The organism is Cupriavidus sp. NPDC089707 (assembly GCF_044748965.1).
In the GTDB taxonomy this organism is placed as follows: domain Bacteria; phylum Pseudomonadota; class Gammaproteobacteria; order Burkholderiales; family Burkholderiaceae; genus Cupriavidus.
This window is the reverse complement of sequence record NZ_JBIVHB010000002.1, coordinates 393,463-617,985: the sequence shown is the minus strand read 5'-3', so window position 1 is coordinate 617,985 and position 224,523 is coordinate 393,463. Positions and strand designations below refer to the sequence as shown.

At 66.5% G+C, this 224,523-nt stretch carries 209 protein-coding genes, 1 tRNA gene and 3 pseudogenes (1 of these 213 only partly in view); 118 read left to right on the top strand and 95 right to left on the bottom strand.

Features of this window, described 5'->3' with window-relative positions:
* On the top strand, positions 1–62 hold the end of the coding sequence (locus tag ACIP1U_RS06190) for a LysR substrate-binding domain-containing protein (protein ID WP_400312843.1). It extends 910 nt beyond the left edge of the window; 62 of the gene's 972 nt are visible here — the last part of the coding sequence; its start codon lies beyond the left edge, outside the window; it ends in the stop codon at positions 60–62.
* A gap of 79 nt (positions 63–141) precedes the next feature.
* Here ACIP1U_RS06190 and ACIP1U_RS06185 read toward each other — a convergent pair whose 3' ends face one another.
* Positions 142–540, bottom strand: a complete 399-nt coding sequence (locus ACIP1U_RS06185; protein WP_400312773.1) for a hydroxyquinol 1,2-dioxygenase — start codon at positions 538–540, stop codon at positions 142–144.
* Positions 541–846: 306 nt separating this feature from the next.
* Here ACIP1U_RS06185 and ACIP1U_RS06180 point away from each other — a divergent pair, with 306 nt between their 5' ends.
* The 4 genes from ACIP1U_RS06180 to ACIP1U_RS06165 all read left to right on the top strand — a co-directional run bounded on the left by ACIP1U_RS06180 (position 847) and on the right by ACIP1U_RS06165 (position 5,062).
* Positions 847–1,890 carry a LysR substrate-binding domain-containing protein gene (locus tag ACIP1U_RS06180; RefSeq protein WP_400312771.1) on the top strand — a complete coding sequence of 348 codons (1,044 nt, stop codon included), beginning with the start codon at positions 847–849 and terminating at the stop codon, positions 1,888–1,890.
* Positions 1,891–1,956: 66 nt separating this feature from the next.
* Complete coding sequence (locus ACIP1U_RS06175; RefSeq protein WP_400312769.1) at positions 1,957–2,925, top strand: Bug family tripartite tricarboxylate transporter substrate binding protein; 969 nt, start codon at positions 1,957–1,959, stop codon at positions 2,923–2,925.
* 59 nt (positions 2,926–2,984) lie between these two features.
* Positions 2,985–4,220 (top strand): CaiB/BaiF CoA transferase family protein, encoded by a 1,236-nt coding sequence (locus ACIP1U_RS06170; RefSeq protein WP_400312767.1) that lies wholly within the window; start codon positions 2,985–2,987, stop codon positions 4,218–4,220.
* Complete coding sequence (locus ACIP1U_RS06165; RefSeq protein WP_400312765.1) at positions 4,217–5,062, top strand: enoyl-CoA hydratase/isomerase family protein; 846 nt, start codon at positions 4,217–4,219, stop codon at positions 5,060–5,062. The genes ACIP1U_RS06170 and ACIP1U_RS06165 overlap by 4 nt, the downstream gene beginning before the upstream one ends.
* A 103-nt stretch (positions 5,063–5,165) precedes the next feature.
* On the opposite strand, the gene ACIP1U_RS06160 is transcribed toward ACIP1U_RS06165, so the two are convergent.
* The gene (locus ACIP1U_RS06160; protein ID WP_400312763.1) at positions 5,166–5,804 is read right to left on the bottom strand and encodes a GNAT family N-acetyltransferase; all 639 of its coding nucleotides are present in this window, start codon (positions 5,802–5,804) and stop codon (positions 5,166–5,168) included.
* 36 nt (positions 5,805–5,840) lie between these two features.
* Between ACIP1U_RS06160 and ACIP1U_RS06155 the strand changes: the two genes are divergently transcribed.
* The 5 genes from ACIP1U_RS06155 to ACIP1U_RS06135 all read left to right on the top strand — a co-directional run bounded on the left by ACIP1U_RS06155 (position 5,841) and on the right by ACIP1U_RS06135 (position 7,994).
* The gene (locus tag ACIP1U_RS06155; RefSeq protein ID WP_400312761.1) at positions 5,841–6,074 is read left to right on the top strand and encodes a YciI family protein; all 234 of its coding nucleotides are present in this window, start codon (positions 5,841–5,843) and stop codon (positions 6,072–6,074) included.
* A 26-nt stretch (positions 6,075–6,100) separates the two neighbouring features.
* Positions 6,101–6,433: a DUF6176 family protein gene (locus ACIP1U_RS06150; protein WP_400312759.1), complete on the top strand. Its 333-nt coding sequence runs from the start codon at positions 6,101–6,103 to the stop codon at positions 6,431–6,433.
* A gap of 49 nt (positions 6,434–6,482) precedes the next feature.
* Complete coding sequence (locus ACIP1U_RS06145) at positions 6,483–6,977, top strand: GNAT family N-acetyltransferase (protein WP_400312757.1); 495 nt, start codon at positions 6,483–6,485, stop codon at positions 6,975–6,977.
* A 208-nt stretch (positions 6,978–7,185) separates the two neighbouring features.
* Positions 7,186–7,470 (top strand): hypothetical protein, encoded by a 285-nt coding sequence (locus tag ACIP1U_RS06140; RefSeq protein ID WP_400312755.1) that lies wholly within the window; start codon positions 7,186–7,188, stop codon positions 7,468–7,470.
* Positions 7,471–7,472: 2 nt separating this feature from the next.
* The gene (locus ACIP1U_RS06135; protein ID WP_400312753.1) at positions 7,473–7,994 is read left to right on the top strand and encodes a helix-turn-helix transcriptional regulator; all 522 of its coding nucleotides are present in this window, start codon (positions 7,473–7,475) and stop codon (positions 7,992–7,994) included.
* A gap of 119 nt (positions 7,995–8,113) precedes the next feature.
* Here ACIP1U_RS06135 and ACIP1U_RS06130 read toward each other — a convergent pair whose 3' ends face one another.
* On the bottom strand, positions 8,114–8,668 hold the full coding sequence (locus ACIP1U_RS06130) for an ureidoglycolate lyase (RefSeq protein WP_400312751.1): 555 nt from the start codon (positions 8,666–8,668) through the stop codon (positions 8,114–8,116).
* A 360-nt stretch (positions 8,669–9,028) separates the two neighbouring features.
* On the opposite strand from ACIP1U_RS06130, the gene ACIP1U_RS06125 reads away from it, so the two are divergent.
* Both ACIP1U_RS06125 and ACIP1U_RS06120 read left to right on the top strand, forming a co-directional pair.
* A complete protein-coding gene (locus ACIP1U_RS06125; RefSeq protein WP_400312749.1) occupies positions 9,029–10,363 on the top strand; it encodes an MFS transporter in 1,335 nt (444 codons plus the stop codon).
* A gap of 101 nt (positions 10,364–10,464) precedes the next feature.
* Complete coding sequence (locus ACIP1U_RS06120; RefSeq protein WP_400312747.1) at positions 10,465–11,178, top strand: FadR/GntR family transcriptional regulator; 714 nt, start codon at positions 10,465–10,467, stop codon at positions 11,176–11,178.
* A gap of 60 nt (positions 11,179–11,238) precedes the next feature.
* Here the strand turns inward: ACIP1U_RS06120 and ACIP1U_RS06115 are convergent, their stop codons facing one another.
* Complete coding sequence (locus ACIP1U_RS06115) at positions 11,239–12,249, bottom strand: Bug family tripartite tricarboxylate transporter substrate binding protein (RefSeq protein ID WP_400312745.1); 1,011 nt, start codon at positions 12,247–12,249, stop codon at positions 11,239–11,241.
* A 276-nt stretch (positions 12,250–12,525) separates the two neighbouring features.
* Here ACIP1U_RS06115 and ACIP1U_RS06110 point away from each other — a divergent pair, with 276 nt between their 5' ends.
* The 11 genes from ACIP1U_RS06110 to ACIP1U_RS06060 all read left to right on the top strand — a co-directional run bounded on the left by ACIP1U_RS06110 (position 12,526) and on the right by ACIP1U_RS06060 (position 26,563).
* The gene (locus ACIP1U_RS06110) at positions 12,526–13,824 is read left to right on the top strand and encodes a formylglycine-generating enzyme family protein (RefSeq protein WP_400312744.1); all 1,299 of its coding nucleotides are present in this window, start codon (positions 12,526–12,528) and stop codon (positions 13,822–13,824) included.
* Between the two features lie 43 nt (positions 13,825–13,867).
* Positions 13,868–14,953 carry an HAD family hydrolase gene (locus ACIP1U_RS06105; RefSeq protein ID WP_400312841.1) on the top strand — a complete coding sequence of 362 codons (1,086 nt, stop codon included), beginning with the start codon at positions 13,868–13,870 and terminating at the stop codon, positions 14,951–14,953.
* Positions 14,954–15,009: 56 nt separating this feature from the next.
* Positions 15,010–16,767, top strand: a complete 1,758-nt coding sequence (locus ACIP1U_RS06100) for an arylsulfatase (protein ID WP_400312742.1) — start codon at positions 15,010–15,012, stop codon at positions 16,765–16,767.
* A gap of 34 nt (positions 16,768–16,801) precedes the next feature.
* Positions 16,802–19,441, top strand: a complete 2,640-nt coding sequence (locus ACIP1U_RS06095) for a fused MFS/spermidine synthase (protein ID WP_400312740.1) — start codon at positions 16,802–16,804, stop codon at positions 19,439–19,441.
* On the top strand, positions 19,438–20,415 hold the full coding sequence (locus ACIP1U_RS06090) for an AAA family ATPase (RefSeq protein WP_400312739.1): 978 nt from the start codon (positions 19,438–19,440) through the stop codon (positions 20,413–20,415). The genes ACIP1U_RS06095 and ACIP1U_RS06090 overlap by 4 nt, the downstream gene beginning before the upstream one ends.
* 16 nt (positions 20,416–20,431) lie before the next feature.
* Positions 20,432–21,460, top strand: a complete 1,029-nt coding sequence (locus tag ACIP1U_RS06085; protein WP_400312737.1) for a DUF58 domain-containing protein — start codon at positions 20,432–20,434, stop codon at positions 21,458–21,460.
* The gene (locus ACIP1U_RS06080; protein WP_400312735.1) at positions 21,457–22,002 is read left to right on the top strand and encodes a DUF4381 domain-containing protein; all 546 of its coding nucleotides are present in this window, start codon (positions 21,457–21,459) and stop codon (positions 22,000–22,002) included. Before ACIP1U_RS06085 ends, ACIP1U_RS06080 begins: the two co-directional genes overlap by 4 nt.
* Positions 21,989–23,011, top strand: coding sequence for a vWA domain-containing protein (locus tag ACIP1U_RS06075; RefSeq protein ID WP_400312734.1), 1,023 nt, complete (start codon positions 21,989–21,991; stop codon positions 23,009–23,011). Before ACIP1U_RS06080 ends, ACIP1U_RS06075 begins: the two co-directional genes overlap by 14 nt.
* Positions 23,011–24,645, top strand: a complete 1,635-nt coding sequence (locus tag ACIP1U_RS06070) for a VWA domain-containing protein (RefSeq protein WP_400312732.1) — start codon at positions 23,011–23,013, stop codon at positions 24,643–24,645. Before ACIP1U_RS06075 ends, ACIP1U_RS06070 begins: the two co-directional genes overlap by 1 nt.
* Positions 24,642–25,997, top strand: coding sequence for a hypothetical protein (locus tag ACIP1U_RS06065; RefSeq protein ID WP_400312731.1), 1,356 nt, complete (start codon positions 24,642–24,644; stop codon positions 25,995–25,997). Before ACIP1U_RS06070 ends, ACIP1U_RS06065 begins: the two co-directional genes overlap by 4 nt.
* Before the next feature lie 122 nt (positions 25,998–26,119).
* Positions 26,120–26,563, top strand: a complete 444-nt coding sequence (locus ACIP1U_RS06060; RefSeq protein ID WP_400312729.1) for a thioesterase family protein — start codon at positions 26,120–26,122, stop codon at positions 26,561–26,563.
* 55 nt (positions 26,564–26,618) lie between these two features.
* Here ACIP1U_RS06060 and ACIP1U_RS06055 read toward each other — a convergent pair whose 3' ends face one another.
* Both ACIP1U_RS06055 and ACIP1U_RS06050 read right to left on the bottom strand, forming a co-directional pair.
* Positions 26,619–27,518, bottom strand: a complete 900-nt coding sequence (locus ACIP1U_RS06055; protein WP_400312728.1) for a recombination-associated protein RdgC — start codon at positions 27,516–27,518, stop codon at positions 26,619–26,621.
* A 106-nt stretch (positions 27,519–27,624) separates the two neighbouring features.
* On the bottom strand, positions 27,625–28,203 hold the full coding sequence (locus ACIP1U_RS06050) for a YSC84-related protein (protein WP_400312726.1): 579 nt from the start codon (positions 28,201–28,203) through the stop codon (positions 27,625–27,627).
* Between the two features lie 188 nt (positions 28,204–28,391).
* Here ACIP1U_RS06050 and ACIP1U_RS06045 point away from each other — a divergent pair, with 188 nt between their 5' ends.
* On the top strand, positions 28,392–28,805 hold the full coding sequence (locus ACIP1U_RS06045; protein WP_400312724.1) for a hypothetical protein: 414 nt from the start codon (positions 28,392–28,394) through the stop codon (positions 28,803–28,805).
* A gap of 19 nt (positions 28,806–28,824) precedes the next feature.
* Here the strand turns inward: ACIP1U_RS06045 and ACIP1U_RS06040 are convergent, their stop codons facing one another.
* The 3 genes from ACIP1U_RS06040 to ACIP1U_RS06030 all read right to left on the bottom strand — a co-directional run bounded on the left by ACIP1U_RS06040 (position 28,825) and on the right by ACIP1U_RS06030 (position 31,736).
* Entirely contained in the window at positions 28,825–29,658 is an 834-nt protein-coding gene (locus ACIP1U_RS06040) for an aldo/keto reductase (RefSeq protein ID WP_400312723.1), read from the bottom strand.
* Positions 29,659–29,755: 97 nt separating this feature from the next.
* On the bottom strand, positions 29,756–31,147 hold the full coding sequence (locus tag ACIP1U_RS06035) for a GntP family permease (protein ID WP_400312721.1): 1,392 nt from the start codon (positions 31,145–31,147) through the stop codon (positions 29,756–29,758).
* A 196-nt stretch (positions 31,148–31,343) separates the two neighbouring features.
* Positions 31,344–31,736: a 4-oxalocrotonate tautomerase family protein gene (locus tag ACIP1U_RS06030; RefSeq protein WP_400312720.1), complete on the bottom strand. Its 393-nt coding sequence runs from the start codon at positions 31,734–31,736 to the stop codon at positions 31,344–31,346.
* 149 nt (positions 31,737–31,885) lie between these two features.
* On the opposite strand from ACIP1U_RS06030, the gene ACIP1U_RS06025 reads away from it, so the two are divergent.
* Together ACIP1U_RS06025 and ACIP1U_RS06020 are read left to right on the top strand one after the other, a co-directional pair.
* On the top strand, positions 31,886–32,767 hold the full coding sequence (locus tag ACIP1U_RS06025) for a LysR family transcriptional regulator (RefSeq protein WP_400312718.1): 882 nt from the start codon (positions 31,886–31,888) through the stop codon (positions 32,765–32,767).
* Positions 32,768–32,934: 167 nt separating this feature from the next.
* Entirely contained in the window at positions 32,935–35,073 is a 2,139-nt protein-coding gene (locus ACIP1U_RS06020) for a TonB-dependent receptor (RefSeq protein ID WP_400312716.1), read from the top strand.
* A gap of 124 nt (positions 35,074–35,197) precedes the next feature.
* On the opposite strand, the gene ACIP1U_RS06015 is transcribed toward ACIP1U_RS06020, so the two are convergent.
* Positions 35,198–35,683, bottom strand: coding sequence for a DUF2147 domain-containing protein (locus ACIP1U_RS06015; protein WP_400312714.1), 486 nt, complete (start codon positions 35,681–35,683; stop codon positions 35,198–35,200).
* 1,640 nt (positions 35,684–37,323) lie between these two features.
* On the opposite strand from ACIP1U_RS06015, the gene ACIP1U_RS06010 reads away from it, so the two are divergent.
* Entirely contained in the window at positions 37,324–37,908 is a 585-nt protein-coding gene (locus tag ACIP1U_RS06010) for a histone H1-like DNA-binding protein (RefSeq protein ID WP_400312712.1), read from the top strand.
* A 241-nt stretch (positions 37,909–38,149) separates the two neighbouring features.
* On the opposite strand, the gene ACIP1U_RS06005 is transcribed toward ACIP1U_RS06010, so the two are convergent.
* The 10 genes from ACIP1U_RS06005 to ACIP1U_RS05960 form a co-directional block, all read right to left on the bottom strand.
* Positions 38,150–38,617, bottom strand: a complete 468-nt coding sequence (locus ACIP1U_RS06005) for a hypothetical protein (protein WP_400312711.1) — start codon at positions 38,615–38,617, stop codon at positions 38,150–38,152.
* A gap of 35 nt (positions 38,618–38,652) precedes the next feature.
* Positions 38,653–39,600 (bottom strand): carbohydrate kinase family protein, encoded by a 948-nt coding sequence (locus tag ACIP1U_RS06000; RefSeq protein WP_400312709.1) that lies wholly within the window; start codon positions 39,598–39,600, stop codon positions 38,653–38,655.
* A gap of 98 nt (positions 39,601–39,698) precedes the next feature.
* Complete coding sequence (tpx, locus tag ACIP1U_RS05995) at positions 39,699–40,199, bottom strand: thiol peroxidase (protein WP_029047874.1); 501 nt, start codon at positions 40,197–40,199, stop codon at positions 39,699–39,701.
* Positions 40,200–40,320: 121 nt separating this feature from the next.
* A complete protein-coding gene (locus ACIP1U_RS05990; RefSeq protein WP_400312707.1) occupies positions 40,321–41,979 on the bottom strand; it encodes a DUF3426 domain-containing protein in 1,659 nt (552 codons plus the stop codon).
* A 9-nt stretch (positions 41,980–41,988) separates the two neighbouring features.
* On the bottom strand, positions 41,989–42,882 hold the full coding sequence (gene prmA / locus ACIP1U_RS05985; RefSeq protein ID WP_342917629.1) for a 50S ribosomal protein L11 methyltransferase: 894 nt from the start codon (positions 42,880–42,882) through the stop codon (positions 41,989–41,991).
* 53 nt (positions 42,883–42,935) lie between these two features.
* Entirely contained in the window at positions 42,936–44,288 is a 1,353-nt protein-coding gene (gene accC / locus ACIP1U_RS05980; protein ID WP_400312705.1) for an acetyl-CoA carboxylase biotin carboxylase subunit, read from the bottom strand.
* Between the two features lie 243 nt (positions 44,289–44,531).
* Positions 44,532–44,993, bottom strand: coding sequence for an acetyl-CoA carboxylase biotin carboxyl carrier protein (gene accB / locus ACIP1U_RS05975; RefSeq protein ID WP_400312704.1), 462 nt, complete (start codon positions 44,991–44,993; stop codon positions 44,532–44,534).
* A gap of 167 nt (positions 44,994–45,160) precedes the next feature.
* Complete coding sequence (gene aroQ, locus ACIP1U_RS05970; protein WP_400312702.1) at positions 45,161–45,658, bottom strand: type II 3-dehydroquinate dehydratase; 498 nt, start codon at positions 45,656–45,658, stop codon at positions 45,161–45,163.
* Positions 45,659–45,854: 196 nt separating this feature from the next.
* On the bottom strand, positions 45,855–46,403 hold the full coding sequence (locus tag ACIP1U_RS05965) for a TlpA family protein disulfide reductase (RefSeq protein ID WP_400312700.1): 549 nt from the start codon (positions 46,401–46,403) through the stop codon (positions 45,855–45,857).
* A 50-nt stretch (positions 46,404–46,453) separates the two neighbouring features.
* Complete coding sequence (locus ACIP1U_RS05960; RefSeq protein WP_400312698.1) at positions 46,454–47,143, bottom strand: UDP-N-acetylmuramate--alanine ligase; 690 nt, start codon at positions 47,141–47,143, stop codon at positions 46,454–46,456.
* A gap of 122 nt (positions 47,144–47,265) precedes the next feature.
* Between ACIP1U_RS05960 and mpl the strand changes: the two genes are divergently transcribed.
* The 8 genes and pseudogenes from mpl to mtgA all read left to right on the top strand — a co-directional run bounded on the left by mpl (position 47,266) and on the right by mtgA (position 55,199).
* On the top strand, positions 47,266–48,723 hold the full coding sequence (gene mpl / locus ACIP1U_RS05955; protein WP_400312696.1) for a UDP-N-acetylmuramate:L-alanyl-gamma-D-glutamyl-meso-diaminopimelate ligase: 1,458 nt from the start codon (positions 47,266–47,268) through the stop codon (positions 48,721–48,723).
* Between the two features lie 16 nt (positions 48,724–48,739).
* Positions 48,740–49,363: a YqiA/YcfP family alpha/beta fold hydrolase gene (locus ACIP1U_RS05950; RefSeq protein WP_400312695.1), complete on the top strand. Its 624-nt coding sequence runs from the start codon at positions 48,740–48,742 to the stop codon at positions 49,361–49,363.
* A complete protein-coding gene (locus ACIP1U_RS05945) occupies positions 49,360–50,013 on the top strand; it encodes a chorismate--pyruvate lyase family protein (RefSeq protein WP_400312694.1) in 654 nt (217 codons plus the stop codon). Before ACIP1U_RS05950 ends, ACIP1U_RS05945 begins: the two co-directional genes overlap by 4 nt.
* Positions 49,928–50,134, top strand: a pseudogene (locus ACIP1U_RS05940) (SDR family oxidoreductase); the annotation flags it as partial. The gene ACIP1U_RS05945 and the pseudogene ACIP1U_RS05940, both read left to right, overlap by 86 nt.
* A 231-nt stretch (positions 50,135–50,365) precedes the next feature.
* Positions 50,366–52,468: a ribonuclease catalytic domain-containing protein gene (locus ACIP1U_RS05935; protein WP_400312693.1), complete on the top strand. Its 2,103-nt coding sequence runs from the start codon at positions 50,366–50,368 to the stop codon at positions 52,466–52,468.
* Positions 52,469–52,579: 111 nt separating this feature from the next.
* Positions 52,580–53,512: an energy transducer TonB gene (locus tag ACIP1U_RS05930; protein WP_400312691.1), complete on the top strand. Its 933-nt coding sequence runs from the start codon at positions 52,580–52,582 to the stop codon at positions 53,510–53,512.
* Positions 53,512–54,411 carry a shikimate dehydrogenase gene (gene aroE / locus ACIP1U_RS05925; RefSeq protein WP_400312689.1) on the top strand — a complete coding sequence of 300 codons (900 nt, stop codon included), beginning with the start codon at positions 53,512–53,514 and terminating at the stop codon, positions 54,409–54,411. The genes ACIP1U_RS05930 and aroE overlap by 1 nt, the downstream gene beginning before the upstream one ends.
* Before the next feature lie 86 nt (positions 54,412–54,497).
* Positions 54,498–55,199, top strand: a complete 702-nt coding sequence (mtgA, locus tag ACIP1U_RS05920) for a monofunctional biosynthetic peptidoglycan transglycosylase (RefSeq protein ID WP_400312840.1) — start codon at positions 54,498–54,500, stop codon at positions 55,197–55,199.
* Between the two features lie 56 nt (positions 55,200–55,255).
* On the opposite strand, the gene corA is transcribed toward mtgA, so the two are convergent.
* Positions 55,256–56,218, bottom strand: coding sequence for a magnesium/cobalt transporter CorA (gene corA, locus ACIP1U_RS05915; protein ID WP_400312688.1), 963 nt, complete (start codon positions 56,216–56,218; stop codon positions 55,256–55,258).
* A gap of 543 nt (positions 56,219–56,761) precedes the next feature.
* Positions 56,762–57,661 (bottom strand): annotated as a pseudogene (locus ACIP1U_RS05910) (DMT family transporter).
* 202 nt (positions 57,662–57,863) lie between these two features.
* Here ACIP1U_RS05910 and pyrF point away from each other — a divergent pair.
* A complete protein-coding gene (pyrF, locus tag ACIP1U_RS05905) occupies positions 57,864–58,682 on the top strand; it encodes an orotidine-5'-phosphate decarboxylase (protein ID WP_400312686.1) in 819 nt (272 codons plus the stop codon).
* A 75-nt stretch (positions 58,683–58,757) separates the two neighbouring features.
* Here the strand turns inward: pyrF and ACIP1U_RS05900 are convergent, their stop codons facing one another.
* The 3 genes from ACIP1U_RS05900 to thiL all read right to left on the bottom strand — a co-directional run bounded on the left by ACIP1U_RS05900 (position 58,758) and on the right by thiL (position 60,979).
* A complete protein-coding gene (locus tag ACIP1U_RS05900) occupies positions 58,758–59,255 on the bottom strand; it encodes a CinA family protein (protein WP_400312684.1) in 498 nt (165 codons plus the stop codon).
* Between the two features lie 33 nt (positions 59,256–59,288).
* The gene (locus ACIP1U_RS05895) at positions 59,289–59,855 is read right to left on the bottom strand and encodes a phosphatidylglycerophosphatase A (RefSeq protein ID WP_400312682.1); all 567 of its coding nucleotides are present in this window, start codon (positions 59,853–59,855) and stop codon (positions 59,289–59,291) included.
* A 134-nt stretch (positions 59,856–59,989) separates the two neighbouring features.
* Positions 59,990–60,979 (bottom strand): thiamine-phosphate kinase, encoded by a 990-nt coding sequence (thiL, locus tag ACIP1U_RS05890; protein WP_400312680.1) that lies wholly within the window; start codon positions 60,977–60,979, stop codon positions 59,990–59,992.
* Between the two features lie 370 nt (positions 60,980–61,349).
* Here thiL and ACIP1U_RS05885 point away from each other — a divergent pair, with 370 nt between their 5' ends.
* From ACIP1U_RS05885 to ACIP1U_RS05875, 3 genes are all read left to right on the top strand, one after another.
* Positions 61,350–63,674, top strand: a complete 2,325-nt coding sequence (locus ACIP1U_RS05885) for an NADP-dependent malic enzyme (protein WP_400312678.1) — start codon at positions 61,350–61,352, stop codon at positions 63,672–63,674.
* A gap of 365 nt (positions 63,675–64,039) precedes the next feature.
* Positions 64,040–64,411, top strand: coding sequence for a ribonuclease domain-containing protein (locus tag ACIP1U_RS05880; protein WP_133092385.1), 372 nt, complete (start codon positions 64,040–64,042; stop codon positions 64,409–64,411).
* Positions 64,408–65,028, top strand: a complete 621-nt coding sequence (locus ACIP1U_RS05875) for a barstar family protein (RefSeq protein WP_400312677.1) — start codon at positions 64,408–64,410, stop codon at positions 65,026–65,028. The genes ACIP1U_RS05880 and ACIP1U_RS05875 overlap by 4 nt, the downstream gene beginning before the upstream one ends.
* 78 nt (positions 65,029–65,106) lie before the next feature.
* Here ACIP1U_RS05875 and ACIP1U_RS05870 read toward each other — a convergent pair whose 3' ends face one another.
* The 3 genes from ACIP1U_RS05870 to ACIP1U_RS05860 are packed head-to-tail and all read right to left on the bottom strand — an operon-like array spanning position 65,107 to position 66,945.
* On the bottom strand, positions 65,107–65,709 hold the full coding sequence (locus ACIP1U_RS05870; protein ID WP_400312676.1) for a YidB family protein: 603 nt from the start codon (positions 65,707–65,709) through the stop codon (positions 65,107–65,109).
* A 49-nt stretch (positions 65,710–65,758) separates the two neighbouring features.
* Positions 65,759–66,517, bottom strand: coding sequence for a 16S rRNA (uracil(1498)-N(3))-methyltransferase (locus tag ACIP1U_RS05865; RefSeq protein WP_400312674.1), 759 nt, complete (start codon positions 66,515–66,517; stop codon positions 65,759–65,761).
* On the bottom strand, positions 66,517–66,945 hold the full coding sequence (locus tag ACIP1U_RS05860) for a VOC family protein (protein WP_400312672.1): 429 nt from the start codon (positions 66,943–66,945) through the stop codon (positions 66,517–66,519). The genes ACIP1U_RS05865 and ACIP1U_RS05860 overlap by 1 nt, the downstream gene beginning before the upstream one ends.
* Before the next feature lie 276 nt (positions 66,946–67,221).
* Here ACIP1U_RS05860 and tkt point away from each other — a divergent pair, with 276 nt between their 5' ends.
* Together tkt and gap are read left to right on the top strand one after the other, a co-directional pair.
* Positions 67,222–69,255 (top strand): transketolase, encoded by a 2,034-nt coding sequence (gene tkt, locus ACIP1U_RS05855; RefSeq protein ID WP_400312671.1) that lies wholly within the window; start codon positions 67,222–67,224, stop codon positions 69,253–69,255.
* Positions 69,256–69,339: 84 nt separating this feature from the next.
* Positions 69,340–70,338, top strand: coding sequence for a type I glyceraldehyde-3-phosphate dehydrogenase (gap, locus tag ACIP1U_RS05850; protein WP_029047845.1), 999 nt, complete (start codon positions 69,340–69,342; stop codon positions 70,336–70,338).
* A 64-nt stretch (positions 70,339–70,402) separates the two neighbouring features.
* Here gap and ACIP1U_RS05845 read toward each other — a convergent pair whose 3' ends face one another.
* Positions 70,403–71,026 (bottom strand): flavin reductase family protein, encoded by a 624-nt coding sequence (locus ACIP1U_RS05845; protein WP_400312669.1) that lies wholly within the window; start codon positions 71,024–71,026, stop codon positions 70,403–70,405.
* Between the two features lie 299 nt (positions 71,027–71,325).
* Between ACIP1U_RS05845 and ACIP1U_RS05840 the strand changes: the two genes are divergently transcribed.
* On the top strand, positions 71,326–72,321 hold the full coding sequence (locus ACIP1U_RS05840) for a LysR family transcriptional regulator (RefSeq protein ID WP_400312667.1): 996 nt from the start codon (positions 71,326–71,328) through the stop codon (positions 72,319–72,321).
* Positions 72,322–72,402: 81 nt separating this feature from the next.
* On the opposite strand, the gene fur is transcribed toward ACIP1U_RS05840, so the two are convergent.
* Complete coding sequence (gene fur / locus ACIP1U_RS05835; RefSeq protein ID WP_022536566.1) at positions 72,403–72,834, bottom strand: ferric iron uptake transcriptional regulator; 432 nt, start codon at positions 72,832–72,834, stop codon at positions 72,403–72,405.
* 243 nt (positions 72,835–73,077) lie between these two features.
* Here fur and ACIP1U_RS05830 point away from each other — a divergent pair, with 243 nt between their 5' ends.
* The 9 genes from ACIP1U_RS05830 to ACIP1U_RS05790 all read left to right on the top strand — a co-directional run bounded on the left by ACIP1U_RS05830 (position 73,078) and on the right by ACIP1U_RS05790 (position 82,949).
* Positions 73,078–73,728 carry an outer membrane protein assembly factor BamE gene (locus tag ACIP1U_RS05830; protein ID WP_400312664.1) on the top strand — a complete coding sequence of 217 codons (651 nt, stop codon included), beginning with the start codon at positions 73,078–73,080 and terminating at the stop codon, positions 73,726–73,728.
* A 98-nt stretch (positions 73,729–73,826) separates the two neighbouring features.
* Complete coding sequence (dapB, locus tag ACIP1U_RS05825; protein ID WP_400312662.1) at positions 73,827–74,624, top strand: 4-hydroxy-tetrahydrodipicolinate reductase; 798 nt, start codon at positions 73,827–73,829, stop codon at positions 74,622–74,624.
* Positions 74,625–74,804: 180 nt separating this feature from the next.
* Positions 74,805–77,426, top strand: coding sequence for a leucine--tRNA ligase (gene leuS, locus ACIP1U_RS05820; protein ID WP_400312660.1), 2,622 nt, complete (start codon positions 74,805–74,807; stop codon positions 77,424–77,426).
* A 40-nt stretch (positions 77,427–77,466) separates the two neighbouring features.
* Positions 77,467–77,982: an LPS assembly lipoprotein LptE gene (lptE, locus tag ACIP1U_RS05815; protein WP_400312658.1), complete on the top strand. Its 516-nt coding sequence runs from the start codon at positions 77,467–77,469 to the stop codon at positions 77,980–77,982.
* Positions 77,983–77,989: 7 nt separating this feature from the next.
* The gene (gene holA, locus ACIP1U_RS05810; RefSeq protein ID WP_400312656.1) at positions 77,990–79,048 is read left to right on the top strand and encodes a DNA polymerase III subunit delta; all 1,059 of its coding nucleotides are present in this window, start codon (positions 77,990–77,992) and stop codon (positions 79,046–79,048) included.
* 177 nt (positions 79,049–79,225) lie between these two features.
* The gene (locus tag ACIP1U_RS05805; protein ID WP_400312654.1) at positions 79,226–80,506 is read left to right on the top strand and encodes a glutamate-5-semialdehyde dehydrogenase; all 1,281 of its coding nucleotides are present in this window, start codon (positions 79,226–79,228) and stop codon (positions 80,504–80,506) included.
* 60 nt (positions 80,507–80,566) lie between these two features.
* On the top strand, positions 80,567–80,989 hold the full coding sequence (locus tag ACIP1U_RS05800) for a CopD family protein (RefSeq protein WP_400312652.1): 423 nt from the start codon (positions 80,567–80,569) through the stop codon (positions 80,987–80,989).
* A 34-nt stretch (positions 80,990–81,023) separates the two neighbouring features.
* The gene (locus tag ACIP1U_RS05795) at positions 81,024–81,629 is read left to right on the top strand and encodes a 2-hydroxychromene-2-carboxylate isomerase (protein WP_400312650.1); all 606 of its coding nucleotides are present in this window, start codon (positions 81,024–81,026) and stop codon (positions 81,627–81,629) included.
* 66 nt (positions 81,630–81,695) lie between these two features.
* The gene (locus tag ACIP1U_RS05790) at positions 81,696–82,949 is read left to right on the top strand and encodes a class I SAM-dependent RNA methyltransferase (protein ID WP_400312648.1); all 1,254 of its coding nucleotides are present in this window, start codon (positions 81,696–81,698) and stop codon (positions 82,947–82,949) included.
* A 37-nt stretch (positions 82,950–82,986) separates the two neighbouring features.
* On the opposite strand, the gene ACIP1U_RS05785 is transcribed toward ACIP1U_RS05790, so the two are convergent.
* The 5 genes from ACIP1U_RS05785 to ACIP1U_RS05765 form a co-directional block, all read right to left on the bottom strand.
* The gene (locus ACIP1U_RS05785) at positions 82,987–84,033 is read right to left on the bottom strand and encodes a two-component system response regulator (protein WP_400312646.1); all 1,047 of its coding nucleotides are present in this window, start codon (positions 84,031–84,033) and stop codon (positions 82,987–82,989) included.
* 154 nt (positions 84,034–84,187) lie between these two features.
* A complete protein-coding gene (locus ACIP1U_RS05780) occupies positions 84,188–85,666 on the bottom strand; it encodes an NAD(P)(+) transhydrogenase (Re/Si-specific) subunit beta (RefSeq protein ID WP_400312644.1) in 1,479 nt (492 codons plus the stop codon).
* Entirely contained in the window at positions 85,666–86,007 is a 342-nt protein-coding gene (locus ACIP1U_RS05775) for an NAD(P) transhydrogenase subunit alpha (RefSeq protein WP_342912638.1), read from the bottom strand. Before ACIP1U_RS05775 ends, ACIP1U_RS05780 begins: the two co-directional genes overlap by 1 nt.
* Positions 86,008–86,250: 243 nt before the next feature.
* Positions 86,251–86,613: an aspartate 1-decarboxylase gene (gene panD / locus ACIP1U_RS05770; RefSeq protein ID WP_400312642.1), complete on the bottom strand. Its 363-nt coding sequence runs from the start codon at positions 86,611–86,613 to the stop codon at positions 86,251–86,253.
* Positions 86,614–86,673: 60 nt separating this feature from the next.
* Complete coding sequence (locus tag ACIP1U_RS05765) at positions 86,674–87,795, bottom strand: Re/Si-specific NAD(P)(+) transhydrogenase subunit alpha (RefSeq protein ID WP_400312640.1); 1,122 nt, start codon at positions 87,793–87,795, stop codon at positions 86,674–86,676.
* Between the two features lie 281 nt (positions 87,796–88,076).
* Here ACIP1U_RS05765 and ACIP1U_RS05760 point away from each other — a divergent pair, with 281 nt between their 5' ends.
* Entirely contained in the window at positions 88,077–88,568 is a 492-nt protein-coding gene (locus ACIP1U_RS05760; protein ID WP_400312638.1) for an NUDIX hydrolase, read from the top strand.
* Positions 88,565–89,650 (top strand): tRNA 2-thiouridine(34) synthase MnmA, encoded by a 1,086-nt coding sequence (mnmA, locus tag ACIP1U_RS05755; RefSeq protein WP_400312636.1) that lies wholly within the window; start codon positions 88,565–88,567, stop codon positions 89,648–89,650. Before ACIP1U_RS05760 ends, mnmA begins: the two co-directional genes overlap by 4 nt.
* Positions 89,651–89,717: 67 nt before the next feature.
* Here mnmA and ACIP1U_RS05750 read toward each other — a convergent pair whose 3' ends face one another.
* On the bottom strand, positions 89,718–90,332 hold the full coding sequence (locus ACIP1U_RS05750) for a glutathione S-transferase family protein (RefSeq protein WP_400312634.1): 615 nt from the start codon (positions 90,330–90,332) through the stop codon (positions 89,718–89,720).
* Positions 90,333–90,719: 387 nt separating this feature from the next.
* Between ACIP1U_RS05750 and purB the strand changes: the two genes are divergently transcribed.
* The 8 genes from purB (at position 90,720) to ACIP1U_RS05710 (ending at position 99,557) form a co-directional block, all read left to right on the top strand.
* The gene (gene purB, locus ACIP1U_RS05745; protein WP_400312632.1) at positions 90,720–92,096 is read left to right on the top strand and encodes an adenylosuccinate lyase; all 1,377 of its coding nucleotides are present in this window, start codon (positions 90,720–90,722) and stop codon (positions 92,094–92,096) included.
* A gap of 290 nt (positions 92,097–92,386) precedes the next feature.
* Complete coding sequence (locus ACIP1U_RS05740; RefSeq protein ID WP_400312630.1) at positions 92,387–92,941, top strand: cytochrome b; 555 nt, start codon at positions 92,387–92,389, stop codon at positions 92,939–92,941.
* Positions 92,942–93,012: 71 nt separating this feature from the next.
* Positions 93,013–93,594, top strand: coding sequence for a YceI family protein (locus ACIP1U_RS05735; protein WP_400312628.1), 582 nt, complete (start codon positions 93,013–93,015; stop codon positions 93,592–93,594).
* Between the two features lie 87 nt (positions 93,595–93,681).
* Positions 93,682–94,272, top strand: a complete 591-nt coding sequence (locus ACIP1U_RS05730; RefSeq protein ID WP_400312626.1) for a YceI family protein — start codon at positions 93,682–93,684, stop codon at positions 94,270–94,272.
* 386 nt (positions 94,273–94,658) lie between these two features.
* Positions 94,659–96,050, top strand: a complete 1,392-nt coding sequence (locus ACIP1U_RS05725) for a methyltransferase domain-containing protein (protein ID WP_400312624.1) — start codon at positions 94,659–94,661, stop codon at positions 96,048–96,050.
* Positions 96,051–96,072: 22 nt separating this feature from the next.
* Positions 96,073–97,404: a sensor histidine kinase gene (locus tag ACIP1U_RS05720; protein WP_400312622.1), complete on the top strand. Its 1,332-nt coding sequence runs from the start codon at positions 96,073–96,075 to the stop codon at positions 97,402–97,404.
* Positions 97,405–97,419: 15 nt separating this feature from the next.
* On the top strand, positions 97,420–98,553 hold the full coding sequence (locus ACIP1U_RS05715) for a hybrid sensor histidine kinase/response regulator (RefSeq protein WP_400312838.1): 1,134 nt from the start codon (positions 97,420–97,422) through the stop codon (positions 98,551–98,553).
* A complete protein-coding gene (locus ACIP1U_RS05710; protein ID WP_400312620.1) occupies positions 98,550–99,557 on the top strand; it encodes a response regulator in 1,008 nt (335 codons plus the stop codon). The genes ACIP1U_RS05715 and ACIP1U_RS05710 overlap by 4 nt, the downstream gene beginning before the upstream one ends.
* A 69-nt stretch (positions 99,558–99,626) precedes the next feature.
* On the opposite strand, the gene secF is transcribed toward ACIP1U_RS05710, so the two are convergent.
* The 5 genes from secF to queA form a co-directional block, all read right to left on the bottom strand.
* Complete coding sequence (gene secF / locus ACIP1U_RS05705; protein WP_400312618.1) at positions 99,627–100,598, bottom strand: protein translocase subunit SecF; 972 nt, start codon at positions 100,596–100,598, stop codon at positions 99,627–99,629.
* Positions 100,599–100,650: 52 nt separating this feature from the next.
* Positions 100,651–102,522, bottom strand: a complete 1,872-nt coding sequence (gene secD, locus ACIP1U_RS05700) for a protein translocase subunit SecD (RefSeq protein WP_400312616.1) — start codon at positions 102,520–102,522, stop codon at positions 100,651–100,653.
* 218 nt (positions 102,523–102,740) lie between these two features.
* Positions 102,741–103,067: a preprotein translocase subunit YajC gene (yajC, locus tag ACIP1U_RS05695; RefSeq protein WP_116318096.1), complete on the bottom strand. Its 327-nt coding sequence runs from the start codon at positions 103,065–103,067 to the stop codon at positions 102,741–102,743.
* A 223-nt stretch (positions 103,068–103,290) separates the two neighbouring features.
* Entirely contained in the window at positions 103,291–104,421 is a 1,131-nt protein-coding gene (gene tgt / locus ACIP1U_RS05690) for a tRNA guanosine(34) transglycosylase Tgt (RefSeq protein ID WP_400312614.1), read from the bottom strand.
* 15 nt (positions 104,422–104,436) lie between these two features.
* Positions 104,437–105,516, bottom strand: a complete 1,080-nt coding sequence (gene queA, locus ACIP1U_RS05685; RefSeq protein WP_400312612.1) for a tRNA preQ1(34) S-adenosylmethionine ribosyltransferase-isomerase QueA — start codon at positions 105,514–105,516, stop codon at positions 104,437–104,439.
* Between the two features lie 218 nt (positions 105,517–105,734).
* On the opposite strand from queA, the gene recG reads away from it, so the two are divergent.
* From recG to ubiA, 6 genes are all read left to right on the top strand, one after another.
* Positions 105,735–107,918, top strand: coding sequence for an ATP-dependent DNA helicase RecG (gene recG, locus ACIP1U_RS05680; protein WP_400312610.1), 2,184 nt, complete (start codon positions 105,735–105,737; stop codon positions 107,916–107,918).
* A 112-nt stretch (positions 107,919–108,030) separates the two neighbouring features.
* Positions 108,031–108,981 carry a LysR substrate-binding domain-containing protein gene (locus tag ACIP1U_RS05675; RefSeq protein WP_400312608.1) on the top strand — a complete coding sequence of 317 codons (951 nt, stop codon included), beginning with the start codon at positions 108,031–108,033 and terminating at the stop codon, positions 108,979–108,981.
* 419 nt (positions 108,982–109,400) lie between these two features.
* Positions 109,401–110,843, top strand: a complete 1,443-nt coding sequence (locus ACIP1U_RS05670; protein WP_400312606.1) for a catalase — start codon at positions 109,401–109,403, stop codon at positions 110,841–110,843.
* 51 nt (positions 110,844–110,894) lie between these two features.
* A complete protein-coding gene (locus ACIP1U_RS05665) occupies positions 110,895–111,089 on the top strand; it encodes a hypothetical protein (RefSeq protein WP_400312604.1) in 195 nt (64 codons plus the stop codon).
* A gap of 93 nt (positions 111,090–111,182) precedes the next feature.
* Positions 111,183–111,668 (top strand): Dps family protein, encoded by a 486-nt coding sequence (locus ACIP1U_RS05660; RefSeq protein ID WP_010815054.1) that lies wholly within the window; start codon positions 111,183–111,185, stop codon positions 111,666–111,668.
* A gap of 141 nt (positions 111,669–111,809) precedes the next feature.
* Positions 111,810–112,667 carry a 4-hydroxybenzoate octaprenyltransferase gene (ubiA, locus tag ACIP1U_RS05655; RefSeq protein ID WP_400312602.1) on the top strand — a complete coding sequence of 286 codons (858 nt, stop codon included), beginning with the start codon at positions 111,810–111,812 and terminating at the stop codon, positions 112,665–112,667.
* 167 nt (positions 112,668–112,834) lie between these two features.
* Here ubiA and proC read toward each other — a convergent pair whose 3' ends face one another.
* Entirely contained in the window at positions 112,835–113,668 is an 834-nt protein-coding gene (proC, locus tag ACIP1U_RS05650; RefSeq protein ID WP_400312601.1) for a pyrroline-5-carboxylate reductase, read from the bottom strand.
* 42 nt (positions 113,669–113,710) lie between these two features.
* Positions 113,711–114,400, bottom strand: coding sequence for a YggS family pyridoxal phosphate-dependent enzyme (locus ACIP1U_RS05645; RefSeq protein ID WP_400312599.1), 690 nt, complete (start codon positions 114,398–114,400; stop codon positions 113,711–113,713).
* Between the two features lie 67 nt (positions 114,401–114,467).
* Here ACIP1U_RS05645 and ACIP1U_RS05640 point away from each other — a divergent pair, with 67 nt between their 5' ends.
* The 3 genes from ACIP1U_RS05640 to ACIP1U_RS05630 all read left to right on the top strand — a co-directional run bounded on the left by ACIP1U_RS05640 (position 114,468) and on the right by ACIP1U_RS05630 (position 117,316).
* Entirely contained in the window at positions 114,468–115,511 is a 1,044-nt protein-coding gene (locus tag ACIP1U_RS05640) for a type IV pilus twitching motility protein PilT (protein ID WP_400312597.1), read from the top strand.
* 95 nt (positions 115,512–115,606) lie between these two features.
* Complete coding sequence (locus tag ACIP1U_RS05635; RefSeq protein ID WP_400312595.1) at positions 115,607–116,746, top strand: PilT/PilU family type 4a pilus ATPase; 1,140 nt, start codon at positions 115,607–115,609, stop codon at positions 116,744–116,746.
* 75 nt (positions 116,747–116,821) lie between these two features.
* A complete protein-coding gene (locus tag ACIP1U_RS05630) occupies positions 116,822–117,316 on the top strand; it encodes a glutathione peroxidase (protein WP_400312593.1) in 495 nt (164 codons plus the stop codon).
* 2 nt (positions 117,317–117,318) lie between these two features.
* On the opposite strand, the gene ACIP1U_RS05625 is transcribed toward ACIP1U_RS05630, so the two are convergent.
* The 11 genes from ACIP1U_RS05625 to ACIP1U_RS05575 all read right to left on the bottom strand — a co-directional run bounded on the left by ACIP1U_RS05625 (position 117,319) and on the right by ACIP1U_RS05575 (position 127,741).
* A complete protein-coding gene (locus ACIP1U_RS05625) occupies positions 117,319–118,008 on the bottom strand; it encodes a helix-turn-helix transcriptional regulator (protein WP_400312591.1) in 690 nt (229 codons plus the stop codon).
* Positions 118,009–118,034: 26 nt separating this feature from the next.
* Positions 118,035–118,406: a VOC family protein gene (locus ACIP1U_RS05620; protein ID WP_400312589.1), complete on the bottom strand. Its 372-nt coding sequence runs from the start codon at positions 118,404–118,406 to the stop codon at positions 118,035–118,037.
* Between the two features lie 94 nt (positions 118,407–118,500).
* The gene (locus ACIP1U_RS05615) at positions 118,501–119,226 is read right to left on the bottom strand and encodes an LrgB family protein (protein ID WP_400312587.1); all 726 of its coding nucleotides are present in this window, start codon (positions 119,224–119,226) and stop codon (positions 118,501–118,503) included.
* Complete coding sequence (locus ACIP1U_RS05610; protein WP_400312585.1) at positions 119,223–119,600, bottom strand: CidA/LrgA family protein; 378 nt, start codon at positions 119,598–119,600, stop codon at positions 119,223–119,225. The genes ACIP1U_RS05615 and ACIP1U_RS05610 overlap by 4 nt, the downstream gene beginning before the upstream one ends.
* Positions 119,601–119,771: 171 nt before the next feature.
* Positions 119,772–121,025 (bottom strand): glycolate oxidase subunit GlcF, encoded by a 1,254-nt coding sequence (gene glcF / locus ACIP1U_RS05605; protein ID WP_400312583.1) that lies wholly within the window; start codon positions 121,023–121,025, stop codon positions 119,772–119,774.
* A gap of 49 nt (positions 121,026–121,074) precedes the next feature.
* Entirely contained in the window at positions 121,075–122,178 is a 1,104-nt protein-coding gene (glcE, locus tag ACIP1U_RS05600) for a glycolate oxidase subunit GlcE (RefSeq protein ID WP_400312582.1), read from the bottom strand.
* Positions 122,179–122,216: 38 nt separating this feature from the next.
* Positions 122,217–123,143, bottom strand: a complete 927-nt coding sequence (locus ACIP1U_RS05595) for an ion transporter (RefSeq protein WP_400312580.1) — start codon at positions 123,141–123,143, stop codon at positions 122,217–122,219.
* A gap of 3 nt (positions 123,144–123,146) precedes the next feature.
* Positions 123,147–124,670 (bottom strand): FAD-linked oxidase C-terminal domain-containing protein, encoded by a 1,524-nt coding sequence (locus tag ACIP1U_RS05590; protein ID WP_400312578.1) that lies wholly within the window; start codon positions 124,668–124,670, stop codon positions 123,147–123,149.
* Between the two features lie 202 nt (positions 124,671–124,872).
* Entirely contained in the window at positions 124,873–125,388 is a 516-nt protein-coding gene (locus ACIP1U_RS05585) for a GNAT family N-acetyltransferase (protein WP_400312836.1), read from the bottom strand.
* A gap of 21 nt (positions 125,389–125,409) precedes the next feature.
* Positions 125,410–126,300, bottom strand: a complete 891-nt coding sequence (locus tag ACIP1U_RS05580) for a LysR substrate-binding domain-containing protein (RefSeq protein ID WP_342912603.1) — start codon at positions 126,298–126,300, stop codon at positions 125,410–125,412.
* 10 nt (positions 126,301–126,310) lie between these two features.
* Positions 126,311–127,741: an FAD-binding oxidoreductase gene (locus ACIP1U_RS05575; RefSeq protein WP_400312576.1), complete on the bottom strand. Its 1,431-nt coding sequence runs from the start codon at positions 127,739–127,741 to the stop codon at positions 126,311–126,313.
* A 298-nt stretch (positions 127,742–128,039) separates the two neighbouring features.
* Here ACIP1U_RS05575 and ACIP1U_RS05570 point away from each other — a divergent pair, with 298 nt between their 5' ends.
* From ACIP1U_RS05570 to ACIP1U_RS05555, 4 genes are all read left to right on the top strand, one after another.
* The gene (locus ACIP1U_RS05570) at positions 128,040–128,594 is read left to right on the top strand and encodes a cob(I)yrinic acid a,c-diamide adenosyltransferase (protein ID WP_400312574.1); all 555 of its coding nucleotides are present in this window, start codon (positions 128,040–128,042) and stop codon (positions 128,592–128,594) included.
* 210 nt (positions 128,595–128,804) lie between these two features.
* Positions 128,805–130,757: a molecular chaperone DnaK gene (gene dnaK, locus ACIP1U_RS05565; RefSeq protein ID WP_400312572.1), complete on the top strand. Its 1,953-nt coding sequence runs from the start codon at positions 128,805–128,807 to the stop codon at positions 130,755–130,757.
* Between the two features lie 171 nt (positions 130,758–130,928).
* On the top strand, positions 130,929–132,074 hold the full coding sequence (gene dnaJ, locus ACIP1U_RS05560; RefSeq protein ID WP_400312570.1) for a molecular chaperone DnaJ: 1,146 nt from the start codon (positions 130,929–130,931) through the stop codon (positions 132,072–132,074).
* A gap of 212 nt (positions 132,075–132,286) precedes the next feature.
* Positions 132,287–134,209 (top strand): chorismate-binding protein, encoded by a 1,923-nt coding sequence (locus tag ACIP1U_RS05555; RefSeq protein WP_400312569.1) that lies wholly within the window; start codon positions 132,287–132,289, stop codon positions 134,207–134,209.
* A 25-nt stretch (positions 134,210–134,234) separates the two neighbouring features.
* On the opposite strand, the gene ACIP1U_RS05550 is transcribed toward ACIP1U_RS05555, so the two are convergent.
* The 9 genes from ACIP1U_RS05550 to ACIP1U_RS05510 form a co-directional block, all read right to left on the bottom strand.
* A complete protein-coding gene (locus ACIP1U_RS05550; protein ID WP_400312567.1) occupies positions 134,235–134,933 on the bottom strand; it encodes an ATP-binding cassette domain-containing protein in 699 nt (232 codons plus the stop codon).
* Complete coding sequence (locus ACIP1U_RS05545; protein WP_063240227.1) at positions 134,930–135,628, bottom strand: ABC transporter permease; 699 nt, start codon at positions 135,626–135,628, stop codon at positions 134,930–134,932. Before ACIP1U_RS05545 ends, ACIP1U_RS05550 begins: the two co-directional genes overlap by 4 nt.
* Positions 135,629–135,632: 4 nt before the next feature.
* Positions 135,633–136,454, bottom strand: a complete 822-nt coding sequence (panB, locus tag ACIP1U_RS05540; protein ID WP_400312565.1) for a 3-methyl-2-oxobutanoate hydroxymethyltransferase — start codon at positions 136,452–136,454, stop codon at positions 135,633–135,635.
* A gap of 106 nt (positions 136,455–136,560) precedes the next feature.
* Complete coding sequence (locus tag ACIP1U_RS05535; protein ID WP_400312563.1) at positions 136,561–137,202, bottom strand: deoxynucleoside kinase; 642 nt, start codon at positions 137,200–137,202, stop codon at positions 136,561–136,563.
* A gap of 29 nt (positions 137,203–137,231) precedes the next feature.
* Positions 137,232–137,759, bottom strand: coding sequence for a 2-amino-4-hydroxy-6-hydroxymethyldihydropteridine diphosphokinase (gene folK, locus ACIP1U_RS05530; protein WP_400312562.1), 528 nt, complete (start codon positions 137,757–137,759; stop codon positions 137,232–137,234).
* Positions 137,760–139,301 carry a polynucleotide adenylyltransferase PcnB gene (gene pcnB, locus ACIP1U_RS05525; RefSeq protein WP_400312560.1) on the bottom strand — a complete coding sequence of 514 codons (1,542 nt, stop codon included), beginning with the start codon at positions 139,299–139,301 and terminating at the stop codon, positions 137,760–137,762. It abuts the gene before it with no gap.
* 1 nt (position 139,302) lies between these two features.
* A complete protein-coding gene (locus ACIP1U_RS05520; protein ID WP_133092254.1) occupies positions 139,303–139,977 on the bottom strand; it encodes an HAD family phosphatase in 675 nt (224 codons plus the stop codon).
* A gap of 61 nt (positions 139,978–140,038) precedes the next feature.
* The gene (hda, locus tag ACIP1U_RS05515) at positions 140,039–140,749 is read right to left on the bottom strand and encodes a DnaA regulatory inactivator Hda (RefSeq protein WP_029048934.1); all 711 of its coding nucleotides are present in this window, start codon (positions 140,747–140,749) and stop codon (positions 140,039–140,041) included.
* Positions 140,750–140,818: 69 nt separating this feature from the next.
* Positions 140,819–141,889, bottom strand: coding sequence for an AI-2E family transporter (locus tag ACIP1U_RS05510; RefSeq protein ID WP_400312558.1), 1,071 nt, complete (start codon positions 141,887–141,889; stop codon positions 140,819–140,821).
* A 220-nt stretch (positions 141,890–142,109) separates the two neighbouring features.
* Between ACIP1U_RS05510 and purM the strand changes: the two genes are divergently transcribed.
* From purM to ACIP1U_RS05485, 5 genes are all read left to right on the top strand, one after another.
* Positions 142,110–143,162: a phosphoribosylformylglycinamidine cyclo-ligase gene (gene purM / locus ACIP1U_RS05505; protein ID WP_400312556.1), complete on the top strand. Its 1,053-nt coding sequence runs from the start codon at positions 142,110–142,112 to the stop codon at positions 143,160–143,162.
* Between the two features lie 333 nt (positions 143,163–143,495).
* Positions 143,496–144,824, top strand: a complete 1,329-nt coding sequence (locus ACIP1U_RS05500) for an MFS transporter (protein WP_400312554.1) — start codon at positions 143,496–143,498, stop codon at positions 144,822–144,824.
* A 63-nt stretch (positions 144,825–144,887) separates the two neighbouring features.
* Complete coding sequence (hydA, locus tag ACIP1U_RS05495) at positions 144,888–146,324, top strand: dihydropyrimidinase (protein WP_400312552.1); 1,437 nt, start codon at positions 144,888–144,890, stop codon at positions 146,322–146,324.
* Between the two features lie 40 nt (positions 146,325–146,364).
* Entirely contained in the window at positions 146,365–147,771 is a 1,407-nt protein-coding gene (locus ACIP1U_RS05490; protein ID WP_400312551.1) for an amidase, read from the top strand.
* A 37-nt stretch (positions 147,772–147,808) separates the two neighbouring features.
* Positions 147,809–148,552: an aspartate/glutamate racemase family protein gene (locus ACIP1U_RS05485; RefSeq protein WP_029045961.1), complete on the top strand. Its 744-nt coding sequence runs from the start codon at positions 147,809–147,811 to the stop codon at positions 148,550–148,552.
* A 61-nt stretch (positions 148,553–148,613) separates the two neighbouring features.
* Here ACIP1U_RS05485 and ACIP1U_RS05480 read toward each other — a convergent pair whose 3' ends face one another.
* From ACIP1U_RS05480 to mutL, 4 genes are all read right to left on the bottom strand, one after another.
* Positions 148,614–149,360: a GntR family transcriptional regulator gene (locus ACIP1U_RS05480; RefSeq protein WP_400312549.1), complete on the bottom strand. Its 747-nt coding sequence runs from the start codon at positions 149,358–149,360 to the stop codon at positions 148,614–148,616.
* A 109-nt stretch (positions 149,361–149,469) separates the two neighbouring features.
* A complete protein-coding gene (locus ACIP1U_RS05475) occupies positions 149,470–149,997 on the bottom strand; it encodes a GNAT family N-acetyltransferase (RefSeq protein WP_400312547.1) in 528 nt (175 codons plus the stop codon).
* Between the two features lie 56 nt (positions 149,998–150,053).
* Complete coding sequence (gene miaA / locus ACIP1U_RS05470; RefSeq protein ID WP_400312834.1) at positions 150,054–151,022, bottom strand: tRNA (adenosine(37)-N6)-dimethylallyltransferase MiaA; 969 nt, start codon at positions 151,020–151,022, stop codon at positions 150,054–150,056.
* 48 nt (positions 151,023–151,070) lie between these two features.
* Complete coding sequence (gene mutL, locus ACIP1U_RS05465) at positions 151,071–153,041, bottom strand: DNA mismatch repair endonuclease MutL (protein WP_400312545.1); 1,971 nt, start codon at positions 153,039–153,041, stop codon at positions 151,071–151,073.
* A gap of 164 nt (positions 153,042–153,205) precedes the next feature.
* On the opposite strand from mutL, the gene ACIP1U_RS05460 reads away from it, so the two are divergent.
* Positions 153,206–153,859, top strand: a complete 654-nt coding sequence (locus ACIP1U_RS05460; protein ID WP_400312543.1) for a VTT domain-containing protein — start codon at positions 153,206–153,208, stop codon at positions 153,857–153,859.
* 24 nt (positions 153,860–153,883) lie between these two features.
* On the opposite strand, the gene ACIP1U_RS05455 is transcribed toward ACIP1U_RS05460, so the two are convergent.
* Together ACIP1U_RS05455 and murJ are read right to left on the bottom strand one after the other, a co-directional pair.
* Positions 153,884–154,732, bottom strand: a complete 849-nt coding sequence (locus ACIP1U_RS05455) for a SirB1 family protein (RefSeq protein ID WP_400312542.1) — start codon at positions 154,730–154,732, stop codon at positions 153,884–153,886.
* 52 nt (positions 154,733–154,784) lie between these two features.
* Complete coding sequence (murJ, locus tag ACIP1U_RS05450; RefSeq protein ID WP_400312540.1) at positions 154,785–156,335, bottom strand: murein biosynthesis integral membrane protein MurJ; 1,551 nt, start codon at positions 156,333–156,335, stop codon at positions 154,785–154,787.
* Positions 156,336–156,688: 353 nt separating this feature from the next.
* On the opposite strand from murJ, the gene rpsT reads away from it, so the two are divergent.
* The gene (gene rpsT / locus ACIP1U_RS05445) at positions 156,689–156,955 is read left to right on the top strand and encodes a 30S ribosomal protein S20 (RefSeq protein ID WP_400312539.1); all 267 of its coding nucleotides are present in this window, start codon (positions 156,689–156,691) and stop codon (positions 156,953–156,955) included.
* Between the two features lie 126 nt (positions 156,956–157,081).
* Here the strand turns inward: rpsT and ACIP1U_RS05440 are convergent, their stop codons facing one another.
* Positions 157,082–157,381 carry a DUF3579 domain-containing protein gene (locus ACIP1U_RS05440; protein WP_012353767.1) on the bottom strand — a complete coding sequence of 100 codons (300 nt, stop codon included), beginning with the start codon at positions 157,379–157,381 and terminating at the stop codon, positions 157,082–157,084.
* A gap of 430 nt (positions 157,382–157,811) precedes the next feature.
* On the opposite strand from ACIP1U_RS05440, the gene argF reads away from it, so the two are divergent.
* Both argF and ACIP1U_RS05430 read left to right on the top strand, forming a co-directional pair.
* A complete protein-coding gene (argF, locus tag ACIP1U_RS05435; RefSeq protein ID WP_400312537.1) occupies positions 157,812–158,735 on the top strand; it encodes an ornithine carbamoyltransferase in 924 nt (307 codons plus the stop codon).
* A gap of 80 nt (positions 158,736–158,815) precedes the next feature.
* Complete coding sequence (locus ACIP1U_RS05430; protein ID WP_116318051.1) at positions 158,816–159,127, top strand: pyrimidine/purine nucleoside phosphorylase; 312 nt, start codon at positions 158,816–158,818, stop codon at positions 159,125–159,127.
* 18 nt (positions 159,128–159,145) lie between these two features.
* Here ACIP1U_RS05430 and murB read toward each other — a convergent pair whose 3' ends face one another.
* The gene (gene murB, locus ACIP1U_RS05425) at positions 159,146–160,156 is read right to left on the bottom strand and encodes a UDP-N-acetylmuramate dehydrogenase (RefSeq protein WP_400312535.1); all 1,011 of its coding nucleotides are present in this window, start codon (positions 160,154–160,156) and stop codon (positions 159,146–159,148) included.
* A 130-nt stretch (positions 160,157–160,286) separates the two neighbouring features.
* Between murB and ACIP1U_RS05420 the strand changes: the two genes are divergently transcribed.
* Positions 160,287–160,772, top strand: a complete 486-nt coding sequence (locus tag ACIP1U_RS05420; protein WP_400312534.1) for a YajQ family cyclic di-GMP-binding protein — start codon at positions 160,287–160,289, stop codon at positions 160,770–160,772.
* 54 nt (positions 160,773–160,826) lie between these two features.
* Here the strand turns inward: ACIP1U_RS05420 and ACIP1U_RS05415 are convergent, their stop codons facing one another.
* The 3 genes from ACIP1U_RS05415 to ACIP1U_RS05405 form a co-directional block, all read right to left on the bottom strand.
* A complete protein-coding gene (locus ACIP1U_RS05415; protein ID WP_400312532.1) occupies positions 160,827–161,288 on the bottom strand; it encodes a DUF192 domain-containing protein in 462 nt (153 codons plus the stop codon).
* Between the two features lie 157 nt (positions 161,289–161,445).
* Positions 161,446–161,634, bottom strand: coding sequence for a hypothetical protein (locus ACIP1U_RS05410; RefSeq protein WP_400312530.1), 189 nt, complete (start codon positions 161,632–161,634; stop codon positions 161,446–161,448).
* A gap of 104 nt (positions 161,635–161,738) precedes the next feature.
* A complete protein-coding gene (locus ACIP1U_RS05405) occupies positions 161,739–162,380 on the bottom strand; it encodes a pseudouridine synthase (RefSeq protein ID WP_400312529.1) in 642 nt (213 codons plus the stop codon).
* 238 nt (positions 162,381–162,618) lie between these two features.
* Here ACIP1U_RS05405 and icd point away from each other — a divergent pair, with 238 nt between their 5' ends.
* Both icd and ACIP1U_RS05395 read left to right on the top strand, forming a co-directional pair.
* Positions 162,619–163,869 carry an NADP-dependent isocitrate dehydrogenase gene (icd, locus tag ACIP1U_RS05400; RefSeq protein WP_400312527.1) on the top strand — a complete coding sequence of 417 codons (1,251 nt, stop codon included), beginning with the start codon at positions 162,619–162,621 and terminating at the stop codon, positions 163,867–163,869.
* Positions 163,870–164,018: 149 nt separating this feature from the next.
* Entirely contained in the window at positions 164,019–164,480 is a 462-nt protein-coding gene (locus tag ACIP1U_RS05395) for a VOC family protein (protein WP_400312525.1), read from the top strand.
* A gap of 220 nt (positions 164,481–164,700) precedes the next feature.
* Here the strand turns inward: ACIP1U_RS05395 and ACIP1U_RS05390 are convergent, their stop codons facing one another.
* On the bottom strand, positions 164,701–164,907 hold the full coding sequence (locus ACIP1U_RS05390; RefSeq protein ID WP_400312523.1) for a cold-shock protein: 207 nt from the start codon (positions 164,905–164,907) through the stop codon (positions 164,701–164,703).
* A gap of 530 nt (positions 164,908–165,437) precedes the next feature.
* Between ACIP1U_RS05390 and clpS the strand changes: the two genes are divergently transcribed.
* The 4 genes from clpS (at position 165,438) to ACIP1U_RS05370 (ending at position 170,142) form a co-directional block, all read left to right on the top strand.
* Positions 165,438–165,764, top strand: a complete 327-nt coding sequence (clpS, locus tag ACIP1U_RS05385) for an ATP-dependent Clp protease adapter ClpS (protein WP_010814998.1) — start codon at positions 165,438–165,440, stop codon at positions 165,762–165,764.
* Positions 165,761–168,055: an ATP-dependent Clp protease ATP-binding subunit ClpA gene (gene clpA / locus ACIP1U_RS05380; RefSeq protein WP_400312521.1), complete on the top strand. Its 2,295-nt coding sequence runs from the start codon at positions 165,761–165,763 to the stop codon at positions 168,053–168,055. The genes clpS and clpA overlap by 4 nt, the downstream gene beginning before the upstream one ends.
* A 192-nt stretch (positions 168,056–168,247) precedes the next feature.
* Positions 168,248–169,246, top strand: coding sequence for a tripartite tricarboxylate transporter substrate binding protein (locus tag ACIP1U_RS05375; protein ID WP_400312520.1), 999 nt, complete (start codon positions 168,248–168,250; stop codon positions 169,244–169,246).
* Positions 169,247–169,293: 47 nt separating this feature from the next.
* The gene (locus ACIP1U_RS05370; protein WP_400312518.1) at positions 169,294–170,142 is read left to right on the top strand and encodes a VOC family protein; all 849 of its coding nucleotides are present in this window, start codon (positions 169,294–169,296) and stop codon (positions 170,140–170,142) included.
* Between the two features lie 54 nt (positions 170,143–170,196).
* Here the strand turns inward: ACIP1U_RS05370 and dut are convergent, their stop codons facing one another.
* The 5 genes from dut to ACIP1U_RS05345 form a co-directional block, all read right to left on the bottom strand.
* Complete coding sequence (dut, locus tag ACIP1U_RS05365; protein WP_400312517.1) at positions 170,197–170,697, bottom strand: dUTP diphosphatase; 501 nt, start codon at positions 170,695–170,697, stop codon at positions 170,197–170,199.
* A gap of 30 nt (positions 170,698–170,727) precedes the next feature.
* Positions 170,728–171,930, bottom strand: a complete 1,203-nt coding sequence (gene coaBC / locus ACIP1U_RS05360; RefSeq protein ID WP_400312515.1) for a bifunctional phosphopantothenoylcysteine decarboxylase/phosphopantothenate--cysteine ligase CoaBC — start codon at positions 171,928–171,930, stop codon at positions 170,728–170,730.
* A 139-nt stretch (positions 171,931–172,069) separates the two neighbouring features.
* Positions 172,070–172,600 (bottom strand): signal peptidase II, encoded by a 531-nt coding sequence (gene lspA, locus ACIP1U_RS05355; protein WP_400312513.1) that lies wholly within the window; start codon positions 172,598–172,600, stop codon positions 172,070–172,072.
* Positions 172,600–175,500 (bottom strand): isoleucine--tRNA ligase, encoded by a 2,901-nt coding sequence (gene ileS / locus ACIP1U_RS05350; RefSeq protein WP_400312511.1) that lies wholly within the window; start codon positions 175,498–175,500, stop codon positions 172,600–172,602. Before ileS ends, lspA begins: the two co-directional genes overlap by 1 nt.
* Before the next feature lie 114 nt (positions 175,501–175,614).
* On the bottom strand, positions 175,615–176,610 hold the full coding sequence (locus ACIP1U_RS05345) for a bifunctional riboflavin kinase/FAD synthetase (RefSeq protein ID WP_400312510.1): 996 nt from the start codon (positions 176,608–176,610) through the stop codon (positions 175,615–175,617).
* A gap of 261 nt (positions 176,611–176,871) precedes the next feature.
* On the opposite strand from ACIP1U_RS05345, the gene ACIP1U_RS05340 reads away from it, so the two are divergent.
* Positions 176,872–178,686 carry an ATP-binding protein gene (locus ACIP1U_RS05340; protein ID WP_400312508.1) on the top strand — a complete coding sequence of 605 codons (1,815 nt, stop codon included), beginning with the start codon at positions 176,872–176,874 and terminating at the stop codon, positions 178,684–178,686.
* Positions 178,687–178,715: 29 nt separating this feature from the next.
* Here ACIP1U_RS05340 and ACIP1U_RS05335 read toward each other — a convergent pair whose 3' ends face one another.
* Positions 178,716–179,375, bottom strand: coding sequence for a response regulator (locus ACIP1U_RS05335; RefSeq protein WP_400312506.1), 660 nt, complete (start codon positions 179,373–179,375; stop codon positions 178,716–178,718).
* Positions 179,376–179,640: 265 nt separating this feature from the next.
* On the opposite strand from ACIP1U_RS05335, the gene purN reads away from it, so the two are divergent.
* From purN to nadC, 6 genes are all read left to right on the top strand, one after another.
* Positions 179,641–180,306 (top strand): phosphoribosylglycinamide formyltransferase, encoded by a 666-nt coding sequence (purN, locus tag ACIP1U_RS05330; RefSeq protein ID WP_400312503.1) that lies wholly within the window; start codon positions 179,641–179,643, stop codon positions 180,304–180,306.
* Positions 180,303–181,715, top strand: a complete 1,413-nt coding sequence (locus ACIP1U_RS05325) for an RsmB/NOP family class I SAM-dependent RNA methyltransferase (protein ID WP_400312502.1) — start codon at positions 180,303–180,305, stop codon at positions 181,713–181,715. Before purN ends, ACIP1U_RS05325 begins: the two co-directional genes overlap by 4 nt.
* 58 nt (positions 181,716–181,773) lie before the next feature.
* The gene (locus tag ACIP1U_RS05320) at positions 181,774–183,165 is read left to right on the top strand and encodes a mechanosensitive ion channel family protein (protein ID WP_400312500.1); all 1,392 of its coding nucleotides are present in this window, start codon (positions 181,774–181,776) and stop codon (positions 183,163–183,165) included.
* A 391-nt stretch (positions 183,166–183,556) separates the two neighbouring features.
* Positions 183,557–184,747, top strand: a complete 1,191-nt coding sequence (locus ACIP1U_RS05315) for a fatty acid desaturase (protein WP_400312499.1) — start codon at positions 183,557–183,559, stop codon at positions 184,745–184,747.
* A 126-nt stretch (positions 184,748–184,873) separates the two neighbouring features.
* Positions 184,874–186,028, top strand: coding sequence for a quinolinate synthase NadA (gene nadA, locus ACIP1U_RS05310; RefSeq protein WP_400312498.1), 1,155 nt, complete (start codon positions 184,874–184,876; stop codon positions 186,026–186,028).
* The gene (gene nadC, locus ACIP1U_RS05305) at positions 186,025–186,888 is read left to right on the top strand and encodes a carboxylating nicotinate-nucleotide diphosphorylase (protein WP_400312496.1); all 864 of its coding nucleotides are present in this window, start codon (positions 186,025–186,027) and stop codon (positions 186,886–186,888) included. The genes nadA and nadC overlap by 4 nt, the downstream gene beginning before the upstream one ends.
* A gap of 75 nt (positions 186,889–186,963) precedes the next feature.
* Here the strand turns inward: nadC and nadB are convergent, their stop codons facing one another.
* The 4 genes from nadB to radC all read right to left on the bottom strand — a co-directional run bounded on the left by nadB (position 186,964) and on the right by radC (position 190,116).
* Positions 186,964–188,556: an L-aspartate oxidase gene (gene nadB / locus ACIP1U_RS05300; RefSeq protein WP_400312495.1), complete on the bottom strand. Its 1,593-nt coding sequence runs from the start codon at positions 188,554–188,556 to the stop codon at positions 186,964–186,966.
* A 265-nt stretch (positions 188,557–188,821) separates the two neighbouring features.
* Entirely contained in the window at positions 188,822–188,992 is a 171-nt protein-coding gene (gene rpmG, locus ACIP1U_RS05295; protein ID WP_010814980.1) for a 50S ribosomal protein L33, read from the bottom strand.
* Positions 188,993–189,005: 13 nt separating this feature from the next.
* A complete protein-coding gene (rpmB, locus tag ACIP1U_RS05290; RefSeq protein ID WP_006575661.1) occupies positions 189,006–189,239 on the bottom strand; it encodes a 50S ribosomal protein L28 in 234 nt (77 codons plus the stop codon).
* Positions 189,240–189,429: 190 nt separating this feature from the next.
* The gene (gene radC, locus ACIP1U_RS05285) at positions 189,430–190,116 is read right to left on the bottom strand and encodes a DNA repair protein RadC (RefSeq protein WP_400312491.1); all 687 of its coding nucleotides are present in this window, start codon (positions 190,114–190,116) and stop codon (positions 189,430–189,432) included.
* 112 nt (positions 190,117–190,228) lie between these two features.
* Between radC and ACIP1U_RS05280 the strand changes: the two genes are divergently transcribed.
* The 7 genes from ACIP1U_RS05280 to ACIP1U_RS05250 all read left to right on the top strand — a co-directional run bounded on the left by ACIP1U_RS05280 (position 190,229) and on the right by ACIP1U_RS05250 (position 197,378).
* Entirely contained in the window at positions 190,229–190,717 is a 489-nt protein-coding gene (locus tag ACIP1U_RS05280) for a peptidylprolyl isomerase (RefSeq protein ID WP_400312489.1), read from the top strand.
* 37 nt (positions 190,718–190,754) lie between these two features.
* Positions 190,755–191,720, top strand: a complete 966-nt coding sequence (gene ispH / locus ACIP1U_RS05275) for a 4-hydroxy-3-methylbut-2-enyl diphosphate reductase (RefSeq protein WP_400312487.1) — start codon at positions 190,755–190,757, stop codon at positions 191,718–191,720.
* Positions 191,721–192,316: 596 nt separating this feature from the next.
* A complete protein-coding gene (locus ACIP1U_RS05270; protein WP_400312485.1) occupies positions 192,317–193,519 on the top strand; it encodes a branched-chain amino acid ABC transporter substrate-binding protein in 1,203 nt (400 codons plus the stop codon).
* Between the two features lie 214 nt (positions 193,520–193,733).
* Positions 193,734–194,669 carry a branched-chain amino acid ABC transporter permease gene (locus ACIP1U_RS05265; RefSeq protein ID WP_400312484.1) on the top strand — a complete coding sequence of 312 codons (936 nt, stop codon included), beginning with the start codon at positions 193,734–193,736 and terminating at the stop codon, positions 194,667–194,669.
* A 13-nt stretch (positions 194,670–194,682) separates the two neighbouring features.
* Positions 194,683–195,840 (top strand): ABC transporter ATP-binding protein, encoded by a 1,158-nt coding sequence (locus ACIP1U_RS05260; protein WP_400312483.1) that lies wholly within the window; start codon positions 194,683–194,685, stop codon positions 195,838–195,840.
* Between the two features lie 13 nt (positions 195,841–195,853).
* Entirely contained in the window at positions 195,854–196,630 is a 777-nt protein-coding gene (locus ACIP1U_RS05255) for an ABC transporter ATP-binding protein (protein ID WP_400312481.1), read from the top strand.
* Between the two features lie 31 nt (positions 196,631–196,661).
* Positions 196,662–197,378, top strand: a complete 717-nt coding sequence (locus tag ACIP1U_RS05250) for an ABC transporter ATP-binding protein (RefSeq protein ID WP_400312479.1) — start codon at positions 196,662–196,664, stop codon at positions 197,376–197,378.
* Positions 197,379–197,838: 460 nt separating this feature from the next.
* On the opposite strand, the gene ACIP1U_RS05245 is transcribed toward ACIP1U_RS05250, so the two are convergent.
* The gene (locus tag ACIP1U_RS05245) at positions 197,839–199,026 is read right to left on the bottom strand and encodes an acetylornithine transaminase (RefSeq protein ID WP_400312477.1); all 1,188 of its coding nucleotides are present in this window, start codon (positions 199,024–199,026) and stop codon (positions 197,839–197,841) included.
* A 301-nt stretch (positions 199,027–199,327) separates the two neighbouring features.
* A complete protein-coding gene (locus tag ACIP1U_RS05240) occupies positions 199,328–200,395 on the bottom strand; it encodes a CDP-6-deoxy-delta-3,4-glucoseen reductase (protein WP_400312475.1) in 1,068 nt (355 codons plus the stop codon).
* A gap of 9 nt (positions 200,396–200,404) precedes the next feature.
* On the opposite strand from ACIP1U_RS05240, the gene ACIP1U_RS05235 reads away from it, so the two are divergent.
* From ACIP1U_RS05235 to hutG, 11 genes and pseudogenes are all read left to right on the top strand, one after another.
* Positions 200,405–201,391: an NAD-dependent epimerase/dehydratase family protein gene (locus ACIP1U_RS05235; protein ID WP_400312473.1), complete on the top strand. Its 987-nt coding sequence runs from the start codon at positions 200,405–200,407 to the stop codon at positions 201,389–201,391.
* Positions 201,392–201,756: 365 nt separating this feature from the next.
* Positions 201,757–202,692 carry an ABC transporter substrate-binding protein gene (locus ACIP1U_RS05230; RefSeq protein ID WP_400312832.1) on the top strand — a complete coding sequence of 312 codons (936 nt, stop codon included), beginning with the start codon at positions 201,757–201,759 and terminating at the stop codon, positions 202,690–202,692.
* A gap of 29 nt (positions 202,693–202,721) precedes the next feature.
* Positions 202,722–203,585, top strand: coding sequence for an ABC transporter permease (locus ACIP1U_RS05225; RefSeq protein WP_400312472.1), 864 nt, complete (start codon positions 202,722–202,724; stop codon positions 203,583–203,585).
* Positions 203,582–204,361, top strand: coding sequence for an ABC transporter ATP-binding protein (locus tag ACIP1U_RS05220; protein ID WP_063240172.1), 780 nt, complete (start codon positions 203,582–203,584; stop codon positions 204,359–204,361). Before ACIP1U_RS05225 ends, ACIP1U_RS05220 begins: the two co-directional genes overlap by 4 nt.
* Positions 204,362–204,367: 6 nt before the next feature.
* On the top strand, positions 204,368–205,126 hold the full coding sequence (gene hutC, locus ACIP1U_RS05215) for a histidine utilization repressor (protein WP_029046008.1): 759 nt from the start codon (positions 204,368–204,370) through the stop codon (positions 205,124–205,126).
* Between the two features lie 64 nt (positions 205,127–205,190).
* On the top strand, positions 205,191–206,765 hold the full coding sequence (hutH, locus tag ACIP1U_RS05210; RefSeq protein WP_400312470.1) for a histidine ammonia-lyase: 1,575 nt from the start codon (positions 205,191–205,193) through the stop codon (positions 206,763–206,765).
* 207 nt (positions 206,766–206,972) lie between these two features.
* Positions 206,973–208,673: pseudogene (hutU, locus tag ACIP1U_RS05205) on the top strand (urocanate hydratase).
* A complete protein-coding gene (locus tag ACIP1U_RS05200) occupies positions 208,670–209,278 on the top strand; it encodes a HutD family protein (RefSeq protein ID WP_400312468.1) in 609 nt (202 codons plus the stop codon). The pseudogene hutU and the gene ACIP1U_RS05200 overlap by 4 nt, the downstream one beginning before the upstream one ends.
* The gene (gene hutI, locus ACIP1U_RS05195) at positions 209,275–210,531 is read left to right on the top strand and encodes an imidazolonepropionase (protein ID WP_400312466.1); all 1,257 of its coding nucleotides are present in this window, start codon (positions 209,275–209,277) and stop codon (positions 210,529–210,531) included. The genes ACIP1U_RS05200 and hutI overlap by 4 nt, the downstream gene beginning before the upstream one ends.
* A complete protein-coding gene (locus ACIP1U_RS05190; RefSeq protein ID WP_400312465.1) occupies positions 210,528–211,934 on the top strand; it encodes a formimidoylglutamate deiminase in 1,407 nt (468 codons plus the stop codon). Before hutI ends, ACIP1U_RS05190 begins: the two co-directional genes overlap by 4 nt.
* 78 nt (positions 211,935–212,012) lie before the next feature.
* Complete coding sequence (gene hutG, locus ACIP1U_RS05185; RefSeq protein ID WP_400312463.1) at positions 212,013–212,828, top strand: N-formylglutamate deformylase; 816 nt, start codon at positions 212,013–212,015, stop codon at positions 212,826–212,828.
* Positions 212,829–212,903: 75 nt separating this feature from the next.
* Here hutG and ACIP1U_RS05180 read toward each other — a convergent pair whose 3' ends face one another.
* From ACIP1U_RS05180 to ACIP1U_RS05165, 4 genes are all read right to left on the bottom strand, one after another.
* Complete coding sequence (locus tag ACIP1U_RS05180) at positions 212,904–214,529, bottom strand: bifunctional aspartate transaminase/aspartate 4-decarboxylase (protein WP_400312461.1); 1,626 nt, start codon at positions 214,527–214,529, stop codon at positions 212,904–212,906.
* Positions 214,530–214,619: 90 nt separating this feature from the next.
* Positions 214,620–216,305, bottom strand: a complete 1,686-nt coding sequence (gene aspT / locus ACIP1U_RS05175) for an aspartate-alanine antiporter (RefSeq protein WP_400312459.1) — start codon at positions 216,303–216,305, stop codon at positions 214,620–214,622.
* Between the two features lie 92 nt (positions 216,306–216,397).
* The gene (aspT, locus tag ACIP1U_RS05170; protein ID WP_400312830.1) at positions 216,398–218,083 is read right to left on the bottom strand and encodes an aspartate-alanine antiporter; all 1,686 of its coding nucleotides are present in this window, start codon (positions 218,081–218,083) and stop codon (positions 216,398–216,400) included.
* Between the two features lie 265 nt (positions 218,084–218,348).
* Positions 218,349–219,098 (bottom strand): M48 family metallopeptidase, encoded by a 750-nt coding sequence (locus tag ACIP1U_RS05165; RefSeq protein WP_400312457.1) that lies wholly within the window; start codon positions 219,096–219,098, stop codon positions 218,349–218,351.
* Positions 219,099–219,303: 205 nt separating this feature from the next.
* On the opposite strand from ACIP1U_RS05165, the gene ACIP1U_RS05160 reads away from it, so the two are divergent.
* Together ACIP1U_RS05160 and ACIP1U_RS05155 are read left to right on the top strand one after the other, a co-directional pair.
* Entirely contained in the window at positions 219,304–219,582 is a 279-nt protein-coding gene (locus ACIP1U_RS05160) for a BrnT family toxin (RefSeq protein ID WP_400312455.1), read from the top strand.
* Positions 219,557–219,844, top strand: a complete 288-nt coding sequence (locus tag ACIP1U_RS05155) for a BrnA antitoxin family protein (RefSeq protein WP_400312453.1) — start codon at positions 219,557–219,559, stop codon at positions 219,842–219,844. Before ACIP1U_RS05160 ends, ACIP1U_RS05155 begins: the two co-directional genes overlap by 26 nt.
* A 73-nt stretch (positions 219,845–219,917) precedes the next feature.
* Here ACIP1U_RS05155 and ACIP1U_RS05150 read toward each other — a convergent pair.
* A tRNA-Leu gene (locus ACIP1U_RS05150) sits at positions 219,918–220,002 on the bottom strand.
* A gap of 194 nt (positions 220,003–220,196) precedes the next feature.
* Between ACIP1U_RS05150 and ACIP1U_RS05145 the strand changes: the two genes are divergently transcribed.
* Positions 220,197–221,117 carry an alpha/beta hydrolase gene (locus ACIP1U_RS05145; protein ID WP_400312452.1) on the top strand — a complete coding sequence of 307 codons (921 nt, stop codon included), beginning with the start codon at positions 220,197–220,199 and terminating at the stop codon, positions 221,115–221,117.
* A gap of 9 nt (positions 221,118–221,126) precedes the next feature.
* Here the strand turns inward: ACIP1U_RS05145 and ACIP1U_RS05140 are convergent, their stop codons facing one another.
* The 3 genes from ACIP1U_RS05140 to ACIP1U_RS05130 all read right to left on the bottom strand — a co-directional run bounded on the left by ACIP1U_RS05140 (position 221,127) and on the right by ACIP1U_RS05130 (position 224,473).
* On the bottom strand, positions 221,127–222,038 hold the full coding sequence (locus ACIP1U_RS05140) for an NAD(P)-dependent oxidoreductase (RefSeq protein ID WP_400312828.1): 912 nt from the start codon (positions 222,036–222,038) through the stop codon (positions 221,127–221,129).
* Between the two features lie 14 nt (positions 222,039–222,052).
* Positions 222,053–223,234, bottom strand: coding sequence for an ABC transporter substrate-binding protein (locus ACIP1U_RS05135; RefSeq protein ID WP_400312450.1), 1,182 nt, complete (start codon positions 223,232–223,234; stop codon positions 222,053–222,055).
* A gap of 66 nt (positions 223,235–223,300) precedes the next feature.
* A complete protein-coding gene (locus ACIP1U_RS05130) occupies positions 223,301–224,473 on the bottom strand; it encodes a methyltransferase (RefSeq protein WP_400312448.1) in 1,173 nt (390 codons plus the stop codon).
* Between the last annotated feature and the right edge of the window lie 50 nt (positions 224,474–224,523).

The following is a 224,523-nucleotide window of genomic DNA, read 5'->3' as shown; positions in this document are numbered from 1 at the left end:
ATATTGCGCGGATGGAGTTGCTTTCGTTGGGCGGGGTGTCGCGGGGAGCTGGACAGGACTGACTGCCACTGATCCACGCGGCGCGGGCCACCCCATGAGATTCAGGCAGGCCCGCGCAGCGCTTCCCATCGAAACACGGCATCACGCCAGAGCGCCGTCGAGATAGGGATCGACATTGCGCGCGGGATCGTTCGAGGGCCACGTCCGGTCCCGGCCAGCCAGGGAGCGGGCGCCGTCGGAAAACGGATCAACGCTGCGAGCCGGGTCCGCCGAGACACCCGTGCGGTCCAGGCCGGCCAGCGAGCGGGCGCCATCCAGGAACGGATCAACGTTGCGTGCACCGTCGACAAACGGGCTGCGCGATTCCTGCACCGAGCGCGCACCGTCGGTGTAGGGGTCACGTGCATCGCTGACGGAGCGGGCACCATCGGTGAACGGGTCGCGTGCGCCAACCTGTGAGAGGCCGGCGGCCTGTGCGCCCGCTGCAGCAGCAACCAGGGCGATGGAGAGGACAAAGCGCTTGGCGATGTTGGTAGTCATGATCGATTTCCTTTAGCGGCTGACAGGGTATGGGTCCGGTGGGGGCTGCATCGTGCAGTTCGCCGTGGGCCCGTGGAAAGCATTAAAGGAGACCGATGTATCGCGCCTGTAGGACGCAGCGGCCGGATTTGTCGGCGTGCGTATCGTTGGTGGGGCGTAATACAAAACCGTACAAAGACCCCGTCCGGGAACACGTCGGGCAGCGGGGACCACCCCGAATCGCCGTTTGTTCGCCGGTCATGCCGGATATCCCGGCACGGTTTCGCGGGAGAATCCCGCTTGCTGACACCGCTTCATGAGTGGAGAATGGCGCAGCCCGCGGCAGAGCATTCCAAGGCACTTCGAAACCGGATTCCTTGCGCCCGAACGGTAGCTCGCCCCCCAAACGACGCCTACTTAGCGCCGACCATCGTGACGTCCTCCGCACCCTTCCGCGCGCCGCGCCTGCATTTCGACCTGACCACCATCCAGCTCTTCATCGCCGTAGCCGATCAGGGCAGCATCACCCGCGGCGCGGCACGGCTGCATCTGGCGGCCGCAGCGGCGTCCAGACGCATCCTCGAACTCGAATCCCAACTCGGCGTGTCCCTGTTCGAACGCCTGCCCCACGGCATGGCCCTGACCGAAGCCGGCCGCGCACTGCTGGCCCACGCCCGCGGTATCACCCATACCGTCCAGCGCATGCAGGACGATGCCGCCTCTTTCGTCGGCGGCGACCTGGGCGTGGTGCGGGTGGCCGCGCCAAAATCGGCGGTCATCCAGTTCCTCCCTTTCGACATCCAGCGCTGCAACACCACCTGCCCCGGTGTCCGCATCGACCTGCAGGAAATGAACAGCCAGGAAGTCCAGCAGTCGTTGCGCCGTGGCACCGTGGACATCGGCATCTATGAAGGCAGCCTGGGCGTGATCGACCTGCCGACCGAGCCGTATCGCGATGACCGGCTGGTCCTGGTGGTAGCGCGCGGCCATGCGCTGGCGCGGCGCAAGCAGGTCACGACGGAGGACGTGCTGGACTGCGACCTGATCGTCCTCGGCGAAAGCTCGGCCATCTCCATCGGCCTGGAGCGTCTGGCGGAGGAAGCCGGCCGCGTGCTCCATATGCGCATGCGGGTTGGCGGCTTCGACAGCATCGCCGCCCTGGTGGCGCAGAACCTGGGCGCCGGGGTAATGCCGGAGGCGATCGCCGGCGAGGTCGCAGCCGGCAGCCGCTTCGTGCGATTGCCCATTGCCGAGCCTTGGGCAAAACGGAAATTCGTGCTTTGCCACAGGCCCCATGGCGCACTTTCTTCCGCCGCACTCAGCGTTCTGAAAGTGCTTGCGCAAAACGCGAAACCAGAATCCCAAAAATAGCGATAGCCCGCGGCGGGCGCATTGCGGAAGATGACTCCATAACGATTAGTACAACGGAGACACGCAATGCAGCGCAGACAATTCATCCTGGCCGCGGCGGCCGGACTGGCGATGCCCGGGCTGGCGCGCGCCGCAGCTGACGTGCAAGGGCCGGTGCGCATCATCGTGGGTTTTGCCCCCGGTGGCGGCACGGACGTGCTGGCGCGCGTGATCGGGCAGAAGCTCGGGGTCATGTGGAATACCAGCGTGGTCGTGGAGAACAAGCCCGGCGCGACCGGCGCGATCGCCGCCGCCTATGTGGCCAAGCAGCCGCCGGATGGCACCACGCTGTTGATGGCGCACGTCAACAGCCATGCGATCGCTCCGGCGCTGCTGGACGTCAAGTACGACCCTCGCACTGATTTCACGCCGATTTCGATGGTGGGTGTCACGCCCAATATGCTGACCTGCCGTCCGGAACAGAAGGTGCGCACCGTTTCGGACATCGTGGCGCTGTGCCGCAAGAACCCGGGCAAGATTTCCTTCGGCTCGTCCGGCATCGGCTCGGCGCAGCATCTGGCGCTGGAGCTGTTCCGGATGCAGGCCAGGATCGACGTGGTGCACGTCCCGTACAAGGGCTCGGGCCCGCTGGTGGCGGACCTGATCGGTGGCCAGATCGACTATGCGTTCGACACGATGACCGCCGCCACGCCCTTTATCCAGCAGGGCAAGGTGATCGCGATCGCGCAGACCCGGCTCAAGCGCGCGGCCAGCCATCCCAATGTGCCGACGCTCGCGGAGTCCGGCTTCCCCGGCCTGGACGCGGCGTCGTGGTACGGGCTGGTGGGGCCGAAGGGCATGTCGCCGGCGCTGGTGCAGCGCATGAACGCGGACGTCAACCGCGTGCTGGCGATGCCCGATGTGGCCGAGCGGCTCAAGAGTTTTGGCGCCGAGGACTCCGGCGGCACGAACCAGCAATTCGGCGCCTTTATCGCGTCGGAGTCCACCAAGTGGGCCAAGGTCGTGAAGGACGCCGGCGTGAAGGCTGAGAGCTGATGGCGCGGAGCCGTCGCTCCCACGTACGCCGACTTATCGAATTTCCCAGGAAGCACCCGATGATCGATTCCACCGATTCCCGCGCGCAAGCGCCTGCCACCAGACTGCCGCTGTCCGGCGTGCGCGTGCTCGACGTCAGCCAGGTCATGGCAGGGCCCTACGCCTGCATGCTGCTGGCCGACCTCGGCGCCGACGTGATCAAGATCGAGCCGCCCCAGGGCGGCGACCAGACGCGCGGGTCGATGGGGTTCAAGATGAAGGGCCCGGACAGCATGGGGTTCCTCAACATGAACCGCAACAAACGCAGCGTCACGCTGGACCTGAAGACCGAGTCCGGGCGGCAGGTGCTGTATCGCCTGGCGGAATCGGCCGACATCCTGGTGGAGAACTACCGCCCCGGCGTGATGAAGCGCCTGGGGATCGACTACGACACGCTCGCCAGGATCAATCCAAAGCTGGTCTATTGCAGCATCTCGGGCTTCGGCCAGAGCGGGCCGTGGGCCGGGCGGCCGGGCTTTGACCTGATGGCGCAGGCGATGTCGGGCGTGATGAGCGTCACCGGCTATCCGGGCGGCGCGCCGGTGAAGGCAGGCGTGCCGGTGGCCGATATCGGCTGCGCGCTGTTCGCGACCTACGGCATGCTGGCGGCCTACATCGGCGCCAAGGAGACGGGGAAGGGGCAGTATGTCGATGCGTCGCTGTTCGACTCGGCGCTGGCGTTTTCGGTGTGGGACACCTGCGAATACTGGGGCACGGGCCGCGAGCCCGAGCCGCTGGGCACGGCCAACCGCATGAGCGCCCCTTACCAGGCGATGAAGGCCGCCGACGGCTACTTTGTGATGGGGGCCACCAACCAGAAGCTGTGGCAGCTGCTGTGCAACACGCTCGACCGGCAAGACCTGCTCGCGGATGAGCGCTTTGCCACCGTGGCGCTGCGGCTGGCCAACCGGCAGCCGCTGATCACCGCACTGGAAGAATGCTTTGCCAGCCAGACCGCGGACTACTGGATCGAGCAGCTGCTCGAAGTCGGCATCCCGGCCGGGCCGATCCTGACCTACCCGCAGGCCTTCGACAGCGAGCACGGCCGGCACCGCCAGATGCGCATCGAGATCGATCATCCGATCGAGGGCAAGGTGCCCAATATCGGCTTTGCGGTGAAGATGGGCGGCACGCCGCAGCAGGTACGGCGCCCGCCGCCGCTGCTCGGCCAGCATACGGAAGAGGTCCTGGCCGAGCTGGGACTGTCGAAGGACGAACAGCAGTCGCTGGCCGCGGCCGGCGCGTTCGGCGCATGAACGCCGCAGTGCCGCCGGGAGGCGGTCAATCCGAGTCGAGCCAGCGCGACGCCGGCGCTGGCAGTGACGGGCAAGTCCGGCTGACGGTGCAAGGGCAGGTCGCGACGCTGACCTTTGATCGCCCGGCCGCGCGCAATGCGATGACTTGGGCGATGTACGAGCAACTCGGCACGCATTGCCGCACGCTCGCGGCGGATAGCAGCGCGGGCGTGCGTGTGGTGGTGCTGCGCGGGGAGGGCGGGGAGGCCTTTGTCGCGGGTACGGACATAGCGCAGTTCCGGCAATTCTCGAACGGCGATGACGGGCTGGCCTACGAAGCGCGCATCGACGAGGGCATCCGCCTGGTCGAACAGCTGCCGATGCCGACCTTGGCCGTCATCGAGGGCTGGGCGGTGGGCGGCGGGCTGGCCGTCGCGACTGCCTGCGATTTCCGCGTGGCGACGCCCAAGGCCCGCTTTGGCGTGCCGATTGCCAAGACACTCGGCAACACGCTGTCAGCGCTGAACCTCGCCAAGCTGCGCGCGGCGTGGGGCTTGCAGCCGGTGCGGCGCATGCTGCTGCTGGCGCAGATCCTGGATGCCGATGCGGCATTGGCGTGCGGGTTCCTGGAGGGCGTCCACGCCGCCGAGTCGCTGGAGAGCGAGGTCGCTGCGCTATGCAACCGGCTCGCCGCGCTGGCGCCTGTTACGCAAACGGTCGTCAAGGAGGCATTGCGGCGGCAGACCGTGGAGGCGGTGGCCGATACCGATGACCTCGTGCGCTTGTGCTACGGGAGCGAAGACTTCCGGGAAGGGGTGGAGGCATTTGTAGGCCGGCGGCCGCCGGAGTGGAAGGGGCGTTAAATGTTCTGGCTGGTCCGGCGCGAATGACGGTTCGCGCCGGACCATTGCCGTTTGCCGCAATGCGGTTTCCGTCGCCTCAGCGGCATCCGGCTGTGTGCCCGCATCACCGCGCGGGCACTTCATAAATCAGCCGTACATACTTCGGCGCGGGCTGGCTGTCCACCACCACGCCGCCCATCGCCTCCGCAATCCGCCGGCTTGCCCAATTCTCTTCCGCCACCGGATAGATGAACCGCAACGGCTCCAGGGCGGCCATCGCCCAGTCCTTCACCGCCAGCACGGCCTCCATTCCGTAGCCGTGGCCGTGGGCGTCTTCCCTGATCCAGATGCCGAACTCCGGTGCCGGCGTATCGGCGTGATGCAGCCCGGCCAGTCCCAGGAATTGGCCGTCATTCGCCCCGCGGATGGTAAAGACGTAATCCGACCCATCGCCCATCGCCGGCAGCCATGCTTGCCAGACGTCGCGGAATGCCGCGGGGGATGGGGCGGGGTCCCATTCCATGTAGCGGGCCAGCGTTGGCGTGATGCAAGGCCAGACTTCGTCGGCATCGGTGCCGCAGAAGGGGATCAGGGCGAGGCGTGCCGAGTGGATCAACGGTGCGGACATGGCGGTCTCGGTGGGAAGTCGGGCACGATCATTATTGCGCACAAGAATCCGTTCCGTCGGTGTACGCTTTGCTTTGCTCAAGTGGCTGCTATATCTACGGGAGGTGGTTCCATGTTGTTTGCTGTTCGCTTCCATGATGATCCATCCAGACTGGAGGTGAGGAAGGCGTTCATGCCGACGCATCTGGAATGGCTTCGTCAGCATCAAGACGAAGTGATTGCGGCTGGTTCGCTCAGGGAGGATCCACAAGAGGCGCCGATCGGAGGATTGTGGATTGTGCGCGCGTCGGATCGCGCAGCAGTCGAATCATTGCTTCGGTCGGACCCATTCTGGACGGAGGGCCTTCGTGAACGCTTTGAGATCCACAGTTGGCACCGTGCTTTCGACGAGGCGGTAACGCTATGATTCTCTGCGATGACACTTTCGACCTTATGCAACAACAAATCCCTATCTGCGCCCGCATCCGTCTGACGCCGGAGTCGCTCGCGCGCGTGCGCGAGTGGGCGGCTCATATTTCCACGCACGGTGCCGAGGCACTGGGAACGCTTCGCGCCGAAGGCGTTTCCATCGAATCCGTGTTCCTCGATACAGCGCCGGATGGCGACTACCTCGTCTACTACATGCGCGCCGCATCGGAAGAGCAGGCTGCTGAAGTGGCCCGTCACTCCGTCGCAGAGATCGACCGCTATCATCAACAGTTCAAGCGCGATACTTGGGCCGAAGTAAGACGGCTCGAGTTGCTGGTCGATCTCGCTACGACCTGATTCCAATACCTGTGGGGCCGCTTAGTCCTGCGCGTATCCTGCGAGCCTTATGAGCCAAGCCCCTTCCATCCGTCCTTTGGTCGCCAGCGATATCGAGCATGTCGCCGCGATTCATCAAGTAGCATTTCCGCGTCAATTGGAATCACTGCTTTGGATATCCTGCAACGCTGCCGCCTATCCACGTATCCGTTACTTTGTCGCAATTGAAGACGGGAAGATCGTCGGCTACATCCAGTGGGCTGAGAAAAGCGGCTTCCGTAAGGAGGTCGTCCTCGAGCTGGAACAGATGGCGGTGCTTCCCGAGAACAGGGGCAGGGGCATTGCGCGCGCGCTTATCAGGCAGTCATTGCCGCAGGTTGCTCGTGAGCTTGAGAAGCGAGGGGCAGCAATCAAGGCGGTCATGGTCACGACGCGAACGGACAATGCTGCGCAACGGATCTATGCGTCCATGCTGGGTGCAATACCGAGGGCGATCATCCCGGATCTGTATTCGGCCGATGAGGTGATCATGATCGCGCTATCGCCTGACGGTAGCGGTTGGTAATGTTGGCAGACATCTCGACCTCAGCTGCCTGACCGGTACTGCCGGGGAAAGGCCGCTAGCGTACGCCCGAAAACCATACCGATTGCAGAATTGTCTCGGTGCCGTCTTAAGTCTTTCCTTTCACACTCCATCGATTCATAGGCTTTTGTCCAATCTTTGGTTGTCAGTTGACAACTTGCGTGGGCAGGCCTAATCTTTGGAGGCAGGAATGGTTCGGACCAGGCACCCTAAGAAGGATATCGAGGCAGCGCTAAGGCACGCAGAGTTGCAGGGCTGGCGCGTCGAGCCAGCGACGGGTACTGGTCATGCGTGGGGGCGTGTTTACTGCCAGAGCGACGACCAGTTATGCCGGAACGGCGAGTTTTGTGTTTTCAGCGTCTATGGCACGCCCAGGAACCCATCCAACCACGCCAGCCGGATCAGACGGATCGTGGACAACTGCGCGCACCGGCACAGCCGCGTACCTTTGGTCAATCTGCAACAGCCGAGATAGCCATGGAATATTCTTTCGCCCTCCGATATCAACTATCGCCGGATGACAACGACCCCGATGCACTGGTCGAACGCCTGTACGAGGCGGGATGTGACGACGCAGTCGTCGGGACGGGCGTGGCACGCCGGATTGCAGTGGCCTTTGACCGCGAGGCGGAGTCCGCCATGGACGCCATCATGAGCGCGCTCGCCGACGTGAAGCGTGCCATACCATCCGCAATGCTGGTTGAAGCCGCGCCGGATCTGGTCGGCCTGACGGATGTTGCCGATGCGATCGGAATGTCCCGCCAGAACATGCGCAAGCTGATGATTGGCCATGCCGAATCGTTTCCGCCGCCGGTGCATGAAGGCACCAGTTCGCTGTGGCATCTGCGCGAGGTCTTGTTGTGGATGAGCAAGAGCGGCTACGAGATAGACCGGACACTGATTGAAACGGCGTCCACGACCATGCAAGTCAACCTGGCAATGCGCGTCAGGGACGTGAGCCCTGCAATGGAGCGCCAGTTCCGGCCGTTGGTGGCCTGAGCAGCGCATCAGGTTGCTCCCGTCAGCGCACTACAACCGACAACGACTATCTGGATGCGGCGGGCCAGCCCAACAAACCAATTTGCCGCATTCTTGAGAATCGTGTCGACTTTTCCGGGTCAAGCGTCTTGCGCCGACCGCGGCAATTCGAGCACCAGCGGCGGCGCCAGCCGCTGCTCATCGCAGTTGTTGCCGTCACCGCCACGGTCCACCACGGCAAAGTACGAAGCTTCCCCGAGCGCCAGCAGCATGTGGTGCCATACGCCGGCGCGATAGTTCACGCCCTGTCGCCCGTTGGTGATGAAGGCGCGCAATGACGCTGGCTCCAGCGTGTCGCCGGGCGGCGCGACCACAACCACAAAAGGACGCTCCGACAGCGGGATGAATGCCTGGCTCCCCAGCGGATGGCGCTCCATCATCGAGATCTCCATCGGGAAGGTGTAGGGGCGCGCCTCAAACAGGTTGATCAGGGCGCGGCCCCCGCCCAGTTCCACCGTGGCGAGATCGTGATGGCGCGTGACCATGCCGCCGTTGATCGGGAATGCAGCGGGATCGTCGGCGGGGCGCGCCGCGATGACGTCGCCGAACGGCGCGAAGGCATCCGCACTGAGGGGCTGCGGGCGCAAACGTACCAGCGCGGACGGGTCGATCGTGGGCGGGCTATGGGATGGCATCGAGTCTCCTTGCTTTTGCGGCATGTCCGGCGCGGCGGCGGTCGGGTTTCCGGTGAGGCCGTCCGCAACTGGTCAGACCAGTTGCGGCAATTGTGGCGGAAGATGTCTTGGCACGCAAGGGCTGAGCCACAGCCACTGGCGTGATGACACAGGCGTCGACAAGATCTCGCGTCGGGCGGTCGTTTGTGGGTGATCAAGCAGACAGAGGGATTTCCCCAGCGAGTTCGCGCCTTGACAGCCATATCTTCGCTCCCTACCATTCGGCAACTACTGGTCAGACCGGTATGACTAAGTGGGAAGCCATGCCAGCCGACCAGCCTGTGCTCCACGCCGACCCCCAATAATTCAAGGAGACCCTCAATGACCCCAACCGAAACCGCCCCGGCCGGGCCGGATGCGCTCGCCCTGCCGCAGGGCCACGCGCAGGCCCGCGAAGATGCGGTGTACCGCAAGGTGGCCTGGCGGCTGCTGCCATTCCTGATGCTGTGCTACGTGGTCGCCTACCTGGATCGCGTCAACGTCGGCTTTGCCAAGCTCAACATGCTGGCCGACCTGCAGTTCAGCGAAGCCGTCTATGGCCTGGGCGCGGGGCTCTTCTTCATTGGCTACTTTTTCTTCGAGGTGCCGAGCAACCTGCTGATGCATCGCATCGGCGCCAAGGCCACCATCTCGCGCATCATGATCCTGTGGAGCCTGATCTCCGCCGCGATGATGTTCGTGCAGACCACCACGCAGTTCTACGTGCTGCGCTTCTTGCTGGGCGCGGCCGAGGCGGGCTTCTATCCGGGCATGATCCTGTACCTGACGTACTGGTTCCCGTCGCATCGGCGCGCGCGCATGGTGGCGTTGTTCATGGCGGCGATTCCCATTTCCGGCATTTTCGGCGGGCCGCTGTCGGGCTGGGTCATGGAGGCCATGCACGGCGTCAACGGCTTGCGCGGCTGGCAATGGATGTTCCTGATCGAGGCGGTGCCGTCGCTGCTGGTTGGCGTGGCGGTGCTCTGGTATCTCGACAACAACATCCAGTCGGCGCGCTGGCTGACCGACGACGAAAAGGCCCTGCTGGCGCGCAACATCGCCGCCGAGAACGCGCAGAAGTCCGCCCATATGTCGCTGCGGACCCTGGTGACTGACTCTCGCGTGCTGAAGATGACGCTGATCTGCTTCTGCACGGTGATGGGCCAGTACGGCCTGACCTTCTGGCTGCCGACGCTGATCAAGCAAACCGGTGTGAAGAGCGTGCTCGACGTGGGCCTGCTGACCGCGATTCCGTTCGGCGTCGCGGTGGTGTCGATGATCCTGGTCAGCCGCAGTTCCGACCGCATGCGCGAGCGCCGCTGGCACCTGATCGTGCCGTTCTGCTGCGCCGCCACGGGGCTGGTGCTGAGTACCGTGTTCAGCCACAACACCGCGCTGTCGCTGGCTGCGCTGGCGCTGGCCGCGGGCGGCAGCCTGGCGACCTCGCCGCTGTTCTGGAGCCTGCCCACGTCGATCCTGTCCGGCGTCGGTGCGGCGGCGGGGATCGCGCTGATCAATTCGTTTGCCAACCTGGCCGGCTTTATCAGCCCCTTCATGATCGGCCTGATCAAGGATGCAACGCAGAGCACCGACGCGGCCATGTTCGTGCTTGCCGGGGTGCTGCTGTGCGGGGCGCTGCTGACGTATTCCGTGCCGGCCAAGCTGGTTAACAAGTAAAGGCAGCGGCCGCGCGCCTGGCAGGCGGCGGACGGGGCGGGTTTGTCGGCTAGAATTCCCGGCAACCGTCCTCGCGCCGCCGATTTGCCACCAGTTCACGTATGACCGGATCTTCCTCTTCCGTCGCCAACCAGGCTGTCAGCCTCATCCAGCAATGGGTGCGCGACGGCATCTTTCCGGTGGGCACGCTGCTGCCCGCGCAGCGGGAGCTGGCGGCAAAGGTCGGCATCAGCCGCGCATCGTTGCGCGAAGCGATTTCCACGCTGCAAGGGATGGGCGTGGTGATGGCGCGCCCGGGCAAGGGCGTGTACGTGACCGCCGTGTCGCCCGCGGCGGAGGCGCAGGCGACGCCGCCGTGGCGCTTCGCGGCCACGCATTCGCTGATCGACATCTATCAGCTGCGCTTCGCGCTGGAAGGCTTGACTGCCCGCCTTGCCGCACTGGCCATCTCCACCGACGAAATCGAAGAACTGCGCCAGAATGCCGCGGCCATGCAGCGCGCGATCGAGGCCGATGCGTACGATGAAGCGTCGCAACTGGATTACGAGTTCCATACGCTGATCGTGACGGTATCGGGCAACCAGGTGATCCGCGAGATCCTGCGCGAAAGCGCCGAGGTGATGCGCGAAAGCCAGCGCCTGCCGTACTACCGGCGCGGCGCGCGCAACGCCACCTTCACCGAGCACAGCGGGATCATCGAAGCGCTCGCTGCGCGCCAGCCGGAGCAGGCCCAGCGCGCCATGGAGCGCCACATCATGCTGGCGGCCCGGCGCGCCGGCGTGCATTTCCCGACGGGCGACGAGAAAGAGGATTGAGGCCAGGTCGGCACCCCTGTGCGCTGGTGCCGCGATTCCGGCGTCTGACGCAGTGCCGGCTCAATCCAGCCGGATGTTGTATTCCTTGATCACATTCCCCCAGTAAGCCTGGTCGGCCTTCGCCACCGCCGCGAACGCGGCCGGGCGCGATGTCTTGACGATCAGTCCGAGGTCGGCCATGCGTTGCCGGATATCGGCCGCGGCCATCACCGTCTCCACATCCGCGGAAATCTTCTCGACGACAGGCTGCGGCGTTCCGGCCGTGGTGAACAGGCCGAGCCAGGCCGGGCCGTCCAACCCCTTATAGCCGAGCTCCTGGAAGGTGGGCACGTCGGGCAGCATCGGCGCGCGCGCGTTGCCGGTCACGGCCAGCGGCTGCAGCTTGCCGGTGCGCGCATGCTGGCGCACGGTCATGGGTGACAGCGTACCCAGCGAGATCTGGCCGCCGATCAGGTCGGTGGCGATCGGGGCTTCTCCTTTGTATGGGACGTGCAGCAGCTCGGCGCCGGCAACGGCCGCGAACACCTGCATATAGAGATGGGCGCCGGTGCCGATGCCATGAGTGCCGTAGGAAATCTTGTTCGGCTGCGTCTTGGCCAGGCTGACCACCTCGGGCAGCGTGCGCGGCATGGCGCTGTTGGCGGTCAGCACCAGGCTGGAGGTGCACAACTGGCCGATGGCGGTCAGGTCGCGCAGCGGATCGAACGGGGGCTTGGCCACCATGTACGGCGTCTGCACCAGGCTGGGGAGCGCCAGCAGCAGCGTGTAGCCATCCGGCGACGCCTTGGCCACCACGTCGGCGCCGATCATGCCGCCGACGCCCGGGCGGTTCTCGACGATGACCGGGCGCTGCCACAGCTTGCCGAGCGGTTCGCCGAGCGCGCGTGCCAGCACATCGGTGGCGCCGCCCGGCGGGTAGGGCACGACCAGCCGTACCGGCTTCGACGGATAGTTCGACACAGCGGACTGTCCTGACTGGGCCCGGGCATGGCCAAGGCCAAGTGCCGAAGCCGTGGCGGCGAGGGAGCCTGCCCCCAGCCACTGCAGGGCTTTGCGTCGGTCAGCTTGCATGGTGTTTCCTCCTGGTTATGACGTCCTGGTTGTCTTGTCGCGCCTTGCGCGCATGGAAAACCGCAGCGTACGGGCCGCTGCCGGCGCGGCACATCGGCGCTATGGACGAGACGTTGGGGCGGTATTTACCCCGAGGAGCAAGCACTGATGACATCGTCGCCGTGAAATCTTTCAACACGCGCGGCAAGAAATCTAAATTCCCTTTCAGTACCCATTCTGTGACGATACCCGCAGGTGCACGATTGCACCTTTTTTGTCTTTGGCGGAGGACGTCCTATGGCAACCCGCAAGCGCAACGGGCTCCATTCACGCGCCCCGGCGCGCGGCGCAGCGCAAGCGCTGCCTGCCTCTGCTGCGGCGCCGCATCGACGCCGCGGATTCCTGGTTGCCGTGCTGGCCTGTGCGGGCATCGCGGCAGGTGCGGGCGGCAGCTGGTGGTACGCGCAGTCGAGCGGCGGCACAGCGCGTGGGGTGGTGGAAGGCGACGGCAAGAACGGCCCGTTCGGCATGGTCCGTGTACCCGGCGGCGAATTCCTGATGGGCAGCGACAGCAAGATGGCGCAGGCCAACGAGAAGCCGGCGCACAAGGTGCGCGTGCATGCCTTCTGGATGGACAAGCACCACGTCACCAATGCCGAGTTCCGCAAGTTCGTCGAGGCCACGGGGTACGTCACCACGGCTGAGCGGGCGCCGGACTGGGAAACCCTGAAGGTACAACTGCCCCCCGGCACGCCGCGTCCGCCCGACAGCGCGATGGTGGCCGGAGGCATGGTTTTTGTCGGCACGCCGCGTCCGGTGCCGCTGCAGGACTACTCGCGCTGGTGGCGGTACGTGCCTGGCGCCGACTGGCGTCATCCGGGCGGCCCCGGTACCTCGATCGAAGGCAAGGACGACCATCCGGTGGTGCAGGTGTCTTACGAAGATGCGCAGGCCTACGCCAAATGGGCCGGCAAGCGCCTGCCCACCGAAGCTGAGTGGGAATTTGCCGCGCGTGGCGGGCTGGAGCAAGCCACCTACGCATGGGGCGACCAGTTCGCGCCCGCCGGCAAGCAGATGGCCAACGTCTGGCAGGGCCAGCAGAGCCAGCCGTTCCCCGTTGCCAGTCCGGTAGTCAGCCAGGTAGTCAGCCAGGTTGTCAGCCCCAAGGCCGGCGGCGCGCTGGGCACCAGCCCGGTCGGCACGTTTCCGCCCAACGGCTATGGGCTGTCCGACATGACCGGCAATGCCTGGCAATGGGTCGCCGACTGGTACCGCGCCGACCAGTTCCGGCGCGAAGCCGGCAAGGCGCAGCCGATCGAGAATCCGGCCGGCCCGCTGGCTTCGTGGGACCCCGGCGAGCCGGGCGTACCGGTCAATGCGCCCAAGCGCGTGACGCGCGGCGGCTCGTTTCTCTGCAACGAAGACTACTGCCTGAGCTACCGCCCCAGCGCACGGCGCGGGACGGATCCGTTCAACAGCATGTCGCACCTTGGCTTCCGGCTGGTGATGGACGACAGCCGCTGGACCGAGATGCGCCGCAATGCGCCCCATATGCCGCTGGCAATGGGTGGACAGCCGCAGCCGGCGGCACGCTGATGCCGGGCCGCATCGACACGAGACAGGAGCAAGCGTCATGAGCATGCCCAACAACAACGCCTTGCGCGCCGGCGCATCGCGCAGGACGATCGCCGCACTGTGCGCCGCGCTGGTGCTTGCCGGCTTGCAGCTTTCCGGCTGTACCGCGCCCGCCGTACCTGCGGCCCCCGCAGCAGCGGCCACTGCAACCCAGGCGGCGCTGCCCGCGGAACAGGCCCTGCCATCGTGGCGCGACGGCGCCGCGCGTCAGGCGCTGCTCAAATTCGTGGCCGACGTGACGCGCCCGGGCTCGCCCACCTTCGTGCCACCCGAGGCGCGCGTGGCGGTGTTCGACAACGACGGCACGCTTTGGAGCGAGCAGCCGCTTTACTTCCAGTTTTTCTTCCTGCTCGACCAGGTCAGGGCTGCTGCGCCGCAGCATCCGGAGTGGCGCAGCAATGCCGCGTTCAAGGCGCTGATGGCCAACGACATGAATGCGCTGATGGCAAACCAGAAGCAGCTGCTCGGTCTGATCACCACGGCCAACAGCGGCATGAGCGTGGACGAGTACGACCGCACCATCCGAGACTGGCTGTCCAGGGCGCGCCATCCCAAGTTCAAGCGGCCCTATACCGAGCTGGTCTACCAGCCGCAGCTCGAACTGCTGTCCTACCTGCGTGCCAATGGCTTCAAGACCTACATCGTGTCCGGCGGCACCATCGATTTCATGCGGCCCTGGAGCCAGCAGGTCTATGGCATTCCGCCCGAGCAGGTGATTGGCTCGTCCCAGGCGGTGCGCTACATGGTGCGCGACGGCAAGCCCGTGCTGGTGCGCGATCCCAAGCTCGACTTTATCGATGACGGCCCCGGCAAGCCGGTCGGCATCTACCGCCATATTGGCCGCCGGCCCATCCTCGCTGTCGGCAATTCGGACGGCGACTTGCAGATGCTCGAGTACACCGCCGGCGGCGACGGTCCGCGCATGGCGGTGCTGGTGCATCACGACGATGCCGAGCGGGAGTTCGCCTACGACCGCCAGTCCAAGGTAGGCAAGCTCGACAAGGCCCTGGATGCGGCCAGAGCAAAGGGCTGGGCCGTGGTCAGCATGAAGCAGGACTGGCAGCAGATTTATCCGGCCGGCAAGCCATGAGCACGATGAGAGCAGCAGTGAACCGACCGTAACGGGTCAATGAACGGAGGCGGAACATGCACCGAGTTGAAGCAGGCATAACGAAAGGGCGGGGCTCCAGGCTGGTGATGCTGGCCATGGCCGCCGCCGTGTTCACGATCGCGGGCTGCGGCAAGAAGGAGACGCCGCCCAAGGAACAGCAGCCGGCGGCACAGGCGCCTGCGGCGGCGCCGGCACCCACCGCGGCCGAGCCAGTACCAGCCAGGGAGAGCCCGCCGGTGGCGGCCACCGCGCCGGTTGCCGCGGCTTCGGCGCCCGCGCTGGCGGCCACCGCGCCGTCCGGCAAGAAGCCCAACATCCTCGTCATCTTCGGCGATGACATCGGACAGACCAACATCAGCGCCTATAGCCACGGTGTGGTGGGCTATCGCACGCCCAATATCGACCGCATCGCGCAGGAAGGCATGATGCTCACCGACTACTACGGCGAGAACAGCTGCACGGCCGGCCGCTCCACCTTCATCACCGGTGAAGTCGGGTTGCGCACGGGCCTGCTGAAAGTCGGCATCCCGGGTGCGCCAGTCGGCCTGCAGGCGCAGAACGTCACCATCGCACAGGCCCTCAAGCCGCTTGGCTATGCCACCGGACAGTTTGGCAAGAACCACCTGGGCGACCGCAACGAGTACCTGCCGACCGCGCATGGCTTCGACGAGTTCTTTGGCAACCTCTACCACCTGAATGCGGAAGAGGAGCCCGAGCGCCCGTACTATCCGAAGAACGACGCGGCCTGGGTGAAGGCGAACGCGCCGCGCGGCGTCATCCGTTCCTTTGCCGACGGCAAGGTGGAGGATACCGGCCCGCTGAACCGCAAGCGCATGGAGACCATCGACGACGAGACCACGGCGGCCGCGATCGGTTTCATGGAGAAACAGGTCAAGGCCGACAAGCCGTTCTTCGTGTGGATGAACACTACGCGCATGCACCTGTTCACCCACGTACGCGAGTCGAGGCGCGGGCAGAGCGGCATGCCGGGCAATGAATATGCGGACGGCATGATCGAACACGACGGCGATGTCGGCAAGCTGCTCAAGTCACTGGATGACCTGAAGATCGCGGACAACACGATCGTGATCTACACGACTGACAACGGCCCGAACCAGTTCAGCTGGCCAGACGCCGCGACCACGCCGTTCCGCAGCGAGAAGGACACCAACTGGGAGGGCGCATTCCGCGTGCCGGCGATCGTCCGGTGGCCCGGCCGCATCAAGCCCAGTACCGTGTCCACGACGATGATGTCCGGGCTCGACTGGTTCCCGACCCTGCTTGCCGCGGCCGGCGATACTGACATCAAGGACAGGCTGCTCAAGGGCACCAGCATCGGCGGAAAGTCATTCAAGGTTCACCTCGATGGCTACAATTTCCTGCCATACCTGACCGGTCAAACCAATACCGGGCCCCGCCAGGATTTCTACTACTTCAACGATGACGGCGTACTGGTGGCGATGCGGCACAACGACTGGAAGTTCGTCTTCTGCGAGCAGCGCCGGCCGGGCGGCTTCGAGGTGTGGACGAACCCCTTTACCTGCCTGCGCGTGCCGAAGGCATTCAACCTGCGCATGGATCCCTATGAGCGGGCGGATATCGTTTCCGATCAGTACTATGACTGGACCGCGAAGAATGCCTACATGATCAGCTATGCGTCGTCGCGGGTAGCGCCGTTCCTCCAGACATTCAAGGCCTATCCACCCAGCCAGAGGCCGGCAAGCTTCACCATTGACCAGATGACCGAGGCGTTGATGAACTCCCTCGACAAGGGGGCGGCGGGAGGAAAGTAAACCTCCCGGCGAACCTCTTCACCAGGATCACACCATGGGAGAAGCGCATGCCGGCGCAAGCGCCGGCAAGCAGCAAGCGCGGCATAGGTCCGGCAAACCGCGACGCGTGGAAAGTGCTGCCTTGCAGGCAGGGCAGGGTCAGTTGGCACCTCACCGCGCCATGCTGGCGCCTGCCCTGCTGCTTTTCGCGTCCGGCGCGGCCGGACTGATCTACCAGGTTCTCTGGATCAAGCAGCTCGCGCTGGTGGTCGGCGTGGATGTCCACGCCGTCACCACCGCCGTGGGTGCGTTCTTTGCTGGGCTGGCACTGGGCGGCTGGCTATTCGGGCGCGTAGCCGATCGGCACGCGCAACCGCTGCGGCTGTATGCGTGGCTCGAAATCGCCGTGCTGGCGCTGGCCATTGGCGCCACGCTGGCGCTGGCGCGTGCCGCCGCGCCGTTCGCGTGGCTGGAAAGCCGTGTTGGCCTGCTGGCCTGGGCGTTGCCGTTCGTGCTGGTGATCCTGCCCGCGGCGGCCATGGGCGGCACGCTGCCTGTGCTGATGCGTGTGCTGGCGTCGCGCGCGGGCCAGGTCGGCACGCATGGCGGACGCCTCTATGCCGCCAACACCGCAGGCGCCATTGCCGGCACGCTGCTGGCGGGCTTCGTGCTGATCCCGTGGCTCGGTATCACCGGCAGCGCGCTGGCCGCGGCCACGCTCAACGGTTTTGCTGCGGTGGTCGCGCTGGCCCTGGCTTCGCGTGCGATGCCTGCGCAGGAACCGGCCGCCACCGCTGCCGCGCCGGCATCTGCAGAGCCCGCGCGCGATGCTGGCGACGGGCGGCTGGCGCTGGTGCTTTATGCCGCCGCGGGTGGAATCGCGCTGGGTTATGAAGTGGTGTGGTCGCAAGCCATCGTGCAGTTCATCAGCACGCGCACCTTTGCCTTCACGGTGGTACTGGCGACCTACCTTGCGGGCCTTGCCATCGGCAGCGCGCTGGCCGCGCGGCGAGCCGACCGTGCGCGCGATCCGTGGGGTGCGTTCGCGATGCTGATCGCCGCCGCCGGGCTGGTGGCGCTGCTCGAAATCGTGGTGCTTGGCGAATGGCTGCTGCGGGCGCAGTCAGCGGTATCGGACTGGGTGCAGTCGGCCACTTCGAGCGGCCTGGCGGCAGCCTGCGCGAGCTTCGCGGTGGCGGCGCTGAGCGTGGTGTTCGTGCCCACACTGCTGCTGGGCGCCGCGTTCCCATTCGTGCTGCGCGTGGGCGTTGACAACCACCGGCTCGGCGCCGGCGTTGGCGCGGTGGTCGCGCTCAACACCCTGGGCGGCATCGTTGGCACGGTGGTGGCGGGGTTTGTGCTGGTGCCGAGCATCGGCCTTGTCCATACGCTGTCGCTGCTGGCCGTGGGTGCCGGCATGGTCGGCATCGTCGCGGTCGCGCTCGGCTCGGGTGTGCGCAAGCTGGCGCGCTGGTCTGTGCCGATGGTGGCGGTCCTTGCGGTGATTGCCGCGGCGCTCGCGCCTGCGGACCGGCTCGCCACGCTGTTGGCGAGGGCGCGTGGCGGCGAGATCGTGTTCTACGAGGAAGGCCGCGGCGCCACCGTGGCGGTGGTGAAGCAATCGTCGCCGAGCCACACGTTCAACCGCCTCTATATCCAGGGCGTGTCTAATTCCGGTGACACCATGACGTCGCTGCGCTACATGCGGTTGCAGGCGCTGCTGCCCTTGATCGTGCACGGCGGCACGCCGCGCTCGGCGCTGGTGATCGGCCTCGGTACCGGCATCACCGCCGGTGCCACGCTGCCGTATCCAGGCCTCGAACACCGCGTGGTGGCCGAACTGCTGCCGCCGGTGCTGCGTGCCGTGCCACAGTTCCAGGGCAACTTCGGCGTGGCCGGAGACAAGCGCGTCGATATCCGCCTGCGCGACGGTCGGCGCGAACTGCTGCAGAGCGAGCAACGCTACGACCTGATCACGCTGGAGCCGCCCCCGCCTTCGGCCGCAGGCGTGGTCAACCTGTACTCGACCGACTTCTATCGCCTCGCCGCGGCCCGGCTGCAGCCGGGCGGACTGGTCGCGCAATGGCTGCCGTTGCCCACGCAGAACAACGAAGACACGCGTTCGCTGGTGCGCAGTTTCCTCGACGTGTTTCCGCACGCGACGCTGTGGACCACCGAACTGCACGAGATGATGCTGGTGGGCTCCCTGTCGCCGATCACACTCAGTGCGGCGCATATCCGCCAGCGCTTTGCGGAGCCAGAAGTCGCGGCGGCGCTGCGGGCGGTGGGCGTGGCGTCGCCCGCAGCGCTGCTGGCGACCTGGGTGACGGACCGCGCGGGCCTGGAGCGCTATGTCGGCGATGCGCCCGCCGTGACCGACGACCGCCCGCGCATCGAATACGCGGCGTGGGTGCGGCGCGCCGAGTTCCCGCAGGTCCTCCAGCGCCTGCTGACGCTGCAGACCGAGCCGCCGCTGACGGGTGCCGATGCAGGGCTGATCGCCAATATCGCGCTCGAACGCGAAACGCTGCACACCTTCTACACCGCCGGCCTCGACGCTTACTACGGCGACCGCGACGCCTGGGCGCTGCATATGCAACAAGTCATGCGTACCGATCCTGACAACCCTTACTACGCCTGGTTCGGAGGTGGCCGCCGAACACCCGGCCCGGCGCCATCGAGGAATGCCCCATGAGCACCCGTGACGACGTGCTGGCATTGCAGCAGCGGATGGGCGAAGCGATCGTTGGCCAGCAGCATATGATCGAGCGCATGTTGCTGGGCCTGCTGGCCGATGGCCACCTGCTGGTGGAAGGGCTGCCGGGCCTGGCCAAGACGCGTGCGATCAAGGTGCTGGCGCGGAACCTGGAGGCGAAGCTGTCGCGCATCCAGTTCACGCCTGACCTGCTGCCGGCCGATATTACGGGCTCCGAGGTGTACTACACCGAGGGCGGCAAGGGCGAATTCCGCTTCCAGGCCGGGCCGATCTTCGCCAACCTGGTGCTCGCGGACGAGGTCAACCGCTCGCCGGCCAAGGTGCAGGCGGCACTGCTCGAAGCGATGGAAGAGCGCCAGGTCACCGTCGGCGGCGTCACCCACAAGCTCGACCCGCTGTTCCTGGTCATGGCCACGCAGAACCCGATCGAGCAGGAAGGCACCTACCCGTTGCCCGAAGCGCAGATGGACCGCTTCCTGATGCACGTGAGCGTGACCTACCCCGAAGCCGACGCCGAGGTGCAGATCGTCGCGCTGGCGCGCGCCGAGGAGTCCGGCGCCGCCGCCGCTGCACAGTCGGGCTCCATGCAGAGGCTGGCACCCGAAGTCATTTTCGCCGCGCGGGCCGAGATCCACGGCATCCACGTGAGCGATGCGGTCGCGCGCTACATGGTCGCGCTCGTGCATGCCACGCGCGAGCCCAAGACCGTCGACGACGAGCTGGACCGCTGGATCCAGGTCGGCGCGAGCCCGCGCGGATCCATCGGCCTGGACAAGGTGGCGCGCGCGCATGCCTGGCTGCACGGGCACGACTTCGTCTCGCCCGAGGACGTGCAGGCCGTGGTGCACGAAGTGTTCCGCCACCGCCTGATCCTGTCGTACGAGGCGCACGCGGCCGGCGTCAGCGCCGATGCCGTGATCGACCGCCTGGTGCAGCAGGTGGCCGTGGCCTGACCCGCCGGGCGGCATCATGCGTTCCCACCTTGCCTCGCTCGGCCGTTCGCCGGTGCCAGCCGGGCGCGGCCAGGCCACGCGCGCGCAGCCCGGCGTCAGCGTCGATGCCGCGGCGCTGGCAGCGCTCGAAGTCGCCGCGCGCGATTTCCATTTCCTGCCGCGCCAGCCGGTGCACAGCGTGCTGGCGGGCCGGCATGCGTCCAGGGTACGGGGGCGCGGCCTGACCTTCGAGGAGCTGCGCGGCTACCTGCCCGGCGACGATATCCGCAGCATGGACTGGCGCGTCACGGCGCGCACCGGCAAGCCGCACGTGCGCGTGTACAGCGAGGAGAAGGACCGGCCCGTGCTGCTGCTCGTAGACCAGCGCATCAATATGTTCTTCGGCAGTCGCCGCGCGATGAAGTCCGTGGTCGCGGCAGAGGCTGCGGCGCTGGCCGCGTGGCGCGTGCTGTCCGAGGGCGACCGTGTCGGCGGCCTGGTGTTCGGCGACGGCGGATGCACCGAGCTGGCGCCGCGCCGCAGCCGCCAGGCCGTCGAGCACTTGCTCGGCGAGATCGCGCGCCATAACCAGGCGCTGCGTGCCGATGCCCCAGCGCGGCGCGGCGCCGGCCAGCTCAATGCCGCGCTCGAGCGCGCCGCACGGCTCGCGCGGCATGACCACCTGGTCATCGTCATCAGCGACTTCGACGGACATGACGCGGCCACGCGCGACCTGATGCTGTCGATGAGCGCCCGCAACGACCTGCTCACGATGCTGGTCTATGACCCGTTCCTGCTTGAACTGCCGGACTCCGGCCACCTTGTCGTCAGCGACGGCGAGCTGCAGGTCGAGCTGGGGTTCGGCCACGCCTCGACGCGCAAGGGCATCGCCGAATTCGTCGATGCGCAGAGCCGCAACCTGCTGGCCTGGCACCGTGCCATCGGCGTGCCGCTGCTGCCGCTGTCGGCCGCGGAGGAAACGCCGCTGCAGCTGCGCCGCCTGCTCGGGCAAGCGCTGCCGCAAGGCCAGGGAACGCTGCGTGCCCGGCAGGGAGGGCGGCCATGAGCGACCTGACGCACAGCACGGCCGCGCCCGACAGTGCCACGATTGCCGGCGATCTCCAGCAGATGGCCGAGGTGGTCGTGCCGCCGCCGCCGTCGTGGCGTCCGCAGACCATCGGCTGGCCCGTGGCCGGCGCGATCGTGCTGGCGCTGCTGGCCTTCGCAACCTGGCGCTGGTGGCGCCACTATCGCGCCAATCGCTACCGCCGCGAGGCGCTGGCCGAACTGTCGCGATTGCGCGCGGGCATGTCCGCGTCGCCGCAGGCGCGCGCGCAGGCGCTGGCCGCCATGGCGGAACTGCTCAAGCGCACAGCACTGGCGGCGTGGCCGCGCACAGAGGTGGCCAGTATGGCCGGTGCGGAGTGGGCGCGGTTCCTGCGCGCCCATGCGGGCAAGGCCGGCGCGGCGGTGCCGATGCTCGCCACGCTCGTCAACGACGCGCAGTATCGCGATGCCGGGGCGTTGGCGCAATGGCCCGACAGCCAGGTGACGGCCACGGCCGCGGCCTGCCAGCAATGGATTGCCGGCCACCATGTACCAGTTTGAATATCCTTGGCTCTTCGTGCTGTTGCCGCTGCCCTTGCTGCTGTGGTGGCTGTTGCCGCCGTATCGCGAGGAAAGCCCTTCGGTGCGCCTGCCGTTCTTCGGCGAGGTGGCCAGCGCCGTGGGACTCAAGCCGGCACCGGGCGCGGTCGTGCCGCGCAGCAACTGGCTGCAGCGCATCCTGGCGCCGCTCGCGTGGGCACTGCTGGTGACGGCGCTGGCGCGCCCGCAGTTCCTGGAGGCGCCGATCGAGAAGGTGCAGCCGGCGCGCGACCTGCTGCTCGCGCTGGACCTGTCGCAGTCGATGGATACGCAGGATTTCCGCGATCCGGCCGGCGCGCGGATCCCGCGCGTGCAGGCGGTGCGTGAAGTGGTCAGCCGTTTCGTGACGCGCCGGCCGGGCGACCGCATCGGCCTGATCGTCTTCGGCGACGCGCCATACCCGCTGGCGCCGTTCACGCTGGACCATGCGCTGGTGCAGACTATGATCCATGACCTGATGCCGGGCATGGCCGGGCCCAGCACGGCGCTCGGCGACGGCATTGGCCTTGGCATCAAGATGTTCGACCAGAGCCAGGCGCCCGAGAAGGTGCTGATCGTGCTGACCGACGGCAATGACACCGCCAGCAAGATGCCGCCCGAACGCGCCGCGGACATCGCCAGGCATCGGCATGTGATCGTGCATACGATCGGCATCGGCGATCCTTCCGCCGAGGGCGAGCAGCGCGTCGATCTCGGTGTGCTGCAGCGCATCGCCGCGCAGACGGGCGGACGCTATTTCTTCGGCGCCGACCAGGCGGGGCTCGAAAGCATCTACGCGACGCTGGACCGCATCACGCCGCACAACCACAAGACGCTGTCGTGGCGGCCGCGCCGAGAGCTGTTCATGTGGCCGCTCGGCGCCGCGGTGGGCGTGGTGCTGGCGTACCAGCTCATCATGGCGGTGTGGGCAGCCTGGCTGTCGCGACCGCGCCGGCACGGCGCGCCGCAAACGGTAGCGGAGGAGCCGTGATGCAGGCGCTGGCGGACTTCCACTTCCTGCGCCCGTGGTGGCTGCTGGCGCTCATCCCGGCGGTGCTGCTGGTATGGGCCATGCGCCGCCGCGGCGACGTACGGCACCGTTGGCGCGACGCCATCGCCCCGCACCTGCTGGACGCACTGATGGTGGGCGAGCGCCGCCGGCTGGCCATCCGCCCCGTGCACCTGACTGCGCTGTTGCTTGCGCTCGGCGCTATGGCGCTGGCCGGTCCCGCGTGGGAGCGCGAACGCCCGCCGTTTCTCGACGACAAGGCGCCGCTGGCGATTGCCATCGACCTGTCGCCGACCATGGATGCCATCGACGTGACGCCCACGCGGCTCGAGCGCGCCAAGCTCAAGGTAAAGGCGCTGCTGGCGCGCCGCGACGGCGGACGTACCGCCATCTGGGCCTATGCCGGTTCCACGCACCTGGTGCTGCCGCTGACCGACGATGCCACGCTGCTGCAGACCTTTGTCGATGCGCTGCAGACCCGCATCATGCCGGCGCCCGGCCGGGACACCGCGCTTGCGCTGCGCACCATCGATGCGGCGCTCGCGCACGAGGAGGTGCCCGGCACCATCCTGTTCCTGACCGACGGGTTGGAGACCGCCGCCGTGCGCGCGTTCAAGGCCCAGGCAGGCAGCGGGCGCAGCCAGCCGGTGGTGCTGGCAATCGGCACCGAACGCGGCGGTCCGCTGCGCAGCGGCACCGACGGCTTTGTGGAGAAGGACGGCGTGCGCGTGTTCGCGCGCATGGACATGGCCGCGCTCAAGCGCTTTGGCGACGATACCGGCGTGCCGGTCGCCACGTTCACGCCAGACAGCGACGACGACGTCGCATGGGTGCAGCGCCATGTGCAGTCGCACCTCGCGCAGCAGCAGTCGGCGGATAACACGCGCTGGAAGGATGAGGGCTGGTGGCTGATGATTCCCATCTCACTGCTCGGCGTGCTGTGGTTCCGCAAGGGCTGGACCGTACGCTGGATCACTGGCGTGCTGCTTGCTGTGGCGCTGGGGGCGCCGCCGCAGGAACTGCGCGCGCAGGCGCCGTTGCCCGATGCCGCGCCGCGCGCGTGGCGCTTTGTTGACCTGTGGTTCACGCCTGACCAGCAGGGCCGCCGGGCGTTCGAGCGTGGCGACTTTGCCGGTGCCGCCGCGCTGTTCGACGATCCCATGTGGCGCGGCGTGGCGCAGTACCGCGCGGGCCAGTACGCGCAGGCGGTGCAGAGTTTCGCGCTGATCGATTCGCCGGAGAGCGACTTCAACCAGGGCGATGCGCTGGCGCGGCTGGGCAAGTACAAGGACGCGGCGGCGCGCTACCGCGAGGCCCTGAAACGCCGCCCGCAATGGCCTGCGGCAGCGGCCAACCTTGCGCTCATGGAGAAGCTGGCCGCTAAGGCGGAAAAGCCGAAAGAAGGCGAGGAGCCGCCCGACATCAAGCCCGACGAAGTGAAGTACGACAGCGAGTCCAAGCCGCCCGAAGGCGAGGGCAGGAAGCAGGAGATGGGCGCGGTCGAAAGCGCTGAGACCTGGATGCGCGCGATCCAGAACACGCCGACCGAACTGCTGCAACGCAAGTTCGCGTTGCAGCAGAGCCAGGCGCAGCCGGCCGCCGGAGCCAAACCATGACGCGCGCGGGTCGGAGTTTCGGCATCTGGCTCGCTGGCCTTGCGCTGGGGCTGGCGAGCGGGCTCGCGCTGGCGGCCGACCCCATCGTGCGCGTCGACGTGGCGGCGCAGCAGCCCGTGCTGCCGGGCCAGCAGATCCACATCGACGTGACGGTACTGGCGCCCAATTTCTTCCTGTCGGCGCCGCTCTTTCCGACGCTGCAGGTGCCCGGCGCGATCGTCACCATGCCGGACGACCGCGGCCTGAACACGGTCGAGACCATCGACGGCGTGAGCTACGCCGGCATCCGGAAGACCTACCTGTTTGCCGCGGAGCAGAGCGGTGACTTCCGGTTGCCACAGGTTTCCATCGCCTTCACTTATGCCGGTGACGATGGCAAGCCGCGCCAAGGCAGCGTGACGCTGCCAGCCACCACGATCCGCGCCGCGGGCGCAGCGGGCGCGCCGGCGGGTGCCACGCTGCCGGTGGCGCGCCTGAACGTCACGCAGCGCTTCGACCGACCGGTGAGCGGCCCTCAGGCGCAATTCCATGCCGGCGACGCGCTGGTGCGCACCATCACAACGTTCGCGCCGCAGACGCAGGCCATGATGATCCGGCCGCCGAAGGCGGAGGCGCCGGCCGGCGTGCGCGTGTTCGCTGGCGATCCGCAACTCAGGGATACCGCGCACGACAGCGCGGGCAATACGGGCGGCAGCCGCACGGACCGCATCACCTATGTGTTCGAGCATGCCGGGACCTATACGCTGCCGGCGATCAAGGTGGAATGGTTTGACCCGGTCACGCGCAAGCCGGGCGAATCGGAGGCGCCCGAGGTGAAGGTGGACGTGGCCTCCGCGCCGCGCCTCGCAGGACTGTCCCCGACCGGCCCGCACGCCGCGCAGTTGCCCGGGGAGGGCGGCACCGCGTGGCGCCTGTGGCTGTGGGCAGCCGGGGGCGCCCTGGTACTGCTGCTGGCGTGGCTGCTGCTGCATTGGGCACGGCCGCGCGTGGCACGCCTGCGCCGGGCGCTGGCGGCACGACGCAGCGCCAGGGCGGCCGGAAGTGAGGCGCGGCTCGCGGCGCTGCTGCAGGCCTGCCGCGCGAACGACGCGCCGGCAGCCTATCGCGCCCTGGGCGTGTGGTCGCGCACCGCGTGGGGCAAGGCCCCATCGGAATGGTCGGCAGGCACCGGCGACGCGGCGCTGGTTTCCGCCGTCGATGAACTCGAACGGCGCCTGTTCGGTGCCGGCACCAGCACGGGGCCATGGAACGGCGGCGAACTCGCGGGCCTGTTGCCGAAGTACGGCCTCCCACGCCGGCCTGTCCGTGCGCATCGGGCGACGCCTGCAGCCCTGCCGCCACTCAATCCCTGAGCGCCGCTGGAGGAACTGGCCAGATCGACTATGATGGGCGCCTCGCCGCCAGCCTGCCCGGGATCGGATGACCCTTGCACACGCCTGGTGGCGGCTTCTTGTCCACTTTGCCCGATGCTGCCATGGCCCGTCTTCAACTCGACCTTCCCGACGACCAGTTCTGCTATTCGACCCACTTGACCGTGCGCGTCACCGACATCAATTCAGCCAACCACCTGGCCAACGATTCGATGATTTCGATGATTTCCGAGGCGCGCGCCCGCTTTCTCTATGAGTTCGGCAGCGAGGGCGACAAGGTGGAGGGTTTCGGCATCATCGTCACGGACCTGGCCACCATGTACCGCAACGAAGCGCATGCGCGCGACCAGTTGCTGTTCGAAGTCGGCGTGATGGACTTCAACAAGTACGGCGGCGACATTATCTTCCGCATCACGCGTCCGGCTGACGGCGCGCTGATCGCCAAGGCCAAGTCGGGCTTCGTGTTCTTCGACTACGTCGGCAAGACCGTGGTGCCGATGCCGGTCGGGTTTGCCGGCCGTTTCCCAAAGGTGAACTGGGTGGTGTAGCTGACGTACCTGGCGTAAGAGGGGAGCCGGCGCGCGGCAGCGCGCGCCGCCTGCCTCAGCTCTTGCGCTCGCCGCCCAGCGCTTCGGTCAGGTCGCCCAGCAAGCCGGACAGCTCGCCGGCCATCATGGCGAAATCGGCATCGAAGCGCTCGTCTTCGTCATGCGTGGTGCCGTCTGCCTGTTCCTTGATCACGTCCAGCGGCGCGACCTTCTTCACGACCAGCCCGTCGGTCAGCACGAACGAAACCCGGTCATTCCAGGTCATCGCCAGGCGCGTGCAGCGCTTGCCGGCCGCAATGTGGCGACGCAGGTCTTCGGGATCGAGCGGGTGGCGCACGTAGCGCACGGTGGCCTTGCTTTCGCTGCCAGACTGCAGCTCGATTTCCTGGTCGACGGTGAAACCGCCCGGCGCGGCATCGCCGGCCAGCCATTCGGTCATCGCCGCCACCGGCGACTGGTTGACATGCAGGTTGACCAGCGGCAGCGGATCCAGCGCCTTGAACAGCATGCCGCGCACTTCATCGGCCTTGGCCGCGGCGGCGGCGTCGATCGCCAGCCAGCCGTTGTCCGGGTCGATCCACACGCGCGTGTCGCGGCGGATGCTGAAGGCGCGCGGCAGCAGTTCCTCGGTGACCTGCTCTTTCAGTTCCTTCATCTGCTTGCGGCCCGGCTTGTAGCCTTGCTGCTCTTCGATCTCCGCGGCGCGTGCGCGCGTGACCTGATTGACCACGGTGGTCGGTAGCAGCTTCTTCTCGGTGCGCAGCGTCAGCAGCATCTGGCGGCCCACGGCGTGGACCAGCTGGCCGTTGTCACGGGGCGAGGCCCAGCCCTGCGTCTGCATTTCGAGGCTGGTGCCGGGGTAGAAGGCGTGCTTCGCGAGGCTGGCTTCGACCTCGGCGGCGCCGGGCGTCCACGGAGCGGAGAAACGATGGACCTGCAGGTTCTTGAACCACATGAGAATTCGGCCAAAGGGACGAATTCTATCCCCTCGCGGCAAGTGGCCGCGAAAAAACTGCCGCCGCACGGCCGTCGGGCGTGCGGCGCAAGCTCGCGCCTGACGTTTACAGGTCGAGCCGGGTGACCTTGCTGCCTTCGAGGCTCAACCCGGCCATCAGCCCCGCGTTGGTCATCACGAAACCGACGATCGGCTGCTGCGCGGTGTTGGTGTCGAGCACGCCGCTGGCGCCGACCGTCGCCAGCGCGACGGTGGCATCGACACCAGCGGTCCAGCCTGAGCTGCGCACGAACTTGTCGTACGCGTCCTGCGTCAGGAACATCAGGATCACCGACTTGGACTGCGCGCCGATCTGCCAGCCGACCGAGCCGGACACCAGGCGGTAGTAGCCGCGCGTGGCGCCACCGGAGCGCAGCGAACCGTCGCCGTATTCGCCGCCGACGATAAAGCCCGCCGACAATGTCTTGGGGAACACCAGGATGCCGCGCGCGCGGTTGCCGAGTTCGCGCGAGCCGTTGACCGAGCCATACAGGCGCGACAGCGTGGCATCGACGCCGGAGTCGAGCTCGCGACGGCGTGCCGCCTTGTCGGTCGGCGCATCGGGCTTTGTGGTGGTGCAGGCACCCAGTGCCAGGCTGCCCAGGGCCAGGCCCGCGCTGGCGGTCAGGAAGTTTCGACGTTTCATCTCGTCTCCTTGGGTGTTGTTGTTGTCTCTGAAGCATAGGCGCCAGAAGCACTCGGACAAATAATCACGTGGTGACGAGTCGTTTCCATTTGTGACGAAGGTAGCCTCGCGTTGGCATTCGTGGCAGTTTGACGGCTCCCGAAACGACCACGCATCCATGCGGCGCCGCCGCATCGCATCATCAACGCATGAAGAAAATCCTTTCCGCCCTGCCACTGGCCTTTCTCGCTGCGTGCGCTTCCCAGCCCTCGACCGGACCCGCCAGCGATAGCGCCAGCGCTGCCGCGACCGCCGACAGCAGCGGCTGGCAGTCGCTGCGCGCCAAGTACATGGATTGCGTCAAGGAAAAGGCCGACGACAACCTGGCATCCAAGGGCCAGTCGAAGGACGTGGCGAATGCGGCGCTGGCGGCCTGCCAGTCGGACCTGAACGCCATGCACGACGCTTTCCGCACTTACCTGGACGGTCAGATGTCGTCGTCGCATGGCAAGAACAGCGCCCGCCAGGCGGCGGCGCGCGTTACTGCCGATACCCGGGACAAGGCGCGCAACTACCTGGTGCGCTACGTCGAGCGCGAACGCTACGCGTCGCGCCTGAACTGACGCCGCGCCGCGGGCGCGCTCACAGCATCTCCAGCGCCCCCGGCCCGTCCGGTGGCGGGAAGATGCGGTCGAGTTCGGCCAGTTGGGCCGCCGAGAGCGGATGCGACAGCGCGCCGATATTCTCCTGCAGGCGCTCGCGCCGGCTGGTCTTGGGAATGGCGATGACGCCGTCCTGCGCCAGCAGCCAGGCCAGCGCCGCTTGCGCCGCGGTCATGCCGTGGTCCCGCGCGAAGCGCTTCAGCCCGGGGTTGCCCGGCAGCCGCGACTGTTCGATCGGCGAGTAGGCCATCACCGGGATGCCGCGCTGTCGCAGCCACGGCAGCAGGTCCCACTCGATGCCGCGCCGGGCCAGGTTGTACAGCAGCTGGTTGGTGGCCATGCCGTCGCCGCCGGGCGCGTCCCACAACTCCTGCAGGTCCGCGAGGTCCAGGTTGCTGACGCCCCAGTGGCGGATCTTGCCGTCGCGCTGCAGCGCCCGCATGGCGGCGACGGTCTCTTCCAGCGGCACGCCACCGCGCCAGTGCAGCAGGTACAGGTCGATGCGGTCGGTGCGCAGCCGCCGCAGGCTGCGCTCGCACGCCTGCACGGTGCCGCGGCGGCTGGCGTTGAACGGATAGACCTTGCTGACCAGGAAGGCCTCATCGCGCCGTCCGGCCAGGGCCTCGCCGATCATTTCCTCGGACTGGCCCTCGCCGTACATCTCGGCCGTATCGATCAGCCGCAGGCCGAGATCCAGTCCCAGGCGCAGCGTGGCGATTTCTTCGGCGCGCGCGGCGGGCGTCTCGCCCATGTTCCACGTTCCCATGCCGAGCGCTGGGATGCGCTCGCCGTCGGGCAGGGTGATCTGTTTCATGCGTCGGATTCCAGGGGGGCGGTTTGGGTGCCGGTGGCACCCAACCACACTAGTTAACAACGCACTAAATGTACAAGCGGCGGGCCGCCCGATTGCTTCAGGCCAGTCCGGTCACAAAATACAGCCCGATCACAAAGAACACCGCACCGGTCTTGATCAGCGTGACGGCGAAGATATCCCGGTAGGACTCGCGGTGCGTCAGTCCGGTCACCGCCAGCAACGTGATCACCGCGCCGTTGTGCGGCAGTGTGTCCATGCCGCCGCTGGCCATCGACACCACCCGGTGCAGCACTTCCAGCGGGATCTGCATGGCCTGTGCGCCCGCGATAAAGGTCTGCGACATCGCTGCCAGTGCAATGCTCATGCCGCCCGATGCCGAGCCGGTAATGCCGGCAAGCGTGCTGACCGAAACGGCGGCATTGACCAGCGGGTTGGGGATGGCGCGCAGCGCGTCGCTGACCACCAGGAAGCCGGGCAGCGCGGCGATCACGCCGCCGAAGCCGTATTCCGAAGCGGTGTTCATCGACGCCAGCAGCGCACCGCCGACCGCGCCCTTGGTGCCTTCGGCAAAGCGTTCGCGCAGCGCGCCGAAGGCGGTCACCAGCACCACGGCGATGCCCAGCAGCAGCGCGCCTTCCACCGCCCAGATCGCGGTCACGCTGGCGATCTTGGTTTCCACCGGCTTGGGCAGGCCAGGCAGCGTCACGCTGCTGGCTTCGCCGTACCAGAGCGGGATCATCCGCGTCAGCCAGAAGTTGGCGACGCCTACAACCACCAGCGGCAGCAGCGCCAGCAGCGGATGCGGCAGCTGGCCAGACTGGCTGCGCTCGGGCTCGTTGCGCAGGTTGGTGCCGTAGCCTTCGCCGCGCGCGGCGGCGGAGCGGCGGCGCCATTCCAGGTAGGAGAGGCCGACCACGATGATAAAGACCGATCCCGCCACCCCCAGCACCGGGGCGGCCCAGGAGGTGGTGTTGAAGAAGTTGGTCGGAATGATGTTCTGGATCTGCGGCGTGCCCGGCAGCGAATCCATGGTGAACGAGAACGCGCCCAGCGCGATCGCGCCCGGCATCAGTCGCTTGGGAATATTGCTCTGGCGATACAGTTCGGCGGCGAACGGGTAGACCGCGAACACCACCACGAACAGCGACACGCCGCCGTAGGTCAGCAGCGCGCACACCGTGACGATCACCGCATTGGCGCGCGAGCGGCCGATATAGCGAATCGCGGCCGCCACGATCGACTCGGAAAAGCCCGACAGCTCGACCACCTTGCCGAACACAGCGCCCAGCAGGAACACCGGGAAATAGAGCTTCACGAAGCCGACCATCTTCTCCATGAAGATGCCGGTAAAGACCGGTGCGACCGCGGACGGGTCGGTCAGCAGCACCGCGCCCAGTGCGGCGATCGGCGCGAACAGGATCACGCTGTAGCCGCGGTAAGCGGCGAACATCAGGAAGGCCAGCGCGGCCAGCACAATCAAGAACGACATCGGTTCTCCTTCAGGTTGGCCTTGTCCTGAGGGGCGGTGCGATGCCGCGCGGGGCTGGCGCTTGTGGCGCCTTGTGGGTAGGTCCGTCAGGGCAAGGGATCAGCCGGCGACTTTGCCACAGGCGGGCTCGCGGCGAAACACCCGTTCGCGGCGTGGCCAGGCGTGGCAGCAGCCGGACCTGAGGTGGATGCGCGCCTCAACCGTGCTGGTGGCGGTACTCCTGCGTGCGGCCGCCATAGCCGTACGCCGCCGCGCGGGCATCGATGACATGCACATAAGAGACGGGATGCAGGTTGCCGAGCAGGCCCGCCATGGCCTCGAACACGGCCTGGATGAACTGCGCCTTTTCGGCCTTGGTATTGGTCTCGTCGGTGACGCTGACATCGAGGTGGAAGGCATTGCGGTCCTGCTCGGACAGTGGCACGCCGCCGATGATCCAGCTGTCGTGCGGCACGTAGTGGACGGTGATGGCAATCACGTCGCGCTTCTTGCCGAGCACACCTGCGGTCAGGTCGGCGATGGCGGCGGCGCTGCGCCGGGTGAGGGCGGCATCGGGCTGGCCGGAGAGGTGCAGGACGATGTGGGGCATGGCTGGCTCCTTGTCTCGTGGGTGGGTGATGCCATGTTAGGAGCCGGGTTGGTATCGGATAAGCGGGAATATCCGATATGATCCATCGGATCAACCGAAGTAATCGCGGCGCCGTCGCTGCCTTTGCCATCCCTTGCCGGAGTCCCATCATGCGCGGATTCGAAACCGACCAGTTGCGCACCTTCGTCACCATCGCCGACAGCGGCAGCCTGTCCGCCGCGGCGCCCCGGCTGTTCCTGTCGCAGTCGTCGGTCAGCGAGCAGCTGCGCAAGCTGGAAGAGCGCGCCGGCGTGCCTTTGCTGTCGCGGGGGCGGCACGGCGCGGTGCCGACACCGGCCGGTGCGCGGCTGCTGGAGCACGCGCGGCGCATCCTCGCGCTGAACGAGCTGGCGTTGCAGGAGCTGCGCGGGCACGCGCTGGAAGGCGAGTTGCGGCTTGCCGTGACCGACTACTTCCGCCCGGGCGAGATCGCCGGCATGCTGCGGCGCCTGCGCGAACGCTATCCCTACCTGCGGCTGCACGTGACGGTGATGAAAAGTGCGGCGATCGATGCTGCCGCCGAGATGGATGCTTTCGATATCGGGCTGAGCATGCGCCTGCCGCGCGGCCGCGATACACAGGGCAAGCGCGCGCGGGGCATGGTGCTGCGGCGCGAACCGCTGGCCTGGGTGGCTGCCTCCGGCGAGGCCGACGCATTGCCCGCCACGCTGCCGCTGGTGCTGCTGCCCGACACGTGCTCGCTGCACCAGTTCGTGGTGCAGCTGCTGCTGCGCAAGCGCTTGCCGTTCGAGGTCGCGCACTCGGCCTCGGGCGTGGCGGGCCTGCATCTCGCGCTAGCAGCCGGGCTGGGGCTGTCCTGCCTGAATGCATCGGCGATCGGGCCAGGTGTCGCACCGCTGGACGGCGGCACGGTCGCGCGGCTCGGGTTGCCGCGCCTGCCCGAAGCGGAGTTCTTCCTGCTACCGGCCCGCCGCAGCGAATCGCCGTTCATTGCCGAGGCCCGCAACGTCCTGGCCGAGCAGTTGGCCTGAGTCGGCTCACAAGTCAGGCACCAGCGTACTGCCCCCGGTCAACGCCGATTTGAAAACAACGCCATACGGCATTGAATGGGAATAATTCGCAATCTCGTTGACCCCTTCATTCTCATAATTGATAATGCGTCGCTTTCTTAAAAAAAATTACAGTCAATTACAGGGAAATGAGAATAAAACTTCACCCGATCTGCGCCGCGGTGGCGGGAACCTTCGTTTTTCAACCGATGGCAGCCTGGTCGCAGGCGACCCCGACGGCAGCGGCGCAGCTGCCCGAGGTCACCGTCAAGGCCGACGTCAGCCGCGAGCTGGGTGCCGGCTATAACCCGCCCAACGCGGTCAGCGCGACCAAGACCGAAGCGCCGCTGCGCGACGTCCCGCAGACCGTCAACGTGGTCACCGCCGAGGTGATGCGCGACCAGCACGCCACGTCGATGCAGGATGCGCTGAAGAACGTGCCCGGCGTGTCGTTCTCGCATGGCGACGGCCAGCGCGACCAGGTCTCGATCCGCGGCTTCACCGCGATCGCCGACCAGTTCGTCGACGGCATTCGTGACGACGCGCTGTACTTCCGCGACCTCTCCAACGTGGACCGCGTCGAAGTGGTCAAGGGCCCGGCGGCGGTGCTGTACGGGCGCGGCTCGGCCGGCGGCCTGATCAACCGCGTCACCAAGAAGCCCGGCATCGACGTCACCGATTTCGCGCTGAGCTACGGCATGTGGGCCGACCGCCGCGCCGAGGCCGACGTCGGCCGCGTGTTCGCCGACGGCGCTGCCGCGTTCCGCATCACCGGCGCCGTGCAGAAGGCCAACAGCTATCGCTCGCAGCAGTTCCTGGACCGCAAGGCGATCGCGCCGTCGCTCGAGCTGCGCGTGGCGCCGGAGACCACCGTGCTGTTCCAGGCCGACTACCTGGAAGACCGCCGCGTCACCGACTTCGGCATCCCGGCCTACCGGGGCCGCCCGGTCGACGTGCCGGCCTCGCGCTACTATGGCGCGGCCAATGCGCGCGATGCCGACTACTCGCAGTCGCGCGTGTTCTCCGGCACCGCCACGATCAACCACCGCTTCAACCAGAACTGGTCGATCCGCAATGCGACGCGCTACTACCACTACTCGCTTGATCGCAACAACACGCTGACCGCCAGGGTCGACGAGGCGGCGCGCACGCTGGCCATGAACCACGGCAATGTCCGCCGCGAAGAGCATGGCTGGTTCAATCAGACCGACCTGACCCAGAAGGCGACCTTCCTGGGCATGGAGCACGAGATCCTGTACGGCATGGAGATCGGGCAGCAGAACAAGGACCAGACCAACAACACCACGGCGGTCTTAGCGGCCGATGGCAGCGTCGCTCGATTTGATTTGTTCAACCCCGTGTTGCCGACGCTGCCGCGCATGGTGCCGGGCAACCCGAGCTTGTCAAACCTTGGCGTCTTCAACACCCTGGCCTTCTATACCCAGGACATGATCAAGTTCAGCGAGCAGTGGAAGGCGCTGGTCGGGGTGCGCTACGACAACTTCCAGCAGCAGACCAAGAACCGCATCGCTGGCCAGCGCGACCTGTCGCGCACCGACACCGCCTGGAGCCCACGCGCCGGCCTGGTGTGGCAGCCGTCGAAGGCGCAGTCATACTACGTGTCGTGGAGCAAGTCGTTCCAGCCGTCGGGCGAGGCCTTTGCGCTGGCGGGCAATAATGCCGACCTGGCGCCGGAGACCACCAACAACACCGAAGTCGGCGCCAAGTACGACTGGCTGAATGGCAAGGCTAGCACTACGATTTCTGTGTTCCGCCTGGAGCGGAACAACATAAAGGTGCAGAATGCTGCTGGGAACGCCATCCTGCCGATTGGCACGCAGCGCACCGACGGCATGGAGCTGTCTGGCGCGGCCGAGCTCCCGCAGGGATGGCGCATACTCGCCGGCTATGCCTATCTCGATGCCCGGGTGACCAACTCCACGCAGATTGAATCCGGACAGCCGGTGCAGGGCAAGCGCGCGACGCTGACGCCGATGCACAGCGGCAACGTTTGGCTTACCAAAGACCTCGGCCACGGATTTGGCGTGGGCGCCGGCCTGAACCTCGTCGGCAAGCGCTTCGCCAATCCGGGCAACACCGTGACGCTACCCGGCTACGTCACCGCCGATGCCATGGCCTGGTACCGCCGCGGCGCGTTCGAGGCGCAGCTGAACGTGTACAACCTGTTCGACAAGGGCTACATCGTCTCGGCGCACGGCACCAACCCCAACCTGAACATGCCCGGCGCCCCGCGCAGTGTGATGGCGACGTTGCGGTACCGGATGTAAAGCGCAGCATCGAGGACAAAAAAACCGGGCGGTGAGGACCGCCCGGTTTTTTTTATGCTCCAGGCGCGTCGCGGCGCGTTGCCGGCGACTGCGGAGAAACCCTGAGTCACTGAAACGTCGTCGCTCAGTGGTCGCGTTCCCAAGTCTGGGTGCGGCCGATCAGGCTGATGCCGATGAAGCCGCGCACGTTGAGCTTGTTGCCGTCCTCGGCGAGCGACAATTTGCTCTTGTAGACCTTGCCGTTCTCCGGGTCGAGGATCTCGCCGCCGCTCCACTCGTTGTCGCCGGTCTTGCGCAGGCCGGTCAGGATGGTCATGCCGATCAGCGGCTGATCCTTGCGCGCGTCGGTGCACTTGTCGCAGACCCTGGGCTTGCCGTCGCCCTCGACGAACGTCTTCACCAGGCGTCCGCTGTAGACGCCGTTCTTCTCGCTGATCTCTACCAGCCCGCGCGGCTTGCCGGTGCTGTCGTCGATGGTCTTCCACATGCCGCTGGGCGAGGCCTGCGCCATCGCGGCGGCGCTGCCGAGCAGGGCGGCGGCGAGCACTGCGGCACGCAATGCCGGACGCACCAGCGGACGGACGGCGGCGAGGTGGGATGGTTTGCACATGATGTCTCCTTTGAAGTTCGTTGCCACCGGCAGGGCGCCGGTGCGATGCGCCGCGCGGCGGCTGCCGCTGCGTCGAAGCAGCGCGGGCCGGGCGGCGGGCGCGCACGCCAATCTACTGTCGCAGCCGCCGCGCCGCAATCGTCCGACATGCTGCGCCGACATCCGCGGTAGCCCCTGCGCGCGGCTTGCATGCTCCCCGCAAAGCCGCATGCAGCCGTGGTTTGCGGGTTTTTGTGTTGCAGCAAATCGGGTCGCCGAGCGTGCTGCCGAAGCATTCCTCTAAGCGGACGTGCGGTGTACCGCAGGGCCCTCGCGGCGAGATCGGCAAGCCCATCGCAAGCGCTGCGAAGCGTGGTGGGACAGTTGGCATCGCGCGCTGCGCGCAGCGATCTGTGGTGCGAGATCGGAGTCATCCGAATGGATGGGAGCAGCGATCGCGATGCGGTCGGCGCAGCTGTCTCCGACAAGCGTTCGAAGTGTTGCCGCGATGCTTCGCGCGCGTCGCCGCTTTGCTCAATCGCAACGCTTCGATGTCCGCGCGCTGTTGCTTCGATGCAAACCGTTGCGTTCGCGCATCACTCTTCGACGGCTGGTCCAGCGTGTTCGCACCACGTCGGCGGTGCGAGTCGTCGTCATCAGCCCAGCGCGCGTCTCGCGTGCGCGATGACGACTGTGTAACGCATGCAGACGACGAAGCGCGCTACCAGTTTCCAGCGCGCGCGCTCACGTGCTCGCACACTGCCGCGCAGGTTGCGCGCGTATCGATGTATCGCCCGCAAAGCCTTTGTCCATGCGGCTTTTCGGAAAGCGCGATGACGCGCGTAGCAGGGCGCGCGCGCTCCTGCGATGCGCGCTGCGCGGCTTGTAATCGGGTGCTGTGCATCGTGCAAAAGCTGCGCGCGCGCGGGGCGGAATGGAGAGCCGCGACGCGTGCGCGAACGCGCGAAGCGTGCCTTCGCACCAGTGTGCGAGCGATGCATTGCGATGCCATCGGCAACGTCTTCGTGACGACGCGCGAGAGAACTAGTTTGAGCAACGCATGCAGGCAAGTTTTTTTGCACTTTTTTCTTAACATCATCGTGCAAACGAATTATGATTCGCCTTGACAAGAGTCTCACTTCATTGCAGAGAAGCAGGAAGCAAGATTGGAACGACGAGCGCGATGCGCGCTTCAATGCAGTGATGAAGGTTGTAGCTGAGGAGCACGAAAACGTTGACGCAGACTTGGCCGAGCCGGCTTCTTAAAACGCGTGCAGTCTCCCTTGGTCCATTGACGGGTTGGACCAGCTACACCGAATGAATGCCGCTTGCCGTGCGCGAGGCCATGCCCGCACTGCGGGCCTGCTGTCCGATATCTCCTCTTTTCAGGCCGCGCGCCGACCCAACGGGCGGGGCGGGCCGATCGAATATTCCAGGGCGCGGCAAGTGCCCCGGTCCCGCTTGCGGGTCCGCAACTGCCGCGAAGTCACCGCCACGGGCGGTGCGCCTGCAACTGAATTCATTAGCGTGCAGCCGCAGTCGGGCCGCGCGCCGATGAATCGCTCGCTCGACTGGGGTCGCGCTGTGGTATCACGCCTCGGGTCGGTCGGGTCGCCTGACTTAGGTCATTCGATATTCACTCTCTAGTGAAGGAGTTATCCATGGCAACTGCTGCAAAGAAAAAGCCGGCGGCTAAGAAGGCCGCCAAGCCGGCCGCCAAGAAGGCCGCTCCGGCCAAGAAGGCCGCAACCAAGAAGGTAGCCGCCAAGAAGGCAGCACCGGCCGCCAAGAAGGCACCGGCCAAGAAGGCCGCCGTGAAGAAGGTCGCCGCCAAGAAGGCTGCGCCGGCCAAGAAGGCTGCGGCCAAGAAGGCCCCCGCCAAGAAGGCCGCGGTGAAGAAGGTCGCCGCCAAGAAGGGTGCAACCAAGAAGGTCGCCGCCAAGAAGGTCGTCGCCAAGAAGGCAGCACCGGCCAAGAAGGCCGCAGTGAAGAAGGTCGCCGCCAAGAAGGCTGCGCCGGCCAAGAAGGCTGCAACCAAGAAGGTAGCCGCCAAGAAGGCTGCACCGGCCAAGAAGGCTGCTGCGAAGAAGCCGGCTGCCAAGAAGGCTCCTGCCAAGAAGGCTGCTGCGAAGAAGCCGGCTGCCAAGAAGGCTGCCGCTGCCCCTGCCGTTGCTCCCGCTTCGGCTGCCAAGACCGCGCTGAACCCGGCTGCTGCCTGGCCGTTCCCGACGGGCAACCGTCCGTAAGCTGCGCCGCCACGGCGTGGGACTTACGCGTTCCGTACGGAACCACATCGGCACGCAGTGCGTGCCAGCATGACCGGATACTGCGTATCCGGTCAGCAAGACGCCAGTCTTGCAGACCCGCCGATGGCCGCTGGCCCGGCGGGTCTTTTCATTGGCGCGTGAGCAAAGAAAAAGCGCCGCGGCCCTTGCGGGCGCGGCGCCTGGATGCGTTGCATGCTGGCGCCCGGAGGGGCGCGGTGGTTCAGTGCGTGACGCGGGTGACGCCGCCCGAGGACAGCAGCCGTACGCGCTCGCCCGGGCGGAAGACCTCGTCGGCCTCCTGCGTGATCGCGCGCATCTCGCCGTTGTCCAGGCGCACGGTGATCTCCAGGCCGCGCCGCTCGTTGATCTTGTTCTCGGCAGCGCTGCCGGCGATGCCGCCCAGTATCGCGCCGAGGATGCCCGCCGCCACCGCGCCGTTGCCGCTGCCGATGGTGCTGCCGGCAGCGATGCCGCCAATGGCTCCGCCGGCGAGCGTGCCAGCGCCGGTCTGGCTGCGCTGGATGGCGACTTCACGTACGCCCTCGACCACGCCGTAGCGCACGGTCTGCTCGCGCTGCGCCTGGCCGGTGCTGTAGACGCTGTTGGAACTGGACTCCGTCGCACAGCCGGCGACGAGGGCCGCGATGGCAATGACGGCAAGCGCGCCGCCACGGAACTTGTTGTTCATGTCAAATCCCGAAAATGCCACGCACTGGCCGCAGGTCAGGCGTAGCGGTATCCGAATGCCGACTGGAACCGGTTGCCGATTTCCTCGCGCGGCAACCAGTGGTTCTGCGGACCCTGCTGCGCGATCTTGACCGACCCCATCAGCGATGCCAGGCGGCCGGTCGTTTCCCAGTCTAATCCGTTTTCAATGCCGTAGAGCAGGCCGCCGCGGAAGGCGTCGCCACAGCCGGTCGGGTCCACGATGCGCTCGGCCTGCACGGCCGGGATCGCGTACTGCTGACCATCGGCATAGATGCTGGCGCCGCGCTCGCCGTGCGTGACGATGAAGGCACGGACCTTGGCGGCAACCTCGGCACTGGTCCACGCGGTGCGGGACAGCAGGACCTGCGCCTCGTAGTCATTGACTGTCACGTAACTGGCGAGTTCAACGAACTCCCGCAGGTCTTCGCCGTTGAACAGCGGCATTGCCTGACCCAGGTCGAAGATGAACGGAACGCCCGCCTCGGCGAACTGGCGCGCGTGGTGCAGCATGCCTTCGCGGCTGTCCGGGGCCACGATGCCGAGCGCCGGCGCTTTGCCGCCGCCGAGCGCATCCTTGACGTTGTTCAGCTGCGACTGGCTCATTGCGCCAGGGTGGAAGGCAGTGATCTGGTTGTTGTCCAGGTCGGTGGTGATCATGGCCTGCGCCGTGAAGGTCTCGGGCAGCACGCGGATGTGGCTCGTGGGAATCTCCAGCTTGCGCAGGTATTCCAGGTAGGGCTCGGCATCGGTGCCGACGGTGGCCATCACCACCGGGTCGCCGCCGAGCATCTTCAGCGTGTAGGCGATGTTGCCGGCGCAGCCGCCGAATTCGCGGCGCATGCCGGGCACCAGGAACGAGACGTTCAGCATATGGATCTGGTCCGGCAGGATGTGTTCGCGGAAGCGTCCGTCGAACGTCATGATGGTGTCGTAGGCGACGGAGCCGCAGATCAGGCTGGCCATGCTCTCTCCAGGTGGTAGGTTGTTGGTTGGATGGGTCAGATAAAGCGAAAACGGCCGCCCCGGTTCCGCGGGCGGCCGCTGTCGTCAGGTGGCGCGCGTTACTGCAGCGCGGCCAGCGCGGCTTCGTAATCCGGCTCGGTCTTGATTTCCGGGACCAGCTGGGCGTACTTGACGGTGTCGTTCTCGTCGAGCACCACCACCGCGCGCGCGGTCACGCCGGCCAGCGGGCCGCTCTTGATGTCCACGCCGTAGTTGCCCTTGAACTCGGCGCCGCGCATCGTCGACAGCGTCACCACGTTGGCCAGGCCTTCGGTGGTGCAGAAGCGGCCCATCGCGAACGGCAGGTCGGCCGAGATCGTCAGCACGACGGTGTTGGCCAGGCCGTTGGCGGCCTCGTTGAACTTGCGGGCCGAAGCCTGGCACACCGGCGTGTCCAGGCTCGGGACAATGTTCAGCACCTTGCGCTTGCCGGCGAAGTCGGCCAGCGTGACGTCCTTCAGGTCCTTGCCGACCAGCGAGAAGGCGGGCGCCTTGTCGCCGGCCTGCGGAAACTTGCCTGCGACTTCGATCGGGTTGCCGCCGAGGGTGACGTTGCTCATGTCTACTCCTTGATATCTGATGGTTTCCGGTTCAGTTTCCGGCGCCTGGCCGGCCAATGCCCCGGTGGGGGGCGCTGCCCGCCGCCGGACTCGGATTCGGTCTGGCGGCAGGCCGCGGAATTCAGGGGTAAAAAATCAGCACGCGGTAGTTGGATGGCGCCTGCTGCGTCCGGAATCGTACCCGAACAGGCAGCTCCATGCCGGCGCGAAGACCCTCCGTGGCGAAGGCCTTTTGCGATGGGTCCAAATAATCCGCCGGTTGCAGCACACGCCGCAGCAGCAGCTGGTCCTGCAGGTCGGTCATGACCAGCTCGATCGCGGGCAGCGCGGTGGTGGCGCGGCCCAGGTTGCGCAGCGTGACGGCGAGCATGTAGGCATCGCCGCCTTCGTCCAGGCGCTGCAGCTGCGAACTCTCGATGCGCAGTGCGTCGATGTCGCGCCACGGCGGCACGTCGCAGCCGAACGGGGCGCATGCGGCTTCCAGTGCCGGACGCAGCATCGGAAACTGTCCGGCCAGCGGGCTGCGCGCGAGATACACCGCTTGCACCGTCGCGCCCAGAGCGAGCACTGCTGCCGCGACGTACCAGAGCGTGCGCGGCGCCGGCGCGCGGCTGCGCGCGGGGGCGCGCTCGCGCTCGCGTTCGCGGGTGTGGCGCAGGAAGTCGGGGGCGAAGACGGGACCGGTCGGGGCTTCGGTGCGGGTCCAGCGGCGGGTAGTCTGCTCGCGTGCGACGGCTTCGCCAGTGGTGCTCGTGGGTTCGCCGGTGTCGAGCGCGGGCTCGGCGTCCCGGCCGTAGCGCGTATTGCTGGCGTCGGTGCGCTCGGCAGCCTCGCTCTCAGGCGGTTCGGCCGCAGCCTCGGGCGTGTCTGCCTGCGACGGATGGATCGCCGGTGGCGGGCCGATGTCCGCCGATGCCGCGCGCAGGAATTCGCTGGCACTCGGGATGGCCGCGGGTGCGGGCATGGCGCCTGGCTTGGGCGCTTCCGCTTTTGCTTCCGCTTCCGCTTCGGTTTGCGCGGTCTTGTGGATCGGTGCCGGCTCATCGAGCGCGGGATGATCGAGGGCGTTGTGGTTCAGCGCGGGCCAAGCCGGCGCTGCAGCGTCCGGTGCGGCCGGCTGTGGTGCCGCGTGCGTGGCGGTGGCGTCTGCGTCGGGCGCCGCTTCAAGCTCCGGTTCAGGCTCAGCTTGAGGTTCTGCCTGTTGTTCCGCCTGTGGTTCTGCCTGTGGCTCCGTCACGGCTTCCGGTTCCGGCGCGGTCTCCGCCGCAGGCGTCTGCTGCGACACGGGCTCGACGTCGGCTTGCCGCTCCGCATCGCGCGCGTCGCGCTGGGCAACGGCCTCGTTGGCCTCGCGCAGCGCACGTTCGATCTCGTCGTCATGCACGTCCGCGTCGGCCGGTGCGGGGACGTCCAGATCCTCGGGCGAGGTCATGAGCATGGTAGGCGCGTCCAGCGCCGGCACGTCATAGCCGGGATCGATGGTGGGCGTGAACGGCGCAGGTGCCGGCTGCGGTGCCGGGGCGGACTCGCCGGGATGCGAAGCTTCAGCTGCCGGTGCGAGTGTGGCCGCGGGATGTGTGGTTGTCGCCGGTACGGCGGATGCCGGCGGCGTGGCACTGCCTGCCGGCAAGGGGATCTCGATCAGGTGCTCGCGCGCATCGAACACCGTTTCGCAGTGGCCGCAACGCACCAGGCCCTGACGCAGGCGCAACTGGTCGGCGACCAGCCGGAAGGCGGTGCGGCAGGCCGGGCAGCGCGTGACGAGCTTGACGGCGGCCATCTGGACTGATCAGGGACGGGTGCCGTGCAGGCACACCCAGCCTTCCTCGGCGCGCCATACGGTCAGTGGCAGCCACGGTGCATAGGCGGCTGCGACTTCCTCCGCCTGGCGCTCCAGCACGCCGGACAGCACCAGCCGGCCGCCGGGGCGCACGCGGGCGCTGAGCATGGCGGCCATCAGCTTGAGCGGGTTCGACAGGATATTGGCGACTACCAGGTCATAGGTGGCTTCCGACACCGACTCGGGCAGCGCGAATGACGCCTCGACCTGGTTGCGCTCGGCGTTGTAGCGCGACGCTTCCACGGCATTGGGATCGATGTCGATGCCGACGGTATCGCCCGCGCCGAGCTTGCGCGCGACGATCGCCAGGATGCCGGAGCCGCAGCCATAGTCGAGCACGGTCTCGCCCGGCACCACGTGTTGCTCCAGCCACTGCATGCACAGCCGCGTGGTCGGATGGCTGCCGGTGCCGAAGGCCAGGCCGGGGTCCAGCTCCAGCACCACCGCATCGGGCTCGGGCGCGTCGTGCCACGACGGCACCACCCAGATGCGCTCGCCGATGCGGATCGGTTCGAACTGCGATTGCGTCAGGCGCACCCAGTCCTGGTCTTCAACCGCGCGCAGTTCGTACGCCGGCACCGGATCGATGCCAAGCTGGTTGGCGGCAGCGGCCACCACCACGGCGGGATCGGCATCGTCGCCGAACAGCGCCACCACGCGCGATCGGTTCCACGCGAGTTGCTTGGGTTCGAGCCCGGGCTCGCCGAAAAGCGGCTGCTCATCGGGCGTATCGGCATCGGCGTCTTCCACCGAGACCGACAGCGCACCGAGGTCGAACAGTGCTTCAGACCAGGCTTCGGCCTGGTCCTGCGCCACTTCGATCACACATTCCTGAAATGCCACGGGCTTCCTTGCTTGCTGCGTGTGTGTTGCGGGTAACGTTGGGGTAACGTTACTCAGGCCTTCGCGCGCTCCGCCAGGCGATGCTCAAGATAATGGATGCTGGTGCCGCCTTCGACGAAGTTGGCGTCCATCATCAGCTCTCGGTGCAGCGGAACATTGGTCTGGATACCGTCCACAACCATTTCGGACAGCGCGATGCGCATGCGGGCGATGGCCTGCTCGCGCGTGGCGCCGTAAGTGATGATCTTGCCAATCATCGAATCGTAGTTGGGCGGCACGAAGTAGCCATCATACGCGTGCGAGTCCACGCGTACACCGGGGCCACCCGGCATGTGCCAGGCGGTGATGCGGCCCGGCGACGGGGTGAACCTGAACGGGTCCTCGGCATTCACGCGGCATTCGATCGCGTGGCCGCGGAACTGCACGTCCTTCTGGCGGAAGCGTAGCTTTTCGCCGAAGGCAATGCGGATCTGTTCCTGCACGATGTCGATGCCCGTGATCATCTCGGTGACCGGGTGCTCCACCTGTACGCGCGTGTTCATCTCGATGAAGTAGAACTCGTTGTTCTCGTACAGGAACTCAAACGTGCCGGCGCCGCGGTAGCCCATCTTCTTGCAGGCCTCGGCGCAACGGTCGCCGATGCGCTCGATCAGGCGGCGCGGGATATGCGGCGCCGGGGCTTCCTCGATCACCTTCTGGTGGCGGCGCTGCATGGAGCAGTCGCGTTCGCCCAGCCAGATCGCCTGCTTGTGCTGGTCGGCCAGGATCTGGATCTCCACGTGGCGCGGATTCTCCAGGAACTTCTCCATGTAGACCTCGGGATTGCCGAAGGCGCGGCCGGCTTCTTCACGCGTCATGTTGACGGCGTTGATCAGCGCGGCTTCAGTGTGCACCACGCGCATGCCGCGGCCACCGCCGCCGCCGGCGGCCTTGATGATCACCGGGTAGCCAACGCGGCGCGCGGTCGCCAGGATTTCCTTGGGATCGTCGGGCAGGGCGCCGTCAGAGCCGGGCACGCAAGGCACGCCGGCCTTGATCATGGCCTGCTTCGCCGAGACCTTGTCACCCATCAGGCGGATGCTGTCGGCGGTCGGGCCGATGAAGACGAAGCCGGATTTCTCCACGCGCTCGGCGAAGTCGGAGTTCTCCGACAGGAAGCCGTAGCCCGGGTGGATGGCCTGCGCATCGGTCACTTCGGCGGCCGAGATGATGGCCGGCATGTTCAGATACGACTGCGGCGACGGGGCCGGGCCGATGCAGACGGCTTCGTCGGCCAGGCGCACGTATTTGGCTTCTTTGTCGGCCTCGGAGTACACCACCACCGTCTTGATGCCCAGTTCGCGGCAGGCGCGCTGGATGCGAAGTGCGATTTCGCCGCGGTTCGCGATCAGAATTTTTTCAAACATGGTCTCTCTCTGCGAGAACGGGAGCGGTCCCGCTGCGTGCCGCTACGGCACATCGGGCGCGCGGCGGTCAGGCTGGCCGCCGGGCCGCACTAAAGCGCGGAACTGCATGGAACTGCACGGAACGGGCCGCGATGCCCACAACGTCCCAGGCGTTACGAAACGCCGTAGAGGGCCGCGCCGGAGCTGTCCCTGCGGCCGCGTGGGCGGCCATTGGCAGCGCTGGGCGCGGCATGTCTTTCAGGTTCAGCCGATGACGAACAGCGGCTGGCCGTATTCCACAGCCTGGCCGTTCTCGACCAGAATTTCCTTGATGACGCCGGCCTTGTCGCACTCGATCTCGTTGAGCAGCTTCATGGCTTCGATGATGCAGACGGTCTGGCCTTCCTTGACCGAATCGCCGACATTGACAAACGGGGCGGCGCCCGGCGACGGTGCGCGGTAGAACGTGCCCACCATCGGCGAGGTGACAATGTGGCCGGCGGGCAACTGCGCAACCGGCTCGGCGGCCGGGGCGGCGGTGCCGACCGGGGCAGCGGCCGGCGCGACCGGCAGTGCCTGCAGCTGCGGCATCGCCATTGGCGCGGCGACAATTTGCGGCGGTTGCTTGACGATGCGTACCTTGCCGTCGCCTTCGGTGACTTCCAGCTCGGAGATGCCGGATTCGGCCACCAGGTCGATGAGCGTCTTCAGCTTGCGCAGGTCCATCTTCTTATCCTCCTGAATCAGGTTGTCCGGCCGCTGCCCGCTGGGCTGCGGCGGAAGAAATCGTTATGGCGGCCACCACGGAGCCGCGCCCGCCGTGCCGCAGCACGCGCAACGGGCGCGGACCGCCGGGCGGCGCGCGCAGGTTCGTCAAAATTTTTTGGCAGGGGTCAGCGCCCCGGGCTCCCTGGCGGCGGCTGTTCCTGGGCGAGCGCATAGTCAAGTGCCAGCAGGTATCCCTGCCAGCCCAGCCCACAGATCACCCCGACAGCCACGTCGGAGAAATAGGAGTGGTGACGGAAGCTCTCGCGGCGGTGCACGTTGGACAGGTGGACTTCCACGAACGGGATGGCCACGCCGGCCAGCGCATCGCGCAGGGCCACGCTGGTATGCGTATAAGCCGCTGGGTTGATGATGATGAAATCGACGCCTTCCGCGCGCGCGGCGTGGATGCGGTCGACCAGTGCCCCCTCATGGTTGGACTGGAACGAAGCCAGGGAAATACTGGCCTTAGACGCATGATCGGCCAGCGCTGCGTCGATATCGGCGAGGGTAGTGTGCCCGTAGGTCTCCGGCTCGCGCGTGCCCAGCAGGTTCAGGTTAGGCCCATGCAGGACCAGCACCTTGCGGTAGCGGGCTGAGCGACGGATGGAGCGGGTTGCAGTCACGGCGGCTCGACCAGATCAACGAAATTGCGCGGAGATTACCGTAGCTTAGAGGGATTTGTCTAGCACGGGATACAAGGCTTGGCGGTGCTCGGAGCTATTCGGCGACGCTTTCGGCACTTTCTCAGCGACTAAGCCCGGAAACGGAACAAATCGCGAGAGAAATCCGAAATTGACCGGAGATACCGAAAGAACTTACTCAGGTGCGCGGCAGCACCGCGCGCAACTCTTCCGCGGTGACGCGGCCCATCTTACGGTACTTGACGCTGCCGTCGGGGTTGATGACCACTGTATAGGGCAAGCCGCCGGCGCTGTTGCCAAAATTGCGCGACAGCTCCGTGCCCGCGAAGCCTGCCACCGCGAGCGGGTAGGCGACCGGAACCTTCTTGGTGAACTGCTGGATATTGCTGGCTGAATCGATACCAATGCCGACAAACTCGACTTGCCGGTTTTTGTATTCCTCGTGCAGTGCGGTCAGCTCGGGCATTTCTTCCACGCAGGGGCCGCACCACGGTGCCCAGAAGTTCACCACCAGCGTCTTCCCGCGCAGCTTGCCCAGGTCCAGCTCAGTGCCGGCAGGGTCCGGCAGGCGCGTCTGGAAGAATGCTTCCACGGCCTGGTCGCTGGCCGCTCTGGGTGAGAACACGAAGTGGCCGGCAAACGCGCCCGCGGCGCAAGCCACTACGGCAACCACAATCCACAGCCGAAGGCGGGAGCGGCGGATGGGCGAGGAGACGGAATCAGTCATTGGGGGCAAGCTGGGCGGGTGAATATTGGTAGCTTAAGTGGGGCCGCGCCTTAGCTCGGCCCGGTGCCGGCATCTTCGCCGATCAGCATCCGTACGGCCTGCAGGTCCGCGCGGGCAAGCCGTCCGGAGGCGTCGGCACGCACGGCGCCGCGTTCGTCGACGGCATCATACAGTGCAATATGGATGCCGACGGGTGCCCCAAGTTCCGCGCGCACCTCGCCGGCCAGCTGGCGGGCCTCGCGGCGCTCGGGCCACTGGCCCTTCCACAGGAAGCTGAGCGTTTCGACATCGGCGCGGCCGCCGAAGTGACGACTTTCGCTGGTTTCGAAGTCGACCCCGGCGTTCAGCAGGTGCAGCGTGGCGTCCTTGGCGCTGTCGCAGAAGCACTGCAGATAAATGTCCGAGTGCTCGGTGGCAGTGCCGTTCAGCACAGCGCCCACGAGGTAGGGCCGGAACGGCGCCAGGTCCTCCATGGCCAGCAGGGCCACGCGGCGCAGCAAGGCCAGGACGCGCGGCTGGGTGTCGCCATGGAACAGCGCCTGGTAGGCGCGCACTTCGGCCTCGACCTGATCGTTGTCGGGCAGCCATTCGCCGGGCACGCGCTGCTCGCCCAGCACCTGGCGCGCGGCCTTGCGCTTGGCGGTGGCGTAGTCGGCGCCGTCCTCGGCGATCATGCGGGCGGCGGCCTGGGCGATTTCCTCGCGCAGGCGAGTGGGGTCGGGCGGGGTACGTCGGCTCATTGCCCCATGATACCGGAGCGCACGCCGGGCGCCGCACGGACGCGGCTGCCGGTGCCGCGGTGCAGCGAAGGCCGCTGGCGCTCGGGTACAATCGAAGGCTTCCTGCCCGGCCTGCCACCACCATGCGGCCACGCTGCCGCCGCGCGAGCGCCGGGTGCCGAGTCCCCAAAGCCTGCGGGCTTCATGTTTTCCGGGAACCCATGCATATTCATATCCTTGGCATCTGCGGCACCTTCATGGGCGGCCTGGCGGTGCTGGCCAAGCAGGCCGGCCATCGCGTCACCGGCTGCGATGCCAATGTCTATCCGCCGATGAGCACCCAGCTGGAAGCGCAGGGCATCGAACTGATCGAAGGCTTCGACCCCGCCCAGCTGGCGCTGGAGCCTGACCTGTTCGTGATCGGCAACGTGGTTTCGCGCGGCAATCCGCTGATGGAAGCCATCCTCGATCGCAACCTGCCTTACGTGTCGGGCCCGCAATGGCTGGGCGAGCACGTGCTGGCGCGCAAATGGGTGCTGGCGGTGGCCGGCACGCACGGCAAGACCACCACCACGTCGATGCTGGCCTGGATCCTGGAGGATGCCGGCTACAACCCGGGCTTCCTGGTGGGCGGCGTGCCGCAGAACTTCGGCATCTCGGCGCGTGTGACCGAATCCGACTTCTTCGTGATCGAGGCCGACGAGTACGACACCGCGTTCTTCGACAAGCGCAGCAAGTTCGTGCATTACCGCCCGCGAACCGCGATCCTGAACAACCTGGAATACGATCATGCCGACATCTTTCCGGATCTGACGGCGATCGAGGCGCAGTTCCATCACCTGGTGCGTACCGTGCCGGGTCAGGGCCGGCTGGTCGTCAACGGCGTCGAGGAAAGCCTGGCACGCGTGCTCGAGCGCGGCTGCTGGAGCGAGGTCGAACAGTTCGGCGTGGGCGACTGGCGCGAGAGCGATGCCGCCCACGCCGCACAGTCGGGCAAGGATGCCTTCGATGTCTGGTTCGGCGGCGCCGTGGTCGGCACCGTGGTGTGGGACTTGCAGGGCACGCATAACCGCATGAACGCGCTGGCGGCAATCGCCGCGGCGCGCCACGTGGGCGTGCCGGCGGAGCAGGCGATAGCCTCGCTGTCGCGCTTCGCCAACGTCAAGCGTCGCATGGAAGTACGCGGCGAGGTCGGCGGCGTGACCGTCTATGACGACTTCGCCCATCATCCGACCGCGATCCAGACCACGCTGGAAGGGCTGCGCCGCCGTGTCGGCAATGCCCGCATCCTGGCGGTGCTGGAGCCGCGCTCGAACACCATGAAGCTGGGCGTGATGAAAGCCCAGTTGCCGGCCAGCCTGGAGCAGGCCGACCTGGTGTTTGGCTATGGCGCCCCGGCCGGCAAGGACGCGCTCGGCTGGGACCTGGCCGCGTCGCTGGCGCCGCTGGGCGACAAGGCTGGCGCGTTCCAGGACCTGGGCACGCTGGTGCAGGCCGTGCGCGCCGCGGCGCAGCCGGGCGACCACGTGCTGGTGATGAGCAACGGCGGCTTCGGCGGCGTGCACCAGAAGCTGCTGGCTGCGCTGGCCGCGGCGGCCTGAGCCGCAGGGGACCGCGATGCTGCTGTACCTGCACGGATTCCGCTCCTCGCCGCAGTCGTTCAAGGCGCGGCTGGTGCAGGAGCGCATGCGCGAGTGGGGCGTGGGCCGCTACTACGCCTGCCCGGAACTCAATGTCTCGCCGGCGCTGGCGATCGCCCAGGCCGAGGCCGCCATCCGCGCCGCCCAGGCTGGCGGCGACCAGGAAGTCGCCATCATGGGCTCGTCGCTGGGCGGCTTCTATGCCCGCTGGCTCGGCGAGCGCCACGGCTGCAAGACCGTGCTGCTGAACCCGGCGATCCGTCCGTGGACCGACCTGGAGCAGTACCTCGGCGAGCAGCCGCTCTGGCACGGCGGTGGCTCGGTCACGGTCGAGCGCCGCCACCTGCAGGAGTTGCTCGACCTGCGCGTGGATGCCATCAGCCACCCTGAACGCTATTACCTGCTCGCCGCCACCGGCGACGAGGTGCTGGACTACCGGGAAATGGTGGCCGCCTGCCCCGGCGCGAACATTCGCGTGATCGAGGGCAGCGACCACGGCATCAGTGAATTTGCCGACTACGTCGACGAAGTGCTCGCCTTCTGCGGCTATGGCCCGGGCGGCAAGGTGCCCAAGGTGCCGGCCGGCGCGGGCGCGGCATGAGCGCGCAGTCTGCGCGCCGCTGCGGCTGGAGTTCGCACCTGGCTTTCGATGCGGCGATCACGCCTAACCTGCGGCGCTGGGTGACCGGCGACAACGGTTCGCTGACCGCGCGGCTGGTGGCCGCGTCGGAGCGCTTCCGCGTGGCGCAGCTGCTGCAGCGCCCGTTGCGGCCGCTGGCCGATGAATGGCAGGTGCTGGGCCAGCACGACCGCGTCCCGGCGCTGACGCGCGAAGTGCTGCTCATCTGCGACGATACTCCCGCCGTCTTTGCCCACACCGTGGTGCGCCTGCGCCATGCGCGGCGCGACTGGCCGTTCCTGCGCGGGCTGGGCGCGCGCCCGCTGGGCGGCCGGCTGTTCATCGACCCGGCAGTGACGCGCGACCCGTTCCAGTTCGCGCGGCTGCTGCCGCACCATCCATTGCGCCAGGCGCTGCAGCGTGTGCTGCCGGCGATAGCGCCGCTGCCCATGCTGCCTGCGCGGCGCTCCGTATTCCGGCGCGGCGACGGCGTCATGCTCGTGACAGAGGTCTTCTTGCCGGACCTGCTGGCACGGCCAGCCCCGGGGACCAAGGCGATTGCGTTACCGATGTTCCGGCGCACCACAGACCGCGGCCCCATCACTTCACACACTACCGATATCAAGAGATAACGGGCTGCGCCGGCTGGCCGAGCCGGCCGAGATCGCCAGCATCTACGCCTTTCTGGCCAGCGACGACGCCAGCTACGTCAACGGCGTGGCGATCGAGGCCAGCGGCGGCATGTCGCTCTGACCGTTCCCGGCGTCCGTCGGCGTGCACCGCCCCGGGGGCGCGCGCCGGGCTCCGCAGCGGCGGTGCGGTATCATTCCGGGTCTGCGGCCTGGCCTCGTGGCCATGGCGCGGCGCCGCGTGCAGCGCGCCGCCGGCCGATGCCGTTCGCACCATTTCTCCCACAGGATCCGCCGCTGCGCCCACTTCGTGGCGCCCCGACGCGGTTCCGCGCATTTCTGAAAGTACCGATCGATGCAGTTGCTGTTCGAAGAAGGCGGCGAGATCCGCGCCGGCACCGTGCTGAACCAGCAGGGCGAGGCTTACCAGGTGGAGCTGCCGGCCGGCAAGCGCACCAAGGTCAAGTCGCGCGACGTGTTGCTGCAGTTTGCGCAGCCGTCGGCGATCGAGCTGGTCCGCCAGACCGGCGACATGGTGGCCGAGATCGACCTGGATTTCCTGTGGGAATGCGCGCCGGAGGCCGAGTTCGGCTTTGCCGAGCTGGCCGCCGAGTACTACGGTGCCGAGCCCGGCGCGGTGCAGCAGGCGGCGCTTGCAATGGCGCTGCACGGCAACCCGGTGTACTTCCGCCGCAAGGGGCGTGGCCGCTACCAGCGCGCGCCCGAAGACCAGCTCAAGGCCGCGCTGGCCGCGCTCGAGCGAAAGCGCCAGCAGGCGCTGGTGCAGGCCGAATATGAAGACCAGCTCAAGGCGCTGACGCTGCCGGAATCGTTCCGCAACAAGGTGCTGCAGCTGCTGTTCAAGCCGGACAAGAACAGCCTGGAATACAAGGCCATGGACGCGGCCTGTACCGCGCTCGGCATGACGCCGATGCGGCTGATGGTGGCCGCCGGCGGCGTCGCCAGCGCGCGCGCGCTGCACGAGGCCAAGTTCCTCGCCGAGTGCTTCCCCAAGGGCACCGGCTTTCCCGATTCCGACGTGCCCGAGCCGTCCGCCGACCTGCCGCTGGCCGAGGTCGAGGCGTTCTCGATCGACGACGTCACCACCACCGAGATCGACGATGCGCTGTCGGTGACGAAGCTGCCCGACGGCAAGCTGCGCATCGGCATCCATATTGCCGCGCCCGCGCTGGGTATCCGCCGTGGCGAGCCGCTCGACGCAATCGCGCGCCAGCGCTTGTCCACGGTGTACTTCCCGGGCGACAAGATCACCATGCTGCCTGACCCGATGGTAGAGCGCTACACGCTGCAGGAAGGCCGGGTTTGCCCGGCACTGTCGCTGTACGTGACGGTGGACCCGACGGTGTGGCTGATCACCGGCAGCGAAACCCGCGCCGAGATGGTGCCGATTGCCGCCAACCTGCGCCACAACTTGCTGGACGATGTCATCACCGAGGCCTCGCTGGCCGAGGGCACCGGCGACTATCCGTTCCGCGAGGCGCTGACCCAGCTGTGGCACTTCGCCGGCTACCTGTACGACGAGCGCCAGAAGGCGCGCCTGGCCAGTGGCCTGCGACCCGAGACGCACAACCGCGCCGACTTCAACTTCTACCTCGACGACCAGCCCGACGGCAGCCAGCGCGTGCGCATCGAGCAGCGCAAGCGTGGGTCGCCACTGGACAAGATTGTGGCCGAGCTGATGATCCTGGCCAACAGCACGTGGGGCAAGCTGCTGGCGGACAACGGCGTGCCTGGCATCTATCGCACGCAGAAGGCGTGGGGCATGCATCGCACCCGCATGCAGACCTATCCGGCACCGCACGAAGGGCTGGGCGTGGCGCAGTACGCGTGGAGCACCTCGCCGCTGCGCCGCTACGTCGACCTGGTCAACCAGTGGCAGATCCTGGCGGTGGCGCAGCATGGCGTGACCGCCAAGCTGGTGGCGCCGTTCAAGCCCAAGGATGCCGACCTGCTGGCCGCCGTGGCTGACTTCGAAGGCACTTATGCCGCCTATGCCGACCACCAGTCGACCATGGAGCGCTACTGGTGCCTGCGCTGGCTCAAGCAGGAGAACCGCGAGCGCATGGTCGCCGCAGTGCTCAAGGAAGGCGCGGTGCGCTTCACCGAGATCCCGCTGGTCACGCGCGTGCCCGAGCTAGTCCAGGCGCAGCGCGGCACCCAGGTGCTGCTGGAGATCGGCGAGACCGACGAGATCACGCTGGAAGTCTCCTGCCGCGTGCTGGAGATCTTTGCCGGCGAGGGCGTATTGCCTGAGGAAGAGCTGGAAAGCGACGAGGAAGCCGCTGAAATGTCGGCTGAAGCCGCTGCCGAAGCTGCCGCCGAAGACGCCGCCGAGCAGGCCGCCGGGGTCGCGCACGAGGCCGCGGCAGACGCTGGCGGAGACGCGCCGGCGCAGCCGTCGGCTGAGCGCGACACCGGCGGCACCGCCGCTGGCTGAAGCCTTCGGAAATCGGCGGGGCTCACTTACAATGCCTAGCGGCATTCCCGGCTGGAGGGGAATGCCCATCCACCTGTCGCCTCGCACCTTCCGAGCCAAATTCCCGCCATCGTGAACGCCGCACTCGCCGCTCCCCGCCACTGGTGGCACGCCAGGTGGCACAACAGCAGTACGCTGGCCAAGGCGCTGGCCATTTCCGTGGTCGTGCATGCGCTGCTGCTGATGGTGCGGATAGCAGCGCCCGAGGTGTTCGAGATCAAGCGCACGGATTCGCCGCTTGACGTGGTGCTGGTCAACGCGAAATCGGCACAGAAGCCGCGCAACCCGACCGCGCTGGCGCAAGCCAACCTGGACGGCGGCGGCGATCATGACCTGCAGCGCGCCACCACGCCGCTGCCCGCGCAGACCGTGACGCAGGAGGGCGACCTCGTGCGCCAGGTGCAGCGCCGCGTCGAGCAGCTCGAACTGGAGCAACAGCGCTTGCTGACGCAGGCGCGCGAGCCCGCGCCTGCGGTGCGCAGCCAGCCGCTGAAGCCCGGCGAGAAGCGCCAGGACAATCCCCAGCGCGGCCAGGACGAGCGCACCTCGGCCGACGAGATGGCCAAGCTCGAGGCCGAGATTGGCCGCAACCTGGACCATTACGCCAAGCGGCCCAAGCGTTTCCAGCTGACCGCCACCAGCGCGCAGGCGGTCGACTACGCGCAGTACTACGACCGGCTGCGCCGCAAGATCGAGGCGCGCGGCACCACCGATTTCCCGCAACGCAACGGCAAGCCGCTGTACGGCCAACTGATCCTGGTGATCAACGTCAACCGGCTCGGCAAGCTCGGCTATAACCGCGACGGCTACAACATCGACGCCATCGACGTGGTCAAGAGCTCGGGCGATCCCGCGCTGGACCGCCAGGCCGTGGCGATCGTGCGCGCGGCCGCGCCGTTCGGCGCCTTCACCGCGGAAATGGCGGCCCGCCAGGACATCCTGGAAGTCATTTCCACCTTCAAGTTTTCGCGCAGCGGGCTGGAAACCCGGCTGCAGGCACGCTGATGACAACTCCAGACCCTACGCCAGATAGCACCCAGAACACGCCGGACCAGTATGTGGTGATCGGCCATCCCATCGCGCACAGCCGCTCGCCGGCGATCCACGCTGCCTTCGCGCGCCAGACCGGCGAAGCGGTGCAGTACGACCGGCTGGAGGCGCCGCTGGACGGGTTTGCCGGTACCGTGCGCAAGTTCTTTGCCGACGGCGGTTACGGCTGCAATGTGACGGTGCCGTTCAAGCTGGAGGCTTATGACCTGGCCGACCGCCTGACCGAGCGCGCCGAGGCCGCCGGCGCGGTCAACACGCTGTGGATCGAGGACGGCCTGATCCACGGTGACAACACCGACGGTGTGGGCCTGGTGCGCGATATCCAGGACAACCTCGATACGCTGGTCGAAGGCAAGCGCGTGCTGCTGCTGGGCGCGGGCGGCGCGGCCATGGGCGCGATGCTGCCGCTGATCGAAGCGCGTCCGTCGCGCATCGTGGTGGCCAACCGCACCGCGTCGCGCGCCAGCGACATGCTGGAAGAGTTCGTCGAAGCGGCCGACCAGTTCGGCGTGGAACTTTGGGGCGGCGGTCTCGATGCGCTGGAAGGCCTGTCCGAGGACGAGGCCTGCGATATCGTGATCAATGCCTCGTCGAGCAGCCTGCACGGCGAGGTGCCGCCACTGCCCGAGTTCCTGCTGGGCGAAGGCGTGCTGGCCTACGACATGATGTACGGCGCCGAGCCGACCGTGTTCCTGCAGTTTGCCGCGCGCTGCGGCGCGCGCACCAGCGACGGCCTGGGCATGCTGGTCGAGCAGGCCGCCGAGGCCTTCTATATCTGGCGCGGCGTGCGCCCCCGCACCGCTCCCGTGCTGGCCGAGCTGCGCGAGGCGCTGCAGGCCGAACGCAAGGGCTGAGCGGGGCGTCGCCAGCCGTGGCCACCCGCAACCGCACGGCCAGCGCTGCCCGCGGCGCTGCTTCCGCCGGCTCGGTACTGAATCCGCTGCGCTGGCTCGGCTACCTGCTGGGCTGCATGGTCGCGGGGGTGCTGGCCATGCAGTTGTATTTCTTCGTGCAGATTGCCAGCTGGCAGTATGTCAACCCGTCGAGCACGACCTTCATGCGGGCCGAGCGCTGGCGGCTGTGCGGCTTGAACCTGTGGAGCTGCGGGCTGGAGCGCGAGTGGGTGCCGTATGAGCGCATCTCGCGCAACCTCAAGCGCGCGGTGATCGCCAGCGAGGATTCCGGCTTCGTCAATCATCCCGGCTACGAGCTCGATGCCATGCTCGATGCCTGGGAGCGCAACAAGAAGCGCGGCCGCATCGTGCGCGGCGCATCGACCATCACGCAGCAACTGGCCAAGAACCTGTTCCTGTCATCCGAGCAGCATTACCTGCGCAAGGGGCAGGAGCTGGCGATCACGTGGATGCTGGAGTTCTGGCTCGACAAGCAGCGCATCTACGAGATCTACTTGAATTCGGTGGAGTGGGGCGAGGGCGTGTTCGGCGCGCAGGCCGCGGCGCAGCACTACTTCCGCACCAGTGCCGACAAGCTCAGCATCGGCCAGTCCGCGCGGCTGGCCGCGGCGCTGCCGGCGCCGAAGTGCTTCGACAAGAGGGAGTACTGCGCCAACGTTCGGGTGAATTTCCGCGCCAAGGCGGGGATCATCGCGCGGCGGATGGGGGCGGCCACGTTGCCGGACTGAGGGTTTGCTCCCCTCTCCCACTTGTGGGAGAGGGGAGCGAGGCAGTGGTCAAAGCCTCAGCTCAACCACCCCTTCCTGCGGAAATACGCCAGCGGAATCACCGCCGACACCGCCATCAGCGCAATCGCCCACGGATAGCCCGCGGCCCAGTCCAGCTCCGGCATGAACTTGAAGTTCATGCCGTAGATGCTGGCGATCAGCGTGGGCGGCATCAATGCCACCGACACCACCGAGAACAGTTTGATGATCTTGTTCTGGTTGATGTTGATGAAGCCGACGGTGGCGTCCATCAGGAAGTTGATCTTGTCGAACAGGAACGCAGTGTGGTTCTCGATCGAGTCGATATCGCGCAGGATCTGGCGCGCTTCGTCCTGCTGCTCGGCCGACAGCAGCTGGCTGCGCATCAGGAAGGACACCGCGCGGCGCGTGTCCATCACGTTGCGGCGGATGCGGCCGTTCAGGTCTTCCTCGCGCGCGATGGTTTCCAGCACGTCGGCCGCGGCGGCATCTGTCACGTTCTCGGCCAGCACGCGGCGGCTGGCTTCTTCCAGGCGTTCGTAGATTTCCTCGATCGAGTCGGCCGAATACTCCGCATCGGTCGCGTACAGGTCCATCAGTACGTCCTTGGCGTTGCGCACCGACCCCGGGCGCATGCGTGCGCGCAGCCGCACCAGCCGGAACACCGGCAGGTCTTCGTCGTGGATGGAGAACAGGACGTCCTTGGTCAGCACGAAGGCCACGCGCACGTTGCGCGAAACCTCTTCCTCGGCGAGCAGGAAGTCGGTGCGGATATGGATATTCTCGTCCTCGCCCTCGAAGTAGCGCGCCGACGCCTCCAGGTCGCCCAGGTCTTCCAGTTCGGGAAGGGCGACGCCGTAGGCTTCCTTGATCCAGTTCAGCTCTTCGTCGTCAGGGTTGACGACATCGATCCAGATCGGCTTGTGCTGCAGCAGCTCATTGCGCTCGTCGACTTGCTCCTGGGCAAGCCGGCCTTTCTGCAGGACGAACAGGTTGATCATCCCCGGGATTCCTTATTGCTGATTTGCGACGAAAAACAATGACAAGCGCGAAGACAAGCGCAGGCGGCTCGCCGCATCCCAGGTATTGCGCATGCCCCGTCATGGCCCAGCGGCAAGCCGCAAGAGGCCGGGCCACGGGCAAGCGTGATCGCGCTGTCCCGCGGCTGCGCGGGGCAGGGCGGACAAGGCGATGGCGTTTGCCTGGGTTGGCTGGCTAGCCGGGAGAGGGAAGATCCGACACGGTGGGGCGCGCAAGAAGGCGCCGCCGGTGGCACGGAAAGACACTCGCCCGCAGTTCTGACTGCGGGCAAGGCCGACGAAGCGCGGAGCCGGGTGCTCCGGGCGGGTCGTCGTTACGCAGCCCGCAGTGACATGGCATTCGCAGTGGCCGCATGACTGCGCCAACTCGAACACCCGATGCTACTGCCCACGTAATTTCTCCGGGATTGTGATGGCCGCGAGTGTAGCCCAACGAAGGGGCGCTTGTTAAGTGAAATCTCCGTGGAGGTGGCGCAGCCGTTGTGCTCGCCCGGGCCGGAGGCCTCAGCCAACGGCTCCGCGCAGCCGGCGCCACAACAGCGGCGCCAGCATCACCGAGGACAGCGCCAGGAACATCAGCACGATGGCGGCGTAGTCCTGCCAGTGTGGCTGCTCGCCCAGCAGCCACATGCCAGAGAACACGCCGACCACCGGGATGAACATGATCGACAGGCTCGACACCACCGGCGGCAGGCTGCGCGCCAGCCCGAACCAGACCAGGTGGCAGAAAGCGAAGACCACCACCGCGTTGTAGGCGATCGCGCCCCATTCGACGGCGGTCGGCATGCGTCAGCCGTGCTCCAGCAGCAGCGTGCCGGCGAGCAGGAAGGGCAGGGTCGCCAGCAGCATCCAGAAGGTCATGGCGCCGATCGGCACGTCGGTCTGGGTGCGCTTCATCAGCTGGGTGCCGAAGCCCCAGCCGGCCGCGGCCAGCAGCATCAGCAGCGTGCCGGCGGGGCTGCCGGTCAGTGCGCTGATCTCGCCCGACAGCAGCAGCACCGTGCCCGCCAGCGCGCAGCCGATGCCAACCCAGGCCCAGCCGCCGATGCGTTCACGGAAGAAGACCAGGCCCCACACCACGGCCCAGATCGGCATGGTGTAGCCAAGAATGGCGGCGCGTCCCGACGACAGCATCTTGATCGCGCAGATCGCGAACAGGTGCCACACCACCATGTTGGGCAGGGCGAGGCGGAACACCGTGCCCCATTCGCGCCGCGGCACGGCCAGCGAATCGCCGCGCAGGCGCAGCGCCAAGCCCAGCGCAACCACGCCGCCGGCCATGCACAGCAGGCGGAAGCCCATGGGCGGAAAATGCGCAACCCCGACCTTCATGATGGGCCAGTTGATGCCCCAGGCGAGGGTCAGCAGGACAAGCAGGAAAATACCGCGGCGATCGAGAGGCATGACTGCAGGATGGCGGCTGTGCGTGATGCCGCTCTTTGTTTTGAGAGGAAGCGCAAAACGATAGCACGCAGCGGGTAAAATTGCCGGAAACGACATATGCTGCAGGGATGAAAGGTTTTCACGCCGCTGCGGCCAACCGTGCCGGCCTGGGACTTTGATGTTCCATGAGGCGCCGGCGCCACCAGGATATTTCGAGCATCCCATGACTTTCACCGAGCAGCTTGCTGCCGCCTGGCAGCGCAACGATTCCCTTCTCTGCGTCGGGCTCGATCCTGATCCGCAGAAGCTGCCGCTATCGCTGACCGGCGCGGGCGGCGCCATCTTCTCGTTCTGCCGCGAGATCGTCGATGCCACCGCCGACCTGGTTTGCGCATTCAAGCCGCAGATCGCATATTTCCATTCACAGCGCGCCGAAGACCAGCTCGAGCAGCTGATCCACTATATCCACGACGCCCACCCCGGCATCCCCGTGATCCTGGACGCCAAGCGCGGCGATATCGGCTCGACCGCCGAGCACTATGCGCTGGAAGCCTTCGAGCGCTACCGGGCCGACGCCGTCACGGTCAGCCCGTACATGGGCTTCGATTCGATGCAGCCGTACCTGGCCTACCCGGACCGCGGCGTGATCGTGCTGTGCCGCACTTCCAACCCCGGCGGCTCCGACGTGCAGTTCCTGCAGGTCGAGGGCAAGCCGCTGTACCAGCTGGTGGCCGAGGCCGCGCGCGAGCGCTGGAACACCACCGGCCAGATGGGCCTGGTGGTGGGCGCCACCTTCCCCAACGAGATCGCGCGCGTGCGCCAGATCGTCGGCGACATGCCGCTGCTGATACCGGGTATCGGTGCGCAGGGCGGCGATATCGAGGCGACCGTGAAGGCCGGGCGTACCGCGGATGGCACCGGCATGATGATCAACTCGTCGCGTGCGATCCTGTACGCCAGCCGCGAGAAGGATTTCGCGGCGGCGGCGCGCAACGTAGCGCTGCAGACGCGGGAGACTATCAACCGCTACCGCCACGGCTGATTGCCGCGCGCGCCAGGATAAAAAAACGCGCCAGCTGGCGCGTTTTTTTGTCGGGCTGCGTGGGGCGGCGGGCCTTCAGGCCTCATTCCGCAGTAACTCCAGCAACCCCCGCATCGCGTGTTCCGCCGCCTGGCGCCGGATCTGCGCCCGGTCGCCGCGAAAGCGCTGCGTTTCCACAATGGTGGTGATACGGTTGCTCCAGCCAAAGCACACCATGCCCACCGGCTTTTCCGGCGTGCCGCCGTTGGGGCCGGCCACGCCGGTGATCGACAAGGAAACCTGCGCGCGGCTGTTCAGAAGCGCCCCTTCCGCCATCGCGCGGGCGACCTCTTCGCTAACGGCGCCGTGGTCGCGTATCAGCTTGGCCGGCACACCTAGCATGGTGGACTTGGCTTCGTTGGAATACGTGACGAAGCCGCGCTCGAACCAGCCGGACGAACCCGAGACATCGGTGATGGCGGCGGCGACCAGCCCGCCGGTGCAGGACTCGGCACTGGCCAGCATCAGGGATTTTTCGGCAAGGGCGACGCCGGACTGGACGGCAAGCTGGTCGAGCAGGCGGCTGACTGACATGATGGACTCGGGGTTTGTTGGAATGGGCCGGGCTCAGAACGAGCGCCACAGCGCGAACACCAGCAGTGTGTAGAAGGCTGCGAAGATGTCGTCGAACATGACGCCGAAGCCGCCGCGCAGGCCGGGGCCCTTGAGCGTGCGGTCGTAGTAACCGATCGGCGCGGGCTTGGCAATATCGAACAGCCGGAACCACAGGAAGGCGGCGAACTGCCCCCAGAATCCGGTCGGCGTGACAAAGGCCAGCACCAGCCAGAACGCGATGATCTCGTCCCAGACCATGCCGCCGTGGTCATGCACGCCCATGTCGCGGGCGGTCCTGGCGCAGGCCCACAAGCCCACCAGGAAGCCACCGCCGATGATCCACAGCCAGGTGGTCGGCTCGATCCACAGCGACACCGCCACGAACGAAAGCCACGCGTAGAGCGTGCCGACCGTGCCGGGGCTGACCGGCGACAGGCCCGAGCCAAAGCCAAAGGCAATCAGGTGGGCCGGATGGGCCAGCATGAAGCGCGCCGTCGGGCGCGTGACCTTGACGGTCTGGCCGGCTTCCAGGGTCATGGCGGGATCGCGGGGAGCGGCCCCGGAGGGGATGGTGGACATCAAGGTTGGCTCGTGTGATGCGGATGCTGCTTGTGGTTATGGCCGGCTTGCTGCTGTCACTGCTGCTGACGGCGGGACTCCCGTTCCCGCGCGGCGCGCCGATGCCGGCATCATGACACGCCTCTGCCCCGGTGTCAGGAGGAGGCGAAGTGGTCGAAGCTGGCGCCGGTGTAGCGGGTCGGGTTGCCGGCATGGTCGACCAGCCGCAGGCCCGGCTCCGGCGTGATCGTGCCGATGCGTGTGAGCGGCAGCGCCAGCCGTTCGCTGATCGCGGCGAGCGCGTCGCGGTTGCCCGCCGGGGCGGTGAAACACAGTTCGTAGTCGTCGCCCCCGGCCAGCGTGCATTCGCGCTGGATCGCTTCCGGCTGGCTGGCCAGCACCGCCGAGCGCGGCAAGGCGTCGACATCGACCAGTGCGCCCACCTGCGAGCGTGCCAGGATATGGCCGAGGTCGCCGATCAGGCCATCGGAGATGTCGAGTGCTGCATGCGCCACACCACGCAGCGCCATGCCCAGCGCCACGCGCGGTGTCGGCGTGTCCATGCGCGGGCGTACCTGGGTGAAGTCGGGCTCGGGCAGCAGCCATTCGCCACGGCAGTCGCCCAGTGCCAGGCGTGCGTCGCCAAGCGTGCCGGAGATCCAGATATCGTCGCCCGGGCGTGCCGCGTCGCGGCGCAGCGCGGCGCGGTGCGGGACATCGCCGAAGACGGTCAGCGACAGCGTCAGCGGGCCGCGCGTGGTGTCGCCGCCGACCAGTTCGCAGCCATGGGCGTCGGCAAGGGCCAGCATGCCGTCGGCCAGGTCGGCCAGCCATGCCGGGTCGGCCTCGGGCAGGGCCAGCGCCAGCGTGAAGGCGCGCGGCTCGGCCCCCATCGCGGCGAGGTCTGACAGGTTGACCGCCAGCGCCTTGTGGCCGAGCGCGCGCGGGGGCACGTCTGCAAAGAAATGGCGGCCGCTGACCAGCATGTCGGTGCTGATGGCGAGGTGGTGGCCCGGGCGGCCTTCGATCAGTGCGCAGTCGTCGCCCACGCCGAGTGCGGCTTTGTGCACCGGCCGAGTGAAGTAGCGGCGGATCAGGTCGAACTCGGAAAGTGGGGCGGGCGGAGCGGGCTGTGCGTTGGACATCGCGGCGAGCTGGCAGTGGACAGGTGTTTGCCCGGCCGGCAGGCACCGGAGGGACGGGAGGGCTCGGAAGGGCGCATCAGGATGCGGCGGCGGCAGCGTTTCAGCAAGATACTGCCGCGCATGACAGCCATGACCGCAGCGAGTCACCGGCCTTGCGCCGGGCGGCGCTACGCTTGCTGGTAATGCCCCGTTGGATGGGGCATATTGTACCGAATAGCAAAGGTGCCCCAAGCAAAAGGCTTATTGTGAAATAGTATTTCACTATATAAAATGCTGGGTTCCAAAGGAAGAGAAGGGCGGACACGTGGAGCCGGTCCGCCGATCGTCCCCGCCAAGTCAATGACGGCTCCACCGATTGGAAAATGCGCCGATGACCAGCCCTCAGCAGTCCCCGTCCCAAGACGATCTGAAACAGCAGCAGCGTGAGGCGCTGCGCAAAGCGGCGCTCGAGTACCACGAGTTTCCGACCCCCGGCAAGATTTCCGTCACCCCGACCAAGCCGCTGTCGAACCAGCGCGACCTGGCGCTGGCCTACTCGCCAGGCGTGGCCGCGGCCTGTGAGGAGATCGTGGTCGACCCGGCCAATTCCTTCCGCTACACCGCGCGTGGCAACCTGGTCGCGGTGATCACCAACGGCACCGCCGTGCTCGGCCTGGGCGACATCGGCGCCGCGGCTTCCAAGCCCGTGATGGAAGGCAAGGGCGGCCTGTTCAAGAAGTTTGCCGGTATCGACGTGTTCGATATCGAAATCGACGAGAAGGACCCGGAAAAGCTGGTCCAGATCATCGCCGCGCTGGAGCCGACCTTCGGTGGCATCAACCTGGAAGACATCAAGGCGCCGGAGTGCTTCTACGTCGAGCGCAAGCTGCGCGAGAAGATGAAGATTCCCGTCTTCCACGACGACCAGCACGGCACCGCGATCGTGGTGGCCGCGGCCATCATCAACGGCCTGAAGGTGGTCGGCAAGGACATCGCCAAGGTCAAGCTGGTCACCTCTGGCGCCGGCGCCGCCGCGCTGGCCTGCCTGGATCTGCTGGTCGACATCGGCCTGCCCATCGAGAACATCTGGGTGACCGACCTGGCCGGCGTGGTCTATGAAGGCCGTACCGAGCTGATGGACCCGGAGAAGGCCCGTTTCTCGCAGAAAACCGACAAGCGCAAGCTGGGCGAGGTCATCGACGGCGCCGACATCTTCCTGGGCCTGTCCGCCGCGGGCGTGCTCAAGCAGGACATGGTCCAGCGCATGGCCGACAAGCCGCTGGTGCTGGCGCTGGCCAACCCGAATCCGGAAATCGCGCCCGAGCTGGTCAAGGAAGTGCGGCCGGACGCGGTGATGGCGACCGGCCGTACCGACTACCCGAACCAGGTCAACAACGTCCTGTGCTTCCCGTTCATCTTCCGCGGTGCGCTGGATTGCGGCGCCACCACCATCACGCGCGAGATGGAGATTGCCGCCGCCAACGCGCTGGCCGAGCTGGCGCGCCAGGAGCAAAGCGACATCGTTGCCACCGCCTATGGCATCCAGGATTTGTCGTTCGGCCCGGAATACCTGATCCCGAAGCCGTTCGATCCGCGCCTGATCGTCAAGGTGGCCCCGGCAGTGGCCGAAGCCGCGATGAAGTCGGGCGTGGCAGCCCGCCCGATCGAGGACATGGACGCCTACCGCCTGCAGCTGCAGCAGTTCGTGTACCACTCGGGCACGCTGATGAAGCCGATCTATGCTGCCGCGCGCAAGGTCGAGATGGAGAAGAAGCGCATCGTCTTTGCCGAGGGCGAAGAAGAGCGCGTGCTGCGTGCCGTACAGGTGATCGTCGATGAGAAGCTGGCCAACCCGATCCTGATCGGCCGCCCGGCCGTGCTGCAGCACCGCATCGAGCGCTTCGGCCTGCGCCTGCGCGCCGGCGTCGACTTCACCGTGGTCAACCCCGAGCACGACGAGCGCTTCCGCGACTACTCCGAGGCCTACTACCGCATGATGGCGCGCCAGGGCATCACGCCCCAGTACGCCAAGCTGGAAATGCGCCGCCGCACCACGCTGATCGGCGCGATGCTGGTCCACAGGGGCGAGGCCGACGGCATGATCTGCGGCACTGTCAGCACCACCGCGGCGCACTTGCGCTATATCGACCAGGTGCTGGGCGGAACCAGCAAGGTCTACGCGGCCATGAATGGCCTGGTGCTGCCGGGTCGCCAGATCTTCCTGGTGGACACGCACGTCAACGTCGACCCGACCGCCGAAGAGCTGGCCGCGATCACGCTGATGGCGGCCGAAGAACTCAAGCGCTTCGGCATCGAGCCCAAGGTCGGCCTGCTGTCGCATTCGAACTTCGGCACGTCCGAGGCGCCTTCGGCCCGCAAGATGCGCGAAACCCTTGCCATCCTGCGGGAACAGGCACCGGATCTGGAAGTCGACGGTGAAATGCACGGCGACAGCGCGCTCGACCAGAAGCTGCGCGATCAGCTGGTGCCGGACAGCACGCTGCAGGGCGAAGCCAACCTGCTGGTGTGCCCGAACATCGACGCCGCCAATATCTCGTACAACCTGCTCAAGGTTGCCGCGGGCAACAACGTGGCGATCGGCCCGATCCTGCTGGGCGTGAAGGCGCCGGTGCACATCCTGACGCCGTCGGCGACGGTGCGCCGCATCGTCAACATGACCTCGCTGGTGGTGGTGGACGCTGCTGCCAAGCGTTAAGCCTCCTACCTTGCGAAGGTTGCGGAAAAGCCGGGTTCGCCCGGCTTTTTTGTCGCTTGGCGATGACAGTTAGTATGCGCACACATACGCTTAACATATTGAAACAATTGAAGAATTCCCGCCACGCCGGGGCCGGGATTGATTAATTGCGTGCATGCGCGTAACCTTACGCCTTTGATACAGGCGCTCGCCATGAGCGCCCCGGTGCGGTTGGCATCCGGCGCGTGCAGGGCAAGGCGCGCGAGGTTGCCGGCCAGGGTGGCCCGGACAGATCGTCTACCCAAACAGCGGCAGGCTCGATTTCCGGTTCAACCTAGACAAGCAACGTGGTTTCCCAAGTACCTTTGATGCAGCAGGCGGCGCGGATGCTGGCCCGGTCGATGACCGGCGCGGCGCTGGTGCTGGCCCTGGCGCAGCCCGCGCTGGCGCGCCAGGCGCAGACCGAAGGCATGGGAACCATTGCAGTGCAGCAGTTGCCCAACGAAGCACGGCAGACGCTGGAGCGCATCGAAGCCGGCGGCCCGTTCCCGTATGACAAGGACGGAACCAGGTTCGGCAATTACGAACGCCTCTTGCCGCAAAAAGAACGCGGGTACTACCGCGAGTACACGGTAAAGAGCGCCAGAAGCCGGAACCGGGGAGCCAGGCGGATCGTATGCGGCGGGGAACAGCGCGCTGCCAACGATTGTTACTACACGGAAGACCACTACAACAGCTTCAAACGGATACTCAAATGATGACTGACATTTTCGGATTGGGCGACGCCCTTGCCGCCCGCGAAGAGCGCGGCGCCGGAGATGGCTGGCAGCGGGCTCAGCAGCAGGCCCAGAACCTATATGACAACGTGCTGATGATGCCGCAGCGCCAAGAGCTCACGCACAAACTCCCGCCCGCGAACGCGCCCGTGGCCATGCCGGCTGGTGCAGGCTGGGCTGACGGCACCAGCGAGGGGGCCATGAACCTGTTCAAGACGGTGCGTCCGAACATCGTCCAGTCGATCCGTGCCTTCCGCGTGCCCGAGCTGGCCCAGGCGGCCGCGGATCTCGGCCAGCATTTCCTGTATGCCAACTGCGCGCATTGCGCCAGCAAGGCCGAGGTTCTGGAAACGATCGCAACGTCGTTTATCTTTCCCAAGCATTTCGGCAAGAACTTCGATGCGCTGGCGGACTGCCTGACCGACCTGATCTACAAGGCTGGCCCGCAGCCGGGTTTCGTAATCGTGCTGGAAGGCCTGCCGATTGCGCAGAAATTCGACAAGGAAGGGCGCGAGGTGCTGCTCGACGTGTTCCGCGACGCTGCTGAATTCTGGGGCGAACGCAAGGTGCAGTTCCGGGTGTTCTACTCGTTCGCCTGAGCGCCGGTACCTTTCCGTATTAAGCAAAAAGCCCGCAATTGCGGGCTTTTTGCCTGGCGGCGGCCCGCCCGTGCCGGCTTACTCCTGCGCAGGGACATGCCCGTGCGGTGTCAGCCGGTCGATCAGCTCGGGCAGTCCTTCGCTCAGTTGCGCCGCCACGTCCTCCTGCGACATCCCGGTCGACTGTGCCAGCGAGTCCAGTGCCCCCGTGCCGCCCAGCGCCTCGCTCAGCGCCGACGGCGTGACCGGCTGGTTGGCGCCGGTACCGATCCAAGAATCCACCTGCTCGCCCAGCCCGGCCTGCGCCAGGATCTGGTGCAGCGCACCGATGCCGCCGGCGGCGGCGCCCAGCGCCTGGCTGTTGGCCGGGGCGCCGCCCTGGCCGCCAAGCAGCCCACCGAGCAGGGAGCCCAGGTCGAGCCCGCCCGTGGCGCCGGGCGCGCTGGCATTGCCGCCGAGCATGCCGCCCAGCAGCCCGCCGAGGCTGCCCAGTCCGCCCAGCCCATCGTCGACCGGTGCTGCGGAGCCGCTTTCCTGGCCGCGGTTGCGCATGGCCAGCGTTGCCAGCAGGCCGAGCGCTATCATCAGCTTCGGATTGAGCCCGCCGGCACCGCCTTCCTCGCCGCGGGCATTGCCCAGTTGCCCGAGCACGCCGCCCAGCACGCTATCGAGTAGTCCCATGGTCGACTCCTTTCAGTCAAGGTTGGCGCTGGCCGGATGGCCGCCGCCGTCAGAATCCGCCGAGCAAGGCGTTGAGCGTGGAAAGGCAGACCAGCCCGGCCGTCTCGGTGCGCAGGATGCGCGGACCGAGCGACACACCGGTGAAGCCGGCCTGCAGTGCCGCGCGCTCTTCGTCCGGCGACAGGCCGCCTTCGGGGCCGATCAGCAGCGTGACGCCATCCGCAAGCAGGGTGTCGCGGCGCTCGGCCGCATAGGCCGGCAGCGACTGCTCTGCCCGCGGCGACACCAGCAGCCGTGCCCCGGAACTGCTGCCGCCGGACTGCGCCAGCCACGTCTCAAAGTTAGCGACCGGGGCCACTTCCGGCAAGCGATTGCGCCCGCATTGTTCGCAGGCGGCCTGCACCAGCGCCTGCCAGTGCGCCTGGCGCTTGTGCGCGCGGTCACCGGTGAGGCGCACCACCGAGCGGTTGGCCTGCAGCGGCTGGATCGCGGCGACACCGAGTTCGACCGCTTTCTCGATCAGCCAGTCCATCTTGTCGCCACCGGCCAGCCCTTGCGCCAGTGTGACGCGGAAGGGAGGCTCGGCCTCGGCCTCGTCGTGCGCGCCGATGCGTGCCACGGCATGGCGCTTGCCCAGTTCAAGCAGGGTGGCGGCGTGGCTGCCGCCACGACCGTCGAACAGCGTGATGGCGTCGCCGGGCGCCAGGCGCAGCACCTGGGCGTGGCGTACCACCGGTTCGGGCAGGGGAAATTCGGCTTCGGCGGCCAGGATCGTGTCCGGGCCGCCGACAAAGAAACGCGGGGCCATCAGCTTGCCTTGCTCCCGTTCGGATCCAGCGGCTTGCCGAAGCCCCAGCGGTACCCGTCCGGATCCTCGACCATGCAGTAGCGGTCGCCCCAGAACTGGTCGGCGGGGGCCATCAGGCTGATGGCGCCGGCGTCGACCGCGCGCTGGTGCATCGCGTCGACATCGTCGCAGTAGACATAGAAGGTTTGCGGGCATTCCACGCCCAGCGAGCGGGGCGTGCGGGCGGTGCTGCCCCAGGCGCCTTCGGGTGCGAACATCACCACCAGATCGCCCTGGTAGTGCATTTCGGCGTGAGTCGGCACGCCGTTTTCATCGACCACGTTACCGGCGGCAAAGCCGAAGGCGCGGCTGTAGAAATCCAGCGCGGCGCGCCCGTTGGCGACGGTCAGGTAGGGGGTGAGCCAGGGGGTGTTGGCCGGTCTGCTCATGATCGTCTCCTGTCATGCGGGAAACCCGGCGCGGTCTGTTGCCAGTCTGTCGCTAAGCCGGGCCGCGCGGTGCGAGTGTGCATCTTACGCGCGCTGCGCTGCGCTGTCGAAGTGCGGTGCGGCGCCGGCGCCCATCCCGTGCGGGTGATCCCCGAGCCATGCCCGCCACCGGTGTCCGGGAGTCCGGAAAACCCCTTAGCTTCTGCTAAAATTGCGGTTTTCCCGCCGACAGGCTCACGCCCGCCCGCGTCCAAGCTCACGTCCAAGATCGCCCGAATGTCCGCCCTAGCCCATCCCGCAACGAGTCCCTTTGCTTCCCAGCCCGCCAAGCTGATGGCCGATGCCATCCGTGTGCTTGCCATGGACGCCGTCCAGCAGGCCAATTCCGGCCACCCCGGTGCGCCGATGGGCATGGCGGATATCGCCGTGGCGCTGTGGGGCCGGCATCTGAAGCACAACCCGGCCAACCCGCAGTGGGCCGACCGCGACCGCTTCGTGCTGTCGAACGGCCACGGCTCGATGCTGATCTATGCGCTGCTTCACCTGAGCGGCTATGACCTGCCGGTCGAAGAGCTGAGGAATTTCCGCCAGCTGCACAGCAAGACCGCCGGCCACCCCGAATACGGCATCACCCCGGGCGTGGAAACCACCACCGGTCCGCTCGGCCAGGGCATCACCAACGCGGTCGGCATGGCGCTGGCCGAACGCCTGCTGGGCGAAGAATTCAACCGCCCCGGTTTCGATATCGTCAACCACCACACGTACGTTTTCCTGGGCGATGGCTGCCTGATGGAAGGCATCTCGCACGAGGCCTGCTCGCTGGCCGGCACGCTCAAGCTGAACAAGCTGATCGCGCTGTGGGACGACAACGGCATCTCGATCGATGGCGACGTCGTGCACTGGTTCAACGACGACACCCCGAAGCGCTTCGAGGCCTACGGCTGGAATGTGATCCGCGCCATCGACGGCCATGACGTCACCGCCGTCGACCTGGCGATCTCGCAGGCCAAGGCCAGCGACAAGCCGACCCTGATCTGCTGCCGTACCAAGATCGGCAAGGGCGCCCCCAACAAGGAAGGCGGCCACGACGTGCACGGCGCCCCGCTGGGCGGCGCCGAAGTGCTGGCCACGCGCGAGGCGCTGGGCTGGGCCCACGCGCCGTTCGAAGTGCCGGGCGACGTCTATGACGCCTGGGACGCCAAGGCCAACGGCCAGGCGCTGGAGCGCGCCTGGACCGCGCTGTTCGACGCCTACGCCGAGCGCCACCCGTATGAAGCCGGCGAATTCCGCCGCCGCATGAAGGGCGAGCTGCCGGGTTCGTTCGACGCCGCCGTGGAAGCCTTTATCGCCAAGTGCGAGGAAAAGGCCGAGACCATCGCCACCCGCAAGGCCAGCCAGAACACCATCGAGGCCTTCGGCCCGGTGCTGCCCGAGTTTCTCGGCGGCTCGGCCGACCTGACCGGCTCGAACCTGACCAACTGGTCGGGCAGCAATGCCGTGCGCGTGGATGCCTGGGGCAACCACATCAACTACGGCGTGCGCGAGTTCGGCATGAGCGCCATCATGAACGGCATCACGCTGCATGGCGGCTACATCCCCTACGGCGCGACCTTCCTGACGTTCTCGGACTACAGCCGCAACGCGCTGCGCATGGCGGCGCTGATGAAGATCCGCTCGCTGTTCGTGTTCACCCATGACTCCATCGGCCTGGGCGAAGATGGCCCGACGCACCAGTCGATCGAGCACGTTGCCAGCCTGCGCCTGATCCCCAACATGGATGTCTGGCGTACCGCCGACACCACCGAAACCGCCGTGGCCTGGGCCGAGGCGATCCGCCGCGAGAACGGCCCGAGCTGCCTGATCTTCAGCCGCCAGAACCTGCCGTTCCAGCAACGCGATGACGTCACCCGCGCCAATATCGCGCGCGGCGGCTACGTGCTGCGCGACAGCGTCAACGCCAAGACTGGCCGTCCGGACGCCGTGATCATGGCAAGCGGCTCGGAAGTGGGCCTGGCCGTTGGCGCTGCAGACGCACTGGCTGCGGAAGGCGTGCATGTGCGCGTGGTCTCGGTCCCGGCCACCACCGTGTTCGACAAGCAGGACACCGCCTACAAGGCCAGCGTGCTGCCGGCCGGCGTGCCGCGCGTGGCGGTCGAGGCGGGCGTGACGGACTTCTGGTGGAAGTACCAGGTCCAAGCGGTAGTGGGCATCGACACCTTCGGCGAATCGGCTCCGGCCGGCGTGCTGTTCAAGCACTTCGGCTTCACCGTCGACAACGTCGTGCGTACGGTGAAAGACACCCTTATCTAAGCATCCGGGCGCTGGAGCCGCGCGGTGCGCCGCGCGGCAGCAGCGGCGCCCACCGGTTTTCATCGATCCTCAGGAGAGACAGTCATGACCATCAAGATCGGCATCAACGGCTTCGGCCGCATCGGACGCATGGTGTTCCGCGCCGCCGCCGCCAACTTCAAGGACATCGAAGTCGTTGCCATCAACGACCTGCTCGAGCCCGACTACCTGGCCTACATGCTGAAGTACGACTCGGTGCACGGCCGCTTTGACGGCGAAGTGTCGGTCGACGGCAACACCCTGGTCGTCAACGGCAAGAAGATCCGCCTGACCGCCGTCAAGGATCCGGCCGAGCTGAAGTGGGGCGAAGTCGGCGCCGACGTGGTGATCGAGTCGACCGGCATCTTCCTGACCAAGGAAGGCGCGCAGAAGCACATCGACGCGGGCGCCAAGAAGGTGATCATGTCGGCTCCGTCGAAGGACGACACCCCGATGTTCGTGTACGGCGTGAACCACGAAACGTACAAGGGCGAGGCGATCATCTCGAACGCCAGCTGCACCACCAACTGCCTGGCCCCGGTGGCCAAGGTGCTGAACGACAAGTGGGGCATCAAGCGCGGCCTGATGACGACCGTGCACGCTGCCACCGCCACGCAAAAGACCGTTGACGGCCCGTCCAACAAGGACTGGCGCGGTGGCCGCGGCATCCTGGAAAACATCATCCCGTCGTCGACTGGTGCCGCCAAGGCCGTGGGCGTGGTGATTCCGCAACTGAATAAGAAGCTGACCGGCATGTCGTTCCGCGTGCCGACCTCGGACGTGTCGGTGGTCGACCTGACCGTCGAGCTGGAAAAGTCCGCTTCGTACGAAGAAATCTGCGCCGAGATGAAGGCCCAGAGCGAGGGCGCGCTGAAGGGCGTGCTGGGCTACACCGAAGACAAGGTTGTTGCCACGGACTTCCGCGGCGATGCACGCACCTCGATCTTCGATGCTGAAGCCGGCATCGCGCTGGACGGCACCTTCATCAAGGTCGTGAGCTGGTACGACAATGAGTGGGGCTACTCGAACAAGTGCCTGGAAATGGCACGCGTGGTGGCCAAGTAATCGGGCTGTCCTTGCAAAGAAAAACGCGCCTTCGGGCGCGTTTTTCTTTGGGTGCGGCGGCCGTTCAGCCGGCCTGGCGCGGCGCCAGCGGGCGCGCGTCGACCGCCGCGCCGTCCACCAGGAAGTGGCCGCCGGCGACATGGTGGATGGTGCGCAGCGCGTCGTGGCCTTCGAAATGCCAGCGCCCATTGCTGAACACGCGCGAATCCGCATGCGCGGCGACCACCTCACCGAGGAACAGGTCATAGGTCTGCTGCGTCGCCGGCTCGGGCAGCAGTCTGCATTCGAGCCAGGCCGCGCAGCCTTCCAGCAGCGGCGCGCTGACGACGGTCCCGGCAAAGGTGCCTAGCCCATAGGCATCGAACTTGTCGGTTCCTTCCTGCTCCAGCAAGGCCAGCCCGGAGCTGGAGCCCAACGCCTCGGTCAAGTCGACCTGGCTGACGGTGGGCACCTGCAGCACAAATTCCCCGCTCTCCTCCAGCAGGCGCCGGGTCCAGGTGCTCTTGTCCAGCACCACCGCGACCTTGGGTGGAGCGAAATCCAGCGGCATGGCCCAGGCGGCGGCCATGATATTGCGCTTGCCGCCGGCGGCCGCGCTGACCAGCACGGTCGGGCCATGGTTGAGCAGCCGGTAGGCCTTGGGCAGGTCGACAGGAAGGCGGGAATGGTCGGCTCGGGAGTCAGTCATGATGACGGACGCGTCGGCATCCTAGGAAAAGAATGACAAAAATGGGACGGCGACAGCCAATATACGCCGATGCGCGCAGGTCTGCTGTGGACTGAAAGTGGGCGTATATGAGACCAACTTCATAAAAACGACACTATTTTTCGGAAATATGGCAGGGTTCGGCGTTCCAGAAATGCCGAATTTGCTTTCCGTGCTTGTTTTTTCCTCTTACACTACCAAGACGCGGTTGAAATCTGATGTGCAGCCAGTGCAAGTGGTGGGGCCATCTTTGCTAAGAAAAATCTGACCTGGGCCTGATCATGGTGAACGTAGACACAAAGCTTTTAGTGATCTTCACCGAACTGCTGAGTAAGCGAAACGCCACTTACGTTGCGGAGAAGATGCATATGACCGCGCCGGCCGTGTCGCATTCGCTGGGCCGGTTGCGTGAGATCTTCGACGACCCGCTCTTCATCCGCGTTCCCCACGGCCTGACGCCCACCCCCCGCGCGCTGGAGCTGGGCCCCAAGATCCGCGACATGCTGGACCTGTGGTCGTCGATCAACGAAGGCGACGCCGACAATTTCGATCCCGCAGTGGCCACCGGCACGCTGAGCATCGGTTTTGCTGCCGAGCTGGGCGACACGGTGTTCAACCGCTTCGTGCTGCGCATCAAGCAACTGGCGCCGGACCTGCATATCAAGCTGGTCGAATCCCATTCCTGGGAAGCCGACGTGGCCTCGATGCGCGCCAATGAGCTGGATCTGGCATTCTCCCCGTTCCCGACCCGGCATCCGGAAATCGTCGAGGAAATGGTGACGTCGCTGAATCTGTGGGTGTGCGCGCGCAAGAACCATCCGTTGCTGAAGAACCACTGCACGCTCGAGCAATATCTGGACTGCGGCCATATCTTCATGGCGCATTCCGGCGGGGCGGGCCGTCCGGCACCGTCGCTGATCCCGCTTGACTACGCGCTGCAACAGCGCGGCCTCAAGCGCAATGCGACGCTGACGGTGCATTCGTGGCGGGCCCAGGCCGAGATGGCTGCGCAGACCGACATGATCTTCACCGTCAATGCGCTGACCAAGGACATGGCCTGCGAAACCTATGGCCTGAAGGCGTTCCCGCTGCCGGCGGAACTCAACACCACGGTTGGCCTGAACATGTTCTGGCATCGCAGTCGCAACACCCATCCGATGCTGGTTTGGGCGCGCAACCTGTTCCGCCAGGTGGTGGCCGAGTTTGTAGGCCTCCCTGCGTCGCGCCCGCCGCGCGTGGTTGCCGAACAAGACCTGCAAGCGCTGCGCGAGCCCTGAACTGCGCACGCGCAGAAAAAAAACCGGCGCCAGGCGCCGGTTTTTCTTTTGCCGGATGCGCTACGCGATGCGTGCGCCAGCTTATCGTTTGGGTCTGTGGGGACAGTTGGTTTTAGTGCAGTTGCCGTACAGCGACAGTGCGTGTTCCTGCAGGGTAAAGCCGCGCTCGCGCGCAATGCTTTGCTGGCGATGCTCGATTTCGGAATCGAAGAATTCTTCGACGCGGCCGCAATCGAGGCACACCAGGTGGTCGTGGTGCTTGCCTTCGTTGAGTTCGAAAATGGCCTTGCCGGATTCAAAGTTGTTGCGCGACAGCAGGCCTGCCTGTTCGAACTGGGTCAGCACGCGGTAGACGGTGGCGAGGCCGATATCCATATGCTCGTTCAGCAGGATACGGTAAACGTCTTCCGCGCTCAGGTGCCGCTGTTCGCTGGTCTGAAAAATTTCAAGAATCTTCAGCCTGGGCACCGTCGCCTTCAGGCCGATATTCTTGAGGTCCGCCGGACTCGGCATGGGCTTGACTCCCTAGAGTACAATGTCTGGATAGTTGAATCATAAGGGTTTTGACAGCAAAAGTCGCCCGCGGTGCCATGTCCCATGTGGGCAACGCGCCTCAGACCTTTGCGTTCGATCCCATGTGGTTGCCGCGGCAGGCGCCCTGTGCGCATGTGTTGTATCCGGCTCTTGCAGCGCTTGTTGCGCCGGTCTTCCGCGGTACTTTCCGTACTTTCCCTTTCCCTCCCGGAAGCGAGATACATGCGTTATACCCGTTCGTCCGCCATGCGCCCGACGCTGGTTGCCTCCCTGCTGGCCGCGGCTCTGCTGGCTGGCGCCTGCTCGGCCTACGATTCCACCTCGCGCAAGGTAGCCAACGCCATCACGCCGTACCGGATCAATATCGTGCAGGGCAACTTCGTGTCCCGCGAAGCCGCTTCGCAGCTGCGCGAAGGCATGACGCGCGAGCAGGTCAAGTTCCTGCTCGGCACACCGCTGCTGACCGATGTGTTCCACGCCAACCGCTGGGACTACGTGTTTTCGTTCCGCCGCGGCAATACCGCCGTGGTGCAGCAGCGCCGCTACACGGTCCTCTTCGATGGCGACCGCCTGGTCAAGTTCGGCGGTGACGAGCTGCCCTCCGAGTACGAGCTGATCGCTGAAATCGACGGCATGAAGAAGGCGTTGAAGGACCAGACCCCGGGCAAGATCTCCACCAGTAGCACGGCTGGCACGGCTGCCGCCCAGTCCGAGCCGCAGACCACCGTCGAGAACTTCGTGCCGCGGCAGGCGACCGAGGCAGCTGCCGCGCCGGCGGCGACGCCCGCGCCCGCTGCCCCCGCGTCCGAGGCGCCGCCGGCCGCTGCCCCGGCCCAGGCCACCGCCCCCGCCGACGCGTCCAAAGCCAACTGAGCCGCCATTCGCGGCTTGCCATCTGTTCCGGGGCCGGTCAGCCATGACCGGCCCATTCACTTTTCACGTATTGCGCACACTCCGCTGAGCCAGACACAATGAACATCGCCATCGCAGGCGCATCAGGCCGCATGGGCCGCATGCTGATCGAACAAGTGCTGAACACCGAGGGCGTGACGCTGTCGGGCGCGCTCGACCTGCCGGGTTCGCCGGCGCTGGGCCAGGACGCGGGCCTGTTCCTGGGCCGCAATACCGGCGTGGCAATCACCGCCGACGTGGAAGGCGGGCTGGCCGGCGCGGACTGCCTGATCGACTTCACCCGTCCGGAAGGCACGCTGGCGCACCTGGCCGCGGCGAAGAAGCTGGGCGTCAAGATGGTGGTCGGCACCACCGGCTTCGACGATGCCGGCAAGGCCGCGCTGGCCGACGCCGCCAAGTCCATCGGCATTGTCTTTGCCGCCAACTTCAGCGTTGGGGTCAATGCCACCTTCAAGCTGCTGGAAGTGGCCGCCAAGCTGCTGTCGACCGGCTATGACATCGAGGTGATCGAGGCCCACCACCGCTTCAAGGTCGATGCACCGTCGGGCACCGCGCTGAAGATGGGAGAAGTGATCGCTGAGGCCCTGGGTCGTGACCTGAAGACCTGTGCCGTCTATGCCCGCGAAGGCCATACGGGCGAGCGCGATCCTAATTCGATCGGTTTTGCCACCATCCGCGGCGGCGACATCGTCGGCGACCACACCGTGATGTTTGCCGGCATCGGCGAGCGCATCGAGATCAGCCACAAATCGTCCAGCCGCCAGTCATATGCCGACGGTGCCGTGCGCTCGGCCTGCTTCCTGGCCGACAAGCCCAACGGCCTGTTCGACATGCAGGACGTGCTGGGCCTGAAGTAAGGAGCCCCCGGGGCGGCCAGGCCTGGTGCCACGGTTATAATCGATTGCTTTAGCATTGCTCGCCGGACGGGCGCCCAGACGGGCGCCCGCCGCCCACATTCCAACGCTTCCCCGGATGCCGGCAGGCCAGTTGCCGCGCAGACGCTGCAACTGACCATTGCTCTGACTGCTGTCCCGACCATGCAAGACAAATACCTTCCTTCCGCCGTTGAACAAGCCGCCCAGCAGCACTGGCAAGCCATCGACGCCTATCGCGTGTCGGAGCATGCAGCGGGCCCCGACGGCAAGGAAAAACCCAAGTTCTACGCCTGCTCGATGCTGCCGTACCCGTCGGGCAAGCTGCACATGGGCCACGTGCGCAACTACACCATCAACGATGTGATGGCGCGCTACCTGCGCATGAACGGCAACAACGTGCTGATGCCGATGGGCTGGGACGCCTTCGGCATGCCGGCGGAAAACGCCGCGCTGAACAATGGCGTGGCGCCGGCCGCCTGGACCTACGACAACATCGCTTACATGAAGAAGCAGATGCAGTCGATGGGCCTGGCGATCGACTGGTCGCGCGAGGTCGCCACCTGCAGCCCGGACTACTACCGCTGGAACCAGTGGCTGTTCCTGAAGATGCTGGAAAAGGGCATCGCCTACCGCAAGACCGGCACCGTCAACTGGGATCCGGTCGACCAGACCGTGCTGGCCAACGAGCAGGTCATCGATGGCCGCGGCTGGCGTTCGGGCGCGGTGGTGGAGAAGCGCGAGATCCCGATGTATTACCTGCGCATCACCGAGTATGCGGAGGAACTGCTTGGCGACCTGGACGGCCTGGGCTGGCCCGAGCGCGTCAAGGTGATGCAGCAGAACTGGATCGGCAAGAGCGTGGGCGTGCGCTTCGCCTTCACCCATGACACCCCGGGCGAAGACGGCAAGCCGATCAACGACGGCAAGCTCTACGTCTTCACCACGCGCGCCGACACCATCATGGGCGTGACCTTCTGCGCAGTCGCCGCCGAGCACCCGCTGGCCACGCACGCCGCGCTGGACAACCCTGAACTGGCTGCCTTCATCGACGAATGCAAGCACGGCTCGGTCATGGAAGCCGACATGGCGACCATGGAGAAGAAGGGCATGCCGACCGGCCTGCAGGTCGTGCACCCGCTGACCGGCGAAAAGATCGACGTGTGGGTTGGCAACTACGTGCTGATGAGCTACGGCGACGGCGCCGTGATGGGCGTACCCGCGCACGACGAGCGCGACTTCGCCTTCGCGCTCAAGTACAAGCTGCCGATCAAGCCAGTCATCGACGTAAAGGGCCAGCCGTACTCGACCGAAGCCTGGCAGGAGTGGTACGGCGACAAGGAAAACGGCACCTGCATCCACAGCGGCAAGTACGATGGCCTCGGCTACCAGGCCGCGGTGGAAGCCATCGCGGCGGACTTGGGCGCCATGGGCCTGGGCGAGAAGAAGACCACCTGGCGCCTGCGCGACTGGGGCATCTCGCGCCAGCGCTACTGGGGTACGCCGATCCCCCTGATCCACTGCGACAGCTGCGGCGTGGTGCCGGTGCCTGAGAAGGACCTGCCGGTGGTGCTGCCCGAAGACCTGGTGCCGGACGGCACCGGCAATCCGCTGGCCAAGGACCCGCGCTTCCTGCAGTGCACCTGCCCGTCGTGCGGCAAGCCCGCGCGCCGCGAGACCGACACGATGGATACCTTCATCGATTCGTGCTGGTACTACATGCGCTATACCTGCCCGGACGCGGCCACCATGGTCGATGGCCGCAATGACTACTGGATGCCGATGGACCAGTACATCGGCGGCATCGAGCACGCGATCCTGCACCTGCTGTACGCGCGCTTCTGGACCAAGGTCATGCGCGACCTGGGCCTGGTCAAGTTCGACGAGCCCTTCACCAACCTGCTGACGCAGGGCATGGTGCTCAACGAGACCTACTACCGCGAAGACGCCTCGGGCAAGAAGCACTGGTACAACCCGGCCGAGGTCGACCTGCGGACCGACGAGCGCGGCCGTCCGGTGGGCGCCACGCTGATCGCGGACGGCCAGCCGGTGGTGATCGGCGGCGTCGAGAAGATGTCGAAGTCCAAGAACAACGGCATCGACCCGCAAGCGCTGATCGACCAGTACGGCGCCGACACCGCGCGCCTGTTCGTGATGTTCGCCGCGCCGCCTGAGCAGCAACTGGAGTGGAGCGGCTCGGGCGTGGAGGGCGCCTCGCGCTTCCTGCGTCGCGTGTGGAACTACGGCTATGCCAACGCCGCCGCGCTGCGCGATGGCGCCGGCAGTGCCATCACGGCCGATGACGCCGAGCTGCGCCGCGAGATCCACGGCGTGCTCAAGCAAGCCAACTACGACTACCAGCGCATCCAGTACAACACCGTGGTCTCGGCCACGATGAAGATGCTCAACGCGCTGGAGGACGCCAAGACCGCTTCGCCGGCCGCGCGTCGCGAGTGCTTCGGCATCCTGCTGCGCGTGCTGTACCCGGTGGTGCCGCACATTACCCACGGCCTCTGGGACCAGCTGGGCTTCGTTGCCGAATCCGGCGACCTGCTCGACGCGCCGTGGCCGCAGGTCGACGAAGCCGCGCTGGTGCGCAGCGAGATCGAACTGGTGCTGCAGATCAACGGCAAGGTGCGCGGGAGCATCACCGTGCCGGCCAGCGCCGACCGCGCCGCGATCGAAGCTGCCGCCGCCGGCAGCGAGACCGTGGCCAAGTTTGCCGAAGGCAAGGCGCCGAAGAAGATCGTGGTGGTGCCTGGCCGCCTGGTGAACGTGGTGCTGTAACGGGTCAGCGGCCCGGAACCTGACTGAGGAATCGCCAAGAATGAAGCGACTGAACATGGGCCGCCGCAAGGTGCTCACGGCGATGCTGGCGGTGCCGGCAACGGGCCTGCTGGCCGGCTGCGGCTTCCATATGCGCGGCAATTCGGACTTCGCGTTCAAGCGGCTCTATATTGGGATTCCGCCCAACTCGCTGATGGGCGCGGACTTGCGCCGCGCGATCCGCGGCGGCTCCGACACCCAGGTGGTGGCCGACCAGAAAGAGGCCGACGCGCTGCTGGACGTGCTGCAGGACACCCGCACCAAGTCCATCCTGTCGATCACGACCGAGGGCGTGGTGCGCGAATACCGCCTGACGCAGCGCTTCACCTTCCGCCTGCGCGATGCCGCCGGCAAGGAACTGATCGCCCCGTCGCAGCTGGTGCTGACGCGCGACCTGACCTACAACGAAGCCAACACGCTGGCCAAAGACTACGAAGAGCAGCAGCTTTATCGCGACATGCAGCGCGATATCGTGCTGCAGCTGATGCGCCGGCTGGCCGCGGTCAAGGCGATCTGACGCACGCATGCAACTCAAGCTCGACGGGCTCGACGCGCACCTGAAGCAGGCGAAAGCCAAGGGCCTGGCGCCTCTGTACGTGGTGCACGGCGACGAGCACCTGCTGGTGCTGGAGGCGGTTGACCGCCTGCGCGCCGCGGCGCGCGAAGCGGGGTTTTCGGAGCGCGAGGTGCTGGTGGCCGAGCGTGGCTTTCACTGGGGCCAGCTGGTCGAGGCGCAGCAGTCGATGTCGCTGTTCGGCGACCGCAAGATCGTAGAAGTGCGCATCCCGTCGGGCAAGCCCGGCAAGGATGGCGGCGAGGCGCTGCGCACGGTGGCGGCGCAGCCGTCGCCAGACGTGGTGATGCTGGTGACGCTGCCGCGGCTGGATTTCGCCACTTCCAAGTCGGCGTGGTTCCAGGCGCTGGAAGGCGCGGGCGTGTCGATCAAGGTCGATACGGTGGACCGCGCCCGGCTGCCGGCCTGGGTCGGCGAGCGGCTGGCGCTGCAGCAGCAGCGCGTCGAGGGCGGCGAGCCTGGCCGGCGTGCGCTGCAGTTCATCGCGGACAAGGTCGAGGGCAACCTGCTGGCGGCGCACCAGGAAATCCAGAAGCTGGGTTTGCTGTACCCGCCGGGCGAACTGAGCTTCGATCAGGTCCACGACGCGGTGCTGAACGTGGCCCGCTACGACGTTTTCAAGCTGTCCGAGTCGATGCTGTCGGGCGACGTGCCACGCCTGGTGCGCATGCTCGAAGGGCTGCGCGGCGAGGGCGAGGCCACGGTGCTGGTGCTGTGGGCGCTGACCGAGGAAATTCGCGTATTATCCAAGGTCCGGCAAGGCCTTGCGGCCGGCAAGCCAGCGGGCGTGCTGATGCGCGAACTGCGCGTCTGGGGCCCGCGCGAGCGGCTGGTGCCGCAGGCCGCGCAGCGTCTGCAGCTGCCCCGGCTGGAAGCGGCGCTGGCGCTGGCGGCGCGGCTGGACCGACAGGTCAAGGGCCTGCAGGACCTGCCCCCACCGGGCAGCGCGCCATTGCCGGCGGAGCCGTGGGATGGCCTGCAGCAGCTGGCGCTGATGGTTGCGCGCTGAAGCTCCTTCCCCAAGGTTTGCTCCCCTCTCCCGCTTGCGGGAGAGGGGCCGGGGGAGAGGGCAGGCGGTGGGTCGGGCGATATCGCCACGAGATGCTCCGGCCCTCTCCCCCAACCCCTCTCCCGCTCGCGGGAGAGGGGAGGAACACACATAGACGGCCTTCCCCCGGCCACTGACATGAACGAGCTCGACCTCAACCAATACATGGACCGCGTCGGCCGCCAGGCCCGCGCGGCGTCGCGCGCGATGGCGCGTGCCTCCACGGCGGACAAGAACCAGGCGCTGCTGACCATTGCCGCCGCCATCCGCCGCGATGCCGACAAGCTCAAGGCCGTCAATGCGCGCGACGTGGAGCGTGCCCGCGCCAACGGCCAGGACGCCGCCTTCGTCGACCGCCTGACGCTGTCGGACAAGGCCATCGCCACCATGGCCGCCGGCCTGGAGCAGATCGCCGCGCTGGCCGACCCGATCGGCGAGATCTCGAACATGAAGTTTCGCCCGACCGGCATCCAGGTCGGCCAGATGCGCGTGCCGCTGGGCGTGATCGGCATCATCTATGAGTCGCGCCCGAACGTGACCATCGATGCCGCGGCGCTGTGCCTGAAGTCGGGCAACGCCACCATCCTGCGAGGTGGATCCGAAGCCATTGAATCCAACACCGCGCTGGCCGCGCTGGTGGCCGAAGGCCTGGCCGCCGCCGGCCTGCCGCCCGAGGCCGTGCAGGTGATCGAGACCACCGACCGCGCGGCGGTCGGCCGCCTGATCACCATGACCGAATTCGTCGACGTGATCGTGCCGCGCGGCGGCAAGAGCCTGATTGCGCGCCTGATGGAAGAAGCGCGTGTGCCGATGATCAAGCACCTGGACGGCATCTGCCACGTCTACATCGACGCCGCCGCTGACCTGGACAAGGCCGTGCGCGTCTGCGACAACGCCAAGACCCAGCGCTACGCACCGTGCAACACCATGGAAACGCTGCTGGTGTCGCGGGACATCGCCGCCACCGCGTTGCCGCCGCTGTGCCGCATCTACCAGGAAAAGGGCGTCGAGCTGCGGGTCTGCCCGGCAACCCGCGCCACGCTGGAGGCCGCCGGCTTCAGCGGCCTGGTCGATGCCGCCGAGGAAGACTGGCGCCTGGAATACCTGGCCCCGATCCTCGCCATCAAGACTGTTGCCGGCCTGGATGAAGCCATCGCGCATATCAACGAATACGGCTCGCACCACACCGATTCGATCATCACCGAGGACTACTCGGCGGGCATGCGCTTTATCCGCGAGGTCGACTCGGCCAGCGTGATGATCAACGCCTCGACCCGCTTTGCCGACGGTTTCGAATACGGCCTGGGTGCGGAGATCGGCATCTCCAACGACAAGCTGCACGCGCGCGGCCCGGTGGGGCTGGAAGGGCTGACCTCGCTCAAGTACGTGGTGTTCGGGCACGGCGAGATCCGGACCTGAAATCGCACCTTGCCGGCCCGCCCACAACAATAACAACCGCAAGCCAACGTCTGTCCGCCGATGCTCTGGGTCAAAGCACTGCATATCGTCTTCGTCGTTTCGTGGTTCGCCGGCCTGTTCTATCTGCCGCGCATCTTCGTCAACCTGGCGATGGAGACCGATGCCGCCAGCATCCAGCGCCTGCTGCTGATGGCGCGCAAGCTGTTCCGCTTCATGACCATGCTGGCGGTGCCGGCGGTGGTGTTCGGGCTGTGGCTGTACCTGGGCTACGGCATCGGCCGCGGCACCGGGCAGGGCTGGATGCATGCCAAGCTGGCGCTGGTGCTGGTGCTGATCGGCTACCACCACGGCTGCGGCGTGCTGCTGCGCAAGTTCGAAGGCGGGCGCAACACGCGCTCGCACAAGTTTTATCGCTGGTTCAACGAGCTGCCGGTGCTGCTGCTGCTGGCGGTGGTGATCCTGGTGGTTGTCAAACCGTTCTGAGCCAGGCACCCGTTCCACAAATTGCGAGATCGAGATGAGCAAGCTGGTTGACTACTACCTGACGCCGCAATCGCCGTTCGTCTACATGGGCCATGCGCGCTTCGCCGCCATTGCCGAGCGCCACGACGTGCAGGTGAACCTGAAGCCGTGCGACATGGGCAAGGTATTCTCCGTCTCCGGCGGACTGCCGCTGGCGCAGCGTCCGCCGCAGCGCCAGGCCTACCGGTTGGTCGAGCTCAAGCGCTGGAGCGCATACCTGGCCCTGCCGCTGAACCTGGAGCCGACCTTCTTCCCGGTCTCCGGCGACGCGGCCAGCAAGCTGATCATCGCGGCACAGCTGGCGCACGGCACTGCGCGCGCGATGCAGCTGACTGGCGCGATCGGCGCGGCGGTGTGGGCGCAGCAACGCAATATCGCCGATGCCGCCACGCTGACGCAGATCGCCGACGAGGCTGGCCTGGATGGCGCTGGCCTGCTCAAGGCCAGCGAGGCCCAGTCGGTCCAGGCGGCCTACGCGCAGAACACGCAGGAGGCGATCTCGGCCGGCGTGTTCGGCGCGCCATGGTATGTGTTCGACGGCCAGCCCTTCTGGGGCCAGGACCGGCTCGACTTCCTCGAGCGCGCGCTCGCCGCCGCTTGAACTAAGCTATCGGATATCTCCCCCGTCCGCTACGGCGGACGTTTTTGTTTGCAGGAAACCTGACCCATGACCCAAGCCTTCTTTGCCCCTTGCCCGCGCGGCCTGGAGAGCGCCCTCGCTGAAGAACTGCGCGAGATCGCCGCCCGGCCGGGCATGGCCGCGCTGGCGCCATTCACGGTGCACCAGGAGGTGCCGGGCGGGGTCAATTTCTCCGGCGAGATGGCCGCCGCCTATGCGGTCAACCTGCATTCGCGCATCGCCAGCCGCGTGCTGCTGCGCGTGGCCGCGCGCGGCTACCGCCATGAGGACGACATCTACAACCTGGCGCGCGGCGTGCGCTGGGAGCAGTGGTTCTCGCCCGACGAGTCGCTGCGCGTCGACATCACCTCGCACAAATCGCCGCTGCGTAGCCTGAATTTCACCGCGCTGCGGGTGAAGGACGGCATCTGCGACGCGATGCGCGATCGGCTGGGTGCGCGCCCGAGCGTAGACACGGTCAGTCCGGATGTGCGCATCTATGCCCATCTGACCGAGCGCGACTGCACGCTCTACCTGGACACCACCGGCGAACCCCTGTTCAAGCGCGGCTGGCGTACCGAGAAGGGCAAGGCGCCGCTGAAGGAAAACCTGGCCGCCGGCATCCTGCGCCTGGCCGGCTGGGTGCCTGGCCAGACCTTCCGCCCGTTCTATGACCCGATGTGCGGCAGCGGCACGTTCCTGATCGAGGCCGCGCAGGTGGCGCTGGGCATCGCTCCGGGCGGCAGCCGCAGCTTTGCCTTCGAATGGCTCAAGGGCGTCGACCGCAAGGCTTGGCAGAAGCTCAAGGACGACGCCCAGCGCGCGCGCATGCTGGCCTCGGCGGATGAACTGCAGGTGGTGGGATCGGACATCTCGACCGACATGCTGGCGATCACGCAGGCCAACTGGCAGCGCGCCGGCCTGCCCGACGAGGTGCGAACCAAGCAGGTCGATGCGCGTTTCGTCCAGCCGCCGTTCGACGAGCCAGGCCTGCTGCTGATGAACCCGCCGTACGGCGAGCGTATCGCGTTGCGCGGGCAGCGCCGCATGCCGGAGGAAGAAATGCCGCGCGACGAGGTGGAAGAGGCCGCCGCCAACCAGTTCGCCAATGCCTTTGCCACGACGCTCAAGCAGAACTTTGCGGGCTGGCAGGCGTGGGTCTTTACCGGCGACCTGGGTTTCCCGCGCCGGCTGCGGCTGAAGGAATCGCGCCGCACGCCGCTCTACAACGGCAATATCGAATGCCGCCTGTTCCGGTTCGACATGGTGCGTGGCACCAACCGGGCGCCGCAGGCGGACTGAGCGCCTCTGGGCCCCGGGCGGCAGTGCCCGGCCGGGGTCAGGGGCGCTTGCGCCCCGTCAACGCCTCGGGATTACGGGAAAAATCGGCCAGGAAGCCCTGCAGGCTGACCACCGGCTCCTGCAGCAGGTGTCGCGGCAGGTCGAACAGGGCGTAGAAGAACTCTTCGTTGCCCTCGCAGCGCTCGGCCGGCAGGCAGTATTGTTCCCAGTCGATGCAGGCGGGCGTGTACATGCCGTTGCCCGGCCAGAAGAACGGTATCAGGCGGCCCTCGCGCAGGCCTTCGATCAGCGCGGCGGGGGCGTCGTAGGCTTCGGCCGATTCCACCTGGCTCATCAGGCCGGCGCGGGTCTCGATCACCATCAGCGTGGCGTGGCCTTGCGCAGTCAACAGCAAGATGCCGGCCGGGTTGGGATACAGGTAGTACTCGACAAAGCCGTAGCGCGCCGTGAGCTGGCGCACCCGCTCGGTCATGGCCGGGTCGGACAGGAACGAGAACGAATGCCGCGTCAGCAGCTCGCGCAGCGTGCGCGACAGCGTGGCGAAGTACGCCTGCTGCATGGCCTCGATTTCCTGGTCCAGCCGCTCCACCATATTGCTGTCGTGCTTCTTGACGTAGCGGTCGATCAGCCCGTGGTTGAAGCCCTGCACGGCGATGCTTTCGTCAGCGGTGCCGGTCAGCAGGATGGTCTTGCACGGCAGGTCCTGCAGTGCCTGGCAGAACTCCAGCCCGTCCATCTGCGGCATCGAGTAGTCCACCACGATCACGCCCGGCTGCAGGAAGCGGTTGATATCGTGGATCTGGCGGTAGATCCGGTCGATATCGAGCTGGACGGTGCGGCGCTCGGTCAGGAAGGTCAGGTCGTCATGCGTGACCCGCACCGGCAGGAAGCCGGGGAAGCGGGTGGCATAGGCCTCGCGGATCCATTGCAGCGCTTCACGCGGGTCGGTGAAGGTGATGACCGCGCGCGAGGCATCCATCTGGAATGCCAGGCTGTCGATGAACGATTTGCTGTCGTCGACCAGGACGGTCAGGACCGGGTGATGGAAGACCGACAGGTTCCGGTCATGCGGGTTGAAGGTCATGATGCGTTGGCGTCGGGGCCGGCGGGCAGGGGTTCGGCGCATTCGGCAAGCCGGCGTGCGCATTCGCAGGCCAGTATAGCGCGCCGTGGCTGCCTTGCAAGGCACGGCGCCGCAGGCGGCCGGGAAGCCCCGGTCGCCTGGGGGCACGGCAGTCTTAGTCGACCGCCTTGAACATGTCCTCGACCACCTTCTTGGCGTCGCCGAACACCATCATGGTCTTGTCCATGTAGAACAGCTCGTTGTCCAGGCCGGCATAGCCGGCTGCCATCGAGCGCTTGTTGACGATGATGGTCTTGGCCTTGTACGCCTCCAGGATCGGCATCCCGGCGATCGGCGACTTGGGATCGGTCTTGGCCGCCGGGTTGACCACATCGTTGGCGCCCAGCACCAGCACCACGTCGGCCTGGCCGAACTCGCTGTTGATGTCTTCCATCTCGAAGACCTGGTCGTACGGCACCTCGGCCTCGGCCAGCAGCACGTTCATGTGGCCCGGCATGCGGCCGGCCACCGGGTGGATCGCGTACTTCACGGTCACGCCCTTCTCGGCCAGCTTCTCGGTCAGTTCCTTCAGGGCGTGCTGCGCGCGTGCCACGGCCAGGCCATAGCCCGGCACGATGATCACGGTCTCGGCGTTGCCCATCAGGAAGGCGGCATCGTCAGCCGAGCCGGACTTCACGTTGCGCTGCGCCTGCGCGCCGGCGGCCGCGCCAGCCGATGCATCGCCGCCAAAGCCGCCCAGGATCACGTTGAAGAACGAGCGGTTCATCGCGCGGCACATGATGTACGAGAGGATCGCACCGCTTGACCCCACCAGCGAGCCGGCGATGATCAGCATCGGGTTGTTCAGCGAGAAGCCAATGCCCGCCGCCGCCCAGCCCGAATACGAGTTCAGCATCGACACCACCACCGGCATGTCGGCGCCGCCGATCGGGATGATGATCAGCACGCCCAGCACGAAGGCGATGGCGAGCATGATCAGGAACGGCAGCCAGTCCTGCGACATGAAGAAGATCACGCCGAAGCCGACCATCGCCACCGCCAGCAGCAGGTTCAGCCAGTGCTGGCCGGCAAACACCACCGGCGCGCCCTGGAACAGGCGGAACTTGTAGCGTCCGGCCAGCTTGCCGAAGGCGATCACCGAGCCCGAGAAGGTGATGGCGCCGACGAAGCAGCCGATGAACAGCTCGATCCGGTTGCCCAGCGGAATCAGGTGCGAGCCTGCCGGCGTGATGCCGAACGCGGCCGGCTCGGCTACCGCGGCCACCGCGATGAACACCGCCGCAAGACCGATCAGCGAGTGCATCGCCGCGACCAGTTCGGGCATCTTGGTCATCTGCACCTTGCGCGCCACATAGGCGCCGATGCCGCCGCCGACCACCAGCGCGCCAAAGATCAGCGCCAGGCCGGAGCCCACCGACGACTGCGCCGTGCCGGCTGCCAGGAATTCATTCTTGAGCTTGATGATCAGGACCAGCGTGGTGACCGCCGCGATGGCCATGCCGATCATGCCGAAGGCATTGCCCTTGCGCGCCGAGGCCGGGTGCGACAGGCCCTTGAGCGCCTGGATGAAGCAGACCGAGGCCACCAGGTAGAGCAGGGTGACGAGGTTCATGCTGACGAGGCCGACTGCCATTACGCGCCCTCCCCGGCCAGTGCCTGCTTGGCTTCGGGCGCCTTGGCCTTCGGCTCTTTCTTCTTGAACATTTCCAGCATGCGCTGGGTGACCAGGAAGCCGCCGAACACGTTGACCGCGGCCAGCGCCACCGCCAGCGTGCCCATGATGCGGCCCGTGGCGCCTTCGGTCAGGCCCGCGGCCAGCATCGCGCCGACGATGATGATGGCCGAGATCGCGTTGGTTACCGCCATCAGCGGCGTATGCAGGGCTGGCGTGACCGTCCAGACCACGTGGTAGCCCACGTAGATTGCCAGCACGAAGATGATCAGGTTGATCACCGTGTGGTTCACCATCTCCATCGACTTCTCCTCCGTTGCTTTGAAACCGGGATGCAGCGTGTTTTTTACTGGATTCTTATTGCTGTACTACGGCGCACCAAACGATCAGTGGCTCTGAATGACCGATTGCATGCTCCCTCTCCCGCTTGCGGGAGAGGGTTGGGGAGAGGGCAAGTGTGTCGACGAAGTGCAAGCCGTCGATATTGCCACCGCCTGCCCTCTCCCCCGGCCCCTCTCCCGCAAGCGGGAGAGGGGAGCAAGACCTCAAACCTTCTTGATTTCCTTGATCCCGTTCTTCTCGTTGACCAGGATGATCTTGGGCTTGTACGTGGCGATCTCTTCGTCGCTCATCGGCGCGTAGGTGCAGATGATCAGCTGGTCGCCCAGGTGCGCGCGGCGGGCCGCGGCGCCGTTCAGCGAGATCTCGCCGCTGCCGCGCTCGCCCTTGATGATGTAGGTAGAGAAGCGCTCGCCGTTGTTGACGTTGTACAGCTCGATCTTCTCGAACTCCTTCATGTCGGCAGCGTCCAGCAGGTCCTGGTCGATGCCGCACGAACCCTCGTAGTTGAGGTCCGCCTGCGTCACGGTGACGCGGTGGAGCTTGGCGCGGAGCATGATGCGTTGCATGGGTGATACGTCCTTATATTGATGCGAAAGCTAGCGGGCGCGCGGGGCGCCCACGGGGTATTACGCCGCCTCGCGCACGACCTGGCCGTCCCGGCACATCAGGCATGCGGCGACGATGTCGTCTTCGAGGTTGAGCGTGAACTGGCCATCCTTGTCGACGATCAGCTTGAGGAAATCCAGCACGTTGCGGGCATAGAGCGCCGAGGCGTCGGCCGCCACCATGCTGGCCAGGTTGGTGTGGCCAATGATGATGACGCCGTTGCGCTCGACGACTTCATCCGCCACCGTCAGCGGGCAGTTGCCGCCCTGGGCGGCGGCCAGGTCGACCACCACCGAGCCCGGCTTCATCTGCTGCACGGTCGCTTCCTGCAGCAGCACCGGCGCCTTGCGGCCCGGGATCAGCGCAGTGGTGATGACGATGTCGGCCTGGATCGCGCGCTGGTGGACCAGCTCGGCCTGGCGCTTCATCCAGTCCGGCGGCATCGGGCGCGCATAGCCGCCCACGCCTTGCGCGATCTCGCGCTCTTCGTCGGTCAGGAACGGCACGTCGAGGAACTTGCCGCCGAGCGATTCGATCTGCTCCTTGACCGCGGGGCGCACGTCGGACGCCTCGATCACCGCGCCCAGGCGCTTGGCGGTGGCGATCGCCTGCAGGCCGGCGACGCCGGCGCCCAGGATCAGCACGCGCGCGGCCTTGACGGTGCCGGCGGCGGTCATCAGCATCGGCATGAAGCGCTGGTAGTGGTGCGCGGCCACCAGCACGGCCTTGTAGCCGGCAATGTTGGCCTGCGACGACAGCACGTCCATGCTCTGCGCGCGCGTGGTGCGCGGCGCGGCCTCGAGCGCGAAGGCGGTCACGCTGGCCGCAGCCATGCGTGCGTTGTTCTCGGCATCGAAGGGATTGAGCATGCCCACCAGTACGGTCCCCGGCTTCATCTGCGCCAGCTCCGCGTCGTCCGGCGCGCGCACCTTGAGCACCAGCTGTGCTCCGAGCGCTTCGGCGGCAGTGCCGATGGTGGCGCCGACCGCCTCATACGCCCCGTCAGGCTGGCTGGCGCGAACGCCGGCGCCGGACTGGACGACCACCTTGTGGCCCTGGGTGACGTACTTCTTAACCGTCTCGGGGGTGGCGGCGACGCGAGTTTCGCCTGCCCGCGTCTCCTGCGGGATGCCGATGTACATCGTCGATTTCTCCTTTAGCTGGCGTCGTAATCTGGTTGTCGGACCGACGTCTGGCCCGTTGTTCGCCGCGCCGGCTTGGCCGCAGCGCACAATTTTTTCGCAGCTTACAGCAATCTGACGCACTATGGTGTGACCGCGCGGTCGGTTTTTGCTGCAGTGCGGGAGCGGAATTTCCGGACAGTTCCGAACAGTTTTGCATGGCCGGCTGGCCGGCAGGCCCATGGCGCTGCACGATGCCCCGGCAACCGGTAAAATGCGAGATTGCCTAAAAATTGAGCATCATGCCACGTGATTGGAATGCCAGCGTGACCGTTGCCGCCGTGATCGAGCGCGGCGGACGCTTCCTGCTGGTCGAAGAGGAAACCGCGGAAGGCCTGCGGCTGAACCAGCCCGCCGGCCACCTGGATCCGGGCGAGAGCCTGATCCGCGCCGTTATCCGCGAAACCCTGGAAGAAACCGCCCACACTTTCGAGCCGCGCGCGTTGGTGGGCTGCTACATGGGCCGCTCGCTGTCTTCGCGCACCGGTACGGATGTCACATACGTGCGCTTTGCGTTTACTGGCGACCTGGGCTCGCTCGACGCGGGGCGCCAGCTCGACACCGGCATCGTGCGCACGATGTGGATGAGCGCCGACGAGATCCGCGCCTGCCCCGAACGCCACCGCTCGCCGCTGGTGATGGCCTGCGTCGAGGACTACCTGGCCGGCAAGCGTTTCGCGCTGGATGCGCTGTACACGCACCCCTCGGTGTTGTCCATGGGAGCACAGTTGTGAGCGCGAAAGGAAAGCGCGTGGTCGTGGGCATGTCGGGCGGGGTCGACTCGTCGGTTACCGCGTGGCTGCTCAAGCAGCAGGGCTACGAGGTCATCGGCCTGTTCATGAAGAACTGGGAAGACGATGACGACAGCGAGTACTGCTCCACGCGCCAGGACTGGCTGGACGTGGTGTCGGTGGCCGACCTGATCGGCGTCGACGTCGAGGCGGTCAACTTTGCCGCCGAGTACAAGGACCGCGTCTTTGCAGATTTCCTGCGCGAGTACTCGGCCGGCCGCACACCCAATCCGGACGTGCTGTGCAATGCCGAGATCAAGTTCAAGGCCTTCCTCGACCATGCGATGTCGCTGGGCGCCGAGACCATCGCCACCGGCCACTATGCGCGCGTGCGCCAGAACGCGGCAGGGCGCTTCGAGCTGCTCAAGGCATTCGACCACACCAAGGACCAAAGCTATTTCCTGCACCGGCTGAACCAGGCGCAGCTGTCGCGCACGCTGTTCCCGCTGGGCGAGATCCCCAAGACGCGCGTGCGCGAGATCGCCGCCGAGATCGGCCTGCCGAACGCGAAGAAGAAGGACTCGACCGGTATCTGCTTTATCGGCGAGCGGCCGTTCCGCGATTTCCTGAACCGCTACCTGCCGACGCGGCCGGGCCCGATGAAGACGCCCGAGGGCAAGGTCGTGGGCGAGCATATCGGGCTGGCGTTCTATACGCTGGGCCAGCGCAAGGGCATCGGTCTCGGCGGCAGCCGCGACGGCAATGGAGATGCCTGGTACGTGGCGCGCAAGGACATGGCGAACAACACGCTATACGTGGTGCAGGGCCACGACCACCCGTGGCTGCTGACACCGGTGCTGACCGCGTCGGATTTGTCGTGGGTAGCCGGCGAGCCGCCGGCCGCGGGCGCGGCGATGGCGGCCAAGACCCGCTATCGCCAGAGCGATGCCGCTTGCACCGTGCAGGCAGCGGACGGCGACAGGCTGCAGCTGGGGTTTGCCGAGGCGCAGTGGGCCGTCACGCCGGGGCAGTCGGCGGTGCTGTATGACGGCGACGTGTGCCTGGGCGGCGGCATCATCCAGTAGGTGCCGCTGTCGGCTGAATAAAGAACACCCGCTGCGCGCGGGTGTTCTTTATGGGAGCAGGCAGATTTCAGCCGCGCGGCGGCGCGGTATCGATGAACGATTGCCGCTTCGACAGCTTTTCTTCCAGCGCCGCCAGGTTGGGATGGCGCTCGCGCCAGGCGATGTCGGGGAAGCGGAAATCCAGATAGGACAGCGCGCAGCCCACCGCGACGTCAGCCAGCGAATAGTGCGTGCCGGTGCAGAAGGGGCGGTCGGCGAGGCCGTTGGCCATGGCGGCCAGCGCCGCGTCGATCTTGCCGAGCTGGCGCTTGACCCAGCGCTCGCTGCGCTCGTGCGGCTCGCGCTGCGTCACTTCCAGGCGCGCCAGCAGGGCCGCGTCGAGCAGGCCGTCGGCCAGCGCTTCCCAGCAGCGCACTTCCAGCCGCTCGCGCCCGCCTTGCGGGATCATCCGGCCGACCGGCGTCAGCGTGTCGACATATTCGACGATCACGCGCGAATCGAAGATGGCGCCGCCGTCTTCCATCACCAGGCACGGCACCTTGCCGAGGGGGTTGTACTGGCCGATCTTCGATTCCGGCGACCAGACGTCCTCTTCAACCAGTTGGTAGTCGATCTTCTTTTCCGCCATCACCACGCGCACCTTGCGCGCGTAGGGACTGGTATGGGACGCATACAGCTTCATGTTTCTCCCCTTGAGCTTGTTATGAAGTGCATCGTCTCTCTGCGTGGCAGCAGCGCCGGGGTGCGCTGCTGCCCGATGCACTTCATAACAGGCTACTGGAACGGCGTGCGCGAGTATACCTGCGGTGCCGGACGAATGCGGGGTCGCGCACCGATGCCCCACAGGCGTACTTGACCGCTGCCCCGGAGCCGGGGCAGGGGTGGTAAAATCCTCCGTTGCGCAGCGCCGGCTGCCGGTGCAGCGCGTGCGGGCGAACCCGCCGGTGCGGCGCATCGGGCGCTTCGCCCTTGTTGCCGGCGCTTCCGCCGATCCGACGCTGATATCGCGCCAGCCCCCCGCGGCGCGCACCGTACGTCCCCTATTTCCTTCCATTCCCCGGTTTCCAGCATGACCACCTCCTCGCTTTCGCCGCTCACCGCTCTTTCCCCGATCGATGGCCGCTACGCCGCCAAGGCCGACGCGCTGCGCGAATGGCTGTCCGAGGCGGCCTTCATGCGCAACCGCGTCAAGGTCGAGGTGCACTGGCTGATCGCGCTGGCCCAGACCGGCCTGCCCGACATGCCGAAGTTCTCCGCCGCCTCCGAAGCCGCGCTGCTGGCGCTGGTGGACAAGTTTTCCGAAGCCGATGCCGCCCGCATCAAGGAAATCGAAGCCGTCACCAACCATGACGTGAAGGCCGTCGAGTACTGGCTCAAGGAGCAGGTCAAGGGCAATGCCGAACTGGAAGCGGCCAGCGAGTTCATCCACTTTGCCTGCACCTCGGAAGACATCAACAACACCTCGCACGGCATGATGCTCAAGGGCGCCCGCGACGGTGTCATGGTGCCGGCGCTCAAGCGCGTGCACGCCCGCCTGGTGGAGCTGGCCAAACTCAATGCCACCCAGCCGATGCTGTCGCGCACCCACGGCCAGCCGGCCAGCCCGACCACGCTGGGCAAGGAAATGGCCAACGTGGCCGCGCGCCTGGCGCGCGCGATCCAGCGCATCGAGCAGGTCGAGCTGCTGGGCAAGATGAACGGCGCGGTCGGCAACTACAACGCGCACCTGTCGGCCTACCCGGCGTTCGACTGGGAAGCCTTCTCGAAGCAGGTCATCGAGACCCGCCTGGGCCTGAGCTTCAACCCGTACACCATCCAGATCGAGCCGCACGACTACATGGCCGAGCTGTTCGACGCGGTCGCCCGCGCCAACACCATCCTGCTCGACCTGAACCGCGACATCTGGGGCTATATCTCGGTGGGCTACTTCAAGCAGAAGACCAAGGCCGGCGAAATCGGCTCGTCGACCATGCCGCACAAGGTCAACCCGATCGACTTCGAGAACTCGGAAGGCAACGTCGGCCTGGCCAACGCGGTGCTGCGCCACCTGTCGGAAAAGCTGCCGGTGTCGCGCTGGCAGCGCGATCTGACCGATTCGACCGTGCTGCGCAATATCGGCGTGGCCTTCGGCTACAGCCTGCTGGCCTACGAGGCCTGCCTGCGCGGCCTGGGCAAGCTGGAAACCAACCCCGAGCGCCTGAACGAAGACCTCGACAACTGCTGGGAAGTGCTGGCCGAGCCGGTGCAGACCGTGATGCGCCGCTTCGGCGTGCCCAACCCGTACGAGCAGCTCAAGGAGCTGACCCGCGGCAAGGGTATCTCGCGCGAGGCGTTGCAGACCTTCATCAACGGCCTGGCAATCCCGGACGATGCCAAGAAGCTGCTGCTCGACATGACGCCGGGCAGCTACATCGGCAAGGCGGCATCGCTTGCTGAGCGCATCTGACGTCACATTCGTTCGGCCACTGTGCCGGCGCAGCAAAAAAGCCATCCACCAGGATGGCTTTTTTGCTTTGGCGGCACCGGGTTGCGCTAACTGCTTGCACGTCCTGCGGCGTTGTGGCGCTTGCGGCAGAATGACGCTTCAAAGCATTTGAATAACTTAATGAAGGACTGCCCTGCATGGGCGCACTTCCCGCCGCAATAATGCGAGAATCTTCAGCGCTCCGGCGGATCCAATACCAGGGTGCTTCCCCAAATTTGTGAAATGCCCATGACGCGGGCGAGAGGAAACTGATGCGTTCTACCGCCAATGCCCCGGCCGCCTACGGTGCCACCGCCATCGCGCTGCACTGGATCGTCGCCCTGGCGATCTTCGGCGCGTTCGGGCTCGGCCTGTACATGACCGGCATCCCGGGGCTGACGCCGACCAAGCTGAAGCTGTATTCGTGGCACAAGTGGCTGGGTGTGACAATCTTCGCCGTGGCGCTGCTGCGCGTGCTGTGGCGCGCCACGCACGCGGCCCCGCCGGTCGCGCCCGGCACGCCGGCGTGGCAGGCCAAGGCCGCCGCCGGCGCGCATCACCTGCTGTACCTGCTGATCGTGATCGTTCCCATCAGCGGCTATCTCTATAGCTCGGCGGCTGGCGTGCCGGTGGTTTACCTCGGCCTGTGGAAGATGCCGGCGCTGATCGAGAAGAACGACGAACTGAAGGAAGTGCTCAAGTTTGCGCATGTCTGGCTGAACTATCTGATGGCCGCCGTGGTCGTTGTCCATGCGGCGGCGGCGGTGAAGCACCAGTTCGTCGACCGCGACGGCACGCTGGGCCGGATGCTGCCCTTCCTGCGCTGACGTTCTGCGCTGACATTTCCCGTACCGCGGCGCCTTGCGCCGAACCTCGAACCTGACAGGAGTCATTGAAGATGAATCGCCATTCCCGCCGCGGCTCGCTGGCCGTCAACGCCACTGTGGCAGCCGTGCTGGCCGCCGCCGGCATCGCCGCCAACCTGGCGTGGGCCCAGGTCGACGCGGCCAAGAGCTCGGTGACCGCCGTGGCGCGCCAGATCGGCGTGCCGATGGAAGGCAAGTTCAAGAAGTTCGACGCCCAGGTCAGTTTCGATCCCGCCAAGCTGGCCGCCTCGTCGGCCAAGATCGAGATCGACGTCGCCAGCTTCGAGATCGGCGATGCCGAGACCACCAAGGAAGTGAAGGGCAGGGACTGGTTCGATGCGGCCAAGTACCCCAAGGCCGTGTTCCAGTCCACCAGCATCAAAAACGGCACGCCGGGCAAGTACGACGTCGCCGGCAAGCTGACCATCAAGGGCAAGACCGTCGATGTGGTGGTGCCGGCCACCTACCGCCAGGAAGGCGCCAGCCAGGTGTTCGAGGGCGCGCTGCCGATCAAGCGCACCGCGTTCAACATCGGCGACGGCGAGTGGAAGGACACGTCGGTGGTGGCCGACGATGTGCAGATCAAGTTCCGTATCGTGCTGGCCAAACAGTAAGGCCGGCAATCCGCTGACGTACCAGGACGTTAATAACCAAGAACGTTCCAATTAACCTGTTTAAACCTGCTTTTGCCGGGAGATCCCATGAAACTGCGTTCCGTCGTTGCCGCCGTCGCGGCCGTTTCCGCAACCGCCGCCTTCGGCGTGGCTTCGGCCAATACCGTGACGTACAACCTCGATCCGAGCCATACCTACCCGAGTTTCGAGGCCGACCACCTCGGCGGCCTGTCGACCTGGCGCGGCAAGTTCGACAAGTCCAGCGGCACCGTCACGCTGGACCGTGCCGCCAAGAGCGGCACCGTCGAAGTCAAGATCGACCCGGCGTCGATCAATTTCGGCAACGCCAAGATGAACCAGCATGCCAAGAGCCCCGATATGTTCGACGTCCAGGCCTTCCCCGAGGCCAGCTACAAGGGCAAGTTCAGCAAGTTCAAGGGCGACGTGCCGACCGAAGTCGACGGCGTGCTGACGCTGCGTGGCGTGTCCAAGCCGGTCAAGCTGGAAATCCGCGATTTCAAGTGCATCCAGCACCCGATGCTCAAGCGCGAAGCCTGCGGCGCTGACGCCGTGGGCGAGTTCAACCGCGCCGATTTCGGTCTGGACTACGGCGTGAAAATGGGCTTCAAGCCCGAAGTCAAGCTCGCCATCCAGGTGGAAGGCGTGCGCGCCGAGTAAGCGCGCCTTGGGTTGGCCCGCCACGGGCCGCTCACGTAAAGCGACACAAGGCCGGCGATCGCCGGCCTTTTTTCATGGTTTTAGGTATCCTGTAGCCGACCCCTTCGCAAGAGGGGGCGGACAAGGCACTTGGTTGTACGCGGCCCAATTGCCACAGTACAATGGGCCGCGGCAATTCCAGACGATTCGGGCTTGTCGGTGCTCTCCCGCACAGGGTGAGGCCGCCGCCCGCCAACAGGCTATAGCGCATCCCTATGAGCATTCGCTGCACATCCCGATACCGGTAGCCTTCCCCGCGCGATCCCTTCGCCCCTCCTGCTGTACCCGGCCGTCCCGCCCACGCAGTATGGCCCGCAGCGTTTCTCGGATTTCCCTGGCGCAATACCGTGTATTCCAAAACGCAAATCGATCCGGTAGTTAGTTTCCGCAACTCGCAGGGCGAGCAGGTGCGGGGCACGATCATCAATCTCCAGAGAAAGTCTCTGGTGATGGAAATCTACAATCCGTATTCGATCGTGCAGGTCAGCGAGGTGCTGAGCGAGCTCAGCGTCCGCATGGGCGCCAAGAATGCCTATCTGGGCAAGGCCGTGGTGATGAGCCTGGTGAACACCGGCCTGACCGCGGTGGTATCGCTGACGCTGATCGACGAGTGGCGCGAGCTGACCGACCTGAACAACGAGCCTAAATCGGTAGCGCGCGAAGCCGAGCTGTTCGTGCAGGACTGGGATACGCGCTTCAATATCCGGCGCGACTACCAGATCGTGGTCAACGAGATGCGCGCCTTCCTGTCCGAAGTCTCGCGCTGGGTCGAGCAGGTCGACCTGACCGAATCGCTGCCCAAGAAGGACGGCAAGCTGCGCGAGGACGTGTTCTACGAGCTGGCCACGCCGATCATGGTCAAGACCAAGACCTATCTCGACTGGCTCGAGGGCGAGGCCGAGCGCGTTGACCCGGAAATCGCGCCGGTGCACCGCACCTATGCCCAGTCCGCGTTGCACCCGCTGCTGCTGCGCGCGCCGTTCGTGTACCGGACCTTCACCAAGCCGCTCGGCTACGCCGGCGACTACGAGATGGTCAACCAGATCCTGAGCGATCCGCAGCAAGGTCCGACCACGTACTTCCAGATCGTCAACACTGCCTTCCTGAAGGCGGCAGTGGCGACCGCGCACCGCAACCGTATCGACCTGCTGGTGGACTTCCTGACGCGCCAGGCCGAGCGCGCGCGCGCCGCCGGCCGGCCGTTCCGCGTTCTCAACGTCGGCTGCGGGCCGGCCTTCGAGATCCAGCGCTTCGTGCAGGAATATCCCAATCCCGAGCTGCTGTCGTTCCAGCTGGTGGACTTCAGCGAAGAGACGCTGGACTACACGCGCAGCTCGATCGAGCGGGCGGCCTCTGGCGCCGGGCGCAAGGTGTCGGTGGAGATGGTGCACCAGTCGGTGCACGAACTGCTCAAGCGCCGCATCACGCCCGACGATATCAGTGCGCGGGAGTTCGACGCGGTCTACTGCGCGGGGCTGTTCGATTACCTGTCGGACAAGGTCTGCACGCGGCTGCTGGCGTATTTCGCCTCGCGTTCGCGTCCGGCTGGCCAGGTTTTGGTCACCAACGTGCATGCCAACAATCCCGAGAAGTTTGGCATGGAGCACTTGCTGGAGTGGTACCTGATCTACCGCGACGATGCCGGCATGGCACAGCTGCTGCCGGAGAATTCGCATTCGCACCGAATTTACGTCGACTCCACCGGGGTCAACGTCTTTGCCGAAGCCACCATTGAATGAGGCTGTCCGGGCGGACCACCCCATGAGCACCAATCAACTCTACGCCGGCTACCAGTCCGAGCTGGCCGACTTCCGCCTGGCGTTCAGCCGCGGCGGCGCCTATACCGCGATCGTGCTGGTCCTGCTCGGCGTCGGGCTCGATTACGGCCAGTATCCGCAGCAGCAGCTGGCGTTCGCGGTGGCGCGCGTGGTGGTATCGCTGCTGATCGCGGGCGTGGTGGTCATGCTGTACAGCGCCATGGGGCGCCGGTTCGCGCCCTGGCTGACGCTGACCTGGCTGCTGCTGCCGCAGATCATGATCGCGTGGATGATCTCGCAGACCGAAGGGGTGCAGTCGCCTTACTACGTCGGGCTGAACCTGGCGATCTTTGCCTCGGGCATCGCGCTGCCGTTCGGGCTGTGGCAGAACCTGGTCTTCGGCTTGCTTTCCTACCTGCTGTACGTGCTGGCGTGCCTGTTCCATGCCGGGGGTATCGAGCCGATGGGGACGTTCATCGTCAACTCGCTGTTCCTGTTGTTCGCGGCGGCGGCCAGCGGTGTCTATACCTTCTTCAACGAGCGCGCGCGTTTCATGCTGTTCCGCCTGAAGGCGGAAGTGGCCGAGAAGAATGCCGAACTGGAAGTCATCAACCGCAAGCTGGTCGACATCAAGGGCCAGATGCTGCAGCAGGAAAAGATGGCCGCGATCGGTACGCTGGCGGCGGGGCTGCTGCATGAAGTCAACAACCCGGTCAACTTCTGCCTGATGGCGATCGAGGTGGCGATGGAAGAGCCGCAGGCCAAGGAAAGCGAGTCGCTGAACGAATGCCTGGTCGATGCCAAGCAGGGCATGCAGCGCATCCAGCATATCGTGTCGGACTTGAAGACCTTCGCCTACCGCAAGCCGGGCGCCGAGGTGGAGGGCACGCCGTTCCTGTTCGAGAAGGCGCTGGACTCGTCGATCCGCCTGACCGCGCACGAGCTGCGCGGCGTCAAGGTGACGCGCGAGCTGCCGGACGACACCCTGGTGCTGGGCGACGAGGCCGCGGTCATCGGCGTGCTCATCAACCTGTTCTCCAACGCCGCGCTGGCCATGCGCAAGGCCGGCACGGCCGCGCCGGCTATCCATACCACGGTGCGCTGGGCCGACAGCCGGCTCCATGTCACGGTGCGCGACAATGGCCCCGGCATCGCCGAGGAAAACCTGGCGCGCGTGTTCGAGCCCTTCTTCACCACGCGCGACGTGGGGCAGGGCCTGGGGCTGGGGCTTTCGATCAGCTACGCGGTGGTCGAGCGCCATGGCGGCCAGCTCTTCGCCGAGAGCGAGCTGGGGCAGTGGGCCGCGTTCAGCTTCGACCTGCCGCGCGCGGAGTAAGCCCTCATGAGTGCCATGACCGAGGTGCAGCAAGCGCGGCCGACCCTGCTTTACGTCGACGACGAAGACATGGCGCGCAAGTATTTCGCGCGCGCGGTGGGCTCGGAGTATGAGGTACTGCTGGCCGCCAGTGCCGAGGACGCGATCGCCACGCTTGCCACCGACGGCCAGCGCATCGCCGTCCTGGTGACCGACTTCCGCATGCCTGGCCGCGATGGCGGCGAACTGCTGCGCGAAGTGGCGCAGCTTTACCCGCAGATTGTGCGCATCCTGGTGACGGCGTATGCCGACAAGGACATGCTGCTGCAGACGGTCAACAGCGGCGAGGTGTTCCGCATCCTGGAGAAGCCGCTGAGCGTGGCGCAGGTACGCGACGTGCTGCGCCTGGCCGGCGAGCGCCACCGTGAACGGGCGCTGCGCCAGCACCGGTTGATGGCGATCGACGAGACCCTGGCTTTCCTGGCGCACGAGCTGAACACGCCGCTGGCGGCGATCGCCAACTTCGCGCGCGGTATCGAAAGCCGGGTCGCGGGCGAATACAGCGAGCAGCGCCAGGGCGAGATCGGCCAGGCCGCCAGTGCCATGCACGACAACGCGCAGTATTGCCTGGCGGTGCTGTCGTCGTTCCTGCAGTCGGTGCGCAACAGTGCCGGCAGCAAGGCCCCGCGGCCCGAGCCCGGTGCCGAGGTCAGCGCGGGTGCGCTGGTGGCGTCGCTGCTCGATACCTACCCGTTTTCCGGCGACCAGCGCCAGTGGGTGCAGGTCGAGATGCACGGCGATTTCCCGGTGCAGACGCTGCCCAACTGCGTGGCGCTGGTGCTGTCGTCGGTGATGAGCAACGCGCTGCGCGCGCTCGCCGGCACGCCGTCGCCGGCGCTGCGCTTCGTGGTGGTGGCCCAGCCGCACCAGGAAATCCATATCAGCGACAACGGCCCCGGCATCCCGCCCGAGGTGATGGGGCGGCTGCTGGTCGATCCCGTGACCACCCACGCCAGCGCCGGCGGCAGCGGCCTGGGCATGATTTTCTGCAACCGCGTCATGCAGTCCTTTGGCGGCGGCATCCGGATCGCATCTGCGTCCGGCGCCGGCACGACCGTGACGCTGGACTTTCCAAGTTTCAAGAATCGAATGATTAGGAGTGACCGATGAGCGAACCGAATGCCACCCAGGCACCACCCCCGGCGATTCTGTTCGTCGATGACGAAGCAACCGCCGTCAAGTATTTCCAGCGCGCGATCGGGGCGCTGGCACCGGTGGTGACCGGCGGTTCGGTGGAAGAGGGCAAGGCGCTGCTGGACGCGCACGCCGACAGCCTGGCGGTGCTGGTGTCGGACCAGCGCATGCCTGGCGAATACGGCAACGAGCTGCTGCGCTATGCGCGCGAACGCTACCCGCATATCGTGCGTATCCTGACAACGGCCTACTCCGAGCTGGATCAGACCGTCGAGGCGGTGAACCAGGGCCAGATCCATCGCTATATCAAGAAGCCGTGGGACATTACCGCGCTGCGCATGGAACTGAAGCAGGCGCTGGAGCTGTCCGGACTGCGCAAGGAGCGCGACCAGCTGGTGCGCGAGAAGCTGGCGGTGCTGCAGACGCAGACCGTGGCCACCCGCATCGGCATGCTGCATGCGCTGTGCGCGAGCCTGATCGGCCCGGGCCGTTTCCAGCCGGTGGAGACCTACCTGGCGGCGGTCGACCTGGCCGGCGCGCGCAATGCCGACCCCGACTGGCAGCGCATGGACTATGCCGACCTGGTGCGCGCCGAGTCCGAGCGCAGCGGCAGCTTCGGCCATGCCGTGGCCATGCGGCTGGCAGCGCTGCGCAGCGCCAACGCGGGCAAGGGCGCGGCCGATGCAGTCGCGGTCATTGCCGATGCGCTGGGCAGCGACGTGGTGCGCCGCGACGGCGATGCGGTGGTGTGGACCACGCCGGCCACGCTGGCCGAGTTCCTGGCGCAGCCGGTGGGTACGCCGGTGTCACCCCATCACGCGGCCTGGCTGGCGAGCCTGCTGTGGCTTGATGAGGTTGGCGGCGCGGTGCAGTTCGCGCGTGATGGCGAAACCATCCTGTGCCGGACAGCGCCGCGCACCGAGGCGTTCGCGGCTGATCGGCTGGCGGCGTGGATTGAGCGGTTTTCGGAACCGGTTTAATCCGGTTGCCTCTGCCCCAATAAAAAATGGCGCCCCGCGGGGCGCCATTTTTATTGGGGCAGCGGACCGTCAGGCCTGCGCACCGAAGTTCGGATCGTTCCGGTCGGTCGACTCCCCCTTCTTTTCCGCCTTGACCAGGTCTTCCCGCTTCACGCCCAGCCACATCGCCAGCGCCGCGGCAACGAACACCGACGAATAGATACCAAACAGGATACCCACCGTCAGCGCCAGCGCGAAGTAGTGCAGCGTCGGGCCGCCGAAGAAGAACATCGACAGCACCATCATCTGGGTCGAGCCGTGGGTGATGATCGTCCGCGAGATCGTGCTGGTGATCGCGTTGTCGATGACTTCATGCGTAGTCATCTTGCGGAACTTGCGGAAGTTCTCGCGGATCCGGTCGAAGATCACCACCGATTCGTTGACGGAGTAGCCCAGCACCGCCAGCACCGCCGCCAGCACCGACAGCGAGAATTCCCACTGGAAGTAGGCGAAGAAGCCCAGGATGATCACAATGTCGTGCAGGTTGGCGATGATGCCCGCCACCGCGAATTTCCACTCGAAGCGGAACGACAGGTAGATCACGATCCCGACGATCACGCACAGCAGCGCCAGCAGGCCGTCGGTGGCCAGCTCCTTGCCCACCTGCGGGCCGACGAACTCGACCCGCTGCAGCTTGACGTCAGGCGACGCGGTGGTCAGCGCGCCCATCACCTGCTCGCTCTGCTGGGCCGAGGTCACGGGCTTGCCGTCCGGGCCCTTCTGCAGCGGCAGGCGGATCATCACGTCGCGCGAGGTGCCGAAGTTCTGCACCTGCACATCGGAGTAGCCCAGCTTGCCCACCTGGCCGCGGATCTTTTCCAGGTCGGCCGCCTGCTGATAGCTGACCTCCATCACCGTGCCGCCGGTGAATTCGATCGACAGGTGCAGGCCCTTTTGCCAGAGGAAAAATACGGCCGCGGCAAACGTCAGGAAGGAGATCACGTTGAAGATCAACGCGTGCTTCATGAACGGAATGTCGCGCCGGATGCGGAAGAATTCCATGTTGAATCCTGTTCTGTACTGCTAGTTGTTGCTGATCGACTGTCCTGGCCGCTTACTTGGCGACCGGCGTGTCGGAGGCATTGCCCGGCTTCCAGATCTGCCCGATGGCCACGCTTTGCAGCTTCTTCTTGCGGCCGTACCAGAGGTTGACCAGGCCGCGGTTGAAGAACACCGCCGAGAACATCGAGGTCAGGATGCCCAGGCAGTGCACCACGGCAAAGAACAGCACCGCGCACGAACACAACGCCATCAGCGCCAGGCCGGCGATCAGCGTGGTGACGTTCGAGTCCAGGATGGTGGCCCAGGCGCGGTCGAAGCCGACCGCGATCGCCATCTGCGGCGATGCCCCGGCGCGCAGTTCCTCGCGGATACGCTCGTTGATCAGCACGTTGGCGTCGATGGCCATGCCCAGCACCAGCGCGATAGCGGCGATGCCCGGCAGCGTCAGGGTAGCCTGCAGCATCGACAGCACCGCGATCAGCAGCAGCAGGTTCACGCCCAGTGCCAGCACCGAGAACACGCCGAACAGCATGTAGTACAGGATCATGAACACGCCGATGGCGGCAAAGCCATAGGCGACCGAGTCAAAACCCTTCTCGATGTTGTCGGCACCCAGCGACGGGCCGATGGTGCGCTCCTCGATGATCTCCATCGGCGCGGCCAGCGAGCCGGCGCGCAGCAGCAGGGCCAGGTCGTTGGCGGCTTCGGTGGAGTAGGAGCCGGTGATCTGGAAGCTGGAGCCCAGTTCGGACTGGATCGTCGCCACCGTCAGCACTTCACCCTTGCCCTTTTCGAACAGCACGATCGCCATCGGCTTCTTCAGGTTCTCGCGCGAGACGTCGCGCAGCACGCGGCCGCCCTGGGCGTCGAGCTTGATGTTGACCGAAGGCTGCTGGTTCTGGTCGAAGCCTGCCGAAGCGCTTTCGATGCGGTCGCCGGTGAAGATGACCTGCTTCTTCAGCACCACCGGGGCGCCATTGCCTTGCGTGAACAGTTCGCTGCCGAACGGGATCGGGTCGCCCGGGCGCGGGCTGCGCGGTGCGTCGATGTCGACCAGGCGCGCTTCCAGCGTGGCGGTGCGGCCGATGATGTCCTTGGCCTTGGCGGTGTCCTGCACGCCCGGCAACTGCACCACGATGCGGTCGGCGCCTTGCTGCTGGATCACCGGCTCGGCCACGCCGAGTTCGTTGACGCGGTTGTGCAGGGTGGTGATGTTCTGCTTGACCGCGGCGTCCTGCACGGCCTTGCGGGCGGCTTCGGTGAAGGTGCCGACCACGTTGTTGCCGTCCAGGGCGAAGGCCACTTCGCGCAGGTTGTCGGCCAGCAGGGCACGGGCGCGGTTGGCCTCGTCGGCGTTGTTCAAGCGCACTGTCAGGCGTTCGCCGTCGCGGTCGATGCCGCCGTGGCGGATGTTCTTGTCGCGCAGCAGCGTGCGCGCGTCGCCGGCCAGGCTGTCGAGCTTCTTGTCGACGGCGCCCTTCATGTCGACCTGCAGCAGGAAGTGCACGCCACCGCGCAGGTCCAGGCCCAGGTACATCGGCAGTGCGTGCAGCGAGGTCAGCCAGCGCGGCGAGCCCGACAGCAGGTTCAGCGCGACCACATAGGCAGGATCGGCGGCGTCGGGGTTGAGCGCGCGCGACAGCACGTCCTTGGCCTTGAGCTGCTCGTCGGTGGTGCGGAAACGTGCCTTGACCGACCCGGACTGGCCGGAAATATCGAAGAAGACGCCATCAGGCTGCAGCTGGTTCTGCGCCAGGATCTCTTCGACCTGCTTCTGCATCGACAGGTCGACCTTGACCGTGGCCTTGCCCGAGGACACCTGCACGGCGGGCGCCTCGCCGAAGAAATTCGGCAAGGTGTAGAGGATGCCGATGGTCAGCGCCACCAGGATCACGAGGTATTTCCAAAGCGGATAACGATTCATCTCGGGCCAGTCATTCAGCGGTTGGCGGGGCCGGCGCAGGCGTGGCGCGCCACGTCGGCGAGGCCGAACCGGTTTGGCAAACAGCCGCCTGGCAGCCACGGAGCGGAGCCACGGGGGCTCCGGCGGGCTGGATCAGGCGGCTGCCGGGGCATGCGCGAACGGGCATGCCGGAAAAGACAAAGGCGGGAGTCGCTTAGTCGATCGGGGCGATCGGCGGATTAGAGCGCCTTCAGCGAACCCTTCGGCAGCACCGTGGTCACGGCGTTCTTCTGCACCGTGATTTCCGTGCCTTCAGCGATTTCCAGGCTGACGTACTGGTCGGTGACCTTGGTCACGCGGCCCAGGATACCGCCGGCGGTGACGACTTCGTCGTTCTTGGCCAGCGCTTCGAGCATTGCCTTCGATTCTTTCTGGCGCTTCATTTGCGGGCGGATCATGATGAACCACAGCACACCAAACATCAGGATGATGGGCAGGAAGCTCATCAGGCCGCCAGCCGCGCCGCCGGAACCGGCGGTCTGGGCAAATGCGTTAGAAATCAGCACGTTGATTCTCCGTCACAAAAGTCAGTCAAGTAATTGATCATTCTACCATTTGCATCCTGCCCGCTTTTGGCATTCTAGGGCGGAATACGGGTTTCTTCGGGGTGCTTTCGAGGCGACTCGCGGCAGGTGCTGGGAAGCGGGGTGTTGCCTGCGGGGTGCAACCTGCAGGCCAGCCACGGTATTCGACCGGCAGCGGCGCGAAAGTTCGCGCCACTGCTCTGATTCACTGCGTGCCGCGGGCGCGGTCAGCCGCGAACTGGCGGCGGAAGTCGGCGAAGCGGTGCTGCTCGATCGACTCGCGCACCTCGCGCATCAACTGCAGGTAGTAGTGCAGGTTGTGGATGGTGTTCAGGCGCGCACCCAGGATTTCGCCGACCCGGTGCAGGTGGTGCAGGTAAGCGCGCGAGAAGTTGCGGCAGGTGTAGCAGGCGCAGCCTTCGTCGAGCGGGCGCGGGTCGTTGCGGTGCGCGGCGTTCTTGATCTTGACGTCGCCGTAGCGGGTGAATAGCCAGCCGTTGCGCGCGTTGCGGGTCGGCATCACGCAGTCGAACATGTCGACGCCGGCGGCGACGCCCGCGACAAGGTCCTCGGGCGTGCCCACGCCCATCAGGTAGTGCGGCTTGCTGGCCGGCAGGCGCGGTGCCACGTGCTCGAGCACGCGCATCATGTCTTCCTTGGGCTCGCCGACCGACAGGCCGCCGATGGCGAAGCCGTGGAAGTCAAGTTCCGAAAGGCCCGCCAGCGATTCATCGCGCAGGTCCTCGTACATGCCGCCCTGGACGATGCCAAACAGCGCATTGGGGTTGGCCAGCCGCTCGAATTCGTCGCGCGAGCGCTTGGCCCAGCGCAGGCTCATGCGCATCGACTTGGCCGCTTCCTCATGCGTGGCCGGGCGGCCGTCGATCTCATACGGCGTGCACTCGTCGAACTGCATCACGATGTCCGAGTTCAGCGTGCGCTGGATCTGCATCGAGATCTCGGGCGACAGGAAGAGCTTGTCCCCATTGACCGGCGATGCGAACGTGACGCCATCCTCGGTGATCTTGCGCAGATCGCCCAGCGAAAATACCTGGAAACCGCCGGAATCGGTCAGGATCGGCTTGTCCCAGCCGATGAACTTGTGCAGGCCCCCATGGGCATTGACCACTTCCAGGCCCGGACGCAGCCACAGGTGGAAGGTGTTGCCCAGGATGATGTGCGAGCCGATCTCGTTCAGTTCCAGCGGCGACATCGCCTTGACCGAGCCATAGGTGCCCACCGGCATGAAGATCGGGGTCTCGACCACGCCGTGGTTCAGCGTGACGCGGCCGCGGCGGGCGTTGCCGTCGGTGGTGATGAGTTCGAAGTTAAGCATGGCTTATGTCAGGGTTCAGGCCGCGGTATCTGCGGTATCAGCATCATTCCGGCGCGTCAGCAGCATCGCGTCGCCGTAGCTGAAGAAACGGTAGCGCTGCTCGACCGCATGGCGGTAGGCGGCGCGGATGGCTTCCACGCCGGCCAGTGCCGACACCAGCATCAGCAGCGTCGACTTGGGCAGGTGGAAGTTGGTGATGAGGGCATCGACCAGCCGGAAACGGTAGCCCGGGGTGATGAAGATGTCAGTGTCGCCGCTGCCGGCGGCCAGCGTGCCGTCAGGCTGCGCGGCCGATTCCAGCGCGCGCAGCGAGGTGGTGCCGACCGCGATCACGCGACCGCCGCGGGCGCGCGTCTCGCGCACGGCCTGGGCCAGTGCCTCGGAGACGGCATACCACTCCGAGTGCATCTTGTGCTCGGCCAGGTTTTCCGTGCGCACCGGCTGGAAGGTGCCGGCACCCACGTGCAGCGTCAGGAAGGCGCGGCGCACGCCGGCGGCATCCAGCCGCGCGAACAGCGCGTCGTCGAAATGCAGCCCGGCGGTCGGCGCCGCCACGGCGCCCGGATTGCGCGCGTAGACGGTCTGGTAGCGGGTCTCGTCGTAGGCGTCGGGGTCGTGCGTGATGTACGGCGGCAGCGGCAGGCGCCCGTAGCGCTCGATCAGGTCCAGCGCCGGCTCGGGGAAGCGCAGGGTGAAGAACTGGTCCACGCGCGGTCCGACCGTCACCGCGAAGGCGTCTTCAGCCAGGTGCAGCGCGCTGCCCTCGGCGGGCGTTTTCGAGGCGCGCACCTGGGCCAGCACGGTATGCGAGTCCAGCACGCGCTCGACCAGCACCTCGACCTTGCCGCCGCTGGCCTTGTGGCCGAAGAAGCGTGCCTTGATCACGCGCGTGTCGTTGAAGACCAGCAGGTCTTCAGGGCGCAGGTAGTCGACAATGTCGCTGAACGCGCGGTCGGCCAGGCGCACCGCGTCGGCGGTATCGGCGGGTGCGACCCGCTCCACCACCAGCAGCCGGCTGGCGCTGCGGTCGGGCAGCGCGCTTTGGGCGATCAGTTCTGGCGGCAGCGGAAAATCGAAATCGGAAAGCGTCAACATCGTGGAAATGGCGCGCGGGCCTGCGACGGGCCGGAAAGCGAGGCACAAAGCGGCACTCGCCGCCCGTGGTGGCAGCCGGCATGGGTACAATCGGCGAATCCGATATTGTAAGGCCACGGGCGTGCTTGCCGCCGGGCGGGGCGTGATACCGGCTATTCGCCGGCGCTCCCGCCCATGCCTGCTGCTCCAGCCGTCTCTGCCGCCAGTCTTCGCTGCCGATGCCCGGAACCGCAACCGAAATGACCGACCTTTCCGCCGACGCCGCCGATGCCGCCAAAGAGGCGGCCGCACCCGCGCGCGGCAAGGCCGGGGAGGGCAAGGGCAAGCCCGCATCATCCGCCACCTCGTCAGCAGCAGCCCGCCTCGCCAAGCTCGGCCTGCGCCGCCCGGTCGACCTGGTGCTGCACCTGCCAATGCGCTACGAGGACGAGACCACCCTGGCGCCAATCGCCGACGCGATCCGCCGCGCGGGGCTCGGCCAGCCGGCGCAGGTGGAAGGCGAGGTCATCTCCAACGAAGTCACGTTCCGGCCGCGCCGCCAACTGGTGGTCAAGATTGCCGACGCGTCCGGCGAGCTGACGCTGCGCTTCCTCAATTTCTATGGCAGCCAGACCAAGCAGATGGCCGAAGGCGTGCGGCTGCGCGTGCGCGGCGAGATCCGCGGCGGCTTTTTCGGCGCCGAGATGGTCCACCCGACGGTGCGTCCCGTTGTCGAGGGCGAAGCGCTTCCGGACCGCCTGACGCCGGTCTACCCGGCCACCGCCGGCATCTCGCAGGCCTACCTGCGCAAGGCCATCGGCGGCGCGCTGTCACGTACGCCGATGCCGGAGACGCTGCCGCGCCCGGTGCTGCAGGGGCCGCTGGCGCGCTTGCAGTTGCGCCCGCTGGCCGATTGCCTGCGCCTGCTGCATGCGCCGCCTCCTGAGGAGAGCGAAGCAGCGCTGGCCGACCGCACGCACCCGGCCTGGCAGCGCATCAAGTTCGACGAACTGCTGGCGCAGCAGATCTCGCTGCGGCGCGCGCACGCGGCGCGGCGCGAGAAGACCGCGCCGACCATGCCGCGCCGCGAAGGCGGCCTGCTGACGCGCTTCCTGGCGGCACTGCCGTTCCGGCTGACCGGCGCGCAGGAGCGGGTGGTGGCGGAGATCGCCGCCGACATGACGCACCCGCACCCGATGCATCGGCTGCTGCAGGGCGATGTCGGCAGCGGCAAGACCATTGTCGCCGCGCTGGCGGCGTGCCAGGCGATCGATGCCGGCTACCAGGCCGCGCTGATGGCACCGACCGAAATCCTGGCCGAGCAGCACTTCCGCAAGCTGTCCGCGTGGCTGGAGCCGCTCGGGGTGCCCGTGGTCTGGCTGGCCGGCAGCCTGAAGGCGCGCGAGAAGCGCGAGGCCGCGGCACACGTGGAGTCGGGTGAGGCGCAACTGGTGATCGGCACCCACGCGCTGATCCAGGACACGGTGCGCTTCGCGAAGCTGGGCCTGTCGGTAGTTGACGAACAACACCGCTTTGGCGTAGCGCAGCGTCTGGCATTGCGCGGCAAAGCCGGCGCGACGGATGTGCCGGCGCCCGATACCGTGCCGCACCAACTGATGATGTCCGCAACGCCGATCCCGCGCACGCTCGCCATGACGTATTACGCGGACCTGGACGTATCGGTGATTGACGAACTGCCGCCGGGCCGCACGCCGATCGTCACGCGCCTGGTCAACGACGAGCGGCGCGATGAAGTGATCGCGCGCATCCACCACGCCGCCGCCGAGGGCCGCCAGGTGTACTGGGTTTGCCCGCTGATCGAGGAAAGCGAGGCGCTGCAACTGCAGACCGCGGTCGAGACCTATGAAACGCTGGTAGCCGCGCTGCCCGACCTGCGCGTCGGGCTGGTGCACGGCCGCCTGCCGCCTGCCGAAAAGGCCTCGGTGATGAATGACTTCAGCGCCAATCGCCTGCAGGTGCTGGTCGCCACCACGGTGATCGAGGTGGGCGTGGACGTGCCCAACGCTTCGCTGATGGTGATCGAGCACGCCGAGCGCTTCGGCCTGGCGCAATTGCACCAGTTGCGCGGCCGCGTGGGGCGCGGCAGCGCCGAATCGGTGTGCCTGCTGATGTACCAGGCGCCGTTGTCGCCGACCGCGCGCGAGCGGCTGGCGACCATGCGCGAGACTACCGATGGATTCGAGATCGCGCGGCGCGACCTGGAAATCCGCGGTCCGGGTGAATTCCTCGGTGCGCGCCAGTCGGGCGAGGCTATGTTGCGCTTTGCCGACTTGCAAACCGACGCGTGGCTGGTGGAGTACGCGCAGGAAGTGGCGGAACTGATGCTGGCACAGTTCCCGGAAGCGGTGGAAGCGCACTTGTCGCGCTGGCTTGGCGGGCGCGAACACTACCTGAAAGCCTGATGGTGGAGGTGCTTGTGCTGCATCGTACGCATACCGCACAAATCGCAGGGGCGCTCTGACAGATCCCCGGAATCGAAGGTAAAATCTATCGCCTACCCGGATTTGATAAGTCATGACGCTCACTGAACTCAAGTACATCGTCGCCGTGGCGCGCGAGCGCCATTTCGGCCGGGCCGCCGAAGCCTGCTTCGTGTCGCAGCCGACATTGTCGGTCGCCATCAAGAAGCTGGAAGACGAACTCAGCGTGCAGATCTTCGAGCGCGGCACCTCCGAGGTGTCGGTGACTTCCATCGGCGAGCAGATCGTGGCGCAGGCCCAGCGCGTGCTCGAACAGACCATGGCCATCCGCGAGATCGCCAAGCAAGGCAAGGACCCGCTGGCCGGGCCGCTGCGCGTGGGCGTGATCTATACCATCGGCCCATACCTGTTGCCGTCACTGGTCAAGCAGATGATCGAGACCGTGCCGCAGATGCCGCTGATGCTGCAGGAGAACTACACGCACAAGCTGATTGAACTGCTCAAGCAGGGCGAGATCGATTGCGCGGTAATGGCCGAGCCATTCCCCGATTCCGGCCTGACGGTGCGCCCTCTGTACGACGAGCCCTTCGTTGTCGCCGTGCCGCGCGGTCACCAGCTCGCCGAGGCGCACGCGATCGACCCGGACGAGCTGAAGCGCCAGACCATGCTGCTGCTGGGCAGTGGCCACTGCTTCCGCGACCATGTGCTGGGTGTGTGCCCGGAGCTGTCGCGCTTCTCGCAGGCCGCCGATGGCATCCAGAAGACGTTTGAAGGTTCTTCGCTGGAAACCATCCGCCATATGGTGGCCAGCGGCGTCGGCATTACCGTGCTGCCGCGTACCTCGGTGCCTGACCTGAAGGCCAAGGGCGACATGTTGTCATACGTGCCGTTCGCCGATCCGGTGCCCGACCGCCGGGTGGTACTGGCCTGGCGCAAGAGCTTCACCCGCCTGCCGGCGATGGACGCGCTGGCCAATGCCGTGGCCGCCTGCGACTTGCCCGGCGTGCGCAAGCTCGATGCCAAGGAACTGGCGGAAGCTGCCTGATTCATCCCCGGACTCAAGACAAGGCCGCAGCGGGATTTCCGCTGCGGCCTTTGTTTTTTCCGCGCATTTCCGCGCTTTTCCGCGCCCGCGATACGGCATTCCAGGAACTCGTCCTCGGCTCGTCACGTTGGCCGGCGTACGCAGAACAAAATCGAATAGATTTGACCTAATACATAGGTATAAATAATTAAATTCTCAATGTAATAGTTTGTTTGTAGACTGGGTTTTGTCGATGCCAACTGCATCGAGCGAAGCAAGGAGCCGATCATGAGCACCAGCGCCCAGTTCCAGACAATCACAAACATAGCGCGCCCGTTTGCTGTCCGCATGAAGCGCTGCCTGCTCGATTGCCTTGCCTGCTACGCCGCCGCGAACTGACGCGGCGATCTTTTCCAGCCTACCCACAACAAGAGGAATAGATGAGCAAGAAGGACACTCTCACCACTGCAGCCGGCGCACCCGTCGCCGACAACCAGAACTCGCAGACCGCTGGCCCGCGTGGCCCGATGCTGCTGCAGGATGTCTGGTTCCTCGAAAAACTGGCCCACTTCGACCGTGAAGTCATTCCCGAGCGGCGCGTGCACGCCAAGGGCTCCGGTGCCTATGGCACGTTCCGCGTCACGCACGACATCACGAAGTACACCAAGGCGTCGATCTTTGCCGAGGTCGGCAAGGAAACGCCGCTGTTTATCCGTTTCTCGACCGTTGCCGGCGAGCGCGGTGCAGCCGATGCCGAGCGCGATGTGCGCGGGTTCTCGGTCAAGTTCTATACCGACGAAGGCAACTGGGACGTGGTCGGCAACAACACCCCGGTGTTCTTCGTGCGTGACCCGCTCAAGTTCCCTGACTTCATCCACACGCAGAAGCGCAATCCGCGCACCAACCTGCGCGACCCGATCGCGGTCTGGGACTTCTGGTCGCGCCATCCGGAATCGCTGCACCAGGTCACCATCCTGATGAGCGACCGCGGCCTGCCGCAGAACTATCGGCAGATCCACGGCTTCGGTTCGCATACGTACTCGTTTATCAACGCCGATAACGAGCGCTTTTACGTCAAATTCCACTTCAAGTCGCAGCAAGGCATCGCCAACTGGACCAATGAGGAAGCGGCCAAGGTGGTCGCGAACGATCGCGAGAGCGCGCAGCGCGACCTGTTCGGGAACATCGAGCAGGGCAACTTCCCGCGCTGGAACCTGCGTGTGCAGGTCATGCCGGAAGCGGATGCGGCCAAATACCACATCAACCCGTTCGATTTGACCAAGGTCTGGCCGCACAAGGACTATCCGCTGATCGATGTAGGCGTGCTGGAACTGAACCGCAACCCGGACAACTATTTTGCCGAGGTCGAGCAGGTGGCGATGAATCCCGCCAATATCGTGCCGGGCATCGGCATTTCGCCCGACAAGATGCTGCAAGGCCGTCTGTTTTCGTACGGCGACACGCAGCGCTACCGGCTGGGTATCAACCACCACCAGATCCCGGTGAACGCGCCGAAATGCCCGTTCCACAACACCTTCCACCGCGACGGCGCGATGCGCGTGGACGGCAACCAGGGTGGCAAGCTGAACTACGAGCCGAACCGCGAGAGCGCCTACGGTGCCAGCGAACGTGCGACGGAGCCGCCGCTGGCGCTGGACGGCGCGGCCGACCGCTGGGACCACCGCGTGGACACGGACTACTACAGCCAGCCCGGCGCGCTGTTCCGGCTGTTCGACGAGGGCCAGCGCCAGCGGCTGTTCGCCAATATCGCGGCGGCAATGCAGGGTGTGCCGGAAGAGATCGTGCGCAAGCAGATCGAGCATTTCACCAAGGCCGATCCGGCCTATGGGGAGGGCGTGAAGCGCGCGCTTGACTTGAAGTAACCCTGTCTGGCGCGGCGGCTGGCAACGGCCGCCGCGCCCGGGAGAACCACCATGGCGATGATCCGGTTTTTTATCGACGAGTGGCGGAAGCTTTGGCATGACGGCCATGACAAGCCCGAGCGCCCCGATGCCGCGCGGTTGCGCCACAAGCTGTGGCGCAAGGAAGTCGGTGTCGCCGTGATCGTGCTTGGTGCCGGGGTGATGTTTATCGAGATAGCCCGGGGTTTGGCCGGGATCGCGGGCTAATGCAATAATGCGGGTAACGCGCCGCCCGGAACCGTGTTTTCGGCAATTCCGGCGGTGCTCCTCGTGGCTTTACCAGAACGGAGCGTACCTACCATGGCAAAGAAGAATGAGATGAGCGTGAATATCGGTATTTCCGACAAGGACCGCAAGAAGATTGCGGAAGGCCTGTCCAAGCTGCTGGCAGACACCTACACCCTCTACCTCAAGACCCATAACTTCCACTGGAACGTGACGGGCCCCATGTTCAATACGCTGCATCTGATGTTCGAGACGCAGTACACCGAACTGGCGCTGGCCGTGGACTCGATCGCCGAGCGCATCCGCGCGCTGGGCTACCCGGCACCGGGCACCTACAAGGAATACGCCCGTCTGTCGTCGATCGCCGAAGAAGAGGGCGTGCCCGAGGCGACCGAGATGATCCGCAAGCTGGTCGAAGGCCAGGAGGCCGTAGTGCGCACCGCCCGCTCGCTCTTCCCGGTGATCGACGCCGCCGGCGACGAGCCGTCGGCCGACCTGCTGACGCAGCGCATGCAGACGCACGAGAAGACCGCGTGGATGCTGCGCGCGATGCTCGCCTGACGCCTTTGAGCGACTTCCGGCCGCTGCCACGCGGCGGCCGGCATTGCGCGCTGCAGCCATCCGGGCTGCGGCGCGTTTTCATTGAATCCTCCTTCCCGGATCCCCGCTGTGCAGTCCCTGTCGCCATTGCCCCCCGCTCCCATGCTCGAACGACTTTCCCTCTACGCGCGCCTGGTGCGCATCGATAAGCCAATCGGCACGCTGCTGCTGTTGTGGCCGACGTTGTGGGCTATGTGGATGGCAGCCGGCGGGCCGCCGTCGTGGGGGTTGTTCTGGATTTTCGTGGCAGGGACGTTCCTGATGCGCTCGGCTGGCTGCGCGATCAATGACTGGGCGGATCGGGATTTTGACAAGCATGTGAAGCGGACCAAGGAGCGGCCGCTGACTGCGGGCAAGATTGCTGCGTGGGAGGCGTTGGCTGTCGCAGCCGTGTTGGCGCTGGTGGCATTTGCGTTGGTGCTGCCGCTCAATGCATTGACCAAGTGGCTGGCGGTGGTGGCGGCGGTGGTGGCGGGGACTTATCCGTTCTTCAAGCGGTTCTTTGCGATTCCGCAGGCTTATCTTGGGATCGCGTTTGGGTTTGGCATTCCGATGGCGTTTGCCGCGATACAGGATCAGGTGCCGCTGGTGGCCTGGCTGATGTTGCTGGCTAATGTGTTTTGGGCGGTGGCTTATGACACTGCTTATGCGATGGTGGATCGGGATGATGATCTGCTGATCGGGATGAAGACCTCGGCGATTACCTTCGGGCGCTTCGACGTGATGGCGATCATGATTTGCTATGCCGCGTTCCTGGCGCTGATGGTGTGGGCGGGTATGTTGCTGGGCCTGGGCTGGCCGTACTGGGTGGGGCTGGCGGCTGCGGCTGTGTGCGCGGGCTACCACTACACGCTGATCCGCGATCGCGACCGGATGCGCTGCTTTGCGGCGTTCCGGCATAACAACTGGCTGGGGGCGTGTGTGTTTGCGGGGACGGCGCTGGCTTACGCGGTGCGTTGAAGTCTTGCTGAGGGTTTGCTCCCCTCTCCCGCTTGCGGGAGAGGGGTCGGGGGAGAGGGCGGGCGTGTGGCAAGCACCGAAGCGTCACACTTCGTGGAGACGCCGGCCCTCTCCCCCGCCCCTCTCCCATAAATGGGAGAGGGGAGAAACCATCAGGATATCGACGTTCAATCCTTCCCGAACTCCGCCCCCATCTCCTTGCCCCGCGCCGCCGCCGCATGCATCGCGCGCACGAAGGTATCAGCGATCCCTCCCGCATCCATTGCCGTCAGCGCCGCATACGTGGTGCCGCCCTTTGACGTCACGCGCTCGCGCAGCGTCGACACCGGCTCCGCTGACTGGCCGGCCAGCGTGGCCGCGCCGCGGAAGGTTTCCACTGCCAGTTCGCGCCCTTGATCGGCGCTCAGCCCCAGTTCGGTGGCGGCGCGCTGCATCGCTTCGATGAAATAGAAAACATAGGCCGGGCCGCTACCGGAAATGGCGGTGACGGCGTCGATCTGCGCGTCGTTCTCCACCCACACGCACTTGCCCACGGCCTGGGCCACGGCACTGGCGATGTCTCGGTCCCTGTCCGACAACCCGGCCGGCGCCGCCAGGCCAGTCATCCCCATTCCCGCCAGCGCCGGCGTATTCGGCATCGCCCGCACCACCCGATTGCGCCCGCCCAGCCACCGCTGCATGTCCTGCAGCCGGATACCGGCCGCCACGCTGATCACCAGGTTGCCATCGCCAGCCGGCATATGCGGCAGCAATTGCGCCGCCGCCTCGCGAAACTGCTGTGGCTTGACTGCCAGCACTAGCACGTCGCTGGCGCCGAACGCCGCGTCCGGCGCCCCCGCGGCATGAACGCGGAGATCCCGCGCAAGGCGCTGCTGTGCCTCCGGGAAAGGATCGACCACCCGGATCGAACCAGCGGGAACGCCGCGGGCAATCAGCCCGCCAATCAACGCGGAAGCCATATTGCCGCCGCCGAGAAAGCCGAAGGTAAGGGTATCGAGCATGGGAATCTCTGTCGTGTCTTGATGGATAGGGAAGGCGCCGGCTCAGCCGCGCGCACCGAAGATCGCGGTGCCGATGCGCACCATGGTGGCGCCCTCGGCGATAGCGGCTTCCATGTCGCCCGACATGCCCATGGACAGCGTGTCGAGGTCCAGGCCGCTTTCGCGCAGGGTGCCCAGCAGCGCGCGCATGGCGGCAAACGGCCGGTGCTGAGCAACGGGGTCGTCCTCGGGTTCGGGAATCGCCATCAGGCCCCGCAGCCGCAGGCCGGGCAGTGCGGCCACGGCCTGCGCCAGTGCCGTCACTTCGGCCGGCGCGACGCCGCTCTTGCTCGCTTCGCCACTGATATTGACCTGGATACAAACTTGCAGCGGCGCCATCCCGGCCGGGCGCTGCGCCGACAGCCGCTCGGCGATCCTGAGCCGGTCGATGGCATGCGCCCAGTCAAAATGCTCCGCCACCAGCCGCGTCTTGTTGCTTTGCAGCGGACCGATGAAATGCCACTGCAACCGGTCGCGCAAATCGGCCAGGGCGGCGACTTTCTCTACCCCTTCCTGGACGTAATTCTCGCCAAAGGCAAGCTGTCCGGCCTGGGCGGCGGCGCGTACGCGGTCAGCGGATACGGTCTTGGAAACGGCCAGCAGGGCGATGTCGCCGGGCTGCCTGCCAGCCTGTTGTGCCGCCGCCGCAATGCGCTGGTTCACGGCTTGCAAGTTGGCGGCAATCACAGACATAATCCGGCGGACATATAAAAGAAGTACTTAAAGTACTGATAACTATTCCAGGGTGGGGTCATTATAGATGGACATCGCGCAGCTATTGGCTTTCGCCGTCAAGAACAAGGCGTCCGATCTTCATCTGTCATCGGACATGCCACCGATGATCCGGATCCACGGCGACATGCGCCGGATCAATGTCGCGGCGATGGCGCACAAGGATGTCCATGCCATGGTGTACGACATCATGAGCGACACCCAGCGCAAGCTCTACGAAGAACGGCTGGAAATCGACTTCTCGTTCGAAATCGCCGGCCTGTCGCGCTTCCGGGTCAATGCCTACAACACGCAGCGCGGCGCTGCCGCGGTGTTCCGTACCATTCCCTCCAAGGTCCTCACGCTGGAAGAGCTGCGCGCGCCGGCGGTATTCGCCGACCTGTGCATGAAGCCGCGCGGGCTGGTGCTGGTGACGGGGCCGACCGGCTCGGGCAAGTCCACCACGCTGGCGGCGATGGTCGACCATCGCAATGACAACGACATGGGTCACATCCTGACGGTGGAGGACCCGATCGAATTCGTCCACAACTCCAAGAAGAGCCTGATCAACCAGCGCGAGCTGGGGCCGCACACGCATTCATTCGCCAACGCGTTGCGCTCGGCGCTGCGCGAGGATCCGGACGTGATCCTGGTGGGCGAATTGCGCGACCTCGAAACCATCCGCCTGGCATTGACCGCGGCCGAAACCGGCCACCTGGTCTTCGGCACGCTGCACACCAGTTCCGCGGCCAAGACCATCGACCGTGTGGTCGACGTGTTCCCGCCGGAAGAAAAGGACATGGTGCGCACCATGCTGTCCGAATCGCTGGAAGCGGTGATCTCGCAGACGCTGCTGAAGACCCGTGACGGCAACGGCCGCACCGCCGCGCACGAGATCATGATCGCCACCCCGGCGATCCGGCACCTGATCCGCGAAAACAAGATCGCGCAGATGTACTCGATGATGCAGACCAGCAGCGGGCTGGGCATGCAGACGCTGGACCAGTGCCTGTCGGACCTGATCAAGCGCAGCGTCATCAGCTACAACGACGCGCGCGCCATTGCCAAGAACCCCGACGCGTTCATGGGCTGAGGCCCTGGGGCCCCTGAGGCCACGGGGCCCGCGCCGACGCCTTGCCTACAGGCCGCTGCACGCATGCGGCGGCCGCACTCCTGCAGGACACCGCCATGCTCGATCGCGAATCCGCCGCCAAGTACATCAACGACCTGCTGGAGCTGATGGTCAGCAACCGCGGCTCGGACCTGTTCATCACCGCTGACTTCCCGCCGGCAATCAAGGTGGATGGCAAGATCACGCCGGTGTCGCAACAGCCACTGAACCCGACGCAGGCGCTGGGGCTGGTGCGCTCGGTGATGAACGAGCGGCAGGTGCAGGACTTCGAAACCAGCCGCGAATGCAACTTCGCCATCACCGCGCCCAAGGCGGGGCGCTTCCGCGTGTCCGCGTTTATCCAGCAGGGCAAGGCCGGCATGGTGGTGCGGACCATCAATACGCGGATTCCGTCAGTGGCGGACCTGGATCTGCCCCCGACGCTGCATGACATCGTGATGTCCAAGCGCGGTCTGGTGATCGTGACCGGCGCGACCGGCTCGGGCAAGTCGACCACGCTGGCGGCGATGCTCGACCACCGCAACGCGCATTCCTACGGCCACATCATCACCATCGAGGATCCGATCGAATACGTGCATGCGCACCAGAACTGCATCGTCACGCAGCGCGAGGTCGGCATCGATACCGAGTCGTGGCACGTGGCGCTGAAGAACACGCTGCGCCAGGCGCCCGACGTGATCCTGATCGGCGAAATCCGCGACCGCGAGACCATGGAGTACGCGATGCAGTACGCAGAAACCGGCCACCTGTGCCTGGCCACGCTGCACGCCAACAACGCCAACCAGGCGATCGACCGCGTGGTCAACTTCTTTCCCGAGGAAAAGCGCCAGCAGTTGCTGATCGACCTGTCGCTGAACCTGAAGGCAATGGTGTCGCAGCGCCTGCTGCCGCGCGCAGGGCGCAAGGGCCGCGTGCCGGCGGTGGAGATCATGATCGGCACGCCGCTGGTGGCCGACCTGATCTTCAAGGGCGAGATCCACGAACTGAAGGAAGTCATCAAGAAGTCGCGCGAGCAGGGCATGATCTCGTTCGACCAGGCGCTGTTCGACCTGTACGAGGAAGGCAAGATCACCTACGAGGACGCGCTGCGCAATGCGGACTCGCTCAATGACCTGCGCCTGATGATCAAGCTGCACAGCGCGCGCGCCAGAGACACGGACCTGGGCGCCGGCACCGAGCACCTGAACGTGATCTAGATTCCGGCTCCCGTGCACGCCAGCGCGCATGGGCGTATGCTTCGGCCACGTGCAAGGAGTCCGCAGGAGTCTGCCATGAGCAATATCTACCAGTTCGAAGCCAATTCGCTGTCCGGGCAACCTGTGGCGCTGACGCAGTTCCAGGGCAAGGTGCTGCTGGTCGTCAATACCGCCAGCGAATGCGGTTTCACGCCGCAGTATGCCGGCCTGCAGAAGCTCTACGAGGAATACCGCGAGCGCGGGCTGGAAGTGCTGGGCTTCCCGTGCAACCAGTTCGGCAAGCAGGAGCCGGGCGATGCGCAGCAGATCGGCCAGTTCTGCGAGTCGCGCTTCAGCGTCAGCTTTCCGATGTTCGGCAAGATCGACGTCAACGGCGAGCAGGCGCATCCGCTGTACCGCTGGCTGACCACCGAGAAGCGCGGCGTGCTGGGCACGCAAGGCATCAAGTGGAACTTCACCAAGTTCCTGGTGCGGCGCGACGGCACGGTGTACGAACGCTACGCCCCGACCACCAAGCCGGAAGAGCTGCGCAAGGATATCGAGACGCTGCTGTCCGATCCCGCGGCCTGAGGCTACGCGCCGCTGGCGCGCACCGCGCGCAGGAAGCCGTTGAGCGAGCGGTCCGGCGTTTCATGGAAATGGTCGTCCAGCATGCGGATGGCGCGGCAGCGGTCGAGGCGGAAGCTGCGGTAGTCCGAGCGCGTGGTGCACCACGTCGCCAGCAGCCACGCATTGCCCCAGAAGAACAGGCCCAGCGGCATCACCACGCGTTCGGTGATGCGCTGCTGCGCGTCGCAGTAGTCGAGCAGTAGCAGTTTTTGCTCGCCCAGCGCGCCGTGCACGACGTCGAAGGCTTCGCGCACGTGCGACTGGTTGACATACTCGGGCGCGAACACGCGGCTCTGCTGCGCCGCGAGCCTGCGCGGCGGCGGCAATGCGGCGACCAGTTTCTCCAGCGCCGGATCGGCCGCTGCGGCGAGTGCACCGCCGCCCCAGGCTTTCAGCAGCCGCAGGCCGGCCACCAGCGCTTCCACTTCCATGGCACTGAACATCAGCGGCGGTACATCGAAATCGGCGCGCAGCCGGTAGCCGATGCCGGCCTCGCCTTCGACCGGCACACCTGACAGCGACAGCGCCTGGATATCACGATAGACAGTGCGTTCCGACACGCCGAGCCGCTGCGCCAGCAGCGCCGCCGTGGTCAGGCGGCGGCCGCGCAGGACCTGGACGATCTGGAAGAGGCGGTCGGCGCGGCGACTCATCCGTGGCGGCTTCCTGGTGGCGTCATTTACACGGCAAAGGGCTCGTGCAGCCCGATGCGGTTGCCTTCGCTGTCGGTGATATGCGCGATGCGGCCGATTTCGCCCGGCAGGCGCAGGGGCCCGAACACGGTCTTGCCGCCGGCGCGCGCGGCGCGTTCCAGCAGCGCGTCCAGCTCCGGTGCGTGCAGGTAGGGCACCGTGCCGTAGTAGTTGCTGGGGCGGTAGCCTTCGCCGGCGACCAGCGCACCGCCGGGATCGGGGTGCGGGAACACGGCCATGTCGACCTGGCTCATGGTCTCGCGGCGCAGCTTGGTGTCGAAGACTTGTTCATAGAAGCCGATGGCGCGGCTCATGTCGACGACAGGGATTTCCAGCCAGTTGATCAGACGGTTGCTCACGACGGGCTCCTTGGTTCCGGGTGATAGGTAGTGAGGAGCTCGCATCATGCGCGGGGGCTGCTGACAGCGTGCTGTCAGGAGGCTGTCAGTGCGGTCAGTGTGGCATCCAGGCCGCCATCACCGGCACCAGGATCGCGGTCAGCACGCCGTTCAGGCCCATGCCGAGCGCGGCGAAGGCGCCGGCTTCCTGGTTCACCTGGAACGCGCGCGCGGTGCCGATGCCGTGCGCGGCCACGCCGGTGGCAAAACCGCGCACGCTGTAGTCGCGGATGCGCAGCAGGTTCAGCAGGCTGGTGGCGCTGACCGCGCCGATGATGCCGGTAGCCATCACCAGTACGGCGGTCAGCGATGGCAGGCCGCCGATCTTCTCGGCTACGCCCATCGCAATCGGGATGGTCACGGATTTTGGCGCCAGAGAGCGTACGGTTTCAGGCGAGGCACCCAGCAGCCAGGCGATGCCGACCGCCGACACCACCGCCACCACCGAGCCGGCCACCAGGCCGGCCAGCAGCGGGAACACATGGGTGCGCAGCTTGGGCAGCTGCATGTACAGCGGCACGGCCAGCGCCACGGTGGCCGGCCCGAGCAGGAAATGCACGAACTGCGCGCCGTCGAAGTAGGTCTTGTACGGCGTGCCGGTGACGGTCAGCACCGTGACCAGCAGCGTCACCGCGATCATCACCGGGTTGGCCAGCGGCGAGAAACGCGACTTCTCGTAGATGCGGAAGGCGAAGACGTAGGCGAGCAGCGTGGCGGTCAGCCCGACCAGCGGGCTTGCGGCCAGGTAGACCCAGATCTCGTTCAGGCGTGGCGTCATCATGCCTGTTCTCCCTCCGCATCGGCGTTCGGCGCGTCGGTGCGTTTGCGCATCAGCATGCGCGTGACCACCGCGGTGGTGGCGATGGCAAGCCAGGTGGAAATCACCAGCGCCACCAGGATCGGCATCCATTCGCCTTCAATGCGGTTGGCGTGGACCATGATGCCGACGCCGGCGGGGACGAACAGCAGCGACAGGTGCTTGAGCAGTTCGCTGGTGGTGCCCTGGATGATGGGCAGCAGGCGGTCGTCGAAGACGAGCCAGCCAAACAGCAGGATCATGCCAAGCACGGGGCCGGGCACGGGCAGGCGCAGCGCGTAGCTGATCACCTCGCCGACGGATTGGAAAACCAGCAGGATGGCAAAGGTCTGGAGCATGGGGGCATCGTGGTTGCGCATTTTCTCCCCTCTCCCTATGGGAGAGGGGCCGGGGGAGAGGGCGGGCGTATCTCGAAGCGATAGCGCATCTTGAACCGCTTGCCCTCTCCCCCGCCCCTCTCCCGCAAGCGGGAGAGGGGAGACAACCACGGCCTTGCTCCGGCCGGGGGGTTATCCCAGCATCCGGTCGACCAGTTCGACCCAGTGCATCACCGGCGTATCGGTACCGCTTTGCAGGTGCGTGATGCAGCCGATATTGGCTGACACGATGGCTTCGGGCTGCGTGGCCTGCAGTTTGCCGAGCTTGTCGTCGCGCAGGCGGTAGGCCAGTTCCGGCTGCAGCACTGAATACGTGCCCGCCGAGCCGCAGCACAGGTGGCTGTCAGCGCAGAGTTTGACCTCCACGCCGAGGCCGGTCAAGAGCGCCTCCACCTTGCCGCGGATCTGCTGGCCGTGCTGCAGCGTGCAGGGCGGGTGGTAAGCGACGCGCCGGCTGTCGCGCGGTACCGCGCCGGCCAGCGCGTGCAGGTCATCGGCAAAGTCCGGCAGGACCTCGGACAGGTCGCGGGTCAATGCGGAAACGCGTCGCGCGCGCTCTGCATATTTCGGATCGTTGCGCAGTAAATGCCCGTAATCCTTGACCATCGCGCCGCAGCCGGAGGCCGTCATCACGATGGCCTCGGCGCCGGCTTCGATATGCGGCCACCACGCATCGATATTGCGGCGCATATTGTCGAGGCCGCCGTCGTGGTCGCCGGTGTGGAAGCGGATTGCGCCGCAGCAGCCCGCCTCGCGCGCCACCACCAGTTGTACGCCGACACGGTCGAGCACACGCGCGGTCGCGGCATTGATGTTGGGCGACATCGCCGGCTGCACGCAACCGTCGAGCAACAACATCTTGCGTGCGTGGACATTGCGGGGCCAGGTGCCCGGCTCGGCGGCATGCGTCAGCGCCGGCACCTTGTTGCGCAGCGCGTCCGGCAGGATCGGCCGCACCATCTGGCCAAGCCGCAGCGCGGTGCTGAACAGCTTCGGGCGCGTCAGCCCCTCGCGCAGCACCCAGCGCGCAAAGCGCTGGCCGGTCGGGCGCTGGATGCCTTCGGCTTCGAGCTTGTCGTCGACGATCTTGCGGCCAATATCGACGAGGCGCCCGTAGCGCACGCCCGACGGGCAGGTCGACTCGCAGTTGCGGCACGTCAGGCAGCGGTCCAGGTGCAGGCGCGTGCTTTCCGTGATGGCGTTGCCTTCGAACACCTGCTTCATCAGGTAGATGCGCCCGCGCGGCCCGTCCAGTTCGTCGCCGAGCAACTGGTAGGTGGGACAGGTGGCGGTGCAGAAGCCGCAATGCACGCATTTGCCGACGATGGATTGGGCTTCCTCGCCTTCGGGGGTGTTGCGGAGAAAATCGGCCAGGGTCGTTTGCATGGTGTGGGGAGGTCTTTGCCTGGGCGTGGGAACGCTGGGGTGGTCCGGATCAGAGTCCGGGATACATGCGTTGCGGATTGAAGATGCCGGCCGGGTCGAACGTCGCTTTCAGGCGGCGGTGGATTGCCGCCAGCGGCGAGGCCAGCGGCGTGAACACACCCACCGACTTGTCGCCGTTGCGGAACAGCGTGGCGTGGCCGCCGGCGGCCTGGGCCACGGCGCGCACGCTTTCGGCGTCGGTCCTGGTGGCGCCATCGGCGGGCAGCCACCAGCGCTGGCCGCCGCCCCATTCCACCAGTTGCTGGCCCGGCAGTTCCAGCGGCGCGGCCACCGGCGGCACCGCCAGGCGCCACAGCGCGCGACCCGCGTGCGCCGGCGCGAAGAAGGCGTGGGTCTGCTCGCGCAGCGATTGCCACAGCGCGGTGGCCACGGCGGCATCGACACGCTCGCCGCCCAGTCGTGCGCACGCGGCGCGTACCGCCGCGGTGGCGCCTGCCAGGCGCACGTGCAGCACGCCGTCATGCCAGGCCGACGCGGCCAGCGGCAGCGGCTGGCCGCCCCACTGGTTCAGTTGCCGGATCGCATCGGCCTGCGCCAGCTCGAAGCGCAGCGTGGCTTCGTCGAACGGCGCGGGCAGCACCTTGAGCGAAACTTCCAGCACCAGCCCGAGCGTGCCCAGCGAGCCCGCCAGCAGCCGCGATACATCATAGCCGGCCACGTTCTTCATCACCTGGCCGCCGAAGTTCATCACCTCGCCGCTGCCGTCCATCAGCTGCGCGCCCAGGACGAAGTCGCGCAGCGCGCCTGCCGACTGCCGGCGCGGGCCTGACAAGCCGGCGGCCACCGCGCCGCCCAGCGTGGCGGTGCTGGCCTGGCCGGGCAGCGCGAAGTGCGGCGGCTCGAACGCCAGCACCTGGCGCTTCTCGGCCAGCGCGGCTTCGATCTCCGCCAGCGGCGTGCCGCAGCGCGCGGTGATCACCAGCTCGGCCGGGTCGTAGTCGACGATGCCGGCGTAGGCGCGGGTGTCCAGCACCTGGCCTTGAGGCGTCTGGCCGTAGAAGTCCTTGCTGCCGCCGCCGCGCAGCCGCAGCGGCGTGCGGGTTTCGGTGGCTTGCCTGACGGCGTCGCGGAAGGCGTCGAGGGTGGCTTGCATATGCGTGGGTGGTGAGGAGGATGTCTTTCTGGCGCGGCTCAGGTTCCGGGCGTGCCGTCGCGGCCGCCGGGGACTTCAGGCCTGTCGTTCTGGTATGCCGGCAGCGCGCTGCCGCAGTGCTTGCAGTACATCGCATCGGGCTCGTGGCCCTCGGTCAGGCAGTGGGTGCAGGTGCGCGTGGTCAGCGGCTTCTTCAGGATGCTCGCGGCCAGCTCGGCGCCGACGATGCCGGTGGGGAAGGCGATGATGCCGTAGCCCAGCAGGATCGTCAGCGAGGTGATGAACTGGCCCAGCGGCGTCTTCGGCACCATGTCGCCGAAGCCCGTGGTGGTCAGCGTCACCACCGCCCAGTACATGGCCAGCGGAATGCTGTGGAAACCGTGCTCGGGGCCTTCGACCACATACATCACCGTGCCAAGGATCACGGTGATGATGAACACCGTGCCGAGGAACACGAAGATCTTGCGCCGGCTATTGCGCAGCGCGCTGTACAGGATCTCCGCTTCCTCGAAGTACACCGTCAGCTTCAGGATCCGGAACACGCGCAGCAGCCGCAGCAGGCGTACGTCGATCAGGAAGTGCAGCTCCGGCACGAAGAACGCCAGCCACGTCGGCATGATCGAGATGAAATCGATGATGCCGTAGAAGCTGAAGATATAGCGCCACGGCCTGCGCACCACCAGGATGCGCATCACGTACTCGGCGGTGAAGAACAGCGTGAAGCCCCATTCGAGCACCGTGAACAGCGGCCCCAGCCGGTTGTGCACCGCGGGCAGGCTGTCGAGCATCACCACCATCACGCTGGCGACGATGGCGATCAGCAGCGCGACGTCGAAGATGCGCCCGTCGCGAGTGTCGGCCTCGAAGATGATGGTGTACCAGCGCTGGCGCCAGCCGGTTTCGGGCTGGCCAAGGCGCTGGCGGATTACCGCCTCCTGGTGCTGGCGTCGGCGTGGATCGGGCATGGCTCAGAAGCGCGGCAGGTCCGGATGCGGCAGCAGCCCCTTCCTGACGTGCATCTTGCCGTATTCCGCGCAGCGCGCCAGCGTGGGGATGGCCTTGTCGGGGTTCAGCAGACGGGCCGGGTCGAAGGCCGCCTTGACGCCGAAGAACGCCTCGCGTTCGCTGGGCGAGAACTGCACGCACATCGAGTTGAGCTTCTCCACGCCCACGCCGTGCTCGCCAGTGACGGTGCCGCCCAGCTCTACGCACGATTCCAGGATGTCGGCGCCGAACAGCTCGGCACGGTGCCATTCGTCCTGGTCCGAGCCATCGAACAGGATCAGCGGGTGCATGTTGCCGTCGCCGGCATGGAACACGTTGATGCAGCGCAGGGCGTACTTGCGTTCCATCTCTTCGATGCGCCGCAGCAGCGTGCCGATATGCTTGCGCGGGATGGTGCCGTCCATGCAGTAATAGTCCGGCGAGATGCGGCCCGCAGCGGGGAAGGCGTTCTTGCGCCCGCTCCAGAAGCGCAGGCGCTCGGCTTCGTTCTGCGAGACCACGATGCGGGTGCAGCCGGACGCCTTCAGCACCGCGCTCATGCGTTCGATCTCTTCTGCCACTTCTTCGGGCGTGCCATCGGATTCGCATAGCAGGATGGCGGCGGCATCGAGGTCATAGCCGGCGTGCACGAACTCTTCCACCGCGGCGGTGGCGGGCTTGTCCATCATCTCCAGCCCCGCCGGGATGATGCCGGCGGCAATCACGTCGGCGACCGCATTGCCGCCTTTCTCGACGTCGTCGAAGCACGCCATGATGACTTGCGCCAGCTGCGGCTTGGGGATCAGGCGCACGGTCACCTCGGTGACCACGGCCAGCATGCCTTCGGAGCCGATCAGCACGGCCAGCAGGTCCAGGCCGGGCGAGTCGGGTGCATCCGAGCCGAACACGACCACCTCGCCTTCCATCGTCACGGCGCGCACGCGCAGCACGTTGTGCACGGTCAGGCCGTATTTCAGGCAATGCACGCCGCCGGAGTTCTCGCTGACATTGCCGCCGATGGTGCAGGCGATCTGCGACGAGGGATCGGGCGCGTAATAGAGGTTGTGGGGGGCGGCGGCATCGGAGATGGCCAGGTTGCGGACGCCCGGCTGGACCACCGCGGTGCGCGAATACGGGTCGACCGACAGGATGCGCTTGAACTTGGCCAGCGATAGCACCAGGCCCTCGGCGATCGGCATGGCGCCGCCCGACAGGCTGGTGCCGGCGCCGCGCGGCACTACCGGCACGCCCAGCTTGTGGCACAGGCGCAGGATCGCGCAGACCTGTTCCTCGGTGTCGGGCAGGGCCACGGCCATCGGTACCTGGCGGTACGCGGCCAGGCCGTCGCACTCGTAGGGCACGGTGTCCTCTGGCTTCGACAGCAGCGCGGCATCGGGCAGGATCTGCGCCAGGCCGGCAAGCAGCGCGCTGCGGCGGCCTTCGGCGGTGGCCTGCGCGCCTGCGGTGCCTTCGGTGGCGAGGGTGCGGGCTTCGTGCGGGGCATTCATGGCGACTCCTGGACTCTGGGCGGGCGGGCGGCCCGCCGTGGGGACGGCTGACTATAGCGCAGGCCTCTTGCCGCAGGCATCACCAGGCACGTGAATTCCGCATGGCAAGCCGATCAAAAATGCTCATCATCGCCAGGCAGGCACCGGCCCCGGTTCCAGCGTAGCACCGGCCGGCGAGCGCGGGAAAGGCGGCGCCTGCGCCTCAGCGTGCCGAGGCCGGCAGCCGCAGCACCATGTCGAGCTTGTCGTAGAAGTGCGGCGCGACATACAGCGCGTCGGGCTCCAGCCCGAAGCGCTCGAAGCCGAGCGATTCGTACAGCCGCACTGCCCCCGCGCTGCCGGCATTGACGCACAGGATCACCTGGCGCACGCCTTCCATGGCGGCGGCCTGCTCCAGCGCGCGCTCCATCAGCGCGCGGCCAAGCTTCTTGTCGCGCCAGCCCGGCGCCACATACATGCCGGAGATCGATGCCTTGTGCCAGTGCTTGCGGCGCGGCTCGCGCATGATGCCGACCACGCCGGCCAGCGCGCTGCCGTCGAAGGCCCCAAACACGGCCTTGTCGGCGCTCGGCGCGAGCCGCTGCGCCATCGCCGCGGGCGGCAGGTCCTGTTCTTCCTCCAGGCTGGCGGCAAAGGCTTCCGGCGCCTCGGCCAGGCCCTGCAGGCGCAGCGCGTGGAAGGCTTCGGCATCGGCGGGGGTCAGCTGCCGGATCTCCAGGTTCTGCATACGGGCGGTCTCCTACCAGTCCAGGCTCAGTAGCCAGTCGACGAAATAGCGCGCCTCGGGCTTCAGCGGCGCTTGTTCGCGCTCGACGATGTAATAGCCGTGGGGCGATACCGACTCGATATCGAGCAGCCGCACCATCTGCCCCAGCGACAGCCAGTGCCGCGCCATGCGCTGCCGCACCAGCGCCACGCCCTGGTTGGACGCGATCGCTTCCAGCATCAGGCCGATGTCGTTGAACTGCGGCCCGGTCTGCGGCTCGGGCCAGTCCAGCCCGGCGGTCTCGAACCACGGCTTCCACGGCTCCAGCGGGCTGCGCAGCAGCACCAGTCCGTGCAGGTGCTCGGGTTTGGTGATGGCGCGGCCGTTGACGCGTTCGTAGTACTCGCGCCCGCATGCCGGGAACACCGGCTCGACCAGCAGCCTGGTGGTCTTCAGGTCGGGATAGCGGCCGGTGCCGTAGCGGATCTCGACATCGGTATCCTCGGCCTTGACGTCGAGGAACGGGATCGCCAGGTGCAGTTCCAGGTCGATATGCGGGTACAGCGCACCGAACTCGGGCAGCCGCGGCACCAGGTGCTGGCGCCCGAAGGTCGGCGGGATTGCCACGCGCAGCCGCGTGCGCAGCTTGTTGTACTCGGGCCGCGCCAGCTCGTTCAGCGACTTGAGCGCATCCTGCACGTTGCGCAGGTAGCGCGTGCCGGCCGCAGTCAGCCGCAGCGCGGCGTTGGCGCGCACGAACAGGTCTTCGCCCCACAGCTCCTCGAGATTCTTGATGCGGTGCGACACGGCGCTGGGCGTGACCGACAGCTCCTCGGCCGCGCGCGCAAAGCTGCCCAGGCGCGCCGCCGCCTCGAAGGCGATCAGCAGGTGCAGCGGCGGGACGCGGTTGAACATGGATGCCATGCCGGACGCTTCAGTGCGCGCCGCCGCGCGTGGCGCTGAAGATCTTGCCCGGATTGAGGATATGGTTGGGATCGAGCGCGTCCTTGATCACGCGCATCAGGTCGAGCGCATCCTCGCCATGTTCCTTGACCAGGAAGCGCTGCTTGTGCAGCCCCACGCCGTGCTCGCCGGTGCAGGTGCCGCCCATCGCCAGCGCGCGTTCGACGATGCGCTGGTTGATGGCCTCGGCCTCGGCCATTTCCTCGGACTTGTCCGGGTCGACCAGGATCGCAACGTGGAAATTGCCGTCGCCGACGTGGCCGACGATCGGGCAGGGCAGGGCGGAAGCGTTCAGGTCCTTTTCGGTTTCGGTCACGCACTCGGCCAGGCGCGAGATCGGCACGCACACGTCGGTGGTGACCGACTTGCAGCCGGGCTTGAGCTGCAGCATCGCAAAGTAGGCGGTATGGCGCGCGTTCCACAGCCGGCTGCGGTCCTCGGGGCGCGTGGCCCACTCGAAGCCCTGGCCGCCGTGCTCGGCGGTGATCTGCTGCACGGTCTCGGCCTGCTCGCGCACGCCGGCCTCGGTGCCGTGGAATTCGAAGAACAGATGCGGGGTTTCCGGCAGCGTCAGGTTGTCGTGGCGGTTGATGGCGCGGATCGCCAGCGCATCGACGAATTCCACGCGCGCCACCGGCACGCCCAGCTGGATCGTCTGGATCACGGCCTGCACCGCGCTGCCCATGCTGGGGAAGGCGCACACCGCGGCCGAGATCGCCTCCGGCTGCGGGTAGAGCCGCACCGTGACCTCCGTGATGATGCCGAGCGTGCCTTCGCTGCCGATGAAGAGGCGGGTCAGGTCATAGCCGGCCGACGACTTGCGCGCGTGCGTGCCGGTGCGGATCACGCGGCCATCGGCGGTCACCACGGTCAGCGCCAGCACGTTCTCGCGCATGGTGCCGTAGCGCACCGCGTTGGTCCCGGAGGCGCGCGTCGCGCACATGCCGCCCAGCGAGGCGTCCGCGCCCGGGTCGATCGGGAAGAACAGGCCGGTGTCCTTGATTTCCTGGTTCAGCTGTTTGCGGGTGACGCCGGGCTGCACGGTCACGGTCAGGTCTTCGGGCTGCACCGCCAGCACGCGGTTCATCTGCGACAGGTCGAGGCTGACGCCGCCGGCCACGGCCAGCAGGTGCCCTTCCAGCGAAGAGCCGGCGCCATACGGAATCAGCGGCACGCCGTGGTGGTTGCACAGGCGGGCCACCTCGGCGACTTCGTCGGTGCTGTGGGCGAACACGACCGCATCGGGCGCCGCCGGCGGGAACGGCGATTCATCGCGGCCATGGTGCTCGCGCACGCCGGCCGAGGTGGTGAAGCGCTCGCCGAAGCGCGCCGCGAGGGCTTCGCTGAAGGCGGGCGGCAGGGGGCGGCGGTCGAGCGCTGCGGGCGGCGTGGGGTGGTTCATGCGGGTCTCCGGCGGGTCGGCGCGGCGAGGTTGCCGGCGCTCTTGCCGGCGGTGGCCTTCCGGTTTTGTAGTCCGGAAAGGCAGGCGGGGGCGCGACCCGGTTGTCGAATGGACGAATAACGGCATTCTACGCCGCGCGGCGGCTCATGCACCCTTGGCCGGCGCCGGCTGGCCGATAGCCGCACAAGCGGGACCCGCACCGAAGGAGGGTGTCGGCGGACTCGCGCGCGCATGGCGTATCCCTGTGCTCCGGCGCGATAATGCGCCATTTCCCCCCACACGCATTAAGGAGACCGGCATGGGCCACCGCCTGTCCAAGATTGCCACCCGCACCGGCGACGCCGGCACCACCGGCCTGGGCGACGGCACCCGCACCGGCAAGGACAGCCTGCGCATTGCCGCCATCGGTGACGTCGACGAACTGAACTGCCATGTCGGCGTGCTGCTGACCGAGACGCTTCCCGACGACGTGCGCGCCGCGCTGCTGCATATCCAGCACGACCTGTTCGACCTGGGCGGCGAGCTTTCCATCCCCGGCTACACCCTGCTCAAGCCCGAGCAGGTGGCGCAACTCGACACCTGGCTGGCCGACTACAACGCCAACCTGCCGCGGCTGGCCGAATTCATCCTGCCCGGCGGCAGCCGCGCCGCGGCCCAGGCCCACGTGTGCCGCACCGTATGCCGGCGCGCCGAGCGCGCGCTGGTGGCGCTGGGCGCGGCCGAGCCGCTGAACGACGCGCCGCGCCAGTACCTGAACCGGCTGTCGGACCTGATGTTCGTGCTGGCGCGGGTGCTGAACCGGGCTGGCGGCGGCTCCGACGTGCTGTGGCAGCGCGACCGGCAGGGAAGCTGAGCCGCGGCAAGTTAATCAGGCTGCATTTTTTGTCGCCGGCCGAGGGCTTTGGCTCAAGCCCCGGCCGCAAATGCCGTTGAGGAAACGCAAAATCCGAGAAATTTACTCGGATTTGCCGCTTCTGCCCTTGAAAAGACCCCGGACGGCCACATTTCGGCCTCAGGTTGAATTGCAGCCCCGCGGATAGCGCTGGCTCAAGAGGAGAGAATAATGGGTAAGATCATCGGTATCGACCTCGGTACCACCAATAGCTGCGTCGCGATCATGGAGGGCAACACCCCCAAGGTCATCGAAAACTCGGAAGGCGCACGCACCACCCCGTCGATCATCGCTTACATGGAAGACGGCGAAATCCTGGTCGGCGCGCCGGCCAAGCGCCAGGCCGTCACCAACCCGCGTAACACGCTGTACGCGGTCAAGCGCCTGATCGGCCGCAAGTTCGAAGAGAAGGAAGTCCAGAAGGACATCGGCCTGATGCCGTACGCCATCGTCAAGGCCGACAACCACGACGCATGGGTGTCGGTGCGCGACCAGAAGCTGGCGCCGCCGCAAGTGTCCGCCGAAGTGCTGCGCAAGATGAAGAAAACGGCCGAGGACTACCTCGGCGAGCCGGTGACCGAAGCCGTGATCACCGTGCCGGCGTATTTCAACGACTCGCAGCGCCAGGCGACCAAGGATGCCGGCCGTATCGCCGGCCTGGACGTCAAGCGCATCATCAACGAGCCGACCGCGGCCGCGCTGGCCTTTGGCCTGGACAAGAACGAGAAGGGCGACCGCAAGATCGCCGTGTATGACCTCGGCGGCGGCACCTTCGACATCTCGATCATCGAGATCGCGGACGTTGACGGCGAGAAGCAGTTCGAAGTGCTGTCCACCAACGGCGATACGTTCCTGGGTGGCGAAGACTTCGACCAGCGCATCATCGACTACATCATCGGCGAGTTCAAGAAGGAACAGGGCGTGGACCTGTCCAAGGACGTGCTCGCGTTGCAGCGCCTGAAGGAGGCCGCTGAAAAGGCCAAGATCGAACTGTCGAGCTCGCAGCAGACCGAGATCAACCTGCCGTACATCACGGCCGATGCCTCGGGTCCGAAGCACTTGAACCTGAAGATCACCCGCGCCAAGCTGGAATCGCTGGTCGAAGAGCTGATCACCCGCACCATCGAGCCGTGCCGCACCGCGATCAAGGACGCCGGCGTCAAGGTCAGCGACATCGACGACGTGATCCTGGTCGGCGGCATGACCCGCATGCCCAAGGTGCAGGAACAGGTCAGGGAGTTCTTCGGCAAGGAAGCGCGCAAGGACGTGAACCCGGATGAAGCCGTGGCCGTCGGTGCCGCGATCCAGGGTTCGGTGCTGTCGGGCGACCGCAAGGACGTGCTGCTGCTGGACGTGACGCCGCTGTCGCTGGGGATCGAGACCCTGGGCGGCGTGATGACCAAGATGATCACCAAGAACACCACTATCCCGACCAAGCATGCGCAGGTGTTCTCGACTGCCGACGACAACCAGCCGGCCGTGACCATCAAGGTGTTCCAGGGCGAGCGTGAAATGGCCTCTGGCAACAAGCTGCTGGGCGAGTTCAACCTGGAAGGCATTCCGCCCGCAGCGCGCGGCACGCCGCAGATCGAAGTCTCGTTCGACATCGACGCCAACGGCATCCTGCACGTGGGCGCCAAGGACAAGGCGACCGGCAAGGAAAACCGGATCACCATCAAGGCGAACTCGGGCCTGTCGGAAGACGAGATCCAGCGCATGGTCAAGGACGCCGAGGCCAACGCCGAGGAAGACAAGAAGGCCCGCGAGCTGGCTGATGCCCGCAACCAGGCCGACGCGCTGATCCACTCGACCAAGAAGGCAGTCACCGAATACGGCGACAAGCTGGAAGCCGGCGAGAAGGAAAAGATCGAAGCCGCGATCAAGGAACTGGAAGACGCCGCCCGCGGCGGCGACAAGACCGAGATCGATGCCAAGGTCAACGCCCTGTCCGAAGTCAGCCAGAAGCTGGGCGAGAAGGTCTACGCCGACATGCAGGCCAAGGCCGGCGAGCAGGGCGCGGCGGGTGCGGCAGGTGCGGCGGGTGCCGGCGCGCAGCAGCACGCCCAGCCGCAGGACGACAACGTTGTGGACGCCGAATTCAAGGAAGTCAACGACAAGAAGTAATCGGGACACGCGGGCGGCGGTGCGGGCACTGGCCGGCACCGCTCCCGCCCCGACGCCGGGCGTGGCCATCGGACCCAGCGGGAAACCGCCGTCGGATGCCTCGCTCGGCTTTTTTGCTATTCGCCGGTACGGAGCCGCATGCGCCTGCCGGCCAAAGGGTAATGAGCCACCATGGCAAAACGTGACTACTACGAAGTGCTCGGGGTAGGCAAGAACGCGAGCGACGACGAAATCAAGAAGGCTTATCGCAAGCTCGCGATGAAGTACCACCCGGACCGCAACCCGGAGGGCAAGGACGGCAAGGTCGCCGAGGAAAAATTCAAGGAGGTCAAAGAGGCCTACGAGATGCTTTCCGACCCGGACAAGAAGGCGGCCTATGACCAATACGGCCACGCCGGCGTCGACCCCAACATGGCCGGCGGCTTCGGTGGCGCGCAGGGCTACGGCGGTTTCGCCGAGGCCTTCGGCGACATCTTTGGCGATATCTTCGGCCAGCAGCAGGGCGGTCGCCGCGGCGGCGGTGGCCCGCAGGCCTATCGCGGCGCCGACCTGCGCTACAGCATGGAGATCAGCCTGGAGCAGGCCGCCCACGGCCACGAGGCGCAGATCCGCGTGCCGCACTGGGACGACTGCGACCACTGCCACGGCAAGGGCGCGGAGCCGGGCTCCAGCGTCGAGACCTGCCCGACTTGCCACGGCGCCGGCCAGGTGCGCGTGTCGCAGGGCTTCTTCACCATGCAGCAGACCTGCCCGAAGTGCCACGGCAGCGGCAAGTTCATTCCCAAGCCCTGCACCAAGTGCCACGGCCAGGGCAAGCTGAAGTCGCAAAAGACGCTGGAAGTGAAGATCCCGGCGGGCATCGACGAAGGCATGCGCATCCGCTCGTCGGGCAACGGCGAGCCGGGCATCAACGGCGGGCCGCCGGGCGACCTGTACGTGGAAGTCCACATCAAGCAGCATGCCGTGTTCGAGCGCGACGGCGACGACCTGCACTGCCAGATGCCGATCTCCTTCGCCACCGCGGCGCTGGGCGGCGACCTGGAAGTGCCGACGCTGAACGGCAAGGCCACCTTCCCGGTGCCTGAGGCGACGCAATCGGGCAAGACCTTCCGCCTGCGCGGCAAGGGCATCAAGGGCGTGCGTTCGGGCTATCCGGGCGATCTCTACGTGCATGTGAACGTGGAGACGCCGGTCAAGCTGACCGATTCCCAGAGGGAGCTTCTGCGTCAGTTCGACCGCTCGGTACACGAGGGCGGTTCGCGGCACAGCCCGCAGGAACAGTCCTGGCTGGACAAGGTGAAGAGCTTCTTCAGCTGATCCGGCTTGGGCGGTATGAGACCGGCCACGTGTGAGCGTGGCCGGTTTTGTTTTTGCGGAGCCGCCGGTTTTCTCCCCTCTCCCGCCTGCGGGAGAGGGGCCGGGGGAGAGGGCAGGCGCCTCCATCGCCCACCACCCCGCCGCGCGCGATAATGCATCCTAGTGCTTCATGTCGGCCGTGCCGGCAATCCAGTTTTCCCTGACGATTTCCCGTGGTAGCCAGCATCCTGCCCCCGCCCTCTCCCCCAGCCCCTCTCCCGCAAGCGGGAGAGGGGAGCAACCAGTCTGGGAAGGGGAACGTCTTCGTCCTTCTCGATGACGCCACCGCCCCCGCGTCGCAAGCCGCATCGCGCCTCTACACCGGCTTCCTCCGGGAAGACCTACTGCCCGCCGGCAGCGATATCACCCGGCTCGATGCCATGCTTGCCGAAGGCTGGCGCCGGGGCTGGCACGCCACGCTGTTTGCACCCTACGAATTCGGCGGCCCGCTGGTCGGCGTCCCCGTCCACACCGGCGATGCGCTGCCATGCCACGACGGCGCGCTGCGCCTGTTCTGGTTCCGCGACCTGCACCGCCTCGACGGCGCGGCCGTGGCTGACTGGCTTCAGGCCAACGCCGCACCAGCGCCGGCCGGCCTGATGGACGTCGCCTCCGACACCCCGCGCGAAGCCTTCGACGACGCCATCGCCCGCATCCACCAGTGGATCGAGGCCGGCGACACCTACCAGGTCAACTACACCCAGCGCCTGCGCTTCCACGCCTTCGGCGACCCGGTAGCGCTGTACGCCGCGCTGCGCGCCGCGCAACCGGTGCCCTACGGTGCGCTGGCACGGCTGCCGGGCGACGGGTGGGTGCTGTCGCTGTCGCCTGAGCTGTTCGTGCGCCACGACGGGGGCGGCCACTTGCTGACGCGCCCGATGAAGGGCACCGCGCCGCGCTCGGGCGATGCGCGGCGCGATGCGCAGGCCGCGGCCGCGCTGGCCGCCGATGCCAAGAACCGCGCCGAGAACGTGATGATCGTTGACCTGCTGCGCAACGACCTGGGCCGCATCGCGCAGCCGGGCAGCGTGGCGGTGCCCGAGCGCTTTGCCGTGCAGCCGTTCGGCGCGGTGCTGCAGATGACCTCCACGGTCACTGCCACGGCGCGTCCCGGCACTGGCTTCGGCGCGCTGATGGCGGCGCTGTTCCCGTGCGGCTCGATCACCGGGGCGCCCAAGCGCCGCACCATGGAGATCATCGCGGAACTGGAAGGTGCGCCGCGCGGCCTGTATACCGGCGCAATCGGCTGGATCGATGCCCCGCAAGCCGGTGCCGCCATGGGCCCGTTTGCGCTGTCCGTGGCAATCCGCACACTGGTGCTGGCGCTGCCAGCGGCCAGCGGGCTGCGTCCCGGCGAAATGGGCGTTGGCGGCGGCATTGTCCACGACAGCGTGGCCGCCGAGGAATTCGCGGAATGCGGCTGGAAGGCGCGCTTCCTGACGCGGCTCGATCCCGGCTTTACGCTGTTCGAGACCATGCGCGTGCAGGACGGCGAATGCCTGCACGCGGATCGCCACCTGGCGCGCCTCGGGGCCTCGGCGCGCGCGTTCGGCTTTGCCTTCGATGCCGATGCTGCACGGGCGGCGGTGGCTGCGCAGGCCGGGCAGCTTGGCGCCGGCACCTGGCGCCTGCGCCTGGCGGTGGGCAAGGCCGGCACGCTTGCCTTCGCCAGCGGGGCAGTGGTGCCGCTGCCGGGGCCGGTCACGGTCGACCTGGCGCCGGAGCCGCTGCCCGATGCCGATCCGCTGCGCCGCCACAAGACCAGCGCGCGCGCGGTCTACGACGCCGGCTGGCAGGCAGCCGAGCGCGCCGGCGGCTTCGACCGCCTCTTCTTCAATACCCGCGACGAGCTGCTGGAAGGCGGTCGCAGCTCGGTCTTCGTCCACATCGATGGCCGCTGGCTGACGCCGCCGCTGTCGGCCGATATCCTGCCCGGAGTGATGCGCGCGGTCATACTGGAGCAAGGCGGCGCGGCGCTGGGCGCGCCCGGTGAAGCGGTAGAGGAGGGCGTCATCACGCGTGCCATGCTGGCGCGCGCTGACGCCGTCGTCGTAGTCAATGCACTGCGCGGCGCGATGCCGGCAACGCTCACCTGAGCATCACCTGAGCGTCACCTGAGCGCTACGGGTGATGCGTGTCCAGCACGCCATCGCCCAGCTTCCAGCGCACCACGCCCGGCAGGTTGATCAGCTCGCGGTCGTGGCACACCATGATGACGGTGCGGCCTTCGGTGGCCAGGTCCCGGACCAGCGCGATCACTTGCTCGCGTGCATGGCCGTCGAGACTGGAGGTGGGCTCGTCCAACAGCAGTAGTTCAGGCTCCAGCACCTTGGCGCGCGCCAGCGCCACGCGCTGGATCTCGCCGCCCGACAGGTGCTCGGGCGCGGTGTCCTGCAGGTGCGACACGCCGGCCCAGCCCAGCACCTCGCCCACGCGCCGCGCGATCTCATCATGCGGCAGGCGGCGCGCATGCAGGCCGTAGGCGATGTTCGCGCGCACCGAGGTGCGGAACAGGTAGGGATGCTGGTGCAGGTAAGCGATGCGCTGGCGCACCGCTGGCGGCAGCGGGTCCAGCGGCGCGGTCTGGCGCTCGCCGTTGGTATCGGTCCATTGCACGGTGCCGCCCGGCGCGCGTTCCAGTCCCGCCAGCATGCGCAGCAGCGTGGTCTTGCCGGCGCCGTTCATGCCGGTCAGCACGATCGCGGTGGCGCGCGGGATCACCAGCGCGTCGATGGCAAACAGGCGGCGCAGGCCGATGGAGCGTGCCAGCCCGCGCACGGTCAGCAAGGGGGATGCCGGTGGTTGGGATGCGGTTGTCATCGCCGGAACCCTCCGGCACCCTGCAGCCACGCCATGCCGATATTGACCAGCAGCGCCAGCGCCACCAGCACGATGCCCAGCGCGATGCCCTGCGCGAATTCACCCTTGCTGGTCTCCAGCGCGATCGCCGTGGTGATGGTGCGGGTCGAGCCTTCGATATTGCCGCCGATCATCAGCGCCGAGCCGACCTCGGCGATCACGCGCCCGAAGCCCGCCACCACCGCCGCCATGAGCCCGAAGCGCAGCTCGCGCAGCACCGTAAAGAAGGTGCGCCAGCGCCCGGCGCCAAGGACCCACGCGGTCTCGCGCAAGCGCACGTCGGCACCCTGCAGTGTCGACAACGCAAACGCCAGCACCACCGGGAAACCGATCACCGCCTGCCCCAGCACCATGCCCGACGGCGTGAACAGCAGATGCAGGCTGCCCAGCGGCCCCTGGCGCGTCAGCAAGAGATAAAGGATGAGCCCGACCAGCACGGTCGGGAAGGAGAGAAAAGCCTGCGCCACCACCACCACCGCGCGCCGCCCGGGGAACTGCCGCGTGGCGATCAGCCAGGCGGCGGCGATGGCCGGGACGGTGGCGATCGCCAGCCCCAGTACCGCGATGGCCAGCGAGGTCCAGACAATGAACCACAGCCCTGCGTCGCCGCTGCCGAGCAGGCGGAATGCGGCGGCGGTGGCGGCAGCGATCTCCACCGGGTCAGGCGGAGAAGGTGTGCTCGGGAGCGGGGAAGCTGCCGTCCTTGACCGCGGCCACGTAGGCGCGCACGGCGCCTTCGATCGAGGTCTGGCCTTCCATGAAGTTGCGCACGAACTTGGCCTTGCGGCCGGGGTAGACGTTGATCATGTCCTGCAGCACCAGCACCTGGCCGGTGCAGTCGACGCCGGCGCCGATGCCGATGGTCGGCACCTTCAGCAGCTGCGTGATCTCGCCGGCGAGCCTGGCCGGCACCGCTTCCATCAGCACCACCTGCGCGCCCGCTTCCTGCAGCGCCAGCGCATCGCGCTTGAGCTGCGCGGCACCCGCGTCGGTCTTGCCCTGCACCTTGAAGCCGCCCAGCGCATGCACCGACTGCGGCGTCAGGCCGATATGCGCGCACACCGGGATGCTGCGCTCGACCAGGAACTTGACGATGGGTGCGAGCCAGTCGCCGCCTTCGAGCTTCACCATCTGCGCGCCGGCCTTCATCAGCGCGACGGCACTGGCGAACGCGGTTTCCGGAGTCGGGTAGGTGCCGAACGGCAGGTCGGTCACCAGCATGGCGGTCTGGTTGCCGCGGGCCACGCATTCGGTGTGGTAGGCCATCTGTTCCAGCGTCACCGGCAGGGTGGTCTGCTGGCCCTGGATCACGTTACCCAGCGAATCGCCGACCAGGATCATCTCGACGCCGCAATAGTCGAGCAGCGCCGCGAAGCTGGAGTCGTAGGCGGTCAGCATGGCGATTTTCTCGCCGGCGTCGCGCATCGCCTGCAATTTGGGGATCGTGATGGTCTTGCGGGAGGGATCGAGGAGGTAACTCATGGCAGTGCCCGAATGTGACGGCGGGTTGTGCCGCTAAACCACCCGCGATTCCACGCAGGGCAACGGCTGCCGTCGTTATTGTGTTGTGGCTGGCAGGCGGGGCCTGTCAGGGCGCAGCGAGATTGAGAAAGGCCTTGCGGCCGCGCATGTTTTCAATGCGCGACAGTAGTGTACGGAAATCGTCATCGTTGTCCACCGGATTGAAGTGGGCGGTATCGACGACCAGCACCGGGGCCTCGTCGTAGCGGTGGAACAGTTCGCCGTAGGCGTCGGCCAGCCGCTGCAGGTAGTGTTCGTCGATGCCGGCCTCGCCCGGCTCGCCGCGGCGCACGATGCGCTCGCGCAGCAGCGACGGCGTGGCCTGCAGCACGATGACCAGGTCGACCCGCTGCGGCGGCAGGCCAAAGCGCGCGGCAATGGCGTCGTACAGCGCCAGTTCGTCAGGCGCCAGCGTCAGCGCCGCGTGCAGGCGGTCCTTGGCCATCAGGAAGTTGGTCACCATGCGCTGGCCGGCCAGCAGCGCGGCCTGCCATTGCTGCAGCTGCACGGCGCGCTGGGTCAGGCACCACAGCTGCAGCGCGAGCGCGTGGCGCGCGGGATCGCGGTAGAACGGTTCCAGGAAGGGACTGCGGCGCGCGCAGTCAGGCAGCTCGTGCGCCTGCAGCGTGCGCGCCAGGCGCTGGGCCAGCGAGGTCTTGCCCGATCCGACGGGGCCTTCGACGACGATGCGGCGCAGGTGATCGAGCATGGCGATTCGCGCGGATGGCCTGGCTGGCCTCAGCCGGTACTGCCGGCCCCGCCCTCGGCCTGCAGGCGCAGGCACTTGCAGGTGGAGACTTTCTCGATGCGCTGGGACGCAACGCCGGCCAGGAAGTCGGCGGCGCGGCCGCGCCCGGGGATCGACAGCCCGGCGTCAAGCTCCACCAGCGGCACCAGCGTGAAGGCGCGCTCGGTCACGCGCGGATGCGGCACGGTCAGGTGCTCGTCGTCGTATTGTTCGTTGCCGAACACAAGGAGGTCCAGGTCGAGCGTGCGCGGCGCGTTGCGGAACGGGCGCTCGCGGCCGAACTGGTCCTCGATGTGGTGGCAGATGCGCAAGAGTTGCGGCGCGGTGAACGAGGTCTGCACCTTGACCACCGCGTTGTAGTAGTCGTCGCCGCCGGCATCGACCGGCGCGGTGCGATAGAGCGAGGAACGCGCCAGCACCGTGATGCCGACCTGCTGGGCCAGGCACACGATGGCGTCCTTGATGGCCTGGCGGGCATCGCCAAGATTTGCGCCGATGCCGATGAAGGCGAGAGTCATTTAGGTTTCCTCCGGCTGGCCGGGGCCGGCATGTGCTGCCTGGCCCGCGTCCGAGTCGCTCCGGGAAGAAACTTTATCCGATTTCCGCGGACTGCGTCGGCGGCGCTTCTTGCGCGCCGGGGCTTCGCCTTCCGCACCCTGGCCTCCGCCCTGTCCGCCACCTTGGCCGCCACCCTGGCCCCGCGCGCTGCGCACGGCGTCGATCAGGTCTTCACGCTCATGCGGCTCGGCGTTCTGGAAATCCTGCCACCAGGTGGCCAGTTCTTCCGGCAGCTCGCCGGACTGGCAGCGCAGCTGCAGGAAATCGTAGCCGGCGCGAAAGCGCGGCGACTCCAGCAGGCGGAACGGCATACGGCCGACACGCTTCTCGAAGCGCGGCTGCATGCCCCAGATATCCCGCATGTCGGTGACGAAGCGGCGCTGGATCGCCAGCTGGCCGGTCTGCTTTTCCAGCACCGCATCCATGGCGCTATTTAGCGCGGCGATGGCGTGCTCGCCTTCCTCGCGCAACTGGTTCCAGCGCTGCAGCACGTGGTGCCACAGCAGCGCGGCGAACAGGAAGCCCGGCGAGACCGGCTTGCCGGCCTGCACGCGGCGGTCGGTGTTGTCCAGCGCCAGCTGCACGAAGCGCTGGCCCATGGGCTGCTCCAGCGCCACGTCCAGCAGCGGCAGCAGGCCCTTGTGCAGGCCCGCCTTGCGAAGCTCCTGCAGCGACGCCCAGGCGTGGCCGGACATCAGCAGCTTGAGCATCTCGTCGAACAGGCGCGCGCTCGGCACGTTGTGGATCAGCTCGGCCAGGCCGGCAACCGGGTGGCGCGTGGCCTCGTCGATATCGAAGCCGGTCTTGGCGGCGAAGCGCACCACGCGCAGCATCCGTATCGGGTCTTCGCGGTAGCGCGTGACCGGGTCGCCGATCATGCGCAGCGTGCGCGCGCGGATGTCTTCCATGCCGTGATGGTAGTCATGCACGGTCTGCGCGGCCGGGTCGTAGTACATCGCGTTGATGGTGAAGTCGCGGCGTTCCGCGTCTTCGGCCTGCGAGCCCCACACGTTGTCGCGCAGCACGCGGCCCGAGGCGTCGATCGCATGGGTTTTGCTGTCGAGCTCGGCACGCTTCAGGCGTCGGCCTTCGGGCAGGGTTTCGCTGGCGATGGCGTCGACCAGCGCGCGGAAGGTCGAGACCTCGATGATTTCCTGCTCGCGCCCGCCGTAGAAGGTCACGTGCACGATCTGGAAGCGCCGGCCGATGATGCGCGAGCGGCGGAACAGCGACTGCACCTGCTCGGGCGTGGCGTTGGTCGCGACGTCGAAATCCTTGGGCTTGATGCCGAGCAGCAGGTCGCGCACGGCGCCGCCGACGATATAGGCCTGGTAGCCGCCCTGCTGCAGCGTGGAAGTGACCTTGACGGCATTGCGCGACAGCAGCGTGGGGTCGATCTGGTGCTCGTCCACGTTGACGATGCGCGGCGTATGGGCGCGGCCGGTGCGGCGCTGCTTGGGGCCGGGTTTGCCCAGCAGGCGGGTAATGAGCTTCTTGATCACGTCAGAACAGATCCATGATGCGCCAGCCGGCTGCGGCGGCGTGGTGGCGCAGGCGATCGTCCGGATTGGTGGCGATCGGCTCGGAGACCTTTTCCAGCAGGGGCAGGTCGTTGGCCGAGTCGCTGTAGAAGGTGGTGGTCTCGAAGTTGTCCCAGGTCGCGCCCTGGGCCTTGAGCCAGGCTTCGACGCGGGTGATCTTGCCTTCGCGGAAGCTCGGCACGCCGAAGACATCGCCGGTGAACTGGCTTTCCGGCTTGCCGTCGACAGTGGCGGGCTCGGTAGCGATCAGGTGCTTGATGCCGAAGGCGGCGGCGATCGGCGCCGTGACGAAGCTGTTGGTGGCGGTCACCACCGCGCACAGGTCGCCGGCCTCGATGTGCTTGTAGACCAGCGCGCGCGCCTGCGGCGTAATCACCGGGTCGATCACCTCGTGCATGAATTGCGCGCGCATGGCGTCGAGCTTGTCGCGCGGGTTGGCCGCCAGCGGCCCCAGCGCGAAACGCAGGAACGCCTGGATGTCCAGCGTGCCCGCCTTGTAGTGGTTGTAGAACTCGTCGTTCTTCTGCCGGTAAATTTCCTCGTCGACGATGCCCAGGCGGACCAGGAAGCGGCCCCATTCGTGGTCGCTGTCGGTCGGGATCAGGGTGTGGTCGAGGTCAAAGAGTGCCAGATTCATGGGGCGCGATTTTACCTTAAGGCAGGATGGGGTAAGGGAGCGGGCGGAGCGGGGCCGTCGCCTAGTCCCGGAATTCAGCGAACATCTCGCGCAGCAGCGGCAGCGTGACCGGCCGCTTGCGTTCCAGCGAGTAAGTATCGAGCGCGTCAAGCAGCGCCATCAGGCTGGGCATGTCGCGATAGTGGCGCGTCACCAGCCAGTGCGTGATCTCGGGCGACAGCTGCAGGCCGCGCTCGCGTGCCGCTTGCAGCACAGCAGCCTTCTTGTCGTCGTCGGACAGCGGCGCGACCTGGTACACCAGGCCCCAGCCCAGCCGGGTGCGCAGGTCTTCTCGCACCGGCATGGCGCGCGGGGCCAGGCCGCCGGCGACCACCAGCGCGGTGCGCACGTGGGCGCGCACTTCGTTGTACAGCGAGAACACCGCGATCTGGCGCGCTTCGTCCAGCAGCTCGACGTCATCGACGGTGTAGAGCTGGCACCACGGGTCGAACAGGAAGTCGGACAGCGGGTGGTGCGGGCTCAGGTAGCGCGAGCGGATGCCATGCTGCGGCGCGGCCTCGCAGACCGCGTGCAGCAGGTGGGTGCGGCCGCAGCCGACCTCGCCCCACAGGTAGACCAGCCGGTCGGTGGCGCGCTCCTGCGCGACCGCGGCGGGTAGTTCCTGCAGGCGCTGCACCGGCTCGCGGTTGGACGCCACCACGAAATTCTCGAAGGTCGAGGGCGGCGGACTGCCCAGCTCGAGCGACAGTTGCTTGTTGGGACGCGGGGACATGACGTATGGCTAACTTGCGGGGTAGCGTCGGGGCGATGTTGCGGTCGGCGGTGCGATGACTGGCTACCGCTATTTTCGGTACAGGTCGCTGGCCAGGTAAACCCGGCGCAGCTGGCGCGCGCCGACCAGCAGCACGGCGCACGTCGGCAGCGCCAGCAGCACGCCGAAGAAGCCGAACAGCTGGCCGAAGGCGAGCAACGCGAAGATCACCACCAGCGGGTGCAGTCCGATGCGCTCGCCCACCAGCCGCGGTGTCAGGTAGAAACTTTCGATGAACTGGCCAAAGCCGTACACCACCGCCACCGCGCCCAGCCCATACCAGTTGCCGAACTGCAGCATCGCCGCCAGGATCGCCATGACCAGCCCGACACCGAAGCCGATATACGGGATAAAGACCGCCAGCCCGGTGAACACCCCGACCGGCACGCCGATATCGAAGCCGGCAATGGTCAGCCCGATCGAATAGATCGCCGCCAGGATCACCATCACAAGAATCTGGCCGCGCAGGTATTGCGACAGCAGGGCGTCGGTCTCGTTGGTCAGCTCGCGCACCTTGGGCACCCAGCGGCGCGGCACCACGCCCTCGATGCGGCGCATCACCATGTGCCAGTCCATCATCAGGTAGAACATGACGATGGGTACGATGAACGCGATGCCGGCCACCGTGATCAGCGCCGAACCCGACATCTTGACGTAGTTCAGCAGCACCACCAGCAGGTCTTCCGGGCTGGCGGAGAAGCGGTCCGACAGCATGTTGCGCAGCCCCGGGAAGTCAAAGCGCACGCGCACGCCGAACTCGGCCAGGCGCGGCGCCACCACGGAATTGAGCTTCTTGAGCAGGATCGGCAACTGCTCTCGCACCTGCGGGATCTCGCGCTGGAGCACCGCGATCAGCAGCAGCAACAGCAGCACGAAGATCACCGCGAGCAGCAGGATCATCAGCGTCACGCCGATCGCGCGCGGCACCCGGCGCCGTTGCAGCCAGTCCACGCCGGGATTCAGGATATAGGCGAAGATGAACGCGAACAGGAACGGCGTCAGCACTGGCGCCAGCGCGATGATCGCGGCGAACAGCGCGGCGGCCACTGCGATCCAGAGCAGGATGCGTTTGGTCTCGTGGTTCAGCAGCGGGGCGTTCATCAATAAGGAGGGCGACGAGGCACTTGGGACTGGTTTGCGGCCCAAGTGTGCCGGAAACTGGAAGCCGGGGGCCTCTATCCGTTAAAATTGCGATTCTACTGGACTCGCGCCCGCCTTCCGATGCCAAGCGACGGAAGCTGCGACGGAAACCCCGACTGCGCGAGCGCCGGATTTGTCACTTTAGTTCCTCCCTTTATTCCTCCAGGACAAGCAGGTTCCCATGAGCGCATCCCCGACCGACGGCCAGGCCGGCCTTTCCTACCGCGACGCCGGTGTTGACATCGATGCGGGCGACGCGCTGGTCGACCGCATCAAGCCGTTTGCCAAGCGCACCATGCGCGAAGGCGTGATGGCCGGCATCGGCGGGTTCGGTGCGCTGTTCGAGCTGTCGAAGAAATTCCAGGAGCCCGTGCTGGTGTCGGGCACCGACGGCGTGGGCACCAAGCTCAAACTGGCGTTCCAGCTGAACCGCCACGACACCGTCGGCCAGGACCTGGTCGCGATGAGCGTCAACGACATCCTGGTGCAGGGCGCCGAGCCGCTGTTCTTCCTGGACTACTTCGCCTGCGGCAAGCTGGATGTCGACACCGCCGCTACCGTGATCCAGGGCATCGCCCGTGGCTGCGAACTGGCCGGGTGCGCGCTGATCGGCGGCGAGACGGCTGAAATGCCGAGCATGTACCCGGACGGCGAATACGACCTGGCCGGCTTTGCCGTCGGCGCGGTCGAGAAGAAGAAGATCATCGACGGCAGCACCATTACCCCGGGCGACGTGGTGCTGGGCCTGGCGTCGTCGGGCGCGCATTCCAACGGCTATTCGCTGGTGCGCAAGATCATCGAGGTGGCCAAGCCGGACCTGAATGCCGACTTCCACGGCCAGCGCCTGCAGGACGCCATCATGGCGCCCACGCGCATTTACGTGAAGCCGCTGCTGTCGCTGATCGAGACCCTGCCGGTCAAGGGCATGGCCCACATCACCGGCGGCGGCCTGACCGAGAACGTGCCGCGCGTGCTGGCGCAGAACGTGACCGCCGTACTGCATCGCGATGCCTGGACCCTGCCGCCGCTGTTCCAGTGGCTGCAGGCACAAGGCCGCGTCGCCGACGACGAAATGCACCGCGTATTCAACTGCGGCATCGGCATGGTGGTGATCGTGGCCAGGGAAGACGCCGAACGCGCCATCCGCCACCTGCAGGCCGCCGGCGAAGCCGTGTGGCAGATCGGTGAGATCCGCGAACGTGCCGAGGGCGAGGCCCAGACCATCGTGATCTGACGCGACCTCAGCGTTTCACACAAAAAACGGCGCATGCCTTTTGGCATGCGCCGTTTTTTTTCGCCCGTGCTATGGCGGATATGTCGGTTAGGTGTTTACCCGGATCTGGTACCGCGATTTTGCAGCCGATGCCGCATTAGTGCATCGCACCAAAATCCAGCATGCATATGCACAATTTCTGACAAACAATATTTTGCTTGATTGTATGGCGGTTTATGGCCTAATGTACTGAGCAAAGGCGAGGCACATGCATGCCCCGTCGGAGACAACCCAGCGCGCAGCCGGTGAACGGTGCGCAGCGGGCAGGCCAGGGACCATTGGAGGACCACCACCATGCAAGCAGTCAGCATCGACGCCGCGGGAAAAGGCGCGTCGGCCCAGAAACAGTCGGTCGCGCGCGTCGCCGGGGCCAGCCTGGCCGGCACCACGCTGGAGTTCTACGACCACTTCATCTATGGATCGGCCGCCGCGCTGGTCTTCCCCAAGCTGTTCTTCCCGCAGAGCGATCCGCTGACGGCGACGTTGCTGTCCTTCGCCAGCTATGGCGTGGCGTTCGTGGCGCGGCCGCTGGGCGCGGCCATCTTTGGCCACTATGGCGACAAGATGGGCCGCAAGTCGATCCTGATCATCACGCTGCTGATGATGGGCCTGGCGACCTTCGGCATTGGCCTGCTGCCGACCTATGCCGCGGCCGGCGCGCTGGCGCCGCTGCTGCTGGTGCTGCTGCGCGTGGTGCAGGGCCTGGCGCTGGGCGGCGAGTGGGGCGGGGCCGCGATCATGGTCAACGAGCTCGATCCCGAAGGTAAGCGGCGCGGCATCCTCGGCAGCCTGGTGCAACTGGCGGCGCCGATCGGCCTGCTGCTGGCCAACGGCATATTCGCGCTGGTGACGTGGCAGGTGTCCGAGGAAGCCTTCTTCAGCTGGGGCTGGCGCGTGCCGTTCCTGCTGTCGGCGCTGCTGGTCGGCGTCGGGCTCTATATCCGCTCCAACGTGCGGGAATCCGGCATGTTCGAGAAGCTGGAGGAATCGCATGCCGAGGCGCGCGCGCCCATCATGGAAGTGCTGCGCAACTACAAGAAGCAGCTGCTGATCGCGTTCGGCGCGCGGCTGGGCGGCGACATCGCCTTCTACGTGTTCACGCTGTTCCTGCTTTACTTCGTGCCGACCAAGCTGGGCCTGCCCAAGAGCATCGCGCTCAATGCGGTGCTGCTGGGTGCGGTGGCGCAGATCCTGTTCATCCCGGTCGCCGGCCTGCTGGCTGACCGCATCGGGCGCCGCCCGGTGCTGATGATCGGCGGCATTGGCGGCGCGGTGTGGGCCTTTGCCTTCTTCGCCATGATCAAGACCGGCAGCCCGGCGCTGATCATGCTGGCCTCGTTCGTCGGCATGGTGCTGGTGTCGTTCATGTTCTCGCCGCTGGCCTCGTTCCTGCCCGAGCTGTTTGCCACCCGGGTGCGCGTCACCGGTGCCTCGCTCGGCTTCCAGTTCGCCGGCGTGTTCGGCGGCGCGCTGGCCCCGCTGATCGCAATCGGCCTGCTCGACCGCTTCGGCAGCACCGCGCCGGTGGCGATCTACCTGGCGGTGGTGTGCGCGCTGATCGCGGTCGCCGCGGCCGCGGCACGCGAAACCGCACGCATGCACCTGTCCGACGCAGACCGCTAGACCGCTGATAACCAGCCCGGGGCGCGCCCGCGCGCTCCTTCATTTTCTTTCGTGACCAACATCGTGAAACAGTTCGACCTGATCATCCGCAATGGCACCGTGGTGACCGCCAGCGACACCATGCAGTGCGATATCGCCATCAACGGCGGCCGCATCGTGCAGCTTGGCCTTGACCTGGGCGATGCCGCGCAGGTCATCGACGCCAGCGGCAAGCTGGTGCTGCCGGGCGGCGTCGATGCGCACTGCCACCTGGACCAGCCCATGCCGGACGGCCTCAGGATGGCCGACGACTTCCGCACCGGCTCGGTCTCGGCAGCGTGCGGCGGCACCACCACCGTGATCCCGTTTGCCGCGCAGGAGAAGGGCCATTCGCTGCGCGCGGCGGTGGACGACTACCATCGACGCGCCGGCGGCAAGTCGGTGGTCGACTATGCCTTCCACCTGATCGTTGCCGATCCGACCCATGCCGTGCTGCAGGACGAGCTGCCGGGGCTGATCCGCGAGGGCTATTCGTCGTTCAAGATCTACATGACCTACGATGACCTCAAGCTCGACGACCGCCAGATCCTCGAGGTGCTGTCGGTGGCGCGCCAGGAAGGCGCGCTGGTGATGGTGCATGCCGAGAATTCCGATTGCATCGCGTGGCTAACAGACAAAATGGAGGCCGCCGGCAACACCGCGCCGCGCTTCCATGCGCTGGCCCGGCCGATGGCGATCGAGCGCGAGGCCACGCACCGCGCCATTACCTTCTCCGAGCTGGTCGACGTGCCGATCCTGATCGTTCACGTCTCCGGCAAGGAAGCGGTGGAGCAGATCCGCTGGGCACGTAACCGCGGCATGAAGATCTTTGCCGAAACCTGCCCGCAGTACCTGTTCCTGACCGCCGAGGACCTGGACCAGCCCGGCTACCACGGCGCCAAGTGCGTCTGCAGCCCGCCGCCGCGCGACCGCAGCAACCAGGAGGTGATCTGGGATGGGCTGGCCGACGGCCTGTTCACGATCTTCTCGTCCGACCACGCGCCGTTCCGCTACGACGATCCCGAGGGCAAGAAGCCCGGGGGCAAGGAAGTGCCGTTCCAGTACATCCCCAACGGCATCCCGGGCCTGGAGACGCGCCTGCCGCTGTTGTTCTCGGCGGGCGTCAACGGGGGGCGCATCTCGGTCAACCAGTTCGTGGCGCTGACCTCGACCAATCCCGCCAAGCTGTACGGGCTGCATCCGCGCAAGGGCACCATCGCCATCGGTGCCGATGCCGACCTGGTGCTGTGGGATCCGCAGCGCGAAGTGCAGATCCGCAATGCCGACCTGCACCATGCGGTCGACTACACGCCGTATGAAGGGCTGCGTGTGACCGGCTGGCCGGTGACCACGCTGGTGCGCGGCAAGGTCGTCGCGCATGAAGGCGAAGTGCGCGCCGAGGCCGGCCATGGCGAGTTCCTGCCGTGCGCGCTGCCGGAGATGGCGCGGCCGCGCTACCGCACTTCGGGCGGCAGCCTGTGACGGCGCTGGCTATTTCGATGATTTGACCGACACTGCCGATATGGAACTGACGGAACTGACCAAGAGCCTGGACGCCGCCACCATCGCTGGCCGCGTGGCCGCCGGCCGCCTCGATCCCGCCGAGGTGGTGGCCGCGTTCCAGGCCCGCATCGCGGCGCGCAACGACCCGCTCAATGCCGTCTTCGAACAACGCCAGGAACTGGTCGACGCCGATCTGGCGCAGCTGCGCGCACGGCTGGCGCAGGGCGAGCGCCCGCTGCTGGCGGGCGTGCCGGTGATCGTCAAGGACGTGATCTGGAGCCAGGGCCGCCGCGTCACGCAGGGCTCGCAGCTGTACCGCGACTTTATCGCCCCGGCCGATGCGATCGCGGTCGAGCGCCTGCGCCGCGCCGGCGCGATCGTGCTCGGCATGGGCAATACCTCGGAGTTTGCCTGCAAGGGCCTGACCACCAACAAGGTCTACGGCCTGACGCGCCATCCGCTCGACGCCACGCTGACCGCCGGCGGGTCGTCCGGCGGCTGCGCGGTGGCGGTGGCCGCCGGCATGGCACCATTGGCGCTGGGCACCGACGGCGGCGGCTCCAGCCGGCGCCCGCCCGCGCATGCCGGCGTGGTTGGCTTCAAGCCGTCCTACGGCGCGATTCCCGATTCGATCGGCTTTGCCCACGCTTTCAACGGCATCCAGGTGATCGCGCCGATCACGCGCACCGTGAGCGATGCGGCGCTGATGTTCGAGGCGCTGGCCGGCGCCGATGCGCGCGATCCCGATACGCTGGGCTTCAGCCTGGCGCCCGAGCGCCCGCTGCATACGCTCCGGATCGCGCTGAGCCCGCGGCTGGGACTCGATACCCCGGTCGACGATGACGTGGCCGAAGCCTGCGCGCAGGCCGTGGCGCGGCTGCAGGCGGCAGGCCTGAGCATCGAGCTGGCCGACCCGGCCTGGCCCCAAGGCGCCGATGAAGCAGTGCTGATGCCGCTGCAGCACGTGGGGCTGGCCAGTCTCTACGCCGAAGCCTGGCGCCGCGATCCCGATGTGTTCGATCCGGATATCGCGCGCCAGATCGAGCGCGGGCTGGCGTGGACCGGCGCCGACGTGGCGCGTGCCCGTGAAGCCAGCCGCCAGGTCGCGCTGGCCATGGCCGCATTCTTTACCCGCTACGACCTGCTGCTGTGCCCGACCACGCCGTGCGTGGCGTGGCGCAACGACCGGCTCGGGCCCGAACGGATCGGCGGCGTTGCCGTCGAGCCCCGCGCCCATGCGGTCTTCACCCCATTCTTCAACCATGCGCTGGCACCGGCGATCTCGGTGCCTTGCGGCAGCGGCCGCGACGGGCTGCCGGTGGGCCTGCAGATTGCCGGCCCGCGCGGGGCCGACCGCACCGTGCTGGCCGCGGCCCGGCTCGCCGAACGCGTGTTCGCGGCGGGATCTGGCGTCGATAACGTCTAACTTCGGCTAACTACTGCAAATTACTGATAACAACGATATGCGAATCCTTGTCCTCAATCCCAATACCAGCGAAGGCATCACCGCGCGGCTGATGGCCGCGGCCACGCCGGTGGCATCGCCCGGCACTGAGCTTGTGCCGCTGACCGCCAGCCGTGGCGTGCCTTATATCGCCACGCGCGCCGAGGCACAGATCGGCGGCGCCATCGCGCTGGAGATGCTGGCGGAACGCCACACAGAATTCGATGCCGCGATCATCGCCGCATTTGGCGATCCCGGCCTGATGGGTGCCCGCGAGTTGTTCGACCTGCCGGTCGTAGGCATGGCCGAAGCGGCCATGCTGTCGGCCTGCATGCTAGGCCGGCGCTTCTCGATCGTTACCTTCGCGCGCGCGCTCGGGCCGTGGTACGAGGAATGCGTGGACATGCACGGCCTGCGCGGCCGGCTGGCCGGCATCCGCATGCTTGACGGCAGCTTTGCCTCGGTCTCGGACGTGCAGGAAGAAAAGGAAGCGGTGCTGGTGGAACTGGCCAACCGCGCCGTGGTGGAAGACGAGGCGGACGTGGTGATCCTGGCCGGCGCGCCGCTGGCGGGCCTTGCCGCGCGCGTGCGCGATCGCATTCCGGTGCCGGTGGTCGACCAGATGGCCGCGGCGGTCAAGCAGGCCGAGGCCCTGGTCGCGCTGCAGCCGCGCAAGGCCACCGCGGGCACGTTCCGGCGTCCGGATGCCAAGCCGACGATCGGCCTGGCGCAGGCGCTGGCGGCGCGCATCGAGCACCGCTGAGCGCTATCACCACCTTGTCACCACCGCGTCATTCCCGCGCGCCGCGGGAATGACGCCGGCCTTACACCGCGGCGAACACCGCTTCCAGGTCCACCTTCTCCTCGGCCGGCAATTCCAGCCGCAGCGTGCTCTCGACGTGCTCGAGGTGCTCGTCCATCAGCCGCGCCACGCGCTCGCCGTCGCCGGCCGCCAGCGCATCGACGATGTCGTCATGCTCGTGATGCGGGCACGATGGCACACCCGGCGCGTCATACAGCGCGATGATCAGGCACGTCAGCGAACACAGTTCGCGCATGTACTTGCCCAGGTATTGGTTGCCCGTCAGTTCGGCCAGCTTGCAGTGGAATTCGCCTGACAGCCGGATGATCGCGCGCCGGTCGTTGCTGTCGCGCGCCTGCGCCTCTTCGCGCGTGGTCGCGCGCAGCGCCTGCAGGCCTGCCGGATCGATCGCGCCGGCAAGGTCGCGCACCAGCGCCGGTTCGAGCAGGCGGCGCGAATGCAGCACCTGCCGCGCTTCGGCGACGCTCGGGCTCGATACGAAGGTGCCGCGGTTAGGGTGTACCGTCAGCACGCCCTCGTGCGCCAGCTTGCCGAAGGCCAGCCGCACCTTGGTGCGGCTGACGCCGAACACGCCGCCCAGTTTTTCTTCGACCAGCTTGGTGCCGGGCGGCAGCCGGTGTTCCCAGATCGCGGTCAGGATGCGGTCGGCGATTTCCTCCACCGACGCGCCGCGTGCGTTGTCCGCATCGTGTTCGTTGGCGTTGCCCAGGGCGGGCGCGGCGGGATGGTCGGCTTTGGTTCGTGGCATGGCGGGTCGGCGCGGGTGGGCCAAAAAAAGACATTCGGCGCCATCATTGTATGGCGGCCTGTCATCAAGTGTATAACACCGGTGGTGGACTGGTTGCCGCGCCGACGAATTACTTCGCTTGGCCCAGCTTGGCGAGCGCGTCGCCGGTCACGCGGCAAATGCGCCAGTCGGGCAGCACGTCGGCGCCCATGGCCTGGTAGAAGTCGATCGACGGCTGGTTCCAGTCCAGCACCGACCATTCGAAACGGCCGCAACCGCGCTCCACCGCCAGCGCTGCCAGGTGCTGCAGCAAGGCCTTGCCCAGGCCATGGCCACGCCAGGCCGGGTCAACGTACAGGTCTTCCAGGTACAGTCCGGGCTTGGCGAGGAAGGTGGAGAAGTTGTGGAAGAACAGGGCGAAGCCGACCGCCTTGCGCGCGCCGCCGGCCTCGACTTCAGTTTCGACCTCAGTTTCGACTTCCACCAGCACCGCCTCGGCGTGCGGTGTGGCGCCGAACAGCGCTTCCTGGATCTTTTGCGGCGTGGCTTCGACGATATGCGTCAGCTTCTCGTATTCGGCCAGCGCCAGGATCAGGTTGAACAGGGTTTCGCTGTCGGCAGCGGTGGCGGGGCGCAGGGTGAACGCGGGTTTGGACATGGCCGTCGATAGGAAAGAACAGAAACCGCGATTATCGCCTGCGCATCACATTGCCGTCAGCGGCCGAAGTCCGCCAGCTTGCGCACCTGGTCGACATAGCCCGGCGCCAGGCAGTCCACCACCAGCCGCTCCGGCGTGCTGCGCAGCCAGGTCAGCTGGCGCTTGCACAGCTGGCGCGTGGCGGCGATGCCGCGCTCGCGCATGGTGTCGAAATCGCACTCGCCGTCCAGGTATTCCCACACCTGCCGGTAGCCGACGCAGCGGATCGAAGGCAGCCCCGGATGCAGGTCTTCGCGTGTACGCAGGCGGCGGACTTCGTCGATAAAGCCGTTGGCCAGCATGGCGTCGTAGCGCTGCGCGATGCGCGCATGCAGCGCCAGCCGGTCCGAGGGTTCGAGCGCAATCACGCGGTAGCGCTGGTCGGCGGCACCGGCAAAGGTGCGGCCCTCGGCCTGGCGGGCCAGCAGCGCCGACATCGGCTGGCCGGAAAGGCGGTGGATTTCCAGCGCGCGCTGGATGCGCTGCGCATCATTGGGCGCCAGGCGCGCCGCAGTGACGGGATCGACTTGCGCCAGCATCGCATGCAGCGCCGGCCAGCCGCGCTCTGCGGCGAGCTGGTCCAGCTCGGCACGCACAGCGGGGTTGGCTTGCGGCAGGTCGTTCAGCCCCTGCGTCAGCGCCTTGTAATAGAGCATGGTGCCGCCGACGATCAGCGGCACGTTGCCGCGCGCGCGGATCTCGCCGATCAGGCGCTCGGCATCGGTGACGAACTGTGCGGCGGAATAGCTCTCGACCGGGTCGATGATGTCGATCAGGTGGTGCGGCGCCGCGGCCAGTTCTTCGGCCGTGGGTTTGGCCGTGCCGATGTCCATCTCGCGGTACACCAGCGCGGAATCCAGGCTGATGATCTCCACCGGCGCATCGGCCGCCAGCGCCAGCGCGGCGGCGGTCTTGCCCGAGGCGGTGGGCCCGAGCAGGCAGACCACGGGCGCATGCATGGCGGAATCGTCAGGTACGGCGGACATCATCGGCAAATCGGTGAGGGGCAAGGCGTCTACTGGCGGGCAAGGCGTCTACTGGCCGCGCAGGAACAGGCGGTCCAGTTCGGTCACGGTCAACTGCACCCAGGTCGGGCGGCCGTGGTTGCACTGGTCGGCGCGCTCGGTCTGCTCCATCTGGCGCAGCAGCGCGTTCATTTCCTCGACGGTGAGCTTGCGGTTGGCGCGCACCGCGCTGTGGCAGGCCAGCGTGGCCAGCAGCTCGTTGCGGCGCTCGGCCAGCACGCGCGAGCCGCCGTAGGCGTGCAGGTCGCGCAGCACGTCGCGCGCCAGCGCTTCGGCGTCGGCCTGTTGCAGCAGCGCTGGCACCGCGCGCACTGCCAGCGTGGTCGGCGATACCGGCGCGATGTCGAAGCCGAGCAGCGCCAGCGTTTCCTGGTGCTCCTCTGCCGCGCCGATCTCGACCGGGCTGGCGGGCAGCGTGACCGGGATCAGCAGCGGCTGCACGGCCAGGTCGCGCGCATCCAGGCCGGCCTTGATCTGCTCGTAAAGGATGCGTTCGTGCGCGGCGTGCATGTCCACCAGCACCAGTCCGCGCGCATTCTGCGCCAGCACATAGATGCCGTGCAATTGGGCGATGGCGTAGCCGAGAGGGTGGTCGTCGGTGGCATCCGTGGCGTCAGCAGAGGCCGGCGGAAGTCGGTCAAGCAGGCCTGGCGGCTCGTCGGCGCGCGCGGCTTGCGCAGCGGCCAGCCAGGCGGGCGGCTGTGCCGAAACACCGGGAACGCCGGAAATGCCGTACGGACGCGGCGTCGGCGCGGTGGCGTCGCGCACCATGCCGAGGTAGGCCTGGCGCGGCTGCGCAATGCCGAGTTCGGTCTGCCGCGCGGCGGAGTAGTTGACCCACTGGCTGCCACTACCTCCACCACCACCGCCGAACGACGGCCGCGAGCCCGAGGGCGCCGCGGCTGGCAGCCGGATCTCGCCGTCGTCATCGGTATGCAGGCTGTCGCCATTTTCGCCGGCCTGGCGTGCCAGGCTGCGCTGCACCGCGTGATAGATGAACTGGTGCACCGCACGCGATTCGCGGAAGCGCACTTCGATCTTGGACGGGTGCACGTTGACGTCGACCATCTCCGGCGGCAGGTCCAGGCACAGCACGTACGACGGGAAGCGGTCGCCGTGCAGCACGTCCTGATAGGCGCTGCGCACCGCGTGGTTGAGCAGTTTGTCGCGCACGAAGCGGCCGTTGACAAAGAAGTACTGCTGGTCGGGCCGCCCGCGCGACGCAGTGGGCAGGCCGGCAAAGCCGTACACGTGCAGCGCGTCGGCCTGCTCGTCCAGCGGCAGCCGCGCCCGGGCGAAGTCGCCGCCAAGCACCTGCGCGGTGCGATTGGCGACGTCGCCGGCGTTCCAGTGCTCCAGCGGCTTGCCGTTGTGGTGGACCGAGATGGCTACGTCGGGCCGCGCCAGCGCTGCCCGGCGCACCATCTCCAGGCAATGCCCGAGTTCGGTTTGCTCCGATTTCAGGAACTTTCGGCGCGCTGGCGTGTTGAAGTAGAGATGCTGCACGTCGACCGTGGTGCCGACCCCGCCAGACGCCGGCTGCACGGTGCCGGTATCGGCACTGACCTGCGTGGCATGGGCATCGGTCGCGGTGCGGCTGGTCAGCGCAAGCTGGGAGACTGAAGCGATCGAGGCCAGCGCCTCGCCACGGAAGCCCAGCGTCAGTACCGATTCCAGTTCGTCGAGCGACGCAATCTTGCTGGTCGCGTGACGCATCAATGCCACCGGCAACTCGGCGGCAGGAATGCCGCAGCCGTTGTCCGTGATGACGATTCGCCGCACGCCGCCTTCTTCCAGCCGGATGCCCAACTGCGTGGCACCGGCGTCCAGCGCGTTTTCCAGCAGCTCCTTGACCACCGAAGCCGGGCGCTCCACCACTTCGCCGGCAGCGATCTGGCTGATGAGCTGGTCCGGCAGCGGACGGATCGGACGCGGCAGCTGGGTGGTGCGAAGAGGGCTTTGGCTGGCGGAATCGGGCATCCGGCGATTATACGTGGCCGTCCACGCAGAGTCGGCACCACCGGCCCACCACAAGTGGCGGAGGCGCGCGCCGGCTCTTGTATGATTCAGGCCAAGGCGGCATGCGCCGCGTGGGCTTCTGTGCAGTCAACCAAACCATAACGGGGAACGACTTGGAATTCGCTTTGCAGCTCATCGACATGCTGGTCCATGTCGACAAATACCTCGGCACAGTCATCGAACAGTATGGCCACTGGGTCTACGCGATCCTGTTCCTGATCGTGTTCGCCGAAACCGGGCTGGTGGTCCTGCCGTTCCTGCCGGGCGACTCGCTGCTGTTTATCGCCGGCGCCTTCTGCGCCACCGGCGCCATGAACGAATGGGCGCTGGTGGGCCTGCTGCTGGTGGCCGCCATCACCGGCAATACCGTCAACTACTGGGTGGGCAGCTGGATCGGGCCCAAGGTATTCGACCACAAGTGGCGCTTCCTGGATCAGGATGCGCTGCGCCGCACCCATGATTTCTATGAGCGGCATGGCGGCAAGACGCTGGTGATGGCGCGCTTCGTGCCGATCGTGCGCACCTTCGCGCCATTCGTCGCCGGCGTGTCGCAGATGACCTTCGCGCGCTTCCAGTTGTTCAACGTGCTCGGCGCGGTCGCCTGGGTGGTCGGACTGGTCTTTGCCGGCTACTTCTTCGGCAATCTGCCGTTCATCAAGCAGTACCTGAACCTGATCGTGCTGGCGGGGATCGGCGCGGCGGTGGTGCCGCTGGTGCTGGGCGGGCTGTGGAAGCTGGTGCGCGGCAATCGCCGCCGGCCCACGCGCGTGGAGCGCTGAACCGGCTGCATTGGCGCAGCCTCGTCAGCTGAGGCTGCGGCTCATCATGCGCAATGCCGGCATGCGCTCGCGGATCTGGCCGATATCGGCAGCATCGGGGCGCGCCTGCACATACGCTTCCAGGTCGGCCAGCGCCGGCCGGAAGCACTCCAGGTTGGCATACGCCAGCCCGCGGTCGCGCACCTCCTCGATCGAACCCGGCAGCAGGATCACCAGCCGGTTCTGCACCGCCAACAGCCGCTGCCAGCGCGACTCCTGCAGGTAGATCGCCTTCAGGTTGCGCAGCATGCGCGCGATGATCTCGCGATGGCTGGCCGCGCGCAGGAACAGGCCCAGCGGCACCTGGCTGCTATCGGTGATGCCTTCGCGCTCCAGGTACGGGTCCAGCATTTCCTGCAACTGCTCCTTCGACAGGGTTTCGCCGGTCAGCGGGTCCAGGATCACCTCGCCCGCCGGGATGGTCATGCGCAGCAGGAAATGATTGGGGAACGACACGCCCTTTAGCGGCAGGCCGATCTGCTGGCCCAGCTCCATGAACAGCACCGCCAGCGAGATCGGGATGCCGCGGCGCTGCCGCACCACCACGTTCAGGTACGAGTTGTCCGGATCGTAGTAGTCGTTGGCGTTCGGGCCAAAGCCGAGGTCGCGATAGAAGAAATGATTCAGCAGGCGCAGTCGCTGGATTGCCGGCGTGCCTTCGGCGATCCGCCGCTTCAGGCGCAGCGCCAGCACGTCGAGTGCGGCCAGCTCGGCCTGCAGGTCCAGGTCCGGAAAGGCATCCTGCGCGATGGACAGTGCGGTCTCGGTCAGCGGGATGCCGTTTTCGTCTGCCACGAGGCTGGCGAAGTAATCCAGGACTTTGGTGGATGTCATATCGGATTCCCGGTGCGGCGAGGGGCGCCGCGCGCAGCGTGGGTCACCACGCCTAGGCGGCGCGCCGCTTGAAGGCGGAATAGCGCAGTCCCATGAGCCACAGTGTACCGAAGTAGACCACCGCTGCAAGTACCAGGCACGACGCCAGCAGCGCGATGCGCAGCAGCGGCGTGGCGCCCAGGCCGATCCAGTCGAAATTGCGGGTGAACCAGAGCAGCATGCCCGACAACAGCAGCACCGAGGTGCCCAGCTGCGCCAGGAACAGCCACCAGCCCGGCGCCGGCTTGTACAGGCCGCGCCGGCGCAGGCCGAAGAACAGGAGCAGCGCATTGATGGTGGCGCCCGCGCTGATCGACAGCGCCAGCCCGGCATGCCCCAGCCACGGCACGAACACGACGTTGCATGCCTGCGTGATCACCAGCACCAGCAGCGCGATCTTGACCGGCGTGCGGATGTCCTGTCGCGCATAGAAGCCCGGCGCCAGGATCTTGATGGCGATCAGCCCCAGCAGGCCGGTGCCGTAGGACACCAGCGCCTGGCGCGTCATCTCGACGGCGTGGGCGTCGAACTTGCCGTAGTGGAACAGCACCGCGGTCAGCGGCGCACCAAACACGAACAGCCCCACCGCGCAGGGCACCGCCAGCAGGAAGGTCAGCCGCAGGCCCCAGTCGAGGAGGCCGGAGTATTCGGCATGGTCTTCCTTGACGCTCGCTTTCGACAAGCTCGGCAGCAGGATCGTGCCGAGCGCCACGCCCAGCAGCGCGGTCGGGAATTCCATCAGCCGATCGGCATAGGTCAGGTACGAGACACTGCCCGCGGCAAGATGCGAGGCGATGTTGGTATTGATGATCAGGCTGATTTGCGCCACCGACACCGCCAGCAGCGCCGGCCCCATCTGGCGCAGGATGCGCCGCACGCCGGGATCGGACCAGGCGGCGCGCACATTGAAGCCCAGGCGCGGCATCATCCCCAGGCGGCGCAGCGCCGGCACCTGGATCGCCAGCTGCAGCACGCCGCCGACCAGCACGCCCCACGCCTGCGCGTAGATCGGCTGGTCCATGTGCGGGCCGACGAACAGGGCGGCCACGATCAGGCACAGGTTCAGCAGCACCGGCGTGAATGCCGGCACGGCAAACCTGCGCCAGGTGTTCAGGATGCCCGAGGCCAGCGCCACCAGCGAGATCAGGCCGATGTACGGGAACATCACCCGCGTCATGAAGACCGCGGCTGTATAAGTCTCGCTCTGCCCGCGGAAGCCGGTCGCCACCGCCGTCATCACCAGCGGCGCGCCGATCACGCCCAGCAGCGACACGCCCATCAGCACCCAGGTCATCACGGTGGCGACGGCGTCGATCAGCGCCTTGGTCTGTTCCTCGCCACGCTTGCTGTGGTATTCACCAAGAATCGGCACAAACGCTTGCGAGAACGCGCCCTCGCCGAAAATGCGGCGCAGCAGGTTCGGGATGCGGAAGGCGACGTTGAACGCATCGGTCATCTCCGACGCGCCGAAAGCGCGGGCGATCAGGATCTCGCGCACAAGGCCGGTGATGCGCGACAGCATCGTCAGGCTGCTGATGGTGGCGAGCGCTTTGAGCAGGTTCAAGGTGTGGATCGGAGCGGGACGGTGGATCGGTGTGGGCGCATGCCGCCGGGCGGCTCGCGCAAGGCGTGGCGCCCAGGACGCCTTTCAGACGTGGGCACGGCGGTAAAGTTGCCGGCTCGCCACGCGCACCGGCGCGATGTGGCGCATATTATACGGATCGCCTGCCACGGGCCCCCGCACGCGTCGGCAAAGTCCCAGCAGTCTTGCGCCGCGAGTCAGCATCTGTGTATAATTGCCGATTCACAAGGACAGTTGCGTTCCGGATTCGTGTGTCAGTGCATCCCGGGTCGCTCGATATGACTTAATTGTTGTGTCCCCCGCGGCACGCATCTGAATTCAGGATATTTTTCGACATGGCAAATTCCGCACAAGCCCGCAAGCGCGCCCGCCAGGCCGTTGCCCAGAACGCTCACAACTCCAGCCTGCGCTCGCGTCTGCGCACTGCCGTCAAGGCCGTCCGCAAGGCCATCGATGCCGGCGACAAGGCTGCTGCCGCTGAAGTGTTCAAGAACTCGCAAGCTGTGATCGACAGCATCGCCGACAAGAAGATCGTGCACAAGAACAAGGCTGCACGTCACAAGTCGCGCCTGTCGGCTGCTATCAAGGCCATGGCTGTCTGATAGTTGCCCGGACCGCTGCGGCGGTCCTGCAGCGGTGGAGGCTTCGGTCTCCGCCAAATAAAAAAGCTCGTCATCCGACGAGCTTTTTTGCATTTCGGCGCCGGTCTTGCTGCGCCTTGCCTGCTGTTATTCGAGGGAGCAGGCCTCGACCAACTGCAGGTTGTTGTCGCGCGCAAAGTTCAGCACGAAATCCAGCGCCTTCGGTTCGATGTCGCGCAGCCGCACATCCACCACCACGCATTTGACGTTGCCGGCGAAGATCGGCCGCACATAAGGGGAGTAGGTCAGGCGGGGGTCGCCGCTGTCGCCTTCGGGGCGGAACTGCGCCATCACGCCACACAGTCGTTCAGCCCAGTCGCTCGGGCGGAAGGTCTTGCCTTCCTTGGTAATGCCTTGGATAAAGTATTCGCGAACGTTGGGGTTCATGAGGCTGGACACTGCGGGTGAGGCGACGACTCGACGGTTAAACCCGCGGAAACGGGCGCCCGTTTGACGCGGCTGGGGCGCGTTTGGTTCGCGCTTTTTCCGGCCGGGAAGGCGGGGCGTCGGTGTCTGCGGGGGCACTTTTGATGCCGGCGGCGCGCAGCGGCAAGGGTATGCCGGGGCCCCGCGTGAATCAGCGAGTATTATATCTTATATAAGACTCGCGCATAAGGGCAGAATCCTGTCAGGAACCTGTCAACGCGGTCGGCGCGGCGCCTGCCACGGGGGTTGTCCCGGGCTGGGCAAAGCAGAAATAATCCCTTATGATCCTTGCAGTTAAATTGCGTATGCGACGCGAAAGGCGGCTCCGCGGCGCGCTCAGGTCATGACACTTCATGACGGCGCGTCCCCACCGAGCCGCCTTCTTTGTTTTATGAGCCCAACCCCGATCAAGCATTACCTCCAGTTCAGCGACTTCACTCCCGACGAGTACGAGTACCTGCTGGACCGCGCGCGGATCCTGAAGGCCAAGTTCAAGAACTACGAGACCTGGCACCCGCTGCATGACCGCACGCTGGCCATGATCTTCGAGAAGAATTCCACGCGTACGCGCCTGTCGTTCGAAGCGGGCATCCACCAGCTGGGCGGCCATGCGGTGTTCCTGAATACCCGCGACTCGCAGCTGGGCCGCGGCGAGCCGATCGAAGATGCGGCGCAGGTGATCTCGCGCATGGTCGACATCATCATGATCCGCACCTTCGGCCAGGACATCATCGACCGCTTTGCCGCGCATTCGCGCGTGCCGGTGATCAACGGGCTGACCAACGAATACCACCCGTGCCAGGTGCTGGCCGACATCTTCACCTACATCGAGCAGCGCGGCAGCATCCGCGGCAAGACCGTGGCGTGGATCGGCGATGCCAACAACATGGCCTATACCTGGATCCAGGCGGCCGAACGGCTGGGCTTCACCTTCCACTTCTCGGCACCGCCGGGATACCAGCTCGATCCGGCCATGGTGCCGGCGTCCGCCGCCAGCCTGGTCAAGGTCTTCGAAGACCCCCTCGCCGCCTGCCAGGGCGCGAGCCTGGTCACCACCGACGTCTGGACCAGCATGGGCTTCGAGGCCGAGAACGAAGCCCGCAAGCGCGCCTTCAAGGACTGGATGGTCACCACCGCGATGATGGACCGCGCCGAGCCTGACGCGCTGTTCATGCACTGCCTGCCGGCGCACCGCGGCGAGGAAGTCGAGGCCGCCGTGATCGACGGCCCCAAGAGCGTGGTCTGGGACGAAGCGGAAAACCGCCTGCACGTGCAGAAGGCGCTGATGGAATACCTGCTCTGCGGCCGCTACTGAGCGCGCGCGGAGTGAACAGGGGAGGGGCCGCGATGGCCCCTCTTTTTACGTCTTTCGCAAGACAAACCTAGGAGATGGAAGTGAGCCAGTTCGACAACGTATCGGTCGTCAAGAAGGCCAACCTGTATTTCGACGGCAAGTGCGTGAGCCACACCGTGCTGTTCCCGGACGGCACCCGCAAGACGCTGGGCGTGATCTTCCCGGCTTCGCTGACGTTCAACACCGGCGCGCCGGAAATCATGGAAATCAACGGCGGCAGCTGCCGCGTGCGCCTGGCCGGCGCGGAAGACTGGCAGACCTACGGCGCTGGCCAGCAGTTCAACGTGCCGGGCAACAGCAGCTTCGATATCGAAGTGCTGGAGACGCTGGACTACGTCTGCCACTTCGGCTGATCGCCGGACCGGCAGGCGCTACAGCACCACCGGCTCGGGCTCGATCCGCACGCCGAAGCGCGCTTCGACGGTATCCGCGATGCGGTTGGCCAGCGCCAGCAGCATCGCGCCGGTGCCGCCGCCGTGGTGTACCAGCACCAGCGCCTGCTTGCCATAGACACCCACCGGGCCATCGCTGACGCCCTTGAAACCGCAGCGGTCGATCAGCCAGCCTGCGGCCAGCTTGTAGCTGCCGTCGGGCTGGGGATAGCTGACCAGGTCGGGATTGGCCTGCAGCAGCGTATCGCGCTGCGCGGCGCTGACCAGCGGGTTCTTGAAGAAGCTGCCGGCGTTGCCGATCTGCGCAGGATCGGGCAGCTTGCGCGTGCGGATTGCCACCACCGCGTCGCGAACCGTGGCGGCATCCGGGGCTGGATTGCCGGCCAGCTCGCGCGCCAGTTCGCCGTAGGACAGGACCGGCTGCCAGGCCTTGGGCAAGCGTAGCGTCACCGAGGTAATGATGTAGCGGCCGGCGCCGGCCTGCTTGAACAGGCTGTCGCGATATCCGAAGCCGCATGCGCGCAGGTCCAGCCAGACGAACACGCCGGCATGGCGGTCATAGGCGCGCACGCCTTCGAAGCGGTCACGCAGTTCGACCCCATAGGCGCCGATGTTCTGGATCGGCGCGGCGCCGGCGGTGCCGGGGATCAGCGCCAGGTTCTCCAGCCCCGGCATGCTGTCGGCAATGGTGCGGTTGACCAGCGCATTCCAGTTCTCGCCCGCGCCGGCGGTGACCAGCCAGGCGTCATCGGCATCCTCGACCTGGTAGCCCGGGATCTCCATCAGCAGCACCAGCGCGTCGAGGTCGCGCGTCAGCACCACATTGCTGCCGCCGCCCAGCACCACCAGCGGCAGGCCATTGGCGCGCGGGTCCGCCAGGGCCTCGGTCAGGTCGGCTTCACTGCGCACATGCACGGCGAAGCGCGCGCTCGCATCGAATCCGAATGTATTGTGGCGGCGCAGGGGATAAAATTCGTGGAAATCTGCCATGCAAGGGGGTAGGTGACGCGGCCGCCGCTGGTGGTGAGCGTTGCGGCCCCTGGCTGCGAGGTAGGCCTGAATTATACGGAAGGCGTCGCCAATGGCCGCCTCCGGGCTTATGGATCACTAGGAGAATGCAATGCCGTCGTTTGACGTAGTGTGCGAAGCGAACATGGTCGAGGTAAAGAACGCCGTCGAGCAATCCAACAAGGAAATCTCGACCCGCTTCGATTTCAAGGGATCGGATGCCCGGGTCGAGCAGAAGGAAAACGAACTGATCGCCTTTGCCGACGACGATTTCAAGCTGGACCAGGTGAAGGACGTGCTGATCAACAAGATGGCCAAGCGCAATGTCGACGTGCGCTTCCTGGACTACGGCAAGACCGAAAAGATCAGCGGCGACAAGGTCAAGCAGGTCATCACCATCAAAAAGGGCGTGACCGGCGACCTGGCCAAGAAGATCGTGCGCATGATCAAGGACAGCAAGATCAAGGTGCAGGCCAGCATCCAGGGCGACGCGGTGCGCGTATCGGGCACCAAGCGCGACGACCTGCAGAACGTGATCGCCATGCTGCGCAAGGACGTCTCCGAAGCGCCGCTGGACTTCAACAACTTCCGCGACTGAGCGGAATTCCCTCCGGGCCGGCGTCCATGCCGGCCCCGCTTGCTGGCGCGGCGCTCAGCGCGCCTGCGGCAGCCCGCCGATCTTCGTGCCGGCGCGGATGCCCTTCTGCGCGAACCAGCCCTGGTTCATTTCCAGCGCATAGCGGATCGCCGCCTTCGGGCAGTGGTTGCTCTCGGTGCGCGGCGCCATATCCTCGATATTGACGATGGTCCCGTCGTCGGCCAGGAAGGCAATCGACAGCGGCAGCTCGGTATTGCGCATCCAGAAGCAGTGCCCGGCCTTCTGCTCGAACACGAACAGCATGCCGCCGTTGACCGGCATGCTCTTGCGGTACATCAGTCCCTGTTCGCGCGCCGCCGGCGTGGCGGCGACCTCGGCCTGGATCGCGTACATGCCTGCGGTCAGCGGCACTACCGGCAGCGCGGCCTGGGCCTGGGCCTGGCCGGCGGCCAGCGCGGCCACCACAGCGGCGGTATGGATGCAGCGTGACAACGGCGTCTTGGGCAGGAAGGACATGATGTTCAGTCTGGAAGGGGCGCGGACGGCAGCCGCAAGCATAGCGCACGCGCCGCGCCGATGGATGGCGGCGGCCAAAACGACAAAGGCAGGCGCCTGGTGGCTGCCTGCCTTTTCTTGCGCCGACTCAGGGCCGGCATGGAGCGACAGCGGCGGCTTACTGCGCAGCCGGGGCCGAAGCGGAGGCCGCCTTCTTGCTGTGCTTCTTGTGGCTGGTCTTCTTCTTTGCGGCCTTCGGGGCTTCCTTGATGGCCGCGGGCGCTGCAGCGTCGGCAGGTGCCGCAGCCTGGGCGAAGGCGCCGGTGGCAAACAGGCCGACAACCAGAGCAGCGATCAGTTTTTTCATGGCGATTACCTCGAAGGATAAGAACAGTCGGAAGTTGTGACGCGTGATTGGACGTGTCACCGACAAGAACGAGGCGCTTGGATGGCGCGTTGACGCGCCATTTGTTAGCCTTTGTAACGAGAACGCCGCTTGACGTCGTTCGCCTGTCTGGTCTTTGAGACATGGGTGGCCGGCGCGCGTGCCACCGGCAAGCCCAGTCCACCGGGCTCGACCTCGCACGATTCACCAGGTGCGAGACCGAGCGAGCGCAGGTCGAGCGGCCCGATGGCCACGCGGACCAGCCGCAGCGTGGGGAAGCCGACGGCCGCGGTCATGCGCCGCACCTGCCGGTTCTTGCCCTCGCGAATCTTCAGTTCGAGCCACGAGGTCGGGATCGCGGCGCGATAACGTACCGGCGGATGGCGCGGCCAGAGCCACTCGGGCTCATCGATCGCACGCGCCCTTGCTGGCTGCGTGACGAAGTCGCCAAGGTCGACACCGGCGCGCAGCCGCGCCAGCGCGCCTGCATCGGGAATGCCCTCGACTTGGGCGAGGTAAGTCTTTTCCAGCTTGTGGCGCGGATCGGCAATGCGCGCCTGGAGTGCACCGTCGTCGGTCAGCAGCAACAAGCCTTCACTGTCCGCATCGAGACGGCCGGCCGGGTACACGCCCGGCACGTCCACGCAAGCGGCCAGCGTGGGGCGCGTGGGGTGTTCCGAGAACTGGCTCATGGTGCCGTACGGCTTGTTCAGGGCAATCAGGGTCATGGGGCGCAAGTATGCCGCAGCCGTGCGCCGCGGTTGGCGGATGGTGAAAGATTGCTGCATAATACGAAATCAGTCTTGTGTCTTATATAAGACCAAGACTTGCCTGAATGTAGTCCGGGGTGGTGCAATGCAGTACTGGGCGGGCGGCGATGCCCGCTACAATGCCAGCGCCATCTCCCGAATTTCGCCGTCGGCCAAGCACCGGCGGCCGTCTAAACCGTTCCGTACTGGAGACGTCATGTATCAACACATCAAGGTTCCGGCCGGCGAAAAGATCACGGTCAACCAGGATTTTTCGCTGAATGTCCCGGACAACCCCATCATTCCCTATATCGAGGGCGACGGTACGGGCGTCGATATCACGCCGGTGATGATCAAGGTGGTTGACGCGGCCGTGGCCAAGGCTTACGGCGGCAAGCGCAAGATCGCCTGGATGGAGATCTACGCCGGCGAGAAGTCGACCAACGTCTACGGCCCGGACGTGTGGCTGCCGGACGAAACCCTGGATGTGCTCAAGGAATACGTGGTCTCGATCAAGGGCCCGCTGACCACGCCGGTGGGCGGCGGTATCCGCTCGCTGAACGTGGCGCTGCGCCAGCAGTTGGACCTGTACGTCTGCCTGCGACCGGTGCGTTACTTCAAGGGCGTGCCTTCGCCGGTGCGCGAGCCGGAAAAGACCGACATGGTGATCTTCCGCGAGAACTCGGAAGACATCTATGCCGGCATCGAATGGGCAGCGGAAAGCGAGCAGGCGAAAAAACTCATCAAGTTCCTGCAGGACGAGATGGGCGTGAAGAAAATCCGCTTCCCGGCCACGTCGGGCATCGGCGTCAAGCCGGTCTCGCGCGAGGGCACCGAGCGCCTGGTACGCAAGGCGATCCAATACGCCATCGACAACGACAAGCCGTCGGTGACGCTGGTGCACAAGGGCAACATCATGAAGTTCACCGAGGGTGGCTTCCGTGACTGGGGCTACGAGCTGGCGCAGAAGGAATTCGGCGCCGAGCTGGTCGACGGCGGCCCGTGGTGCAAGTTCAAGAACCCGAAGACCGGCAAGGACATCGTCATCAAGGACGCGATTGCCGACGCCTTCTTGCAGCAGATCCTGCTGCGTCCGGCCGAATACTCGGTGATCGCCACGCTTAACCTGAACGGCGACTACGTTTCGGACGCCCTGGCCGCGCAGGTCGGCGGCATCGGCATTGCCCCGGGCGCCAACATGTCCGACTCCGTCGCCATGTTCGAGGCCACCCACGGCACCGCGCCCAAGTACGCCGGCAAGGACTACGTCAACCCGGGCTCGGAAATCCTGTCGGCGGAAATGATGCTGCGCCACATGGGCTGGACCGAGGCCGCAGACCTGATCATCGCGTCGATGGAAAAGTCGATCCTGTCCAAAAAGGTCACGTACGATTTCGCTCGCCTGCTGGAAGGCGCGACCCAGGTCTCGTGCTCGGGCTTCGGTCAGGTGATGATCGAAAATATGTAAGCACGGACTCCCGCTGTAGCGGGCGGCGTGCCTTGGAGAGACCCCGCTGCCGTGTCCCGGTTGCGGGGTTTTTTTCTTGCGCCGGCCTGCGCCGTTGCCTAGAACTTCAGGAACTGCAATGGACGGGCCGGTGGCCCGGGGAGACTGCCATGGACGATCCTTTCCGCCGCACCGCCTTCGGCGCGGCCATTTTCTACAAGGACCCGCTGGCCGCGCTGGACTGGCTGGAACGCGCTTTCGGCTTCCAGCGGGTCATGGTGATCCGAGACCAGCAGGACCAGTTGGTGCACTCGGAAATGCGCTTCGGCGACAGCTACCTGATGGTTGGCAGCGAGTGGGCGGACTTTACCGCCAGCCCGGCGTCGATCGGCGGCAAGAATACGCAGACGATGCATGTGCACCTGCGGGACGGGCTTGACCAGCACTGCGAGCGGGCCCGCGGCGCGGGGGCGGTGATCGTGCGCGAGCCGCAGGACGAGTTCTATGGCGACCGCACCTACACGGCCAGGGACCCGGAAGGCCATGTCTGGACCTTTGGCCAGACCGTGCGGCAGGTCACAAAGGAAGAGGCCGAGCAGGCCAGCGGGCTGAAGATCGACGGCTGGGCCTGAACTGACCAGCCCCGACGGCGCCCTGTGAAAGCAGAAAGCCCGGCACGAGGCCGGGCTTTCCGTCGGATGCGGTGCGTGCAGCTGATATGCGCCAGCACCTGCCCGGCCGCCTGAGGCAGCCGGGCGGGCACTGGCGCCGATCCCGTCCCGGGGGAGTTCCCCCCGCATCCTCGTAGACCGCTCCACGGCTCTGCCGGCCGGGATACGGTCGCGGCGCAGCTTAGCCGGCGTCCTGGATATTGGTGGCTTGCTTGCCCTTGGGGCCCTGGACCACCTCGAACGAGACGCGTTGACCTTCCTTCAGCGTCTTGAAGCCCGACATCTGGATAGCCGAAAAGTGCGCAAACAGTTCTTCTTCGCCCTCGTCCGGCTTGATAAAACCGAAACCCTTGGCGTCATTGAACCATTTGACCATACCGCTTGCCATATACTCCCCCAACGAAATAGCAGATTTCAAAGCGGGGAAGCCGGTGCCGGCCGGATGATACGGACTGCGACGCACGCACTGCGACGCCATGACCGGCCGCGTCCTGAGGTGCGGCCGGCGATGACGCGCGGCGAGGTGCAATCGCGTGGCGGCCAATCTGGTGCTGACTCGCCGCCGCCGGGCCGTGGGCCTCCCTGCTCACGGATCACCCGCTCATTGGCCTTTTGCTTTGGCTCGCTGGCTTCAGGCGGGTGTGCGACCGATTCTTCTGTCAAACAAACATACTGTCAAGCTGGCGGAATCCCCACTGCGGGCAGGGTGTGGCGGGAATCGGACGGCGCGGGATGGTACCTTGGCGGCAAGCATCGGGTATTGTCCGAGTCTATCAGGCCGGCTCCCGTCACGTGCATTGCAATGCCTCTGGCGTGCGGGTCCGCGCTTTTCCATAACCGGAAACAGGTAACCCGGCCCTTGAATCCGGCGCCTTTTCCCCAAATTGCAGAGTTGCGAGTAAGGGTTAGAATAAAGCCATGGCTACACGGCTTGCGAATGTCCCACAACGCGAAGCGGGCACCATCCTGGAGCGTAAAGAGCAGGCGCTTAAACCGCCTGCGATGTTCAAGGTGGTGCTGCTTAACGACGACTACACTCCGATGGAGTTTGTCGTGATGATCCTGCAGCAGTATTTCAGCAGGGACCGGGAAACGGCGACGCAGATCATGCTGACCGTGCACCGGGAAGGAAAGGGCGTCTGCGGTATTTACACCAGGGATATCGCGGCGACAAAGGTCGAGCTGGTGTCAACGCACGCGCGGCAGGCGGGGCACCCCTTGCAGTGCGTGATGGAGGAAGCATGATTGCGCAAGAATTGGAAGTGAGCCTGCACATGGCTTTTGTCGAAGCCCGGCAGGCACGCCACGAGTTCATAACCGTGGAGCATCTGCTGCTGGCATTGCTCGACAATCCCACGGCAGCTGAAGTCTTGCGCGCGTGCGCGGCCAATATCGAGGACCTGCGCACTAGCCTGAAGAACTTCATCGCGGATAACACGCCGGTGGTGCCGGGGACCGACGAGGTCGATACCCAGCCCACGCTCGGCTTCCAGCGCGTGATCCAGCGCGCGATCATGCACGTCCAGTCCACTTCCAACGGCAAGAAGGAAGTGACAGGTGCCAACGTGCTGGTCGCCATCTTCGGCGAGAAGGACTCGCACGCGGTCTACTACCTGCAGCAGCAGGGCGTGACGCGCCTGGACGTGGTCAATTTCATCAGCCACGGCATCCGCAAGGACCAGTCCGAGCCCGCCAAGCACGGCGACAATGCCGGCGAAGGCGAGGGCGGCGACGGCAAGGAAAGCCCGCTCGAGCAATACACCCAGAACCTGAACGCGCTGGCCAAGGCCGGCAAGATCGACCCGCTGATCGGCCGCGAAAGCGAAGTCGAGCGCGTGGTGCAGGTACTGTGCCGCCGGCGCAAGAACAACCCGCTGCTGGTGGGCGAGGCCGGTGTCGGCAAGACCGCCATTGCGGAGGGCCTGGCCTGGCGCATCACCAAGAACGAAGTCCCGGACATCCTGGAAAAGGCCACCGTCTACTCGCTCGACATGGGCGCCCTGCTGGCAGGCACCAAATACCGCGGCGATTTCGAGCAGCGCCTGAAGGGCGTGCTCAAGTCGCTCAAGGACAATCCCAACGCGATCCTGTTCATCGACGAGATCCACACGCTGATCGGCGCGGGCGCCGCGTCGGGCGGGACGCTGGACGCCAGCAACCTGCTCAAGCCGGCGCTGTCGTCGGGCCAGCTCAAGTGCATCGGTGCGACCACCTTTACGGAATACCGCGGCATCTTCGAGAAGGACGCGGCACTGTCGCGGCGCTTCCAGAAGATCGACGTGGTTGAACCCTCGGTCGACCAGACCGTGCAGATCCTGCGCGGCCTGAAGTCGCGCTTCGAGGAGCACCATGGCGTCAAGTACGCGGCCTCGGCGCTGACCGCCGCGGCCGAGCTGTCGGCCCGCTTCATCACCGACCGCCACCTGCCGGACAAGGCGATCGACGTGATCGACGAGGCCGGCGCGGCGCAGCGCATCCTGCCGAAGTCCAAGCAGAAGAAGACCATCGGCAAGGGCGAGATTGAGGACATCGTCTCGCGCATCGCGCGCATCCCGCCGCAGAGCGTGAACCAGGATGACCGCAGCAAGCTGCAGACGCTGGAACGCGACCTGAAGTCGGTGGTGTTCGGCCAGGATCCGGCGATCGAGGCACTGGCCTCGGCGATCAAGATGTCGCGCGCCGGCCTGGGCAAGACCGATAAGCCGATCGGCTCGTTCCTGTTCTCGGGCCCCACTGGCGTGGGCAAGACCGAGGTCGCCAAGCAGCTGGCCTTCATCATGGGTATCGAGCTGCTGCGCTTCGACATGTCCGAATACATGGAGCGCCATGCGGTGAGCCGCCTGATCGGCGCGCCGCCGGGGTACGTCGGCTTCGACCAGGGTGGCCTGCTGACCGAGGCCGTCACCAAGAAGCCGCACTGCGTGCTGCTGCTGGATGAAATCGAGAAAGCGCATCCGGATATCTTCAATATCCTGCTGCAGGTGATGGACCATGGTTCGCTGACCGACAACAACGGCCGGCGCGCCGACTTCCGCAACGTGATCATCATCATGACCACCAATGCGGGGGCGGAAACCATGAACCGTGCCACCATCGGCTTCACCAGCTCGCGCGAGCAGGGCGACGAGATGGCCGACATCAAGCGCATGTTCACGCCGGAGTTCCGCAACCGGCTGGATGCCACCATCAGCTTCCGCTCGCTGGATGAGGAAATCATCCTGCGCGTGGTCGACAAGTTCCTGATGCAGCTGGAAGAGCAGCTGCACGAGAAGAAGGTGGAAGCCAGCTTCAGCGAGAAGCTGCGCAAGTTCCTGGCGCACAAGGGCTTCGACCCGCTGATGGGCGCGCGTCCGATGCAACGCCTGATTCAGGACATGATCCGCAAGGCGCTGGCCGACGAGCTGCTGTTCGGCAAGCTGGTGTCCGGCGGCAAGGTGGTGGTCGACCTGGACGAACAGGACCAGATCAAGCTCGATTTCTCCGAGATCGAGCCGGAACCGCCCGAGGCGCCGGAAGAGCAGCGCGCCGAGGCCTGAGCGGCAACCGATCCGGCCGAAAATCGCACCGGATCGTGGCGATGCGGGCGCAGCTTGGCCGGGGTTGCCTGCAACGCGGCCGATCATCGGGCAAAATGCAGGGGCGGCAGGAATGCCGCCCCTTCTTTTTTGTCCCGGCGGCCGCCTGTGTTCGGCTGCCAATACCCGAATACCCGAATACCCGAATACCCGATGTTCTCTGCCGAACGCACGCGGCGCCGCCGCCTGCTGCTCAAGATCCTGCCGTTGGGCGCCATGCCTGTCCCGATGATGCATGCCGCCGCCGCCGAGGCGCCGGCCGGCAACCGTCCACTGGCGCTTGTGCTGCCGTTCCCGCCGGGCGGCAGTGTCGACATTGTCGCCCGGCAGTTGCAGCCGGGGCTGAAGGCGGCGCTGGGACAGACCGTTGTGGTCGACAACAAGCCGGGTGCCGGCGGCCTGATCGCGTCCAGCACCGTGGCGCGTGCCAAGCCGGACGGCAGCACGCTGCTGATGGCGTTCGATACGCATGCCATCAACCCGTTTGCGTACAAGCAGCTGCCCTACGACACTTTCCACGATTTCACGCCGATCTCGCAGCTGGTGCGCTTCCCGCTGGTGATCGCGGCCAATCCCTCGCTGCCGGCCGCCAATGTGCGCGAACTGGTGGCGCTGGCCAAGGCCAAGCCGGATAGCGTGCGCTATGCCTCGTCCGGCATCGGCAGCCTGAACCAGCTTGCCGCCGAGGCGCTGGCGACCGAAGGCGGCATGCACATGCTCCACGTGCCCTACAAGGGTGGCGGCCCGGCCGTACAGGCGGTGCTGGCCAATGAGGTCGATCTGTTTTTCAGCAGCTATGCCGCGATACAGGCGCATGTGGCCGCCCGGACCATCAAGGTGCTGGGCGTGACGGGTACCCGCCGCCTGCGCCAGTTGCCGCAGGTGCCGACCGTGGCCGAGCAGGGACTCAAGGGCTTCGAAGCGTATTCCTGGATTGGCGTGTTCGGGCCCGCTAACCTGCCTGTTGCGACGGTCACGCGGATCCATGATGCGCTGGTCGAATCGCTGCGGCAGCCGCGCGTGGTCGATGCGTTGGCCGCCCAGGGCTTCGAGATCGTCGGCGGCAGCCCGGCCGACCTCGGCAAGCTGGTGCGCCAGGAGCACGACAAGTGGCAGGCCGTGGCGCGCAAGGCCAATATCCAGTTCGAATGACAGCGGCCGGCGCAGGCGCGCCCGCCGCACAGACCGAGGTGACGTCGATGGCAAGCCAAGCGGAAATGTTCGACCACGCGGTAGTGGTGTGTCCCGACCTCGATGCGGGGGCGCAGGCCTGGCAAGGGCTTGGCTTTACGCTGACGCCGCGCGGCTACCACACGCTGGGTTCGCAGAACCATTGCATCATGCTGCGGCACGACTACGTTGAGCTGCTGCACGTCACTGCACCCACCCCAAGCCGCCAGTACTATTGGGACGCGCAGGCGCGCGGCGGCGGCTGCGCGGCGATGTCATGCAAGAGCGACGACGCCTTCGGCACGGCCGCGCGGCTGCGTGCGTCGGGGTGGTACACCTCGGATCCGATCGAGTTCTCGCGCCCGGTGCGGCTGGACGATGGCAGCGAACATCCCGCCACCTTCCGCGTGACCGCGCTCGACGATGCGCCGGGCGCACGCTATTTCGTCTGCGAGCATCGCACGCCTGAATTGCTCTGGCGGCCGGAATGGATGTCGCACGCCAACGGCGCCGACAGCATTGCGACCATGTTCCTGGTGGTGGCACCCGCGCTGGTCGATGCCGCCGCGCGGGCCTACGCGGAACTGACCGGCGGCGAGCTGACGCAGCTGAGCGAGCATATCAGCAGCCTGGCGCTGGATGACGCCACGCTGGTGGTCAGCACGCCGCAGGCGCTGGCCTCGGCAACCGGTACCACGCATGTGCGCAGGGACGTGCCGGGCTACGCCGCGATGCGCCTGCGTACCGGCGACCTGGCCGCGGCGCGCGCGCTCTGGCGCAACGCCGGCGTGCCGACCCATGACCTCGGCCCCCGCGAAACGCTGGTGCCGGCCGAGGCGGCCGGCGGCGTGGCGTTGCTGTTCGAGCAGCGCAGCTGAAATGAAAACTGGCGCCGCAAGGCGCCAGTTTTGCTTTGCCGGCGTGCCTGGGCGTCAGGCGCTGGCGTTGGCGTGATGCACGCCGGTCGAGCCGAAGCCACCGGCGCCGCGCTCGCTGTCTTCGCTGAACTCGTCTACCGTCGTGAAGACCGGCCGCAGCACCGGCACGAACATCATCTGCGCGATGCGCTCGCCCGGCTGGATCACGATCGGCTCGGTGCCCGGCGCGTTGCGGTTCCATACGCTGACCATGATCTGGCCCTGGTAGTCGGCATCGATCACGCCGATCGAGTTGCCCAGCACCAAACCCTTTTTGTGGCCCAAGCCCGAGCGCGGCACGATGGTCGCGGCCATGTAGGGGTTGCCCATGTGAACGGCGATGCCGGCCGGGACCAATTGCGCGGGCGTGCCCGGGGCGATCGACACCGGCGTGTCGACGCAGGCATGCAGGTCGATGGCGGCGGCCATTTCGCTTTGGTAGGCTGGCAGGCCCCACTCGTTCAGGCGGGCGTCGAGCACCTTGATTTCGACGGTTGGGTTCAGAGGCTGGGTCATAAGCAATCTCGGGGAAATTCGTTTCAACAATCAGGGACGCGTCCGCCCGGGCAGACGCTGCCCGATGGCGGCAACGAGCTGGCGCGCCAGCGACAGCTTGTCGGCGCGCGGCAGCCGCGTCATGCCGGCGGCATCGAACAGCACGATCTCGTTGTCGTCCAGGCCAAAGGTATGGTGGCCGATATTGCCGACCAGCAGCGGCACGCCCTTGCGCTGGCGCTTCTGTTCGCCGTACTGCTCCAGGTTCTCGCTCTCCGCGGCGAAACCGACGCAGTAGGGCGCATCCGTGCGCGCCGCCACGGTGGCGAGGATGTCGGGGTTCTGCACGAACTGCAGCGTGGGCGTGTCGGTGTCGTTGGCCTTCTTCAGCTTTTGCCGGGCCACCTCGGCGGGGCGCCAGTCGGCCACCGCGGCCACCGCGACGAAGACATCGGCACCGGGCAGCTGTGCCAGCACCGCGTCATGCATCTGCTGCGCGCTGCGCACGTCGGTGCGCATCACGCCGCGCGGCGTCGGCAGGCCGGTCGGCCCGGCCACCAGCAGGACTTCGGCGCCGGCTTCGCGCGCCGCGCGCGCGATCGAGAAGCCCATCTTGCCCGACGACAGGTTGGTGATGCCGCGCACGGGATCGATTGCCTCGAAGGTCGGCCCGGCGGTGATCAGCACGCGCTTGCCTTGCAGCGGCTTAGGCTGGAAGAAGGCGATGATGTCGTCGAGCAGTTCTTCCGGCTCGAGCATGCGGCCGTCGCCGACCTCGCCGCAGGCCTGGTCGCCGCTGCCGGGCCCCAGGATGGTCACGCCGTCGGCGCGCAGTTGCGCGGCGTTACGCTGGGTTGCCGGCGCGGCCCACATCTGGCGGTTCATCGCCGGCGCCACCAGCAGCGGGCAGTCGCGCGCGATGCATAGGGTGCTCAGCAGGTCGTCGCAAAGGCCGTTGGCCAGGCGCGCCATGAAGTCGGTGGAAGCCGGGGCGATGACGATGGCATCGGCCTCGCGCGAGAGGTCGATGTGCGCCATGTTATTGTCGATGCGGGCGTCCCACTGCGACAGGAACACCGGGCGGCCGGACAGCGCCTGCATCGTCACCGGGGTAATGAAGTGGGTCGCCGCCTCGGTCATGGCCACCTGCACGGTGGCGCCGGCCTTGGTCAGCAGGCGAACCAGCTCGGCCGACTTGTAGCAGGCGATGCCGCCGGTCAGGCCGAGAACGATGTGCTTGCCGCGCAAATCCATGGTGGGAACCTGGCTGGGGAGAAAGGGAAATGATACGGGGGAAGCCGGCTGGGAGTTTGCTCCCCCTGAGGGTTTGCTCCCCTCTCCCGCCCGGCGGGAGAGGGGAACACCATCGGTTTGCTTAGCGTAATCGCTATGCTCAGTGCTTTCGCACCCGCCGCAACTCATCCACGATCAACAGCACCGCCCCCACCGTGATCGCGCAGTCCGCGACGTTGAAAGCCGGCCAGTGATACCTGCCAGCGTAGAAATCCAGAAAGTCGACAACGTGCCCGTAGACCACGCGGTCGATCACGTTGCCGACCGCGCCGCCCAGGATCAGCGACACCGCGAAGCAGAACAGCCGCTGCCCGGTGTGGCGATACAGCAGCCACACGATGAACGCCCCGACCACGATGCCCAGCCCGGTAAAGAACCAGCGCTGCCAGCCACCGGCGTCGGCCAGGAAGCTGAACGCCGCGCCCTTGTTATAGACCAGCACCAGGTTGAAGAAGCTTGTGACCGGACGCGACTCACCGTAGGTGAAGCTGCGCACGATGACGATCTTGAAGAACTGGTCAAGCAGCACCACCAGCAGCGCGAACGCCAGCCACAGCAGCGGCGTGGTGTTGCCGGAGGCCTTGCTGCCGCGGCGCGCGGGCCGGGCGGATCGGGACGTGGTCGATGCCATCAGGCGTGGCTCCTGTGTTCACCGGCGCCGAACAGGTTGCTGTCGCAGCGGCCGCAGAGCGTGGGGTGGTCCGGGTTGTGGCCGACATCGGCGCGGTAGTGCCAGCAGCGCTCGCACTTGGCGTGCGCCGACGGCGTTACCGTCACCAGCAGGTCGCCGGCTTCGGGCGCGGCGGCGACCTTGGCCGACGAAGTCAGCAGCACGAAGCGCAGGTCGTCGCCCAGGCTCTGCAGCGCCTGCAGTACCGGGCCGCCGGCCTGGATGGTCAGCTCTGCCTGCAGCGACGAGCCGATCTCGCCTTCCACGCGCACGGCTTCCAGTTGCTTGGTGACTTCGGCGCGCACTTCGCGCAGCGTGTGCCACTTCTGCAGCAGGTTGTCGGCATCGTCCACTTCCGGCACCGCGTAGTAGGTGCTGGTGAAGATGGTGTCGGTGTGTTCGGTGCCGTGGGTGAAGATCTGCCAGGCTTCTTCCGCGGTGAACGACAGGAACGGCGCCATCCAGTGCAACATCGCCTGGGTGATGTGGTACAGCGCGTTCTGCGCCCCGCGGCGGGCCTTGGAGTCGGCCGCGGTGGTGTAGAGGCGGTCCTTCAGCACGTCCAGGTAGAAGCCGCCCAGGTCTTCCGAGCAGAAGGTCTGCAGCTTGGCCACCACCGGGTGGAATTCGTACGCCTCGTAGTGCGACAGCACTTCCTTCTGCAGCCGGTCGGTCAGCGCCACGGCGTAGCGGTCGATCTCCAGCCACTCCGACGGCGGCAGCGCGTGCTTGCCGTGGTCGTAGTCGGACAGGTTCGACAGCAGGAAGCGCAGCGTGTTGCGGATGCGGCGATAGCTTTCCACCACGCGCTTGAGGATCTCGTCCGAGATCGACAGCTCGCCCGAGTAGTCGGTCGAGGCCACCCACAGGCGGATGATCTCGGCGCCCATCTTGTTGGAGATGTCTTGCGGCGACACGGTGTTGCCGACTGACTTGGACATCTTGCGGCCCTCGCCGTCGACGGTGAAGCCGTGCGTCAGCAGCGCCTTGTAAGGCGGCTTGCCATACAGCATCGACGCGGTCAGCAGCGACGAGTGGAACCAGCCGCGGTGTTGGTCGGAGCCTTCCAGGTACAGGTCGGCGAGGCGGCCTTCGGCCGCATCGGCGGCCGGATCGTACAGGTCGTTGCGGTGCGAGCCGCGCACCACGGTCCAGTGCGTGGTGCCGGAGTCGAACCAGACGTCGAGCGTGTCGCGGTTCTTCTCATACTGGCTGGCCTCGTCGCCCAGCAGATCGGCCGGGTCCAGCGCCTGCCAGGCCTCGATGCCTTGCTGCTCCACGCGCCTTGCGATCTCTTCCAGCAGTTCAGGCGTGCGCGGATGCAGCGCGCCGGTTTCCTTGTGCACGAAGAAGGCCATCGGCACGCCCCACTGGCGCTGGCGCGACAGCGTCCAGTCCGGCCGGTGGGCGATCATGTTGTGCAGGCGCTGCTTGCCCCACGACGGGTAGAACTCCGTCGCCTCGATGCCGGCCAGCGCGGTCTCGCGCAGCGTCGGCACGGGCTTGCCGTTTTCCTCGGCCGGATCCACGTCCATGCCCGCGAACCATTGCGAGGTGGCGCGGTAGATGATCGGCGTCTTGTGACGCCAGCAGTGCATGTAGCTGTGGGTGTACTTGTGCGAATTGAACAAGTTGCCCGATTCCTGCAGCGCGTCGACGATCTTTGGGTTGGCATCCCAGATCGAGAGCCCGCCGAACAGCGGCAGCGTGCCGGCGTAGACGCCGTTGCCCATCACCGGGCTGATGATGTCGCTGTCGGGCATGCCGTGCGCCTTGCACGACTGGAAGTCTTCCACGCCATAGGCGGGGGCCGAGTGCACGATGCCCGAGCCGGTATCGGTGGTGACGTAGTCGCCGAGGTAGATCGGCGACAGGCGGTCATAGCCCGCGTCCATCCTGGCCAGCGGGTGGTGAAAGCGGATTTCCGACAATGCGGCGCCGGTGGCCGTTGCGACGACCTTGCCTTCCAGGGCGTAGATCTTGAGCTGCTCCTCGACGCGCTCGGTGGCCAGGATCAGGTATCCGCGCGGCGTGTCGACCAGCGCGTATTCCACCTCCGGGTGCACGTTCAGCGCCTGGTTGCTCGGGATGGTCCACGGCGTGGTGGTCCAGATCACGATCCAGCCCGGCTTGGCATTGATCTGGTCGAACGGCACCTTGAAGGCGTGCGCCAGCTTGTCGGTCTCGGCAAACGGGAAGCCCACGTCGATCGACAGGTCGACCTTGTCCTTGTACTCGACTTCCGCCTCGGCCAGTGCCGAGCCGCAGTCGAAGCACCAGTTCACCGGCTTGAGGCCGCGGAACACATAGCCCTTTTCCATGATCTTGCCGAGCGCGCGCAGTTCGTCCGCCTCGTTGCTGTAGTTCATGGTCAGGTAGGGATGGTCCCAGTCGCCCAGCACGCCCAGGCGCTCGAAGTCCACCATCTGGCGCTTGATCTGCTCGGTGGCGTACGCGCGCGCCTTGGCCTGGACTTCCTGCACCGGCAGGCCCTTGCCGAATTTCTTCTCGATCTGGATCTCGATCGGCATGCCGTGGCAGTCCCAGCCCGGCACGTAGACGGCGTCGAGCCCGGCGAGGCCGCGCGCCTTGATGATCATGTCCTTGAGCACCTTGTTGACGGCGTGGCCGATGTGGATATCGCCGTTGGCATACGGCGGGCCGTCATGCAGCACGAACTTCTTCGCGCCCTTGCGCGCCGCGCGGATCTTCTTGTAGATCTGCTTCTCCTGCCACTGCTTGACCCACTGCGGCTCGCGCTTGGGCAGGTCGCCACGCATCGGGAAGGGCGTGTCGAGCAGGTTGACGGGGTACTTGTTTTTCTCGTTCTTATCGGACTTGGCGCGTTTGTCGTCGGACATTTCGATTCTCGAAGCAATTCGTTTGGCGCGCGGCCGGCAGCAGGCCGGGGCGCGCGCGGGAAGACTGGGCGGGGCATGCGAACCGGGCCCGCGCACACTGGCGGGCACCGGCCGCTAGCTAATTCGGTCGGTGGCGGAGGTGGCGAAATCGCGGCCACCGCTGCCCTCGGCAGCGCCAGGCGCGGTCAGGCCGAAGAACCCGCGCGCGTCGGCGCTGTCCTTGGCGATCGCGGCGGTCAGGTCTTCCAGGTTGTCGAAGCGCGCCTCGTCGCGCAGCTTCTTCATGAACTCGACCCGTACCAGCTTGCCGTACAGGCTTTCGTTGAAGTCAAAGAGGTGGACTTCCAGCAGCACGCGGCCCGCGTCCTCGATGGTCGGGCGCACGCCGATGCTGGCCACGCCGGGCAGCGGGTGGTCGGCGATGCCGTGCACCTGCACCACGAAGATGCCGTTGACCGCCGGGCGCTTGTGCGAGATGCGCAGGTTCAGCGTCGGGAAGCCCAGGTCGCGGCCCAGCTTGCGGCCGTGGATCACGTGGCCGCTGATGGCATAGCCGTGGCCCAGCAGGCGCCGCGCGTGCTCGAGGTCGCCATCGGCCAGGGCCTGACGCACCGACGAGCTGGAGATGCGGATGCCGCCTTCGGAGACCGAGCCCATCTGTTCGACATCGAAGCCGAACCGGCGCCCGGCGTCCTGCAGGTAGGCAAAATCGCCGGCGCGTTTGGCGCCGAAGCGGAAGTCGTCGCCGACCAGCAGCCAGCGCGTGTGCAGGCCGTGCCACAGCACGTTTTCAACGAATTCCTGCGGAGACTGGCCGGCAAAGTGGGCGTTGAAGTGCTCGACCACGACGCGGTCCACGCCGTTGCGGCGCAGGCTTTCCAGTTTGTCTCGCAGCAGCGCGATGCGGGTGGGCGCCTTGTCCGGGGTGAAGAACTCGCGCGGATGCGGCTCGAAGGTCATCACGCACAGCGGCAGGCCGCGCGCGTCTGCCGCCGCACGCGCACGCGCGAGCAGCGACTGGTGGCCGCGATGCACACCGTCGAAATTGCCGATGGTGAGCGCGCAGGGCGCCCGGCTCTCGGCGTTGGGCAGGCCGCGGAAGACTTTCACGGGGACGGCGGGAAATGTTTCGGGTAAAGCGAGCATTATAAGGCGAATGGGTCGGCTTGCCGCTGCCGGCGCCGCCATGTGCCCTAAGCTGCGGTTTTTGTGCCGCACCCGGCCCGTCCGGCATGGCGCGATGCGGCAAAAGACGGCATGATATGCACCACTTGGGTGTCACGCCGGCGTCACATGAAGCTAAATCGCGCGGGACACGACATTTCTTGCCCCTTTTCTCGCATTGCGCCCGCCATCTCAAGCCAGCCACATTTGAACGCGCTGCCCAACCGGTTCCTGTCCCGGCTTCTCCCCCGTTTCCTGCCGCAATCGAGCGGCGACCTTGACGTCGAGACCCGCGCCAAGCTGATGGCCATCGTGCACAAGAATGCGCCGACGGCCATCGTCGCTTCCGTGCTGCTGCCGGCGCTGACCACGCTGGGATTCTGGGGCGATGTCAGCCACGCGGCCCTGCTGGGCTGGTGCGCGATCATGCTGCTGCTGACCGCGGGCGGACTGTGGTTCCATATCGGCTACCAGCGCGACGGCGCTTCGATGAGCCGTTCCGCGCATACGCGCAAATGGTGGAACAACATGCGCGTGCTGGCGCTGCTGACCGGGGTGACCTGGGGCAGTTCGGCGCTGCTGCATTTGTATACGGACTCGGTGGTCTTCTCCAGCGTGCTGTACCTGCTGACGCTGGGCGTGCTGGCCGGCGGCGCGGTATCGCAGGCGCCAGTGCCGTCCAACCTGGTGTACGCCGGCGTGCCGATCCTGGTGCCCAGCATCCTGATGGCGGAGTTCGCCTTTCCCGGCCATGGCGCTTATGTACAGGGCCTGCTGGTGATCTACGCGCTGATGCTGTCGCGCCATGCCTTCAACCTGCAAGTCACGCTGGTGCGCGCGATCCAGCTCGAGGGTGACAGCCGCCGCCTGGCCAAGCAGTTCCAGGAAGAAAAGGAGCGCGCGCTGCATGCCAGCGAAGAGAAATCGCGTTTTCTGGCCGCCGCCAGCCATGACCTGCGCCAGCCGGTGCATGCGCTGGTGATGCTGGTGGAGGCGCTGCGCGCGCGCAACCAGTCGTCGTCGCTGCATCCGCTGGTAGAGCAGGTGGCGGCGGGCACCCAGACCATTGACTTGCTGTTCCGTTCGCTGCTGGACCTGTCCAAGCTGGAGGGCCGCAAGGTCCTGCCGACGCTGGAGCCGTGCGAACTGGGTGCGCTGATCCGCGACGTGATGAGCCAGTTCGCGACCGACGCACGCGAAAGCGGCCTGATGCTGACGCCGCGCGTGCCCGACGAGCTTTACGCGATGGCCGAGCCGGTGCTGCTGCGCCGCGCCCTGTTCAACCTCGTGCAGAACGCGCTGCGCTATACCCAGCGCGGCGGCGTGCTGGTGACCGCGCGCCAGCGCCGCAAGCACGTGCGGCTGGAGGTGTGGGACACCGGTGCCGGCGTCACGCCCGAGCACCTGCCCGAAATCTTCTCGCCGTACTACCAGGTCAACAACCCGCAGCGCGACCCGTCGCAAGGCCTCGGCCTTGGCCTGGCGATCTTCAAGGAATGCGTGCGGCTGATGCGCGGCACCTATGGCGTGCGTTCGGTGCCGGGCAAAGGTTCGGTGTTCTGGTTCGCTCTGGCCCCGGTGCCGGCCGAGACTGTCGCCAGCGTGCGCGAGATGCGCGCCATGGCGCAGGCCCAGGAAGCCAAGCCCGACCGCCTGCAGGGCACGGTGCTGGTGGTCGACGACGACAGCCAGATCCGCAAGGCGTGGATCGCGCTGATGGAAGCGTGGGGTATCCACGTGGCCTGCGCCGCGCATGGCACCGAGGCCGACCAGCTGTTTGCCAAGGGCCTGCGCCCGGACATTATCTTCTGCGACCTGCGGCTGCCGGGCAGCGAGAACGGCCTGGACCTGCTGGAGCGCTGGCAGAACACGCAGCCGCAGGCGCGCAGCGCGCTGCTGACCGGCGACCTGAAATCGGCCGCACTGGCGGCGGCGGAAGAGGCGGGGTATTTCGTGCTGCCCAAGCCGGTGGATCCGGCGTCGCTGCGGATGCTGCTGCGGCGCTGGCTGCGCCCGGCCTAGGCTGGGTGGGGAAGGGTAAGTGCGGCGCCTTACTGGCGCAGACGGAACCGTTCCATGCGCGACATCACCTGCATGCGGGTACGCACGCCCAGGCGCTGCAGGATCGCAGAGACATGCTCCTTGACCGTGTTCTCGGTCAGCCCGAGCCGGCGTGCGATCACCTTGTTCGGCAGGCCTTCGAGCACCAGGGCCAGCACGGACCCCTGGCGCGGCGTCAGGCCCAGCTCGGCTGGCGTGACCGGGATGCCGTGTGCGGGGCCGAACGACTGTGCCCGCCCATTCAGGGCTTCATCGGTAGGGAACGAGGTATCGCCCGCCAGCACCTTGCGCACCGCGGCGGTGAAGGCATTGGCATCGAGATGCTTGCCGACGAAGCCGCATGCCGACAGCGCGCGGGCGCGGCCGACGATTTCGGGCGTGGCTTCCGCCGACATGAAGATAAAGCGTGCCCCCGGGATGACGGTCTTGAATGACTGCATGGCATCGAAGCCGGTGCCGTCGTTCAGCCAGATATCGAGCAGCACGATATCGGGGCGCAGCCCCTGCTGCAGGCTTGTCAGGGCTTCGTGGGCACTGCCGGCGGCATGTACCGCGACATCCGGCATGACTTCGGCAAGGAAAGCCGTGGTGCCTGACAAGGCCATAGGATGATCATCGACCACCAACAACGTCGGTGCAGCGTTCGACATGCGAATTCCCGTCTAATTTCCCGTTTCGTCCTTGTTGTCACCCGCTCGTTCGAGCACTGTGTCGTTAAAACCCTGCACAGGATTGGCGCGTGGACGTAGCGACCACTCTATCAGAGGGGGCGAAGCGTCACAATCCATCAATCGGGGGTATACGGCATCGCCGTCACATGTTAGAGGCATTGCGGCCTTTCGGGATCTGGTGAATTAAGCACGTAATGGGTTCGCTTTACCGGAGTTTAGTGCCTCGCCTTGGTAGAATTGCGCGATGAAAAAAATTGTCATCTTGATTTCCGGGCGTGGCTCCAACATGGAAGCCATCGTCCGGGCCTGCGCGGGCGGCTGGCCGGCCCGCGTGGCAGCGGTGCTGTCGAACCGGCCCGATGCCGCCGGGCTGCAGTTCGCGCAGCAGCAGGGCATTGCTACAGGCGTGGTCGACCATCGCCAGTTCCCCGATCGCGCCTCGTTTGACGCCGCGATGGCCGAGGCCATCGATGCCCACGCGCCCGACCTGGTGGTGCTGGCCGGCTTCATGCGCATCCTGACGCGGGCTTTCGTCGACCGCTATGCGGGCCGGCTGCTGAATATCCACCCGTCGCTGCTGCCGTGCTTCCCCGGGCTGAACACCCACAAGCAGGCGCTTGACGCTGGCGTCAAGCTGCACGGCGCCACCGTGCACTTCGTTACCCCGGAACTCGACCATGGTCCGATCGTGATCCAGGCGGCACTTGATGTGCTGCCGTCCGACACGCCCGACAGCCTGGCCGAGCGCCTGCTCGATTGCGAGCACCAGATCTATCCCCGCGCCGTACGGTGGTTCGTCGAGGATCGCCTGCAACTGCAGGACGGCGTGGTCAACGTTATCAACCCGGCCGAGCCGCAATTGCTGATGGCCATCTCCGCCCACACCCCGGCGGCAGGAGTCAAGGCATGAGCCGCAACCAGGCAGGAACCCGTCCCACCCGCAGCGAGGGCCACGCGCCGCCGCGCGGCAAGAGCAAGGGCAAGAGCAGCCCCATCCGCAAGCCCGCCAACGGCAACGCCGGCCGCGACGGCGCGCCGCGCATGCACGGTGGGCTGCATGCTTCGCATATCCAGCATATTGACCGCCTGCTTGGCAAGGTCATGCTGTTCGCCCGCCCGGCCGATGCCGTGGTCAGCTATTACTTCCGCGAGAACAGCAAGCTGGGCCATCGCGAGCGCGGCATCATTGCCGAGGCCATCTATGCGGTGCTGCGCCGGCGCGTGGAGTTCGCGCAGTTTGCCGAAAGCGGCACCGGCGCCAGCTCGCGCCGCCTGGCGCTGCTGGGCCTGGCGGCCACGCTGGGACGCGACGTCCTGACGCCGTTCCTGCACCCCGAAGAGGCCGAATGGCTGGACCGCCTGACCACGATCGAACGTTCCAGCCTGGCCCCGCGCGTACGCACCAATCTGCCCGAATGGCTGTACGACGAACTGGTGCGTCGCCATGGCGAAGCGTTTACCGCGGCGCTGGGCGATGCCTGGCTGCGCCCGGCGCCGCTTGACCTGCGCGTCAACCTTGGCAAGACCAGCCGCGACGCGGCGCTGGCCGAGCTGCAGACCGCAGGCCTGGGCGCCGAGCCGACGCCGATGGCGCCCGCCGGCATCCGCATGGCCGGCAAGCCCGCGCTGAACCAGCTGCCGATCTTCGTCAACGGACTGGTCGAGGTGCAGGATGAAGGCAGTCAGCTGCTGTGTAACCTGGTTGCACCGAAGCGTGGCGAGATGGTGGTCGACTTCTGTGCCGGTGCGGGCGGCAAGACGCTGGCGCTGGGTGCCGCAATGCGTTCCACCGGCCGGTTGTACGCCTTCGACGTGTCGGAAAAGCGCCTGGCCAACCTGAAGCCTCGCCTGGCGCGCAGCGGCCTGTCCAACGTCCATCCGGTCCTGATCGACTCCGAACGCGACGCCAAGATCAAGCGCCTGGCCGGCAAGGTCGACCGGGTACTGGTGGACGCGCCGTGCAGCGGGCTGGGAACGCTGCGGCGCAACCCCGACCTGAAATGGCGCCAGACGCCGGAAGCGGTGCTGGAGCTGACCGCCAAGCAGAGCGCGATCCTTGAATCGGCGGCGCGCCTGGTCAAGGGCGGCGGACGCGTGGTCTACGCCACCTGCTCCGTGCTGGAAGCCGAAAACGAAGCCATCGTGCACGATTTCCTCGCGGCGCACCCCAACTTCCGCCTGGTCCCCGCCAGCGAAGTGCTGGCCGACCAAAAGATCGAAGTGCCCGCGTTGCCGGCAGATAGCGGCATGTTCGCGCTGTATCCGCATCTGCACCAGACCGACGGCTTCTTTGCCGCCGTGCTGGAACGCACCAGCTGACGCCTGCGGCCGCCGCCCGTCTGCAGGGGGCGGCGGCCCTCAACCTGAGTCATCCCCGATGAACGGTGAAACCCTGTCCGGCCTCGGCGGCGAGCTGAAGGCCTCCCATTCCATGTTCGGCAAGATGCTGGATGACCTGATCCGCGATGCCGGCGGCCCGGGCTTTTTCTGGCAGCTACTGGTGCTGGCCGGCTGCCTCGCGGTGGCGTGGCCGCTGGCGCGCTACGTGGTGCGCCGGCTCGAGGCGCGCTATGCCAGCTCCAGCTTCTCGCTGCGCTTCGCCGCGGCCAGCCTGGAGCGGGCCATGTTCCCGCTGGCGGGATGGGTGCTGGTGATGATCGCGCGCTTTGCGCTGGAGCCGCTGATCCCGATCAGCGTGCTGCGGCTGGCGCTGGTGCCGCTGTTCGGCATCACCGCGCTGAACGTCGTGTTCTATATCCTGCGGCGGGTCATGTCTGGCAGCGGGCAGCTGCACGGCATGCTGCTGCTGGTGGAGAAGGTGCTGACCACACTGGTGTGGATCGGCATGGCACTCTATGTGATGGGGGTGCTGTCGGACGTGGTCGGGTGGATGCAGGACGTGCGCTTCTCGATCGGCGGCAAGCAGAAGATCAGTCTCGCCGACACGCTGATGGCGGGGGTCTGGATCCTGCTGACGGTGCTGGTTGCCATGTGGTTCGGGTCCTGGCTGGAGGAGCGGCTGATGCGCTCGGCCAACCTCGATGTCAACCTCAAGGTGGTGCTGACCCGCATTTCCAAGGCCTTGCTGCTTCTGGTGTCGCTGCTGCTGAGCCTGTCGCTGGTGGGCATCGACCTGACCGTGCTGTCGGTGTTCGGCGGTGCGCTGGGCGTGGGCCTGGGCCTGGGTTTGCAGAAGATCGCCAGTAACTACATCTCGGGCTTCATCATCCTGCTGGACCGTTCGGTCAAGCTGGGCGACCAGATCACGGTGGACAAGTACACCGGCATCGTGTCGCAGATCCGCACCCGCTACACCGTGGTGCGCAACGGCGACGGCGAGACGCTGGTGCCGAACGAGCAGCTGGTGGCACAGTCGGTGCAGAACCATTCGTTCTCGAACACCAATGTGCGCGTGGCGACGCGCGTCCAGGCCGACTACAGCGCCGATCCCGAGACCGTGATCGCACTCCTGACCGATTGCGTGAGCGAACTGCCGCGCGTGCTGAAAGATCCGGAGCCGGCGGCCTTCCTGGTGCTGTTCGCCGACAGCGGCATCGAGTACGAAGTCGCGGTCTACATCGCCGATCCGCAAAACGGCAAGCTTGGGGTGCAATCCGCGATGAACCGCGCCATCTGGCGCACGCTACGCGAGCATGGGATCTCGATCCCGTACCCGCAGCGGGAGCTGCGTGTGATGCACGAGGCGCCCATGCCGGGGCCCGGCGCGCCAAAAGCGAGCACTTTGCCAGAGGCTGCCAACGCTACCTGAGTGCTTCGCGGACTGCTGGCTGCGCCAGGCGGTGAATTCGGCACCCCATGGAACGAAAACCGTTGCACCCCGTCCAAATCCGGGAAATAGCGTATGCTCGCGCCTTCGCCAATCCGGTAGAATGCCGGGTTGTCGCGGGTTGAGACATCCCGCTCCCACATCAGACAGCCGCCAGATTGCAGCGGCTCGTACCTGGCTCGTATTCATGAGCCGCCTGCCGCGGCCGGCGCCAGACTTGCGTGCCAGGGAGCCCGGAGCGACTTCGGGTCCCGAGGCAAGCGCCAGACAGCTATCGCAATCAATAGATTCGCAGCTATTTTTTCTGCGCGTTGTGTGCACCGGCCCCGCCGGCCTGCACGGGAATGTCCCTGTTTAACCGACGGAGAACAGTTTGTTCGACACTATTCTTGACTGGGCCGCCAACGGCCTTGCCAATTGGGCCTGGTGGGAGATCGTCATCTACACCCTGGTGATGACGCACATCACCATCGCTGGCGTCACCATCTTCCTGCACCGCTGCATGGCGCACCGGTCGCTGGACCTGCACCCGATCGCCCAGCATTTCTTCCGCTTCTGGCTGTGGCTGACCACCGGCATGGTCACGCGCGAGTGGACTGCCATCCACCGCAAGCACCACGCCAAGTGCGAAACGGAAGACGATCCGCACAGCCCGCAGACCCGCGGCATCCGCAAGGTGCTGCTCGAAGGCGCCGAGCTGTACCGTGCCGAGGCCAAGAACAAGGAAACCATCGCCAAGTTCGGCCATGGCTGCCCCAATGACTGGATCGAGCGTAACGTGTATTCGCGCTTCGGCTGGCAGGGCGTCGGTCTGATGCTGATCATCGACCTGGCGCTGTTTGGCGTGATCGGCATGTCGGTGTGGGCGGTGCAGATGCTGTGGATCCCGATCCATGCCGCCGGCATCATCAATGGCCTGGGCCACTGGTGGGGCTACCGCAACTACGATTGCGAAGACGCGTCGACCAATGTGTCGCCGTGGGGCCTGATCATCGGCGGTGAAGAGCTGCACAACAACCACCACACGTACCCGACCTCGGCCAAGTTCTCCATCAAGTGGTATGAGTTCGACGTGGGCTGGGGTTATATCCGCGCGATGCAGGCGGTCGGCCTGGCCAAGGTCAAGAAGACCCCGCCCAAGGCACGTCTCGTGGAAGCCCGTCCGGTTGACCACAACACGCTGGAAGCCATCATCGCCAATCGCTATGACGTGATGGCCCGCTACGCCAAGGCCGTCAAGGGTGCGTTCCGCCAGGAGCTGGAAAAGCTCAAGGAAGGCCGTGTTGCCGAGTACCGCAGCTTCAAGCCCGCCAGCAAGTGGTTCCACCGCGAGGAAACCAAGCTGGCCGCGCAGCAGCGCGAGCAGCTGGCGAGCATCGTCGAGCAGAACAAGGCGCTGCAGACCTTCGTCGAAATGCGCCGTGAACTGGCCGCCATCTGGGGTCGTTCCAACCTGACGCGCGAGCAGCTGCTGCAGCAGCTGCAGGCCTGGTGCCACCGCGCCGAGGCCAGCGGTATCCAGGCGCTGCACGATTTCTCGCTGCGCCTGCGCCGCTACGCCTGATACAATTCGGCCGCGCCGTATGGTTTGACAAAGCCCCGCCCATGGCGGGGCTTTTGTTTTAGATAAACTCCCCCATGTTCTGGCCGGCCGCACGCTGATGGCGGTGGTCTAGAGGAGTACCCGGAGATGACCCCACAATCGATCAAGACCGTCGAGTTCGAAAAGCCGAACCTCGCGGATGCCGAAAACGCCACTGGCGGTAGCTGCGTGGCACATGCCTGGGCCAAGGTGCCGCCGGTGCTGTCGCCCGATGAGCGGCAGTCGCTGAAGGCGCGTATCCGCCGCTTGCTGAAGGAACGCAACGCGGTGCTGGTGGCGCACTACTACGTCGACGCCGACTTGCAGGATCTCGCCGAAGAAACCGGGGGCTGCGTCTCCGACTCCCTCGAAATGGCCCGCTTCGGCCGCGACCATGAAGCCAAGACCCTGGTGGTGGCGGGCGTGCGCTTCATGGGCGAGACCGCCAAGATCCTCAGCCCCGAGAAGACCGTGCTGATGCCGGACCTGGATGCGACCTGCTCGCTCGACCTGGGTTGCCCGGCCGACGAATTTGCCGCCTTCTGCGATGCGCACCCGGACCGCACCGTGGTGGTCTACGCCAACACCAGCGCCGCGGTGAAGGCGCGCGCGGACTGGATGGTCACGTCGAGCATCGGGCTGAAGATCGTCGAGCACCTGCACGCGCAGGGCAAGAAGATCCTGTGGGCACCCGACAAGCACCTGGGCAGCTATATCCAGAAGCAGACCGGCGCCGACATGCTGCTGTGGCAGGGCTCGTGCCTGGTGCATGACGAGTTCAAGGGTATCGAACTGGACCTGCTGCGCCGCGAATTCCCCAACGCCAAGATCCTGGTGCATCCGGAATCCCCGGAAAACGTGGTAGCGCAGGCCGATGTGGTCGGCTCCACCTCGCAACTGATCGAAGCGGCGCAGAAGCTGGATGCGACCGAGTTTATCGTCGCCACCGACAACGGCATCCTGCACAAGATGCGCATGGCCGCGCCCGGCAAGCATTTCATCGAAGCGCCGACCGCCGGCAACAGCGCGACGTGCAAGAGCTGCGCGCACTGCCCGTGGATGGCGATGAACGCGCTGACCAACCTGGCCGAGGTGCTGGAGACCGGCCGCAACGAGATCCACGTCGATCCGGCCATCGGCGCCAAGGCGGTGACGTGCATCAACCGCATGCTCGACTTTGCCGCCGCGCAAAAGCGCAATGTGCGTCCGTCGTCCGACCTGGCGCAGGAACAGGCGCTGTTCCAGGGGATCGGTCCGGCATGAGCGTGAATCCGATTTTCGACAGCTACGGCGCGGCGCTGCCGGCAGCACTGCAAGCCAATGTGCAGGCCGCCATCGCCGAGGATGTCGGCAGCGGCGACCTGACCGGCCTGCTGGTGCCCGCGGGCAAGCCCGCGCACGCGCGCGTGATCGTGCGCGAAGCGGCGGTGTTGTGCGGGCAGCCGTGGTTCGATGCCTGCATGCGCGCGGTCGACCCGGCGCTGGAAGTGCGCTGGCTGCAGGAAGAGGGCGCGCGGATGGCGCCGGATTCCGCGGTTTGCGAAATCACTGGCCCGGCACGCTCGCTGCTGACTGCCGAACGCCCTTCGCTGAACTTCCTGCAACTGCTGTCCGGCGTGGCCACCGTGACGCGCCACTATGCCGACCTGATCGCTGGCACCCGCGCGCGCGTGCTGGATACGCGCAAGACGCTGCCGGGCCTGCGACTGGCGCAAAAGTACGCGGTGCGCATCGGTGGTGGCGAGAACCAGCGGCTGGCGCTTTACGACGGCATCCTGATCAAGGAAAACCATATCGCCGCGGCAGGCAGCATCACCGCCGCGATGCAGGCGGCGCTGGCCGTCGATACCGATGCGTCGGTGCAAGTCGAGGTGGAGTCGCTGGCGGAGTTGGAAGAGGCCCTGGCCGCAGGCGCGAAGTCGGTGCTGATCGACAACTTCACCGTGCCGATGATGCAGGACGCGGTGAAGATCAACCAGGGCAGGGCGTTGCTGGAAGTGTCGGGCGGCGTCAATGCCGAGACCATCCGCACGTTCGCCGAGACCGGCGTGGACCGCATCTCGGTGGGCGCGTTGACCAAGGACGTGCGCGCGACGGATTACTCGCTGCGTATCATCGGTTGACGCATCGCCCGGCGCGAAGTCAAAACGGGGTGGAGCCATCAGGCTCGCACCCCGTTTTTTATTGCTGGATGGCGCTCAGCGCTTGCGGCCGGCAGGCGGCTGCATCACCGTCGGCAGCGCCTTCGGCAGGGAATCCGGATAGTCCCGGCTGAAATGCAGCCCGCGGCTTTCATGCCGTGAATACGCGCTGTCAACGATCAGCGAGGCCACCTCCACCAGGTTGCGCAACTCCAGCAGGTCGCGCGTGACACGGAAGTTGGCGTAGTACTCTGCGATCTCCTCGCGCAGCAGGCCGATGCGGTGCTGCGCGCGTTCCAGCCGCTTGCTGGTGCGCACGATGCCGACGTAGTTCCACATCATGCGGCGCAGTTCATCCCAGTTGTGGGACACCACGACTTCCTCGTCGGCATCGGACACGCGGCTCTCGTCCCACGCCGGCAGCGTGATATTGGGCGCGCCGGCCTTGTCCTTCAGGGCGATGTCTTCCGCTGCGGCGCGGCCGATCACCATGCATTCGAGCAGCGAGTTGGAGGCCAGCCGGTTGGCGCCGTGCAGGCCGGTGCAGGCGGATTCGCCCACTGCGTACAGGTTGCCGATATCGGTGCGGCCCGCGGTATCGGTGACCACGCCGCCGCAGGTATAGTGCGCGGCGGGCACGACCGGGATCGGTTCGCGCGTGATGTCGATGCCCAGCTCCAGGCAGCGCGCGTAGATCGTCGGGAAGTGTTCCTTCAGGAAGGCTTCGGGCTGGTGGCTGATGTCCAGGTAGACGCAGTCCAGGCCGCGCTTCTTCATCTCGAAGTCGATCGCGCGCGCGACCACGTCGCGCGGCGCCAGCTCGGCGCGCTCATCGTGCTCGGGCATGAAGCGGGTACCGTCGGGCAGCTTGAGCAGCCCGCCTTCGCCGCGCACCGCCTCGGAAATCAGGAACGACTTGGCATAGGGGTGGTACAGGCAGGTCGGGTGGAACTGGATGAATTCCATGTTCGACACCCGGCAGCCCGCACGCCACGCCATGGCGATGCCGTCGCCGGTGGCGGTGTCAGGGTTGGTGGTGTACAGGTAGACCTTGCCCGCACCGCCCGCGGCCAGCACCGTGTGCGTGGCGGTGAGGGTGTGCACCGCGCCGGTGTTGTCGTCGAGCACGTACAGCCCATAGCAGCGGTTGCCCGGCAGCCCCATCTTGCGCGACGTGATCAGGTCGATCGCGAAATGGTCTTCCAGGATCGTGATGTTCGGATGCTGGGTGGCCTGCTGCAGCAGCGTGCTGACCACCGCGTGCCCGGTGGCGTCGGCGGCGTGGATGATGCGCCGGCGGCTGTGCCCGCCTTCGCGGGTCAGGTGGAAGCCCAGTTCGGCCTGCGCGTCGCGCGTGAACGGCACGCCGCGGTCGATCAGCCACTGGATCGCCTCGCGCCCGTGCTCCACGATAAAGCGGGTTGCCTCTTCATCGCACAGTCCTGCGCCGGCAACGAGCGTGTCCTGGGTGTGCTCGTCATGGCTGTCGCCGGAATCCAGCACGGCGGCGATGCCGCCCTGCGCCCAGTCGCTGGCGCCTTGCGTCATGGCGCGCTTGCTGAGGATGACAACCCGGTGGGTGTCGGCCAGTTGCAGCGCGACCGTAAGGCCGGCCAGCCCGCTGCCGACGATGGCGACATCGAAATTCATGGTGCGGAGAGAGCGCCGGAGGGCGCCAGGCAGATGGGGGAAACGGCAAAGTCTACACCGTGCGCGCCACGTCGTGCACCGGTGAGCCGGGCGGGCTGGGCGGTGATCGCGCCGCAAGGGAGCCAGCCGCTCCGTCGTGTGCCGAACGGCGCGCTTCTTGCCGCCTGTGGGCGCCAACGTCGCGCGCGCACCGATGCAAGTGAAGCGAGCGGGCAACAAAAAGCCCCGCAACGAGGCGGGGCTTTTTGTTGGGATACCGGATCAATTACTTGATCTTGGTTTCCTTGTAAGCGACGTGCTTGCGAGCGACGGGATCGAACTTCATGATCTCCATCTTCTCAGGCATGGTGCGCTTGTTCTTGGTCGTGGTGTAGAAATGACCGGTACCTGCGGTCGATTCCAGCTTGATCTTGTCGCGGCCGCCCTTGCTTGCCATGATGTGCTCCTAATTAGACTTCGCCACGTGCGCGCAGGTCGGCGAGCACGGAGTCGATGCCTTTCTTGTCGATCAGGCGCAGGCCGGCGTTCGAGACGCGCAGGCTCACCCAGCGGTTTTCGGATTCAACGAAGAAACGACGATTCTGCAGGTTGGGCAGAAAACGGCGCTTGGTCTTGTTGTTTGCGTGGGAAACGTTGTTGCCGACCATCGGCGCTTTCCCGGTCACTTGACAGACGCGTGCCATGAAGCACTCCTAAATCTTCTATTCGTGGACAATGTTCGCAACAGATCAACAAAAGGCGCGCGGGCCCGGACTGCAGCGGATGGGACTTCAGTGAAACGTAAATTATAGACCGGAATCCTCCGGCGAATCAATGTCTTCCGTGCGTTGCCGGAGGGTGTGTTGTGTCTCGTCCAGCACTGTGCGGCAGGCGTCACAGTCCAGGCAGGCGGTCGCAACAGTCGGCCAGAGAACGGATTTCCTGCCCGGCCACGATGAAATGGTCGAGCAGATGCACGTCGATGAGTTCGAGCGTCCGTGCCAGCTCGCGGGTCAGGTGCACGTCGCTCTGGCTGGGCGCGGTCGTGCCGGAGGGATGGTTGTGCGCCACGATCACGCCGGCAGCATTATGCACCAGCGCCTGGCGCGCGACCTCGCGCGGATACACGGCAGTGCGCGTCAGGGTGCCCCGGAACAGTTCCTCGCTGGCAATCATGCGGTTGCGCGGATCGAGGAACAGACACAGGAATACTTCATGCGGCAGCGATGCCAGCGTCAGGCGCAGGTAGTTGTGTACCGCCGCGCGCGAGTCGAAGCCGGTCGGCAGCCGCAGTGATTCCGCCAGCGCGCGGCGCGCCAGCTCGGGGATTGCCTGCAGCTGTGCGTACTTGGCCGCGCCCATGCCCTTGATGCCAGCCAGCGCGGCGGATTCGGACCCGAGCAAGGCGGTCAGGGAGCCAAAGCGGTGCATCAGCTCGCGGGCGAGGTCGACGGCACTTTTGCCGGCCGCGCCGACGCGCAGGATCACCGCCAGCAGTTCGGCGTCGGACAGGGCGGCGGCGCCGCATTCCAGCAGTTTTTCGCGCGGCCGCTCGCAGGCAGGCCAATTGGCTATGGTCATGGGTGTTCGGGGTTGGACCGCCGGCCGGAGAGCTGGAAGGGGTATACGGCTCCGGCGCGGCGGGCGATGGGCCAGTCGAATACAATACGGGTTGTTCTTCGGTTGATCACCCATGAATTTGCAAACTTTCGCGTCGGAAGCCGACGGCGGTACGGCTGGCCGCAAGACTGTCCTGGCCGACTCTTTCCTGACCCTGCACTACAGCATCTCGCTAGAGAACGGCACCGAGGTCGTCAGCACCTTCGATGACAAGCCCGCCACGCTGCTGCTCGGCCAGGACCAGCTCGCGCCCACGCTGGAGCAGGCGCTGCTCGGCATGCCGGAAGGCGAGCGCATGACTTACCGTCTCGCCCCGGAGCAGGCGTTCGGGCCGCGCAATCCCGAACTGCTGCAATGGGTGTCGCTGGCCACGCTGCGCGAGAACAGCTCGTTCGAGGAAGACTACAACCCGGGCGACCTGGTCGAGTTCAACGCGCCCGGCGGCGGCAAGTACGCGGGCGTGCTGAAGGAAATCGGCGGGACCGCGGCGTTGTTCGACTTCAACCATCCGCTGGCCGGGCAGACCATCCTGTTCGACGTGCAGCTGATCGGCATCCTCTGATTGCGCCAACGTGCCGACTCCTGTCCAGATACGCAGCATGCCTGACCTGACCACCGCACCCGACGCCGAAATCCTGATGGCCCAGCCGCGCGGCTTCTGTGCCGGCGTGGATCGCGCCATCGAGATCGTCGAGCGTGCGCTCGCTCGCTTCGGCGCGCCGATCTACGTGCGCCATGAAATCGTGCACAACGCCTACGTGGTGGCCGACCTGCGCAGCAAGGGCGCGGTGTTCGTGCGCGAGCTGGACGAGGTGCCCGCAGGCGCCACCGTCATCTTCAGCGCGCATGGCGTGTCGCGCGAAGTGCGCGAGGACGCCGCCGCGCGCGGCCTGCACGTGTTCGACGCAACCTGCCCGCTGGTGACCAAGGTGCATGTCGAAGTCAGCAAGATGCGCGCGGAAGGTTGCGAGATCGTGATGATCGGCCATCGCGGCCACCCCGAGGTCGAAGGCACCATGGGCCAGGCCAACGGCGGCATGGTGCTGGTCGAAACGGTCGACGACGTCGCCACGCTGCAGATCGCGGACCCGGCGCAGCTTGCCTACGTGACCCAGACCACGCTGTCGGTGGACGAGACCCGCGAGATCGTCGCCGCGCTGAAGGCGCGCTTCCCGCAGATCCGCGAGCCGAAGAAGCAGGATATCTGCTATGCGACGCAGAACCGCCAGGACGCGGTCAAGTTCATGGCGCCCCAGGTTGAGGTGGTGATCGTGGTTGGCAGCCCCAACAGCTCCAACTCCAACCGCCTGCGCGAGCTGGCCCAGCGCCTGGGCGTGCCGGCCTATATGGTCGATGCGCCGGAGCAGGTGCGCCCGGAATGGATCGCCGGCAAGCGCCGCATTGGGCTGACCGCCGGCGCCTCGGCGCCCGAGGCGCTGGCGCAGTCGATCGTCGACCGCCTGCGCGCGCTTGGTGCACGCCAGGTGCGGGCGCTGGAGGGCATCGAAGAAAACATGGCGTTTCCCCTGCCGCGGGGTTTGATGCCAACCAGCGTCGCCGCCTGAGCGACAGCGGGCCAGGCCCGCACCACCACTCCTCGTTCAAGACAAGGGCGCCGCGCAATGCGGCGCTTTTTTTTCGCGCTTGCGCGCGCGGCGACGACTCACCGCACTGGTCTATGACGAAAAATGCACATTATCGGTGCGGCGCTATTGGTGCATGAATTACCTGCGTGTTTGGCGAAACCGACAAATAGGGGTAATCCCCGTAACTGGGGTTTTCCCTATTATGGTGCGGCGCTACATTCTGCACATTAGAGATCGGTGTGGCGCATTTGAAATGAAATGCCTAATTAATTAAGACCTATTATAGGTGGCGCACCGCGCGCCTAATCCTGCCGCCAGGGTGGGGCAGGCACGATTCTTGTGAGTATGTGAGACGGCCCCGCCATGTGAGCGGGAATTGCCCCGATCTGTGCATTGGGGAAATTCCCTAGCTCATTTGAAGGGTAAATCGGTCGACTTGTTGCGTCGCGTATTGCATCTGCAAAGAAAGGGGATACAATGCGCGCGTTTCAAATTGAAACTAAACAAAGGCGGTCCAGGGAAACGTCCGGGAGGCGTTGCAAATCCCTGTTTTTGTGAATCCTAGGAGATCACTCATGCAAATCACGTTTGCCAAGATTCTGCCGATCGCGGCCGCAGTGGCGCTGGTAGCAGCCTGCGGCAAAAAGGAAGAGAAGCCGATGGATCCGGCCTCTTCGGCGCCGGCCGCAGCAGCCCCTGCCGCGGGCGGTGGCGAGACCGTCGTCAAGATCGGCCACGCGGCCCCGCTGACCGGCGGTATCGCGCACCTTGGCAAGGACAACGAAAACGGCGCCCGCCTGGCCGTGGAAGAAGTCAACAAGGCCGGCCTCGAGGTCGGTGGCAAGAAGATCAAGCTGGAACTGGTCGGTGAAGACGACGCCGCCGATCCGAAGACCGGCACCTCCGTGGCGCAGAAGCTGGTCGACGCCAAGGTCGTGGCCGTGGTCGGCCACCTGAACTCGGGCACGTCGATCCCGGCCTCCAAGATCTATAGCGACGCCGGCATCGTGCAGATCTCGCCCTCGTCCACCAACCCGGACTACACCAAGCAGGGCTTCAAGACCACCTACCGCGTGGTGGCCACCGACGCCCAGCAGGGCCCGGCACTGGCCAACTATGCCAGCAAGACCCTAAATGCCAAGAGCGTGGCGATCGTCGACGATGCCACCGCTTACGGCAAGGGCCTGGCCGACGAGTTCGAGAAGACCGCCAAGGCCGCCGGCGTGAACGTGGTGGCGCGCGAAGCCACCAACGACAAGGCCACCGACTTCAAGGCCATTCTCACCAAGATCAAGGGCAAGAAGCCGGACGTGATCATGTACGGCGGCATGGACGCCACCGGCGGCCCGTTCGCCAAGCAGGCCAAGGAACTTGGCATCGGCGCCAAGATCGTCGGCGGCGACGGCGTCTGTACCGACAAGGTGGCCGAGCTGGCGGGCGATGCCGTGACCAACATCATCTGCTCGGAGGCTGGCCTGGCCCTGTCGAAGATGGAGCAGGGCGCGGACTTCTCCAAACGCTACCAGGCCCGCTTCAACGCGCCGGTGCAGATCTACGCACCGTTCACGTATGACGCGGTGATGGTCGTCGTCGACGCCATGAAGCGCGCCAAATCGACCGAACCGGCTGCCATCCTGGCCGAAATGCCCAACACCAACTACAAGGGCGTAATCGGCAATATCGCCTTCGACGCGAAGGGCGACATGAAGGAAGGCACCATCACGCTGTACGAGTACAAGGACAAGAAGAAGTCCGTCCTCGACGTCGTGAAGATGTAATCTGGGCTTACCGGCCCATCCGAACGGCACCGTGAGTATTTTGCGGTGCCGTTCTTTTTAGCCTCGCCTAATGTAGAAGCATCCTTACCCTGGATGGAGCACGGCGGGCCGCTTACCAGCAATCCAACCTCAGCAACGTTACCCATCACCACATCATGGCCCACCCCGGCATCCACACCATGCCGTCAGGTAAGGGACTGAAGCAGGAGTTTTCATGGATATCTTTATCCAGCAGATCGTGAACGGTCTGGTGCTCGGCAGCATCTATGCGCTGATCGCACTGGGCTACACCATGGTCTACGGCATTCTGGGGATCATCAACTTCGCCCACGGCGATGTCCTGATGATCGGCGCGCTGACCGCCCTGTCAGCGATTCTTGGTCTGCAGAAGTTTGCCCCCGGCTTGCCCGAATGGCTGACGCTGGTGATCGCGACGCTGATTGCGATGCCGGTCTGCGCAATGCTGTCTTACTCGATCGAGCGTATCGCTTACCGGCCCTTGCGCAACGCGCCACGGCTGGCCCCGCTGATCACCGCGATCGGTGTCTCCATCATCCTGCAGACGATCGGCATGCTGATCTGGTCGCGCAACCCGCTGACCTTCCCGCAGCTGCTGCCGTCGGAACCGATCGACATCGGCACGACCGGCGCCACCATCACCGGCAAGGAAATGGTCATCATCGGCCTGGCCGTGATGGTCATGTCGGGCCTGCTCGCGCTGGTCAACCGCACCAAGCTCGGCCGCGCCATGCGCGCCACCGCCGAGAACCAGAAGGTGGCCGGCCTGATGGGCGTGAACCCGAACTTCGTCATCTCCGCCACCTTCATGATCGGCGCCACGCTGGCGGCGCTCGCTGGCGTGATGATGGCGACCAACTATGGCAACGCCCACTTCTACATGGGCTTTATCCCGGGCCTGAAGGCGTTTACCGCCGCAGTGCTGGGCGGCATCGGCAACCTGGCCGGCGCGATGGTCGGCGGCATGCTGCTGGGTCTGATCGAGGCGCTCGGTGCCGGCTATATCGGCGACCTGACCGGTGGTGTGTTCGGCTCGAACTACCAGGACGTCTTCGCCTTCATCGTACTGATCACCGTGCTCGTCTTCCGTCCGTCCGGCATCATGGGCGAACGCGTGGCGGACCGCGCCTGAGGAGAGCGAATCCATGAATACCCCGATTCCATCCGCGGCCGCTGTCGCCGCACCGTCGAAGGTGCCGGCCAAGACCCTGGCCGCATTGATTGGCTTTTTGGTGGTTGCGCTGTGCGCGCCGTTTATCGTCCAGACCCTGGGCGGCAACTACTGGGTCCGCGTGCTGGACTTTGCGCTGCTCTACATCATGCTGGCGCTGGGCCTGAACATCGTGGTGGGCTTTGCCGGCCTGCTTGACCTGGGCTATATCGCGTTCTATGCGGTGGGCGCCTACATGATGGCGCTGCTGGGCTCGCCGCACCTGGCGAACCAGTTCGAATGGATCCAGCAACTGTTCCCCACCGGCATCCACCTGTCGATGTGGTTCGTGTTGCCGCTCGCGATCCTGGTGGCTGCGACCTTCGGCGTATTGCTGGGGGCGCCAACGCTCAAGCTGCGCGGCGACTACCTCGCCATCGTGACGCTGGGCTTCGGCGAGATCATCCGCATCTTCATGAACAACCTGGACCGCCCGGTCAACATCACCAATGGCCCCAAGGGCATCACGGCGGTGGATCCGGTGCATATCTTCGGCTTCGACTTCTCGAAATCGCATGAGATTTTCGGGATAAAGTTCACGCCGGTGTTCATGTACTACTACCTGCTGGTGTTCCTGGTCATCGTGATCGTGTTCGTGTGCCTGCGTCTGCAGACCTCGCGCATCGGCCGCGCCTGGGTCGCCATCCGTGAAGATGAAATCGCCGCCAAGGCCATGGGCATCAACACGCGCAACATGAAGCTGCTGGCATTTGCCATGGGTGCGTCCTTCGGCGGTGCCTCGGGGGCGGTGTTCGGCGCGTTCCAGGGCTTCGTGTCGCCGGAATCGTTCACGCTGTGGGAATCGATCTACGTGCTGGCGATCGTGGTGCTGGGCGGCATGGGCCATATCCCGGGCGTGATCCTGGGCGGCGTGCTGCTGGTGGGCTTCCAGGAACTGCTGCGCGTGGTGGCAGAGCCGATGCAGACCGGCCTGTTCGGCCATGTGATCGTCGATGCCGAAGTGCTGCGCCAGCTGCTGTTCGGCCTGGCCCTGGTCGGCGTCATGCTGTACCGCCCGGCAGGCATCTGGCCGTCGCCGCGCAAGGAAGACCGCCCGGTGGTGCGCCGTGCGGGCAGCGTGGGCCGTTTCTGACCAGGAGGACAACATGAGCAACAACGATTTCCTCCTGTCGGTACAGGGGGTCAACAAGCGTTTCGGCGGCCTGCAGGCCCTGTCGGATGTGGGCCTGCAGATCAAGCCGGGCGAGATCTATGGCCTGATCGGCCCCAACGGTGCCGGCAAGACCACCTTCTTCAATGTGATCACCGGGCTGTACACGCCGGATGCGGGCGAGTTCGTGCTGGGCGGCAAGCCCTACCAGCCGACCGCCGTGCATGAGGTGGCCAAGGCCGGCATTGCGCGCACGTTCCAGAACATCCGGCTGTTCGGCGAGATGACCGCGCTGGAAAACGTGATGGTCGGGCGCCACGTGCGCTCCAAGGCCGGCGTGTTTGGCGCGATCTTCCGCCCGCCCGCGGTGCGCCGCGAGGAAGAGGGCATCGAGGACATGGCGCATGACCTGCTCGACTATGTCGGCATCGGCAAGTACGCAAACTTCACCGCGCGCAATCTCTCGTACGGCCACCAGCGCCGGCTGGAGATCGCCCGCGCGCTGGCGACCGAGCCCAAGCTGCTGGCGCTGGACGAGCCGGCCGCGGGCATGAACGCGACCGAGAAGGTCGAGCTGCGCGGCCTGCTCGACAAGATCAAGAACGACGGCAGGACCATCCTGCTGATCGAGCACGACGTAAAGCTGGTGATGGGGCTGTGCAACCGCCTGACCGTGCTGGACTACGGCAAGGTGATTGCCCAGGGCCTGCCGCACGAGGTGCAGAACAACCCCGCGGTGATCGAGGCCTACCTCGGCACCTCGGCGCACTGATGGCGGGAGGAAAGCAATGACACAGCCAGCAATGAAACAGACAGTACTGAAGATCTCCGGCCTGAAGGTCGCGTACGGCGGCATCCAGGCCGTCAAGGGCATCGACCTGGACATCCAGGACGGCGAACTGGTCACGCTGATCGGCGCCAACGGCGCCGGCAAGACCACGACCATGAAGGCCATCACTGGCCTGCAGGGCTGGGCCGGCGGCGATGTGGAGTACATGGGCAAGTCGATCAAGGGCGTGCCCAGCTACGCGCTGCTCAAGCAAGGGCTGGCGATGGTGCCGGAAGGTCGCGGCGTGTTCGCGCGCATGACTATTACGGAGAACCTGCAGATGGGCGCCTACACGCGCAACGACGAGGCCGGTATCAAGGCCGACGTCGACCGCATGTTCGGCATCTTCCCGCGCCTGAAGGAGCGCGCCAACCAACTGGCGGGCACCATGTCCGGCGGCGAGCAGCAGATGCTGGCAATGGCGCGCGCGCTGATGAGCCAGCCCAGGGTGCTGCTGCTGGACGAGCCGTCGATGGGCCTGTCGCCGATCATGGTCGAGAAGATCTTCGAGGTCGTGCGCGATATCTCTGCGCAGGGCGTGACCGTGCTGCTGGTCGAGCAGAACGCGCGCCTGGCGCTGCAGGCCGCGCACCGCGGCTACGTGATGGAGTCGGGCCTGATCACCATGAGCGGGGACGCCAAGCAGATGCTGGACGATCCCAAGGTGCGGGCCGCTTACCTGGGCGAATAAGCGGCGCAGCGCCAACTCCCACCCCTGCTGCAAGAGGGGTGAGGGAGAGGGCGGGCGCCCGCAGGCGCAAGGCCTTTCCCCTTGCCGCGGGGCCCCGCGCGGGCCGGCTTGGCCGGTGTGTGCGGGTTCTGCGGTGCTGGCCCTCTCCCTCACTCCTCTGCGGCGCTGCTCTGGCTGCAAAGCAAAAAAGCCTCGCGCAATGCGAGGCTTCAGATTGCTGACAAAGGGAAAATGCCAGGCTGTTTGCTCCCCTCTCCCGCTTGCGGGAGAGGGGCTGGGGGAGAGGGCCGGCGCATGGCAAGCACCGTGGCGCCTCACTTCGTGGCAACTCCTGCCCTCTCCCCCGCCCCACTCCCATAAATGGGAGAGGGGCGACAACATTCGCAGCCTTTGACTTTGTCAGCAGCAAAAAGCCTCGCGCAATGCGAGGCTTTTTTGCTTTCTGCGGATGCCGGAAGGATCAGGCCAGCTTCTTCAGCAGCGTGCGCAGCATGCCGATCATCTGGTCGATCTCTTCGCGCGTGACGTTCAGCGCCGGCATGAAGCGCAGCAGGTTGGCGCGCGGCGCGTTCAGCAGCAGGCCCTGCGGCGCCATGTCGCGCGCTTCCTCCACCAGTTGCGGGCCGATGTCCTTGCCCAGCAGCAGCGCGCGCAGCAGGCCCTCGCCACGTTCGCCCTCGAGGCCGAATTCGCCCGACAGCGCCAGCAGCTGCTCCTTCAGGTATTCGCCCGTGGCCTTGACGTTGTCCAGGAAACCCGGCGCGGTCAGCTGCTCGATCACGGCGCTGCCCACCGCGGTCATCAGCGGGTTGCCGTTGTAGGTGCCGCCCTGGTCGCCGGCCTCGAAGCTGGCGACTTCGGCCTTGCACAGCAGCGCCGACAGCGGCACGCCGCCGCCGATGCCCTTGCCCAGCGTCATGATGTCCGGCTCGACGCCCGACAGTTCGTAGGCGAACAGCGTGCCGCAGCGGCCGCAGCCGGCCTGCACTTCATCGACGATAAACAGCAGCTTGTGCTTGTCAGCCAGTGCGCGCAGGCCCTGCATGAACTCGCGCGTGGCGGGGATCACGCCGCCTTCGCCCTGCACCGGCTCCAGCATGATGCCGACGGTCTTGTCGGTGATCAGCTTCTCGACCGAGGCCAGGTCGTTCAGCTCGGCCTTGGGGAAGCCCGGCACCTGCGGCGCGAAGATGGTGTCCCAGCCGGCCTTGCCCGACGCGCTCATGGTGGCGAGCGTGCGGCCATGGAAGCTGTGGTCCATGGTGATGATCTCGTAGGCGCCGTTCTTGTGCTTGCGGCCCCATTTGCGCGCCAGCTTGATCGCGCCTTCGTTGGCCTCGGCGCCGCTGTTGGCGAAGAAGACCTTGTCGAAACAGCTGTTATCGGTCAGCTGCCTGGCCAGGCGCAGCATCGGCTCGTTGTAGAAGGCCGGGCTCGGGTTGATGATTTTCTTCGACTGCTCGACCAGCGCGTCGATCATGCCCTCGTTGGAATGGCCCAGGCAGTTGACCGCCCACCCTTGCACGAAGTCCAGGTATCGCTTGCCGTTGTGGTCCGTCAGCCAGGAGCCCTTGCCCTCGGTGAAGACGAGTTCGGGCCGGTTGGTGATGTACATCAGGGATTGGACGGGAAACTCAGCAAATGCCATGGCGGACTCCAGGGGTCGGCTTTAAACGATGGACGGACGGACGAAGGGACGAAGGGGACAAGCAAAAAGCAGCAAAAAACAAAAAGCCACGGGGGTTGCCCGTGGCTCGTTGACCTGAACAGACGCAGTCTACGGTCAGCCGCGCGGCACCCCAGTGGGGAGCGACGTACGGAAGCTGCGGCGTCGGTTGAAGGTCGTATGCATGCGGGCAAATATAAGGCGCATGTGCCCGGGTGTCAAAACGAATTTTGGCGGACCCGGGCATTGTTGCGCTGACGGAACGGCGTGCCGGCCGGGCTGGTCAAGCAGAAGGTGCTGCCGGCGCGGCCGGGTGCATGTCGGCCTCGGAGGTGAACGAGTCGGCGAAGAACGCGTCTTCGTGCAGCTTGCACTGGCGGGTGAAGTCGCCGCGCGCGGCGTTGATCATCACCGGCGCGCCGCAGGCGTAGACCTCGTGGCCCGACATGTCGGGGTGGTCGGCGATCACGGCCTGGTGGACGAAGCCGGTGCGGCCCTGCCAGTTGTCTTCGGGCAGCGCGTCGGACACCACCGGCACGTACTTGAAGTTGGGCAGGTCGCGCGCCCACTGCTCGGCCAGCGCGTGCATGTACAGGTCCTTGGGCCGGCGGCCGCCCCAGTACAGCGTCATCGGGCGCGTAATGCCGGTGTAGGCGGCGTGCTCGACGATGGCCTTGATCGGCGCGAAGCCGGTGCCGGAAGCCAGCAGGATGATCGGGGCGTCCGATTCCTCGCGCAGGAAGAAGCTGCCCAGCGGGCCTTCGAAGCGCAGGATGTCGCGTTCCTTCATCACGGGCTGGCCTTCCTTGGCGCCGAACACGTAGTCGGTGAAGGCGCCGCCCGGCATATGGCGGATATGCAGTTCGATCGGGCCGTCCTCGTGCGGCGGCGTGGCGATCGAATAGCTGCGGCGCTTGCCGTCGCGCAGCAGGAATTCCACGTACTGGCCCGCCAGGTACTGCATGCGCTCGGTCGCGGGCAACTGCAGCTTGATGGCGATGACGTCGTCGGCCAGGCGCTCCAGCGAGGTCACGCGGCACGGCACCTTCTTGATCGGGATGTCGCCGGCGCCGTGGACTTCGCGGCATTCGATGGTGATGTCGGACGACGCATTGGCGCAGCAGAACAGCGCGCGGCCCTCGGTCTTTTCCTGCGCGGTCAGCGCGGCCGGGGCGTGGTCGCCCTGCACGATGGTGCCTTCCAGCACGCGGCCCTTGCACGAGCCGCAGGCGCCGTTCTTGCAGCCGTAGGGCAGGCCGATGCTGTGGCGCAGGGCCGCGCCGAGGATGGTTTCGTCCGTGGCCACTTCGAACTTGTGGCCACTGGGCATGACGGTTACTTGATAAGCCATAATCGGTCTATGAGCCAAATTCAGTCGATGCTGCAGCCCTCGCGCCTCCCAGTCCTGCCGGTCCCCAGCCGTCGGCTGGGTCGTCCGCGCCTGTTGATCGTCGGGTGCGGGGATGTGGGGACGCGCTGCCTGCGAATCCTGTCGTCGCGCATGCGCGTGTTTGCCGTCACGTCGCAGCCGGCGCGCCGCGCTGAACTGCGCGCCGCCGGGGCGGTGCCGCTGGTGGCGGACCTGGACCGGCCGGTGACGCTGGCGCGGCTGCGGGGGCTGGCCACGCAGGTGCTGGACCTGGCGCCGCCGCCCGGTCAGGGCGAGGGCGATCCGCGTACGCGTGCCTTGCTCGCCGCCTTGCGCCGCAAGGCCTGGCGGCAGCGCGGCACGCCTGGCGGCGAGCCCGCCATTCTACCCGACCGGGGCCTTCGCCGCCCTGCGTTTGTCTATGCCAGCACCTCAGGCGTCTACGGCGATCGGCAGGGCGCGCGGGTGTCGGAATTCCATGCCGTGCGTCCGCAGACGGCGCGCGCGCGCCGCCGCGTGGTCGCCGAGGGCGCCGTGCGCGCCTTTGGCCGCGATGCCGGCTGGCGCACCAGCGTCGTGCGCATCCCGGGCATCTATGCCGCCGAGCGGCTGCCGGTGGCCCGGCTCAAGCGTGGCACGCCTGCGCTGGTGCCGCAGGACGACGTCTATACCAGCCATATCCACGCCGACGATCTCGCCCGGATCATGGTCGCCGCGCTGTTCCGCGGCCGGCCGCAGCGGGTGGTCCATGCCAGCGACGATACCGAGATGCGCATGGCCGATTACTTCGACCTCGTTGCAGACCGCCGCGGCCTGCCACGGCCCCCGCGCATCACGCGGGGACAGGCGCGTGAAGTGATCGAGCCGACGCTGCTGAGCTTCATGAGTGAATCGCGCCGGCTCGACAACCGCCGTCTGAAACGCGAACTGCGCCTGCGGTTGCGTTACCCCACCGTCGCTTCCTTCTTCGACGCCTGACTGCTGCGGCAGCTGCCCCGTGTGACTGGCACGGTGCTTGCACTCCTGGTGCCTCGTCGATTCCTGTCTATACAACAATACTCAAGACGCACCCGCGTAGTGCCGGCGGCACCAACAGTGCGCGGAACATGCGCCGTAGTGGTTGATGAATCCCTGGCCTCATATGCTTTTCCAGGCAACCTTCAGCGCCCGCCCCCCGTGTAACCCCTACGTTGACTTGTATATACAGGCATTGTTTAATGCCCGAAAACGAGCGCGCCACAAGCATGGCCTGCCGTAGACGGACACACCAAAGGAGCGTACCGATGAGGATGGAAAGCCGCATGCAGGGCAGGATTCAAAGCAGGGTTCGTGGCCGCAAGGCAATGCAGGCCGCGCTATTTGCCGCGGCAGTTACCATGGCCGGCGCCGGCTACGCGCAGACCACCAAGGTCACGCTCGGCATGAGCGGCTGGACCGGCTTCGCGCCGCTGACGCTGGCCGACAAGGCCGGCATCTTCAAGAAAAACGGCGTCGAGGTCGACATCAAGATGATTCCGCAGAAGGACCGTCACCTAGCGCTGGCAGCCGGTGCGATCCAGTGCGCGGCAACTACCGTCGAGACCCATGTGGCCTGGAACGCCAACGGCGTGCCGATCACCCAGATCGTGCAGCTCGACAAGTCCTACGGCGCCGACGGCCTGGCCGTGCGCAGCGACGTCAAGAGCTTCGCCGACCTGAAGGGCAAGACCATCGGCGTCGATGCGCCGGGCACCGCGCCGTATTTCGGCCTGGCCTGGATGCTGAAGAAGAACGGCATGTCGCTCAAGGACGTCAAGACCACGACGCTGTCGCCGCAGGCGGCCGCGCAGGCCTTCGTGGCCGGCCAGAACGACGGCGCCATGACCTACGAGCCGTACCTGTCCACCGTCCGCCAGAACCCGGACAAGGGCAAGATCCTGGCGACCACGCTGGACTACCCGATGGTGACCGACACGCTGGGCTGCGCGCCCAAGTGGCTCAAGGAGAACCCCAAGGCGGCGCAGGCGCTGGTCGACAGCTACTTCGAGGCGCTGGAGATGATCCGCAAGGAGCCGGAGAAGTCCAACGAAATCATGGGCGCCGCGGTCAAGCAGACCGCCGAGCAGTTCGCGAAGTCGGCCGCCTACCTGCGCTGGCAGGATCGGGAGGCCAACAAGAAGTTCTTTGCCGGCGAGCTCGCCAGCTTCAGCAAGGAAGCGGCGGGCGTGCTGATGGACATCGGCGTGATCCGCCAGGTGCCCGACGTGACGGCGTTGTATGACGCGCGTTTCCTCAAGTAAGCACAGCAGTCGCAAGGAGGCGTGACGTCATGACGCAAGCCCGAATCGGTTCCCACGCGCCCGCAGCGGCGGTGTCCGCCCCCACGGCGGCGCCGGCGCGCCGGCGCCATCCCTGGCTGGCACCGCTGGTGCCGGTGTCGCCCAATAAGCGCTGGATGCTGGGCCTGTCTTTCTTCGTGCTGTTCTTCGGCGTGTGGGCCGTGGTAACGCTGGGCGGCTTCGTGCCGCGCACGTTCCTGGCCGATCCGCTGACGATGGCCAAAGAGGGCCTGATCCTGTTCACCGAGCACAACTTCATCGGCGACATCGGCATGACGGTGTGGCGCGTGGTCGGCGGCTTCGTGCTGGCGGCGGTGCTGGCAGTGCCGCTGGGCATCTTCATGGGCGCGTACAAGGCAGCCGAGGCGTTCTTCGAGCCCTTCGTCTCGTTCTGCCGCTACCTGCCGGCGTCGGCCTTCATCCCGCTGCTGATCCTGTGGGCCGGCATCGGCGAGACCCAGAAGCTGCTGGTGATCTTCATCGGCTCGTTCTTCCAGATCGTGCTGATGGTGGCGGTGGCGGTCGGCGGCGCGCGCAAGGATCTGGTCGAGGCGGCCTACACGCTGGGTGCCAACAGCGCCGGCATCGTGCGCCGCGTGCTGATCCCGGGCGCCGCGCCGGAAATTGCCGAGATCCTGCGGCTGGTGCTGGGCTGGGCCTGGACCTATGTGATCGTGGCCGAGCTGATCGGCTCGTCGTCGGGCATCGGGCACATGATCACCGACAGCCAGGCGCTGCTCAATACCGGGCAGATCATTTTCGGCATCATCGTGATCGGCTGCATCGGCCTGGTCTCCGACCTTGTCTTCAAGCGCGCCAACCAGCGCCTGTTCCCGTGGAGTTCGATCCAATGAGCGCACTGTCCATCCAGCAGGTCTCGCGTACCTTTTCCAACCCGCGCGGCGGACAGACGCTGGCGTTGCAGCCGGTCGACTTCGAGGTGCGCGACAACGACTTCGTCACCATCCTGGGTCCGTCGGGCTGCGGCAAGTCCACCCTGCTGCGCATCGTGGCCGGGCTGGACACGCCTTCCACCGGCCGTGTGCTGCTCGACGGCCAGCCGGTCTCCGATCCCGGCGCCGACCGCGGCATGGTTTTCCAGTCGTACACGCTGTTCCCCTGGCTGACGATCGAGCAGAACGTGCGCTTCGGGCTGCGCGAGCGCGGCATGAGCGCGGCGGAGCAGAAGGAGCGCAGCGACTTCTTTATCCAGCGCGTGGGGCTGCGCGGCTTCGAGCACCATTACCCGAAGCAGCTGTCGGGCGGCATGCAGCAGCGCACCGCGATCGCGCGGGCGCTGGCCAACGATCCCAAGATCCTGCTGCTCGACGAACCGTTCGGCGCGCTTGACAACCAGACCCGCGTGCTGATGCAGGAGTTATTGCTCGGCATATGGGAAGCGTCGCGCAAGACGGTATTATTCGTGACCCATGATATCGACGAGGCCATTTTCATGGCCAACCGGGTGGCGGTGTTTTCCGCCAGGCCGGGTCGGATCAAGAGCGATATCGCGGTCGATTTCCCGCATCCGCGCCATTACACGATCAAGACCTCTCCGGAGTTTTCCGCGCTCAAGGCGCGGCTGACCGAGGAAATCCGCGCCGAGGCCATTGCCGCGGCCGAGCACTGAAACGCCATGAACCACGCCGTCGGCTCCGCCACCCCTGCTTCCTCTCCCACCGCGCTCTACCAGCAGGTGAAGGAGTACATCGCCCGCCAGATCCAGAGCGGCGCATGGCAGCCGGGCGACCGGGTGCCGTCGGAGCAGGAACTGGTGAACCGCTTCGGCGTCTCGCGCATGACCGTCAACCGGGCCCTGCGCGAACTGTCGGAGCAGGGGCGGGTGGTGCGCGTCGCCGGTGTCGGCACCTTCGTCGCCGAGCACAAGCCGCAGTCCACGCTGCTGTCCGTGGTCAACCTGCAGGACGAGATCCGCATGCGCGGGCATGACTATGCCTGCGACGTGATCCTGGTCGAGCGGGTTTCGGCGTCGATCGAGGTAGCCGCCGCGCTGGAGCTGCATACCGGCGAGTCGGTATTCCATTCGGTCTGCGTGCATCGCGAAGACGGCGTGCCGGTGCAGCTGGAAGACCGCTACGTGAACCCGCGCGTGGCGCCGGACTTCATCGGCCAGGACTTCAGCGCGACCCAGCCCGGCGAATACCTGTTGCGCCACGTGCCCTACGATCAGGTGGAGCACGTGGTCGATGCCATTGCCGCCACGCCGGAGCAGGCCGCGCAACTGGAAATGCCGCCGACGCAACCTTGCCTGATGCTGACCCGCCGCACCTGGACCAACGGCGTGCCGGTGACATTCGTTCGTTGCCTGCATCCGGGCAACCGCTACCGCCTCGGCAGCCGCTTCCGCGCCGACGGCAATCCCGCTTTCGGCTGATTCCCTCGTGGGATCGGCCTCTGGTTCAATTTTTAGCCTAAGCTGTATAGACAGGAACATACAAATGACTGCCAGCCAACACGACCAAGCCTCCCGCCCGCTGCTGACCTTGCAGCCGGGCCAAGTCACCCTGGCCGACCTGCGCCGCATCTACCGCGGCGAAGTGCGCGTGGCCATGGCCGATTCCGCCTGGGCCGGCGTGCGCGCGGCGCAGGCCACCGTGCAGGACATCATCGACGCCGACGCCGTGGTCTACGGCATCAATACGGGCTTCGGCAAGCTGGCGCAGACCCGCATCCCCAACGACAAGCTGGCGCAGCTGCAGCGCAACCTGGTGCTGTCGCACAGCGTCGGTACCGGTCCGGACCTGGCCGAGGATACGGTGCGCCTGATCCTGGCCACCAAGGCGGTCAGCCTGGCGCGCGGCCATTCCGGCGTGCGTCCGGAACTGATCGAGGCATTGCTGGCGCTGGTCAACCATGGCGTGACGCCGTGCATCCCGGCCAAGGGTTCGGTCGGTGCCTCGGGCGACCTGGCGCCGCTGGCGCATATGTCGTGCACGCTGATCGGCGTGGGCGACGTGCTGGTCGACGGCAAGCGCGTGCCGGCCGCCGAAGGCCTGGCCCGTGCCGGCCTGAAGGCGTTCGAACTGGGCCCGAAGGAAGGCCTGGCGCTGCTCAACGGCACGCAGGTGTCGACCGCGCTGGCGCTGGCCGGCCTGTTCGCCGCCGAGGACGCCTTTGCCGCCGGGCTGGTGGCGGGCGCGCTGTCGCTGGAAGCGATCAAGGGCTCGGTCAAGCCGTTCGACGCGCGCATCCATGAAGCCCGCGGCCAGGCCGGCCAGATCGCCGTGGCCGGCGCCGTGCGCGCGATGCTGGATGGCAGCGAGATCGTCGATTCGCACAAGGCCTGCGGCCGCGTGCAGGACCCGTATTCGATCCGCTGCCAGCCGCAGGTGATGGGCGCTTGCCTGGACAACCTGCAGCACGCCGCGCGCATCCTGCAGATCGAGGCCAACGCCGCGTCGGACAACCCGCTGGTGTTCTCCGAGCAGGGCGACGTGGTCTCCGGCGGGAACTTCCACGCCGAGCCGGTAGCCTTCGCCGCCGACATCATCGCGCTGGCGATCGCGGAGATCGGTGCGATTTCCGAGCGCCGGCTGGCGTTGCTGCTTGACACCGGCCTGTCCGGCCTGCCGCCGTTCCTGGTGCGCGATGGCGGCTTGAACTCGGGTTTCATGATCGCGCAGGTGACCGCGGCGGCGCTGGCTTCCGAGAACAAGTCGCTGGCGCATCCGTCCAGCGTGGACAGCCTGCCGACCTCGGCCAACCAGGAGGACCATGTGTCGATGGCCACCTACGGCGCGCGCCGGCTGGGCGATATGGCCGCCAACACCGCGGTGGTGGTCGGCATCGAGGCAATGGCTGCGGCGCAGGGGATTGAATTCCATCGGCCGCTGAAGTCGTCGCCGCTGGTGGAGCAGGAACTGGCACGTATCCGCGCGCGAGTGGATTTTGTGGAAGGCGACCGTTACCTGGCGCCGGATATCGAAGCGATGAAGCAGTGGGTGGTGCAGGGCGATGCGGGCGCGGGGTGGCCTGCTGCCGTTCGGGAGATTTTGCCGACTAACGCTGCCTGAAACGCCGGCCCTCTCCCCCGGCCCCTCTCCCGCAGGCGGGAGAGGGGAGACACCAGACAGTGTTGGAGAGGCCAGCGGTTTGCTCCCCTCTCCCGCGCGCGGGAGAGGGGCGGGGGAGAGGGCCAGTGCTTCCACGTGCCATCTCGTACCAAGTGGCACCAGCCTGAATCGATCGCGCCACCAGCGCCATCCAAAGGAGAACAACACATGAACGCACCCGAATCCCAACCCCTCCAGCGCGGCCAGCGCGAAATCCGCGCCCCGCATGGCACCCAGCTGCACTGCAAGAACTGGCTGATCGAAGCCGCCTACCGCATGATCCAGAACAACCTGGATCCGGATGTGGCCGAGCGACCGCAGGACCTGGTGGTGTACGGCGGCATTGGCAAGGCCGCGCGCAACTGGGAATGCTTCGACGCCATCCTCGACAGTCTGCGCCGCCTGGGCGAAGACGAGTCGCTGCTGGTGCAATCGGGCAAGCCGGTCGGTGTGTTCCGCACGCACCCGGACGCGCCGCGCGTGCTGATCGCCAACTCCAACCTGGTGCCGCACTGGGCCACGTGGGACAAGTTCAACGAACTCGACCGCGCCGGCCTGATGATGTATGGCCAGATGACCGCGGGCTCGTGGATCTACATCGGCACGCAGGGCATCGTGCAGGGCACGTATGAGACCTTTGTCGAAGCCGGCCGCCAGCACTACAACGGCGACCTGTCGGGCAAGTGGATCCTGACCGCGGGCCTCGGCGGCATGGGCGGCGCGCAGCCGCTGGCGGGTGTGCTGGCAGGTGCCTGCGTGCTGGCGATCGAGTGCCAGGAATCGCGCATCGATTTCCGCCTGCGCACGCGCTATCTCGACAAGAAGGCCACCACGCTGGACGAGGCGCTGGCGATGATCGCCGAGGCCACGGCCAAGAAAGAAGCGATCTCGGTCGGCCTGCTCGGCAACGCCGCCGACATCGTGCCGGAGCTTGCCAAGCGCGCGCTGGCCGGCGGCATGCGCCCGCACATCGTCACCGACCAGACCTCGGCGCACGACCTGGTCAACGGCTACCTGCCGCAAGGCTGGACCGTCGATCAATGGGAACATGCGCGCACGTACGATCCCAAGTCGGTGGAAGCGGCCGCGCGCCCATCGATCGTCAAGCACGTGCAGGCCATGCTCGACTTCCAGAAAATGGGCGTGCCGACGGTGGACTATGGCAACAATATCCGTCAGGTTGCGTTCGATGAGGGCGTAAAGAACGCCTTCGATTTCCCGGGTTTCGTGCCAGCCTATATCCGCCCGCTGTTCTGCCGCGGCAAGGGCCCGTTCCGCTGGGTGGCGCTGTCGGGCGATCCCGAGGATATCTACAAGACCGACGCCAAGATGAAGGAGCTGTTCCCCGAGGACAAGCACCTGCACCGCTAGCTCGACATGGCGCACGACCGCATCGCCTTCCAGGGCCTGCCGGCGCGCATCTGCTGGGTAGGCCTGGACGAGCGCCACCGCGCCGGCCTGGCCTTCAACGAGATGGTGAAGTCGGGCGAGCTGAAGGCGCCGGTGGTAATCGGCCGCGACCACCTGGACTGCGGCTCGGTGGCGTCGCCCAACCGCGAGACCGAAGCCATGCGCGACGGCTCGGATGCGGTCTCGGACTGGCCGCTGCTCAATGCGCTGCTGAACACGGCGGGTGGAGCAACGTGGGTCAGCCTGCACCATGGCGGCGGCGTCGGCATGGGCTTCTCACAGCATTCCGGCGTGGTGATCGTGTGCGATGGCACCGATGCCGCCGCCAAGCGCATCGAACGCGTGCTGTGGAACGACCCGGCCACCGGCGTGATGCGCCACGCCGATGCGGGCTACGACATCGCCATCGAATGCGCGCAGGAAAAGGGCCTGAACCTGCCGATGGTGAAGGGCGTATGAGCACGGTGATGTCACAGCACTTCACGCTCGCGGGCATCGACCCGACGCGCTGGAAGAACGGCGGCGGCAACACGCGCGAGATCGCGGTGTGGCCGCCGGGTGCCGGCATGGATGACTTCGTCTGGCGCCTGAGCGTGGCCGATATCGAAGCCGATGGTCCCTTCTCCGCCTTCCCCGGCATCGACCGCCAGATCGTGCTGCTCGACGGCGCCGGTGTGATGCTGCGCGCCGACGATGGCAGCTTCAGCCACAGGCTGGTCCAGCCGGGCGCACCGTTTGCATTCTCGGGCGACACCGGCTTGCAGGCCGCGCTGCTCGATGGCGCCACGCGCGACTTCAACGTGATGACGCGGCGTGGCCGCTGCCGCGCGCGGGTTGATGCGTTCCGCCACGGGTTTGCCCTCAGCACCGGTGCCGATACCGTATGCCTGCTTGCCGTATCCGGCACCTGGCTGGCGCAGGATGCACAGCCGGCCGTCGCGCTGGAAGCGGGGCAGGGCGTGCTGTATCCCGCCGGCGAACCCGCTGGCTGGCAAGCCTTTGCACCGGGCGGCGGCGATGCGCTGTGCCTGTGTGTCACGCTCGAAATGGAGTCCGACCAATGACGCTGCCTTCCGTGCCCAGCGCCGCCAGTGCCGACGGCCTCTGGCACAACTGCCACCTGTTGCCCGATGCCGATCCGGCGCGCGCCATCCGCGATGCCGCGCTCGTCGTCGAACACGGCCGAATCGCCTGGCTCGGCTTTGCCGCCGAATTGCCGCAAGCTTTCCGCGATCTGCCGCGCCACGATGCCAACGGCGCGTGGATCACGCCGGGACTGGTGGATTGCCACACCCACCTGGTCTACGGCGGCCAGCGCGCCGACGAGTTCGCGATGCGGCTGGCCGGTGCCGGTTATGAGGAAATCGCGCGCGCCGGCGGGGGCATCGTCTCGACCGTACGCGCCACCCGCGGTGCCGACGAAGACACGCTGTTCGCGCAGGCCGCCGCGCGGCTGCAGCCGCTGCTGGCCGAAGGCGTGACCGCCATCGAGATCAAGTCCGGCTACGGACTCAGCCTGGAAGCCGAGCGCAAGCAACTGCGCGTGGCACGCCGGCTGGGCGAGCAGTTCGGCGTGTCGGTGCACACCACCTTCCTCGGCGCGCACGCGCTGCCGCCCGAGTATGCGGGCCGCGCCGACGATTACATCGACCTCGTGTGCAACACCATGCTGCCGGCGCTGGCCGAAGAGGGGCTGGTCGACGCCGTCGATGCCTTCTGTGAATCGATCGGCTTCTCGATCGCGCAGACCGAACGCGTCTTCGATGCCGCCGCGCGCCACGGCCTGCGCGTCAAGCTGCACGCCGAGCAGCTCAGCAATCTCGGCGGCGCGGCGCTGGCCGCACGCCATCGCGCGCTGTCGGCGGACCATCTCGAACATCTCGACGATGCAGGCGTCGCCGCGATGGCAGAAGCCGGCACGGTCGCGGTGCTGCTGCCCGGCGCCTACTATTTCCTGCGCGACACCAACCTGCCGCCGATCGCGCTGTTGCGCCAATACGGCGTGCCGATGGCGATCTCGACCGACCACAACCCCGGCACGTCGCCGGTGACGTCGTTGCTGCTGATGATGAATATGGCCTGCACGCTGTTCCGCCTGACGGTGCCTGAAGCGCTGGCCGGCGTGACCCTGCATGCGGCACGCGCGCTGGGCGCAGCGGACCGGCACGGCAAGCTGGAAGCGGGACGTGGGGCCGACTTCGTGCTGTGGCGCGTCGATTCGCCGGCGGAGCTGGCGTATTGGTTTGGCCGCAATCCCGCTGCCACGGTTGTGCGGCAAGGGCGAATCTATCCAGCGCAGGGAGGCGTATCGGCATGAGCGCTTCACAGCTGTTCGCAGACTGGGCCCTGCTGCCCGAAGGCTGGGCGCGCGATGTGCTGCTTGCCTGGGACGGGCAGGGCCGCCTTGCCACCGTGCAAGCGGATGCCGCCGCAAGCGCCGACGTACCGCGTGCCGCGGGGCCGGTGCTGCCGGGCATGCCCAACCTGCACTCACACGCATTCCAGCGTGGCTTTGCCGGCCTGACCGAATACCGCAGCCGCCCGCAGGGCGACAATCCCGCCGGCGCCGATTCGTTCTGGAGCTGGCGCACGCTGATGTACCGCTTCGCGCAGCGGATCTCGCCCGACACGCTGGAAGCCATCGCCACCCAGCTCTATATCGAGATGCTGCGCGCGGGCTATACCAGCGTGTGCGAGTTCCACTACGTCCACCACGATGCCAACGGCAAGCCCTACGCCGACGCCGCCGAGATGTCGCTGCGGCTGCTGCGCGCGGCGCAGCGCACCGGCATCGGCATGACGTTGCTGCCGGTGCTGTACCAGACCGCCGGCTTCGGCGGCAAGCCGCCGCTGTCCGGGCAGCGCCGTTTCCTGCATGACACCGACGCCATGCTGCGGCTGCTGGAGCGGCTGTCGCCCGTGTGTGCACAAGCCGGCGCGCGTCTCGGTCTGGCGCCGCATTCGCTGCGCGCGGTGCCCGAAGACAGCCTGCTGCATGCGCTGTCGGGGCTGCAGGCGATCGACGCGCAGGCGCCGGTCCATATCCATATCGCCGAGCAGCAGCGCGAAGTCGACGACTGCATCGCCTGGTCCGGCACGCGCCCGGTGACGTGGCTGTTCGATCATGTCGACGTCGACGCGCGCTGGTGCCTGGTGCACGCCACGCACATGGACTGGGACGAGCGCCGGCGCCTCGCGCATAGCGGCGCCGTGGCCGGCATCTGCGCGACCACCGAAGCGAACCTCGGTGACGGTGTGTTCGAGGCGGCGCCCTACCTCGCGCAGCACGGCGCGTGGGGCATCGGCTCGGACAGCCATGCCAGCGTCAGCGTGGCCGAGGAACTGCGCCTGTTCGAGTACGGCCAGCGGCTCGGCCTGCAGCAGCGCAACGTGCTGGCCTCGGATACTTACCTGCAAGTGGCCGATCGCCTCTATCTCGAAGCGGTGGCGGGCGGCGCACGCGCCAGTGGTCGCGACGTGGCCGGGCTGGCGCCTGGCCAGCAGGCGGACTTCGTGGTGCTGGACGGCGCGCACCCGACGCTGGCCGGCCTCGACGGCGCGCAGGCGCTGGCCACCCACGTGTTCGCGAACCACGGTCATGAGACACTAGCGGAGGTCCGCACCGCCGGCCGCAGCCGCGTGCAGCATGGCGCGCATGCGCTGCAGGCCGAAGCCGCGCGGCGATTCATCGCCGCCCGCGCCAGCCTGCTGGCCGACTGATACGCGACCAAATTCGCGACCAAATTCGCGACCAAATTTGCGACAAATCCGGGTACCGCCCAACGCATTGCAAAGAACATGTCCTTCTCCACCGATACCCCCGCCTTCACCCTGCATCGCGGCACGCGCCCGCTGCTGGTATCGATGCCGCACGTCGGCACGCACCTGCCGGCTTCGGTTTCGCAGCGCCTCACTGCCGAGGCGCGCACCGTGCCCGACACCGACTGGCACCTGGAACGTCTCTACGGCTTTGCCCGCGAACTTGGCGCGTCGGTGCTGGTTGCCACGCATTCGCGCTACGTGGTCGACCTGAACCGCCCGCCCGACAATGCCAACCTGTATCCCGGCCAGGACACCACCGGCCTGTGCCCGGTCGACACCTTCGACAAGACGGCTCTTTACGCCGATGGCAGCAACGGCCCTGACGACGCGGAAATCGCCGCGCGCCGTGACGCGATCTGGCGTCCGTACCATGCGGCGCTGGCGGCGGAACTGGCGCGCCTGAAGGCTGGGCACGGCACCGTCGCGCTGTGGGATGCGCATTCGATCCGCTCGGTGCTGCCGCGCTTCTTCGAAGGCAAGCTGCCGGATTTCAACCTCGGTACGGCCAATGGCGAGAGCTGCGACGCGGGGCTGGCGAACCAGCTGCTCGAGCAGGCCGGTGCGGTCCCCGGCCATACCGCGGTGCTTAACGGGCGCTTCAAGGGCGGCTATATCACGCGGCAGTACGGCAAGCCGCGGGATGGCGTGCATGCGGTGCAGCTTGAGCTGTCGCAATGTGCCTATATGAGCGAGACGTATCCGTTTGCCTATGACGAGGCGCGGTCGGCGGGGCTGCAGCCGGCGCTGCAAGGCATGCTGGCCACGGTGCTCGCGTTCGTCGAATCGCGGTAAGGGGCCAGGCGGGGCGCGGCAACGCATAAAAAAGGCCCGACATCATGCCGGGCCTCAGCGCACGCCAACGAAGGCTTACTTCTTCACGACGTTCTTGTTCGCCTTGCTCCCCGTCGCTGCGTTGTACTTCTCCACATACTCTTCGAACAGCTTGCGGATCGCGCGGCCGATCTTGGCGTAGTCGGCTTCATTGAGGTTGGCCAGCGAGACCCGGCCAGACGGATGCCGCGTACCGAACCCGCGGCCCGGCAGCAACACCACGCCGGCCTCGTCGGCCAGCTCGAACAGCAGTTCGTTGGGCTCGACCGCCTCCATCACCCATTTGACGAACTCCGGCCCGATCGCCTTGCCGCCGAGCTGTTCGATATCGAGCAGCGTGTAGTAGTCGACCGCGTTCGGGTCATCGCTTTCCGGTGCAATGCCGATCTCCCGGTACAGCGCGGCCTTGCGGCTGCGGATCAGCCGCTTCATCGCGTTCTTGTAGTTGTCCGGCGTGTCCATCAGCGAGAACAGCGAGAACAGCACCATCTGCACCTGCTGCGGTGTCGACAGGCCAGCCGTGTGGTTCAGCGCCACAGTGCGGCTGTCGGCGACCAGGCGGTCGATGAACTTGAGCTTCTCCGGCTCGGTGGTGATCGAACTGTAGCGTGTGTTCAGCTGATCGCGCTGCGCCTGCGGCAGCCTGGCGATCTGCTGGTCGAAGATGTTGTCGCGGTGCGTGGCGATCACGCCCAGGCGCCAGCCGGTCGCGCCGAAATACTTGGAGAACGAATACACCAGGATGGTGTTCTTCGGGCACATCGCGAACAGCGAGACAAAGTTGTCGGCAAAGGTGCCGTAGACGTCGTCGGTCAGGATGATCAGGTCGGGGCGCTCTTCGATGATCGAGGCCAGGTATTCCAGGCTTTCGTCGCTCATGCGCACCGACGGCGGATTGCTCGGGTTGACCAGGAAGAAGGCCTTGACCTTGGGGTCGCGCAGCTTGTCCAGTTCCTTGTTCGAGTATTGCCAGCGCGATTCGGGATCGGCGTCGACGGACAGCTCTACCAGCTGGTAGTCGTTCAGCTCGGGGATCTCGATATACGGCGTGAAGATCGGCATGCCCAGCGCGATGGTGTCGCCGGCCTTGAGCAGGTGGTTTTCGCGGATGGTGTTGAACAGGTACGTCATCGCCGCGGTGCCGCCCTCGACCGCGAACAGGTCGAACTCGCCGATGAATGGATGGTTGCCGATCATCTCCTTGCGGATGTACTGGCCGACGATGGTCTCGGACAGCTTCAGCATGCGGTCCGGCACCGGATAGTTGCAGGCGAGGATGCCTTCGCACATTTCGTAGAGGAAGTCGCCGGCGTTCAGGCCGAGCTGGTCGCGCACGTATGACACTGCGCCGGCCAGGAAATTCACGCCCGGGGTGTCGGCGAACTCGCGCGCGAACAGGTCGAAGCGCTCCTCGATACCGTCGCGGCGCGGAAAGCCGCCGACGCCTTCGGGCATGTACGAGAATGAACGCTCGGACTCACGCATCGCGAACAGGCCAAGTTGCCAGAAGCCGTGGCGCGGCACGGTCGCCAGGAAGTTGGGATTGCCGCGGCCGGCGTTGAGCATCAGGCGTTCGGCGTCGCTGCTGGCAAGCTTGATCAGCTCGTCCTTCAGCTCGAACGGGGAGAGGCTGGCCAGCTTGGAAATATCGACTTTGCTCATGGCTTGCTCCTGTGTAGACGCTTGTCGGGTTGGGCTGGCGGGCCGGGGTATCAGGTGGCGGCCCGCGCAGCGTGAAAAGTCAGGGAACGGCTAGACGAGGCCCACCACCAGCGGTCCCAGCAGGGTCAGCAGCACGTTGGCGAGGGCGTAGGTGATGGCGAAGGGCACGGTCGGCACCGGGCTCTCCGCCTTGTCGAGGATGCCGCCGAAGGCCGGGTTGGCACTGCGCGACCCGGCCAGCGCGCCAGCCAGCAGCGCGGCGTTGTCGTACCTGAGCACGTAGCGGCCGAACAGCATCGTCAGGAACAGCGGCAGCAGCGTCACCACCGCGCCCAGGATGAAGATGGTCAGCCCGCTCTGGCGCAGCGTGGACACGGCCTGCAAGCCGGAGTTGATGCCGACGATGGCGACGAACGCGGCCAGGCCGAAGTCCTTCAGCAACTGGCACGCCGCGGTCGGCATGGCGCCGAACATCTTGTGCTTGGACCGCGCCCAGCCGAACACCAGGCCCGACAGCAGCGCGCCGCCGCCCGCGCCCAGCGTGAGCGGGATCGAGCCGATGCGCCAGACCAGCAGGCCGATCAGCAGGCCCACCAGCACGCCGGCGCCGAAGTAGACAAAGTCCGTCTTCTCGCTGGGCACCAGCTCGTAGCCGGCCATCTCGGCGGCGCGCTTGGTGTCGGCAGGGGTGCCATACAGCGTGATGATGTCGCCATGCTGCAGCTTCAGTTCGGGCAGCAGCGGCAGCGGGTGGTCATAGCGCTCGATGCGCTCGATATAGACGCCGTGGCGCATGTCGCGCCCGACCATGTCGACGATCTCGGCCACGGTCTTGTTGTTCATGCCCTTGGCGGTGAACACCACGTTGCGCGACTGCATGACCACGCCCATGCCCTCGGCGTCGGCCACTTCCTCCCCGATCTGCGCCGCCGCCGGCACCATCGCGTCGCGGCGGCCGACCAGCAGCACCAGGTCATCGTGCTGCAGCACCAGGTCCTGCGTGACTTCGATCTGCTTGCCGCCGCGCTGCACCCGTTCCACCGTCACCAGGTCCTCGCCGCCGATCTCCACTTGCGAGACGGTCTTGCCGCTGGCGTCGTTCACTCGGAACAGCCGGCCCACCAGGCGCGGCAGCGCACCACGCTGGCCGGGGCCGAACTGCGGCAGGCCGCCGTGCAGCTGCGCCTCGACCTTCTTGGCGTCGGTCTTCAGGTCCGACTTCATGAAGCGCGGCAGGATGTTCACGCAGACAATGATCGCGCCCAGCGAGCCGAACACGTAGGTCACGGCGTAGCCGATCGCCACGTTGGCCTGCAGCGTCTTGACCTGGTCGGGCGGCAGGCCCAGCTTGGTGATGGCGTCGCCCGCCGTGCCGATGATGGCCGACTGCGTCATGCCGCCGGCGGCCAGCCCCGCGGCCAGGCCCTTGTCGAGATGGAACAGCTTGGCCAGCACCACCACCGTGACCAGGCCGCACACTGCCATGAAGACCGCCATCGCGATCTCGCGCAGCGAGCTGCGGTTCAGCGAGTTGAAAAACTGCGGGCCGCTTTCATAGCCGACCGCGTAGATAAAGACCGCGAACATCACGGCCTTGACGCCGTTGTCGATCTCGACGCCGAACTGGCTGATCACCACCGCGGCGAGCAGCGAGCCCGCCACGCCGCCGAGCTGGAAGCGCCCGAAGGTAATCTTGCCGATGGCGTAGCCGACCGCCAATGAAAGGAAGAGCGCCGATTCGGGCGACTTCTGGAAGATGTCATGCAACCATTCCATCGAAGGCTCCTGAAGCGAGTGATGCGGGTTGGGAGAGGCGTTGCATCGTCTTGGGGTGGTGGTGGGTAATCGGTGTGTGCGCCGGCATCGTGCTAGCGCGCCAGCGCGCCTGCCATTGCCACCGCTATGGGGCCCAGCAGCGGCAGCAGCACGTTGGAAATGGCATAGGTGATGGTGTAGCCGATCACGGGCGTGCCGTTGCCGGCGGTGTTGGTGAGCGCCATGATGGTCGGCGTGCTGCAATGCTGGCCGGCAACCGCGCCGAGCAGGATCGGGGTTTCCAGCTTGAGCCACCAGTGGCCGATCGCAAGCGAGATCGCCGCGGGCACCACCGAGACCAGGATGCCGGCCACCGGCAGGATCAATCCGTATTCGCGCACCAGCGTGACCGCGTCCGGCCCGGCCGACAGGCCCACCGCGGCAATGAACGTGGCCAGCCCGAAGTCCTTGAGGATCTCCGCCGCCGGCGACGGCAGCGAGCCCACCACCGGGGCGCGTGCGCGCAGCCAGCCGAAGGCCAGTCCCGATACCAGGCAACCGCCGCCGGTGCCCAGGGTCAGGTCGGCCTGGCCCACCTTCACGCTGAGCGCGCCGAGCAGCATGCCCAGCAGCACGCCGACGCCGAGGAACACGAAATCGGTCTTGACCGTCGGCGTGACCAGGTAGCCAAGCTCCGGCACCACGCGCTGCACGGCTTCCTGCGGGCCGCTCAGCGTCAGCACGTCGCCTCGGCGCAGCACGGTGCTGGCAAGCGTTGGAATGCGATGCTCCATGCGCGTGATGCGCTGGATGTAGACGCCGCGCGCCAGCCCTACGTCGGCCACCTGGCGCAGCCGCGCCAGCGACAGGCCCGCGACTTCCTTGCGGGTGAGCAGCACGTCCTGCTCGGCCTGCACGGCATCCATGCCGGGTTCCTCGGGCAGCTCGGTGCCGACGTTGCGCGCGAAGTCGACCATCGCGTCGCGCCGGCCCACGGCCAGGATCACATCGCCGTCGCGCAGGATTTCGTCCGGCGCCGGGCGGAAGGTGTCGCCACCGCGGCGGATGCGGCGGATGGTGACGCCAAGCTGCACGGTCCGCTCGGCATCGATGACGGTCTTGCCCGCGATCCGTTCGACCCGCAGCAGGCGGCCCACCAGCAGCGGCAGCGCGCTCCGCTGGGCGTCGCCCATATCGTTCTCGCCGCCAAGCTTTTGCCACAGCTGCGCGGCGGATTCGCGCAGGTTCACCCGCAGCAGCCATGGCGCGAGCTGGCTGGTGAACAGCACGATCGACACCAGCCCAAACAGGTAGGTCACGCTGTACGCGGTGACGATATTGGTCTGCAGCACGCGCACCTGCTCGGCCGGGATGCCGAGCCGCGCGATCGCTTCGGAAGCGGTGCCGATTACCGCCGATTCGGTGGCGGCACCGGCCAGCAATCCTGCCGCCGTGCCCTGGTCCAGCCGCAGCAGCGGAACGGCGATGGCCAGCAGCGCCAGCAGCACGAACACTTCCACCAGCGACAGCAGGCCGATGCGCCATTCGCGCCCGACATTGGCAAAGAACTGCGGACCGCCGGTGAAACCCAGCGCAAAGATGAACACGGCAAAGGCCACGTTCTTGACATCGTCGTCGAGCTTCACGCCGGACTGCCCGATCACCAGCGCGGCGATCAGCGTCCCGCAGATGCCGCCAAGCTGGAACGGGCCGAAGCGAATCGCACCGATCGCATGGCCAACCGCCAGCGCAAGGAACAGTGCGATTTCTGGCTGCCCTGCAAGCAGGGCGGAGAGCATTTCCATGGCGCGGCGGCGTGTCCTCGGGGCGGGAAAGACAATGACTGCGATGCCACACCGACCGGCAAATGCAGCGTGAGGCATTATCCCCGCCGGTTTCGGGCCGGCATATTGAAAGCTTTTTTGACTGAATTAAACGCTGTCAACATTCCGCGCGCGGGAATGCGCAGGGCATTGCGCATGACGCGCGCAATGTCTGCAAGGAGGAACGCAGGGAGCGGCCGCGCCCCCCGAACGGGGGGCGGCGCAAGAGAATGCGGCGCGCTCAGCGCCCGCCGGCCAGGCGATCTTCGATATGCTTGGCGCGTTCCAATGAACCGGGGTGCGTGCTGAGCATGCTCGACTGGCCGCCGTCGAGCTGGGACATCTTGCGGAACGCCGACGCCAGTGCCTGCCGGTTGGCGCCGTTCTTGGTCAGCAGGTTGAAGGAGTAGTCGTCCGCAGCGGTTTCCTGGCGCTGCGAGAACTGCGCATTGACGAAAGTCTCGGCAAGCGCCCCGATCTGCGACGACGACAGCGCCGTCAGCGAAGCGATGCCGGTCGACCCCAGCAGGCCGCGCGCGGCCGCGGTGGTATAGGCCACCTGCATCGCCGCCTTGGTGTGTCCCAGCGCCACATGGCCGATCTCATGGCCGACCACGCCGCGCACTTCGTCGTCGGTGAGGAAGTCCATCAGTCCGCTGTAGACGCGCACGCAGCCATTGGCCATGGCCCACGCGTTGATGTCCTTGGTCACGTAGACCTTGGCATTGAGCGGCAGCCCGGTATTGCCCAGCCCGCTCATCACGTTCGCGAGCCGCTTGGCGTAGGTGCTGTCGGGCGGCGCAATCGAGTTCTTCTGGTCCATTTCCGCGCACGACTGGTCGGACAGCGTCTTGACGTTGGTGTCCGACAGCGTGGCCGCGGTGAACAGGCTGCCGCCGGCCTGGGTCAGGTTTTCCATATTGGCGCCGGCGCAGCCGGCCAGCAGGGTGGCGCAGGCGAGGGTGAAAACTGGGAGGATGGACTGCTTCATGGTGAACTCCGCTGACATTGGCACTGCCATAGGATAGGAATCCGCTCGGTCATCTGCCAGTGGGCGGCGTCCGACACGGCTGGCGTGGAAGGTGGCTTGCCGCCGGCTGGTCCTGCCAACGGGGGAGCGAAGATAGCGCTTGGCACTAGCTCTTTGTATATACAATAAACCTTGCATCTTCCAAGGAATGTATATACAATCTGCTATGGAAATCAGCTATGACGCTGCCAAGAACGCGCGGAATGTCGCCGAACGCGGATTGTCGTTCGATCAGGTCAGGGACTTTGATTTCCACAGCGCGCGAATCGCGATCGACGAGCGCCGGGATTACGGCGAGCCTCGATATGTCGCCGTTGGCTATCTCGGCGAACGCTTGCACGTGCTGTGCTTCACTGAAACCAGCACAGGGATTCGCGTCATCAGCTTTCGCAAAGCCAATCAACGAGAGGTATACAGCTATGGCAAGACGCGCCCCACTGATTGACGCTGGCGGGGAAGTCCGTGAGCTGACCAGTGACGATCTTGAGCAGTTCCGGCCAGCCACAGAAGCGCTTCCCGAATCACTGCGAACCAAGCTCGGTGTGCGGGGCCCGCAGAAGGCGCCGACCAAGGTCGCGCTGTCGCTGCGTGTGTCCCCTGAAGTTATTGAAGCGTTTCGCGCCACGGGAAGAGGCTGGCAGACGCGTATGGATGCTGCGCTGATCGACTGGCTGAAGACGCACCGGCCAGAAGAATTGATGGTGTGAACGGGCGATGCAAGCAGGAGCCAGCGAGAAATGCCGCGCGCTGGAACTGGCCTGCGGCAGGCAAACGGAAATCTGGTGCCCGGGGTCGGACTCGAACCGACACGCCTTGCGGCGGGGGATTTTGAGTCCCCTGCGTCTACCTGTTTCACCACCCGGGCAGGTGTGACGGCATCGGAACCGATGCCGGGCTGAGCCGGCGATTATGCCGCAATTCCCCGCGACCGACAACCGGCCGCCATGGCGAGGGTAGTGGTCCGGATAACTGGTGCATGGCGATTGCGGTTAGCATCGCCGTCACCGCGCACCACGGAGGCCGCGGCAACCCGCCCACAGTCCGCATCCACCGACCGCCATGACCGACCAAGCGACGCTGGCGAGCCTCGCCAGCCTGCCCTCGCAGGATCCCGGCTTTTACGACCGCGAATACAACAACCGCGCCAACGTGCCGGACAACCCGGCGCATATGGCGCGCTGGGGCGAATGGTCGGCGCGGGTACGCGAGCGCGGTGGTTTTATCGCGGACCTGAGCTATGCCGATGCAGGTTCGCGGCATCCGCAGGATGAAACGCTGGACTATTTCCCGGCGCGAGCGGATGGCGGGGCAGCGCCGCCGCTGCTGGTGTTCGTCCACGGCGGCTACTACCGCGCGCTGGACAAGCGCGACCACAGTTTCGTCGCCAGCGTGCTGCCGGCGCTGGGGGTTTCAGTGGCGGTGGTCAACTATTCGCTGGTGCCGTCGGTGACGGTGCCCGACATCGTGCGGCAGGTGCTTCGCAGCGTGGCGTGGCTGTACCGGCAGTCCGTCGAGCTGGGGCATGACCCGCAGCGGCTGTTCGCCGCCGGGCATTCCGTCGGCGGCCACCTGGTGGCGATGCTGATGGCGGCGCGCTGGCCGCAGTTGGCGCAAGACCTGCCCGCGGACCTGGTCAGGGGCGGGCTGTCGGTCAGCGGGCTGTACGACATGGAGCCGCTGCGCCGCGCGGCGTTCCTGCAATGCGACCTGCGGCTGTCGGAAGACGATGTGGCACGGTTGTCGCCGGCGTATATGACGCCAGCCACCGCCGCGCCGCTGTCGCTCGCGGTGGGCGAGCTGGAAGCGGCCGAATACCACCGCCAGCATGCGCTGATGCGGGCGGCGTGGCGCGTCAATGTGGGCAATCCGGCAGCGAGCGATCTCGTGCTGCCGGGCTGCCATCACTTCAACGTGCTCGATGGCTTCCATGATGCTGACAGCGCGCTGGTGCGCGCGGCCCTGCGCCTGATGCGCAACTGAGCGTCGGGCTCAATCCTCCAGCACGCGCAGCAGCGACGAAGTATCGTCCTTGCCCCAGCCGTTGGCCATCAGCGTGCGCAACTGCGCCGAGGTGGCCTGCATGGCCGGCAGGTCCAGGCCGATTTCTTCGGCGATATCGCGCGCCAGCCCGAAGTCCTTGTCGTGCAGCCGCGCCTCGATGCCGGCCGCGAAATTGCGCGACACCATCTTGGGACCCATCAGGTCGAGCATGCGGCTGCCCGCCATGCCCGTCGACATCGCCTGCAGCACGCGGCCGGTATCGACGTTCTGCGCCGAGGCAAAGCGCATGGCTTCGGCGATGCCTTCGATATTGACCACCTGCGCGATCTGGTTGCACAGCTTGGCGACCTGGCCGGCGCCGTTGTCGCCGATATGCGTGATGGTCGTGCCCAGCAGCTCCAGCAGCGGCAGCACGCGCTCCAGCACTTCGAGCTTGCCACCGACCATGATGGTCAGCTTGCCGGACGCGGCAGCCGTGGTGCCGCCCGAGACCGGGCAGTCGAGCGCCTCGACGCCGCGCGCGGCCAGTGCCGCTGCGATCTCGCGCGTAACCACCGGCGAGATGGTGCTGTGGTCGACGCACACCGTGCCGGGTGCCGCGCCGTGGATCGCGCCTTGCTCGCCCAGCAGCACTTCGCGCACGTCGTCGGACGAGGTCACGTTGGTGAACACGACGCTGGCGCCGCGCGCGGCCTCGGCGGGCGTGAAGAACGGCTCCGCACCCAAGGCGCGCGCGGCCTCGGCGGCTTCGGGGCGGCGCACAAAGGCGCGCACGGTGTGTCCGGCGGCCAGCAGGTGGCGGACCATGTGCGAGCCCATGGCGCCCAGGCCGATGAAGGCGACAGTGACGGAAGGGGTGGAAGTGGTGGTCATGCGATGCTTCCTTTCAGAATGCCGGATTCGGCGGGCGACGGTTACTTGTCGCCCGCATAGGCGAACTTGCCGTTGCGGATCACCCCCATCACGCGCGAACGCTGGTCGAAGCCCTGGTGGTCCTTCGCGTTCAGGTTCAGCACGCCGTTGGGGATGGTGAGATTGGTGGTGGATTCCAGCGCGTCGCGCATGGCGGCGCGGAATTCGCGCGTGCCGGGCTGGGCGCCGGTCTTGAGCGCGCGGCGCGCGGCATCGTCCAGCAGCAGCCACGCGCCCCAGGCGTCGCCGGCGAACTGCGTCACGCTGTCGGCGCCGTACTTGCCCTCGTAGCGGTTGACGAAGTCCAGTGCGACTTTGCGCACGGGGTGGTTTTCGGGCAGCTGGCGCGCGACCACGACCGGGCCGGTGGGGAACAGCGTGCCTTCGACATCCTTGCCGCCCATGCGCAGGAATTCCCAGGTGGCGATGCCGTGGGTCTGGTAGACCTTGCCCTTGTAGCCGCGCTCGCCCAGCGTCTTCTGCGGCAGCACCGAGGGCGTGCCGGCGCCGGCGATCAGCACGGCGTCGGGGTTGGCGGCCATCAGCTTGAGTACCTGGCCGGTCACCGAGGTGTCGTTGCGCGAGAAGCGTTCGTTGGCCACAACCTTGATCTTGCGCACTTCGGCCAGCTTCGAGAACTCGCGCCACCAGCTTTCGCCATAGGCATCGGCAAAGCCGATGAAGCCGACGGTCCTGATGCCATGGTTGCTCATGTACTCGGTCAGCACCGTCGCCATGTGCGAGTCGTTCTGCGGCATCTTGAAGGCCCAGCGGCGCTTGGCGTCGGTCTGCGGCTCGACGATCGACGCCGAGGCGGCCAGGGCCACCATCGGCGTCTCGCCTTCGGACACGGCGTCGAGCGCGGCCAGGGCGGTCGGCGTGATGTTCGGGCCGACGATCACGTCGACCTTTTCCTCGGAAATCAGCTTGCGCACGTTGCGCACCGCCGCGGCCGGGTCGGAGCCGTCGTCCAGGATCACGTAATGCGCCTTCTGGCCGCCCAGCGTCTGCGGCCACATCAGCACGGTGTTCTTGGAGGGGATGCCGATCGAGGCCGCCGGCCCGGTGGTGGACACGTCGATGCCGACGCGGATATCCGCCAGCGCGGCGGCGCTGGCGCAGAGCAGGGTGGCAAGCAGGGACGCGACTCGGGCGGTGGGCAGCAGGCGGGGCAACTTCGGCATCTTGTCTCCTCCAGTCTTATTTGTGACGGGAAGGATAGCCGAACTCCGCCTGCAAGGGCACGCGCGTCAGCGCACGCCCAGGCGCCAGAGCGAGGTCACCTCGGCCGACCGCGCCGCATGCAGCGGATCGGTGGGGTCGGCGGCGCGCGGATGGCGCGGACGGATATCGGAGCGGCCCAGCACCTTCAGCCCGGCGGCCTCGATCCAGCCTTCCAGCTGCGCGCGCGGGCGCAGGCCCAGGTGCTCCGCCAGGTCGGATAGCAGCAACCAGCCTTCGCCGCCGGGTTCCAGATGCGCGGCCAGCCCATTGAGAAAGCCGCGCAGCATGGCGCTGTCCGGGTCGTAGACGGCACGCTCGACCGGCGAGCTGGGCCGGGCCGGCACCCACGGCGGGTTGCACACCACCAGCGGCGCGCGGCCTTCCGGGAACAGGTCGGCCTGCACGATCTCGACGGGGCCGGCGTAGCCCAGTTGGTCAATGTTCTCGCGTGCGCAGGCGAGCGCACGCGGGTCCTGGTCGGTGGCGACGATGCGTTGCACGCCGCGCCGGGCCAGCACCGCGGCCAGCACGCCGGTGCCGGTGCCGATGTCGAAGGCCAGCGACTTGGACGGCAGCGGCTCGGCGGCGACCAGGTCGACATACTCGCCCCGCACCGGCGAGAACACGCCGTACCAGGGATGGATGCGGTCTTCCAGTGCCGGGATCTCCACGCCTTTCTTGCGCCATTCATAGGCGCCGATCATGCCCAGCAGCTCGCGCAGCGACGCCACATAAGGCTCGCCCGCCGGGCCGTAGACCTGCTCGCAGGCTTCGCGCACATCGGGCGCGCGGCGCAGCGGCACGCTGTGGTCGGCCTCGAACGGCAGCAGCAGCATGCCCAGCGTGCGGGCGCGCTGCGACTGCGCCAGCCGGTGCAGGTGGAAGGCCTCGGTGGCGGAGCCGGGCGCGCCCTTGGCCCCCTTGGCTTTCTGGCCCGGCCGGCTGGCCTTCCTGGGCTTGCGCTCGATGCGCCGCGCCATGGCATTGAGCAGCTGGCGCGCGTTCTGGAAGTCGCCGCGCCACAGCAGGGCAGTGCCTTCGCAGGCGAGCCGGTAGGCGGTGTCGGCGCTGGTGGTGTCGTCGGCGACCACCACGCGGCGCGGCGGCGGGTTGTCGGCCTCGGAGCGCCAGGCGGCGCTGCGCTCGGTGCCGTCCTCGGTCCAGTGGATGCGGGGCAGTTCGCTGGTGGCTTCGCTCATGGGTTTGCTCACAGCGCCTCCGGCCGGCGCGGCGTGACGGATCGGGAATG

Excerpts from the sequence above, each read along its gene's own strand:
- ACIP1U_RS05860 (WP_400312672.1), bottom strand. The coding sequence starts at position 66,945 with ATGAGCAGACCGGCCAACACCCCCTGGCTCACCCCCTACCTGACCGTC.
- purM (WP_400312556.1), top strand. The coding sequence starts at position 142,110 with ATGAGCGCATCCCCGACCGACGGCCAGGCCGGCCTTTCCTACCGCGAC.
- ACIP1U_RS06165 (WP_400312765.1), top strand. The coding sequence starts at position 4,217 with ATGAACGCCGCAGTGCCGCCGGGAGGCGGTCAATCCGAGTCGAGCCAG.
- holA (WP_400312656.1), top strand. The coding sequence starts at position 77,990 with ATGCAACTCAAGCTCGACGGGCTCGACGCGCACCTGAAGCAGGCGAAA.
- ACIP1U_RS05880 (WP_133092385.1), top strand. The coding sequence starts at position 64,040 with ATGCTGGCCCGGTCGATGACCGGCGCGGCGCTGGTGCTGGCCCTGGCG.
- ACIP1U_RS05875 (WP_400312677.1), top strand. The coding sequence starts at position 64,408 with ATGATGACTGACATTTTCGGATTGGGCGACGCCCTTGCCGCCCGCGAA.
- ACIP1U_RS05535 (WP_400312563.1), bottom strand. The coding sequence starts at position 137,202 with ATGCTCGATCACCTGCGCCGCATCGTCGTCGAAGGCCCCGTCGGATCG.
- ACIP1U_RS05595 (WP_400312580.1), bottom strand. The coding sequence starts at position 123,143 with ATGCCCGATCCACGCCGACGCCAGCACCAGGAGGCGGTAATCCGCCAG.
- tkt (WP_400312671.1), top strand. The coding sequence starts at position 67,222 with ATGTCCGCCCTAGCCCATCCCGCAACGAGTCCCTTTGCTTCCCAGCCC.
- lptE (WP_400312658.1), top strand. The coding sequence starts at position 77,467 with ATGAAGCGACTGAACATGGGCCGCCGCAAGGTGCTCACGGCGATGCTG.
- ACIP1U_RS06055 (WP_400312728.1), bottom strand. The coding sequence starts at position 27,518 with ATGTGGTTCAAGAACCTGCAGGTCCATCGTTTCTCCGCTCCGTGGACG.
- ACIP1U_RS05155 (WP_400312453.1), top strand. The coding sequence starts at position 219,557 with ATGGCAAGACGCGCCCCACTGATTGACGCTGGCGGGGAAGTCCGTGAG.
- dnaK (WP_400312572.1), top strand. The coding sequence starts at position 128,805 with ATGGGTAAGATCATCGGTATCGACCTCGGTACCACCAATAGCTGCGTC.
- ACIP1U_RS06175 (WP_400312769.1), top strand. The coding sequence starts at position 1,957 with ATGCAGCGCAGACAATTCATCCTGGCCGCGGCGGCCGGACTGGCGATG.
- ACIP1U_RS05640 (WP_400312597.1), top strand. The coding sequence starts at position 114,468 with ATGGACATCGCGCAGCTATTGGCTTTCGCCGTCAAGAACAAGGCGTCC.
- miaA (WP_400312834.1), bottom strand. The coding sequence starts at position 151,022 with ATGTCCGCCGTACCTGACGATTCCGCCATGCATGCGCCCGTGGTCTGC.
- ACIP1U_RS05255 (WP_400312481.1), top strand. The coding sequence starts at position 195,854 with ATGAGCAACAACGATTTCCTCCTGTCGGTACAGGGGGTCAACAAGCGT.
- ACIP1U_RS05670 (WP_400312606.1), top strand. The coding sequence starts at position 109,401 with ATGAGCAAGAAGGACACTCTCACCACTGCAGCCGGCGCACCCGTCGCC.
- ACIP1U_RS05320 (WP_400312500.1), top strand. The coding sequence starts at position 181,774 with ATGAACGGTGAAACCCTGTCCGGCCTCGGCGGCGAGCTGAAGGCCTCC.
- ACIP1U_RS05280 (WP_400312489.1), top strand. The coding sequence starts at position 190,229 with ATGAATTTGCAAACTTTCGCGTCGGAAGCCGACGGCGGTACGGCTGGC.
- ACIP1U_RS06090 (WP_400312739.1), top strand. The coding sequence starts at position 19,438 with ATGAGCACCCGTGACGACGTGCTGGCATTGCAGCAGCGGATGGGCGAA.
- ACIP1U_RS05225 (WP_400312472.1), top strand. The coding sequence starts at position 202,722 with ATGACGCAAGCCCGAATCGGTTCCCACGCGCCCGCAGCGGCGGTGTCC.
- ACIP1U_RS05760 (WP_400312638.1), top strand. The coding sequence starts at position 88,077 with ATGCCACGTGATTGGAATGCCAGCGTGACCGTTGCCGCCGTGATCGAG.
- ACIP1U_RS06160 (WP_400312763.1), bottom strand. The coding sequence starts at position 5,804 with ATGGAAGCGAACAGCAAACAACATGGAACCACCTCCCGTAGATATAGC.
- ACIP1U_RS05715 (WP_400312838.1), top strand. The coding sequence starts at position 97,420 with ATGACCGAGGTGCAGCAAGCGCGGCCGACCCTGCTTTACGTCGACGAC.
- dapB (WP_400312662.1), top strand. The coding sequence starts at position 73,827 with ATGAACATCGCCATCGCAGGCGCATCAGGCCGCATGGGCCGCATGCTG.
- ACIP1U_RS06185 (WP_400312773.1), bottom strand. The coding sequence starts at position 540 with ATGACTACCAACATCGCCAAGCGCTTTGTCCTCTCCATCGCCCTGGTT.
- ACIP1U_RS05420 (WP_400312534.1), top strand. The coding sequence starts at position 160,287 with ATGCCGTCGTTTGACGTAGTGTGCGAAGCGAACATGGTCGAGGTAAAG.
- purB (WP_400312632.1), top strand. The coding sequence starts at position 90,720 with ATGACCACCTCCTCGCTTTCGCCGCTCACCGCTCTTTCCCCGATCGAT.
- ACIP1U_RS06145 (WP_400312757.1), top strand. The coding sequence starts at position 6,483 with ATGAGCCAAGCCCCTTCCATCCGTCCTTTGGTCGCCAGCGATATCGAG.
- ACIP1U_RS05395 (WP_400312525.1), top strand. The coding sequence starts at position 164,019 with ATGGACGATCCTTTCCGCCGCACCGCCTTCGGCGCGGCCATTTTCTAC.
- ACIP1U_RS06170 (WP_400312767.1), top strand. The coding sequence starts at position 2,985 with ATGATCGATTCCACCGATTCCCGCGCGCAAGCGCCTGCCACCAGACTG.
- ACIP1U_RS05895 (WP_400312682.1), bottom strand. The coding sequence starts at position 59,855 with ATGTCCACCATCCCCTCCGGGGCCGCTCCCCGCGATCCCGCCATGACC.
- ACIP1U_RS05845 (WP_400312669.1), bottom strand. The coding sequence starts at position 71,026 with ATGACTGACTCCCGAGCCGACCATTCCCGCCTTCCTGTCGACCTGCCC.
- ACIP1U_RS05870 (WP_400312676.1), bottom strand. The coding sequence starts at position 65,709 with ATGGGACTACTCGATAGCGTGCTGGGCGGCGTGCTCGGGCAACTGGGC.
- aroE (WP_400312689.1), top strand. The coding sequence starts at position 53,512 with ATGACAACTCCAGACCCTACGCCAGATAGCACCCAGAACACGCCGGAC.
- ACIP1U_RS05660 (WP_010815054.1), top strand. The coding sequence starts at position 111,183 with ATGGCAAAGAAGAATGAGATGAGCGTGAATATCGGTATTTCCGACAAG.
- ACIP1U_RS06040 (WP_400312723.1), bottom strand. The coding sequence starts at position 29,658 with ATGAAACAGATCACCCTGCCCGACGGCGAGCGCATCCCAGCGCTCGGC.
- ACIP1U_RS05405 (WP_400312529.1), bottom strand. The coding sequence starts at position 162,380 with ATGACCCTGATTGCCCTGAACAAGCCGTACGGCACCATGAGCCAGTTC.
- ACIP1U_RS05485 (WP_029045961.1), top strand. The coding sequence starts at position 147,809 with ATGCGAATCCTTGTCCTCAATCCCAATACCAGCGAAGGCATCACCGCG.
- ACIP1U_RS05795 (WP_400312650.1), top strand. The coding sequence starts at position 81,024 with ATGAGCAAGCTGGTTGACTACTACCTGACGCCGCAATCGCCGTTCGTC.
- ACIP1U_RS05785 (WP_400312646.1), bottom strand. The coding sequence starts at position 84,033 with ATGACCTTCAACCCGCATGACCGGAACCTGTCGGTCTTCCATCACCCG.
- ACIP1U_RS06110 (WP_400312744.1), top strand. The coding sequence starts at position 12,526 with ATGGCAACCCGCAAGCGCAACGGGCTCCATTCACGCGCCCCGGCGCGC.
- ACIP1U_RS05375 (WP_400312520.1), top strand. The coding sequence starts at position 168,248 with ATGTTCTCTGCCGAACGCACGCGGCGCCGCCGCCTGCTGCTCAAGATC.
- rpmB (WP_006575661.1), bottom strand. The coding sequence starts at position 189,239 with ATGGCACGCGTCTGTCAAGTGACCGGGAAAGCGCCGATGGTCGGCAAC.
- ACIP1U_RS05145 (WP_400312452.1), top strand. The coding sequence starts at position 220,197 with ATGACCGACCAAGCGACGCTGGCGAGCCTCGCCAGCCTGCCCTCGCAG.
- ACIP1U_RS06100 (WP_400312742.1), top strand. The coding sequence starts at position 15,010 with ATGCACCGAGTTGAAGCAGGCATAACGAAAGGGCGGGGCTCCAGGCTG.
- ubiA (WP_400312602.1), top strand. The coding sequence starts at position 111,810 with ATGCTCGAACGACTTTCCCTCTACGCGCGCCTGGTGCGCATCGATAAG.
- ACIP1U_RS06030 (WP_400312720.1), bottom strand. The coding sequence starts at position 31,736 with ATGCCCCACATCGTCCTGCACCTCTCCGGCCAGCCCGATGCCGCCCTC.
- ACIP1U_RS05440 (WP_012353767.1), bottom strand. The coding sequence starts at position 157,381 with ATGAACCCCAACGTTCGCGAATACTTTATCCAAGGCATTACCAAGGAA.
- rpmG (WP_010814980.1), bottom strand. The coding sequence starts at position 188,992 with ATGGCAAGCAAGGGCGGCCGCGACAAGATCAAGCTGGAATCGACCGCA.
- ileS (WP_400312511.1), bottom strand. The coding sequence starts at position 175,500 with ATGTCCGACGACAAACGCGCCAAGTCCGATAAGAACGAGAAAAACAAG.
- hutC (WP_029046008.1), top strand. The coding sequence starts at position 204,368 with ATGAACCACGCCGTCGGCTCCGCCACCCCTGCTTCCTCTCCCACCGCG.
- mpl (WP_400312696.1), top strand. The coding sequence starts at position 47,266 with ATGCGGCCACGCTGCCGCCGCGCGAGCGCCGGGTGCCGAGTCCCCAAA.
- ACIP1U_RS05805 (WP_400312654.1), top strand. The coding sequence starts at position 79,226 with ATGAACGAGCTCGACCTCAACCAATACATGGACCGCGTCGGCCGCCAG.
- murB (WP_400312535.1), bottom strand. The coding sequence starts at position 160,156 with ATGGCAGATTTCCACGAATTTTATCCCCTGCGCCGCCACAATACATTC.
- ACIP1U_RS05490 (WP_400312551.1), top strand. The coding sequence starts at position 146,365 with ATGGAACTGACGGAACTGACCAAGAGCCTGGACGCCGCCACCATCGCT.
- ACIP1U_RS06105 (WP_400312841.1), top strand. The coding sequence starts at position 13,868 with ATGCCCAACAACAACGCCTTGCGCGCCGGCGCATCGCGCAGGACGATC.
- ACIP1U_RS05710 (WP_400312620.1), top strand. The coding sequence starts at position 98,550 with ATGAGCGAACCGAATGCCACCCAGGCACCACCCCCGGCGATTCTGTTC.
- ACIP1U_RS06010 (WP_400312712.1), top strand. The coding sequence starts at position 37,324 with ATGGCAACTGCTGCAAAGAAAAAGCCGGCGGCTAAGAAGGCCGCCAAG.
- mutL (WP_400312545.1), bottom strand. The coding sequence starts at position 153,041 with ATGCCCGATTCCGCCAGCCAAAGCCCTCTTCGCACCACCCAGCTGCCG.
- ACIP1U_RS06060 (WP_400312729.1), top strand. The coding sequence starts at position 26,120 with ATGGCCCGTCTTCAACTCGACCTTCCCGACGACCAGTTCTGCTATTCG.
- ACIP1U_RS06115 (WP_400312745.1), bottom strand. The coding sequence starts at position 12,249 with ATGCAAGCTGACCGACGCAAAGCCCTGCAGTGGCTGGGGGCAGGCTCC.
- ACIP1U_RS05510 (WP_400312558.1), bottom strand. The coding sequence starts at position 141,889 with ATGAACGCCCCGCTGCTGAACCACGAGACCAAACGCATCCTGCTCTGG.
- ACIP1U_RS06180 (WP_400312771.1), top strand. The coding sequence starts at position 847 with ATGGCGCAGCCCGCGGCAGAGCATTCCAAGGCACTTCGAAACCGGATT.
- thiL (WP_400312680.1), bottom strand. The coding sequence starts at position 60,979 with ATGTCCAACGCACAGCCCGCTCCGCCCGCCCCACTTTCCGAGTTCGAC.
- ACIP1U_RS05865 (WP_400312674.1), bottom strand. The coding sequence starts at position 66,517 with ATGGCCCCGCGTTTCTTTGTCGGCGGCCCGGACACGATCCTGGCCGCC.
- ACIP1U_RS06120 (WP_400312747.1), top strand. The coding sequence starts at position 10,465 with ATGACCGGATCTTCCTCTTCCGTCGCCAACCAGGCTGTCAGCCTCATC.
- ACIP1U_RS05570 (WP_400312574.1), top strand. The coding sequence starts at position 128,040 with ATGGGCCACCGCCTGTCCAAGATTGCCACCCGCACCGGCGACGCCGGC.
- tpx (WP_029047874.1), bottom strand. The coding sequence starts at position 40,199 with ATGAGCAACGTCACCCTCGGCGGCAACCCGATCGAAGTCGCAGGCAAG.
- ACIP1U_RS06045 (WP_400312724.1), top strand. The coding sequence starts at position 28,392 with ATGAAGAAAATCCTTTCCGCCCTGCCACTGGCCTTTCTCGCTGCGTGC.
- ACIP1U_RS06075 (WP_400312734.1), top strand. The coding sequence starts at position 21,989 with ATGTACCAGTTTGAATATCCTTGGCTCTTCGTGCTGTTGCCGCTGCCC.
- queA (WP_400312612.1), bottom strand. The coding sequence starts at position 105,516 with ATGTTGACGCTTTCCGATTTCGATTTTCCGCTGCCGCCAGAACTGATC.
- ACIP1U_RS05950 (WP_400312695.1), top strand. The coding sequence starts at position 48,740 with ATGCTGCTGTACCTGCACGGATTCCGCTCCTCGCCGCAGTCGTTCAAG.
- ACIP1U_RS05390 (WP_400312523.1), bottom strand. The coding sequence starts at position 164,907 with ATGGCAAGCGGTATGGTCAAATGGTTCAATGACGCCAAGGGTTTCGGT.
- nadA (WP_400312498.1), top strand. The coding sequence starts at position 184,874 with ATGACCCCACAATCGATCAAGACCGTCGAGTTCGAAAAGCCGAACCTC.
- ACIP1U_RS06070 (WP_400312732.1), top strand. The coding sequence starts at position 23,011 with ATGCAGGCGCTGGCGGACTTCCACTTCCTGCGCCCGTGGTGGCTGCTG.
- purN (WP_400312503.1), top strand. The coding sequence starts at position 179,641 with ATGAAAAAAATTGTCATCTTGATTTCCGGGCGTGGCTCCAACATGGAA.
- nadC (WP_400312496.1), top strand. The coding sequence starts at position 186,025 with ATGAGCGTGAATCCGATTTTCGACAGCTACGGCGCGGCGCTGCCGGCA.
- ACIP1U_RS05610 (WP_400312585.1), bottom strand. The coding sequence starts at position 119,600 with ATGCTCCAGACCTTTGCCATCCTGCTGGTTTTCCAATCCGTCGGCGAG.
- accB (WP_400312704.1), bottom strand. The coding sequence starts at position 44,993 with ATGGACCTGCGCAAGCTGAAGACGCTCATCGACCTGGTGGCCGAATCC.
- ACIP1U_RS05575 (WP_400312576.1), bottom strand. The coding sequence starts at position 127,741 with ATGAACCACCCCACGCCGCCCGCAGCGCTCGACCGCCGCCCCCTGCCG.
- hutH (WP_400312470.1), top strand. The coding sequence starts at position 205,191 with ATGACTGCCAGCCAACACGACCAAGCCTCCCGCCCGCTGCTGACCTTG.
- glcE (WP_400312582.1), bottom strand. The coding sequence starts at position 122,178 with ATGCAAGCCACCCTCGACGCCTTCCGCGACGCCGTCAGGCAAGCCACC.
- ACIP1U_RS05645 (WP_400312599.1), bottom strand. The coding sequence starts at position 114,400 with ATGTCTGTGATTGCCGCCAACTTGCAAGCCGTGAACCAGCGCATTGCG.
- ACIP1U_RS05735 (WP_400312628.1), top strand. The coding sequence starts at position 93,013 with ATGAATCGCCATTCCCGCCGCGGCTCGCTGGCCGTCAACGCCACTGTG.
- tgt (WP_400312614.1), bottom strand. The coding sequence starts at position 104,421 with ATGCTTAACTTCGAACTCATCACCACCGACGGCAACGCCCGCCGCGGC.
- ACIP1U_RS05335 (WP_400312506.1), bottom strand. The coding sequence starts at position 179,375 with ATGTCGAACGCTGCACCGACGTTGTTGGTGGTCGATGATCATCCTATG.
- proC (WP_400312601.1), bottom strand. The coding sequence starts at position 113,668 with ATGCTCGATACCCTTACCTTCGGCTTTCTCGGCGGCGGCAATATGGCT.
- panB (WP_400312565.1), bottom strand. The coding sequence starts at position 136,454 with ATGAGTTACCTCCTCGATCCCTCCCGCAAGACCATCACGATCCCCAAA.
- ACIP1U_RS05665 (WP_400312604.1), top strand. The coding sequence starts at position 110,895 with ATGGCGATGATCCGGTTTTTTATCGACGAGTGGCGGAAGCTTTGGCAT.
- ACIP1U_RS05635 (WP_400312595.1), top strand. The coding sequence starts at position 115,607 with ATGCTCGATCGCGAATCCGCCGCCAAGTACATCAACGACCTGCTGGAG.
- ACIP1U_RS05730 (WP_400312626.1), top strand. The coding sequence starts at position 93,682 with ATGAAACTGCGTTCCGTCGTTGCCGCCGTCGCGGCCGTTTCCGCAACC.
- leuS (WP_400312660.1), top strand. The coding sequence starts at position 74,805 with ATGCAAGACAAATACCTTCCTTCCGCCGTTGAACAAGCCGCCCAGCAG.
- ACIP1U_RS06050 (WP_400312726.1), bottom strand. The coding sequence starts at position 28,203 with ATGAAACGTCGAAACTTCCTGACCGCCAGCGCGGGCCTGGCCCTGGGC.
- ACIP1U_RS05500 (WP_400312554.1), top strand. The coding sequence starts at position 143,496 with ATGCAAGCAGTCAGCATCGACGCCGCGGGAAAAGGCGCGTCGGCCCAG.
- hda (WP_029048934.1), bottom strand. The coding sequence starts at position 140,749 with ATGTCCCCGCGTCCCAACAAGCAACTGTCGCTCGAGCTGGGCAGTCCG.
- ACIP1U_RS05240 (WP_400312475.1), bottom strand. The coding sequence starts at position 200,395 with ATGGCTTATCAAGTAACCGTCATGCCCAGTGGCCACAAGTTCGAAGTG.
- ACIP1U_RS06130 (WP_400312751.1), bottom strand. The coding sequence starts at position 8,668 with ATGCCATCCCATAGCCCGCCCACGATCGACCCGTCCGCGCTGGTACGT.
- ACIP1U_RS05900 (WP_400312684.1), bottom strand. The coding sequence starts at position 59,255 with ATGTCAGTCAGCCGCCTGCTCGACCAGCTTGCCGTCCAGTCCGGCGTC.
- ACIP1U_RS05265 (WP_400312484.1), top strand. The coding sequence starts at position 193,734 with ATGGATATCTTTATCCAGCAGATCGTGAACGGTCTGGTGCTCGGCAGC.
- ACIP1U_RS05370 (WP_400312518.1), top strand. The coding sequence starts at position 169,294 with ATGGCAAGCCAAGCGGAAATGTTCGACCACGCGGTAGTGGTGTGTCCC.
- ACIP1U_RS05235 (WP_400312473.1), top strand. The coding sequence starts at position 200,405 with ATGAGCCAAATTCAGTCGATGCTGCAGCCCTCGCGCCTCCCAGTCCTG.
- ACIP1U_RS05200 (WP_400312468.1), top strand. The coding sequence starts at position 208,670 with ATGAGCACGGTGATGTCACAGCACTTCACGCTCGCGGGCATCGACCCG.
- dnaJ (WP_400312570.1), top strand. The coding sequence starts at position 130,929 with ATGGCAAAACGTGACTACTACGAAGTGCTCGGGGTAGGCAAGAACGCG.
- ACIP1U_RS05230 (WP_400312832.1), top strand. The coding sequence starts at position 201,757 with ATGCAGGCCGCGCTATTTGCCGCGGCAGTTACCATGGCCGGCGCCGGC.
- ispH (WP_400312487.1), top strand. The coding sequence starts at position 190,755 with ATGCCTGACCTGACCACCGCACCCGACGCCGAAATCCTGATGGCCCAG.
- ACIP1U_RS06005 (WP_400312711.1), bottom strand. The coding sequence starts at position 38,617 with ATGAACAACAAGTTCCGTGGCGGCGCGCTTGCCGTCATTGCCATCGCG.
- ACIP1U_RS05475 (WP_400312547.1), bottom strand. The coding sequence starts at position 149,997 with ATGTCCAAACCCGCGTTCACCCTGCGCCCCGCCACCGCTGCCGACAGC.
- ACIP1U_RS05250 (WP_400312479.1), top strand. The coding sequence starts at position 196,662 with ATGAAACAGACAGTACTGAAGATCTCCGGCCTGAAGGTCGCGTACGGC.
- ACIP1U_RS06155 (WP_400312761.1), top strand. The coding sequence starts at position 5,841 with ATGCCGACGCATCTGGAATGGCTTCGTCAGCATCAAGACGAAGTGATT.
- clpA (WP_400312521.1), top strand. The coding sequence starts at position 165,761 with ATGATTGCGCAAGAATTGGAAGTGAGCCTGCACATGGCTTTTGTCGAA.
- ACIP1U_RS06065 (WP_400312731.1), top strand. The coding sequence starts at position 24,642 with ATGACGCGCGCGGGTCGGAGTTTCGGCATCTGGCTCGCTGGCCTTGCG.
- ACIP1U_RS06000 (WP_400312709.1), bottom strand. The coding sequence starts at position 39,600 with ATGGCCAGCCTGATCTGCGGCTCCGTCGCCTACGACACCATCATGACG.
- ACIP1U_RS05245 (WP_400312477.1), bottom strand. The coding sequence starts at position 199,026 with ATGGCATTTGCTGAGTTTCCCGTCCAATCCCTGATGTACATCACCAAC.
- coaBC (WP_400312515.1), bottom strand. The coding sequence starts at position 171,930 with ATGGATTTGCGCGGCAAGCACATCGTTCTCGGCCTGACCGGCGGCATC.
- ACIP1U_RS05410 (WP_400312530.1), bottom strand. The coding sequence starts at position 161,634 with ATGAAAAAACTGATCGCTGCTCTGGTTGTCGGCCTGTTTGCCACCGGC.
- nadB (WP_400312495.1), bottom strand. The coding sequence starts at position 188,556 with ATGAATTTCGATGTCGCCATCGTCGGCAGCGGGCTGGCCGGCCTTACG.
- ACIP1U_RS05415 (WP_400312532.1), bottom strand. The coding sequence starts at position 161,288 with ATGTCCTTCCTGCCCAAGACGCCGTTGTCACGCTGCATCCATACCGCC.
- ACIP1U_RS05165 (WP_400312457.1), bottom strand. The coding sequence starts at position 219,098 with ATGAAGCAGTCCATCCTCCCAGTTTTCACCCTCGCCTGCGCCACCCTG.
- ACIP1U_RS06140 (WP_400312755.1), top strand. The coding sequence starts at position 7,186 with ATGGTTCGGACCAGGCACCCTAAGAAGGATATCGAGGCAGCGCTAAGG.
- ACIP1U_RS05220 (WP_063240172.1), top strand. The coding sequence starts at position 203,582 with ATGAGCGCACTGTCCATCCAGCAGGTCTCGCGTACCTTTTCCAACCCG.
- ACIP1U_RS05325 (WP_400312502.1), top strand. The coding sequence starts at position 180,303 with ATGAGCCGCAACCAGGCAGGAACCCGTCCCACCCGCAGCGAGGGCCAC.
- ACIP1U_RS05260 (WP_400312483.1), top strand. The coding sequence starts at position 194,683 with ATGAATACCCCGATTCCATCCGCGGCCGCTGTCGCCGCACCGTCGAAG.
- ACIP1U_RS05135 (WP_400312450.1), bottom strand. The coding sequence starts at position 223,234 with ATGCCGAAGTTGCCCCGCCTGCTGCCCACCGCCCGAGTCGCGTCCCTG.
- ACIP1U_RS06080 (WP_400312735.1), top strand. The coding sequence starts at position 21,457 with ATGAGCGACCTGACGCACAGCACGGCCGCGCCCGACAGTGCCACGATT.
- ACIP1U_RS05270 (WP_400312485.1), top strand. The coding sequence starts at position 192,317 with ATGCAAATCACGTTTGCCAAGATTCTGCCGATCGCGGCCGCAGTGGCG.
- ACIP1U_RS06150 (WP_400312759.1), top strand. The coding sequence starts at position 6,101 with ATGCAACAACAAATCCCTATCTGCGCCCGCATCCGTCTGACGCCGGAG.
- aspT (WP_400312459.1), bottom strand. The coding sequence starts at position 216,305 with ATGGAATGGTTGCATGACATCTTCCAGAAGTCGCCCGAATCGGCGCTC.
- corA (WP_400312688.1), bottom strand. The coding sequence starts at position 56,218 with ATGATCAACCTGTTCGTCCTGCAGAAAGGCCGGCTTGCCCAGGAGCAA.
- hutI (WP_400312466.1), top strand. The coding sequence starts at position 209,275 with ATGACGCTGCCTTCCGTGCCCAGCGCCGCCAGTGCCGACGGCCTCTGG.
- ACIP1U_RS05765 (WP_400312640.1), bottom strand. The coding sequence starts at position 87,795 with ATGTACATCGGCATCCCGCAGGAGACGCGGGCAGGCGAAACTCGCGTC.
- secF (WP_400312618.1), bottom strand. The coding sequence starts at position 100,598 with ATGGAATTCTTCCGCATCCGGCGCGACATTCCGTTCATGAAGCACGCG.
- ACIP1U_RS05965 (WP_400312700.1), bottom strand. The coding sequence starts at position 46,403 with ATGACTGATTCCGTCTCCTCGCCCATCCGCCGCTCCCGCCTTCGGCTG.
- ACIP1U_RS05615 (WP_400312587.1), bottom strand. The coding sequence starts at position 119,226 with ATGATGACGCCACGCCTGAACGAGATCTGGGTCTACCTGGCCGCAAGC.
- aspT (WP_400312830.1), bottom strand. The coding sequence starts at position 218,083 with ATGCTCTCCGCCCTGCTTGCAGGGCAGCCAGAAATCGCACTGTTCCTT.
- ACIP1U_RS05830 (WP_400312664.1), top strand. The coding sequence starts at position 73,078 with ATGCGTTATACCCGTTCGTCCGCCATGCGCCCGACGCTGGTTGCCTCC.
- ACIP1U_RS06035 (WP_400312721.1), bottom strand. The coding sequence starts at position 31,147 with ATGTCGTTCTTGATTGTGCTGGCCGCGCTGGCCTTCCTGATGTTCGCC.
- lspA (WP_400312513.1), bottom strand. The coding sequence starts at position 172,600 with ATGGCATCGACCACGTCCCGATCCGCCCGGCCCGCGCGCCGCGGCAGC.
- ACIP1U_RS05945 (WP_400312694.1), top strand. The coding sequence starts at position 49,360 with ATGAGCGCGCAGTCTGCGCGCCGCTGCGGCTGGAGTTCGCACCTGGCT.
- ACIP1U_RS06020 (WP_400312716.1), top strand. The coding sequence starts at position 32,935 with ATGAGAATAAAACTTCACCCGATCTGCGCCGCGGTGGCGGGAACCTTC.
- ACIP1U_RS05180 (WP_400312461.1), bottom strand. The coding sequence starts at position 214,529 with ATGAGCAAAGTCGATATTTCCAAGCTGGCCAGCCTCTCCCCGTTCGAG.
- ACIP1U_RS05800 (WP_400312652.1), top strand. The coding sequence starts at position 80,567 with ATGCTCTGGGTCAAAGCACTGCATATCGTCTTCGTCGTTTCGTGGTTC.
- ACIP1U_RS06095 (WP_400312740.1), top strand. The coding sequence starts at position 16,802 with ATGGGAGAAGCGCATGCCGGCGCAAGCGCCGGCAAGCAGCAAGCGCGG.
- ACIP1U_RS05990 (WP_400312707.1), bottom strand. The coding sequence starts at position 41,979 with ATGGCCGCCGTCAAGCTCGTCACGCGCTGCCCGGCCTGCCGCACCGCC.
- ACIP1U_RS05790 (WP_400312648.1), top strand. The coding sequence starts at position 81,696 with ATGACCCAAGCCTTCTTTGCCCCTTGCCCGCGCGGCCTGGAGAGCGCC.
- ACIP1U_RS05960 (WP_400312698.1), bottom strand. The coding sequence starts at position 47,143 with ATGAGCCGACGTACCCCGCCCGACCCCACTCGCCTGCGCGAGGAAATC.
- pyrF (WP_400312686.1), top strand. The coding sequence starts at position 57,864 with ATGACTTTCACCGAGCAGCTTGCTGCCGCCTGGCAGCGCAACGATTCC.
- ACIP1U_RS05590 (WP_400312578.1), bottom strand. The coding sequence starts at position 124,670 with ATGAATGCCCCGCACGAAGCCCGCACCCTCGCCACCGAAGGCACCGCA.
- ACIP1U_RS05780 (WP_400312644.1), bottom strand. The coding sequence starts at position 85,666 with ATGGCAGTCGGCCTCGTCAGCATGAACCTCGTCACCCTGCTCTACCTG.
- ACIP1U_RS06015 (WP_400312714.1), bottom strand. The coding sequence starts at position 35,683 with ATGTGCAAACCATCCCACCTCGCCGCCGTCCGTCCGCTGGTGCGTCCG.
- gap (WP_029047845.1), top strand. The coding sequence starts at position 69,340 with ATGACCATCAAGATCGGCATCAACGGCTTCGGCCGCATCGGACGCATG.
- secD (WP_400312616.1), bottom strand. The coding sequence starts at position 102,522 with ATGAATCGTTATCCGCTTTGGAAATACCTCGTGATCCTGGTGGCGCTG.
- argF (WP_400312537.1), top strand. The coding sequence starts at position 157,812 with ATGAGCCCAACCCCGATCAAGCATTACCTCCAGTTCAGCGACTTCACT.
- glcF (WP_400312583.1), bottom strand. The coding sequence starts at position 121,025 with ATGCAAACGACCCTGGCCGATTTTCTCCGCAACACCCCCGAAGGCGAG.
- radC (WP_400312491.1), bottom strand. The coding sequence starts at position 190,116 with ATGACCATAGCCAATTGGCCTGCCTGCGAGCGGCCGCGCGAAAAACTG.
- ACIP1U_RS05160 (WP_400312455.1), top strand. The coding sequence starts at position 219,304 with ATGGAAATCAGCTATGACGCTGCCAAGAACGCGCGGAATGTCGCCGAA.
- ACIP1U_RS05675 (WP_400312608.1), top strand. The coding sequence starts at position 108,031 with ATGACGCTCACTGAACTCAAGTACATCGTCGCCGTGGCGCGCGAGCGC.
- ACIP1U_RS05455 (WP_400312542.1), bottom strand. The coding sequence starts at position 154,732 with ATGACATCCACCAAAGTCCTGGATTACTTCGCCAGCCTCGTGGCAGAC.
- ACIP1U_RS05740 (WP_400312630.1), top strand. The coding sequence starts at position 92,387 with ATGCGTTCTACCGCCAATGCCCCGGCCGCCTACGGTGCCACCGCCATC.
- ACIP1U_RS05520 (WP_133092254.1), bottom strand. The coding sequence starts at position 139,977 with ATGAATCTGGCACTCTTTGACCTCGACCACACCCTGATCCCGACCGAC.
- ACIP1U_RS05190 (WP_400312465.1), top strand. The coding sequence starts at position 210,528 with ATGAGCGCTTCACAGCTGTTCGCAGACTGGGCCCTGCTGCCCGAAGGC.
- hutG (WP_400312463.1), top strand. The coding sequence starts at position 212,013 with ATGTCCTTCTCCACCGATACCCCCGCCTTCACCCTGCATCGCGGCACG.
- ACIP1U_RS06135 (WP_400312753.1), top strand. The coding sequence starts at position 7,473 with ATGGAATATTCTTTCGCCCTCCGATATCAACTATCGCCGGATGACAAC.
- accC (WP_400312705.1), bottom strand. The coding sequence starts at position 44,288 with ATGTTTGAAAAAATTCTGATCGCGAACCGCGGCGAAATCGCACTTCGC.
- ACIP1U_RS06125 (WP_400312749.1), top strand. The coding sequence starts at position 9,029 with ATGACCCCAACCGAAACCGCCCCGGCCGGGCCGGATGCGCTCGCCCTG.
- ACIP1U_RS05625 (WP_400312591.1), bottom strand. The coding sequence starts at position 118,008 with ATGAGTCGCCGCGCCGACCGCCTCTTCCAGATCGTCCAGGTCCTGCGC.
- ACIP1U_RS05885 (WP_400312678.1), top strand. The coding sequence starts at position 61,350 with ATGACCAGCCCTCAGCAGTCCCCGTCCCAAGACGATCTGAAACAGCAG.
- ACIP1U_RS05480 (WP_400312549.1), bottom strand. The coding sequence starts at position 149,360 with ATGCCACGAACCAAAGCCGACCATCCCGCCGCGCCCGCCCTGGGCAAC.
- ACIP1U_RS05775 (WP_342912638.1), bottom strand. The coding sequence starts at position 86,007 with ATGGAGATGGTGAACCACACGGTGATCAACCTGATCATCTTCGTGCTG.
- ACIP1U_RS05550 (WP_400312567.1), bottom strand. The coding sequence starts at position 134,933 with ATGACAACCGCATCCCAACCACCGGCATCCCCCTTGCTGACCGTGCGC.
- ACIP1U_RS05630 (WP_400312593.1), top strand. The coding sequence starts at position 116,822 with ATGAGCAATATCTACCAGTTCGAAGCCAATTCGCTGTCCGGGCAACCT.
- ACIP1U_RS05935 (WP_400312693.1), top strand. The coding sequence starts at position 50,366 with ATGCAGTTGCTGTTCGAAGAAGGCGGCGAGATCCGCGCCGGCACCGTG.
- ACIP1U_RS06085 (WP_400312737.1), top strand. The coding sequence starts at position 20,432 with ATGCGTTCCCACCTTGCCTCGCTCGGCCGTTCGCCGGTGCCAGCCGGG.
- panD (WP_400312642.1), bottom strand. The coding sequence starts at position 86,613 with ATGCAACGCATCATGCTCCGCGCCAAGCTCCACCGCGTCACCGTGACG.
- ACIP1U_RS05750 (WP_400312634.1), bottom strand. The coding sequence starts at position 90,332 with ATGAAGCTGTATGCGTCCCATACCAGTCCCTACGCGCGCAAGGTGCGC.
- rpsT (WP_400312539.1), top strand. The coding sequence starts at position 156,689 with ATGGCAAATTCCGCACAAGCCCGCAAGCGCGCCCGCCAGGCCGTTGCC.
- folK (WP_400312562.1), bottom strand. The coding sequence starts at position 137,759 with ATGACTCTCGCCTTCATCGGCATCGGCGCAAATCTTGGCGATGCCCGC.
- icd (WP_400312527.1), top strand. The coding sequence starts at position 162,619 with ATGTATCAACACATCAAGGTTCCGGCCGGCGAAAAGATCACGGTCAAC.
- ACIP1U_RS05720 (WP_400312622.1), top strand. The coding sequence starts at position 96,073 with ATGAGCACCAATCAACTCTACGCCGGCTACCAGTCCGAGCTGGCCGAC.
- ACIP1U_RS06025 (WP_400312718.1), top strand. The coding sequence starts at position 31,886 with ATGCGCGGATTCGAAACCGACCAGTTGCGCACCTTCGTCACCATCGCC.
- clpS (WP_010814998.1), top strand. The coding sequence starts at position 165,438 with ATGGCTACACGGCTTGCGAATGTCCCACAACGCGAAGCGGGCACCATC.
- fur (WP_022536566.1), bottom strand. The coding sequence starts at position 72,834 with ATGCCGAGTCCGGCGGACCTCAAGAATATCGGCCTGAAGGCGACGGTG.
- ACIP1U_RS05840 (WP_400312667.1), top strand. The coding sequence starts at position 71,326 with ATGGTGAACGTAGACACAAAGCTTTTAGTGATCTTCACCGAACTGCTG.
- ACIP1U_RS05580 (WP_342912603.1), bottom strand. The coding sequence starts at position 126,300 with ATGGCATCCATGTTCAACCGCGTCCCGCCGCTGCACCTGCTGATCGCC.
- dut (WP_400312517.1), bottom strand. The coding sequence starts at position 170,697 with ATGACCCAGCCTCTGAACCCAACCGTCGAAATCAAGGTGCTCGACGCC.
- recG (WP_400312610.1), top strand. The coding sequence starts at position 105,735 with ATGCCCGGAACCGCAACCGAAATGACCGACCTTTCCGCCGACGCCGCC.
- ACIP1U_RS05130 (WP_400312448.1), bottom strand. The coding sequence starts at position 224,473 with ATGAGCGAAGCCACCAGCGAACTGCCCCGCATCCACTGGACCGAGGAC.